Origin of the sequence: Paenibacillus hunanensis (assembly GCF_034055775.1) — a bacterium.
Taxonomy (GTDB): Bacteria; Bacillota; Bacilli; order Paenibacillales; family Paenibacillaceae; genus Saccharibacillus; species Saccharibacillus hunanensis.
In genome coordinates, this window is the sequence record NZ_CP139194.1 from 3,877,031 (window position 1) to 4,107,716 (window position 230,686).

The window sequence follows — 230,686 nt, forward strand, 5'->3', positions numbered from 1 at the left end:
GAGGTGCGCAGCGATAGCCATAATAACTGCTGATGAGTTTGCAGATTACGATGGGACTGCTTCATTTTCGTATACATACGGCATAATGGCAGCGCAGCAAGGAGTACAATAACAGCATAGACCGGGATAACGCGTGCTACGGCACAAAGTGCAATGCTCAATAGCGCCAGTATTAGCAAAAAGACCGAGAAACGAAACGATTTACGTTCACCCCACATGACGACCAGTGTACGCTTGCCCACCTGACGATCCGTTTTCCAATGTAAAAAGTGGTGATTGAAAAACGTCAGTGTGGTCAGCAAGCCCATCGGCAGTGACAATAACCACAGCCTGATATCAAAATGACCTGTTTGCACATAATACGAGCCCATCACCGGGAATACACCAAATGATAACACATGAGCAAATTCGCTTGTGCCTTTACCCGCATAACCATACCGAATGGGAGGTACAACATAAAATAATGCTAGAAAGCAGCCCAGACCACCAAGTAGCAGCACACCCCAGCCGCTCACAAAGTACAGCACGACTGCGCAGGCAAGCGCTATACCAAGCATCGCCCACGTTACGAGCTCAAATGTACGCTCGTCCCATTTACCAGATGTTAAATACCCTGAATCGGTAGAAATCGCTTCATCCGATTCATAGGCTGCCTGATCTGCTCCACTACGATAATCCCATAGATCATTAATCATCATCGAAAAAATATGAGCAGCACAGGAGCCAATCATCGTTACCAGTGCAATCCATAGACTAAACTGCTCATTCCATACCCATGCTGCCAGTGTCCCCTGTATGACACATATCGCCATCAAAGGTACAAAGTGCATTCGTGAAGCCTGGCGAAATTCCTGCCATTTGTTCATCGTATCCCCGCTTTCCGTGCACCATATTCATCTGGTTCATCCAGATGGTCGTATACCTCATCATTAAACGTTGAATACAGATGGGAAACGCTGGTAAAGAGATGCGTTGTTAGAAGTAGGATATTCGTTATTCGTCATCAATGATCTATCCACAACGGCTACATTAAGAAACAGCAAAACTTAAAAAGACCGGAGTTCGCCATGTATACAGCGAATCCCAGTCCTTTTAGCTACTATAAATAATTGCTATGCATCAACTAATTGCTATACATCCTACTTACGATAATAAAGCCAGAAAGGCTAGCTCCTATCCAATATTACGACTTAAAATATCCAAAATCTCTTCCTTGCTACTTGCCTGAAGCAGCTCTGCGCGGAATTCATCATGAATCAGCTTACGTGACAGAGCGACCAGAATCTGCAAATGCTCATTGCCTGCATTAGCTTCCGGCACACCGATCATAAATGCCATCTGTGCTGGATCTCCATCGAGCGAATCCCAATCGATCGGCTGTTGAAAACGTGCAAAGCCAAGCACTGCGCGCGCCACACCGGCAGCTTTACCATGCGGAATCGCTACACCAAAGCCAATACCGGTCGAGCTTTGCTGCTCACGAGCTAGTACTGCACGTACATAATCTGCTGTATCGGTTACTGCACCTGCTGCGGTCATCCCTTCGGCAAGCTGCTGAATCGCTTCTTCTCGAGTCGATACGGAGGATGGCAAGAAAATACTTTCAGGTTGTAGCAATTCACGAATATTCATGGAATAGGCTCCTTTAGCTTCTATATAATAGATACGACTTGAAATGACAACGACCGGATAGGGTGTCCGGTCGTTGCTGGGGTAGGGTATAGATCAGGATTTTGAGGGTAGGGTTATCGTTCGTAGCGATTCAATTATGCTACAGGTGCTTTGCGTTTCAGCAGCAGCACCATCAGTGCTGTTACAACTGTACCGATTGCGATGGACAGTACATAGTAACCGAGGTGATCGATTGCGTTTGGAATGAACAGTACGAACACACCACCGTGAGGTGCATGCAGTCCACAACCGAACATCATCGATAGTGCACCAGCTACAGCCGAACCTACCATAAAGGAAGGGATAATCCGAATCGGATCAGCTGCACCGAACGGAATGGCACCTTCAGTAATAAAGGACAGACCGAGAATGGATGCTACTTTACCTGCTTCGCGTTCTTCTTTTGTAAAGCGTTTTTTCGCGATCAGTGTTGCCAGCCAGATACCAAGTGGAGGTGTCATACCTGCTGCCATAACCGCCGCCATTGGTGTGAAGATCGATGCGCCAAGCAGACCTACTGCAAACGTATATGCTGTTTTGTTGAACGGACCACCCATATCGAACGCCATCATTGCACCGAGAATGGCACCAAGCAGAATCGCGTTACCCGCACCCATATTGGTCAGCCATGCAGTCAATTGAGCGAGCAGCCATTGAATCGGTTCACCGATAACGTATACCATCAGCAAACCAATGATAAGAACGGACAATACAGGAACGATCAGAATTGGTTTTAGACCTTCAAAGTTACGTGGCATTTTGATGTGCTTGATCAGCCAGTGAGCAACATAACCAGCGATGAAGCCGGCGATGATACCGCCGATGAAGCCAGCGCCCATGTCTTTTGCCAGTACGCCACCTACGAGACCTGGAGCAAGACCGGGTTTACCCGCGATCGAGAAGGAGATGAAGCCCGACAGAACGATAACCATCAGACCCATGGAAGCGCCGCCGATTGTAGACAGTGCCGCTCCGAGCGAGCCTTCCACTTGATCTACGCCACCTTTTGTAAACGCAAACAAGAAGGAGAAGGCGATAATCAGACCACCTGCGATAACGAGTGGCAGCATATTGGATACACCATTCATCAGATGCTTGTAGAACAGGTTTTGCTGTTTCACACCACTATCGGCTGGTGTTGTAGGAGCAGCAGCTGTAGAGCTGGATGGCTGCATATTCAATGCGCGTGTGATCAGCTCACCCGGTATTTTAATCCCCTGTGCTACAGGTACGCGTACAACAGGCTTACCTGCAAAGCGTGCTTCATCCACATCGGTATCTGCTGCGATAATGATCGCATGTGCTTCTGCAATCTCCTGTGGTGTGAGTCCATTTTCGACACCGACCGCACCTCGAGTTTCTACTTTGATCTCAATGTCTTTTTCTTTCGCAGCTTTGGCGAGTGACTCGGCAGCCATGTACGTGTGAGCGATACCAGTAGGACAAGCGGTAACAGCTAATAATTTTTTCATTGTAATATCCCCTTCATGTTCATCTCTTTCAATCAGCCATTCATAAATATGCCGTGTACGACCGCGTCTGATTCGGTGCCATCCGAAATATGGTAAAACGCTTACAAACTTGTAAAAAGGTTGTTTGTCGAATCGTTTAAGCGATTATCATGTCCAGTCCGTGCTTACGGAACTGCCCAATCATGGATACAGATGCTCCCCCATCGGTAATGCAATAATCGATATCGGATAGATCGGCGAATTTGGCATAAGCGATACCGCCAATTTTGCTATGATCAGTTAGCAGAATGACCTGTTTGGAAATATCGATCATTTTCCGTTTGATTGCGGCTTCGGTCAGATTTGGAGTCGTAATTCCTTCTCTAATATCCAAGCCATTCGTTGCCATAAATGCTTTGTCCACTCGGATCATATCGAGTGTGCGCTCTGCCATCGGCCCGACAAATGCCTGGGTATCCGGCCTGAGCAATCCGCCAATGATCGATAATTCGATGTTGCGGCAATCCTTAAGTTCCCCCAGTACAATTACCGAATTGGTAATTACCCGGATGCCAGATCGACTACGAAGCTCTCTAGCTAGTGGAAGTGTCGTTGTTCCTGAATCAAGTAGGATCGTATCACCTTGATTGACCATCTCTGCTGCCCTGCGTGCGATGCGTTCCTTTTCCTCACGATAGGAGTCTTCCTTATCGACCATATTCGGTTCAAAGTCAACACTCTGTAGCGAGATCGCTCCGCCATGGGTTCTTTTCAGCAGTCTGCCATCCTCAAGCTCTTTTAGATCGCGCCTGACTGTTGATTCCGAAACCTGAAACACTTCACCTAGTTCCTGAACCGATGCCCGCTGGTTTTGCTGCAAATACTCCACCATCTTATGCTTTCGTTCTTGCTCGAAAAGCATCGGGACATCACCACCTGTCTGTCAATTTGCTATATTATCATCCAACCTGTGATCGAGGCTGATCATGTTTTGTCGCTTCATGATTATTTGTGATCGTTTATGATCATCCTTGATTGATTATGATTATAATAACGCTTTCATGACTTGTCAATAACTTTATTTTCAGTGTTCTAAACAGTGGTTACTTTAGCAACTTATGTATATTATATCGTCTAGAGTTCCCTTTAATTTTACAGTTTTCGGATAAAAAATTTATTTTTTTATTGTTATGGGCTGAACTATGTATTTGCTCTTATCCCTTACTATGACTGGAATTTTTTAAACTTGATTCAATATTCATTATGCTCGCTATCTCTATAAGCTTCCATATCTATTTATTATTATCGGAATTAGTAATCTTATCCTTTTCAACAGAAAATGTGCAGGCTATCGATGATTTATTCGTGAATGCATCTGTGCACGGATGATCATACTAAAACGATCACAAATGCGCATATATGCAAATAGCAATGTATTTCGATCATCAATATGGTATTATTCCATCATCACTACTTACTTATGTTGTACATAGAAAAAGAAGCTGGAGAGGAAGAGAAGTATTAAAATGATAAAAGTAGATAATCAAAGGGGCGATTTGATGAAAACTAAACGAACTAGAATGCAGGAGCATGCTGCCCATTCCATCTGGCGCTTGTATGCTCGTCCAGCTTTAGCTGTAGTACTCACATCGGCAATGTTAACGACAGGTTTAGTCTTACCCTCTTCAATTCTTCGTAGTGCTGATGCAGCAACGACCAGTTCTGCGGCTACAGCATCGACTTCCAAGCAGGCTGTAAGCGCAAAGACAGCTCAGCAATCGTACAATCTATTTCTACAGCGGCTACAAAAGCCGTCTACACTCGGGTTAGCACGCGCGACGCTGATTAACCGTATTGCTCAGTTCGATACGTATCGCGCCAGTATAGCTGTGCTTCAATTGGAAAATGCGTACAATCAGCATTTTAGTTATGCAGAGGATCTGATTTATCAGGAATCGATTCAGGATCAATTAATGAAGAAATATAAATCCGATCTGACGATGAGACAGGCGGTATCCCTCATGTCAAATGCGTCGGATCGTAAAGCCATGCAGATGCTTGCAGATATGGGCTATCGTCTGGAATCAAGCGAAGGTGTCTTTTATCCGATCATCGATTATCCAGCATTCAGTACTTTCCTGTCTTATATTAGTCCAGATATTCGCGATTATATCCTGATCATGTCGTCAGAAGCGAAGTCTGCAACGACGAGCGATGCAGGCATTATTATTCCTCCGGCAGAGCTGCTCAAACGTGGACTGGCGAAGGAAGCCTTTTTGAACAACTATGCGGTATCTAATCGGCGAGCCGCTGTAGAGCAGGAATATCGACTGAGCCAGTATTACATTTTCTACGGCTCGGACAACACTCCACTGTTCGATCCTCAGACACTGGAGATTGATCCGCAGTTTCAGGAAGCGTATCATAAGCTGCTGAATAACTATAGTGCTGAGCAGATTAAGGGCAGTAAGATTCTTACCAATCTGTCTGATCTGATGAAACTGGTGGATCAAAATGGTGGGAAGCGTACCAGCGTCGTCGATCAATTCCTCAAGCAGCGTGTAGGGGAGTTATTTTAATTCGTCCTGAGCATACCATTAATGATTTATATCCCTGCTTTAGATAAAAAGCAGTCTGTCTGATGATTCGTATGTGTGCCTCCTATCCAGCTATGTTTGAATATCAAGGTCATTTGCCTGATCTGTCATGCAGGTTTAGACATACCTACAATACGTACAATTATCGTACACAGCAGAAAGTTCCCATATGCTTACATTGTATGAGCTATAACAAAAACCGCCTTCGGATGAAAGGCGGTTTTTGCTCTATTTCGCGTCTTCCTGATCAGGTATTCGCTGGGTATAACACTTACGTTATATCGATTTATAGGTACGATGAAGTCTATCTAATGATCCGCTGAATGCTCAAAGCTCGGCTGTAGCTAGTCGATCTGCTCTTTCAGCACAAGCAGTCCAGCAGCGGCGGCTGGCCAGCCTGCATAAAAGGCTAGATGGGTCATTGCGGCGGCAAGCTCGGTAGCGTGTAATCCATTTTGCTGAGCTAACTCGATATGGTACGGTAATTGACTCTTATGACGACCTGCAACTAGCACCGCAATCGTTAGCAAGCTACGCTCGCGCGGACTTAGCTCTGGATTGCGCCATAGATCGCCAAACAATACCTCTTCACTATAACGTGCAAAATCAGGCGCCAGCTCCCCGTAGACCTGCTGTACATCAGATACGGGTGCGTCTAATACAGCCTGAGTGGCTGTAGGTGGTGTATATTGCTGGCCGCGAGCTGCCATGGGCTGGCGCTCAATCATCTGTGCTTGACCATTGCCAAAGCTCCAATTCTCTAGGCCTGTTTCCAGCAATGTAATAAACACATCCTGCTGACGTACACCCGCTCGCTGTTCTACTAGCTCGGCAGCACGCTTGTAAAATGCCTTCTTCTGCTCCACGCTTCGCCCTGAGCCAAGTGTAATCTGAATATAGAGCAATCGATCGCTACGCTCCACATCCAGATAATGATCATCGTACATGAACTGCCCCTGCTCATGAGCATGAAACACCTGAAAATAATCCTTATCCGGTACTTGAAAATGCTCCTGCAACGCCTGCATTAATCCCTCGCTAATCTGCTTGAGCTGCTCACTATGATACGCTTGCTGCTGATAATCTGTTCTTATAAATGGCATATCGATTGCCTCCTGTCTCAATGATACAGCTTACGTCCTTACGTCGTCTGTTCGAGCTTGCGCTCTATTCATAAGTGTACAGCGCTGCTCTTCATTCGTATAATTGAAAATAATAAACAAATCATTCAATTTATCGAATGGAGTATATACTATGGATCTAAAAGAATTGACGACGTTTCGCACTGTTATTCAGGAGGGCACCTTCTCACGCGCAGCAGATAAGCTGCATTATGCTCAATCTACAGTGACCCATCAGATTCAGCGTTTAGAAAAGGAGCTGGGCATTCAGCTATTCAAACGCGGCTGGGATGCAGAGCTTACAGAAGCAGGCAAAATCTATGCAGTCGAGGTTGATAGTCTGATGGCACACTGGCAGCATGTACGAGATCAGGCGCAGCAGCTTCAGCAGGAAGAACGCGGCATATTACGAGTCGGAATGATTGAAAGTATATGCACTACATGGCTACCCACGGTCATGTCACGCTTTGCCGAGCAAAAGCCTCGGATTCAGTACGAGCTAACGGTAGGCAATACGGATACGTTGACGCAAATGCTAATCGAGCGGCAAATCGAGCTAGCCTTATGCGGTGAACCGACGAAGCTGGATTTGCTTCATTTTGAGCCGTTATATACGGAACGAATCGCCTTTATCGTACATGAGCAGCATCCGTTAGCACACAGAAGTCAGCTCACACAGGATGATCTACAGCAGTATCCGCTTGCTGTCGGTGGTCGAAGCTGTCTGTATCATCTACGCCTGGAAAAAGAGTTTTCCCGACTCAAGCTACAGCCTTTCATGCATTCTATTAGCCAGCTGTCCGCTGTACCTGCACTGGCAAAGGCCACAGGCAGTATCGGGGTAGTGCTTGACTCTACCTTTATCGACAAGCAGATGGTAAAGCTCGAATTCCCACTCGCAGAGCCATATCTGAATATCGGATTATTGATGCTACGCGAGCAGAGCTATTTGCCATTATCGCGCCAGTTACTGATGAATATAGTAAGGGAAGAAGCGATCCAATGACCTAGCTGCGATTAGGGGTAGGCTCCCCTACAATCGCCATCAAAAATCCGTCATATCCTTTTTCCCCTACTGTCTGAATCGTTGTCACACTACGCAATCTTGGCTCATCATGAATCAGATCATAAAATTGTCTCACGCCATGTATACGCGGATCGGTGCTATGCTGGTCAATGACCTCTCCCTCACGGACGACATTGTCAGCAAAAATGACGGTACCTGGATGTGAGAAATGAAGCGCCCATTTTAAGTAAGCCGGATTGTTCGGCTTATCTGCATCGATAAAAATAAAATCGAATGGCTCTACCTTCTCGTCAGCCAGTTGTTGGAGTTGTTCGAGCGCTTCGCCAGTACGCTGCTCGATCCGCTCATACACGCCTGCCTGCTCAAAGTTAATACGTGCTACGGCTGCATGATTCTCTTGCAGCTCCAGTGTAACGACTTGTCCGTCCTGTGGTAGCGCCTGTGCCATCCAGATTGTACTGTAGCCGCCCAGTGTGCCAATCTCCAGTACGCGCCGTGCACCGGACATCGTAATCAATTGCTGAAGTAATGCTCCCTGTGCTGGAGACACATCGATCGGTGGCAAATTCGCTTTGCGGTTACGCTCAAGAATTTGTTCAAATAGTCCTTGCTTCAGATGAAGACGTTCATTTACATATTGATCTACCTCGTGCCATTGCTGCTGTGCGTTATTGAGATGTTGTTGTGTCATTATCGTTCACGCTCCTGTTCATAGTAGGCGACGATCGGTGGTTAAGAATCGCTGCTTGAGGGAGATTAAATCAAGCTGACTTCTCTCTCGCTTCAAGTCGATTGCAATTGTAAAATGATTTCTTTGTGTGGATCTCGTCCGCCTCTGAACAAAGCATAACCCTTTTTATTCGATAAATATAATATATCTTTATGACTTATTCATAGATTAAAGTTATGATTAAAGAAAAGCCAGGTTGATGTTGAGGGTTGTGTATGATGTGTGATTGCTACATCTAGTATGGTCTATGATCTCTCGTCTGGAAAAGGAGAATACCGATGAATCTGCATGCGTTACGTTTATTTTATACAATTGCGACGACTCGCAATGTTACTCGAGCAGCAGAACAGCTAAATATTAGTCAACCTGCGATTACAGCTCAGGTGAAAAAGCTGGAAAAGGAGCTGGGCATCGTGCTGCTACAGCCTGCCGGTCGCGGAATCGCATTGACACCAGCTGGAGAAGATATTGCGTTGCTGGCAGCTCGCTTATTCGCAGTAGAGCAGCAAATTGAGCAGTTTTGCGGACAGATTCAGCAAGGACAAGCTGGACAGATTGCGCTGGCTGCCACCTATTTACCTGCTCACGTTCTGCTACCCGGCTGGCTCTCCCGTTTCAAAAAGCAATATGAACAGGTCGAGCTGACCATTCATACGACGAACTCGGCGGAAGCCTTACAACTGCTCACCTCTGCGCAGGTCGATCTTGCTATCTATGGTGGTGTACCTGAACGAGCAAGCGAATGGGTCGAGATGGAGGAATTGTTTCGGGATGAGCTGTGGTTTGTCGTTGGCCCGGAGCACCCTTATGCCAATCAGCGCATATCGCTGTCCCAAATGATGCAGGAGCCATTTGTCATGCGTGAGCAGGGCAGCTCGACCCGTGAGCGACTGCTGTCGCTGTGCCGCACACACAACTTACCTGCACCAAGCATTCCACTACAATTTAATGGATTATATGAAGCCATTCAGGCTGTAACTGCTGGATACGGAGCGAACTTTATCTCATCGCTGATCGTACGAGACGAGGTCGCTCGCGGAACACTTTGCCGGGTGTATGTGGAGGGGATTCATCTGGAAAATACGATTTCAATCTGGACGCGCAAGCATGAGCCTTTGTCAGCGGCAGCCAGTCATTTTGTAGATCTGATTCGCAGTCATCCATTTAAGCAAACGATACAGTAACTGATCTAAAAGGAATACAAGATGGATGAAGATATTTGAAGTATACAGGCTAAGCGTGTGACCAGATGTGAACGAGGCAATAGGATTAAGCAGCGAAATCGGCAGATATGTATACAAAAAGGCGGCAAGGTAATTTTACCCTGCCGCCTTTTTTATGAGTATGATAAAGCTTAAACTATTGAAATTAAGCTGCTTTTTGTTGTTCAGCTAGTTTTTTGGCAATTGGTTTTTTCCATACGCCAAGGATCAGACCCGAAATAACTGCGCCGATGATCACCGCCAGCATAAATAACAAAGCATGGTTTGCTAATGCTGCAACGAAGATACCGCCGTGTGGTGCAGGCAAGTTGATATGCCACAGCTGAGTCAGACCACCAGCTACCGCGGAACCAATGATGCAAGAAGTCAGGACACGCAGTGGATCAGCTGCGGCGAATGGAATCGCACCTTCTGTGATGAAGGACAGACCCAGTACATAGTTAGTCAGACCGGACTTGCGTTCTTGCTCAGTAAATTTGTTTTTAAAGAACGTTGTTGCCAGTGCGATTGCCAATGGTGGAACCATACCACCTGCCATAACCGCCGCCATCATCATACCGTTTGTATTACCACTCGATGTGAATACACCGATTGCAAATGTGTATGCCGCTTTGTTAAATGGACCACCCATATCGATGGACATCATGCCGCCCAGAATCAGACCAAGAATGATCGCATTACCTGTACCCAGGTTGTTCAGCACGTTAACGAGCCAGGAGTTAATCCCACCAAAGATCGGATCAAAGATAAAGTACGAAATTGTACCTGTAATCAGCAAACCAAGTACCGGATAAAGCAGAATCGGCTTCAAGCCATCAATCGCTTTTGGTAAGCCTTTGAGCAGCTTACGCAGGAAGATAACAACATAACCAGCCAGGAAACCGGCAGCCAGACCGCCCAGGAAACCAGCGTTCGAGTTAACTGCCATCAGACCACCGACCATACCAGGCATCAGTGCTGGACGATCGCCAATACTCATCGCGATAAAACCGGCAAGGATTGGAATCAGGAAGAAGAATGCACCGTCGCCGCCGCCAATAGTTTGCAACAGCTTCACCAGTGTATTATCCTGACCGAGTGTTTGTTCAAACAGGAACGAGATTGCCAGCAAGATACCGCCACCGACAACGAATGGCAGCATGTGCGAAATACCGTTCATCAGGTCTTTGTAAATTTTGCTACCTACGCTTACTTTTTCGCCAGAGCCTTCTTCACTATTAGCAGCCTGACCAGAGCTACGATACACTGGTGCTTCACCGTTCATCGCTTTGCGAATCAGTTCTTCCGGTTTGCGGATACCGTCACTCACGGGTCTTTGCAATACCGGCTTACCGTCAAAGCGATCCATTTCAACTTTTTTATCAGCAGCCACGATAACACCGCTCGCACGGCGGATTTCGTCCGCAGTCAGTGGTGTGCCTGCGCCTTCAGAGCCGTTCGTTTCAACGCGGATGGCTACGCCCATCTCCTGTGCTTTTTTGATCAGAGCATCTTCTGCCATAAAGGTATGCGCGATACCGGTTGGACACGCTGTTACGGCAACGACGAATGGCTCGGCACCTTCGCCACCAGTCAGAGAAGATGAAGCGACCTGCTCGCGTGCATTTTCTTTTTGTTGTTCTGCTTCTTTTGCAGCCTTTGCCGCTTGCTTGGCTTCTTCTTTGGCATCAGCCTCTGCTTGCTTCTCATCGAACAGAGCAGCAACCTCATCCGGTGTAGATGTGTTCATCAATTGAGCGATGAAATCGCTATCAATGAGCAGCTTGGACAAAGCGGCTAGCGTGCGCAGGTGAGTATTGGCAGCGCCTTCCGGAGCAGCGATCATAAAGAACAGATGAGCAGGCTCACCGTCAAGGGATTCATAATCAACGCCTTGCTTGCTTTTTGCAAACACAACGGTAGGTTCGTTCACTGCTTTTGTTTTGGCGTGAGGCATTGCGATACCGCCACCGATACCTGTACTGGATTCGCCCTCGCGCTTGAGGATCATTTCTTTGAACAGGATCGGATCATTGATACGACCGCTCGCAGTCAGACTTGTAATCAGCTCGTCGATGACAGCCTCTTTACTCACCGATTGCAGGTCCATGATCATAACTTCCTTGATCATCAGATCAGTAATTCTCATTGTGTACACTCCCTTAATCTCAATCACCGCGGGCTACTGCGCTTCAGCAGACAGCCCCGGTGTGGGTTCATTACGAATACTATAAACGTGTGATCGTCACCTGTGGCAGCAGCTCATCAATCTTCGCACGATCTGCCAGATCATCGGAAAATGCTGTTGCACTTCCAGATGCTACACCTGTGCGGAACGCTTCCAGTGGATCATTACTCAGCACGAGTGTGCCAACAAAACCGCCAATCATGGAATCGCCTGCACCAACCGAGTTTTTCACCTGACCTTTAGGTACGTTCGCGTGGTAGACTTCATCCTTCGTCACCAGCAGCGCACCGTCACCCGCCATAGAAATGAGTACATGCTTCGCACCCAGCTCCAGCAGCTTACGTCCATGTGCGATCAGCTCTTCACGGCTGTTAATTTCCGTTTCAAACAGCTCCGACAGTTCGTGATGATTCGGCTTCACCAGCAGGGGACCATGTGGTAATGCTTCAAGGAGTGCCTTGCCTGTCGTATCGATCACGAATTCGGCACCCTTCTCTTCGCACACAGCGATCAGACGCTCGTAGAAATTGCCACCCAGTGAAGGTGGAACACTACCCGATAGCACCAGCACATCGCCTTGCTTCAGCACGGATAGCTTGTTCACGAGTTGATCAGCTTCTTCTGTGCTGATCGCTGGACCCAGACCGTTGATCTCTGTCTCATCTCCATGCTTCAGCTTCACATTAATACGCGTATCATCGCTGATGAAAACAAAGTCCGTAGCAATCTGATCCTCCTTGAGCTTGTCATCGATATAATGACCGGTGAATCCGCCAAGAAAGCCAATTGCTGTATTTTGTGCGCCAAGCTGGTTCAGGATACGGGATACATTGATGCCCTTTCCGCCAGGAAGCTTCAAGTCACGCTTCATTCGGTTCAATTCACCAAGCTTCAGTTCGTCAACTTCCACGATGTAATCGATAGAAGGGTTGAGTGTTACAGTGTAGATCATGTTTATCCCTCGATTATCTTAGTTTTGTTCAATATGGACGGACGGGAATGTTCCGGCACCGACTCGGTGATCAGCACAGCCTCCTGTAAATCCAGTAGCCGCGCAAAGGTGACCTCACCGATCTTGCTCGAATCCGCTAGCACATACGTATGGGCGGCAAGCTCATGAGCACGCCGCTTGATCATTGCTTCCTCCGGGTCTGGTGTGGTGTAGCCCATTTCGGCATCCACGCCATTCGCCCCTAGAAAGCAGCGGTCAAACCGGAAATTCTCCATACTCTGTAGCGCCATACTGCCTACCACGGCTTTGGTATGCATTTTCATCATGCCACCAAGCAGATAGCTGCGAATTCGCTTGTTCACAAGTGCATCCACATGAGATAGTCCATTCGTAACGACGGTAATGTCTTTTGCTTCGATATATGGAATCATTGCCAGTGTTGTCGTACCTGCATCCAGATAGATACATTCGCCATCCTCAATCTCATGGGAGGCTAGACGAGCAATTATACTTTTTTCTTGAACGTTTGTGAAGGTTTTTTCTTCCATACCAGGTTCCTGATTTTTCGGATGTAGCAAGGTTGCTCCACCGTGGATACGCCTAAGCAGCTGTTTGGCTTCCAGGTCGATTAGATCGCGCCGTATCGTGGATTCCGAAGCTCCGGACACATCGACCAGTTCTTGTAATTTCACAATACCGCGTTCCTGTAAGCGCTCTATAATCAGGTTGTAACGTTCCTCTGTAAGCATATTCATTCCCCCAACTGCTCTATATACTACCACAAACGTAACAAAAAACAATCACTCTCCTTCAAAATAATCCAAAAAGTTTCACGAGTCGACGAATTTCGTTCACAAATTGGATAGCGCTGGTAAAATGAATCGAGGGCTGGGGATGATGCTCTCTTTCTCATTATCGGTTTTTCAGCACAAACGATTACAGTATTTTACAGAAAAAAAAGAAGCCACCCCGAATGCGACATAAAAGAATCGCTTGGGGTAGCTTGTATGTGTTGGAAAAGCTGGGGCATACATCTGTTTATTGAATAGCTATGCTAAGCCCTACTATACGAAGAAATGCCAACAGAAGAGGGCTTGGCTTTATTTATACTATAGTCATCAGACACACTATGGTCATCAGACATGTGTTACTGACTGCTTCAATGACTCGTGACAGGCAGACTTGATGTGCATATGTTATGCGTTATCGTGTTTTGTTTCATTGAATTATGGCATGGAGCGATATTGTGGTTCTATACCGTACAACGGCGCAGATTCCATTCGAATCACCCAGCCAGGTGACAGTACATGCCGCAGATGTTGAAGCTGCTTATCCGTGAGGGTGACATAGATAGCTTCGTGTCCCTCCTCCAGCAGCATCTCAGGCTCAATGTCAAAAGTGATATGTAGCCAGCTACGAAGTCCACGAATCGTATTGTATTTAATCTGATAGCCCTGCTGTACAGCCTGGCGATACCGTTCAGGCTGTGTATTCGCCAGTGCCGCCAGCTCGGTATAATCCCATTCGTATTCACTCCTATCGATGGGAAGCTGCTCCAGCGCGCCCAGCTCTAATAGCTGATGGTCTGACCAGCCGCGACTACGCAGTGATTCTAACAATAACGCCTCCCACTGGGATAGCTTTACTTGATAGGGGGATTCCGATGGAGTCGTGCTCGTCATCATGTATACACACCTTTCGTTCATTTCTCTATGTCAGATTCATCGAATCGATATCATTGATAATCAAAGGCTACAAAATGTCCCGGGCTAATCTCTTCCAGTGGAGCAGCATGCTCATTATTACGAATGATCGTAAAGCCATCAGGACGAATACGCTCTGCTACTTTGGCTGGATCAGTTTCCAGAATAGATGAGAGTAGAGCTCGTGTGTATGGATGCTGTGGATTCTCATACAGCTCATCACTTGTCGCTACCTCGACAAGGCGTCCCCCGTACATAACGCCAATCCGATCGGAAATATGGCGTACCATCGATAGATCATGGGCGATAAATAAATAGGTCAATCCGAATTCTGCCTGCAAGTCCTCCAGCATATTCACGACCTGTGCCTGTACAGATACATCCAGCGCAGAGATCGGCTCATCGCAGACGATAAATTCCGGTCGTACTGATAACGCACGAGCGATTGAAATACGCTGGCGCTGTCCACCGCTGAACTCATGCGGATATCGATATAGATGATCCCAGTTTAGCCCTACCTTTTCCAGCAGCTCGGCAATTGTATCTTTTCGTTCACTAGAAGCAGCTATACCATGAATTTTCATCGGCTCGCTAATCAGCTCTAGCACATTCAGATTTGGATTCAGTGAAGAATACGGGTCTTGAAAAATAGATTGGATTCGCCGGCGAAACGGCTTGAGCGCCTTTTCACTAAGTTCACCTAGCGGCTGACCGGCAAAGGTCACCTGACCCTCTGTATAATCATACAATCGCAGCAAGCAGCGCCCGATGGTAGATTTTCCACTGCCAGATTCGCCTACCAGACCGAATGTCTCTCCGCGACGAATCTGAAAATGAACCCCATCTACCGCACGCTGTACACCGGTTGGTTGTCCGCGCCAGTTGCGTGAATTCACAAAATGCTTTTTCAAATTGTGGACATCGACCAGAATATCACTCATTATGCTCTACTCCTTCTGATGTAAGATCGTGGTTGCCTGTGGTAGCAGCTTGATGAGATAACCAGCACATCGAATAATGCCCCTTTTCCATCTCGACGATAGGCGGCATCTCTGCACAATGTGCAAAAGCTTGGGGACAACGCTCGGCAAAGGGACACCCTGAAGGTGGAGCTAGCAGATTGGGTGGGGTGCCTTCAATCGGTACAAGCCGCTCACGTGAGCCACTTCCGCGTTTGGGCAGCGAGCCGAGCAAGCCTTTCGTATACGGATGCTGTGGACGATAGAATATATCCTCTACACGCCCTTCCTCCATAATCAAGCCGCCATACATGACAATGACTCTTGTGCATACCTGCGCCACGACACCCAGATCATGCGTGATCAGCGCAATGGATGTATCCGAATGTTGCTTGAGGTTTTTGAACAGGTCTAAAATCTGTGCCTGAATCGTAGCATCAAGCGCTGTCGTTGGTTCATCCGCGATGAGCAGATCCGGCTGACAGGATAATGCCATCGCGATCATCACACGCTGACGCATCCCTCCACTGAATTCATGCGGATATTGCCGAAGTCTTGTTTTTGCATCGGAAATACCTACCTCGCGTAGCAATCGCTCGGCTTCATTGTTCGCTTGCTGTCGATCCAGACCGCGATGTCGGCGCAGCACCTCGGTTAATTGCTGACCGATACGCTTTAGTGGATTGAGCGAGGTCATCGGGTCTTGAAAGATCATCGATATGCGATTCCCTCTCAGCTTACGCCATTCCTTTTCCGACCATGTCAGACAATCCTGGCCACGAAACTGAATGCTGCCATCCGTAATCCGCCCGGGTGACGAGATCAACGACATGATGGAACGAGCGGTGACGCTTTTCCCACTACCGGACTCACCCACAATGCCGAGCGTTTCACCTTTATCGATATGAAAGCTAATGCCGCGTACCGCCTGATTGTCTCCATCCCGAGTCGCAAAGGAGACCTTTAAATTGTCTACACTGAGCAAACGTTCTGTCATGATCCATCCCCTCCTATCTTCGATCCAGCTTCGGTTCCAAACCGACTCGTAAAATATCGCCCAGCACATTAAAGCTAAGGACGGTTAGTAAAATAAGCAAGCCCGGAAATAGCGCCAGATAGGGCGCTTGAGCGATGTATCCCTGCGCACTGTTCAGCATACTGCCCCATGTTGCATTAGGCGGCTGCACGCCAAACCCTAGAAAGCTAAGTGAAGACTCCATCATAATCGCCGAAGCGATATTGTTAGTTGCTCCTACAATAATGACTGGAATCAGCCCCGGAATAATATGAAGCAGGATCATCCCTCCTGCACCCTGCCCGGAGGCACGTGCATAGAGTACATATTCTCGTTCTTTAATGCTCATCGTCTCCGCACGTACAATACGCGCCACATTCATCCACATTAGTAGTGCAATGATGACGATAATATTGCCGACACTTGGCTTCAAAAACACGCTAAGCAGCAGCAACACCAGAAACGATGGAATCGACGAAATCACGTCGAGCGCGCGCATAAGCAAGCTATCGATCCAGCCGCCAAAATAACCACTAATCACACCGACTGCTACGCCAATCGCAGTAGCCATAACCATTGAAGCAAAGCCAACGAGCAGCGATACACGCCCACCATACAGCGCACGCGCAAAGTAATCACGACCATAATCATCTGTACCAAACCAGTGCGAACCATCTGGCGTACTAAACGGTTTTCCCGCATTCATCAAATTCGGATCATATGGGGACAAAAAGGCGAATATTGCTCCCAGCATGAGCACGATGAGCAGGCATAGAGCAGCTATTGCTGGCTTACTGCTGAACAGCTCCTGTTTTAAATGGTTCCATTTCGTCTGATTCATGCTGTCACCCCTTTACCTTCATCCGTGGGTCTACAATCGCATACAAAATATCCGCTGCCAGATTGCCCAGAATAAGCAGCAAGGACGAGAACAGAGTAATCCCCATAATGATTGGATAGTCCATCCCTCGAACCGCAGTCATTCCGAGCGAACCGATGCCTGGCCACGAAAATACAGTTTCTGTTACAATCGCGCCTGCTACCAGATCGCCCATCGACATACCAAGTAACGTAATAATAGGTAGCAGCACATGCTTGATCACATGCCGAAACAGAATCGTCCATTTATTAGAACCAAAAGCATACTGAATCTGCACATAATCTTCTTTTAACTGACCGATCGTACTGGAGCGAATATAGCGCACATATCCTGCCAGAAAACCAAAAGCCAGCACCGAGCATGGTAAAATGCCATGACGAAGCACATCTCCAATCGACTCTTCACCAATCGTGCGCATCCCCATACTAGGCAATAGCGACAGCTTAATAGCAAAAATATAGATTAACAGAATCGCCAGCCAGAATAACGGCACAGAAATACCGATATACGCGATCAAATTAATGATTTTATCGATCCAGCGATTACGATTCGCACCTGCAATCAAGCCGAGCGGAATCGCGAGCAGAACGGCAATGAGGATCGCGCTCCCCATAAGCCCTGCTGTCGCAGGCAGACGGTCAATAATCTGACCGAGCACAGGCTGATGATTGACGAGCGAATAACCAAGATCGCCCTGCACTAATTGCTTTAACCAGAGTAAATATTGAATATAAGCCGGACGATCCAGACCGAGATTGTGACGAATACGTTCAATATCATCTGCATGCATATTCGGTGTCACAAACGACAGCACCGGATCACCCGGTGCAAGCTTGATCATGGCAAAGCAGACAATAGACACAAAAAATAACAACGGTATCGTTTGCAGCAATCGGCGAATAATCATTTGCCTCATGTTCCGCAGCTCCCCTCACCACAACAAATAAGCCGGGAAACCGGCTTATCTGCTGCTTTCATTATGAACATGGACTTTTATTGTTTTTGATAAATTTTGGACAGATCCTCGAAAATGACGACTGGCTTCAGCACAGCCTGATCAAGACCACCATAATTTTTAGAGATCGCTACGATGGTTTTCGTATAAGCAATCGGATAGATCGGTGCATCTTCAGCAATAATCGTTTGCAGTTGTTTGTAAATCTCTGCACGCTTTGTCGTATCTCCCTCACCAGAGCCCTGCTCGAACAGCTTATCCACCTGTGGATTGGAATAGTGAGTGTAGTTGGAGGAAGAGCCTGTTGCGAACAGAATGCGATACGCATCAGGATCATAACCCATAATATAGCCGCTCAATGCTAGCTCATAGTCTGTTGCCTTGCCATCTACAAACTTCTGACCGAATGCCGTGGAGTCCATATTTTGCAGCTCGACATCCACACCAATCTCTTTTAGCTTTTGCTGTACATAGAGCGAAACGGCTTCCTGAACCTTATTGCCAGACTGTACGATCATACGCAGCTTCAAATTGCTAATGCCCTGCTGCGCAAGAATTTGTTTTGCTTTTTCCACATCATTATCATAGGTCGGTACATCGTTCGTCTGATACAAGCCATCCGGTGTTTCAAACGAATGAGCTGGATCGGCGTATTGATCTGATGTGTAGGCGGTCTGAATTAGCTCCTGACGATTCAGCGCATAGCCGATCGCCTGACGTACTTCTTTTTTGGCGAGCACGCCAGTATCGCTTTTCTCATTAAATAACAGGTACGCAAGACGCCCCTCGCTATAAGACTGGATATCAAAATTGCCAGTAGCCTGAATCGTTGCTACATCGCGTGGGTCAAGATATTGCACGTTGATCTCACCATTTTGAAGCGCCAGATTCGCAGCATTCGCATCCTTTGCGATACGGTAGGTAACACGATCCAGATGCGGCTTACCACCGAAATATTGATCAAAGCGATCCAGTGTTACATACTCACCTGTTTTGTATTCTTTAAATTTGAATGGTCCAGAGCCAACTGGATTATTGTTTTTGCTGCTCTTCTCCAGATCGGTTTCGCCTTCAAAAATATGCTTTGGAATAGGTGATACCTGTACAAGTGAAGCTTCGAACGCCGGGCTCACCTGTGGCAGCTTAAACGCTACGGTTAGATCGTCGACCTTGGACACCTGTACAGGCTTGTTATTAATGATAAAGCCTGCACGCAGGAAGCTGTTTTGCTTTTCATCCAGAATACTGTTGATAGTGAATACGACATCATCAGCCGTCAGCTTCTGTCCGTCATGCCAGGTTAGATTCTTTTTAAGCTTGAGCGTGTATGTAAGTTGGTCAGCGGAAGGCTCCAGGCTCTCAGCTAGATAAAACGTCTTTTTACCATTATTCACTTGAAATAGTGGTGCATAGAGTGCCTGATCAATCGTCAGACTGACGCGATCGCCTGCATAAAGCGGGTTTAAGATCACCGGGTCTGCTGCAACGCCGATAATTAGACTGCCGCCATCCTTCGGTGCTCCACTGTCTGCTGTAGACGAGCCTGTTGACGTTGCCGCTGTGGAGCCGCCGCTATTGCCTGAGCAAGCTGCCAGTAATACCGTAAACAGCATTGCAATGACTAAACCTTTAAACTTCGTACTCATTTTCCTTATCCCCCATCTGTAATAGTTGCTGGCTTGCCTTTATATACTGTATAGTATATCGGTTTACTAGGAATTACAATGCTTTAAATTTACCTTATATGACATTATTTATAATAATGCTCTTACGGGCTGGCTGATTCATTAAGTGAAATTACATATGCCTAATACATCTCTCTCTACAAAATCTCTACACAAAAAACTGTCAACAGGAAACGACATGCACGCCCCTATTGACAGTCGGAAGATATAAAATGGCTGTTGGCTAACGATCATATCATGCAGAATATGACGGATTACATCTGCTCTTCATACGAAAAATAACTAAAATCCGCATAGCTCCCCTTAAACTGATACATATCATGCGCTGCAATGCCAACAAAGTTCCCTGTAAAGCCGCCAGACAGGAAGGAAATATTCTCCTCTCCATAAAGTGGCTTCCATGCTTGTTGCTCTGCTTCTGATGTCTCGCTTCCTGTGATTTGATAGTAAAAACGTGCTGTCGTATCATGCACTTCTACTGCCAGATGAATAATGCCCTGCTCCTCGATCGTTACTGCATCGGGATACACGTAGAACTGATCCGCCGCACAGCGCATTAATCGAAGCACCTTGCTATTTCCTTCATGACTCACACAGGTATACAGATAATTCTCGTCATTTAAATACAGCACCAGCCCTGCCATTTGTAAATATTGCTGTGGATGATAGTCCAGTGCTGTTTCTGCGCGAAAGCGATGGTGGCGCTGACGTATAGCAATCAGATGATGATGGAACAGACTTTGCAGCGATTCACCACCATATAGCCGCAAATAACCCGGACGTTCTAATAAGGAGCACCAATCCTCACGTGCTAGAATCCGAAGTGTATTCCATTCCGAATGCAGATGACCAGATGCAAATGAATCATGGAAAGTATATGGTGGATGCGTTGGTTTCGCCTGACTGGATTGGATCGATTGAACCGAATCTGCGTGCGCTTCAGAATGTGTATGTGTATCAGTAGATTGGTCATGGTCATGATTATATTTATGTTTATGCTCACCTTCATATTCATATCCATCTTCAATGTCACTTTCGATTCGACCTACTGCTCGACCCATTCCATTTATCGGTGCTGGCACCTCTAGCTGTGCTAACACCCCACCACCACTCAAGCGCAGCCAGCCTTCTTCGTCCCAGCACACTTGCTGAATCGCTGTTTCGCGTCCAAGTATCGCATACTGCCCTTCCAGCGGACGTGTACATAGATGTGCCATATACCATTGTCCATCCGGTGTCTCCACCAGACTGGCATGACCTGCACATTGCAGAGGCCAATCGGGATGAGCACTGGAGGTCATCATTGGATAGTGAGGATCGACTTCGTATGTCCCAAGTAAGGTTCGTGAGCGTGCAACGGTTACAGCATGCCCCGTACCTGTACCACCCTCGGCAGTAATCAGATAATAATAGCCATTATGTTTGTATAGATGCGGTGCTTCAGTCTTTTTCAGATCGGTGCAGTCAAATAGCTTGATCGGCTCACCGATGAGACGCTGCTGCTCTACATCGTATTCCTGAATTACGATGCCACTCGATTTATTACCTTCGGTGATTCGATAATCCCATAATGCGTTAAGCACCCATTTACGCCCATCATCGTCATGAAATAAAGAAGGATCGAAGCCACTACTATTCACATACACCGGCTTTGACCACGGCCCATGAATATCGGCAGCTGTAATGATATAATTGTGTGCATCCTTGAATGGACGACGCGTGCTTTTCACATCGGTATAGGCAAGATAAAACAGACCATTATCATAGCTCAGCTGAGGCGCCCAGATACTGCCATTCTTCGGATTGCCCTGTAGCTGTACTTGATCGGTTAAAATATCTGTGCAATGCGACCAGCTGATTAGATCATTGGACTCGTACACACGCACACCGGGTAACCATTCAAATGATGATATCGCAATATAATATGTATCCTTCACCCGAATCATACATGGATCAGGATTAAAGCCCGGAAGCACAGGATTGCGGATGATTGCTGATCGGGACGATACAACTCCAGCTTGGATAGCCGCATCGGATGTCGAAGCAGCCTGCTTATTATTTATAGACATAATCAGGTTCCTCCCAGAATACTTCACCGCCAAATACGGTCTGGCGATCCCATTTCTCCACACCATCTGCCAGACAATCTGCCCAGCCTACACGTGTCTTGCGTAGCTCATCTGCATGCTCTGGATCATACTCCTGATATACAACCGTGCGCTCATTATCTGTATTATCCCAGTTATCCCAGCCTGCTGGATCAATATGCTCGCCAAGACGGCATTTCACCCATACGGTCTGTGCATATTCACGCCACGGTCGTCCTAGAAATACAGGTGTGATCCCTTCATCTCCTGTCAGCCAGCAGCTATGGAAGACATAGCCATGCTTCTGTCCTTGCGGCGTCGATGCTGCTGTAACGTAGGTAGGCTGATTATCATAATGACGCAGACTATGAATATGGCAATGCTCAAAATAAGCTGTCGCTCCTCCGAAAATAAAATCAACCGTACCCTCGATATAACAATTCACATAGAGCTGACGGTATTGCTCATGCTTATGTCTGATCTCTGCTCCGCCGAACTTGGCACGCTCTTTCGGCTTGGGTGGCAATGGCCCGGTGAATAAGGTGTCTTGATAAGCACGCAGTGTACAATTTTGGATTACAGTGCGATCGCAGTAAGCTGTCAATGCCACCGCTTGTCCGATCTCTTCGCCCTGTCCTGCTGTATTGCTGATCGTCAAATTCTCAATTAACAGATCGCTACCGCCGAGAAATACAGTCGGTGTGCCAAACGTACCGATCTCTTCCCCCTGCTCATTATGCTGACGCGCATGTCGACTGCGTGTAATCTCTACCTTTCCCACCCCACATAGGCGCAGATTGGAATTATGAATGATCACACACTCGTCATATACCCCTTCCAGAATGAAAATCGTGTCTCGCGCTTCAGAGGATGCTTCGCGTTGATCCAGTACATCCACCGCTTCTTGAATCGAATGATAATCGCAAAAAGATGCCTTTCCTACAATAAGCTCCATGATCGATCCATGCTCCCTTCGTACATACAGATACCGTCCGTTGTCTGCGATTCAGCAGGGCTCAACGGACGGCTCGATGACGTTGTGATTTGATAGCTGTAATTTGATATAGGATATCGTTACAATCGAATGGTTGCTTCTTCGCATGGCTACTGATAGATGGCAGATGGATAGGTCATGGAGCATCCACTTCGTCTCCAGACGCTGCATCCACACTACATATATTTTTGTAAAAATGGCATCCATGCCGCTCGCATCTCCATCGTTTCCATATGCCCACCACTGCCAATGACTGGCTGCCAGTGCTCAGAGTAGCCTGCCTCGGCATAGACCTTTTGTAAGCCTGCCGCCAGATGCTCTACCCCTTCTAGCGGACATAATCGGTCATGACGACCGACCAGACTCATCCGTGGACGCGGCGCGATGCGGCGCTGAATATCCAGTGTCGTATACTGCTTGAGCAAGCCTGGCACATACGAATAGAAGCCGTGATGATCCAGCCCTCGCTTGGCGATCAGCGTATGTGCATCTACCTGAGCAGCGATATCCACAATCACCTTTACGCGCTCATCCAGCGCTGCCAACCACCATGCCATCAGCCCTCCCATTGACATCCCGATCGTGCCAATGCGAGTAGCATCGATATCCTCCCGACTGCACATATAATCAAGCAAACGGCGGTTGTCATAGAGCATCATGCCCCACATGACCTGACCATTCCAGAGCATTTCCTTCACTGTCTCACTCTCCGCGCGACCACTTCGCTCACCAAAGCACCACATATCGATACAGCAGACCGCATAGCCCATGCCTGTTAGCACCGAAGCAAAGGAAGGCTCCTGTAAATAAGAACTGCTATGAATCAGCTCACGCCGCCCACCTGTATAATTGCCGCCATGAGAATGATTAAATATGATCAGTGGAAAAGGGCCCTCGCCTTCTCGTGGCAAGGCAATCGATGCAGGCACCTTTTCCAGTCCATTCAGTTCCAGCAGTACCGTTTCCAGCGTATAGCCATCCTGCTCGCTGCGTTCTAACCATTGACTCGTAATCGGCACCCTGGCTGGCAGATCGCCAAGCAGCTGCCATAACGGGTCATTGTCTTGCCCAAGCATGTGTTGAGATTGCTCTGTCATGATTACATTGCACTCCTTCGTTGCCAGACATCTCGTCCTAGTCGATCCATCTCTGCATCCCCGTACGATATACGTTTCGGACTGAATCTCCTGAGTTGAGCTTAAATTCAACCTCGAATCACACGATTAAGATTCAAGGTCTTATTTTTAAGATTGAACAGGCGCTTCCGACTCAGCAGATGGCTGTATCGTCACACGCTCGACAAGCTGCTCCTCACGCTTCGTCCGGCGCGAACGACAATCGATTACATCGACCTCTTCCCCATTTTCAATATAAAAGGCAGGGCCTTCATGATTCTCAATCGTGACACGGTTGAATCGCACATCACGCACATTGCCAAGATAGAAGCCCCGATTGTTCATATCCTCAATCCCTGCCATCATCGCCGGACGACCGGGAATGGCATCCTCTGCCATCGAAATATCGATATCAGAAAAGGTGACCTCGGACACGTACTGCTCGGCTAATCCGTACAAAAATCCAGCGGCTGCATGCACACGGCGTGCTGTAATATTGGCAAAATGGATACGACGGAAACAAGGCGTTTCTTCGGTAATCGGATATGGATTTTTGTCCCACACATACTTATCCTTACCGCGCGGGCCGCAAAAATAATATAGATTCATAATAAACGGACAGATCACATCCTCCATCACAATATTGCTAATCCGAATGTCCTCTACCGTGCCGCCACGACCGCGACGCGACTTGAGTCGAATCCCACGATCGGTCTGTTTAAACACACAGTTGCTAATGGTGACATTACGAATATCTCCGCTCATCTCACTACCGATTACGACACCACCATGACCATGCATCATCGTACAGTTCACGACCGTTACGTTCTCACAGGGAACCCGATCCGGCGTATCCTCTGTACCGGACTTGATCGTAATGCAGTCATCCCCTACATCGATATGGCAATTGCTAATATGCACATTGCGGCATGATTCTGGATTAATGCCATCGGTATTCGGGGAGTCGGCTGGATTATGGATCGTAATATTATCGACTGTAACCATTTCGCAGCAGATCGGATTGACCGTCCAGCTGGGTGAATTGCGTAGCTGCACATCACGAATCGTAATTCGAGTGCAATGATCGAAGCTAATCAGCTTTGGACGCGGATACTCCAACTGCTCGCGGTGATTGCGAAACAGCTCCCACCATGCCTGACCATTGCCTTCGATACGTCCACTTCCTGTAATCGACACATTATGAAGCTGTTCTCCATAAATACACGAAGCATGAACATGCTGATGAACACCTTCCCAGCGCGAGCGCACAGGTGGGTAATGAGCTGGATCGGTGCTGAATGATAATACAGCGCCAGCACTTACATGTAGCTCGATATTGCTTTGCAGCATGATGGCGCCTGTATGATACGTACCTGCTGGAATATAGACCGTGCCGCCGCCTGCATCCGAAGCGGCTTCGATCGCAGCCGCAATCGCTTCGGTGGACAACTGGTCTGTATTCGGCGAAGCACCATAATTATCGATATTGTACAGATTGGGGTTCATCGCTACCATCCTCCTGTAGAGCATGCTCATACTCCGCACATGCTAATAAAAAGGCACCAAGCCCTTTCTGATCATTCGTTACAATCGGCTCACTAATGTAATAAGCAAAGGTTCCATCGCGCTGGGTGGCGCCGCCAAGTCCTGCAACCTGACAGTTTTTGTTGTAGTTAACCCAGCCTTCCTTCGTCTCCAGCACAAATTCCGAGATCATACCCGCATAAGCCCAGTCTGTTGCCTGTTGCCATTCTGGATCAAGTAAGCCCAGCCGAATCCCTTTTGCCATCGCATAGACAAACATCGCTGTTGCCGACGCTTCCAGATAATTGCCTTTGCGATTCCCCTGATCAATCACCTGATACCATACGCCCGTCTCGGCATCCTGATAACGACGAACAGCGGTCAGTGTATCATTCAGCATCCGCTTCAGCTCACTATAATGAGCATGTTCGGTCGGTAATATTTCCAGTACATCTACCAGTGCCATCACGAACCAGCCTAATGAGCGTCCCCAGAAGTTAGGCGATAGCCCGGTATTCGCATCGGCCCACGGCTGCTGCTTCTTCTCATCCCATGCATGATAGAGTAGCCCTGTCTTCACATCGCGTGTATGCTGCTCACAGAGCAAGAATTGACGGGTCACATCGTCCAATCCTTCTGATTGCTCGTATGCCAGCAGATACTCCAGATAAAATGGCGCACCCATATAGAGCCCATCCAGCCAGATCTGATACGGATAGATTTGCTTATGCCAGAACGCTCCCTCTGACGTGCGTGGATGTGTTTTCAGCTGCTCACGCAGCGACGCTGCTGCCTGACGATAGCGCTCTTCACCTGTATCCTGATGCAGCATGAACAATAGCTTACCGTTGTTAATATGGTCGATATTGTACTCATCCTGACGATAGCCACCAATCGTGCCATCCTCATAAATAAAATGATCCATATTGTTACGGATAAATTGCCAGTATTTACGATCTCCTGTCTGCTTCCAGAGCAGCTGGAACCCTTTCAAAATAACGCCATAATCATACGACCATTTGCCGTGATGCTCTGGAGCTTCATGCAAATAGGGCATACGCTGCATAATCGAATCGGCAGTTCGTGTTGCCCAGCGCGATTGCTCATCTAATGTAGTCATCATAATCCTCCTGTAAACTGGATTTCTTTGCTTCTCGATAGAAAGCATCAGTGCCAAAATCACTTATCCTAAAACAGCTTTGCCTGCCGCCATAATGGTGACAGGCAACCCTTTGAACGTTACAAATCAAATAAATTCCATCCGTGTTATACACTCATCCTTCCAGACGATGAATGGCAGATCATACACTCCAAAGCTACACGCACGCATAGACAATTCCATCATTGACTCTGCGCTTGCTTGTACGCTGCTTCATATTCGGCAATGATGCTGTTACCGCCAGAGCTTTTCCATGTTTCCAGTGCTTCCTTAAAGCCTGCTTCGTCGATCTCACCGAGAATATACTTGTACGTAGCATCGGTGATAATCTTTTGCAGCTCAGAGCCCTGTGTATTGTACGTTTCCGAATCAAGCGAATAGGCTGGATTCAGCACGGCATAGTTCGCGTTATCCGCGATCATTTTATCCGCTTGTTGCTTGAGTGGATCGGCGTCATGGATTTTGAAGCCACTTTCCTTTGGACGGCTTGCGGCAAACGGCTGTACTTCCTGCTGCCACAGATCGGTATTGATGATCGTTGCGGCATCCTTGTCATCCAGCTTGTAGTGTGTACCCTCGATACCATAAGTCATTAACGCATAGGAATCCTCATCCAGCAGATCATTCACGAATTGTAAAATCCGCTTTAGCTGTGCCTCATCCTTCACCTCAGTACGCGGGAATGCTAGCAGACCGCCGATGCCGTTGTTCGCTGCCCAGATCGCGCGATCACTTTCTTTTCCCGTAGAGGTAATATCATTGGCCATGACCAGCTGCATATTATCCTGCACACCCTTGGACATATTGAGCAGGTTTTTGCTATCGAACAGAGCGCCAACATAAATGCCCGCTTTTCCCTGTGCAAACTTCTGCTGCTGATCGGTTTTGGCAGTTACGGCAAAGTCCTTGTTCATATAGCCTTTGTCGTATAGCTGCTTCATGTAGTTCATCGTTTTGAGATAACCGTCAGTCATGAACTCCGGTGTCATTTTGCCATCAGCGCTCACCTGCCAGTTATTCGGTGTGCCAAAGTACGAGCCAAGCGTCTTGAAGGCACCGTAAACCAGATCGTTACGATCAACAAAGCCAGTCGTATCATCCTGTCCATTGCCATCGGGATCATCCTCGGTAAAGGCACGCGCCACCTCCATCAGCTCATCGGTTGTTTTGGGAACCTCCAGACCGAGCTTGTCGAGCCAGTCTTTACGAAGCGTGACCCCGTTACGCGCCAGATCCTTTTGGAATGGAATACCATACAGCTTGCCGCCAATCGATGCCGACTTGATCGTATCCGGTGAGATTTTAGCGAGGTTCGGATAATCCTTCAAATAAGGCTCTACTTCCCAGAACAGACCGGACTTGAGCGAGTTACGTACAGACGAGTTGTCCAGCATCGTTAAGGTCACAATATCAGCTAGAGAGTCGGATGCAAGCGCTGTGTTAATCCGTTCTTCCTTAGAGGCATCTGGAATCCACGAAAAGGTAATATCGGAATTTGTCTTCTCTTCCAGCTTGTTCAAAATCGTATCGGTTGGCGGTGAGGCGGTATGCAAAATATTCAGCCATGTAATCGTTGCTTTTGAATTTGCATCATATTCGCCAGAGGATGCCCCCTGCCCACCACAAGCAGTCAAAGCGATTGCACTGCTCACCATCACAGCAGCCAATCTCTTCATCGCAATCTGTCGTTCCTTTTTCATCCGTAATGCTCCTCTCCACCTATCGGTTATCGATAATCCATTGCGAAAAGACGAATCTAGTCTGGCTCTGATTGATTATGAGTCGGTATGATTTAGTATGAATGGATGAAGCGTTATGACTTGCCCTGGCTCGTTTTGTAAGCGGCTTCATATTCTTCCGTAATACGTGTTCCGCCAGCATCCTTCCAGCTCTGTACGGCTTGCTTGAAGCCTTCATCATCCAGCTCGCCCATGATGTAGCGGAAGGTCGCGTCCGTAACGATCTTTTGCAGCTCGGTTCCCTGTTCATTATTCGTCTGCGAATCAAGTGGTACGGTTGGATCAAGCACTGCGTACTGATCATTTTCCTGAATGAGTTCATTCGCCATTTGCTTACGTGGGTTGGAGTCCTTGAGCTTATACGTCACTTCACTTGGACGAGAAGCAGCGAATGGTTGTACATCAGCTTGCCATTTATCCTGATTAATAATTTTGAACGAACCATCTTCATCGATCTTGTAATGCTCGCCTTCGATCCCACCAGTCATGTACATAAATGCTTCCTTATCCAGCAGCTTATCTACAAATTGTAGCAGACGCTTCAACTCAGCTTCCGATTTGACCTCGGATTTTGGGAATGCAAGCAATCCGCCTACACCGCTACCTTCCGACCATACATGGTATTTGCCGTCGCCATTGGAAATTTTGTTCACTGGCACCAGCTCCATTCCCTTCTGCAAACCCTGTGACATATTTTCCAGACTGGAAATATCGACCATACCGGTATAAATGCCTGTACGTCCCTGTGCAAATTGCTGCTGCTGATCAGTCTTCGCCGTCACCGCAAAGTCGCGGGTCAGATAGCCATTCTCATACAGCTTGTGAGAGTATTTCAGTGTCTCCATATATTGCGGTGTATCGAACTCCGGTGTGAATTTGCCATTTGCATCCACTGCCCAGCCATTGGGCGTACCAAAGTAGGAGCTGAGTGTTTTGAAGCTGCTGTACCGCAGATCGGAACGATCGCCGAATCCAGTCGTATCATTTTTACCATTGCCATCCGGGTCATCCTCGGTAAAGGCACGTGCAACATTGTACAGCTCGTCCAGCGTTTTCGGTACTTCCAAACCAAGCTTATCGAGCCAATCCTTACGTAGGATCAGACCGGAGCGAGCCATGTTTTTCTGGAAAGGTACACCGTACAGATGCCCTTCGATCGAAGCGGCAGTACGTACCTCCTGCGGAATCTTTTTCAGATTCGGATAGCTATCGAGATATGGGCCTACATCCCAGAACAGACCGGACTTGAGTGAGTTACGCACCGTCGAGTTGGTCATCATCGTGATCGTCACTACATCGGCAAGCTGACCGGAAGCCAGCGCGGTCGTAATACGCTCCTCCTTCGAAGCATCCGGTACCCAGCTAAAGTTGATTTTTGAGTTCGTATACTCCTCTAGCTTGTTCTTAATCACATCGGTTGGCGGTGAGGCGGTATGCAAAATGTTCAGCCAGGTGAATTCCAGCTTGGAGTTTGGATCATAAGTTTGATTCGCATCCGCTTCACTACCGTTGCCACAGCCAGAGAGTACAGTAGCAAGCGCAAGACTTGCGACCAGTGCCAGATTCCATCTCTTTTTCGTTTTCAATTTCATACCCTAATCCCCCTTTGAATTGGAATGTACTCGAAGTTGAAATGTGCGTTATCTACATGAAATGGCTTAATATACGCCGTCTTCGCCGAACTTCTTAGCCAGGCGGTTCGCTAGCATGATCAGAACAAGACCGACCAATCCTTTGAACAAGCCGACTGCGGTACTAAAGCTGAGCTGTCCATTTTTCAAACCGGCCGTGTAAATATACGTATCGAAGATTTCAGCGACTTCGCGGTTGAGCGAGTTGAGCAGCAGGTACATATGCTCAAAGCCGAGATCCAGCGTGCTACCGATTTTCAGAATGAGCAGTGTGATAATAACCGGACGAATCGCTGGCAGGGTGACGTGCCATGTTTTGCGCCAGCGTCCCGCACCGTCCATCTCCGCTGCTTCATATAATTGTGTATCCACGACAGTGATCGCTGCCAGATAGATGATCGTCGACCAGCCCAGCTCTTTCCAGATGATCTGTGCCATATACATCGTGCGCAGCCATTCCGGTGAGGTCAGGAAGCTGATCTTCGGTAATCCGATCGCTGCCAGCATTTCATTCACCACACCACCGTCGACGGTGAGAAATACATAAGTAATGGAAACGATAATTACCCAGGACATAAAGTGAGGAATGTAGATAATCGTCTGGATCGCATTTTTAAAATACCGATGTCGTACTTCATTGAGCATGAGCGCCAGTATAATCGGTAAGGGAAAGAAGATTACGATGTTGAGCGCAAATAAGATGAGCGTATTACTTAATAGCATAAAAAAGGTGGGTTCGGTGAACAAACGAATAAAATGCTTCATACCTACCCAGGGGCTGTCGGAGATACCGAGATATGGCTGATAATCCTGAAATGAAATGATCAGGCCACCCATCGGTAAATACTTGAAAATAACAAAATAAATGAAGCCAGGCAAAATCATTAGATACAAAAATTTGTTACGCATGATTCCGAAGTGACCCTTCTTTTTGACCGCCTTTTTCTCTTGTTCCAGCCCTAGTGCGGCAGCATCGGACATTTTAATTTCGTTCGACATCTTCACCGGCTCGCAGCCTCCTTTGCACATTCTCGCTTACGTGACTAAGCTTAGAACACACTGTCCATTCCGTATATAATCATCTCGTGATAGCGTTTGCAAAATGCTGATATATCAACGTTTTTCCATATTGGATCTTAGCTGATGATTACGCTGTGAGCTAATGATTATACGAGATTCTGCTGCCATTTCGCCCATGATCTGGAGACCTGATTATATACGGAACACCAGGCGGCTGGTACAGTGAAGAGGTATAAGATGACTAAGGAGGTTCACCTGCATGGAACAGACACTTCGCAAAGACACAACGATAGGAAGTAAGATTTTCACCATTGTAAATAACACTTTATTGATCCTGATTGCTCTTGCCTGTCTGCTGCCTTTTGTAAACGTTATCGCCAGCTCATTCGCTTCTACTCAGGAGGTCGTATCGAAAAAGTTCATTTTGTTTCCGACTACTTTTTCATTGGATGCGTATCGCTACATTTTATCCACGCCAACGATTTTTAAAGGCCTGGGTGTGTCGATCGGTACAACGCTAGTCGGCACATTCGTCAGTATGGCGCTGACCGCATTCATGGCGTATGGGCTATCCCGTAAGTATCTGGCTGGACGTAATGCTATTAACTTTATTGTCGTATTCTCGATGCTATTCAGCGGCGGTATGATCCCAACCTTCCTCATCGTTAAAAGTGTAGGTCTGATCGACTCCTACTGGTCGATGATCCTGCCAGTTGCGATCAATGCATTTAACCTCATTATTATGCGCAACTTCTTCCAGGCGTTACCGGAAAGTCTGGAGGAATCCGCGAAGATTGATGGCTGTAATGATTTTGGTGTATTTTTCAAAATCATGCTTCCGCTGGCGCTGCCTTCGATTGCAACGATCTCCCTATTCTATGCCGTTACGTATTGGAACACGTATATGAATGCGATTCTGTATTTGAACGATTCGACCAAATGGCCGATTCAGGTATTGCTGCGTCAGATCGTTATCGTATCAAGCGGTATGCAGGCAGAGGGCAGCTCTGTGGATGTCATTCCGCCAGCACAGACGATTAAGATGGCGGTTATTGTGGTGGCTACGGTGCCGATGCTGATCGCTTATCCTTTTGTGCAGAAGCATTTTACGAAAGGTGCTTTGCTGGGTGCAGTGAAGGGCTGATGCTCAGTGGGTGTAGATTGGATTGGGTGTGACAACAGAGACAGCTTGTTCACTGGGAATTACATTTTTGTGGGCAAGGTACACCACTCCGAAAAGGAATAAGGGGACAGACTCCCGTATCGCGCAGGAATCTACGAAATTTGATGAAATGTAGATTCCCGCGCTCAAAAGTCGTCTTTTCCCCTTATCTCCTTTCCTGCGTTCTGTGCTGCACGCAACATAAGTATTTGCGCACACGCAATCGAAACTGCAACTGCAACTGCAACTGCAACTGCAACTGCAACTGCAACTGCAACTGCAACTGCAACTGCAACTGCAACTGCAACTGCCTGATTCTGAAAAGTTGATGTACAAAGTCAAATAGTGAATTTGGCAGCTTTGAAGCTTGGCTACGACTTGTGAGTAGTCTTTAATGTTCAAAAGATACTGTAATGTATAGCCTCATAAAATGCACTTCGTAACAGCAGCAGATTCATTGGGGAGTCATATAACATTTATTACGTTCTCCCTTCGTTTCTACTTCTAAACGAATAGAGTAACGTTATTTGCCTTCCAATACCTGCTGTTTACTAAGCACACTCACCACTTATGAGCCATTGCATGCCTTTTATCTTTCAAGCAATCCATTTCTTTTAATAAACATTGATCACCAGCCTAGACTTATCTTAGTATCTGCTACTTACGGATACGACCCTTTATAAAACATCATCCGGCAGTACACAGCTGGTGTACAATACCGGATGATCACAATTTCCAATTTCAATAGCACAACTAAAAAGTATTTCATGTTGTTTTGTTTAGTTTGTTACTACCTTTCATGCTCAATGAACTAATAGGCATGCAAACTCATTTGGATGCAAGGTGCACGGAACGGAGGGAAGGAAATAAGGGGAAAGGGCGACCTTGGAGGGGCGGGAATCTTCATGTATTCCCATTCCAAAAGATTCCCGCGGCTCCACCGGAGTCCCGTCCCCTTATTCCTTCCCGGAGTGGTGTAACCTTCCATCCACCAGACGTTTGCAGGCGTAAGTTCAAGTCATCTGACGCATTTTTCGATATGTTCCTGGCGTAACCTGTTCTTTTTTGCGGAAGGAGCGGATGAAGTTCTGTGGGTTATGATATTGCAGTCGCTCGGCGATTTCTTTGATGGTCTGATCGGTTTCGGTCAGCCATTTTTTCGCCATTTCCAGACGGTAGCTCATGAGGTAGTCGCTGAACGTGGTGCCATATTCCTTTTTGAAAATACTGCTCAAATAGTTCGGATTATAGTGCAGGCGATCGCCGATCATCTCAAGGGATAGCTCACGATCGTATTCCTGACGTACAATATCCGCAATCGTCTCGGACAGGCAGCGGAATTGCTCACTCGTCTTCTCCTTCATGCTGCGCACCATTGGGAAAATAACCTGCTCGACCAGAATACGCTCAATTTCCTCTGGATTCCGGATGCTTAGCAAACGGTGGTACAGTGCCTGATTATCCCTTGTCAGCAGCACCTCCAGACCGAGCAGCTGCTCCAGTTGAATCAGGTTGTTAACGAGTCGAACGAGCATAACCTCCAGATCCATCGAATGGCGACTTTTCTTCATAAACTCTGCCATCAGCGGATACAGACTCGCCGATACCTGCTCTTCGTCGCCCAGTCGAATCCCATCAAATAGTTTGGCTTCCAGCTCGGTCGGATAATGCAGCAGAACGGGTCCAGAGACGACATTGGAGATATCCTCGTAAAAGATAATCGATTCCTTGCCTAGATTGAGTCGTTGATGTAGCGCCTGCTTGCTCATCTCTACCGCTTCTTTACTCGATAGCAGGCTATCATACGTCCGGCTGATGCCTACGCTAATCGACAGCTTGAGATAGTCACGCACGCTACGCACCATCAGCTTGGCATAGGCGATTACCTGCTTGCGAATCTCCTGCTCATTCATATCGGAGAACATCAAAATAGTCGCCTGCGTATCATCGTTCAAAATGATAGGCAATAGCCGTTGCTCGGCTGGAATAAGCTCCTCGGCAATTTTGTTCATCGCAAGCATGAGCACATCTCGATCAGCAATACTGCGTTTCCCTAGACTATCGAGCTGTATGAGCATGGTCACATAATGACGTCCATCCAGCCCCGTATAGCCCAGACGCTCCAATTGACCGTCCAGCTCATCCGCCTTAATTCGGTTGCGGAACAGATTCAGCACTAGCTGTGTCTCTAGCTGCGGCTGCTCCGCTTCGATCAACGTTTCAAGACTTTGCTTTTCCGTCAAAATATGATTGATGGACGATAGAATCCATTCGATCTCATTCTTCGACTGCACATGGGCAGCGGTGGGAAGGCTGTGACGAATCTGCTGAATAGGCTTAGTAAAATACAGCGCGATTCCATAAGCGACCATCGTAATGAGCAAAATGAGCACCAGCTCAATCGCAATCAGACCATAACGAGTCGTTTGCAGAGCGGCTGCGATTTCGGATGGATCAAGCACTGTGAAATAGACCCAGTTGTTATACGCAGATTTGGCATAAATGAGCTGTGCTGGCTTATTCGCATCATTGTTCAGCGTCAGCATACCGACTGCCTGCTCATTACCGATCGTACCCGGCAGCTCTCGCACCTGTTGATTCGCCAGTATGCTCGCATTATCGCCTGTATCGTACATCAGCTCGCCCTGCCGATTTAAAATAAATACAGGCGAGTTATCCTCGGTATGCAGCGTCCGATTTAAGGTGGCTGCGGAAATATCCGACAATGCAATCGCCTGCTTGCGTGTAGAGAATACAGGCAATGTGTTCACAAAGCGAATACCCGAATCTGTTTTCACCCAGAATAGACTCTGATCCTGACTATCAACATATTGCCGATACAGCTGCTGACGCTGTGGAGCGGTCAGATGAGTTAATCGTCCGCTGGAAATTTGCCAGTTCTGATTGAGGCTGATTAACGAATAGGTGGCACCATCCAATCCCATCGTGGCAATATAATTAAGCTGGGTGTTCACATCCCGATAAGCGATAAAATCACGTTCTGTAATCGGATTCTTCACGACTTCACTAAATGAGCTGGTTGTGCTATATGTATTGAAAGCGTATTCAATAGTGCGTATCTTTTGCTCCAGATTGTTGCGCATTTGCATCATGTAGGTCTGCTTGTTCGTCGCGATGCTATCTGTAACAGAGCGCACCGTGCTGAAATAGATGTAGATACCGAAGCTGATCGACAAACCAATGCCAAGCACCAGAATAGGAATAAATATTTTATAAAACATAATCCCTTTGTTCATCATTTTCCCCCATTGGTTCCGTCATTATCTCTATGCTTCTCTTTATTATGCGTGAGTCTATTACAGTGGACAAGAACTATTATACCCTTTTCATATTATGGATGTTAAGGATTTGTTTAACAAAAATAGTTTCCATTCGTAATAAATTTTATTCGTTCTTACCATTATCCGGCAAAGGAGCTGAAATTGATGTCGATTTTGCATATTACATTGGATGGGCAAGCAAGTGTAGACAGCAACCGTTTTATACAGACCTTTGATAGCAGAAGTGCATCCTACTCTAGCACAGAGCTATCACACGAAGCTCAAGCCTCACAACAGCCTCATTCCCTCATCCGTAACTCTACAATGTCAGCGAATCAACCAGGCGTTTCCGATACTCGCAGCACCAAACCTGTCTCATTCGTGCTCTATCCTGTCCATGACACAAAGGCTACAGCGCGTCCGTGTATCGTTGTATTACCTGGTGGTGGATATCATCACCTGGCAGAGCATGAGGGTGCGCCGATTGCTCGTTGGCTCAACGGACTGGGTATTCATGCTGCTGTGCTACATTATCATACACAATCTGACTATACAGAACAGGCAGAATCAGATGTAAAAGAGACAGGGCATAATGCTGTACAAGCCCCTACGATGGAAACGGCTTCGGATGCCGATTCAGTCTCTCCAACCAAAACGCAGGCACATTTGATCGAATCGATTGAGCCAAATCTACTTATCGAGCAGGTCGAGGCTGCCCTGCAAGCTGCCCAACAGCAGCGACCGGAGATTGGCTGGAAGGTTCTTCCTGATCAGATCGGATTAATAGGCTTTTCGGCGGGTGGACATCTAGCTGCAATGACAGCTACACTCGGTGCGATCCGTCCTCATCTATTGATGCTTGCGTATCCGGTCATTACGATGAGCGAGCCTTATACCCATCAGGGAAGTAGACAGCACTTACTTGGAGATTCATATCGTGCGGAACACATCTGTCAGTATTCACCAGATTGTCAGGTCGATGAACGTACTCCACCCACCTTCATCTGGTCAAGCGCAGACGATGCCAGTGTACCTGTGCAAAATAGTCTGTCGATGGCAGGTGCATTAACCGCCGCAGGTATTGAGCATGAGTTACATGTATTCGAGCAGGGTCGTCATGGTCTGGGTTTGGCTGAGGGTCATCCTTATTGCGGTGCTTGGACAGACCTTGCTGCCAGCTGGCTACAGCGTCATGGGTATGTGGATGAAACAGTATTAGCGAATTCGGCTTCGGCTTCGGCTTCGGCTTCGGCTTCGGCTTCGGCTTCGGACAAGTATACAAATGCGCAGGTGCATATACCAGCAAAATCTGAAACTCTTTTTCCGGCCATCCATATCGCAGGCGACTCGACTGCTGCGATCAAGGGGGCAACCGAGAAGCCGATGAGTGGCTGGGGCGAATATTTAGCTAGCTATATGCAGCCTGATATAATCATCCATAATCATGCGATCAATGGACGAAGTACACGCTCTTTTATAGCAGAGGGAAGACTGCAATATATCGCAGACCAGCTCCAAGCTGGCGATTATTTGTTTATTCAATTTGGGCATAATGATAGTAAAATAGAAGATCCCGCTCGCTATGCTGACCCCGAGCAGGCTTATCCTAATTTTCTACGACAATATATTGATACAGTACGTGGAAAAGGTGCATTTCCCGTACTGCTAACTTCGGTTAGTCGCCGTCTATATCTGGAAAATGGACAGCTTGATCCACGGGCACTTGGAGCATATCCTGAAGCGATGCGTGCGGTAGCTAGCGAAACCGATACCCCACTCGTGGATTTGTTCCAGTGCAGCCAGCAGGTATATCGTGAACTGGGCGAAAAAGAATCTGCATACTTATTCATGCACCTTCGCGCAGGCGCGCATCCGAATTATCCAGACGGCATTAGTGATAACACTCACTTTTCCGAGCAGGGCGCACAGCGAATTGCCGGGCTCGCCGCTGATGCGATCCGTCAGCACGCACAGCTACAGGAATTAGCAAAGCTGCTATTACCGGAAAGAGATCCTTCAACCGCTAATTCATATTGACTCCTGCACAGCAAACTAGATAACAGCAGCATATTCACGACTGCGACTGCGACTGCGACTGCGACTGCGACTGCGACTGCGACTGCGACTGCGACTGCGACTGCGACTGCGACTGCGACTGCGACTGCGACTGCGACTGCGACTGCGACTGCTCAATGGTGTGGTTTACTTCTAAATTAATCAAGCTTAATTTTGCACTGCACCATAATAAACAGGGTTGCCTTACTTCGCGATCAGACGCAAGCAAGACAACCCTGTTTTATTTCATATCCAGCAATACAGCTCCGATACGGCTTGTACATCTGTATATCACTTTCTATCACTATAACGCCTACATTAAACCTGTGCCACCTTCGGCCAGCGACCTACAAATTCCGGTTCATTGTACGCCAGGAAGCGACTCAGAATTTCCTGCTTATCATCCAAAAATAACTGATCCGCTACCGCCGTCACCAGCTTAGGTACTGCATTTTTCGTACCCGAGATCGCGGAAGCCGATAGTCCGCAGCTAGCAAGCGCGGAGTAATTGAACACAAACAGACCGTGCAGCAGCTTCTCCCCCTGCTCACTCCGACTCTGAAAAGCAAACCCAGGGCTCAAGTACGGATGCGCATCCAGCAATTCATTAGCCATTTCCGCAGGTGCATTATAACGATCCTTCCAGCGTGCAATATGCTCGGCTACAAGCTGTAGCTCTGGACGAAGCCCCGGATCACTGAGCAGCCCTGTACTTACGATCAGGAAGTCAAAATAAAATTGTCCATGCGGCGTGGTTACGATCGCTCCCTCACCGTGCTGTTCTACATTCAACCATGGCGAACCGAGATGCAGCTGGAAGCCCGGCCATGCCGCGGCGCGTTCAAACGTATCATTTGTCGGCGGCTGATTGAACTTGAAGAAATGGGAGATCGCTGTATACTTCTCCTCATCATTCAATGCGTGGAAACGCTCGATCATACCGGACACTTCCATTTGCCGAATCGGGTTCACACTTGGCAGCACTTCCCGTCGTACAAATACATGTGCTTCTGCAACGCCTTCAGTCAGCGCATAGTTCGCATTGTCAAAAGCTGAAGCTCCTCCACCTAATACCGCGATCTTTTTCCCTTTTAAACGGTCAAAATCGATCGGCTTGGAGGTGTGTGCATACAGATGAGCAGGCAGACGATCAGCAATCATAGGTGGAACATGCCATTCTCCACCACCTTGAATTCCTGTAGCCAGCACCACCTTGCGTGCTAATAATGTTGGAGACGGAGCGCCAGCCCCCCCTAGATGCAAGCGATGAACCCCTTGCTCCAGCGGCTCGATTAGCTTCAATGTCGTCTCATTGACTACAGGCAGGTTCAGCACCTGACGATACCAGCGTAAATAATTCATCCAATCTCCACGCGGAATTTTATCTACCTTTTCCCAGCCCTCCTGCCCGGTCTGCGCTTCCCACCAGGAACGAAACGTCAGCGAAGGAATGCCCAGATCAACCGAAGTCAGATGCTTGGGTGTGCGCAGAGTAACCATTCGTGCATATGTTTCCCACGGGCCTTCCAGCCCTTCTGTATTTTCATCCAGTACGAGGATATTCGATATCCGCTCACGTAATAGCCCAAATGCTGCGGCAAGCCCACTTTGACCGCCACCTATAACGACCACATCATATACATGACCCTCTGGATGTTCAACCGGACGTACCCAATCTGCACCACCATAAGCCAAATAAGCCAGATCCTGTTTCACTCGTGCATTCAACGCTTCTAGACTCATATCCCTCATACCTTTCGCTTATAGCATCTGTTAGACATGCGATTATATTTATATGTCATATTAAATAACATATTTAATCTGTAAATAAGGATCATCCAATCATAGAATGAATTTTTCTTGTTATGAATTATTCCTATTATAGCGATATTCATTTTATTTTCGATAGTATATGTTAATTTTATTGTCATGTCATCCAAAATTAAATGATAGATTTGTACCATACAACGAATGAACCTCGTTTTGATGTAATAAAAAATAACTCACCTCTTGCCAAGCCTCATAGTTTCCTCTAAAATAATCCTAATTTATTCAATAACCGTCTTTCGTATAACCCCGATGATATGGGCCGGGGGTCTCTACCAGGAACCGTAAAATCCTGATTACGAAAAAATGCTGTCGTCTGTCTGTCATGCATTTTTTTGTGATTGGGATTTTTGTATTCGAAATGGACATTACCAGCTCGCTCATGCGTATGTCATCCCTTCGAAAATGCTGCTTATCCCGTTATCGCCATCCAGCATGACAGCCAGTGAAACAAACTAATTTCTGTCAGAGGAGTGTGTGCTATGCAATGGAATCAAGCTGCTTTAACACGTAGAATCGAGGTTTCTGCCCATCATCGTCCTGCCGATCTTGTTATTCGCGGCGGGCAAATAGTCAATGTATTCAGCGGAGAGATCACCGTAGCAGATATCGCTATCATAGACGGGATGATCGCCGGGATCGGAAGCTATGAAGGCAAGGAAATTGTGGATGCTAGTGGAAAATGGATTATTCCCGGTCTGATTGATGGTCATGTGCATATCGAGAGCTCGCTCCTATCGCCAAAGGAATTTGCCAGAGTCGTCCTTCAGCATGGCGTTACTAGTGTGATTACGGATCCGCATGAGATCGGTAGTGTCGCTGGAGTTGAAGGTATCCGTTATATGCTGGAGCAATCCGAACGCTTACCTATGGATCAATTTGTGATGCTTCCGTCCTGCGTGCCTGCGACTCCCTTCGAGAGCTGTGCTGCACGTCTAACCGCAGAGGATTTGGAGCCATTTTATAGCCATCCGCGTGTGCTCGGTCTGGCAGAGGTTATGGATTATGGGGCACTCGCAGGAGCAGAGCCTGGCATGGTCGAGAAGCTAGCTTCCGCCCATGCACATGGCAAACGAATCGATGGGCATGCAGCTGGTATTGCTGCCGATCAGCTTGATGTGTATGCTGCGGCTGGTATTCGTACCGATCATGAATGTATTAATGCAGAGGAAGCGAAGCAACGGCTTGCGCTCGGAATGTATGTGATGATCCGCGAAGGGACAGCGACCCGAGATCTGGAAGCGATCCTACCTGCGGTTACTCCCTATAATGCACGTCGATGTGTGTTTGTGACCGATGATAAATTAACGGATGATCTACTGGATGAGGGCAGTGTGGATCACAATGTGCGACTCGCCATCCGTTATGGACTGCCACCAGTTACCGCGATTCAGATGGCAACATTGAACACAGCAGAATGCTTCGGCTTACGCGATCGCGGTGCGATTGCTCCCGGCTATATCGCCGATCTGGTGCTGCTCGATCATCTGGAAGAGCTGACTATTCACAGTGTATACAAGCAAGGACGTCCTGTAGTTATAGAGCGCCAATTGCAGAAAGCTGCATTCCCTACTACAACGCTATCCAACTCCACCCATACAGCGGCATTGTCAAGCTGTCATATGACGCCACTTGAAGCCGATCATCTTGCTTTATCGCTCAGCTCAGAGCGATGCAATGTCATTGAAGTTATTCCACAATCGATCGTTACAAGGCATGCGATAGAGCAAGCGGATATCGTCAACGGTCATTTTGCACCATCCGTGGAGCGCGATCTACTCAAGCTCGTTGTCGCAGAGCGTCATCAAGCAACCGGTCATATCGGACGCGCCATTGTGAAGGGCTTCCAGCTAAAGCGCGGTGCGATTGTATCCACGGTCGCCCATGATTCGCATAATCTGATTGCGGCGGGCGCATCGGATGAAGAGCTGTTGCTAGCTATCCGTCATGTAACCGAGCTAGGTGGTGGACTCGCGGTTATTGATGGCGAGCAGGTGCTTGCTTCACTGCCATTATCGATTGGCGGGTTATTATCCGAGCTTCCTTATGAGCAAGTGTATATGCAACTGGGGCAGCTTCGGCAGGCGCTTCAGCATATCGGAGCAGCGCAGCATTTTGATCCATTCCTGACGCTATCTTTTCTAGCTCTGCCTGTCATCCCGACACTCAAGCTCACCGATCTGGGATTGTTTGATTTTGCAGCGGGTCGGCATATTTCTGTAGAAGCGATAGAGCAGTCTCATTCCCTGCCGCAGACATAACATAGAGTAGAATCCAGCTGGTCATATCATGATAAGTAAATATTTTACATTTTCCTATTAGAGTTGCATTCTTCTCTAATCTCAGCCGATCGCTTAACCGATATACATCTAAGAAACTTTCCTATCACAACGATCAAAGGGGAATGCAATAATGGTATGGCTTAAAACACTACTACTCACGTTAGGCGCATTTATTGTGGGTGGAGCGGCTGTTTTTCTCGCATTGTATCTGGACAACGGCCCTTTGAAGCAGGTATTCGGTACAGAGACTCGATCAGAAGCCGAATCACCTGCATCACAGCATCACGCTTCTTCTCCACCCGCACCACTGTCGGAAGATGAGCTACCACCTGTAGAGCAATTCAACAATATTCCGAAAACAAAGCTGTATGACGATCATGTCGCGGTACTCATGTATCACGATATGAGCTCAACGGAAAAGGGCGGCGATATTATTACGCCTGACTTGTTCGCAGCTCAGCTTGATTTCTTACGTTCAAAAGGAATGAATTTTATTACCCTGGAGCAGTTCCGTTCCTTTATGGAGGGCGCTCCCATACCGGAAAATGCAGTTCTGGTCACATTTGATGATGGGTATGAGAACTTTTATACGACAGCCTATCCGATTATGAAGGAACGTGGCATCTCGGGAGTTAGCTTCGTGATTACAGGCGATTTTAGCAAAAAGGCGATGGTGTACACCCCGCATATGACGCGCCAGGAGATTCAGAGCATGCTCGCTGCTGACCCGAACACCGAGGTGCAGCCTCATACGAATCACCTGCATTACAAAACAAGCGAAACGACAGATGCACTTACCGCTCCACTCGTTACGGATGGAGTAACGGAATCACCGGGAACTTATCTGGCTCGTATTAGTGGTGATCTGGCTAGCTGTATCGATCAATTGAAATCGCTGAACAAGCGTCCTGTGGATACTTTTGCTTATCCATACGGTCTGTACACTCCAGAAGTACAGGAGGTTGTAAAGGATGCAGGCATCAAGTATGCCTTCACAACAACACTCGGTCTGGCTTCTCGCAACGATGATCCTTATGCGATTCCTCGTATTAACGGAGGCTCACCACTCGTAAGTCCACAGCGTCTGTTTGCCTCGATCTATTGGGAAAACAAACAGCCTGGGCATAATCTGTACTTGCCGGATGCAGTACAGCATAGTGGACGTGAGGATATCCGTTCGGTCGGTGTGCATCATAAGTAAGAGCTACACGCCAAAGATTGGAAGCCTACAATGAAGCATCATCGTGACGTATCACGCTGTCGATAAGCAAAGTGAAGAACCGTATACAATACAACAAAAAAGCACCGCTCCGTATACTCCATGCGTGAAAGTTGTAGCTTGCCTTCTGGCGTAGCTACGATTCACCCAAGGATAACGGGCGGTGCTTTTTTCGTTTTCATTTATATTCATCATTACATCTATATCAATAATCATTTTATATAAACCTCTGCACCCCTATTGCTATACATGAGGGATGCAGAGCGTTAGCATAGATTCACGGTGATCAGTAACACGATCATTTATCTATAAAATGAATCCTGGCTATCGCAAGAATATGATCGGATTGCATCGTATTCGTTCGCAATAGAGGTTCATCTATTCGGGCATTCAGCTATTCGTTCATGTTGATCTATATCCAGCATCCGGTTGACATGGGACATTAGCTAGCTTTGACGACTTGAAGCGTATCGTCCTGTACTTCAACACGAATATGTTGAATATTCTCGTCATCCAGCACCAGGTCTGTAATGCCATCCTCAACATATTGCTGGATTACACGACGGAGTGGGCGTGCACCAAATGCAGGATTGTAGCCGAGCTGCGACAGTTTTCTTTTCGCTTCATCGGACACGTTCAAGCTGATGCCCTGCTCACTCAGTGTGGCTTCGATATCAGTCAGCATATGATCAACGATCTGTACCAGATCCTCTTCCTTGAGTGATGCAAATGGAATAATCGCATCAAAGCGGTTCAGGAATTCTGGGCGGAAATACGCACCCAGTGAATCGAGCAACGAACGAGTCTGATCTGCTTTTGGTGCAGAGAAGCCGACGGTAATCTTTTTATCCACGATACCTGCGTTCGAGGTCATAATGATGACGGTATCCTTGAAGCTTACCGTACGTCCCTGACTATCTGTCAGACGTCCATCATCCAGCACCTGCAAGAACATATGCTGTACATCCGGGTGCGCCTTCTCAATCTCATCCAGCAAAATAATACTGTACGGATTACGGCGTACACGCTCGGTTAATTGACCGGCTTCTTCATGACCGACATAACCTGGAGGCGATCCGATCAATTTGGAAACGGAATGCTTCTCCATGTATTCGCTCATATCCAGACGAATCATAGCATCCTTCTGTCCGAACAGCTCTTCAGCGAGTGATTTGGACAGCTCGGTTTTACCAACACCTGTTGGACCGACAAACAGGAACGAAGCGATTGGTTTGTTTTGCTGCTTCAAGCCAGCACGACTACGGCGAATCGCTTTAGCTACTTTTTCGACAGCCTCATGCTGACCGATCACTTTACCTTCCAGACGAGCCGCGAGATGTTTCATTTTGTTCTGTTCATCCTGCTGTAGCTTGCCGACCGGAATACCGGTTTTGCGTTCGACAATTTGCTGAATATGCTCGGTACGTACTTCGGATGGTGTGCTCGCACTAATGCCTTTGCTCAAGCTTTCCAGCAAAATTGCTTCTTCATCGCGAAGCTCAGCAGCACGCTCATATTGCTCAGATGCAGTTGCCTGCTCTTTTTCCAAACGCACCTGCTCCAGACGACTGCGCAGCTGGGTATCATCACTTGCCGATGCAGCCAGATTCAGCTTCGCACCTGCTTCATCCAGCAAATCGATCGCTTTGTCAGGCAGGAAGCGATCCTGAATATAACGATGGGATAGCTGTACACAGGCTGCTATTGCTTCATCGGTATAACGTACACTGTGGTATTGTTCATATTTTGGACGCAGCCCATTCAGAATCGCTACAGTCTCTTCCAGTGTTGGCTCGTCGACCATTACAGGTTGGAAACGGCGTTCCAGCGCAGCATCCTTTTCAATCTGACGATACTCCTTCAATGTGGTCGCACCGATCACCTGTAGCTCACCACGAGCCAGTACAGGCTTCAGCATATTGCCTGCATCCATCGAGCCCTCCGCAGAGCCTGCACCTACAAGCAGGTGAATTTCATCGATGAACAGTAATACATTATCGCGCTGTTCCAGCTCAGCGATCAGTTGTTTTACCTTTTCCTCAAATTGTCCACGGATACCTGTTCCAGCTACGAGCGAAGCCACATCCAGCGAATAGACTTCCTTGTTCAGTAGCTTCGACGGTACTTTGCCTTCAATAATACGCAGTGCCAGTCCTTCTGCAATTGCTGTTTTACCGACACCTGGTTCACCGATCAGCACCGGATTGTTTTTGTTACGACGATTCAGAATTTCGATCACACGCTCGATCTCTTCATCACGTCCGATCACGGTATCAATACGACCTTCGCGAGCCGCATCGTTCAGATTGCGACCGAGCTGATCCAGAATACCGCCACCACCGCGGCGAGTCTGTGTGCGAGCTCCCGCAGCCGGTTGACCTGCTGCACCATTCGAGCGATTCGATTGAGATTGCATAAAGCCTTTGAAAAATTCATCCAGTGGCGACATGCCCTGACCGGACGAACCAAAGCCTGCATTAAAAGGTACACCGCTATTCATCTTGGCATAGCAGTCCTGACAGAGAAACATTTTTTCCGATTTATGATTAACTGTAAATTGAAGTCCTACGGTTGCTTCGTGTTGATTACAATGTTGACAACGCATCGATCATTGCCCCTTTCATGGATAGAATTCCATATAAGTTCGAATTAAGTAAGCCTATATCAACTACACAGAAACGTTATTGATCAGAAAAGGTCAGTTTGATGTTTGATCAATATGTTCTGACTTTGACTTTCTTTGACTATTATAACTCTTCTGTATATAAAGTCAATACGTTACAGATAGTTTTCAGTAATATTTTTGTATGCAACTTATTAATAGTTACAAAAAAGACAGATATCCTCTTTGTTGGATAGCCGCCTTCAGGTTTATATATTCGATGCGATGGGAGTGTAGATGTACATTATTCGAATATATACATACATTTTACACATACATCCTTTTAGCCGGATAGAATGGATACATCGTAGAAACAGGAATAACCAAATGATCTGCCTCTAACAGAGGTTCAGAATTTCACATGGATGGATAAGAAGCGATGGGACTTATTTCTGAGATTCTATTGGAACTGATCGCTAACATCCTGCCAATGTGTTAGATCCGGTAGCCGTTGTGCGCCCCAGTAATTCAGAAATAAGGTCAAAATCTGATCGTGATCCTGAGTAAGAAGTTGATAATGCCTGAACTCCTGCTTACTAAACTCTAAACGAAGCTCGACTACCATCTGTCCCGCCTGCTCCGCTTCCTCTAGCGAAGCAGCTTGTAAATAGATGCTATTTTCAAGCGGAACTGACGGCTCCAGCACGACAAAGTCATACAGCTCCAGCTCTCCGATAAGCTCACGAAATAATGAAGCATTCAAACTTTCGTTAGAATAGGTGGTATTGCCGCAGGTTAGCTCATAGCTCAGATTATCATAGGACATCATTATCATTCTCCTCTTTTTGTAAGTGTGTGGCTTTGTTTTGATATGTTTTGGTGCTTTGGTGCTTTGGTGTTATGGTGTTTTTGGTATGTGACGCTATGTGGATATGTATTGTACGTTTGTTTTCTCTTAGTGTACCAAGCCTGTATATTAAAAACGACCAAAAAAATCCTCCTGACCGATGGTTAGACATACGATCAGGAGGATAGCTTAGTTGGATGAGCAGCGAATCCCTACAATGAAACGAGGGAGATAATGATGATATAGGCGTACGATCAGACGAATAGTCATTGGATCGAATTAGCCTCTTTATTCAATCGATCATACTACTTCTCAAACATCCAAATAGACGATGCCGCTTACTTGGACATGACTTGTAGCTTCACACTTGTATTGCTGTATATCGGCTTCACACTGTAGCCCTCTGGCAGACCCGTTACCTGTACCGAAGCGAATTGACCATGCTTCGCTGTAGGAGCGCTAATGATGATTTTGCTACCATTGCTAGGAATGTAACCGTTCGTGAAATTGAGCTTTAGCTTACCTCCATACATTGCAGTACCATCGATTTTGAGCAGGTCGTTTTTGCTGCTAATATTCAGCTCCAGCGTTCCTTTGGATGCTTGCTTGTAATCGCCACCGATCACGAGCCAGCCGTTTACCTTCTCGGACAGTACACCGCCCTCGTTCGACACATTGCCGCGTCCGAACGCATAGCCATTTTGACCTTGCAGTGTACCTGCTTGCAGATGAGTTGCGCCAGTGTAGCTATTTTTCCCTGCCAGCTGTAGTGTACCGCTACCCTTCTTAGTCAAGCCACCTTTACCGGAAATCGGGTTGCGCCATGTATCCTTGCTATTGAAGCCGCCTTTGGCAGCATCCATCGTTACCGTCACATCATTCGGGAAAGCACCAAAGCCATCTGCCGCTGCAAACAGATTCAAACGTCCCCAGCCTTCTGGATCATTCAGCACCGGATAAACAGAAGCGAGACCAGTTGTTGCCAGCACCCAGCGACGCTGTGCATCGGTCAGATAAGGTAAACGTGTCTCCAGCAGTACCTCAGCACCCTTCGGAACGGATACTGCTTCATTAGTTGCTGTAATCTGTGGGAACCCATACGTCAGACGCTCGGTATAGGCTTGCTTATTCGCCTGATAATTGCTAAAACGGTCTGTCGCTGTACCCTGTTGATCCTTGAGCACCTTTTGCGCCTGAGCATAAGCTTCCTGCTTGAGCTGCTTGTTATCTGGATCATTCAAAATCGCCGCCGACAGCGCTGTCGCCATTACACGTCCACCCATCACATCAAATGGAGAATGCATACCCGCTACGATACGGTCATTACCCAGCTCCGATGCGCGTGTGAGCAGCTCCTGATAACGCTCTGGATAGGCATAGGCCATCGCAATCGCAGACAGATAGGCTGCATTAGTATGACCACTCGGATACCCGCCATCTGTACTTGGATCCGACTTAATCTGTGGTACGAGCGTTGGAATAACCGAAGCCTCCGGGCTCCAGCGGAATGGACGTTTATAGTTAAAATACGCTTTAGATGGATTACTGGAGGAGTAATCCCCACGAAGCTTTTTCACCAGACTGACGACGCTACCGAGCTTGGAGTTCGGATCACCTGCATCATTGCCACCATCATCGTGTTTTTGAGTCGTTGCATCCGCAGGCACCTCGGTAATGGTCGTCGTTGCTCCTGCATCCTTACGATACACATCGGTTAGCTTACCCATGCCCTCCATAATGCTATAGCTCTGATTGCGACGATCGTCCAGATACGCGCGTTGCTCCTGTTCAGCAGTACGTTTATTAGCGATATTAATGACCTTTTGGATATTTTGATTCAACAGCTTCTCATTCAGCATCGTACCGGAATCCCATGTCTGTCCCGGTGTCCACAGCTTATCAAAGCCAGACAATGTACCGATAATCGAATTGGAATCAGGAGTAGAATGATCCTTCGTATTCGTTTTATATGTATCAACTACATAGCCCCATTCTGGCTTGACCGGGGTGATGGATGATGGAAACGTAGCGGCACTGGCATAGCTACCTCCGATGGAGCCTGAAAAGACGGATAAAGTGATGGAAAGTCCGATCACGCTTGATTTGGATAATTTCATGTGGTACATGTCCTCCTCGATCTCGATTAATTACACCTTGAACATCATAAGGCACCTGTGTTAACGCAATGCGAGGAAAAGATTGACGTAGTGTTAACTGTTATCAATACAAACACATATTTTACCAGTAGAGGATGTAGGATAGAAATAAAATGAGAGAGTGATCTGTACATTTTCCGTAGCTAACAAGCCTCGTGGCTGTACTATCGCTCATTATAATTGGAAAAGGATAAATAAAGCCGACTTCACCCTATCATCTTCAATTCCAGATGACAGACGGTGAAGTCGGCTTTTTCAAATCGTAATGATGCGTAGATGGCTACAGTTATGCTTAGATCACTACAGTTAACAGGTCTTCCTGATAGCTAACGGATTTTTTACCTGTTTCGATAACATCCAGATAGTTACCGGAGTTGGAAATGATAACAGGTGTAGTGAGTACATAGCCTGCTGCTTTGATCGCTTCCACATCAAATTCCATGAGCAGATCGCCTTTTTTGACGGTATCGCCCTGTTTTACTTTTGGTGTAAAATATTTACCTTTCAGCTTGACGGTATCCTGACCAACATGGATCAGAACGTCAACGCCGTTATTGCTCGTAATACCAATCGCATGACCGGAAGAGAACAGCGAGGTTAGTACACCATCGACTGGAGAGTATACTTTCCCTTCGATCGGTTCAATCGCGATCCCTTTACCGAGTGCGCCTGTGGAGAACGCTTCGTCTTTTACTTGAGACAGTGCGATAACATCACCCTTCATTGGGCTGAATACTGTTTCTTGTTTGACGAGTACATCATTGTTGGATACTTCTGTTTTGCCAGTTTCCGGCTCGTCGTCTGTCAATTTGGTGAAGAACATGAGCACGAAGCCAAGGATAAAGCTGACGACCATACCGATGATTGCGCCATAGAAGCCAAGATCAAAGCCGTTTGGACCGATGTAGGACGGAATACCGAATACACCCAGACCGCCGATAATGTACGCTTTGGTGCCCATCGCACCGATGATCGCGCCGCCAACTGCACCACCGATACAGCTCAGAATGAACGGTTTTTTACGTGGCAGAGTAATACCATAAATGGCTGGCTCGGTTACACCGAAGATACCAGAGATAAAGGCTGGAATCGACAGGGATTTGAGCTTTTTGCTTTTTGCTTTGATCAGGATTGCGAGTACAACGCCTGTTTGTGCGAACGATGCACCGAACATACCTGCCAGAATCGGATCGGAGCCCAGGTTAGTCAGGTTGTTGATCGCGATTGGCACGAAGCCCCAGTGCAGACCAAAGATAACGAAGACTTGCCAGAATGCACCCAGCAGCAGACCGGCTACGATTGGGCTCAGGTTATATACAGCCAGGATACCTGCACCTACGAGTTGACCTGCCCATGTTGCAACAGGGCCGATAATCAGAAACGCCAGTGGAATAGTGATCAGCAATGTACAGAATGGAACCATAAATGTTCTTACCACACTTGGAATGACACGCTTAAAAAATCCTTCAATCTTAGAGCCTACATACGTAGACAGGATAATCGGAATAACACTGGATGAATACGTCATCAGAATGACCGGGATCCCCAGGAACGTAATATGAACAGGAGATTCAAATGGCGTACCCGCGAATAACGTATACAGTGGCTTACCTGCGGATACGGCTGACAGCGTCGGATACACCAGCGCTGCACCAATCGCCATACCGATAAATATGTTCATATTGAATTTCTTCGCTGACGTGTAACCGAGGAAAATTGGGAAGAAGTAGAACAGACAGTCACCAATAGCGTTCAAAATGATGTACGTACCGGACGTGTTCACCAGAACGCCCATCGATACAAGTAGTGCTGTTAGACCTTTGATCATACCGGTTGCTGCCAGCACGCCCAGTGTTGGGGCAAATACGCCGGAGATCATATCAATAAAGCGACTGAACAGGCTCATCTTCTCGCCTGAAGTATCGGCTGCTGTCGATGATTCGCCACCCAGACCTGCTACCGCATTCACATCTGCATATACTTCAGGTACGTGGTTACCAATAACAACCTGATACTGACCACCACTCTGGATAACGGTTACAACACCATCCATATTTTTCAGGACATCCGTGTTCGCCTTATTCTCATCCTTTAATTTGAAACGAAGACGCGTAATACAGTGAGTCAGACTGTTCACATTTTCTTTGCCGCCAACATTTTGGATAATGTCCTTTGCTAATTGTTCGTACTTCATCGTTCTTCCTCCTTTATGAATATCCATATAAAAAGGCGAAACCAAACAGAATGTCCACACGGGCAGGACCCGTGACGATTCTGAGCTTGGTTTCGCCTGCATGACCAGTAACGATCCGATGATTTTATTCGATTGTATCGCTTGTAATGCGCTGGATATGAATCGTCAGATACAGCTTTTCCTCATCCGTCAGCTCGGTATCCAGATACTTCTCAATTTTGAGCATACAGTCATACGCTCGTCTGTACTTGCTCTTCACCTGCTGAAGTAAGAAATCATCCTCCAGCCAGCGCTTCTGCACCTGCATAAGACGCTGAAAGAAAAACTTGAGATGTGTAATAAAGCGCTCGTAGCTGATCGACTGCTCATCCAGCTCAATATTGTACGTGTACTTGATAATGTTCAGAATGTCCTGAATCTTCTCTGCCTGTACGGCGACATTGTGAAACTTGCTGCTGGAGCCGTTCAGCTCGGCGTTCACCAGATGAAGCGCAATATTCGCAGCTTCGTCCTCTGGCAGCGTTTTGCCAAGTGTCGACTCGATGAACTCCAGCGCCTTGACCCCAACCTTGTATTCCTTTGGATAAAAACGACGAATCTCCCAGCTTAACGGATTCGTATTGAAAATGCCTTCTTCGTACATTTTCATCGCATTGTTCAGGTGATCGGTGAGCGTGACGTAAATGTAATCGCTGAGCGTGCCTTCCAGATTGTTTTTGCCATACTCGATGATGTCATAGCAGACGGAAATGTATTCCGGCGGCACATCCTCAAGTAGCAACTTGAACTTTTCGGAGGCTTCCTTTTGCTGAAGCACAAAGATCTTTTCGATCAAGCTCTTGTCGACCGGCTCGCCTGCACTTTTTTTGAAAGCGATTCCACGACCCATAACGACAAATTCACGCTTGCCCGGATCACTGGCAATGATCGCGTTATTATTGAATATCTTTTGGATAATCATCCAAGCTGCCCTCCTTATCCTGTATAGTTTTGCACGAGGACTCAGATGCCGGACAAAAGTTCAGTTACAGCTTGAAGTATCACATCAGCAGGGTCCTTTAGCTCGTGTTTGATTGTGTTCTTTGATTCATTCGCAATCTTCCAGGAACCTGAGGGCGAACAGTAGGAAAGGCAATCCTTCTACTGTCTTGCTTCAGCAATCTACCGTACGTTGCATCACTCTTTCTTTATATGGAGTGGACAGTGAACAAGCCGTACCTGTCAGGACTGGAAAACAAAAAGGCAAAACCCAACACATGTAAACAAGCTTCAACAAAGCTATACATGTACTGGGTTTTGCCTTTTCAGTAACAATCCCAAGGTTAGAATAACACCTATTTTTCAATTTGGCAAGCGCTTTCTTTTTATTTTAATTAATATTTTTTAAGGTTAAGATTCCTTCTCTATTCTTATACTAAATGATATGAACTTTTTTACATTTGAAAGGTGTTTTAGAGCAATTCGATGTCGATATGCTGTCCATTGGATGATCTCCAGACACCACAGCTACTACGAAGATAAAGTAAAAAGCGATAGAATCCGATGCCCTCTAAGCATCTACAAGATTCTATCGCTTCTACTCCGTCGCTATTCGGTCATCGTAGGAAGACTTTTATATGACCCTGTCAGTTCATTTAATTTCACCTTCGTACATTGGTATAGCCCTTGTGTATCACCTCACTTCTTGGAACGCTGATACCCATCAGCTAACAATACACATAGTGCTATTCCTACGCGACACAGGCAAGTGTTACGCATAATTACGCAACAGTATATACTGCGGCGACTTGGTACCTTCCAGCGTCCAGGTCACATTGACAAGCGCACCTGCGGGTACAACAGTTGGCGTATGCGCTGAATCAAATCCAATCTGTGTACTGCCATCTGCATATTGTACAATCGGCTGAAAATACTTTAAGTCATTGCTCAATGTATTACGACTAATATTACGAGCGGTCACCTGTAGCTTGCCTGTCCAGCGTCCACCCTGCGCAGTATCCGCATTCCAGCTAAGATGATAGGATCGCACATCCAGAGCCCGTGCAGTCTGGTAAGCAGCAAAGCGCCCACTCCAATCCGACGTTAGCGGCGGAATGCTACGCATATAACGGCGATCCTGCAATTCGATAATCCCATTATGATATGTACCATTTACCTGCAAGCGGTCAATCAGTACGCGGATCGGAATATAAACGGCATTATTACGCAGCATCGGAACAGTATCCATCGTATAGGTGCGTCCATCTGCGCGAATCTGCTTGGAATCAAGCGTTACCGTCAATAAATGGCTGTTCAATGCAATCGTAGCCGAGCGTCCCTGTGGAAAATAGGTCACCTGCGCGCCAAGTAGATCACCGACCGAGCGAAGCGGAACCTGCGCTCGTCCAGCCGAATCGATAAAAGGCGATACCGGGCCTGTAAATAGCACCGCATATTCATTTATTTTTAGCAGCGGCGGCGAGCTAAAGGACTGTGCCGCCTCCACTCGTCCTCCCCATGGAGCCAGTACCATCAGCAACAAAGCTGCCAGACAGACAATGAACGGCTTTCGTTTCAACATACATCGTTACCTCCTATCGTCTATCTCCATATTAAACGTTATTAGCCGCTAGCACAAAAAGAAAACAGGAATTGGAGAGAATATTTACCTGTATAGCAGCAGATTGATATAGCTAATTGGTGATGGATAAGAAATTCTATCTATCCTTATTATACGGAGCGATGTGTATTACATGTGTAGATGCTGGATTGTTGGATCACTTTTCAATGATAGATAGTAAGGATAGTGTTGAGGAGAGATTTTCTGGGAGATGAATAGCACGGATTAAATCAGGACGGTTCGAGCATGGAGGAACTCATCATTTATATCACTGGTATAGCCTAGCTTACATTCTATACGGGTCTATGTACTATACTGGTCTATCCGCTGTAAAAGAAAAAACCTGTCTCCTTTGCAGGACACAGGTTCGTCGGCTAAGTTCACAGCTTATACCATGATCAGATTAGATGATCGAATCAAAAGCTATTCTACCCATTGTAGTGATGTGGATTGTATATCGCCTGTTATTTGTCCACATGTTATTCGCTCATATGTTGTCCGTTCTAAGGAGCAGGCATACTTGACATTTAACTATAACAAATCAATAAGCACAGTCTTAATTTGGGATCAAACTATATACGCTGATATGTGTATGGGTACAGAAACCTCTGCGCATGAAGCACTGAATCGAATACGGATAGCACTGCAAATATGAATAGGAGGACGATTGGCATACAAGTACAGAAGACAAGCGATTGCTACTCCTCATCCTGCTCAATCTTGATCAACTTGCGCACAGGCAGCTCCTTCTCTCCATACCAGACCAGCACATCTGCCAGCAGATCCAGAATACGTATAAAACTTTCTTTATCCGCTTCCGAAATCGTATCTGCATGCTTGAACATCTCATCAAAGCACAGCTCACGCACGAATTTTGTATACTCCGTATACACCTCGCGACCCTTCTCAGACGGCTTGATATAGATGTCTTTGCGATTCCCGCTTAGATGATACTTTTCCAGCAGTCCTTTTTCCGTCAGATTTTTGACGTTTTTGGAAAAGGTACTTGGACTCACGCCGAGACGTGCTGCCATCTCTGACATCTTCTCGTCCTTGTCCTCTGCCTCCAAAATATATTCCAGCGTCTGAATCTGCGCTGCCGAGAACATCACATCGGTGCCATAGCTGCGCTGTAGCTTGTACGTGTTCGAATACGCATTACCGTACTTGATGATTTTCTCAATCAATGCCCGATGGTTACCCATCCAATCTAGTTTCATGGGAACCCCTTTCATGTTTTGTATTATCTTCTCAAGCTATGCTGTGGGTTCACATAGGGTATTCTCATATGTTGTATTCCCATCAAAGTTATATTCTCAAAAGTAGTCGTTTCGCTCATGAGCGAACATGTGCTTGAGAAGTGGCTTTCTCCGAGTTTATTGAGATTACACGCGCTTTTCAATCCAGCTAATCGTTTCCTCGATCACTTCATCCCGGATTGTTTCATTGAAAATCTCGTGCATCAGATGCGCATAGATTTTGAGCGTTTTATCCATTGAGCCAATCTCTCCGTAAAATTGACGTGAATCCAGTTCACTCACCAATCCATCATTCGCTCCATGCAATACAAGCACAGGCTCGACAAAATCAGTCGCATGCGCTTTTAGCCAGTTAATGCCTTCGCCCAGACTGTTGAACAGGTCTACCGAGATTTCCTTTTCCACCAGTACATCGTTAGCGTAAGCGGTTACAACCTCAGGCACACTACATACGCCATCACCGAGTGAGTTCGGGATATACGTTCCAGGCGGTAAATCCATCGGCAACCCGCCTGCAACCTGTGTATTGTAACGAGTGAGCGCGCCAGATAATACGATTCCCTGCACCTTTTCTGGATACTTGGTCGCAAAAGAGGACGTAGCAAATCCGCCCATACTGTGCCCGATGACAAAAATCGGAAGATCACCACTTGATTCTTGAACCTGTTCAACGGCTGCATTCACATCATCAATCATATGATGGAAATTGCTGTAATACACCCGTTTGCCTTCCGAGCGTGCATGACCACGATGATCGAATCGGTATACATTGAAGCCGCGCTCGTTGAGCTTTTCGGTAAGATAGTCATAACGGCTAGCATGCTCGCATAGACCGTGAACGATGACGATGGATGCTTTGGCATTGGGGACGATGTTTCTACTGAAATAGAGCTTGGTGCCGTCGAAGGATTCGAGTTGGGTTTCGGTGAATTTCATAGGGTTGGTAGTCCTTTCTGTGTGCTCTAAGTTTAGGGGAAAGTAGGCTTGGAATCGGCTAAACTTGAGCAGGTTACATTTTTAGATGGGAACGTGTAGGGTTGAACAGCACTGATTCATTGGTGCTCATACAGGTGGTGTGACATTGAACGTTTGCAAAGCTCTTTCTGTCACCTTGTGTTTAGAGATTTGTAATATGAGAATATCTGTGAAGAAAAATTTGTATATATTAGAAAATAAATTGTTTCTAATAGAAATAATATAATGATTATTCATAGATTGTCCAGAGAAATTTAAAGCGCTTACAAAAATAAAATATACTTTACCTCATGAACTAATCATTAATCTAGTTTGCATGTATATAGTACGGATTATATTTCTGATCTATTTAAATCAATAGTCTTTACTAGATCTACATGCAAAGTAAACCTTATGCTAATCTCATGCACATCCTTATCCCAATACCACAAGTCTCAATAGAGTGATTATGATAATACTAAAAGAAAAGAACCCTTGCTAAGCAAGAGTTCTTCAATATGGAGCCTAGGGGGATCGAACCCCTGACCTCATCGCTGCCAGCGATGCGCTCTCCCAGCTGAGCTAAGGCCCCATGGCGGTATGATTATGTATGACTCGAATGAATCAACTCTCTTAATATAGCATGCTGAAATTTATGAGTCAATATTTAACATTTCGATAGAAAATTCCATTTTCCCGTAGAATTCCACTCTAATATACATGCAAAACACCTGCCTCCTTCGCCTGTACATTTTTTATACTTTGAGCAACTATCCCAGTCTTTTATGATTCTACTATTGGACTATATTTACTGCGTTTACTATTTCAACTTTATATGCTACCTCCACTCTAAACACTACTTTCAATATATCTACTGCTTCAATTACACCGCTTCAGTCATTTCATTAAAGTAACCTTTTCATTCATTGCCACTCTCGCTACTACATTCAACTCCAATCCTCACACCTACCCCACTACTCTGTGACAACCCCGTGACAGTTCGCTCACTACGTTGACTTCCATTCCTATACAACTGGTATAATAAAGTTATTGAATAGTTTAAGATAACAAACCGGATGAAGGGAATATGGTGTTCCTCCATAATGTATCGTTACGATATGTCATTATGTTGCGTACTAGCCTTCCCCACCGGCCCGATCGATACACACGAAAAGAGGCGAATATCGTTGAAGTATTCAGCTTTAGCAAAGGCAGGACTGGGTCTTGCCTTATTACTTGTTTTTTTGACCGCCTGTGGACAGCCGAAGGAAACACGGGCAGATATTTTTAATCCAAATGGTATTAAGGTGATGCCTGTACGTGATTCATTCGGACAGATGGTGAATGTACCGATCTCGCCGAAGCGAATTGCGGTGACCGATCAGCTAGCGATGGATTATTTAAATGCGCTGGATGCAACGGTCTCTCTTGCAGCAAAGCCAGCAGGTGGAAGCTATGTATTCCCTCCTTACACCGAGCAGGAGCAACGCAATAGTCTGACATTGATCGAAACATCGAATGGCTCCCTTGACCCGTCTGCACTGGCTGGACAGAAGCCGGATCTGATTTTTACCGACAGTAGCGATCGCAGTGCATATGATGCCCTGTCCAAAATCGCTCCAACCGTTTACATCGATCCAACACTGGACTGGCGTAGTGAGCTGTATATGTACAGCACATTCCTTGACCGCGATACGATCGCACGTCAATATATGAATGCATACCAGAAAGACTCCAACAGTGCGAAAAACACGATTGCAGCAGCGAACCCAGGTACAATCGCAGCCGTGATGATCAAGGACAATGCGATGCAAGTATACGGTAGCTCACAGCAAGGTACAGGCGCGGTAATCTATCAGGATCTGGCATTGAAAGCACCGGAAGGTATACCAACAGGTGCAGCTTCCACAACGATCACCATGGCACAGCTCCAGCAAATGAATCCAGATACCCTGTTTATTGCTACAGGTGAAAAGGATGATACTGCCGCCGCACTAAGCAAGCGTATGGAAGCATCTGCGGATGGCGCAGCATGGAACGAATTGAAGGCTGTACAAAATGGAAAAGTATATATCGTTGATTCCGGCTTCTTCAACGATACGCCACTTGCCAAGTCGTACGTGATTCAGACGATTGCGGATAAGCTTACCAATAAATAAAAATCCTTACCGATAACAGAACCATTAGTGCTGTATCCTCTAGCGCTAGTGGTTCTTTGTTATTTATGGCTCGCCTTTAATTCTTCTCCTATTACTATTACTATTACTGTTTCGTTTGTACGTCTTATAATCACTTTAGCTAGCCGTATACTTGTTTCAGCTATGCGTTTTATATGTACGTTTATAAAACCGTATTCACCTCGATACATATCCTTCATGTAATCTTGTTGCTACTGCTACTCAAGCGCGCCCTTTCAATCTGATACCTTCTGCAATATCATTCTTAATTCTCTTGGGGTACAACATTCAAGCTTAATAACATTTATATTCTAAATTTTAATCCTGGATCTTCACACAATCCCTACAATAATATTGTTGCAATCCCTCACCATATGTAGTATTATCTTAAATACGGTGATTCTTTCACCACTTCCTGTCTCACATCATGAACCACACAACAAGAGGAACGGGAAGTTACATATTGCTTGCGGTCGTGGCGGAATTGGCAGACGCGCACGGTTCAGGTCCGTGTGGGCTTACCCCCGTGGAGGTTCGAGTCCTCTCGACCGCACCATATGCTTATAACCAGCACGTAATTGATTCGTCGATTACGTGCTTTTTTGATTCTTCAAAGTAAAGCCGCCGACCGCACTTCATGTGCAGATCGGCGGCTTATTTGTTTTTACATGTCTCGTGATTGGAATTGTAGGGGCGGTAGAGGGTTGAGTTATGATGACGCTTGAAGTATCGCTATGCTACCAACCACATCACTTATAGCAACTACATAGCTACTTCAAATACAGAAATACATAGCTACATAGATTACAGCACATGCACACTAGCATAATAGCTACATAGATCACGCACATACACAGTAACACACTAACTTCATATGTTACAGCACTTACATAGCCGCATCAGGTTACACTCCATACCTTCCCTTATCCCTTATTTTAGATCTGCAACAAAAGTGGTCACACTCTGTGCAGGCAGACTCATCGTAAACGACGAACCGGATGTATTCACTGTGCCGGGTGCCAGATTACGGCTAGCATCGGTTGTCCAGGAGGATACTTTGGATACACTACCGTTTTGCAGCGCAAAATTCTGGTTTGTTGCGGCATTGTTCTTGTTGATCGCTACGATCACTACCTTACCGTCACCTTTGTAGGCAGAGACGAACACATTGTTATTCGGGCTTTCGGTAGCATCAACACGAGTATAACCTGGGCGAACGAATTTGGAGAAGTGCGCCATGCTATAGCCACGTTTACTGATCGTACCGTCTTCCTTCATCGGCCCATATTGTCTGCGGATGTACCACCATACGTACGTTTGGAAATTACCGACTGCCATCGCTTTGTGCATATGGTATGCCACATCTACACCTTCCGGCCAGCGATCGGCAGAGTTGTTATCGCTGTTCGGGTAATAAACCTCGGTCATCCACAGCTCTTTTCCGGCTCCCTTTTGCTGGAACAGCGGATAGGAGAAGTTGTTGAAGGATGTCCCGTATGTATGCGTGCCGAGAATATCCATATTCGCCAGTGCCTGCGGATCATTCAGAATCGGGTCAGACATATTTTTCAAATACGAGAACGATTCGGGAGCGATAACCCGTGCATTGATCGAGCCTGCATTTTCCTTCATAAAACGCAGCATTTCCTGTGGTGTCCACCATGTCCAGGTGTGCGCATAGTCCGGTTCATTTTGTACAGAGATCGCGTACAGATTCACACCATTGCTTTTCATATAAGCGACAAAGTCGTTCAGGAATTTGGCATAGTCCGCGTATTTATCATAACGCAGACGCTTCGCAGAAGTATCTCCATCGTGATTGAACGTCTCTGTCATCTCGGCTGGTGGATTCCATGGAGAAGCGAATACGATTGCTCCCCGTGCAGCAGCGGCTTGAGCGGTTGGCAACTCTTTTGCCCAGTTGCTTTTGTTCGAGTCGATATACACACGTAGTACAGAGAAGCCTAATTGATTGTTGCCATTACCGAATGCAGTATCGCGCTGTGAAGCGGTCAGATCGCCAGCCCACAGTGCATGGTTGATCCCACCAAAGCCACGAATAACCTGCTTGGTGGAGGACAGATTCACTACTGCATCCCCTGCCGCAGATACCGGTGTCGGTGAGACAACAGGTGTCAGCAATGAGAATAGAGTAGCAACGACGAGCATGACACTGATTGATTTCTTTGTCAGATCAAACAAAATATCATCTCCTTAGCTGTTTTTAAATGAAACAGTTACTTGTATTACTATCTCTATTATGTATTTTTATACATTTATTGAGCAATATTATAATCGCGTAGTGCTTGTGAAGCGGATCACCAACAATATAGAAATACATTCCAATGTATAAATTGTGCTCAAGTTAAGTATAGTTTATATCTTGAAAATGCAGACACAACTATATGGAAATTACCATATAATTACCAAACGTTGCGTATTAGTATTCGGATGTTAGGCGACTTGTATACAGGAGTGCCTATTTTAAAATAACATCAAAAAAAACATCATCACTGTAGAGTGAATTATGCACTCCAAAGCGATGATGTTATCCTGTAGCGATACAGATCAGACATGGAAATTCAGCAAAGAGCACTAACTTTTATTCCAAATCTAATCTGCCCTGTATGCAGTCTGCCTTGTACCAGACTGCACTAGTTCCAGTTACTTCTAACTTACTCAACTACTCGTTAATAATCTAGTCCATTCAATCCTGCTCTGACTGCTTATCGTCCTGAGCCTGTGCATCCGCATAGGTATTGGATGAGGTAGTACCGGCTTGAGGCTTGGACTTCTTCTCATGCTTCGGATCGTCGCTGAGCAGTCCTTGTAGCTCCTTCATGAACATATTGATGTCCTTGAATTGACGATACACCGAGGCGAATCGTACATAGGCCACTTCATCCACTGGATACAGCTGCTCCATAACCAGTTCTCCGACAGCACGGCTCTCCACCTCAGCAAGTGCTGTTGCATACAGGCTCTTTTCCACCTCGGATACGATCGCATCCAGCTGATCGACCGATACCGGACGCTTCTCGCACGCTCTGATCAAGCCGCGCAATAATTTATCGCGGCTGAATTCTTCCCGGCTTCCGTCCTTTTTGATGACGATTAATGGGGTTACCTCGACCATCTCAAACGTGGTAAAGCGGCGACTACAGCTTTCACATTCACGTCTGCGGCGAATCGATTTATTATCGTTAGCCGGTCTTGAGTCTAGCACCTTCGTTCCATTGTGACCACAGTAGGGGCATTTCACCGCTGTGTCACCTTCCTTTCATTACTAATGCTTGTTCATCGCTCTGGTGTGTCTGTTCGTTGTGTTAAATAGCATTCATGGTTCGTCTATAAGTGCGTTATACAGGCTGCATGATTCAGAAAAGGTAACAAGGCAGCTATGCCTTGTCAAAATCGGTCATACAATTTGGTATATTGCTTATAATAATATAATACACGTTGCACATAATGTCTCGTTTCGCCATAAGGAATATCTTTGGCGTCTTCGAGCGTGCCGTCCCACTGACCGTTTTTGATCCAATTTTTCACTTTACCTGGCCCTGCATTATAAGCGGCGATAACCGCTACCTCATTCCCACCGAACTGCTGCATCAGATTGTTAATATACCAGCTGCCCAGCTCGATATTCGGCTCTACATCATGCTTCACGGAATCCAGCGTGACATCTTTGAGATGTGCCTTTTCCATCGCCCAGGTGGCGGTATCTGGCATTAGCTGCATCAATCCAAGCGCACCCTTTTTCGATTCCATGCTTGGCTGGTAGTTCGTCTCTACCCGAATAATCGATGCGATCAGGTACGGATCAACCTCGTAATTGGACGCATGGGCACGAATCTCATCCCGATATTCAATCGGATAAATGAGTGACAGCCAGCGTGCATTGAACAGGACAAGCACAAGCACAATCGCGAACAGTGGAAGTAACACTCGCTTACGGATAACGGTTCGTTTGAGCTTATTCATCCTAATCCCTTTCCTGTCCAATAACGCTCCAGCTGAGCCTCCGTCTGCTCCCATGTCCCGCTATTATCGATCACCACATCCGCAAGCTGCTTCTTTTCCTCGATATCCATCTGTGCAGCGAGTCGCTGTAGCGCCTGCTGCTCATCCAGACTATCGCGCTGCATCAAGCGTTGTAGCTGAATCTCTCGCGGTACGTAGACGACCATCGTTTCGCTAAATGTATAGGCACCCTTCGATTCATACAATAGCGGAATATCCGCCACGACGAGGCGATCGGGATCAGCCTTCTCCAGCTCGGCAACTCGTGTATGAATGAGCTCGCGAATAGCCGGATGTGTAATACCCTCCAGCGCCTTCCGTTCCTCCGGGCGTCCAAAAATATGCGCGCCCAGTCGCTTGCGATCCAGTGTCCCATCCTCCAGTAGCATGTCGGTACCAAAGCGCTCGCTGACCTGCTGAAGCACCGGATGTCCGGGCAGCATAACCTCGCGTGCAATCTGATCCGCATCTACCAACGCCGCTCCATGCTGTACCAGCCATGCAGCTACAGAGCTTTTGCCCGTAGCGATTCCTCCGGTTAATCCTATATTCATGTTGTCACCCCATTGCTTTTTGACGCGCTGGCAAAGGCTGGCATACCGGGCAATAATGCGTGCCCCTGCCGCCGACTACTGTTTTCTCGATCAATGTACCACATTCCTGGCAAGGCTCTGCTTTGCGTCCATAAATACGAAGGCTATGCTGGAACATGCCCATTTCGCCTTGACCGTTCACATACGACTTGATCGACGAGCCGCCTGCGGCAACTGCATCACTTAGAGTAGATACAATCGCTTCATGCAGACGAATCAACTGCTCCCGGCTCAGATCAGATGCAATCGTCTCGGGATGAATGCCAGCACGGAATAAGGCTTCATCCACGTAAATATTACCGATCCCAACGACATAGGCTTGATTTAGCAGTACTGGCTTGATCATCGTTCTACGCTTGCTAATCACGCTAATAAACTGCTCATCTGTAAACTGCGGATCCAGCGGCTCTAATCCAAGCTGCACCAGTGGCTTCGATTGAAGCTCCTCGCCTGTCGCAAACAGATGCATCGTACCGAATTGACGAACATCCTTATATCTTAGCTCTGTACCATCGGTAAAATGGAAAATAACATGGGTATGCTTTTCCACTGGCTCATCGCTGCGATATACGCCGTAGCGTCCTTCCATCCGCAAATGGGATACCATCACTAATCCATCTAAAATAAAGCGCAGGAATTTCCCGCGACGTTCTACCGTTTCAAAGGTATGTCCCTGTAGCTCCAATGCAAACTGCTCTGGATCATCCGGTCGCTGAATAATACGTGGCAGCGATACGGTTACCCGTTCAATCTGTTTGCCGGGAATCAGGGTGTTAAGCGTGCGTCTGACTGTTTCTACTTCTGGCAATTCCGGCATGTTGTTCACCTATCCTTTGGGTGTACGTCTATGAGTGTGTGCAATTAGCAGCAATCACTGCGGGAAGGAATAAGGGGACGGACTCGGGTGGAGCCGCGGGAATCTTTTGGAATGGGAAGGAATGAAGATTCCCGCCCCTCCAAAGGAGTCCTTTCCCCTTATTTCCTTCCCTCCGTTACGTGTTGCTTGCATCATACTCATAGTTGTACAGATTTAGTATCGTAGTTTTATAAAATCTTGGTTCGTGGATGCGTCTATATGCACGTTCTAGCAATTCTTAATCTGGAAATCTGGAATACGCATTTTAGCTTACTCAATTACAAGATATAATCATATTACTTGGCTTCGTACCAGTTGGCACCGTAGCTTACGTCTGCTTTGAGGGGTACTGAAAGCTCCAGTGCGTCTCTCATGACCTGTGGTACGAGTGTTTTCATTTGTTCCAGCTCATCGGCTGGGACTTCGAATACTAGTTCATCGTGTACCTGTAGTAGCATGCGGCTTTTGAGTCTATTTTCGGTTAATGCGCGATCCATGTGTACCATGGCGAGCTTGATGATATCGGCTGCTGTGCCCTGGATCGGTGTATTCATCGCTGTACGCTCGGCGAAGGAGCGCAGGTTGAAATTGGACGAACGAATTTCTGGCAAATAGCGGCGACGTTCTAGCATTGTTTTTACATAGCCATTCTGCTTAGCTTCATCGACGATCTCGTCCATATAGCGGCGCACGCCCTGGAAGACGTCGAAGTATTGATTAATGAAGTCGCCTGCTTCTTTTCGGGTGATGCCGAGATTCTGGGACAAGCCGTAGTCGCTGATGCCATATACGATGCCGAAGTTAACGGCTTTGGCAGAACGGCGCATATTGCTGTCGACCTGTTCCTGTGCTACACCGAATACATCCATCGCTGTCTTGGTATGGATATCCATATCGTGGACAAACGCATCCTTCAAGCCAGCATCGTCGGAGATATGAGCTAGTACACGCAGCTCGATCTGGGAGTAGTCGGCAGATAGCATCGACCAGCCCTGCTCGGATGGTACAAATACTTTACGCAGCTTGCGGCCTTCTTCCAGACGAATCGGGATATTTTGCAGGTTCGGGAACTGACTGGATAGACGTCCGGTTGCTGTGATTGTCTGACGGAAGTATGTGTGTACTTTACCTGACTTCGGATGAATCTCCTTGAGCAGTCCTTCAACATAGGTTGATTGCAGCTTGGCTAGCTGACGATACGTTAAAATGTATTGCACGATATCATGATACGGTGCCAGCTCCTCCAGCACATCTGCACTGGTGGAATAGCCCGTTTTTGTTTTCTTTTTCACTGGCAGTCCAAGGCGATCAAATAAAATCTCGCCCAGTTGCTTCGGTGAATTCAGGTTGAATTCCGTGCCTGCCATATCATAGATTTGCGCGACCAGCTTACTGATTTGCTGTTCAAATTCTTTGCCCAGTGCGCGTAGTTCATCCGTATTCACGGCTACGCCCTGTTTTTCCATATCGGCTAGAATACGCGATAATGGCATTTCCAGATCGCTGAACAGTGGTGTCATCTCATTTTGCTCTAATTGCTCGCGTTGCAGTGGAACCAGCTGGCGAATCGTTGCCGCTTTACGAGCTAGATGCTGGCTCAGTACGTCCTGCTCGGGTACTTTGTACTTTGCACCTTTACCAAAGACCGCTTCATCCTCTGACAATACAGGTAGCGCATACTTGGAAGCAAGTGCGCTCAGACTTTGACCGGATTCCGTTGGGTCAAGCAAATACGCAGCGATCTGAATATCAAACGCAGCTCCGGCAAAAGCAATGCCTTCCCAGAACAGCACCAGATCGGCGCGATGCAGATCATGTCCCTGCTTCGGAATGGAGCTATCGCCCAGCCATGTGCGAATCGCTGCTGCTGCATCACTTTTCAGTACATCCGGTGTAAGGAAATAATATTCCTCTGGTGTACCGAACAGCACGCCGACCAGCTCCGCATGATGCGGATTATCGCCATGACTCTCTACATGAACGACATCCACTGTACTCAGCGCGGCTTCAAGCTCGGATACCTGCTGTTCGCCCAGCATGGTCACCTTCAGATCAGGCATCGGTGCTGAGCCACCCTCTGCATCGGCATTCAGCTCATCGAGCGTTGCATCTGGATGAGCCGCTACATCGCTCAGATCAAGGCGCTGCAAAATCGACTTGAACTCCAGCTTTTGCAAGGCGGTTACTGCTGTCGCGGCTTGAATTCCTTCGTACTTCATGCTATCCCAGCTTGCATCGAATGGAACCTCACGGAAGATGGTCGCCAGCTCTTTACTCAAACGTGCATCCTCTGCATGCGTCTCGACCTTTTCCTTCATTTTACCTTTGAGCTGGTCGGTATTTTCCAGTACTTGTTCTACGGTTCCAAACTGATGTAGTAGCTTGAGCGCAGTCTTCTCCCCAACACCCGGAATGCCCGGAATATTGTCGGAAGCATCGCCCATCAAACCCTTCAGGTCGATGATCTGCGCAGGTGTCAATCCATAACGCTCCTGCACCTCATGGGGGCCGTATTGCTCGATTTCGCTGACACCCTTGCGTGTAAGCGCGATGCGTACATGCTCAGAGGCAAGCTGGAGCATATCCTTATCGCCACTCAAGACGAGCACCTCGCAACCCTTTTCCTCTGCCTGACGGGATAATGTACCGATAATATCATCCGCTTCATAGCCCTCTAGCTGATAATGAGAAATACCGAACGCAGTTAGCAAGTCCTTGAGTAACGGAAATTGCTCGGATAGCTCAGGTGGTGTCTTCTGACGACCGCCCTTGTAATCCTGATAGCTGCTATGACGGAAGGTGATCTTCCCCGCATCAAATGCGACCATCACATGGGTCGGCTTATGCTCCTCCAGCACCCGTAATAGCATATTCGTAAAGCCGTATACCGCATTCGTATGCAAGCCTGACGACGTCGTCATCGGCTGCTGCATCGCAAAGAACGCGCGGTAAATAATACTGTTTCCATCTATTAACATGAATTTGTCCATAGTTCCTCCTGTGATTGATGCCTTCGGATCGATACCGTATGCACCGTTGCTATAAGCAGGTCATTGTGTAGGTCTCCTGTTGCCTGCGATTCCTGCTTCCGAACACTGTACGTTCTATATAAAAGCAGACCGATATCCTGTCGAAACAGGACGTTTTCTTCCTTCTTCTATGATACCACAAGCCCCTGCGTTCCAAAACAAAAGGCACCGGAGAAGTTTCCGGTGCCTGCTGTTCTGCAACATGCCAAAGATATATAGGATGTTTTCTGTTGTTAACGTCTTCTGAATCATTGAAGCAAGATGCAGGGTACGATTGGTTTCATACGATGCAGGGATGCATGCTATTGTAGCTACGCACCGCAGCATAGTGGAATTCGTTTAGCTGTTCAGATCCGGACGTTTACCTGTTACCAGATATACGACGCTCTCTGCAATATTGGTCGCATGATCGGCAATACGCTCAATATAACGACCTGTCAGATTGATCAGCATCACCTGCGGACCATCTGCTCCATTTTCCTTCACATACTCGTGTAGCTCACGAATCATACCGCTGTACAGATGATCGACCTGATCATCATCCGTACCTACCTTGTGGGCAAGATCGGTATTTTCGTCCAAATAAGAACGAATCGAATCACGAATCATCTCTACTACGATCTCCGACATTTGCGGAATGTCCTTGAGCGGCTTGATCAGCTCAGAGCCTTGCAGACGCAGGGTAACCTTCGCCACATCCAGCGCCAGATCACCCATACGCTCCAGATCACTGGAGATTTTGAATGCGACGATAATGCGGCGCAGATCCTTCGCTACTGGCTGCTGCGTGATAATCAGGCGCGAGCCGATATCCATAATCTTTTCTTCCATTTCGTTCAGACGGTAATCGTTGTCTACAACGCTTTTCGCTAGCTCCACATTTTTGCTTTGCAGCGATTGTACCGCTTCTTGTAATGCTTCGATAACATGATCTCCCATGGAAGCGAGTAACTCGCGAAGCTCGTACAGGCTTTCATCGAATCCTTTCCGGTTAGGCATACATGATCCTCCTATGGCTGATTACTTGTTTGGAAAAGCTGGATATTCGTGAGTAGAAGTCAAGCAGTGCCTGTCAGCCGAAGCGTCCAGAAATATAATCTTCCGTACGAGAATCGGACGGATTGGAAAACATCTCAGTCGTATCGGTAGCCTCTACAATCTCTCCATTCAGGAAAAAGGCGGTCTGATCGGAAATACGTGCTGCCTGGTGCATATTATGTGTCACCATCACGATCGTATAGTCCTTTTTCAGATCCTGTGTCAGCTCTTCAATCTTGAGTGTAGAGATTGGATCAAGCGCTGACGTTGCTTCGTCCATAAGCAAAATATCCGGCTGCCCGGCAATCGCACGCGCAATACACAGACGCTGCTGCTGACCGCCTGACAGGCTAAAAGCGGACTTTTTCAAATGGTCCTTGACCTCTTCCCAGAGTGCAGATTGCTTCAAGCTGCGCTCGACAATCGCTTCCAGCTCCGACTTGGATCGGATGCCTTGCAATCGTGGGCCATAGGCGACATTTTCAAAGATCGATTTTGGAAATGGATTCGGTTGCTGGAATACCATACCTACCTGCTGACGCAAGCCTTCTACCTCAACGTCATCGCCATAAATGTCCGCGCCGGCAATCTCGACCTTGCCTTCAATACGCGTGCCGGGGATCATATCATTCATTCGATTCAATGTACGCAGCAGTGTCGATTTACCGCAACCGGATGGGCCGATAAATGCAGTAACTGCTTTTTCTTTAATGCTAAGTCCGATATTTTTAAGAGCATGATGCTTCTCATAGTATAAGTTTAATTGTTCGATACGAATAATGTCTGACACAAGGTCACACTCCCCTGATTTCTCTATATTCATAACGCTGTGCCGCTACATACAGCGGCTGGCATCTATACATGATACGGGATGTTTGTAAAGCGTGAGCTCCCGAATTGTAAAGGGAGTGTAAAACTTGCTTTGACAGATTTCTATGCTCTACTGATGCTTATCGCAGCATCGATTTACTTTGCGCCTGCTGCTTTAGTGTATCCATGACGAGCATGGTTAATCGGCTTGCTTCACCTGCGGTTCCATGCAGATGCTTCGCCTGTGCAGACGCATGATCAGCTGCCGATGCCATTTCGCCAAATAACTGATCTGCCTGTGTAATACGCAGCATACTCGCATCCATTGTCTGCTCAGCCGTTTGACTCGACTGAGCCGATTGTCCGATCATCTCATTCAAGCTACCGAGCAGACGTGCAATATCGGAGGACATGCCTGTAATGCGCTCTGCAAGCAATCGCATCTCAGACGCCACCACTGCGAAGCCACGTCCAGCCTGCTGTGCACGTGCGGCTTCAATCGATGCGTTTAGCGCCAGCATACTACTCTGGCCGGCAAGCTGAGCGACATCGTCCACGACCTTGCGCGCTTGTACCGTATGTTCCAGCATTTGCTCGGCTTGAACACGCTGATCGTTCACAAGCTGCTGTGCCTGACGGAATTGTTGATTTGCCTCTGTCAGCTGATGGTGACCAGCAACGGTGCGCTCCTTGATCTCTACGAGCTGACGTGACGTTTCATCCGCAGCATGGCTCACTGTGTTAACAGCTTGACCAATCTGCTCGACATAGGTGTAAGAGGCTTGTAGAGACTGTACGCGCTGCTGTTCAGCCCCTGTCTGTAAATGACGTGACAGCTCCATCAGATTGCGAATCGTAATCGCACCTGCCAGCTTGCCTTGATCTGTCAGCAATACACATTCATAAAAGGCTTCGCCCTCACGAGCAAGCGCAGCATCTACGACATCTGCTGGCTGATCATGCCGATCCACGATCAATGGCTCATTCTGGCTAAATCGACTCGTACTGCGTCCATAATATAATTCTGTAGCAAACCGGCTTGCCATCCGTCGATAAAATTGCTCACGCATAATCAGACCCATCGGCTCACCGTGTTCATTACAGATCGTCACACACGGTAGCTCGGGTTGATCGCGGAATCGCTGTAACGTCTCCCCACATGTCTCATTACTACGAATCTGCGGCACTTTGATCAGATAATGACCTAGCTCACATTCCGGCAAGGATGAAGTAGGCTGCTCGACTACCCATGTGGTTGTAGCAATAGGAGCAGCAGAGGAAGCATGGACTGGTGTGTGAATCCCTGATGCAGATGCTGATGGAGTCATAATACTCGGTTGAGTAATTGTTGAGCGTTGTTGTACTTGATTGGTTGCTGTTGGACTGCTTGCTTTGGAAGTAGTCTTATGGCTGGTTGTGTTCGTCATTATGCTCATAGGGGTCGTACGGCTCGTAGTTGCCATATGATTCGAGCTTGTAGACTTTGTTATCGTACTTGATGGTGTAGCGGACTTAGCTGATGCTGGTGTATTTTGAGTAGATGGACTAGACGGAACTGTCGGGCTAAGTGGGCGCACCATATGAGTCTGGGTTGTCGAGCTGGTCTGGCGAATAGGATTCGTTTGAGTCATCGAACGATCCTGAACTGCTGCGCTAGCATTCGTCGAGTTCGCTTTTGTTGGGTTCGTTTTTACAGTGGTGCTTGTCTTCGTCGTAGTTGACGATGGCACAACCTTACGATTGGAAACCGCTTGTGTTGCTGAAGCTGCTGGCTTTGGTGCAGTTGTAGTAGCATGAGCGAGACGATTAGGGCTTGGCTGTGCCTGAGCTGTCGCTTTTTTCTCTATTGTGGTTGTATTGCCTGGTAGAGCAGGCGCAGCAGTAACCGACTGCTTCTGATTGACAGCAGATGAGGAGTCTACCCTGGCTGACCGATTCGTAGCAGGTACTTGTTTGTTCGTAGCAACGGAGGGCTGAGTGTTGGCAACGACTGGCTCATTCATTTGAACTGATGACTGATTCACAGCAGTTACTGGCTTGTTCGTAGTAACTGAAGATGTTTTGACCGCAGCTGTCGGCTCCTCCTTGAGCATCGGTGACTCGTTCATAGCCACTACTGGCTCATTTGCGGTTAGGGATGGCTTGGATGTTGACACATCATCGGTATCCTTCATTCCTGTTGTAGCCTGATCGTCTATCGACCCAGCACTACGATTCGTGCTTTGTGGCTCTGTGTTGGATGACGGTGTTGTCGTTGTATGGCTAGGCTGTGTATGGGTAGGGGGAGAGGCTACTGGTTGGCGTTCAGTGACCGTCGATTCCGAAATGTTAGCGACTGTTGTTTGTTCCCGTTCTTTTAAGGCTTGAGTAGTCAATTGTATCGACTCCTTAGTTCTTTAGTATTACTATCCCTTAAAGACTACTGGATTATTGTAAAATAAATTGCCATATTTCTGCATAAGTATGTAATATGATGGTTCTTCCTGATTTAATTTCGTAAAATAGAACTAGAAAAAAAGATGCTCGTCACTCCGTTAACCGGAATGAGGAGCACCTGCTTTTTTACGTACGACTAATTTATAACCGACACCGCGAATCGAATCGATATGCACGGAATCGGGATCAAGTTCAAGCTTTTTGCGTAAGGAGCTGACGTGTACATCGACTGTACGCTGTCCACCAATATAATCAAAGCCCCATACCGCGTTCATCAGATCATCCCGTGTCATAACAACACCTGGCTTGCGTGCAAGATACAGCAGCACTTCAAATTCCTTAGGGCGCAGCGTAATCTGCTGGCTTCCCAGTGCAACCTCGTATTTATCCGGATAGATCATAAGATCGCCAAGCTCGATCCGGCTCTCCTGCACATCCTCATCAGCTGGCTGATCCTCACGTCCGGTTGCACGACGCAATACAGCAGCGACACGAGCAAGCAGCTCCGATACACCAAATGGCTTGGTAATGTAATCGTCTGCGCCTGCCTTCAATCCTTCTACAACTTCCTCTTCCGCATTTTTCGCGGTCAAAATAACAACCGGTGTGCGAATGCCGGAGCTTCTCAGCTTGCGTAAAATATCCAATCCCGACATACCTGGCAACATCAGATCGAGCAGGATCAGCTCGAACGACTCGTTCTGAGCACGCTCCAATCCGGCACTGCCATGATCCTCCACCGTTACCTCATACCCTTCCTGGGTCAGGTTGTAGGATAGTAGACGGGACAACGTTGATTCATCTTCAATGACCAGCAATCGTTTAGTCATGATAACCTCCACTCGGGTTTACATTTCTTTCACCGTGACCAGCATATCACTATTTTGTTAACACAGTGTAAAAATATTGAATTTGGTTATCCAGCAGTTATGCAGTGATTAAAATTCACCTTTATTCCGTCTCATCAGCCTGTAGCAGCGGCAGATTCACCGTAAAGGTCGAACCGATATTAACCTCGCTCTCCACGGTCACCTGACCGTGATGCAGCTCTACCAGGTGCTTCACGATGGATAATCCCAGCCCCGTGCCACCTGAGCTACGTGAGCGTGCTTTATCCACCCGGTAAAAGCGTTCAAAGATACGTGGCAGGTCCTTACGCGGAATGCCCATCCCCGTATCCGTCACATCAAAGATAATCCGCTCATCACCCTGCTGGGACAGCGTTTCGCGTACATTCAGACGTACCTGTCCGCCATCCTGTGTATAGTTTATCGCATTCGAGATCAAATTCACAAAAATCTGACGCAACCGATCCTCGTCTGCCTCCATAAACAATTCCTCTGGCACCTGCATATCGAGCGTAATATTCTTCTTCGCTGCCGAAGCATTCAGCATTTCCCGAATCGTCTCGAAAAATGGCTGTAAATGAATCGGTGAGAAATTCAGCGGCGAGCGCTTGGATTCGATTTTAGACAGCTCCAAAATATCACCGATCAGACGATTCAGCCGCTCACTCTCGTCATAAATAATTTGTAAAAAGGAGCGCGAGGTCTGCTCATCCTTTACCCCACCGCTCAGCAGTGTCTCAGCAAACCCTTTTACCGCTGCAATCGGCGTCTTGAGCTCATGCGATACGTTAGCGACAAACTCACTGCGCATCCGCTCCAAACGACGGATATTCGATACGTCCTGAATCAGGAAAAGCATCCCACGATACGTATCATCATCCTCGAACATCGGCACACCATCAATCTCGATCAGACGTGGCTCTGGATTGTATAGCGTCTGCTCATCATGGATACGCTCTTTGCGCCGTAGCCCATCACCGAGCAGCTTGCTCAGCTCGTAGTGCTGCTTCAGCTCCTGATATGATTTGCCGATCATACGCTTCGAGTTAATGCTGAGCATTTCCTCGGCAAAGCGGTTAATGAGTGCAATTTTACCGCCATCATCGACCATGACCATACCACCTGTCATGTTGGCGAGTACACTTTGCAGTAGATCCTCGTTATCACGAATGACCTTGAGCTGCATTTCCAGACTATCTGCCATATTATCAATCGCCTTGCCCAGATCACCGATCTCATCTTTACGATCTAACCGCACTCTAGCTCCATAATCGAGACGAGAAATACGATTCGCTACGCGTGTAATATGCTCCAGCGGACGCGTCAGGCTGGCAGCAACGCTGTAGCTGACCAGAGCAGCAATCACAAACAGCACAAGCAAGCTAATGCCCATAATTGTCCATGTGCTACGCACACCATCCTCGACCGCGACAAGACTCATCGACAGCCGAATATATCCGTCAAACTGTCCTGCCTTTTGCACCGGCGCAGCGACATATAGCATATTTTCCTTGAGCGTGCTGCTGTATCGAACGGCACTGCCCACCCCATCACGTGCCGCAGCAACAATCTCTTCACGGCTAGCATGATTGTTCATCGTACGTGGATCGCTTTCAGAATCGCCGATCACCGTGCCGTCCTTTTCAATAAAGGTAACACGTGAATCGGTTAGCCGCCCGATCTCTAAGGCTTCACGAGAATAATAGCTAAATACTTCATTGGAGGGTGCCCCATTTTCACTACCGACAGGCTGAAAGGCAAATGTGGACTCCAGAAGTCGAATTTCCCGTAGCATATTGTCTTCCAGCGTCTGCTCATGCGAATCTCGGTAAATATGCGCCATCGTAAAGGCTGCCGCCAGGCCGAGCACAGCCAGCAGAAGCATAATAATAATAGTCAGGCGAATGCGGAACGGTTTCATGCGGTTGCGTCAATCTCCTTTGATATAGTTTGCTTCCTTGAGTCGTTGTCTACTCCGGTACGCCTCCACACGCTGAAATACGGAATATTGTAGTGTTGCCATCGGCTGCTGTAGCATAATGCCGAGCACAACAGGAACCGCGGTCTGCGGGCTAAAATAGCCCATCGCAATGACCATCCCGACCGATATATTACGCATTCCAGATGTGTACGCCAACGTCACCGGCAATTCACGACCTTTCGCGCGAAGTATACCAGAACAGACGTAACCGAGTCCATAGCAAAGCGCAACTGTAATGAGCACCGAAGGAATGACGAGCAACAGATCGCCCTTGAGCGCGCTAAGCTGTGGCGCAATTGCAGCGGCATTAAGTAGTACCACACCAGCAAAACAGAGCTTGGACAGCGGCTGTGTGATCGGTGCTGACCATGGCTTAAATTGACCCCTGGACAGCTCATACACCACCATACCGAGGAGGGTCGGAACGACAATGATAAGCATCAGATCACGAATCATCCCAAGCGTATCAAATTGAATACTCGCACCGAATAGCCATTCAATCAGACCAGGCACGACAAACGGACTGATCGCCGAATCGACAATGACGAGTGCGAGAGCTAGCGCTACATTTCCCGATGACATGCCCACCCATAGCACAGAGGATACCCCCAGCGGAATCGCTGTGAATAAAACCAGTCCAATCGTATACGGTGAGCCTGCGCCGAATAATAATGTACCCAGCTCATACGCAAGCAGCGGTGCAATGACGTGGGCTAACACAAGTGTGAGCAGCACAGGTAATGGCTTTTTCAATACGCCCTGTACATGCTGTCTACCACAGCCAATGCCCATCACAAATGTAACAAAGGCAAATAAGTACGGAATCCAGCTCGTATACGCGATCAGTTGCTTCGATAATACAAATCCAAGTAATAACGTGCACGGAATAATCGCAAACATATATTTTTCAAATAGGCGTGTAAAGCTGTCCATCGTTTCCCTCATAGGTTGTTCCTTTCTTTGTCGGTGTTGGATACGGGCTAGGTGACCTAGGTGTGCATTTACTAATTCTGTATTGGTTAAGACTGCTTATTGACTTTTTACGCAAGCATGGAGTGATAAAATGACTCGCTCAAACTCTATTTTTTGAAATGATTATCTTCCATGATAGCATACTCTGCTAGCAATCTAACGACGAATGGGGATATTTGTCACAAAAAGTTTAACGTGTGCATAAATGAGTATGTTCTTATATCTGGCGATGTAGCTTAGATCGTTTTTGAGGTTTAGTTTGGATGATTGTTGAGGATTCGATAATGATGTATGTATCTTTGTACGTTTTGTATTGGATGGATATAACAGGTTATATTGGTTTTGAGTTTTGAGTTTTGAGTTTTGAGTTTTGAGTTTTGAGTTTTGGGGTTTTGTAGCTCTATAGCTTTGTAGATGATGTATAGTTTAGTATACATTCTTGCTCTTTCTTTCACTTTTCGTTTTCTTTTTCGATGTAATTTCTTTATGCTTCAATCTTCTATTTCTTCTATATTAAAGAACACAAAAGGAGCCTCGCAAGGCTCCTCTCATGCATATCATTGCATCTAACCCAATGACATTGACTCTATTGTATAACCGCTATGGTATTCATCATTAACCGTTCACGACTTCGCCGCCATTGACATGAATAATCTGACCGCTCACATAGGAAGAATCCGTACTTGCCAGATAGACATAGGCTGGAGCGACTTCGTCTGGTTGTCCCGGGCGTCCCAGTGGCTGGGATTGTCCGAATTCGCCGACACGTTCAGGGTCAAAGGTAGCTGGAATAAGCGGTGTCCAGATCGGCCCTGGTGCTACACCATTCACACGGATGCCCTTCTCTGCCAGATTCATCGACAGGGAACGTGTAAAGGCAACGATTGCCCCTTTGGTCGAGGAATAATCGAGCAGCGTCGGGCTACCACGATAAGCAGTAATCGACGTTGTATTGATAATTGTCGAGCCTTCTTTTAGATGCGGCATCGCGGCCTTGGTGATAAAGAACATTCCGAAAATATTCGAGCGGAAAGTGCGTTCCAGCTGCTCTGCTGTAATATCCTCGATCGATTCCTGTACATGCTGCTCTGCTGCATTATTCACGACAATATCCAGGCCGCCTAGACTTTGTACTGCCTGCTCCACCGCAGAACGTGCAAAGCTCTCGTCTCCGATATCACCTGCGATAGCTACGCATTTGCGTCCTTCGGCCTCAACATAGCGTTTCGTTTCTTCTGCGTCATGATCCTCTTCACGATAGATGATCGCAACGTCAGCACCTTCCTTGGCAAAATGGACAGCAACCGAGCGACCGATTCCACTATCGCCTCCGGTGATGATGGCTCTTTTGCCCTGTAGCTTGCCTGCTGCCTTGTATTCCGTGGCTTGAGACTGTGGACGTGGTGTCATTTGCGACTCATGACCTGGCAACGATTGATCCTGTTCTGGTATGCTTTGTGGTTTACTGGACATGTTCAGTTCTCCTCTCATTCAGTGCATGATGATTTAACTTTAGAAAGTCATTCTTAATGCGCTGAACTGGAAAATGCCTCCCAGTTCACTACGTTGCGTTATTACCACCCACCTCTTGCAATTAAACAAAATACGTTAAATTTATAATCAACCTTCAACAAACAACGAAGAACGGATAGTGAAATATAGATATTCAAATTCATTTATTTGGTACCCATTTATGGTTATGCTTATGTTCCATAGTTGCGCCTATATTCAGATGAAATAGCTATATCTGAAATGGATTTGATGGGCAAATTATACATAGGAAAGATGTTGGACAACTATTTCGTGAATTTAGCAAAACCATTCATTTACAATATAATTCTCATAAACAACAGGGCTTTATATGTACAATAAAGCTTATTATGAAAAATAAGGTGTCATCGATTATGACTAAGATACACGCCCTTTTCATTAAAATAAAAATAAGCCGATCCTGCTCAATATCGAACAGGATCGGCTTGCTTGATTCGGTTTGCACTATAAATCTAAACCTGAAGCGGAATGGATTTAGATAATATGACGATACACCATGAAGAACGTCATCACGAGCAGACATACCGCCAGTCCCATCGCTAGCCCACGGATCTTGCCCGTGTAGACAGCGATATCTTGCTTTTGCTGGATGTTTGCCAGTGCAAGACGAAGTGGCTTACCCATAATACCGCCCAGTGCAGCGATTGCGAGCAGCAGCACCACGACAATGACCATCCATGCAATCGAATATGTACCCTTTGTCATCAAATAACCGCCTGTGAGCAGCTGTACGATCAGTCCGAACTGAGCGATACGGTTTAGCACACGAATAATAGAGATCGCACCGGACTGCGATGATCCATCGAGAGCTGGCAACTTAGCCGCAATAAACGGCAGCAAAATATAGAAGCCTGTCGATAAAGCGCCTAGAATGTGCAAAAACACGAGAAATCGTTCCAAAGCTTTTCTCTCCCATCAGATTAGATTATGATCTTCCCTCTTTGCGTCATTTCAAATCGGTTGGAAAATCAAGTTGAATACGGCTTCAACCTTAACCGATTAACGCTGGGCAAGATCCTTTGCAATCTTATTTTAACCAAACTATTGTCAAAAATATAGCTTGTTCCAAAATACTCCATAGGTTTGATGATGTACTTTATGGTGGTACCACATATAACACTGCGTCAAAGAATGAGAAGAGAAACTTGAATGGAGCCGAGGAAATCTTCCCGAAAAGCAAAAAAGAGCCCCTAACCTTTACCGCAGTCGCGGAAGATTAAGGGCTCTCAGGCTATCGAATCAACTAGATTGAGTACCGTACATCGTATGAACAAAGAATCGGTAATGGCAGCAATAGCTGATCTGTCTACAATTCTTTTAACGTGTCACGATCTGCAATACGCTACGAACGGAGTCGGCTGATTTGTTGAGAGCAGATTGCTCGTCTTCAGTCAGCTCCAGCTCGAAAATGCGTTCGATTCCATCGCCACCTAAAATAACAGGAACGCCGAGGAACAGGCTATCATAGCCGTATTCGCCTTCGAGGAAGGCGATAACAGGTAGAATGCGCTTTTTGTCCTTCAGGATTGCTTCCGTCATCTGGGTTAGTGCCGCAGCAGGCGCATAGTAGGCGCTGCCGTTACCAAGCAGATTGACGATCTCGCCGCCACCCACACGGGTGCGCTGTACGATCGCTTCTAATTGCTCGGGTGAAAGGAGTGTATCGATCGGAATACCGCCGACACTGGAGTAACGGATGAGCGGCACCATATCGTCGCCGTGACCGCCAAGCACAAAGCCACGTACATCCTCAACCGATACGTTGAGCGCTTCGGCGATAAAGGTACAGTAACGTGCCGTATCCAGTACACCGGATTGTCCGATGACACGATTTTTCGGGAAGCCGAGTGTTTCGTAAGCTACATAGGTCATGGCATCGACCGGATTACTCAAAATAATGACAATCGATTCTGGCGAGTGCTGCTTGACCTGTTCGCATACGGCACGGACAATCCCTGCATTCGTATTAACCAGATCATCGCGACTCATGCCCGGCTTGCGGGCAACACCTGCCGTAATGATGACGATATCCGAGCTTGCGGTATCCGCATAATCTGCTGTACCGCGAATCCGGCTGTCGAAGCCTTGAACCGGACTTGCTTCTAGCATATCAAGCGCTTTTCCCTTGGTTGGGTTTTCGAGCTGCGGAATATCTACCAGCACTACATCGCCAAGTTCCTTCTGGGCTATCATCAAAGCAGTGGTTGCACCGGTAAAACCGGCGCCCACGATCGTGATCTTTTTGCGCTTAATCGCTGTCATGAAGCATCCTCCTACATGTTTTCGATTACTTTATCGGCAAACTCGGAGCATTTCACTTCGGTTGCTCCATCCATCAGACGAGCAAAGTCATACGTTACGGTTTTGTTGTTGATCGACGTTTCCAGACCTTTGTAGATCAGGTCAGCCGCTTCCTGCCAGCCCAGATGTTCCAGCATCATAACGCCGGACAGAATAACAGAACCAGGGTTTACTACGTCTTTGTCCGCATACTTCGGTGCAGTACCGTGAGTTGCTTCGAAGATCGCGTGTCCTGTTACATAGTTGATATTTGCGCCCGGTGCGATACCGATACCGCCAACCTGTGCAGCCAGTGCATCGGACAGATAGTCACCGTTCAGGTTCAGCGTTGCGATTACATCAAACTCGGATGGACGAGTCAGTACTTGTTGCAGCGCGATATCAGCAATCGCATCTTTTACGATGATTTTGCCAGCATCTTCAGCTGCTTTTTGTGCAGCATTTGCTGCATCTGTGCCTTGCTCGTCTTTGATTTTATCGTATTGCGCCCATGTGAATACTTTGTCGCCGAATTCAGCTTCAGCCACTTCGTAGCCCCAGTTTTTGAACGCGCCTTCTGTAAATTTCATGATATTGCCTTTGTGTACGAGTGTAACGCTCTTACGGCTGTGGTCGATTGCGTATTGTACCGCTGCACGAACCAGACGCTTGGAGCCTTCCTCGGATACAGGCTTAATACCGATACCGGATGTTTCTGGGAAACGAATTTTGTTAACGCCCATTTCGTTTTTCAGGAATTCCAGTACTTTTTTCACTTCTTCTGTACCTTCTTGATACTCGATACCTGCATAGATGTCCTCTGTGTTTTCACGGAAAATAACCATGTCTACCAGCTCAGGACGTTTTACAGGCGAAGGAACGCCGTCAAAGTAACGTACTGGACGCAGGCACACGTAAAGATCCAGCTCTTGACGCAGGGCAACGTTCAGGGAACGGATACCGCCACCGATTGGTGTAGTCAGAGGGCCTTTGATCGCCACGATGTACTCGCGGATTGCTTCCAGCGTATCAGCTGGCAGCCATTCGCCGTATGTATTAAATGCTTTCTCACCGGCGAATACTTCGTACCATGCAATCTTTTTGGAGCCGCCGTAAGCTTTATCTACAGCTGCATCCAGAACTCGAACGGAAGCTTTCCAGATGTCACGGCCAGTTCCGTCACCTTCGATATAAGGGATGATCGGGTTGTTAGGCACCTGAAGTGTTCCATTGTCAATGGTGATTTGCTCACCAGCAGTTGGCAGTTCGTACTTTTCAAAGTTCGGCATGATTGAAGTTCCTCCTCAGATTCATTCTATAATCGATCGTGTCCCGTTAGCTTTTCAAAGCCACAGCATCGCCGGGAAAAACAACCCGTTTATGTTTGATAGCGCATACGTGTGAACTCTATTCACCACAAGGCTGACGTTCATTGAACCTACAGACTCTGCCCGATCGTTAAGCACACATGCGCACGCGAAGCCGTTACGCTTGGATGGTCTCCAGCGTTCCGGCTCCATGTAGGCTGCTTGCTCTTCACGATATGGTGTGAACAACATCACTGACATGCGCTTCAGACAACGGTTGTATTTATTTTAGCAGACACTGGAAGTTATTGAAAAGCGGGATTTGTATACTGTGTAATACATCGCCTCAAAAGACACGCCAAATTAGCGTGCTTCTACCGGGCTGTACTGTTGCTCTGTTGGACCAACATACTCAGCACGCGGGCGGATAATGCGGTTATTTTCATACTGCTCCAGAATGTGAGCCGACCATCCGGATACACGGCTAATCGCAAAAATCGGCGTAAACAGATTACGCGGAATGCCCAGCATCGTGTACATGGAAGCGGAATAGAAATCGACATTCGGCTTGAGACCTTTACGCTCGGTGATGATCTCTTCGATACGAACGCTCATATCATACAGCGTCAGATCGTTGTTCAGCTCACCCAGCTCACGGGACATCTGTTGCAGGTGCTTGGCACGTGGATCGCCGTTTTTGTAGACACGGTGACCGAAGCCCATGATCTTTTCCTTGTTATCCAGCTTGGATTGGATATAGCTCTCCAGATTGTCCGGGGAACCGATCTCTTCCAGCATTTTCATTACCGCCTCATTTGCACCACCATGCAGTGGGCCTTTGAGTGCGCCAATCGCAGACGTTACGCCGGAATAAATATCCGACAGCGTAGCTACGGTTACGCGAGCTGCAAATGTAGAGGCATTCAGCTCGTGGTCAGCATGCAGCACAAGCGCCTGATCCAGTGCTTTGATCGCAACTTGATCCGGTTCTTTGCCAGTCAGCATATAGAGGAAATTATGTGCAATCGATACACCTTGAAGCGGTGCAACAGGCTCCTGTCCCTCGGAAATGCGTCCCAGTACAGCAACGATCGCTGGCAGCTGTGCTTGCAGCTTGATCGCCTTTTGCTGATTCGCTTCCAGGCTCATGTCGTCGGCATCCTCATCATACAGTGCCAGTGCAGACACCGCACTACGCAGAGCAGCCATACGGTTCATATTTTTAGGGTACAGTTTGATTTGTTCGATAAGTGCATCCGGCAATACTGCATATTTATCCAGATCCTTTTGTAACTGGTCAAGCTCGTTCTGATTTGGCAGCTTACCAAACCAGAGCAAATACGCGACTTCCTCAAAGCTAGCGTTCACAGCCAGGTCATCAATATTGTACCCACGGTACGTTAAAACTCCATCAACAATGGAGCTAATGGATGAGCTTGCAGCGACAACGCCTTCCAAACCTTTGGTAGCTGTCATATTCTTCTCTCCTTTGCAGAACGATTCTTGAAGTTTGTCCAATTTGTAAATGAAAACCGTTACATTTTTAAAAATGTAAAAAATGAAGATTACTGTATGCAGGAATCGGGGTAAATTGTCATCGCCGGACCTTACACCTGCCACTAACCTTCCAAGAACCTTATATCATCATACTTTATTTTGACGGACTTGTGAACAAAAGTAGATATTGTTAGTATATCAAATTGTTTTATCACGAGGATAACTTTTTTTTGTAAACCTTTGCATACCTAATAGATTACTGCGAAATTTACCATTTTATCAACGTTTTTTCCCTTCTTCTGGAAGTTAAAAAGCGAGCCTTGAGATCGTTAAATGATCATCGGCTCGCTTGGAAATGGATGATTGGTGACGGTGTAGACAGCGTTATTGGTTACTTGATATGTCTTCTGCACATCTATGCACAGCTAGAACTTATATCCATCAACATATCAGTTTTCGTTTATATATTCATTTATAAGAATAAATATTCAATATTATTCATTATAGTGCATTGTGTTTGATTACAATGCTCTAGCCTGTATACGTTTTGCTTCAACTTGCATCATGGCTACTGTATACAGGATGGCAACTTGAACGAGCAAGCTTATGCGATCAGTGTATAACCTGTCCAGAGCTTAATAACCCATCATGCCCATTTCACTAATACATACCAGATTACCGCCGTTATTTTCTAAAAAGCGAATGCGGTATTTGTTGTATGCCTGCTTATTATCGATTGTATACACATTAGCTTTGGTGGTTGTCCATCCAGTAATACCGCTACGAGTATCCAATGTCGTCCATGCTTTGCCGTCATAAGCTTCAAATACCCACGCTTTTAGTGATTGTACATAGCCATATTGCGTGTCACCCTGCTTCATTTGGAGCGAATAGGAAGTTACCGTTTTTGCTGCTTTAAATTCATAAGCGAGCCAGCCTTTGATCTCTCCATTTTGTGTTGAAAATGGAGAGCAACTGTTATCAAAAGCACGAAATGGCTGTGTATTCCAGACAGTATCAATACTGCTTGAAGTCGCAGTGCCATATACATCCTGATTGGCTGACATCGCGTGAATGAGTGAATTCGTCTGTGTTACACTGCATCCATCTACAGGCTGGTTGATCGGAACAGGCGTTGGAGCAGGAGTAGGTGGAGTCGTGTTATCAGCCGCAGACGTCGCGTTCCATACCATACCGCCATTAATAATGACTGGTACGCTATAGAGCGAGCTACTCACAAAGCCAGAGGCAACTAGCTGGGCTTCACTTGTGCCTGTTGTTGTCAATGTACCGACAAATGGACGATCGGCACAATTGCTCGTCTGTCCACCAAAAGTAAAGTGATATGTACCTGTGTGACCCGCTGCAATCTTCACACTCGCACCTGGCACCAGATCGGACTTGATTCCATTATACGTAGTGCCTGCCGCAGCGAAGGACGTTCCATCCATCTTCATCAGCTCTAGCTTGATGCCTTGCTCGCTTTTACTCAGGTTCGTAATATTAAGCGATAGCTCAACCATATGCGATTGATCGCAAAATGTATTGGCAGGTATCGAAAAGACCATATTTTCCACTGCGGTTGATCCGGTTGTACCTGCTGCTCCTACAGGTGAAGGCAATACAGCACCTCCCAATAATAGAACGACCATCACAAATAACAAACTCATTTTCATATTTTGATTAAACATAAATACATCACAATTCCTCTCCATATCGGTTTACTATCACACCCACCAATGTATATTATCGGAATTGGAGCAAAATAATGAATATCGCTTGCTAGCTGAATTCGTTTCAAAGGTCTGCTTGCTCGTTTAACTCTTACTATGAACGGTATTACATAATCTTGCTGGCATGGCGAGTAGATCGGATTTTGCTGTCTGGCACTATAGATCGATCGAAAGGAGTACAAACTACTTGAATCCTATGATCCGTGGACGGATTGTGCGGGGAATATGGGTGTTGATTGTGATCGTGTTAACGGCGATCGGCATACGCTATCTGTTTCCCTTACTTTATCCGCTACTACTGGCGTGGTTATTCGCCTATGCGATGAACCCACTGGTACGTTTATTACAAAAACGGCTTCGCTTTCCGCGCTGGCTCGCCGTCTCTCTTTCCTTGCTGGTGTACTTTGGCGGTGTGCTCACGATTCTATCGCTGCTCATTACGCGACTTGTGCAGGAAACGATCTCTTTAATGGATTCGTTTAACGATCATATCGATAGCTGGCGTGATATGTTTGTCGGCTGGACGAAAAATGATCGTATTCAGTCGATCATTGATCAGATCAATGGATTTTTACAGCAGGGACAAGCGCAGGGCGCCTTGAATGACAATTTAACACAGACCACGCAAAGCTTAACCGGTATGGTTAGCGGAATCGTCACAAGCATTTTGAATTATGTGCTTGATTTCCTTACGGCGCTACCTAACTTTGCCTGGATTATCGTGGTCGTTGTGCTGTCGGCTTTCTTCATTAGTAATAGCTGGGAGCGGCACACTCGTATCGTATCCGGCTGGTTCCCTGCTACTGTGCGGCAACCTGCAACCGCGATCTGGAACGATCTGCAAAAGGCTCTGTTCGGCTATATTAAGGCACAGGTCATTTTGATTTCGATTACAGGCTTGATCGTGATCGTAGGCTTATTCATTTTGCAGGTGCCTTCTGCGCTGATCATCGGCCTGCTCATCGGTCTGGTCGATCTGCTGCCCTATCTCGGTGTTGGGATTGTAATGGTGCCGTGGGCCATCTATAGCTTTATGAGCGACAATGTGGGCCTCGGTATCGGTCTGGGTGTACTGTATGTGATTGTATTGATCGTACGCCAGATGATGGAGCCGAAAATCCTTGCCAGCAATGTCGGGCTTGATCCACTCGCAACACTTATCAGTATGTTCGTCGGCTTGAAGCTATTCGGCGCACTCGGTCTGATTATCGGGCCTGTTACACTCGTACTAGTAGCTGCGCTCAATCGTGCCAATGTATTTCGCGATCTACGGAATTATATTGTAAATGGGAAGGTTCGCTGAGGACTACCTGTGGAATCGTACTTTCTGAAAAGATGTGACTTCACTTATCTAGCGTATGTACGCAAACTGTCTTGCTGAGGTTTTACTGAGTGAAGATACCCCTTTCATAAAGATTAAGGGGATCGACTCTGCTCTGTACGGCTTACATTCATGCAAGTTTGCGTATACGCTTCATTAACGTATTTTATGAACACCTGCACAAATAAAGCCTTTCACCGTCTGGCAAGTGGACTGCTCCACTTCGATGACGATGAAAGGCTTCTATTTTGATCACCATGAACAGGGTGGTCATTATCAAATTCAAAAGTTCGCATAAGCACTATCGCTTATGTTTATGGACGATAAATCGTAATCGAGCCATTTTTCATACGCTTTTCAATCCATTTGAGCAGCAAATTGCGATAAAGTGGTCGGGTGAGTGGAAATACAAGCGTGAAGCCTACTACATCCAATACAAAACCAGGCAGGACGAGCATAATACCACCGATAAACACACATAATCCATCGAGCATTTTACGTCCTGGTGGCTGATTCGCTTCAATTAGAGCACGTGTATCTTCAAGCACCTTGCGACCTTCAAAGCGCATCATCACTACGCCAATCAACGATGTCACAATAAGCAGAAATAGCGTATTCCAGCCGCCGATCCAATCAATCATTTGTAGGAAAACGTACCACTCCAGTAGCGGTATAATAATAATGCATGCAGCAATCCACTTTTTCAAACGATAGCTCTCCTCTCTAGTCCTGCAAGGACCGTACAAGTGCATCATACAGCGATGGCAACACTTTATCAAGCCGGATCGGAGCGAACTCACGATTCACCCATACATGCCGTGTTGAACCACTCGTAAGCGGCTCGCCAGGCAGCTCATCGTCTGCTGTAAATATCGGTCTTGTCCCCGCTGCCGATGCATCGCCTACTGACAGATCATCATCTGCGAGTAGATGGATACGATACTCGTAGTCGATTCGCAAACGTGAGAAATTCACAATACGTGTATATACGGCTACTCGATCATCATATCTGGCTGGACGACCATACGCCAGGGAAGCATCGATTAGCGGCAGCAGCACGCCTGCCTGCTCCATATCGCGATAACGGAAGCCCAGATCACGAATCATCTCGGTACGTCCCAATTCAAACCAGTTCAAATAGTTGGTATGATACACGACACCCATCGGGTCATTTTCCTGATAACGAACACGAAAAGCAATCCCGTGCCAGCTACTAGGCAGATTCAATTGTTGCTTGCTCATACTTCACTCTCCCAATCATCATTGCAGTCTGTTCAAGGCTATAGGTAAGCAAACGTATAGCCGCTTTTTCATTGGATTACGTGTGAGGAGATCGCTCACACTGTAGTATGGATATTTTGCTTTGCAAAAATCCTTTTTTTATTGAACCTCGTGTGAGGAAATCGCTCACACTGTAGTATGGATATTTTGCTTCGCAAAAATCCTTTTTTCATTGAACCTCGTGTGAGGAGGTCGCTCACACTAATGTATGGATATTTTGCTTCGCAAAAATCCTTTTTTCATTGAACCTCGTGTGAGGAGGTCGCTCACACTAATGTATGGATATTTTGCTTCGCAAAAATCCTTTTTTCATTGAACCTCGTGTGAGGAGGTCGCTCACACTGATGTGTACGTATTAGCATACTTTTCGTTTCTAAAATCAGCAAAAAAAGCAATGGACAATGCCACTGCTTTTTTGCTTATGCTATAAAACACGGGTCTTCGATTAGTTCGAGGACATTTGTGCTACTTTGATCAGGTTTGTGGAACCGGATTTACCCAGTGGGATACCAGCTGTGATTACAACCAGATCGCCATCTTTAAGCAGACCGGAATCTTTACCACCTTGCAGAGCAACGTTGAACAGCTCGTCTGTGGAGTGAGCCTGTGAACCTTTAACCGGGTGCACGCCCCAAGCCAGAGACAGACGACGCATCGTTTGCTCGTTCGTTGTTACCGCGATGATTGGTGCCTGTGGACGATATTTCGCTACCACGCGAGCCGTGTGACCGGACTCTGTAGAGGAAATGATCGCTGTTGCATTCAGATCCATTGCGCAGCTTGCTACGGATTGGCTGATTGCTTCCGTTACTGTTGTTTGCTGTGCATGGCTTTGCTTCAGGAAGATCTCACGGTAGTTCAGTGCAGATTCCGCTTTTTCAGCGATACGGGACATTGTCAGTACGGATTCTACTGGGTATTTACCCGCAGCTGTTTCGCCGGACAGCATGATTGCATCTGTACCGTCGAAAATTGCGTTCGCTACGTCACTTGCTTCCGCACGAGTCGGACGCGGGTTACGTTGCATGGAATCCAGCATTTGTGTAGCCGTGATTACCGGTTTGCCGGCACGATTACATTTTTCGATCATTTGTTTTTGTACCAATGGTACTTGCTCAGCTGGAATTTCTACGCCGAGGTCACCACGAGCTACCATCAGACCATCAGACACTTCCAGAATTTCTTCCAGGTTGTCTACACCTTGCTGGTTCTCGATTTTGGAGATGATTTGAACGTGCTTAGCACCTTTTTGCTCCAGCAGCTCACGAATTTCCAGTACGTCGCTTGCTTTACGCACGAAGGAGGCAGCGATGAAGTCAACACCCTGCTCAATACCGAAAATAATGTCATTCGCATCTTTTTCTGTGATGCCTGGCAGAGAGATGTTTACGCCCGGTACGTTTACACCTTTACGGCCTTTGATTTGACCACCGTTTACGATACGGCACTTAATTTCTGTACCTTGTACCTGTACAACGCTCAGTCCGATCAGACCGTCGTCGATCAGAATTGTGGAGCCTACTTCAACGTCGCTTGGCAGATCCTGATAGGATACAGTCAGACGATGCTGGTCGCCCAGAATCTCTTCGGTAGTCAGCGTGATGTACTCATCTTGTACCAGATCGATAGGCTCTTCTTTCAGCTTGCCGATACGGATCTCAGGACCCTTTGTATCCAGCAGAATCGCTACAGTTTTGCCCAGCTCCTGGGTTGCCTGCTTAATGTTTTTGATACGGTTGCCGTGCTCTTCGAAATCACCGTGAGAGAAGTTCAGACGGGCTACGTTCATACCTGCCATGATCAGCTTCTTTGTGTTCTCCAGGGACTCACTTGCAGGTCCAATCGTACATACAATCTTCGTTTTGCGCATAATTGATTTCCTCCGTTTTCAAGGCTCTCTATTGTGTGTTTTCCAACATAACCTGTCGCCTCACAGCAAACAGGCCCCAACAATTAAATTTACTACAAATTCGCGCTTTTGTATACAGGAGATGGACAATATTTATCCCGCCACCCTGTCGCCATCCATATCCTCCCAAACGCACCAATACCGCCCATGACCTTCCCTGCCGGGAGGCATGGACGGCATCGATGATTACACGCTGTGACGGTGGGAGCACTTAGTGAGGCAGTGCATCCGTCGAATCACTGTTATGGAAAGCGTTCGTAACCGAAGACAGATGCTCACTGTCTTCATCGGCGACTGCTACTTGCTCTGTCGCCTCCGTGCCTTGTTCCTGTTGATCTGGTGTTCCGAAGCTGGTCGAAATCTGCTTTTCTACAAATTCGCCAATTTTGCGGAATTTGTTATAACGATCCAATACAAGCGCTTCTGCATCCATCCCAGCAAGCTCTTGTAAATGGTGAAGCAGTTCCTGCTTGATCGCAGCAGCTGTTTCCTCATAATCCTTGTGCGCTCCGCCTTGCGGCTCAGGCACGATGCCTTCGATGATCTCCATTCCTAGCAAATCCTCTGCTGTGATCTTCATCGCTTCGGCTGCCTGATCTGCCTTGGACGCATCCTTCCACAGAATGGAGGCTGCACCATTAGGCGAAATAGCAGAATAGATCGCATGCTCCAGCATGAGTACCCGGTTACCGACAGCAATCGCCAGCGCGCCGCCACTACCGCCTTCACCGATGACTACACATACTACAGGCACACGTAGCTTCGCCATCTCCCACAGACTGCGGGCGATCGCTTCAGACTGACCGCGCTCCTCTGCTGTATTACCCGGATACGCACCTTTGGTATCAATAAACGTCACAATCGGACGTCCGAATTTCTCGGCTTGCTTCATCAGACGGATTGATTTACGGAATCCTTCCGGGTGTGGACTGCCAAAGAAACGGGCAATATTATCCTTCGTATCTTTACCACGCTGGTGACCGATAATCGTTATCGGCTTGCCTTCCAGACGTGCGAGACCTCCCACGATTGCCAGATCGTCACCGAACATGCGGTCGCCGTGCAGCTCGATAAAGTCGGTGAAGATCAGCGGGATCAGATCAAGCGTTGTTGGACGCTGCTGATTACGCGCCAGATGCATTTTCTGCGCGGCACTGATATTCGTATAAATTTCACCTTCCATCTGGCGATAACGCTCTTCCAGACGGTTAATTTCGTCGGTAAAATCAATTTCCTTATCCTGGCTAAACTGCTTCAGCTCGTCGATTTTTTTGCGCAATTCAACGAGAGGCATTTCAAAAGGCATCTCTCCTGCCACTTAAAATCCCCCTTTTCCCGTATGATAGTCCAGCAGATCGCCCAGCATGGACTTCATATCCTTACGATGTGTGACCATATCCAGCTGTCCGTGCTCCAGGTTGAACTCGGCGGTCTGGAAGTTATCCGGCAGCTTTTGACGGATCGTCTGTTCAATAACGATGCGTCCAGCAAAGCCAAACAGTGCGCCCGGCTCAGCGATAATAATATCGCCCAGCATCGCAAAGCTGGCGGATACGCCACCCATCGTTGGATCGGTAATGACGGATATGTACAGTCCGCCGTTCTCCTGATAGCGTGCAAGCGCTGCGCTTGTCTTCGCCATTTGCATCAGACTGATGATGCTTTCCTGCATCCGTGCTCCGCCAGAAGTGGAGAACATGATTAGTGGCAAGCCACCCTCGTCAGCTGCTTCGATAGCACGGGTAATTTTTTCCCCAACAACCGAGCCCATACTACCGCTGAAAAAGTCAAAGCTCATCACAGCAAGCATAACCGGATGACCATCGATCTCGCCTTGACCGGTAATTACCGCGTCACGTAGACCCGAGTTCATCTTTTGCTGCTCCAGCTTTTGCGCGTAGCCTGGGAAGTTCAGCGGATCGATCGATTCCAATCCTGCATCCATCTCGGTGAATTTACCCTCGTCCACAGTCATAACGATGCGTTCGATCGCATTTAGACGCATATGGTAGCCACAATTGCTGCATACCTTAAGGTTCTTTTCGAGCTCTTTACTGTAATGAATCGTGCCACATTTGCTGCACTTGTTCATCAGGCCTTCGGGAATTTCACGTTTTGGGCGTTCCTGTGGCTGCTCATCATCTGATGCGGGCTCATTGCTCCAACGTTGTGAAGGAATGGTCGCATATTTTTTTTTCTTTTGGAATAAATCTCTAAACACAACTACACCTCTTCAGACGTATACTTATTCCCCGGTTTATCAATGTGCGTTTGCTGCATGATTAGCGTGTAATTCTGCTAGCGCGCTGTGCCCTAAGGCGCGTATGCGCTACCAGATCAATAACGTGTATAACCGGACTTCATCCGGACCTGTCTGCTGGCAGATCATCAGGGATGTGAAAACCGGACGTGGTAAGCCCACATAATGGGATAATGATACCATACCACACTTTTTTACCGCAACAAAGAGACAACACAATAAATCGATCCACCTGTATCGTCTATCAGATGGATCGATTCCAAAGGGAATGGATGAAAAATGAACTTTACGCGTTACTTCACACGCACCGTGCCTTCGCCCAGCATCTGCTCAATGGCGCTAAATAATGCTGGTGACGGCTTGATACGATAGCTGCCACTCAGATCAAGCAGCTTCTGCCCCTCTTCATAAAAGAGCATCGTACCGAGCTGACCCGGATGATCCGCTAACAGCTGTTTGAGCTGCTCTAGCTGTCCTGCCTGCTGGGCTTCGCGTGTAATTTTGATATATACATGCTGCTTAGGCGTACGCTCTTGCGCTGGAGCAGATTCGGTCTTCACATTAGCCTCTGTATCGGTCGAAGCCGTTCGGGTCGCATTGACAGTCGAGGTCGACGACTTGGTACGCGAGGTTCGCATGCCTGTCGCTGTTGTCGATGCACCTGTACCCGTAGCACGACTTGCAGATGGAGCAGCTTCACTACGCTCCGGCTTCTTGCTTCGTGTGGCTTGTGCCCGCTGCTTGACCTTGTCTGCCATCTCGGCTGCTGCGGACGGCGTCAGTGAGACAATCTCCTCTGCCAGTAGCTTGAAGCTCTCATCGTCCTGCTGCAAGCGTCCGCGTACAATCAGCAGTACACCCTTATCGACCAGCTCACGACATTTACGCCAGATTTCAGGAAACATGACCACTTCGCACTTCTCGATCTGGTCTTCCATTTCCATAAATGCCATCGACTTGCCCTGCTTGGTCGTAATTGCCTTGAGTGAAACAACCATACCCGCAACCGCCACAATTGAATCATCTGCCGCTTCATGTAAATTCATCAATCGTGATAAACCGGATTGCTCGATGGCATCTTCATAGTCATCCAGTGGGTGACCGGATAGATATAAACCCAGCAGCTCGCGTTCAAATTCCAGCTGCTCTCCTGCTGTAAATGGAGGCACATCCGGGTAGGATACCTCCCAGTTCGGCTTCTCGCCCAGATCAAAATCAAACATCTCGATCTGTAGCTCCTCACGCTCCTTGCGCCATTTTGCCGCTTCCTTCATCGTTTCGTCCAGCATTTGTAGCAGCTGCGCACGATGTCCAGGCAAGCTATCAAAGGCGCCTGCTTGAATAAGCGATTCGATTACGCGCTTATTGCATGCTTTGGGATCAACGCGTCGGCAAAAGTCCACCAGACTATCAAATGGTCGCTCCTGACGCTCCTTGATAATGCTGTTAATCGCCTGTGTACCGACATTTTTGACTGCTCCCAGACCGAAGCGGATATGCCCGCCTCCCTGATATAAACGCAGCTCCGGCTGATCATCCGTTGCTGTTGCTCCATCATTCTGATCGGCAATAGAGGTAGAAGAATCGGTAGACGACTCCTCCAGCACGGGCGTAAAGTTCACACCGCTCAAATGAATATCCGGCGGCAACACCTCTACTCCAATACGCTGACACTCCAGCACGTATTCAGCTACTTTACGATGTGTGCCCATTACCGCAGTTAACATGGACGCGATAAACTGCACTGGATAATGCGCCTTCAGGTAAGCGGTTTGGAATGCAAGTACACCATAGGCAGTCGCATGCGCACGTGGGAAGCCATAATCAGCAAAGCGAACGATCATATCATAGACCGCATTCGCATCCTGCTCTGTATAGCCCAGCTTGAGGCTACCCCGAACAAAGTGTTCCCGCTCCTGGTCAAGCACTTCGCGCTTCTTCTTGGAGACAGCACGACGCAACAGATCGGCTTCACCGAGCGAGAAGCCTGCCATCAATGAGGCAATCTGCATAATCTGCTCCTGATACACGATAATACCGTACGTATCCTCCAAAATCGGCTTCAAATCTGGATGCGGATATTCCACCGTAATCCGTCCATGCTTGCCATCAATATAACGCGGAATAAAGTCCATTGGACCTGGACGATACAAGGCATTTACAGATACGATATCTTCAAATTCACTCGGCTTGAGATCGCGTAGCACACGACGAATCCCAGCAGACTCAAGCTGGAATACACCCATCGTATCGCCCTGACTGAGCATATAATACGTCAGTTTATCCTCAATAGAAATATGGTTAAAATCAATCGTTTCCCCCGTCTGCTCCTGAATCCATTGCAGACAGCGTTCAATAATCGATAGAGTACGCAGACCGAGGAAGTCCATTTTCAGCATACCGATCGCTTCCAGATTTTCCATCGCATACTGTGTTAATACCGCATGCTCGCTGCCTTCCTGTAGAGGCACTACATCGGTTAGCGGGCCGCTGGAAATAACGACACCTGCCGCGTGGGTAGACGCATGCCGTGGCATGCCCTCTACCTTAATCGCCGTATCAATCAACTCACGCACAGCAGCAGACTTTTCATAGCGCTCGCGTAGCTCTGGCACCTGCTCCAGCGCACGCTGAATCGTTACACCAATCTGGGCAGGAATGAGCTTGGCAGCGCGGTCAGTATCCGCATAAGGCACCGCTAATGCCCGTCCCACATCACGTACAGCTGCTCGCGCTGCCAGCGTACCAAAGGTAATAATCTGAGCGACGCGATCACGTCCGTATTTGGAAACGACATAATCGATCATCTCATCCCGGCGCAGATCGCTAAAGTCGATATCGATATCAGGCATCGATACCCGCTCTGGATTCAGAAAACGCTCAAATAGCAACTTATAGCGAATTGGATCGACATTGGTAATGCCAAGCACATATGCAACCAGACTGCCTGCGGACGAACCCCGACCTGGCCCGGTAGCAATACCTGCACGATGTGCAAAGCTCATAAAATCCCATACGATCAGGAAATAATCAGCAAAGCCCATGCTACCAATTACCGATAGCTCATATGCAAGTCGTTCCTCCAGCTTGCTCCGCTCCTCTGCATCATTCCACAGCTCGCCATCCGCATAGCGACGCTCCAGGCCTTCACGGCAGAGTTGCTCCAGATAACGCTCTGCGCTCAGATCATCTGGTAACGGATGATACGAGGGCAGTAGCGATTGGCCGAGCGGAATGGTAAGCTCACATTTCTCGGCAATCCGTTCGGTATTCGTAATCGCTTCTGGCACATGACGGAACAGTGTTGCCATCTGCTCGCCATCTTTTAAATACAATTGATTGGTTGGAATCCGCAGACGGCTCTCATCATCGACCGTTTTTCCCGTCCCGATACAGATCAGCACATCCTGCGTTTTTGCATCATCCTCAGTCAGATAATGCACATCATTCGTAGCGACAAGCGGAATATTCAGCTCACGCGCCAGGGCGATCAGTTGAGGTGTGACCTTCTTCTGCTCTGCCAGTCCATGATCCTGAAGCTCGATATAAAAGTCCTCACCGAAAATATCCAAATACCGCTGTGCCGCCTGCTTGGCTAGCTCTGGCTCTCCATGTAGCAAATGCTGTGGAATCTCGCCGCCAAGACAGGCACTCAGGCAAATAATACCCTCGTGATACTGACGCAATGCTTCCCCGTCAATCCGAGGCTTATAATGAAAGCCCTCCAGATGCCCGATCGAACACAGCTTCATCAGGTTCCGGTAGCCTGTTTCATTTTTGGCAAGCAGCAATAGATGATGGATCGGCTGATCTTTGCGTGCTGCCTTTTCTCGCCGTGAACCGGCAGTATAATACGCCTCACAGCCAATAATCGGCTTAATACCGTGCTGGAGGCAGGCTTTATAAAAAGGGATGGCTCCATACATGACACCGTGGTCAGTCAATGCGAGCGAGGTCATACCTGACGCTGCTGCACGACTAACCAGATCATGAATACGCGCAGCCCCGTCGAGCAGACTGTATTCACTATGCACATGCAAATGGACGAATGGGGTCATACGCTTCCCTGCTTTCTATTTGTAAAATGGTAGAGCTATCATTATTCGCCTAACTACAGCGATAGCAGGCATTTCAGCCCACACCTCGCTATTATATTTTATCACATTCGGTCAACGGAACAGTATGCGATTACAGATTTATTCGCCAACCTCGACAAATGTTGACATTAATAGCTAAACTTCATCCAACATTTGCCGATAAATAGCTCATTACATGTTCAAACAACATTCTCATGATGAGGACAGGGGATAACACGATGAAAAAACAGCTCATTATGATCGTATCGATCATTACGATTGTGCCGTTGCTTGTATTCGGCGCTTTCAGCTTGATCAGTACGACCAACAAAATTCAGAAAGATGCATACAGCATGAATGAGCAAAATGTAGAGCTGGTATTGCAAAAAGCGCAAACACTCGTCAACACAGAGCTAGCGATGCTACAGCAGCTCGCAACCAATCCAGAATTAAAGCAATACAATCCCGAACAGCTACCTCAGGTGAAAAATCTACTTGCTCAAACGGCAGGAATTCATCCCGAGCTGCAAACGATCGTGTTCAGCGGTGTAGATGGTCAGCAAATTGCTAAAAACACAGACGCCGAACTGGACAATGTGAGCGATCGTGATTATTTCAAACAATTAGTTTCCACTCAAAAGCCAGTCATCTCTGATGTGATCGTCAGTAAATCGAGTGGGAAAAAGATTATAAATATCGTTTACCCGATCTTTGACAATGATAAAAAGCTGAGCGGATTGATTCAATGCTCGCTTCCACTCGATACGATGAGTGATTATGCCAAGGAATTCTCCACCAATGGACAGACGGCGTATATCGCTGACCGCGCTGGGATTATTCTAGCACATCCAGATTCCAAGCAGCTTGATGCTGATATCCATACTACCGCTGCTTTTCAGCAGGGCTCAGCAGGCAATCAGGGTACAGTAGAGTCAGGAGCAGGTAGTGCAAAAAAGCTAGTCTCCTATGTGCATGACCCGATTACAGGCTGGACGGTATTTAGCGAGCAATCCTACAATGTCATCATGCAGGATTACTTCAAGCTGCTCTACAGCAGTATCATCATTATGGTCGTATCGCTGATCGCTGCGATCACAGCGGGTTATGTGTTCTCCAGCCGAATTACCCGTCCGCTTCTGCAATTGGTCAAAGTGACCGAGTCAGTCGCTCAAGGTGATCTGACGACGACATGGGATATCAAAGCCAAGCATGAGGTCGGCGCGCTGTCGAATGCACTTGCTGGGATGACCTCCAGTCTGCGAGAGATCGTATCTCATCTAAAAGATACTTCTCTGCATCTGGCTTCATCCTCAGAGCAGCTTAATTCCAGTGCTAGCGAAACGTCAGAGGCTTCACAGCATATCGCAGAATCGATTCAGCAGGTAGCGACCGGTTCAGAGCGTCAATCCGAGCAGGTCGGACAAACCTCGGCAACGGTATATCGCATGGCAGATGGTATCGGACATATCGCTGGCAGCGCTCAGCAGGTAGCCGCTACTGCGTCACTGACCTCCAGTAAAGTCAATGAAGGCGATGAAGCATTACAATCTGCTAGCCGTGAAATCAACAAGCTGCAAACGATTTTCGGTGAGCTATCTGGCTCAGTCGGTAGCCTGAGTCAGCATTCTCAAACGATCGGTGAAATTGTCGTTGCGATCGCTCAGATCGCCAAGCAAACGAATCTGCTATCGCTAAATGCAGGCATCGAAGCCGCTCGCGCAGGTGAGCATGGTAAAGGCTTTAGTGTCGTAGCAAAAGAAATTCGTAATCTAGCGGATGAAGCCTCCTCGTCTGCCAACCAGATCGGCTCACTGATCGATCGTATTCAATCGGAAATCGAAGCCGTGGTCAATAAAACGAATTCGGGCTCCCATGAGGTCGAGCATAGCATTCAAGCGGTACAAACAGCTGGCGCATCCTTCCAGCTCATTCGCAGCTATGTGAATGAAGTGGTAACAAGCATCGAAGGTGTATCTGAAGCTTCCTCCACACTGTCTCAAGGCACCGAGCAGGTCATCCAATCGGTGAATCAGATGTCTGGCATTACAAGTGAAGCAGTGGGCGAGATCGAATCCGTCTCTGCCGCTACCGAGCAGCAACTAGCAACGATGCAGGAAATCTCTGCTTCCTCGGCTATGCTGTCCAGTGTAGCAAATGATCTAAAAACGATGGTTGAACGCTTTAAGGTTTAATATGGTTATCATGGATCGACTATAATCGTATAAATACCTGAGCAGGCAATATCACTTGTACTGTGTTGTATAGATGCACCTTATATCTTCAAAGTGTGGCGAGATGCCCAACTCTATCAAGCATTCTAATGACTTGTGACCGCACTCTATAGCTACACCGTATATCCTCAAAGTCTAACGATATGCTTCACTCTATACAGAACCACATCATGCTTATACAAAAGGATGACCTCAAGCGGAGGTCATCCTTTTTTGGCGTATAGCTATATCACGAGCAACAGGCATGAACATTTGAAGTGGCGTGGAATAGTGCAATTTTATTTCAATAAATCCTACTACTCTTACCTGTTATACCTGCTGCACAGAAAACAAACGTTACTTTTTCTATCCGATGCTTTCTTTCCTTTAGCGATGATCGATTAGCCGTGGTCGATCGATTGTAGTGTTAGCATCGACTTGGATACAGGCGCATTATCATACACGATCTCAATCTCCAGCTTATACGTACGTCGACTCGCCTCCAGCACGGTCGGACGAACAGTAATCGCATCCTCAATCTGAACCGGACGCAGGAAATACGTCGACATATTATCGAGTACATAATCATTGCCAGTGAGCAGACGTGCTGTGCGTACCGCTGCCTGAATCATGACGGAAATAAGAATCCCCTCGGAAATGTTGCCGAGCTGAGTCGCCATCTGCGGCGTAATGAATCCGTGGAAGAAGATCGTTCCCTCTTCATCCCGTTCCTCTGCAAAGCCATTCCAGATCAGATAATCAAATGTCTCCATCGTGCCTGCACTTGGCTCCTGCTGTGCATCACGCATCGCTTGTAGCACCTCACGACGCGTAATCGTGCCGATCAGCTTACGATTGCGATCGACAATCGGCAGGAAGTCGATCCCTTCCCACATCATCGTTTGAGCAGCTGATGCCAGTGATGTTTGCAGTGTTGCGGTGATCGGGCGGCGAATGAGCACCTTTTCAATCGGTTGCCCTGGTGGAAGCTGTTCCATTTCCTTGCGTCCGATAATACCGATAATCCGGTTCCATTCATCCACGACAGCCAGTCGCAGATAGCCTGTCCGCTCTGCCATTTCGTAAAAATCCTCGGCGGTACTTGAGGCTTTGAGCACTCCTGGCTTTGGCTTGCCCGCGATAATATCCTCCACCAGCATAATTTTCTTTTTAATCATCCGATCAAACAGCGCACGGTTAATCATCGATGCCACGGTAAACGTATCATGACGGGATAAAATAATCGGCAATCCGCGTACATCTGCCTGTGCCTTCACCTCAGGGCTGGTGGTGAATCCACCTGTGATTAGTACGGCTGCACCATGCTCCAGTGCGAGCTGATGCGCATCCTCACGGTTACCGACAATAAGCAGGCTTCCCGCTTCGACATAGCGCATCATCGCATCCAGCTTCATCGCACCGATCGCATATTTTACAAGCGTCTTATCCAGACCACTGCTGCCACCGAGCACCTTACCATCGATAATATCGACCACATCAGAAAAGGTAAGCTGATCCGAGGCACCACGAGGTCGCTTCTCAATCCGTACTGTACCGATCCGCTCGCGGGTGACAACGATTCCCATATTTTCGGCTTCCTTCACAGCGCGATATGCTGTTCCTTCACTCACGCCCATCTGGCGTGCCAGCTTGCGGACGGAAATTTTAGAACCGATCTTCAACTTCTCAATATGCTGCAAAAGCTGCTCATGCTTGGTAATAGATTCATCATGTTCCTGCAACTGTAGCACCACCTTTCCGTAGCTGTATTACTGTTTTTCCATTATAGCATAAAAAAGGAACGCAATCTCACCCTATGTTTGGTGAAATGCGTTCCTTTATTCGTTAACAGCTAGGCTAAGAAGCGATCGATTATCGTAGCAGGAGAAGCTATAACATGAAAATATAAACACTATACACTTCTTTCCTGCTATCTACTATGCCACTGTTATACTTTGCTATGCAGTGATGAATGCAACAGATTATTGCTCAGGACCACCGTACAGATGGCTCAGGCTATCTGTGATAATTTTGTTAATATCTTCAATAATCGTACTCAGACGTTGCTCGGCATCAAACAGACGACGGATGTTGAGGTTCAGGTTCAGCACCTCAAACAGCTTTTCCATTTGTTCCATTTCTTCCGGGTTTGGCATATCGCCAGACATCATACGCTGTTGAACCTCGATCTGACGCGCACGGAAATCATCCAGCATACGCTTGCTCTCTGGATCAGCCTCGATCAGTTGCATCGCTGCTGTGATATCCGTAACTTCCTTGCTATCACGAATCGCACTGGATAGCTCATTAGCCTTGTCATAAATGTTTGTCATTATAAGCCCCACTTTCCGATACAGCCGTATCACCTTATGAATACGGATGTTCGTTATTTTATGCTTAAAAGCCTGTCTTCAAGCATCAGACAGCACAGGCGCAAGCACATCCTATACAGGTTAACTGATTTGCTGTCAGAAGTAAAACAGGTGTACTCACTTCGCTTTATTAAACACATCCAGCAACTGCTCAAACGATGTGATGATAACATCCGCTCCGGCGAGCTCACTATCATCTCCAAAATCCGCATAACGACACCCGATTACCGGCTGTCCATTTCCTTTTCCTGCCTCCACATCAGACGAACGGTCACCGACCATCCATGCACTTTGTAGTCCATGCTGCTCCATGAGCAGACGTACCAGCTCCGTTTTCGTTTCTGTCTGATATTCACCTGCGCTATACACACCATCCAGCAGTCGATCCAGCTGATGCACCCGAGTAATCCCTTTCACATAGCCCTCTAATCCATTACTGGCGATAAATAAACGGACACCCTGCGCGTGTAGCGTCTCTAATGTCTCCTCTACGTGTGGATACAGACGGGACAGCCCTTCCTCCATAAATTGTAGCTGTAGCTCCAGCAATAGCTCATTCGCACGATCCACCGTCTGACGGCTTGCCCCTGGCATCACGCGCGCCCAGATGTCCTCTAGCAGCATGCCGAGTGAGCTTAATATAATCGACTCTGGCGGCGTCTCGCCTTCGTATAACCCTTCACTGCGAAGCTGTTCAAATGTACGATGATATGCAGGTAGCAATACCGTTTCCGTTTCAAATAAGGTTCCATCCATATCAAACATCATCGCCTGTGGCTTGTGCAATACCGATTGATTGTGCATTCGATCGACTCCTTTTTGTTTGTATTCATCATTGCAGTGCATCTCATTACCATCGGTCTCATTATAGTTTGTATCGTTGTCGTCTCGATCCGTATCATCTATCTCGCTTTGTTATGTATCATCATAGCGTTGTAGCAGTTTGGAAAATAAGACAGGTGCGGCAATAATAACCGCACCTGTGTATGACGTTCAGCATCCATACTATGAAAGCCTTTTTATAGCTTAAATGATCTTATATCTTGAGCCCAACATGGTTCACCATAGCGCACCAAACTTACGACGGGCTCGCTTCACCCTTCTCTTCGCCTTCAGACTCCTCTTCTGGCTCAGGCAATGGATGAATATTCACGCGCATAATGCGAAGACGTTCCGATTCAGCCACTTCAAAGACTACGCCATCGACCTCGACCTTCTTCCCATTTTCCGGTACGCCTTCAAGCTCCTTGAACATCCAGCCGCCGATCGAATCGACCTCGTCATCATCGATCTCTACGCCGGCTAGCTCATTCACATCTTCAATCAGCATCCGTCCATCCACCGAGATGATATCACCAATACGTTCCACATCTGGACGCTCATCCTCGAACTCATCATACAGCTCGCCGACAATTTCCTCCAGAATCTCCTCTGCTGTCAGCAAGCCGGCTGTACCACCGTATTCATCAACAACGAGTGTCATCTGAGCATGATTTTTCTGCATCAGCTGTAGTACATGACTGATCTCCATCGATTCCGGTACATTCAGGATCGGTCTTGCCAGTGCAGCCAGATCATACGGCTGATTTACCGGTGAGAGAAGCACATCGGTAATATGTATGAACCCGATAATACGATCCTTATCCTCTACGGCAACCGGATAACGCGAATGCTTCGTTTCCTGAATGATCGCGAGGTTTTCCTCTTTGGATAGATTCGTATACAGGCAATTCATATCGGTACGTGGCAGCATGACTTCACGGGCAAGCAGGTCGGAAAATTCAAAAATATTGTTCACCAGCTCAATCTCGCCCTCATCCATAATCCCGCTCTTTGCGCTCTGATTCATGAGAATACGAATCTCTTCCTCTGAATGGGCACCATCCGCCTCGCTGGCTGGCTCGATTCCGACTGCACGGAGCACTGCATTTGCAGCGACATTGAGTAACCAGATGAATGGGAAGAACACACGGTAAAAGAACAACAGTGGCGCGGACAATGCAAGCGATACACCGTCTGTCCGCTGAATCGCTAGCGATTTGGGTGCGAGCTCGCCCAGCACGATATGAAGGAACGTAATGACTGCAAATCCGATAATGACCGAGATCGTCGCAATCAGCGTACCATCGGTAAATCCAAGCTTGTACATAAGCGGCTCTACAAGCAGCTCCGATATAGCTGGCTCTCCGATCCAACCGAGTCCAAGTGAAGCCAGCGTAATACCGAACTGCGTCGCCGATAAATACGCATCCAGCTTACTGTTTACCTTGAGCGCATAGCCAGCCAATCGATTGCCTTCACTTTGCAGCTCGGTAAGCCGGGAATGACGCACCTTCACAAGCGCAAACTCCGCCGCGACGAAAAATCCATTTAAAAATACAAGTATAAATACAAGAGCCAAATTGAGTATTAAATTACCTAGCTCAAACTCATGCTCCAACCAGAACGCCCCATTTCTCGGATATATGGTACAGCAGCCACAAATCACCGCCGGAGCCCATACATGGCGTACCGACGTCCGCTAGCTATGCGGCTTTTACAGTATCGCTCTGCGTGATTTGAAGTCGGTTCCTTTGTAGTACATATCCGCAACGAGCAGATTCGGACCACAGCAGGCGGCTGCATCGCAATGACAGTTGACCTGCTGATTCAGCGGATGATTATTGCTCCATTCGCCGAAAATATCATCCAGCTTGTGCTCATGAATGTTGCCAAACGCAGGAATGGCAGCAAAGTCCGTTACAAATACATCTCCAGTAAACATATTCACATTCACTCGATTACGACCATCTGGATCATTACGTACCGTCACATTCGGTTCATTCCGCAGACGCGCGACCAGATCACGATCCGCCTTGCCTGGATTACAGCTGAAAAATGGCAAGGTGCCAAACAGCATCCATAGCTCAGGATCACGATGATCCAGCAAATCATGAATAGCTGCACGGAAGTCATCCAGCGCTAGCACCGGCAGGCTTGCCGCAAAATCAGCTGCATACATCGGATGCACCTCATGGCGCTTACAGCCCATTTCACGAATAAGACGATGAATCTCCGGCAGCTTGCGATGCGTACGATAGTTAATCATCGACTCTGCCGAAATGAACATGCCTGCATCGCTCAACTTGCGTGTGTTCTCCATCATGGTGTCATACATCCGTACAGCCGCTTCGCGTGGAACAGGATGTCCACTATTCGCAAAGCCAACCTCATGGAAGTCATCTGGCGATGTATAGTTAAACGAGATATGCATCACGTCAAGATAAGGCAACATAGGCTCATAACGACCGATATCCAGCGTTAGATTGGAGTTAATCTGCGAACGCACTCCACGCTCACGCGCATAGCGAAGCAAAGGGATAATTACTTCGTCTACCGTCTTCTTGCGGAAGGTCGGCTCGCCACCTGTAATACTGATCGTCTTGAGATTCTCTACCTCATCCAGACGCTTCAGCATCAACGGCAATGGAATCATATCCGGCTCACGCATCACAAGCGAATCGCCGACGGCGCAGTGCTCACAGCGCATATTGCACAGATTCGTTACGGTCATCTCAACACTGGTGAGTGTATGTTTTCCATACTGGCGAAGTGATTGCAACGGATCCCACGGATCATTACTTGGGGAAAGCTCCTTGAGTGGCCACTCACTTCTGTGTATTACTGTCATTTGTTTTTCACCTTATTTCATGTATTAACCCCAAACCGGTCCGTTCATAACGAGTGTCGTGCACATCAATTATGCAATTGTTGGTACAAGGTCCTATTTATCATAACATAAACCAGCGAGGTTCGGCAGAGACATCAATCGCACCCGGTGTCTGCAGCTCGGTACGCAGTAGATCACGAATGAATTCGGACAGCATATACGACACGCTCGTACTCTCACTGAGCGACTCGTAGCCAATGCGGAAAGTGAACATATCCAGCGTACCTACACTGTATTCACGCTCATCCTCCAGCGGTTCGCCGGCTGTTGTCGTAATCGATACGATACGATCATAGGGCGCACGATTCGGGTCATACTGCACGGCCAAACCATCCACACACAGACAACCCAGTACCTTTCCCCGGAAGCCAAAGCCCATAATCGCACGGCTGGTGAATTCCGGTAGCAGCGACTGCTCCAATGCCAGTCGAATGCTGCGTCCCTTCAGTAAGGTCTGGCTTGGATTGATGGGCGATGGACAGAGACGATGAAGCAGCGCTTCACTGATCTCGCCTGCGGGCAGCGGCCCAAGCCATTGCCCAGCATTCACAATCGACAGCTCGGTTCCCGTATAGCGACGAACCGCCTGCGCAAGCAGATTGCCCAGCGGTGACTCATGCTCGTAATTAATCTCCAGCGGCTCCTTTAAAATCGCTACCGTGCGACTCATTCGCTCTGCAGCACGCTCCCGATGCAGTGCAATCGCAGACTCGACGCGCTCATCACGCGGCATATTTTCATCATCTGTCGGAATCAGCCCTCCATCCAGCAGCTTAGGACGTCCGCCATCGGCTGCTTTTTGCCAGCACATATGACCCATATAATGTCCAAATTTGCCCGCGGCACCGATTACCGTATTGCCGATCCATAGTGGGCGCTCCAGCACATGATGACTGTGTCCACCTAGAATCACATCCAGCTGTGGTAATTGCTCGGCAAGCCGCTGATCGGTTGAAAGTCCAAGATGCGACATCAGCACCAGCAGATCAACCTGATCGCGTAGCTCACGTACAAGCGGCTCCAGACAACGCGCTGGCTCATCCACATCCCAGCCTAGCAACTCATAAAAGTCTCCATATTGCGCCGTTGCACCGACAAGACCGATTCGCCAACCGCCTTTTTCGATGATGCGATGGGTTTGCATCCATACAGGAGGCTGTCCAGTCGCATGCTCTGTCACATTGGAGCAGACAACCGGACACAGAATACCAGCATATGCCTGATTCAAAATAGCCGATGTATAGGTAAGTCCTTCATTATTACCGATGGTGATTGCATCGTATTGGTTTAAGTTTAAAATATCAACGTTTGCGGCTCCTTCTGAGCCTTCTGTCTCCGGTGACATTCGATCCATATGATCGCCAATGTCGAGCAGTACGACATGCCCCGGTCCGTAGCGTTCCCGATAATCGTTCGCAATCGCTGCCAGAATGCCCATATTTTCAAAATGGCTATGAATATCATTGGTATGAAGTAGGGTAATAGTATCATTAGAAGTTCGTTGATCTCTGCTCATCGGGCAGCTCCTTCCGGTCATTGTATTTCTTTTCACATCATGAACGTGTGAATATGATAAGATGAAATCGGATAAATCTATCGTTTGGAGGTCGTTACTTTTATGCAGTATACCATTAAATTGTTCGCAGGGCTTGCCGAACGGATCGGGCAGACTGAGATCACCTTGAACATCACCTCCGCAACGGATGGAGACAGTGGATCGTGTACCGTAGCCGATCTTAAAGCTGCGCTCACATCCCAATACCCCGAAGCCGCTCAGGCGATTGCACACTCATTCGCTGCTGTTAATCAGGAGTATGCTTCTGTCGATAATAATATTAAACCAGAGGATGAGATTGCTCTAATTCCTCCCGTATCCGGTGGCTCTGGAGCCAATCAGAATAGTGCACAGACCGAGGATGGGCTGTTTGTCATCACTTCACTCGCCCTATCTGCGGAAGAGGTTGTCGCCAAAGTGAGCGATAATAATCATGGTGCCACGATCGCCTTTATCGGAACAACACGCGAAATGACTGGAGATATGCAGACAACGTATCTGGAATACGAAGCTTACGTGCCGATGGCATTGTCTGAGCTACAAAAGATCGGGCAGCATATTGCCGAGCAATGGCGGGGTAGCCGCTGCGCAATCAGTCATCGCATCGGTGCTGTAGGTATTGCCGAAACGAGCGTGATCATCGCCGTCTCCTCTGCTCATCGGAACGATGCGTATGAAGCGAGTCGATTTGCGATTGAACGCTTAAAAGAAACCGTACCGATCTGGAAAAAGGAAATATGGGCAGACGGCTCAGAGTGGAAAGGTGTGCAAACCGGCCCTTGGAATCCCGTCCAGCCAAAGTCTTAATCTCTTGAGTATATTTTGATTGTGATCAAATTTTTTTCTTGATATGATAAACGTATTATTCATCTACGGAGGTGCCCCGCATTGAGAGTACATGTGACCGATTTAAAGCCGGGAGATACATTATCAAGCGACACATTTAACTCATTCGGCATTCACATTATGCAAAAGGGCCATACTCTCCATTCCAGTGATATCAGTAAATTGCTACAGCTTGGTGTGGACTATGTGACAATTGAAAATACACCTGATGTTTCTCCTGTTACTCCCGCCCCTCATACACTTGAGCAGGCTAAGGTTAAATTTGATACTGCCTTGGAGGGGTTTGAGACTCTTTTTCTGAGTGCAGCGGCACGCGGAGAATTTGATGGAAGCCAGGTTGATGATATGCTGGAGCCGCTCATGGAGGAGCTTCACACCCAAAAGGATGTTGTTTCAGTACTATTCGTGCTGAATGACACGAACAATTATACGTATACCCATTCTCTACAGGTTGGTATGCTATCCTACTATCTGGCAGTATGGCTAGGCTATACAGAGCAGGAAGCCTATCTGGCTGGACGTGCAGGCTATCTACACGATGTAGGCAAGGCACAGGTGCCCGCCGATATTCTGAATAAACCAGGCAAGCTAACCGCCGAGGAATTTGAATGGATGAAAAAACATACCATCTTCGGTCATGATCTGATTATGAAATCGACTGGAGACGAATTAAGCGCCCTTGTTGCCCTACAGCATCATGAGCGTGCCGATGGAAAAGGCTATCCGCATCAGCTCGTTTTGGATGATATTCATCCGTACTCACGCATTGTAGCTGTCGCTGATATCTACAGCGCGATGACGACCAATCGTGTGTATCAATCCAAGCAAGAGTTGCTCAAGGTACTCAAGGAGCTGCACCGTATGAGCTTCGGTCAGCTACATCCCGAATCGACTCAAACCTTCATCCGTCATATGCTGCCGAATATGATTGGCAAACATGTGAAGCTGAATTCTGGTGAAACCGGGAAAATTATTATGACCAATCCGTCTGATTACTTCCGTCCACTGATCGAGACGAAGCAAGGCTTTAAAGATCTGGCAATTGAGACGGAGCTGGAGATTGAGGATATTTTCCTGTAAACGTTCAACTCTTGCCTATTATTCACAATGTTAAAAATCGTCATAGCTGAACAGCAATCATTTCTGAGCAGTCATGTCTGAATAGAAAACATTCGCACGCTGAGTGGTAGGAGCATGTACGCAATAGGTTTGAAGCACGCATGAGCTTGTACCAACAACAGAACACCCGCTATCCTTCTGAGGAGGACAGCGGGTGTTTTCATTTTATCGCCAGATTAGCTATAGATTCTTAGGTAATGTAGTTCATAATGATCGATGCAGGGTACAAAAAAGACTCGATTTCCACCTTCATCTTACGATATCTAAGGCTGCATTTGCCTATTGAATGTATACACATCCGTTTATAATGTTCTGCTATTTTAACGAGATACGATACTCTGTGCGCAAATAATCATGAATATGCTCAAAATCCTCTTTCGTCAGATCGCGCAGCTTTTTCTCCTTGCCCTCTCGTCCGAGAATAATGCCGATCGTCTGGGCTGCCAGCGCTGTTGTTGGTGTAATTCGTGCGCTACCATATGCCTTGATCGAGGCACCGATATTTTTACCAGCGACCAGCACATTATCATAATCCTTCAATTCAAATGAACGCAGTGGGATACCATACGCATCTGGCTTGCCGTAGCCTTTACCAGTCGGCACCTCGCGTGTTCCCTGCACATCAAGTGGATATCCGCCAATGCTCACATTATCCCAGAACATGGTGCTGTTCATCAGATCGTCAGCTTGAAGCACATAATCCGTTTCATAGCGATTGTAATCGCGGATGTATAGATAATCGGGAAAGCCATTGAGCTCGGCATGCTTGTAACCGGGAATATTTTCACGCAAAAACTCCAGTACACGCGGCGCCTCTGCTCTGCCTTTGGCAATTGCCTTTTGCACCGATTCAGGATTGGACGGATCGACATCATAGATGAGCAAAGCGTTAATAATGACCTCGCCATCCTTCTGATAGGTGGAGTTGATGCCACGCAGCTTGAGCTGTGAATCGGCGATCTGGAACTTATCCGTAATCTTATTAAAGCCTGTACCAAAATCATAATCAACATACGTATTGGTACCATATTTGGCTTCCAGTCGAGTTAGTGGGTAGTCCAGCAGCGTCGCACTGTGTAGAGCAAGCCAGTCCACATGCTTGAATCTGAGCATATACGTGGCTGCCATATATTCAGGCTTGCTTGCATGGCCACTAAAGATCGATTCTACGCCTGGAATTCGCTTCGCATCCAGCTGTGAGGTTAAAGCAGCATAATCGGTATTTTCCACAAAGTAGCGCGCTCCTACCGTATGCTGGCTACCATCCTGCTCGGTATAGGTAATGCTGTCGATCTTATGCATACTGCCCTGCTCATCCTGCTGAATATGCCCTAGCTTAATTCCACTTTTTAAAGGAATCCCTTCGACTAATCCATCATAATACTTCATAAAATCCTGCTCTTTACGAATTTCGCCGCCATTATAAGCGTTATATAGCTTCTTCATCTCACCCTGCACAAGGCTGATTTTCTTATTGTTATTCGGCTCATCCAGCACCAGCATCTGACCTTGAAGTAGCTGACCGCCCGGCTTTTCGCGCGGATCAAGAATGAGCACCTTCTGCCCTTCATCATGCGCAGCCTTTGCCATTAATACGCCTTCGATCTCACTGCCAATCAGCACAAGATCGTACTGCTCATCGATAGTAGGAGCAGGCTTAGCTGCTTGTTCTTCCGCTCCAGGATTCGATGTCGTACCCGTACCAGCTGTAGCTGATTCATTAGCTCCTATGGAAGGGGGCACTGATCCTCTTATACTCATATATCCAACATAGCTACCTGCCAGCACGAGAACTAGCAGCACTGCACATAGCCCTAATATGTATCGTCGCATTCTGTTCTTCTTTTGCATCTGCTGTCTGTTGCCTGATCTCAGTCGTTCACTTCTTGTTTTCAATGAATGTCGTACCACCTTGCTGCAATATAGTTAAAATGGGAAAATGGGCAACATTGTCTCTGCATCTGTCGAGCCTGAGCTAAAATGTATCCACAGATAGGTATAGATATGCTCTCTGTACAGGTTAACGTTCCAAGCTCATGCTCGTCAACTGTATGAGAGCAATCACACTACTTGATCTTAACAAAAAGACTGCCTCCAGGCGAGTGCATAACGCATCAGCCTGAAAGGCAGTCTTAACAAACGATCAACACGATCAACGAATAGCTTGCTAGACCTTCTATACTTCATTATCCGTTATACGGATTACACAACTACAGCATTCCATAATAAAACCCATACATTATGAGTAATGCCCACTATAATATGAGCAATGCCCACTATAATCATGACTCACGATCAATAGAATACATGATTTCAAACATTAATCTGTACAAAAAGTTTACCCTATCTTCAGATCAGTCCGGATTGATGCAGCAGACGCTCTACCAGTGTTGCTACCTCAGCACGAGTGACCGATTTTTGAGGTGCAAGCTGCTTGCCATTTTGTCCATTGAACAAGCCCGCTTCGATCGTTGTAGCTGCTGCGCTACGTGCCCATGCTGGAACGGTTTGAGCATCCGTAAAAGCTTGTAGCGCGGACTCTGAGCTACTACCATGCTGCTCTAGTCCTGTTAGCTGCATCGCTCTGGATAGCATCACCATCGCTTCAGCGCGTGTAATTGGCTGCTGTGGACGGAATGTACCATCCTCAAAGCCCGTAATCAACTGATACTCTGCTGCTGTTGATACCGCATCACCATACCATGCGGATAAAGCAACATCGCTAAAGGATGAATTGGTCTGAACAGGCTTCAAGCCCAGCCCTTTGGTCAAAATCGAAGCGAACTCAGCTCGTGTAATCGAGCGAGATGGCTCAAAGCGACCATTCCCAGTGCCCTCGATAACGAATCGAGCCGCCATATCCTCAATAGCTGTCGCTGCCCAGCTACCGCCAATATCCTGTAGCTGTGGTGTATGCTTCACCAGTGCATATGTGCTATTGGTCAAGCTGGAGATCGCTGCATAGGTGTTACCATTTTGCTCTATGATCCGTGTCGGTACAGGGATCAGCTCGTCTCCATCATCACTCAGGACAGCACCAGTAATGGTACCACTGCGATCCGTCGTATTTTGCAAAGGAATCAGGCGCTCTACATATTGCTTGAAGCGATTCATCATTGCACGATTGCCATTCGTTACTTGGCTAATCTCAAAGCTAACCGCAGGCTGTAATACAGTTAGCTGTTTTTGTGCAGCGATTGTATTGATACGCGTCACATCAGCGGTAGATGCCTTCACAATCGAAATCTCCAGCTTCGTGCTGGCAAGCTCCGTCGCGGAAAGGCTTGTTCCAACTTGATTCAGTGGAAGCTGTGTCGCTGGCAAGGTGTACATCCCTAACGGTGTATCCATAACGAGCTTCGCTTGCTGTTCATTCATCTCCTGAATCAGCGTAGCGTCCCATTGACTCACCAGTACATCCACATCGTCTGCATTGGTAAACGGAACCGTCACTGTTGCACCCTTACCTTCAGCGGCAAGCACTTCACGAACCAGCTCTGGATTCACCTGAATCGTTTGTACTTTACGCTCACCCTGCATGCTCTCGATCAATGTTCCCGCTCTCTGTACCTTGCCATTCACCAGCACGTCCACATTTGTAGGCTGTGTACCTGAACCCGGTTGGACTGGAGGTGTCGGCTCGTTCGGAGTCATACCATTGCCATTAGTACCAGATGAGTTGTCCTTATCCTTGTCTTTTACCGTCACGGCAACGGTATTAGAGCGAGGACTGGCTACATCATTGACATATTGCACAACATAATAGCTACCTTTGGACAAAATGCCACTAAAGCGATATTGTCCATCACCGATGCTAGTTGGCTCCATTGCTAGCGGCTGATTCTCTCCACTACGAAATAGCTTTAAGGTCGCCCCTGGATACACATTGCCCACATCCAGCAATTCACGTCCGCCCACAGCCGTTGGTGTACGTAAAATCGGATTAACGAAAATCGAGTTCACACTTTCCATTCCATACACTGACTGGGTCACATAATAGAATCCAACACGCGGTGCAATATTGTTAAAACGGTAGGTTCCATTGTCCAGCATCGTGTACGTTGCTGAAGTCACTGTATTACTGGCTGCATCATACAGCTTCAGTTGTGCTTTCGGTGATACATTACTAACATCGATCGATTCAATTCCGGCAACCACAATCGGCGTGCGCAGAATCGAATTGACGAACACTGAATTTAAGCTTTCATTACCATTTACCGTCTGTGTAACATAGTAATAGTCTTGATCCGGTAATACATTTTCCAATGTATATACCGAGCCTGTTACATTCGGAAAGGTCTGGATCATTGTGCCGTTAGCACGATACAGCGTAAGGGTTGCTCCCGAAATGTAATTGCTTACCTGGATCGATTCACCCCGTCCTGCTACGACAGGCGCAGGTGGAATATTCTTTTGTACCAGTGCAATATTGGAAGCTGGGCTTAGCACACCATTGATCGACAGCACCACATAATAAGGCACACCTGTATCCAAATTATTGAAGCGATACAGTCCATTACCAAGCGACGCTGGAGTGGTAGAGATTGGAGTCGATCCGCTATATAATGTGATCGTTGCGCCTGCATACGTATTGCTTACTTCTACATAGCCCACACCGCCAGCAAGGATAGGCGTAGGCAGCATACTATTGATGAACGGCGTATTCAGGCTTTCCCGTCCTCCGAGCGATTGTGTTACATAGTAATAACTACTGCGAGGCACTACATTGTCGAAACGATAGACGCCATTTCCTTGATCAACCGCAGTTACAGATACACGTTGACCATTAGATGCATCATACAAATTCAACGTTGCACCGCTCGTCACATTGCTCACATCGAGATAGCCAATGCCTGCGGTCGCAGTTGGAATATGCAAATTCGGATTCGCAAAGTTAGAATTCACGCTTTCTTTACCATTGACTGTCTGAGTTACATAATACCCAATCGTATTAGGGAGTACATTATCCATTGTATAGGTGGTACTCGATACCGTCGGATACGTCTGCACAAGTGTGCCTGTTGTTGTGTATAGCTTGAGTGTTGCACCTGCGACAATTTGACTCACATTTAAGGACTCGTTAGCAGCTGCGATGGTTGGAGCATCTGGCTGATCCAGTGTAACATTAACGCCATTCGAACTTGCCTGTACTCCATTTACCATCTGGGTAACATAGTAGCCTGATCCAGCCGCAACATTTGAGAAACGATACGTTCCGTTTCCTTGATTCGTGGATGAATTGGATGCGAGTGTGCCATCGCTCTTGTACAAGCTAAGTGTAGCACCGATATCGGTATCTACATTTGTCACATCCACATATTCGGCTCCACCTGTTGCAATCGGTGTATTCAGCTTGGACGTTAAAAATGACGTATTATTGCTTGTCTGACCGCTATACGTTTGTACGATATAATAAAGGCTGCTATCCGGAATAACGTTCTGAAAACGATACATACCGCCGCCTTGATTGGACACTGTCGTAGAGACAAGCGCGCCACTTGAAACACGATGCAATTCTAATGTGGTATTGCCCGATACATTGCTAACATCAATCGTTCGAATACCAGCAGTTGCTACTGGTGTACGAAGACTGGTATTAAAGAAAGGCGTATTGGTACTTTCTTCGCCACCTACCGTTTGCGTGACATAATACGAATTCGCATACGGCAATAAATCAATTGTTTTTGTAGCCGTTGTTACGTTCGCTTCCTGCCATACTGGACTACCTCCGTCTGCCCTGTACACCTTCAATGTAGCTCCGGATACATAATTGCTAATGATAATCTTTTCTGCACCTGTTGTTACGCTAGGTACCGCAGGCGGCGCTGCATATGCTGGATGCACCAATCCGAGACTCAATAGGATACAGAGTACACTTAGACAGTAGCGCTGCACTCGTCTTTTCCTCTGCGAAAATTCTTTCATCTTCTTCCCCCAATTATATCAATGTACCGGATCAAGATGCTTATTGATCAAAACAACGTCCAATGCTGAAACCAGTCATCCCAAGCATACTACATATTTTGTATAAATAAGGTTATTATTTATAGGTGTCAGTTGTTACATGCATTCGATAAATAGCCAATGATTCAGATCGGCTTTGATGTATAGCGAGGTCTGCTATCCGTTATTTATTAAAAGAGTTTGCCGTTTCGTATCACTCCGTATTACTTATACTACAGCGACTTGCACATCATCCAATCAAACTGCTCTTCCTCGCCCATATAAAAGGAATGGACGGCTGTTTGCACAAAGCCCATTTTCTCATAAAAGGAGATCGCTTTACGATTGTTCTCCCATACACCGAGCCATATCTGGCTGTACTGCTCCGTGACCGCAAGCGATAAGGCATGCTCCAAAAGAAACTTGCCGATCCCCTGCCCCTGAAATGCACGTCTTACATAAATCCGTTCTACCTCTAGCGCATCGCTTCCCATCGGCTCTGTCTGCGCTGATCCGGTATTCAGCTTCATATAGCCTGCTAGCTCCTCCTGTATATAAGCGAAGAAGAAACGGGATTCTGCGTGACTCAGCTCCTTGTGTAGCTGCTCCAGCCGAAATGACTTTTCCATATAAGCAGCCATATTTTCCGGCGTGTTCTGGCTTGCAAACGTATCCTCGAACGTCTCACGGCTGATCGCTTGTAAAGGATAAAGTTGTTCAAGCGTACAGGGTTTAAGCGTGATGATCATATTGGTTTGTGCTCCTTTGTGTTGATTTTGTGCTGATGATGAGTAGCGTTAAAATAATTTAGTGCTTTCGCATGGATATTATTCACATGCTATGATCATTTTCATGTAGTGCATGGATATCGATGCTGGATCGAAGCTTTATGCACCTGTTGTTATTCAGTTGTTGTTCAGTTGCTATCGTTGATATGGCGTAGCCTATACTGCTGATCTGTAGCGACTTAATAGCTGCGCTTATTGCCCTTTTTCACCCATTCCCAATCCTTCTCGACATTGCTACGCACGCGCTGTAATAATTGCAGCAGCTGCGTCGCCTCCGTGCTGGATAAGCCTTCGAGCGCTACGCGATTAGAATGATCATTTTCACGCTTGATGACCGGATAGGTTGCCATTCCCTGCTCGGTTGCAAACAGACGCTTAATCTTCTTATTATCTGGATCATCTCTTTTTTCAATAAAGCCCTGTAGCTCCAGCTTCTGAATCGCTCTGGCTGCTGTGGTCCGATCCACCTTGAGTAGCTCGGCAAGCTTTTCCTGAATGATGCCCGGCTGCTCGCATATGCGTACAAGGTACAGGTATTGTCCTTTCGTTAAATCGTATTCCTTAAATTCGATATTGCTGATGGAATCGAGCGCTCTGGCAATCGTGCCAATTTCACGTAAAATTTCGGTCATATGTAGAGTTCTCCTTTTTGTTGTAAATACAGCAAAATGATATTGATGTTATTGTATTTTAAATATGCTGTATTTGCAACAAAAATGTGAGACATTTTAATCTGCTATATGTTACACCTTTTAAATCGATTATATGCTAGCTGTTTATTCGAACTGTTGTGTTATGCGATGCCTCGATATAGGTGTACAAAATGGTACTACCACCATACAAAAAAGCCTGCAGACCAAGCCTGCAGGCTTTTGCATATTATTCCGATGTTCTTGAAGATTGCACCAATCGATGAATTAACCGATGGAACCTTCCATCTCGAATTTGATCAGACGGTTCATCTCTACCGCGTATTCCATCGGCAGTTCTTTTGTAAATGGCTCGATGAAGCCCATAACGATCATTTGCGTTGCTTCGTCCTCGCTCAGACCACGGCTCATCAGGTAGAACAGCTGGTCTTCGGATACTTTGGATACCGTTGCTTCGTGCTCAAGTGTGATGTTATCGTTCTTGATCTCGTTGTACGGAATAGTATCGGAAGTCGACTCGTTATCCAGAATGAGCGTATCGCACTTGATGTTCGACTTTGCACCATCGGAATTGCGTCCGAAGGAAGCCAGACCGCGGTACGTTACTTTACCGCCGTGCTTACTGATCGATTTGGATACGATTGTGGATGTAGTATCCGGTGCAAGGTGGATCATTTTCGCACCTGCATCTTGCAGCTGACCTTTACCAGCTACTGCGATCGAAAGTACGGAGCCTTTTGCGCCGCGACCTTTCAGCACAACTGCTGGATATTTCATAGTCAGCTTGGAACCGATGTTACCATCAACCCATTCCATGTTGGCATTTTCTTCTGCAACCGCACGTTTTGTAACGAGGTTGTAGATGTTTGGTGCCCAGTTCTGGATCGTTGTGTAACGTACACGTGCATTCTTTTTACAGATAATCTCAACAACCGCACTGTGCAGGGAGTTTGTGCTGTAGATTGGTGCTGTACAGCCTTCTACGTAATGCACGAAGCTGCCTTCGTCCGCGATGATCAGTGTACGCTCGAACTGACCCATGTTCTCGGAGTTAATACGGAAGTAAGCTTGCAGCGGAATTTCACATTGTACGCCTGGTGGCACATAGATAAAGCTACCGCCCGACCATACTGCACTGTTCAGTGCTGCGAATTTGTTATCTGCTGGTGGTACGATGGTGGAGAAATACTCTCTGAAAATCTCTGGATGCTCACGCAGTGCAGTATCGGTATCTGTGAAAATAACGCCTTGATCTTCCAGATCCTTCTGCATATTGTGGTAAACAACCTCGGATTCGTACTGAGCGGATACACCGGCAAGGAACTTTTGCTCTGCTTCTGGGATACCCAGCTTGTCGAACGTTTCCTTGATCTCAGTCGGTACTTCTTCCCATGTTTTACCCTGTCCTTCGGACGGCTTTACATAGTACTGAATATCGTTGAAGTCCAGCTCGCTCAGATCGCCGCCCCATTGTGGCATTGGCATTTTCTCGAACTGCTCCAGAGATTTCAGACGAAAATCGAGCATCCATTCCGGCTCGTTTTTCATGTTGGAGATGGCGGTTACGATTTCTTTGTTCAGACCTTTACCGGACTGGAAAATCGCTTTGTGCTCATCACGGAAACCATATTTATACTCTTCCATTTCAGGTGCTTTTTTAGCCATGGTTGTAGCCTCCCTATCTTAATTGGTCGTGCTGTCTTCGCCGATGCCTTTGCGCAGTGCATTCCATGCCAGAGTCGCGCATTTGATGCGGGCTGGGAATTTGTTTACTCCGGATAGGGCTTCGATCTCTTCATATTCATCAAATTGCACATCCTCACCCTTCATCAGGGCGGAGAATCGAGTGGCAATATCAAGTGCTTCTTCGTACGTTCTGCCTTTAACAGCTTCGGTCATCATGGACGCGGAGGACATGCTGATCGAGCAGCCTTCGCCAGTGTATTTGGCATCGATGATCTTATTGTCTTCGATCAGAAGCTGAAGTGAAATCCGATCTCCACAGGTAGGGTTATTCAGATTCACCGTAACAGCCTCATCGCCAAATGTTCCGCGGTTACGCGGATTTTTGTAATGATCCATAATGACGCGACGGTATAGATCATCCAATTGCATCGCCAAAATACTCCTTTGTCTGAACTAACGCTTCGATAAATCGATCCACGTCCTGTTCATTATTATACAGGTAAAAGCTGGCGCGTGCAGTAGAACTTGCTTCCAGCCATCTCATAAGCGGCTGACAGCAATGATGTCCGGCACGGATCGCAATACCATACGTATCCAGCACGGTTGCCAGATCGTGCGGATGCACGCCGTCCAGATTAAATGTCACAATACCAACTTTACGTTTCGCTGGACCATAGATGTGAATGCCTTCGATCTCGGACATACGCTCCATTGCATAATTTGCCAGATGTGCTTCATGCTCCTCGATCTTGTCCATTCCAATCTCAGTCAGAAAATCAATCGCTGCCCCGAGTCCAACCGCACCGGAGATAATCGGCGTACCGCCTTCAAACCGCCATGGTGCATCCTTCCAGTCGGATTCGTATAGACCGACATCGTTAATCATCTCACCGCCAAATTCGATCGGCTCCATCCCTGCCAGTAGCTGACGCTTACCGTATAGAGCACCGAAGCCGGTCGGGCCACACATTTTGTGACTGGATAGCGCGTAGAAGTCGCAATCCAGATCCTGCACATCCACCTTCATATGCGGTGTACTCTGTGCGCCGTCCACGACCATAATCGCGCCGTTGCGATGAGCAATCTCGGCAATTTGTTTTACTGGATTTACTACGCCCAGTACGTTAGATACGTACACGACGGATACGATCTTCGTGTTCGGGGTGATCGTTTTCTCCACGTCAGCCAGATCGATATTACCATCTGGCTGTAGCGGAATGTATTTCAGCGTAGCACCAGTGCGCAGAGCGAGCTGTTGCCACGGAATGAGATTACTGTGATGCTCCATCGGCGTGATGACAATCTCATCGCCAGCTTGCAGGCGTGGACCGCCGTAAGCAGAAGCAACGAGATTGAGCGCCGTTGTGGTGCCGCGGGTAAATACAATCTCTTCGCTGCGAGCCGCATTAATGAAACGAGCTACCTTCTCACGGGCACCTTCATAGGCATCCGTAGCACGCGTACCGAGCGTATGCACGCCGCGGTGTACGTTAGAGTTGTCCCATTCATAATAATGACTCAGCGCGTCCAGAACGGCACGCGGCTTTTGCGAAGTTGCTGCATTATCCAAATATACAAGCGGATGTCCGTTTACTTCCTGGTGTAAAATCGGAAACTGCTCGCGGATTTGCGCGTTCACTGTCCGACTTTCCTTTCAACCAGTTCCTGCAAACGAGTCTGGAGCTGTTCCAGCGGAATGTCAGAAACGACCGGAGCCAGGAAGCCATAAATGATCAGTCGCTCTGCCTGTGCACGGGAGATACCACGGGACATAAGGTAATGCACCTGTTCAGGGTTAACCTGTCCAACCGAAGCCGCGTGACCTGCCATAACGTCATCCTCATCGATCAGCAGGATTGGGTTCGCATCTCCACGAGCTTTCGGGCTAAGCATCAGAACTTTCTCTGCTTGCTCACCGTTAGAACGAGTTGCACCATGCTCGATTTTGGTAATACCGTTGATGATCGCATTCGCTTCTTCGCGCATAACCGCACGTGTAGTCATCTGGCTGGTGGAATCTTTACCAAAGTGAACAGCACGTGTGGTGTAGTTCAGACGCTGGGAACCGGAACCAACCGCGATCACCTTCGCATCGGAAGTCGAGCCGTTACCTTTCAGCACTGTTGATGTATCAGTTACGGTGTTACCATCGTTCATTTCACCGATGATCCATTCGATCGATGCATCATTTTCAGTTACTGCACGACGATAGCTCATGTCTGTTGTGTTCAGACCAAGCTGGTGAACCGTAGCGAAGCGAACCTTCGCACCTGGCTTCGCGATAACCTCTACAATACCGTTATGCAGACGCGCTGCATCACCAGTCGAGATGTAGTTGTCTACATACGTTACTGAGCTGTTCACATCAGCAACAACGAGCACGCGCGGTGCAAACGTTGCATCTGCATTTTCAGTCAGGAATACAGCTTGCAGCGGTACGGATACCTCTACGTTTTTCGGAACGTACAGGAATGCGCCGCCTGTCCACAGTGCTGCACTCAGTGCAGTCAGCTGGTTTTCGTCGTTTTTCACAACGCTGGACAGATGAGCCTGAACCAGATCGCTATGCTCACGAGCCGCAGTTTCCAGATCGGTGAAAATAACGCCTTGAGCTTTCAGCTCGTCGGACAGCGTGCTGTATACTGCACCGGAATCCTTTTGTACGAGCAGGTTCGCCGCTTCTTCTTCCTTCACGAGCGCGCGAACCGCTTCTGGCAGCTCTTGCAGCGACGCTACAGAAGTCGCTTGCTGATACGTACCATAGTCGGACAGATTCCATTTATCAATTTTCGTTTTTTCCGGTTTAGGCAGTTCAAGACGAGAAGCCAGTTCAAGTGCGTTCAAACGGCTTTCAGCCAGCCATGCCGGTTCGTTTTTTTGCTGGGATAGTGATTTCAGTGCTTCCGCGCTGAGCGGAAGTATCGTCTGCAATGTCATTATGCTCTTGCTCCTTCCGTACCGTTATTTACGCTTCTTGTTCCTGGCCTACTGTCTCGTCTGTAATACCGAGTTCTTCTTTTACCCAGTCATAGCCTTCTGCTTCCAGACGGGCTGCCAGTTCAGGACCACCGGATTTCACGATGCGACCTTGCATCATAACGTGTACGTAGTCAGGCGTAATGTAGTTCAGGAGACGCTGATAGTGAGTGATGATCAGGAAGCCGCGATCTTCGCTGCGCATTTTGTTCACGCCAGCAGCAACGATTTTCAGAGCATCGATATCCAGACCGGAGTCAATTTCATCAAGGATAACAATTTTCGGATCCAGCATCAGCATTTGCAGAATTTCGTTACGCTTCTTCTCACCACCGGAGAAGCCTTCGTTCAGGTAACGGTGTGCAAATTCTGGATTCATGTCCAGTTCCTTCATGCTACCTTCCATCTGGCGAATGAACTTGATCAGGGAGATTTCTTGACCTTCTTCACGACGTGCGTTGATTGCACTACGCAGGAAGTCGGAGTTCGTTACGCCGCTGATTTCGCTCGGGTATTGCATTGCCAGGAACAGACCTGCGCGTGCGCGCTCGTCTACTTCCATTTCCAGCACGTCTTCGCCGTCCAGTGTTACTGCACCTTCAGTTACTTCATATTTTGGGTGACCCATCAGTGCGGAAGCCAGTGTACTTTTACCAGTACCGTTCGGTCCCATAATTGCGTGGATTTCTCCACCTTTCATGGACAGATTAACACCTTTGAGGATTTCCTTGTTGTCGATTGTTGCTTTCAGACCTTCGATGACGAAATTTGTTGCCATAATAGACGTCCCTCCAAAATAAGTAAGTAAGCTGCCGAATAGAACAATTTTTATGTATTGTTTATCAGGCAACCTCAGAATTAATCGCATAATCGTTTTGCTGCTTAAATCATACCAGTAAAACGGGCACGTCTGCAAAAAAATAACTACTTTTTTCGCGGATATTTTCCAAACTTTTCCTGAGTAAAGGGAATGGGCTTGATATGAGGACGAGCCGTAAACTGGATGGAGGCAGCTAGACAGGCCGACTTTTCCCACATGATAGCGTTGTGGCTACCAGATACATCCAATATGGAAAGAGAAAACTCTAATGTTCAGCGATTTAGATAAAGTCTAAGAATAAATCCTTCTTAGAACCATTCTAAACTGATTCTCAACGATTCTCAAGCTATTTTATAATAATTTGAAATATGCTGCAATGAAATGAAAGGGGGCTTCATGTGATCTTAACTTTGTGTGGACTCGGAGGTGCGGATGATTTACACCACTTCGGGAAGGAATAAGGGGACGGACTCGGGTGGAGCCGCGGGAATCTTTGGATTAGGAATAATTGAAGATTCCCGCCTCTCCAAAGTCGTCCTTTCCCCTTATTTCCTTCCCTGCGTTCCGTGGGGGCGCATCTGTAACTGCATCTAATTGCTATGCAAAAGAGTTAAGATCGCATGGGTAGCCTGGGAGGGAGAAGACCTGAAATGATGAAGGTATAAAAAATAAAAGGCCCGACCGATGGGATCAGTCAAGCCTTATGGTTAGGTATGTTCTGTTCTTGCAGCGATAGCAATAGAGCAGATCTCATGACCTCAAACTCCGCAGCGTCCAGCACCGGCGTCATTTCGCTCGTCACCGGACCACTTGGTATGGATATCCACGATTTGCAGCCGATATACTGCTCCTCTACTGGGATATCCACCGGCCGTTCAAGTATATATACCCGTAGGATGAGCACGTGAAGCGGGTTTTTCTTTTTCCAGCGTAAACGTTCCTCGGCAAAGGTGTCTGTCCAGATATGATGGTCACGCAAGCGATCTAGCTCTTCCTGACTGGTAATCTCCAGATCGTCGGTGACTTCAGCGTAGAGGCGGATGCTAGCCGTCTGTTGTTCGGGTGACCATTGCTGTAGTGATTCTTCTACGACATGACGATGCTCTGGCTTGAGAAGCTCGCTGCGCTGATGCTCGTAGGTTGGGTACAGATAAAAGGCTCGCTCCTTCAGCTCGAAGCTACGTGTCTCTTCTATAATGCCGCCTTTACGCATCAATAGGATTTGTTTGCCTTCTGCTAGCGCTTGGATGGCGGATGCCCATTCTTTTAGTGCAATCGTGCGTGGTTCGTGATCTGTCATTTCTTATCCTCCTCTATATAACCGATCGCATCATATAGACCGTTCCGAAACTGTTGTATCCAAGCTTCATTCCTAAGACGAGCGCTTTCTTTCGTTTCTTCATCTGCGTCATCGTCCGCAGTTTGGACTCTGATATTTGGCAATTGTACCCTCTGTATACTACCTGGAAACAGAACGATCTTTTGTGACTCCATCAAATACAAAAATCCCTGCTCAAAGGGAGGATATTCCATTTCATACCACATATCCTTGCAATAACTACAAAAGATGACGCTAAAATCATAATCTTCAACAACAAACGTGCCATCATCTTCCAATCTCATTCTATCGCCTCCATTGATGAATTAATATAGTTTGGATAACAGGCTTCATTATGATCATATGCTGTATGTTTCTATTGCTCATTTTTAAGAAGACGTTTCCTCTACATAACCGATCGCATCATACAGACCATTCAGAAACTCTCGTTTCCACTTTTCATTGCTGGCACGAGCGCTTTCCTTCATTTCTTCATCTGCATCATCATCTGCATATTGGACTCTCATGTTTGGCAATTGTATCCTCTGTATACTACCTGGAAACAGAACGATCTCTTGTGACCTCATCAAGGACAAAAATCCGTCTTCAAAAGGAGGATATTCCATTTGAAACCACATATCTCTGCAATAACAACAGAAGATGAACTCAAAGTCACTATACTCAACAACAAAAGTACCATCATCTTCCAGTCTCATTCTATCGCCTCCATAGATAAACTCATATAGTTTGGATAACAGGCTTCATTATGATCATATGCTGTATGCTTCTACTGCTTATTTTAAGAAGACGTTTCCTCTATATAACCGATCACATTATAAATCGCCTGCCGAATCTCTTGTTCCCACTGTTCATTTTGAGTACGAATCTCCTGTCTGGTTTCTTCATCTGTATCCTCATCTTCATACTCTGGCAGCAGGTGTTCAGGGAATTGAACTGCATGTATGCTACCAGGGAAAAATACCATTTCCTGCAACTCCATCTCCAATCGAAATCCGTCCTCAAATAGCACCCCATCCTTGGCAAAATAACAAAGGATTCCAGAAATATCCTCATCCTCTACAATAAAGATACCATTGTCTTCTAGCCTCATCTCATCGCCTCCGTTTCCTTCGTCCGTTCAAGCAACTGAAATGTTTACAGTATGGCATATACCAGCAGAGCATAAATGAATGATCGGTAAAATCGCAAATATCTAACCGTTTGAAATGATACCTGCTCGTCGGGGAATCAGGCTTACTCTGCTTATGTACATTGATCTACTCTTGCTCCTACTCCATATATAGGTCTACTTTTTATGTATCTATTATAACCGATTTCAATGTAAAAAACCGCCATCTGCACAAGGCAGACAGCGGTTAATATCCTGATATCAACATTGTTCAACGTATGAACATCTGTTGGCGCGTATAACTTTTCTGGCTTAGCCCAGGAAAGAACGCAGCATCCACATATGTTTCTCCAGATCGGCTTTGAACGCGATCAGCATATCTGCTGTTGGTTGGTCGCCGGACTCGTCAGCCAGCTCGATTGTTTCCTGGAATTGCTCAGTTACAGTTGCGAAGTCTTCGATGATCGTTTGTACCATCGTACGTGCATCTTCGCTACCGTTTGCTTCCTGCACAGTTGCCAGTTCCAGATACTCTTTCAGCGTAGCGGCTGGGGAACCTTTCAGTGTCAGCAGACGCTCAGCGATTTCGTCCATTTTCAGCGTTACTTCATTATACAGCTCTTCAAATTTGATGTGCAGTGTATAGAAGTTTTCACCTTTTACATACCAGTGAAAATTATGGATTTTAACATACAATACGTTCAGGTTCGCTACTTGCAGGTTCAGCAGCTCTTCGATGCGTTTTGTTTGAGTCGAGTTTTGGTTGGTAACGTTAGACATAATGATAATCCCTCACTTTAATAGTTTTTGGTGAATGCCTTTAACAAGTGAAGCTGTTCTGTTTTTCATTTACCCGTCGTCACTTCGCGCGAAACAAATGCATTTCCAAGTCTAGCTAAACAGACCATAGATGCGGACATTATTTCACTGCATAAGGTTTTACAATAAAATAGCCCAAATCGCCATTACCGCCTAATCCTTTAGGTAGATTTAGACCGTTTACTCTTCTAGTTCGAGTTATCGATTCACCAGGGTTGACCGCTTTATGTTTCTTTACGTCAATGGTATAAGAGGTCGTTGAATAATTACTACCATTCACCCACATCACAGCATCATGCACATCTTCTTTTCCTTGTTCAATTATATGATCAGTTATATTTTTAGCCTTATACGTTATATTTCCATCCCAGGTACCATCTTTAGAGCTGGCTCGTATGTTTACTTGATACGAAGTCACTGCGAACGCATTCTGATCCTCTACTACATTTCTTCTATCCCATGTTTCCTGTGTCAATCCAGGAGTATACTTCATGTACTTAGGATCGTTTAATTCAATTGTCTGAGTAGCAGACTGATACGTTCCGTGAACGCCTACATCGTCGATCATGACTCTCAGTGGAACGAATAGAGCGTTAAGCTTGAGCACAGGTACGGTATCCATTTGGTTGGTTGTTTGATCCACCACGATGTCTTTCGAGTTTGCAGTTACAATTACTGTGTGTCCGTTCAACTGAATGTTGGCTTGCTTCTTTTCGGTGTCATAGGAAACTTTAGCTCCTAATAGATCACTTAACGAGCGTAACGGCACAAGAACACGATTCTGACTGTCAATAAAAGGTGGATAAGGGTACGTAAATAGAATGTAATACTGGTTGATTTTTAAGATTGGTGGTGAGGATGCTTGGATTGCCGTTTGAGTAAATGTAGCACTCTGGGCGAATGTAGGATAGGGGATGCCTATGAACAAAAACACTAAAAGGACACTACTAATTTTCCAATACTTCATAACCATGCTCTCCTTTTATTATGTATGTTGTTATATATTATGAATCATTGTTATGGACGTTAGAAAATTGACAATGTTGCAGACCTCCCTCCGTGTACAATAGAAAATTGAGAAACTAGTTTGTATAAATATGCTGGGCAAAATAACATTACAGATACTACAAAAAGCAATACAAACTTTATTTAGTAAAGTATCACTGCGCATGTTAAAAAATTCAGCACTCTTTACCTATACATACTGAGAGCTCACATATACATGTATGCTCTCTTTTCCCTCAATCGCTTATATCATCCATATTATCCCATGTCATCCGGTTTGTAGACTTGAATTTTGATACACCTTTTATTTGAGATAATCTTATTCTTTACTATTGGCTATTTCTATCAGTAATATATTAATTACATGAGAACTATTGCGTATATCAATATTGGATATTTATGCGTTTAAATTTATTTTCTCATAGGATTAATTCGTATTTATTATACTTTGATCCTACAATCGACTTGTTATACCATACCACACGATATGCAAGGAGTGATTCGCTGTATGACTACTGATACAACTGTTGAAACGTCCAGCACTACACCTTTTGAGCCTTTGCTTTCCCTACGCTGGGAAAATGATCGGTTGCTGATGCTGGATCAGCGTTTGTTGCCGGAGGAAATTGTGATGCTGGAGCTGTTCACAGCGGAGCAGGTATTTGAAGGAATTCAGTCGATGAAGGTACGAGGAGCACCAGCGATTGGTATTTCTGCCGCTTATGGTGTCGTTCTAGGTGCCTGGGAATATAAAGGCGAGGATGCGGCTGACTGGGCGAAGCATGTGCTCAAAGTATCGGCTTATCTCGCACAATCGCGTCCTACTGCGGTTAATCTGTTCTGGGCGCTGGATCGTATGAACAAAAAGGCACATCAGCTCGCCGAGCAAGCAGGCAGCACAGAGAGCCGCAATGAAGCGCTGCTCGCTGAAGCGATCGCGATTCATGCAGAGGATGAGGAAGTATGCCGCCGAATCGGTGAACATGCATTGCCGCTATTCAAGGATGGAATGGGCGTGCTCACTCACTGTAATGCGGGTGGATTGGCTACTGCCAAATATGGCACAGCCCTTGCACCGATGTATCTTGCTCATGAGCAGGGCATTCATCTTAAAGTCTATGCGGATGAGACGCGTCCTGTACTGCAAGGTGCCCGTCTGACTGCATTTGAGCTGCAACAGGCAGGCATCGATGTTACGCTGCTCTGCGACAATATGGCAGGTATGGTCATGTCGAGAGGCTGGATTCAAGCCGTTATCGTAGGGGCTGATCGGGTAGCCGCGAACGGAGATGTGGCGAATAAGATCGGTACGTATAGCGTTGCTGTACTGGCACGCGCGCATGGTATTCCATTTTATGTAGCCTGCCCGTTATCTACGATTGATCTGGCTACGGCTACGGGAGCAGACATTCCAATTGAGGAGCGCACAGCGGACGAAGTAACCGTAAGCTTTGGCAAACGAACCGCTCCACAGGATATCAAAGTGTTCAATCCGGCATTCGATGTAACCCCGAGCGAATATGTAACAGCGATCATTACGGAAAAAGGAATTGTATATCCCTCCTATAGTGAAGAGCTGCCTAAATTATTCGTTGATTAAGTAAATGCTATCAATCTGTCAACGGTCTATCGAGCATCCATTGACAGCTATACACACAGCTATTTCTATAGCAGAATCGCTTCTTTTCATTCAAACATATTGCCATCTAGAGCCCTTTCATGAATGCGTATATGCACCAGGTTATAGCTACAAAATCGATTCCATTTTAATTCACTTAATAAGCCTTTAGAACTAGAAAAGCTACAGCCACAACGGTTGTAGCTTTTTCGTTTGAAAACGACGAAATTGCGTTAAAATTCCTTAAATAAAGATTAATAAAATGGACAAATGATCCGATAAATAATATGAATCGTATATTCTATAGCTAGATAGGTCACTTGTCCGTGGAAGCACAGAATCTCAGCAAATTCTGCACCTATAGACCTATGAAAATGTGAACCTAGATGGTATAGTTTATAAAAATAGGTTATTTACACAATGTTATACTAATCCGAAAAGTAAGTGAGATGGGAAAATGACGAACAAGCAGCAGACTAATGATGACACCGAATTTTTATTTAACGTCGACCTCATGATTACCGGAAAAAACAATGCGGTTGCCCTTCAAAAGCTGCTGGATATTCTGAACAACCAGCAAGAACTGGCTGACTTCCGCGTTGTCAATGGAATCAAATTGGGTGTGCAGATTGAGCAGGCGATCCAAGCTACAGGCCAGCAGCAGACGGCTGTACACATTCCAGCTTCGATGAAAAGCAAGCCATCTCCAGCTTCACCACCATTAACGACTACACCAAATGAAGCACCTGCGCCAAAAGATACCTCATCATCGCAGGAGGATGATATGGGAAGCTGGTTATCGATGTATATCGAGAGTAGCCAGTTGATCCGTGTTACCATCAACCGTCGTGGAGAACGTATGTCGATCCCCTGTCGTATTCTTAAATACGATAATGACGATCAGACTATCAGTGTCTACCATGTCGATGAAAAGCAAGTCTACACTTTCAAGCTCAATGAAATTGACGACTTCCAGCAAACCTGATCTACACCTATACATTAATCGGTTGACTGTGATTTTATACTCACATTTTGCTTGACCTTTACACTCTGGATCGCGTACACCCTGGATCGTGTATCCACGATAAAACGCCAGTCGATGACCTCGACTGGCGTTTTTGTACGTTAATATGAAATGAATATGAAATGTCATCTCGGATAGGAGCTGACACTTTTAGATGTAGAATAGCATTTGAATGCAATGTCTATCGCTCAGGCACGTTTACCTGCACGCGCAGCACTTAGCGCCAGCAAAATCCAGCCTGCGATAAAGCATACCCCACCGATTGGTGTGATCGCACCCAGTACCTTTACGCCTGTAATGCACAGTACATATAGACTGCCAGAGAAGAAAATAACACCAATCGCAAATAGCCGTGCCGCCCAGCGCAGCATTGCACTTTCACCAAGCTGCCCGGCAAGAATGGCAGTCAGCAAAATGGCAAGAGCATGCACAAAGTGATATTCGACTCCGGTCTTAAAGATTTCAATTCGTGAGCCAATGATCGGCTCAAGGATGTGGGAACCAAATGCACCGATGGCGACTCCCAGCATGCCGAGGATTGAAGCAATAATGATATACGTGCGTTGCATAATTTGCCTCCTGTATAGGTTCAAGTTAACGGTTAAGCATCGATCTGTTCTATTATAACGCATCAGAGGCTGTATATTTGTGAGCAATTAATGAAGTGCTCCCTTCCAGTAACTGTGTTTTGATGGAATGAAAGTCGTGGTATAATAACGCCATCTGCGTTATCGCTTGATTTTATGAACTAGAGGACAGGAGAATATTATGACTTCCATTCGTATTTTTGCAGATAGTACATGTGATCTGCCTTCTTCCTGGCTACAGGAGCATGAGGTGGGTATTGTTCCGCTTTATGTAACCTTTGGTCAGGATGTATATCGTGATGGTGTAGATATTACACCACGTGAGCTATATGATCGTGTCAGCCGTGAAGGTCAATTGCCCAAAACATCTGCACCATCACCAGCAGATTTTCTGCAAGCCTTCACACCAGCTGTTGAAGCAGGGCATTCGATTATTTATATCAGTCTCTCTTCTGCACTCTCCTCTACCTTTGCTAATGCACGCATTGCAGCGGAAGAGCTTTCAGAGGGTGCTGTAACGGTCGTCGATTCGCTTAATTTGTCCAGCTCGATCGGCTTGCTGGTCATGAAGGCTGTACACGCAGCAAGCTCAGGTCATAGTGTGAGTGAGATCGTGTCTATGCTAGAGAAAGTTCGCGGCAAGATTGAGACCGAATTCGCGATTGATTCACTTGATTATCTGTACAAAGGCGGTCGCTGCTCCGGGATGCAAAACCTGATCGGTAGCCTGCTCAAAATTCGTCCCGTTATCAAGGTGACACCTGAAGGCTCGCTTACGCCTGCTTACAAAATACGCGGTAAGCGTGATAAAGCAGCTGAGCAGCTTCTGCGTAACTGCGTTACGAATCGGGATCGGATTGATCAGGATGTGATCTTCGTTGTGCATTCATTTGCTGAAGAGGAAGCGCGTATGATGCAGACGGTATTGCGTGAACAGACGAATGCCAGACAGGTGATGATCACCGAGGCAGGCTGTGTTATTTCCAGTCACTGTGGGCCACAGACCATTGCGATTATGTATGCTACCGTCTGATCTAACTGGCTAGCTTGTGTAAGTATGGATTGGATTGTGTCATCGATTACTATGGTGAGCCAGAGGATAGCTTGCAGGTATTGCTCAGGCACGCCCATAGTATGTCATTTGCTTACGAAAATAAAACGCTCTGCACGTTCTCTATCGAGTCGTGTCAGAGCGTTTTATTTTTGAGATTATACTTTTAAAATTTTAATTAAGTTATTATCGTGGCTTGTAGTCGGATATGAGTCTGCCTGACGAGTACCTTAACACGATTCGTTCATGATACTGGCGATTTGCCATTGGAGATGATCTCACCTATATTTTCGCACATACATACATACATACATACATACATACTGGACGCCAATTAGCACCAGTCCCCTATCATGAGTATCCGTTTCATTCATTTTAGTCACTTCGGCTAGCTATAGCTTCATTGTGTTGCCAGCTGGAACGGTAATGTAAAATAGAAGGTAGAGCCGCTATTCTCTCTACTTTCAACTCCGATCGTTCCCTTCATTAGCTCGATCAGATTTTTACTAATAAACAGACCCAGACCTGTGCCGCCGTAATGTCGATTCATCGCATGATGCACCTGTGAGAACGAATGAAACAGCTCATTCAGACGATCTGCTGGAATACCGATGCCTGTATCGACGATACGGAAGTCTAGAATAGCACCATGCTCGCGCGACAGATGCGATAGACTGACCACAATCTCCACCTGTCCATGATCGGTAAACTTGATCGCATTACCAATAATGTTTACAAGCACCTGGCGCAAACGGAACATATCGCCTTTTACCATCAATGGCACTTCCTGCTCAATCTGTAGCGATACCTGAATCTGCTTGTTCTCTGCCTGTGGTAAAAATAGCTGGTACACAGAATCCATCAGCTCATACAGATCGAAGTCATACTCTTCCAGCTCGACATGACCATTTTCCAAACGGTTCACATCGGTAATATCATCCATAATGCGAACGAGCTCATGGCTATTTTGCACGATAATATCCATATACCAGCGCTGCTCGTCATCGAGTGGAGAGTCCTGAATTAGCTCACTCATGCCGACGATCGCATTCATCGGTGTACGCAGCTCATGACTCATCATGGAGATAAACTGCGTCTTCGCTGAAGCAGCTCGCTCCGCCATTTCTTTTGCTTCCAAAATCTCGCGTTCGCTCGTCCGGTCACTAAACACCACAACCGCACCAATAATACGTCCGCGGTCAAACAGTGCATTCGTTCGATAGGAGACGAAGAAGCTGGAGCCGTCGCGTCTAAAAAACACTTCCTCCAGCACCTGACGTGACAGCCCATCTGCTAAGGTCAGACGTACCGGATTTTGTCCGGGCAGATAGGCTTCGCCATCGGTACGTGCATTCACAAGCGCCTCCTGAAGCGGCATACCGATAAATTGCTCACGCGGAAGCTGAAGCATCCGTGCTGCCGCCTCATTGATGAAGATGCCGCGTCCGTTCGTATCGATTCCGAAGATACCTTCAGACACCGAGCTAAGAATGAGATTATATTCCTCGCTAAGCGCCTGAATCTGCTCCAGATAACGCTTGCTCTCTGTAATATCCGTTGCGATCCCGAACACACCGGTAATTTGCCCGCCGACAATAATCGGTACATTCGTAATATTTACTTCCATTCGATTGCCGCTGGATTGAATAAGCGTGGTTTCGTAATTTTGCGGCAAGCCCATACGAGCACGATCAAAATGATGCTGAGCATCCTGCTGATGCTTTTCGTCAATTAGATCAATAAAGTGCAGCTCACCCATTCGACCGACTGCATAACCGCTTTGAATCTCAGCGACTGGATTCAGATTGTACAATCGTCCCTCCATATCAAAGGAATACACACCAGACGGATTATATTCGACAAGCGACTTGTAGCGTTGTTCACTCTCTAGCAGCTGCTGCTCAGCAAATTTGCGATCCGAGACATCCCGCGATACCGCAACAATCGTTCCAAATGGATCATTGCTGCCATTACTAGCATGCGTACCGCTGGACTCCAGCCATACATAATGCCCCTGTTTATGGCGGAAACGGTAACAGACCGTATGCTGCTCACGCGCATACAGAATCGATTGCACATACACCTGCACGACTGCACGATCCTCCGGGTGATAATAATCTGCTGCACTCTGCCCCAGCATCTCATCTGGCTCATAGCCGAGCAAGCGGGTAAGCGAAGGCGATGCATATAAAAAACGTAGCTGATCGTCTGCCGTATGCGTAGAGATCAGATCCATCGTATTTTCAGACAACATACGGTACTGTCGTTCGCTCTCACGAATCAGATCCGCCAGCAAACGCTGCTCGGTAATATCCTGTACCGTACCAATAATTCTTCGTTCATGATTCGCATCCGCAGCAAGCACACGTCCACGAATCGCAATCGTTTTTACCGGATGCGCACTGTCCATAAGCTGACATTCCAGATGAATACTGCCCTCCGTTAGCATCTGCCGAAACGCATCGCTTACACGTGCACGATCATCAGGATGAATACTCGCCAGAAAGCGTCGGTACAGCAGCGTAGGTGTATCCTGCTTCATATGCATAATTTCAAAAAAATTCGGCGTACAAATCAGCTCGTCTGTATCCATACTCCAGTCCCAGCAGCCGAATCCACCGATATCCTGTGCCAGCGTCAGACGTTCCTCACTTTTACGCAGCTGCTCATCTGCCTGCTTACGCGCAGTAATATCTTTAGCAGCACCAAAAATACCGACGATCTGATCACCGCTTGTCACAGGCGTATACGTCACATCCAAATAGATCGTATGCCCCTGCTTATGATAGATTTCCGTTTCAAATTGAACCGATTCCCCGCGCATCACCCGATTAAAATAAGGCGATCGGAAATACAAACGATCTTTCCCGAAAATCTGACTTTTATCAATCGTCAATAGCTCTTCCGGTGCATAGCCTGTCATGCGAAGTACAGCCGGATTGGTATAGACATAATTACCCTCCATATCCATTACATAGATTGCATCAGGATGATGCTCGAACAGCGGTCGGTATACACCGCTCTCTGTAATCAGATTATGGAGAATACTATAGTCGTCATGCTTGTCCAAATGTTTGTCCCCCTCATCACAACGTTTGGCGTCTTACGCGGGGTGATTGCAATGATTATTTCTTATCGATTAAGCCTGATATGGTGCTCCATATTTAATGATGAAGCGTTCGCCCTTTCAGCGCTTAATAAGAAGTTCTTTTTATTAGGCTCATCTGCTTATGAGCCTTTAAGATGAAAAGCGAAGAAGCGAGTGACCGCGTCCATCACATCCAGTCTCGTCATCAGACCGGAGGCGCTATGCTCTACACCTTCTAATATATAAAATGTCACGTCCGAGCCTGCCTCATCCAGCGCATCGTACAGGAACTGACTCTGACGCAATGGCACCATCTCGTCTGCATCCCCATGCACAATTAGAAATGGTGGCAGTGTGCCCTGTCGTGCAGCATTCGCTTGGATATGAGTCACCGGATTAGCCAGTGCCGCATTATCCATTTTATCTCGCTGCGGCCCACCTAAGAGCAAGGAAATAACAGGCTGTGCATATTCAGATTGAAAATCAGCGATCACATCGGTCGGTCCGCAAAAGTCCACAACCGCACTCACGCGACTGGAATAGCCTGACCATTCGCCTTCCTCGTCCCATTCAGGCTGATCGCCTGTAACGCCAGCCAGTGCTGCCAGATGACCGCCTGCCGAATGCCCCCATATGCCAATATGCTCGGCATCGATTCCATACTCATCTGCATGTGCTCGCAAAAAGCGAATCGCCGTCTTCACATCCTGTAATGGCGCCGGGAATGGTGCACGATTTACTGTGCGGTATTGAATACAGGCTACAATATAGCCCTGACTTGCGATAGAGGACATCATCGGTACATGCTTATAATTATCTGCTTCCAGCCATGAACCCCCGACTACCCATACGATCAGTGGCAGTGGAATATGAGACTGTGGACGCAAAATATTCATATGAAGTGTATAGCCATTTGGAAAACGAGCGAATTGAATGTCTGGCATCATCTGTACATAGTAGTGATCCTCGGTTTGAAATGGCAAATGCTTAATTTCTGACAACATGTTCCCTCCTGCTTCAATGTGCAAAACGATACAGCTCTAATCCTACTTGTATTATATCAGCTTGCGCTTACAATGTATGTGTATCGATGTGTTAGAAAATCGCTAGTATAAGATATTTTAATTTTAGCTATCCGGTCGTATTGACGGCGTTTTTAATATTCGTCAATATATGGGTAGAGGCTTCGAATCGATGATAACAACGATCATCCATTACTGTCCCCTAATCGGAGCCACCTATTGAAAGTGAGGATCTTTGCATTGATTAATATAACTGGTGTACATGTGCCTGAACTGCTGTCCGAGGAGACGATGGAGCAGCTTCGTGCAGCGGTTTCGGAAGAACGCCGCGACCAATCTCTACGTTTTCAGCGACAGCAGGACGCTCAGCGCAGCCTGCTTGGCGAACTGTTGGTCACGCATGTTTTGAAGGAACGCTATGGGCTTCCAGCAAATACACTGACATTCAGCAAAACCAGCTATGGCAAGCCATATCTGAGTGAGCACACCGATATTCATTTTAATCTGTCCCATGCAGGTGACTGGGTCATCTGTGCCGATGGGAAGGCTCCTGTTGGCGTCGATATCGAAAAGATACGTCCGATCGATTTTGCCATTGCAGAACGCTTTTTTACCGCTTCCGAATACAAGCTACTTATGAGCGTAGACGAACAGGAGCGGCTTCAATTATTTTACACGCTCTGGACATTAAAGGAAAGTTATATCAAGTTTGTTGGAAAAGGATTGTCTATTCCACTGGATTCCTTTGCAGTGGAATTGATTGAGCCGGATACAGCAAGGCTGGCAGCACCTGATCCAGAGGAGGATTCCTCTGGTGGCTGGGATGATCATTGTCAGCAAAGCTGCTTTTTCCGTAAAATCAATGTGGATCGTGAATATAAGCTATCCGTCTGTAGCGCTGTAGCATTCGGGCCGCGTCCGTTAATTATGGTCGATTGGCGTGAGCTATTGCCGGTGTAGTGGATTGTACAGGAAATATCATGGGATAGCCTAGAATAGCCTGAATACTATTCTAGTTGTATGTAGTACAGGAGATTCTTACCTGTTAAACGTACAATGCCACAGATCATAATGCTATACGTTATGAAGCGATGAGTAGTAAAGTTATGCCCTACGTCATGAAATCAATAAAAAGCCCGCTTGCTGTCTGATCGATGGGATAAGCTCCCTTACCAGACCAAGCGGGCTTTTTACTCCGTATAGATTGTCTGATGCTTAGCTCAGCTCGAGTGTGTCTTTTCTTGAGTGTTTCTCTTATTGAAGATTCCCTTGCCCTGCTTACTTCATACTACAGCACCAGCAGGGCTCCCATTATCAATGTTGTAGCAAGCCAGACCGGGCATCGCGATATACCTGATCCAGTACGCGAATACGCTCCATCGCCTGCTCCAGCCCATGATCGATAACAGCATACTCATTACTGAGGCGATGCTGCTGCCGCACTTGCTCGGTAAAAGCGCGAAGTTGATTCACATAATAGTTCATCGGCTCAAAAATATGCTGATGCGCCTCTCCGATCTCCTGACCGTCTTTGAGTAGCGTAATCTTCAGCTTCATTTTGTAAAAGCCTAGATTGCAGCGAAACACATCTGGAATCGTGATGATCGCCCGTTCAAAATGTAGCACATGACGACAGGCATAAGGCTGCTCAAAGGACAGCGTCGCAGAGGCAATTAATCCATCGTCAGCAACGGCTTCCGCTTCAAACGTCCAATCACATCCATTGGGCCCGTTAAATTCAGATGCTCCCTTGATCGCAAATCGCGATAGGCTCTGTTCTCCGCTAATCTGCTGCACAAATTGGAGCCAGTAGCAGCCAAGATCCCACCAGCAGCCACCGCCCTCCTCAGCACGACTGCGATAGTTGTCCAGATGATCATTACGAGCAGGGATCGTAATCCGCGTTGAGGTACGAAGCAACTTGCCGTACTCACCACTACTTACCAGACCTCGGATCGCTTCCTGCCACGGATGATGGGCTACCATCATCGCTTCGGCTAGCAGCAGACCACGCTCTTTTGCCGCCTGTTCCAGCTGGGGCAGCTGCCCGGCTTCCAGACATAGTGGCTTCTCTACCAGTACATGCTTCCCGGCTTCCAGCGAACGCATAATCCATTCGGCATGTAAGGCATTCCCAAGCCCGATATAGACCGCATCCACCAGCGGGTCAGCAAGCAATTCCTCCAGTGTAGGATAAATAACCGGAATTCCATATTGCTCGCCCATCATTTGCGCCTTCGCATACGTTCGATTAGCTACTCCATGAATCTCCAGTCCGTCTACATGCACAGCGGGTTCCAGTACCGCACGTGGAACGATACCCGAGCAGCCGACAATCCCCATACGTACCGGACGCAGCTCCAGCGAATGCTCCTGCGCTACCCGATCGGTGGGAAAGGGAATAATCCGTGCAGAGGAATGGTTCATTGCCCTGCCTCCCCTGCGAGCTGCTGGATCGACTGTGTGTAACGGGCTGCATACTGCTCTGGATACGGGGACAGTTTTTGGCGTGCTGTCAACAGATTATGATGCAGCTGCTCTAAAATATCCGTTCCGCCCCCATACTCACTCATCCAGCGATCATACGTAATACCATAGCCATACTGCTCCCATCGCTCTGCATTCCGCTGCTCATGCTCACCAAATGGGTCTAAAAAGATAATCGGTGTACCCGAAGCAAACGAATCGGCAAGCGTACCACCGCCTGGCTTACTCACAATCGCCTTCACCCGGCGCTCAATCTCACAGAGCATATGGTAGTCAGAGTGAAGATGATACTGCTCTGGCTCACCTGAAATGACCTCTGCGAATGGAGGAAACGTGTGCCGTCCCTCGCTGTTATGCTGCCATGTACGCCATTCAGGGTCCATCCGATAGTAGCGCTGTCCCTGCTCGGTATCGCCCGGTGCATCGCCTTCATATAAAACAATATCCAGCGCAAAGCCAGCGTTATGCAGATGATCCAGATGCTCGCGGTACGTGCCCATGCCCCAGCCACCGCCGTGTACGAGCAATCGCTTTTCACGCTCGGCATAAGGCTGTACTGGATCTGAGCCAGCGATATCGATATATGTGTTCATCGGCTGTTCGTCATGACCGAATAGCCATACCTCGTTATATCGTTCTTCCAGCTTATCGATGCGGCGCTTTACATTTTTCCATGAAGGCGAATCGATCGCATCCAGATACAACAGATCGACATCCAGCGCTTCACCGATTTGCTCACGATAAAGTTCCAGCACGTAGATCCAGTGACCGGATAAGCAAATAAAATGTCGTCTTCCTTCTGCTTGCCATTGCTGTAGTAGTCGGCTTACCTGCTCAGGGTCCATACTTTTGCGAATATCCTGTGGAATACGCTGAGACATAAGCGCTACGGAAAAGTCATCATGATACGCGCGACGGCTATGGTCGACTCGACCACGCTGCGCATCACCCATCACATTTTCAAATACAAGCACCTCAGTTGGAATCCCCTGACGCCCAAGACCAGCTTCGACGAGCAAGCCCGGTGTATAAAAGCCCAGCCCGAAGCCCGAGCATAAAATCGTTACCGTCATCTGTTCTTCCCTCCCTGGAATATAAAGATGAGTACGAGGATAGTTGAAGCTCGTAGACATTGTTCAACCCAATGATTTAAATGTGCCAATTATACTCGTTTAGATGTTAGAGCTAGAAACGCATGCTCAATTCAATACGCTTACACCATGTTGCTCCAATACGTGCTCTAGCTGATCTAGCAGGCTACGTTTACCTTCTTCATCAGCTGCTACAGCGGACAGATAGAGTCTGCCCTTGTGCTTGCTGCCGGTTGGGGCATCGCGGTGGTTAACCGACCAAGCTGCGGAGGTGAGAGGGAGAATGCCACCGCCGCGTTCAGGTAGGAACAGAAGACCGCGATGCTCAAGCTCGATCAGTAATTGCTCGTAGGTGAAGGTGCCATCATGGGAGACGGTATAATTGGTCATGTTGCCAACGAGTCCATATTGGCGTAGATAGCGGTCGATGCTATTTTTGATTAAGCTCATCGATTTGCGAGCGTTAATCTCGACCATAGGCTCGATGCTGCCATCGATCAGGGTCATCGAATCGATACATACATGTCCAAAATAACCGTCCTGATAGAGCTGCCGTCCGATCTCCATCATCGTATCAAAGTAAGCGCTGCTCTCCAGTCGATCCATAAACTGAATATCTGGCGATAAGGATTCGCGGTAGGCGAATTGCGAATTGGCGAGCCATTGTACAGATAAAATATCGATATCGCCCTGTTCGGTAATATGGAACTGGCAGGAGAAATCGCGTTCCTTATGCGAATAGCGTTCCAGCACAAATTGCACATTGCGACCCTTTTGCTCCTGCTTGCGAATGCTGTTCACAATCCGCTGGAGCAGTCCAGGAGAGTCGATATGCAGATTACCCTTGCCGGATACGCCATAATTGTCTTTGATCATAAAGCTACCATCCTGTAGAAAATTCGTACCTAGCAGCTCTAATTCAGCTGCACTGCGTATAAGCACGCCTGGATTGGCAAGCCCTAATCGCTCCTTCATTTGCGCGGAATAATGCTTGGTATTCACGGTTCGTACCGTTTCCAATAGCGGCTGTCTTGCCTGAATGCCGAAGCGCTGACTGCTTTCACTAATATACGGAACCCAGGCGAATGGAGATAAAATGGTACCGGCAATCGGCAGCTGATCTGCAATAGATTGACCATGCTCATACAATAAACGAAATACAGACATCGGCTGCTGCTCGGTCGTGCGGCTCTGTTGAAGCAGCTGCCCACCTCCATGCAGCGGCTGAGCGCTTGAAGTGAGATTGGCTCGTACAGGCTGCTCCAGATCGGTACGTGCAGTTGTAAAGTCGAATCCCAGTGCAGCGGTATAGTCACGCTGACAGGGCTCCATCGCATAGCGTGTCAGAAGCAGATCACCGGGCTTACAAAAAGCAAATAACAGCTCATCCATAGCTGTTACGATTCGCTCTGCTTCTTTGTCAGGCAATGCAGGTAGTGTAGCAAGATTATGTTCGCGCCAGTGCAGCTCGGCTTCAAACGTTCCCATATGTAGCACGGCTGGCTCACCAGCTCTAGACATGGATTCACGCATTATGATCCCTACCCTTCAGAATAGGATGACTGCCCACATTGCTGCGGACAGTCTGCCATTGATTTATAGGCTAAATGTGCGCCACCTCATCCTTGCGCGATGAGGTGGCAGATGATTGGTTTGTTCTATCAAGACGGTGAGGGTAGCCCAACACGCCCTGCGGCATGCTGTAGCTTTTCCAATTGCGCTTCATACTCATCCAGCATACGATCATTGCCTGCCAGATAACGATCCAGTGAGGCACGATCACGACGAATTCCCATTTTATAGAGCATCATCAGCTGACGACGTGCGGTATCCTGCACCTGTTCCATACCGCTACGTATAGCTGGCCCTTCGGCGCCCAGTAGCTGCTCATGATCCGTTACGAATTGCGTCGTATACCGTAGCATGTGCATCAGACTTTCGATGCGTAGATGATAATAGATCAACGCACAGGTCGCTTCAAACTCCTTATCGTTCAGCTCATGCATCGAGGCTAGCTGTGCATTCAGGCGTCGATAAGCCGCCATGCCCAGCGCCTCTCCCTGTGCATTCACTCCGCCTGCGAGAAATTCAGCCGCATGCTCAGAGCAAGCACGCATAAGCTGCTCGGTCTTCACACCCTGCTCCTGCTCGCTGGACATGTACGCATATTCCACTACACCGTCCAGCAGCTCCGACAGGGGAATCGTACCGTTGTAGCCGAGCACCTGACCGGCTTTATCGAGTAGGAAAAAGTCGGCGATATGCGCGATATTTTCCTCTGCATGCAAGCCGTATAGCTGCACGACATGACCTTTGCCTGGACTCTCTACATACAGCTGGTTATAAATCAGATTAGACGTTTCCATATGCAACAGCAGCGTCTGTCCGCTATTCAGCACCTCATACCAATCTCGCAAAATTGCAGCCCGATCGCGTGCTTCCAGATCGACGATTTTGTAATGTACACCGATATCGGTATGCTGCTCCAACTCTTGCAGCATATGCACCATCGGACATTGTCCGAACGTATCATATTGACCGTTATACGCCATATACGTACCGTTACATAGCATGTAAATGTCTGATTCTGCTAGCTCCATGCCCTTCTGACTGAGCATACCGCTGACCACACCGTAAAAGCAGTGGTTGATCACGACCCGATCCTCCATCACCTGAAGCAGATCAGCGACAACAATCTCTCCATCCTCAGGGACCTGCACCGAATCGATAATGCTCTGTACCTCTTCAGGCGGTAGACCAAGTACATTGATATCGAGCGACACCATTTTTTTATCGCTTTGACTCATCTTCACTTCGCTCCTTCGGAATCAGATATAGTTCAGCGATTGTAAGCCGCTCGCACCGTGCAGGTACAGTACACTACATTTCGAGCAGGCTGGAGTCAGACCGCCTTCATTAATCGTCTGCCGAATTTTATCGTATTCCTCTGAATCCCAGATATCGCGCAGGCTCTTATTTTTCAGATTTCCCACGGTAAATTCAGAGAAGAACTTACATGGCAGCACGCTACCATCTGGAATAATATCTGTACGGGAGGTGAGCGCCAGACAGTTATTCGAGCAACGGCTTGTCATTTCCTCACCGTGAATGAACTTATCGATCTCATCGTAGTCCAGACCTGGCTGATAACGAATACGGATTTTCCATACGCGTTCATTGATCGCATCCAGATCATTCATGAGTGCTTCCATATTGTTCGGATTGATTTTGTATTTAAACGCATGCCAGCTGCTAATATGGCGCTCATCCAGCTGACGCAGCCAGCTGAACTTTTCGGTAAAGTAGTGATCCATCTTCACCGATGTTTCCCGGGAAATATACCATGGGAAGCAGAGCATCACGAGATCGAGCTTTTTCGATTCGAAAAACTCCAGCAGCTCTGTCATGCGACCGATCATATTATCGTTAATAACGGCGTGTACCGAAATGCGACCTTTGTACAGTCCCTGCTCACGCAGCTCGACCAGACGATCGATTTCAGCCATCGTTTTCTTAAATGTACCTTTACCGCGAATCAGGTCATGCTCCTTTTCGAAGCCTTCCACGGCAATAAGCAGCTCCAGATTTTCAGACAGATCGAGAATTTGATCCAGATGCTTGTTGATCAGCAGTCCGTTCGTACAGATCGTCATCTCACGGCGATCATTTTGGATGTGTCCCAGAATTTCACTGAATTGACGGTGGAACATCGGCTCGCCGCCCCACAGATACAGGCGGGATTTAACCGCTTTCGTATCATCGAGCAGCTGCTTGAAGATCGCTGGATCAAGATCCATATTTTGCTCGGCTTTATCCATCTGATGATGGTAGCCATCCTCATTCCACTGAAAACAGTGCGTACAGCGCAGATTACAGCGGTTAGTCAGTTTAATTCCGAGCGATTGTGGTAATTCTGTTTTATAGGTCGGATCTTTCATTTTGTTGCGGTAGGATACAGCGGCATTGCGAATTGTGCGTTTGATGAGCTTAAATGCTTCACGGTCAATCGTGACTTCACTTCTTGGCTGCATGCATAACACCTCTTTCGTCAATTTGAAAGGCTGGCAATTCCTGCATTCCCGATTCCGTTCCGACACATGACTATTTCGTTATTTTTTTAAAATGACTTATCCCGTCATCTGACATCACTATCCATATTCGCATCACAGAACCATAATGATGAAAAGCAGCCTACGTCATGTAGTGTGCATGGCGCCTGCTGCCTTCGAGTATGCGATCTGAATGTCTGTTATCCAATAACGAACTTACATTATTATGTAAGCTCTATGCTTCCATAGGTTGAATCTTATCGCCTGTCTGTGCCTGATTGACAAAGTCACAGAAACCAGAAATCGATCCCAGATGATCCATGTCAAACTCTTCAAAGTCAATTTCTACATCATACTCATCTTCAATACGCAGGATAAAATGAATCAACTGGAGGGAGTCCAGACCGGCATCATGGATGATATCGGATTCCGGACCAAGTTTGGTCAAACAAGCGGGGTCTTCCTTCACGTCACTGATCATTTGAATAATTTGCTGGGCAGAAACACCGGACTGCTTCATTCCAATTCCTCCTTCAAAATGGTTTCCACATTACGAGAGAATCAGGTCAAGCAAGCATAGCTACACGGCCAATGTATACGGGGAATCTGTTCTGCTTCATATTCTTTTTATTGGCATAAAAATACAGATACTGGAATATGAAAGAACATACGTCTATCATGTTTCATCCCTGTTCATTAGTCAATGCTCCAGATCGGAAACCCTGCCAAAGACCCAGAAGGTGTAAAATGTCCATATTTTTACCTTATTTAATTAATATTTTTTCTGTCTTTCACACATTAAAAGCCTCATTAGTATTTGGAATATCGTTTATGTTATGTTATATTTCCACATTTTGTCTTTTGACTCCCAATTTCATCTGTCGAATCCTTGCCTGATCCCAAGTCCATGCTTATGCAATGAATCGAATAATTGTTGTATAAACATCGATTCGGACTCGAATGCTTCATTTGATAGATTAGAAATCAAGCATTAGCTAAGATCGTTACATAACATACCAGTATACAATAATATGGTATTCGAATTTACAATATTGGAGTGCAAGCAATCGCTTTTTCAAAGCTAGATTGTACGGTTGCTGTATACGAATGCGACTTCGCTAACGCTATATCTGGCGTATAGAAGAAAGGGACCGGATCGAGATTCAGATAGCTTATTTTACGATCTATGCACATTTCAAAGCCGCGGGATAGATCGATATTATTATGTATACGTACAAATAAGGGCGCTTTTCCTCTGGCATCCTTCCTGCCAGTATCGTTTCACGATCGCAGCGATCTATCATTGATTAGAATGTGCATGGATGCAGCGACGCATCTATTAATCGAAGTGGTAACGAGGAGACTGTGGGGATTGCCAGCTTATTCGACAACATCTACTGCAAGCTCTGTCGTTTATTGACTGCCACCTGCAACCTCTGTTACTACAGGTGCAAAATAGGTAACATATTCAAGATGTTCCAATCCCGGAATATGATCCTACATACCGCTTGAGAATTGGTGTTATAAATGAGGCGTCGTCCATCCATAATCTTAAATTACACATCCATTGGAGCTATGTATGGAAGCAATAGCGCCACATCTATCTCGCTATAGCTCAGCTACTAAAATAGACAAAAACCCTACCTGCTACAATCGATATGCAGCAAGCAGGGCTTAGATTAAGATCATTAGTAGGAGTATGCAAGCCATATTACGAGTCTAACCATCATGACCTATGTCCCACATATGAACTTTTCTTTTATACTATGAAGTCTGTTTACTGGAAGTCTGTTCACTGATCGATTGCTTCTATAGATTCCATCTATAAAATAGGGCTACGTCGTGCAGGTACGACCTGCTCGAATGCGTATGCAATACGCAGCAGCTGGGGTTCGCTATAAGCCGTACCCATAAAGCTAATACCAAATGGCATCCCATTTCGCAGATAGCCTGCCGGAACCATAATAGCTGGATATCCGACGGTTGCCGGTGTATCGGTAAAGTCCGGGCTGAAGATCGCATCCAGCTGGTGCGTCTGTAGCACATGATCGATGCCTTCTGCTCGTGCCTGTATACCCAGCTGCAAGCGAGCGTTCACATAATCCGGCTCGGTTAGCGTACCCGAGGTTTCATATTCAGCTCGTATCAGTGTATCCTGACCATAGCGAAGCGCATCCTGATGATGCAAATGGTTGAAATCAATGATGTCCTTGAGTGTGCGCACCTTAGCGTGCGGTCCAAGTGTAGCTAGATATCGATTCAACGCTGACTTGAATTCATATAACAATACGTTAAAATTGTCCCCGGCTGTGTGAGGCAAGTCTGCCCCTTCTACAATAATCGCTCCTGCATGACGCATCGCTTCAATCGAGGCCTCCATGATCGCGAGTTCTTCTTCATTATATTCATTCAGCAATGCACGATTAATTCCAATGCGCGCTCCACGCAGACCATCCTTAGATAGACAGGCGGTATAATCGGGCAGCTCTGCTGGAAGTGACAATGTAGCCGCATCCTGCTCATCTTGACCTGCCAGTACGCCCAGTAGGATGGCTGCATCCTGCACTGTTCGAGCCATCGGCCCTGCCGTATCCTGTGTGTATGTAATCGGAATGATGCCGGTACGACTGATCAATCCAACGGTTGGCTTGATACCAACCAGACTATTGTAGGCAGATGGATTTAAAATGGAGCCTGAGGTTTCCGTACCGACCGCCACAGCGCATAGATTCGCCGCTACAGCCGCACCTGAACCCGAGCTAGAGCCGCCCACATCAAGCTGACCCGGCCCATACGGATTGAGCGTCTGCCCGCCGCGAGCGCTATAGCCATTTTTCATATGGGAAGCCATAAAGTTCGCCATTTCCGTCAGATTCGTTTTGCCTAAAATAACAGCACCTGCCTGACGTAGACGCTGTACCAGATGAGCATCCTGCGGCGCATAGGAGTCTGCCAGTGCAAGTGATCCTGCACTTGTATGCATATGATCTGCCGTATTGATATTATCCTTGATCAATACAGGAATACCATGCAGCGGTCCCCGTACCTGCCCTGCTGCTCGCTCCTGATCCAGCTTCTCAGCGATATAGATCGCATCTGGATTCAGCTCGATCACCGCTCGCAAGCATGGCCCTGCTTGATTCACATCTGCAATGCGCTGCATATATTGCACCGTCAGCGATACGGCTGATTCCGTTCCATCCTCCATCCATTGTTGAAGCCTTGATATCGTCGCTTCCTGCAACGTAAATGTCATGCTATCCCTACCCCTTTCGTCCGTCAGTCAGCTTGATCGCATCCGCTTGTATGAACGACAGCAGATACAGCTTTCTTTATGATAATCGAAAAGAGCATCGTGTACCAACCCCGGACGCACTTTGATACGCTTATCTTCTATATAAATAGAAGGCAAGCGTATCAAGGATGATCGAATAACGAGATTTATTTTTCCTTTACCGATGGTGTGGGCTCTATCGCCTGTCTGCGTCCTGTCTCTACATTCACGGTACACAGCATCGCAATCCCTATAACAAAGAACAATACAAGCGATAAAATACCTAGCCGTACCGAGCCTGTCAGCTGCCCTACCAGACCGAATAGAAAGGGTCCGAAGATCGAGGCGAATTTGCCTGTGACATTGATCAAGCCAAAATATTCGCCCGTCCGTGCAGCTGGGATCAGATCGCTGAATAGCGCGCGTGCCAGCGACTGACTTCCTCCCTGCACCAGACCAACCATCGAAGCGAGCACGTAAAATTGCCATGATGCCGTCATAAAATAGCCAAGCGCCACGATTAATAAATAGACGGCAAGCGATACTAGCAGTGGACGCTTCGCTCCACATACCGTGCCCAGCTTCCCAAATAGCAATGTGCTCGGAAAACCGATAAATTGCGTAATCAGCAATGCCACAAGCAGATCGGTCATACCGATCCCAATCGCTGTCCCATATACAGTTGCCATCAAAATGATCGTATTAATCCCATCATTAAAAAACCAGAATGAAATTAGCAGGCGCGCCAGCTGTGGATAGCGTGGTAGCGTACGAAAGCCATTCATCACATTACGCATACCCGGACGAAGCAGCTCACGAATACGCTTCCCTTCCAGTGCAGATGGAGCAGGATGGACAGAGCGATACAATGCTGGCTTGCCAAACGCACCGCTAACGCGGAAGATCGGCATAGCGAATACAAGCCACCAGATACCGACCGTAATAAACGCCAGCCTTGTACCTGCAAGTGTATCTGCTAATCCAAACCAGTGTGGCTGCTGAATCATCACCAGATTCAAGGCTAGCATGATTCCTCCGCCGACATAGCCATAAGCATAGCCCTGTGCAGATACCCGCTCCCTCTGTCCAGAAGGCACCATATCAGGCAGCAATGCATCATAAAAAGCATTACTCCCCGCGAACCCAATCGTCGATAAAACAAGCAATGCCGAAGCGAGTAGCCAATCTCCCCGCCCAATCGTACTGAACAGCATCGTCGCCAGGATACCAAGCAGCGAAAAGCCAAACAAAAACCGGCCCTTGTTACCTGCTAGATCGGATACCGCTCCTAATAACGGGGAAAGTAATGCCACGCAGAGCATACCTGCTGCATGCGTATAGCCCAGATACGAAGCAGCTGTCTCTGGATGTAGCGTAGCTGCCGCAACCGAGCTGTAAAAGATCGGCAACACCGCAGCGAGTACGGTCGTTGCGTATGCCGAATTCGCCCAGTCGTATAGTAACCAGGCTCGTGTATGCTTGCGATTCGTTGTCCATTGCTCCAATGTTGTTCCTCCATTCTGGTATAGCACCTTTTACCAGACTAGCATGGAAGTGTGATATAGTTGTTAAAATTGCTATTTTTATTACGTCTGTTTGGTTTTGTTGCTGCGATCCCGTTTGCCGTTCGTACCATGGCATGTGGATGAGGGCAAAGACATCGATCCAGCAACCTAGAGGAAAAGCTAAATGCACAGCCATACATAACGGATATTCATTCCATGCAAGTCATCAAGCTTATACAAGGAGAACCGTCATGCAGCTTACTGACCAGCAGCGACAATCGATCATTGAGCATATTCGCCAGCATTGTTCCGCTGAGGTCATTATTGTGCTTGGCTCAGCCGCACGGGGAGAGCTTCGTTCCGATAGTGACGTGGACATTGCGTATATCGCTGAGCCGCAAGCCAGAAGCCTTACCAGCTATCGCCGCTTTCGTATCGCTCAGGAGCTGGCCGAGCGACTTGAGCGAGATGTCGATCTGATCGACTATGAAAAAGCCAGTACGGTCTTTCAATTGCAAATTGCGACGACCGGACATATTTTATACGAGCAGAATGACCTGCCAGCACAGCTTGCCTGGATACAGGCTTACCGTGACTATGCGCTACTGAGCGATTGGCGCGAGCCACTGCTTGACGCATGGCAAAAAGGAGGAACACTCATCATGAATCGCGATATCGTACTAAATAAAGCCGCTACGATTCGGCACTGTGTTAGCCGTATCCGGGAAGAATACGGGAACGATACAGAAAATCTATACAATTTAACCCGACAGGACTCTATTATTCTCAATCTACAGCGTGCCTGTGAAGGCTGTCTTGATCTGGCCATGCATCTGATCTCCCAGCAAAAGCTAGGCATCCCACAAAGCACACGCGACGCGTTCGATCTGCTCCAACGTGCTGGCATTATCGAGCGTGATCTGAGCGTGAGCCTGAAGGCGATGATCGGCTTTCGCAATATTGCAATGCATGATTATCAGGCAGTGCAGGTCGAGATACTGGAAGAGATGATTGACGAGCAGCTGCCTGATTTTGAACGATTCATTCAAAGTGTGGAACAGAGCGGCTGAGCATACAGCCGCTTTATTTACCTAAATATTTGATAACTACGTTATCGAACACCGCTTTGCCACCCTCGCTATACAGCGCGATGCCCTGATCGTCTGGCTTCGGAAAGACCAGATTGGAGAGCGTCACCTGTCCACCATCGACGAACATTTCTACACTCGTTTTATCCACCAGTATTTTCAAATGTACCTTTTGATTCGCCGATTGGAAGGGCGCACGGCTTTCCAGCAGATTGTCGTTCGCATCTGGATGTCCGGTGTAAGAGCGATTGACATACGTGTACCCGCCTTCTACAAAGACACCTGCATCCACATGCCGTGATCCATCTGACGAGCGGCGCAATTGGAACCCCGCATTTTTCAAATCAGACCATGTAATGTCCGCATCCAGCTGGTACGAGGAAGCCCGCACATCAAGCTTATGCTGTCCATCTACTTCCACACGCGGAATATGACGGGTGGCGGTGACGAATTTGGATAATCCGCGAATAGGCTGAGATAGCAGCGTATACCCTGCTCCACCTGTCGACTTCTTCAATTGAATCTGACGCACCATCGAGTCGGTTCCATTGAAGCCATCCTGCAAGGTAGGCGTATTGTTCGCGTAATCCCAGTTGTTCATCCAAGCCATCGCATACCGATGATCATATGGCTTATTCGTTGTACCATCTTCAAAGGTAACCGCTGCATACCAGTCAAATCCGTAATCCAGCCACTGTGGCTGCATATCGTCTGCCTTGAAGCCAAGCCCGGTAAATGTACCGACCCAGTACGCATACGTATTTGGCTGTCCGGATTCGCGTCCGTTGGCACTCACGCCAAGCACCCATTTATACGTACCGTTCGATGCTCGCATTCGATACAGATCAGGACATTCCAGCGTACCGATATCATCAGCGACAAAGTCGCTCACGTAGCGCCAGCTTTTTAAATTGGTGGATGTGTAAAAACCGATACGATTGCCCTCCGCCATCAGCATAATCCAGCGACGAGATTGTTGATCCCATACCAGCTTCGGATCGCGGAAATCAGCATTGCCCGGATTCGATAAAATCGGCTTTTTGCCGAAGGCTTTGAACGTATTACCACCGTCCGTGCTGAACCACAGATACTGCTCCTGCGCTCCACCATTAGCAGAAGGCTGAGTCACGATAGCGATCATCGTATTTTTGCCCAGCCCCGCCGAATTGTTCGTATCGACGACGACCGAGCCTGACCATGGATCTCCATTGGCGCTTGTATATTTGGGAATAGCTACGCCATGATCCTGCCAGTGTACTAGATCGGTTGAAGTGGCATGACGCCATTCTGTACCATTGCCGTTCGGATAATCTTTGTTATATAGATAGTAGTAATGATATTTACCATTAGCATATACCGGGCGCTGCGGATCGTTTTTCCATTTGTCCGGTACGGTGAAATGATAGGTGGATCGATATCCATTCAGTTGCTGTCCGCTGGTGAATAGCTCATTTTGCATAGCTGAAGCTGACTGCTGACTTTGTTCATTTTGACCATTTGCTGGACTCGATACATTGTTGCTATTGGGATAACGCTGTGAGCTGGATGTGCCGCTTGCTTCGGCTTGAATGGTTGCCGAGTTGGATGCGTCTTCGGGTTGAAGCTCATAGCATGCCGCCGTTCCTACAGCGATCACACCTGTTAGTCCCAGCGGCCACACCCAGCGGCGCCATGCTGTCGTTTTAGATGTATTACGATAATCGGAATGTTTCATAGATGTTCTCTCCTCTCTGGTAGTATCCCTCCTGTACTTCGGGGATAAAATGGAATAAGGGAATAGAAAGCAGTGGTGTACACCTGCTTTCTCCCCCTTTATTGTTTGCCTTGCTTATTTACAATTTGATCGATCATCGACCATATCCGGTAGACAGACAGCTTGCCTCACCCGGCATAAGGAACGTATTCGTTCTATTCGTTCCCTATGCCATATTGAAATCCCCTGTACGTCTTCCGAATATGTTCCCCTGTCGATGAAGGATTCATCTTCACTTGATATACTTAGTCCGTTGTTACCTGTCCTTGATTCAATGTACTATTCGGTACAACCGAAGTACGGTCACCATCAATCTTTACCTTAAAGCTTGGCGCAAAGGTCGACTGCTGATTCGCAAAATAGCCGCGGTTGGTCATGTAGCTTGTAATGACTACTTCATTATCCTTCACCTGTGGAATGGCAAAGTGAGCATACGTCCAGGTGACATCGCGTGGATTCAGATCCTGATGCAGCACCAATCCACTTCCGTTCAGTGGCTTGTATGGCCCGTCGATTGAATCCGATACGTAGCCAAGCATGTAAATGTCTCGAGCGTCTACACCATCGAGGAACATTTTTGCACCACGGGTATCTGTGAACAGGTACCATTTTCCATTCATTTTGAAAATATTCGCACGTTCGATCTCATCCGTTACCGTGTTGGATGCGATCAATGGCTTCATCACTCTTTTCAGTGTGTAATCGTCGTTAAGCTCGATAATACCGAGCGCTCCATTAGCGATGGACATGTAATCCTTGTCCGGGCTGTTCAGTAGCTTTTCGCGCTCGCTCTCAAAGAATTTATCATTGCCGCCATAGTACGCTTTGTTGTAGAACATCTCGTCACCCTGATACCCTGTTTCAGAGCCTGTGTTGGCTTCGAACACCAGATATTTATGTCCGTTATCCTCTACATAGTGTGGATCACGAAGGGTATGGTTATCGGAGTAGTCACCACCGCTGAATGCTTGATCCACCGTTTGATACATTTTACCATCACCGTCAAAGATCGATTTGAAGTCCTCTACCCCATCCACCTTCAGCGTGCCCTCAGCAGGCTCGGATACATTCACCTGCGCTGTGGTCAGCGTCTGCTTACCGAAGAAGCCCTGATCCGCATCCCACGGATGACGGTTTGTATAGAACAGACGCACTTTGCCGTCCTTCGTCATCGTTGCTGAGCCAGACCATTCCTCCGATTGATGGTTCAGAATCCAGTCTTTTGGCACCAGCTTGTCGGTATCCTTGAAGACACGACCTGCATTTTTCCATGCGTCCAGTGATTGGTCATCTGCTTTTTTGTAAAACAGGTAGATAAACGTATCCGACGATACCTTCGGATCACCTGCTAGACCGAATACGATCTGGTAGCCGTTATAGTTGGCAACGGTGCCGTCCGCATTTTGCAATGGCCATGTATCCCACACATCCAAATTGATCGTATTGCCGTTTGCATCCTTACCGACAGCGGACGGAATATTACGAATCTGATCCGCATTGAATGCAGGCACCTGGAATTGTGGACGATTTTGCTGCTTGGTCATTTTCAGTGCATCAAAGCGGGTGATATGCGAAAAACCGTATGTATCGTTAATCACCGATGGAGTCGTTGGGTTTTCGGGTACAGGATGCGTTGGACGTGTTGGAGCGCCTCCATTGTAGTCTTGTCCGGAGCCACTGGCAAATGCCGATGTACCGCCTGCCAGCAGCGCTGCTGCCATAGTAACGGCTGCCGCCTTTTTGTATAAATGATTGATGTTCATGTTCTAATCTTCCTCTCTTCAAATGGAATGTCAGGTGCACTGGCACGAAAAAAAGACCTAAAAATCCCTGACCGGACGACGCGTCATATGACGCAGAAATCCCCAGTCGGAGTTTTTTAGGTCTTGCCTGCTTTACCAGTAACACACCCGGATATTCTGTTGCTGACACCTATTCTATACCTCTCATTTGCAGCAAGACTATAGAGAGAACGAACCAATTTGATTACTTCAATAAAATCTCTTTTTTCGTAAATTTTCATGAATAATCATCATTTTTAGTCTCATTTTCATAGTTTCAATCCTTATCGTTTGTCAGAAAAAGGGCTATTTTTGTTACTTTTTAGCTAGACACGCCCTGGAAATGAATAGTTCTGCTTAGTTGCTATGACAGGTATATGGAACTATGTAGCGACACTTTACAAGCAAGTTTGCTATCGATTTTTATCTAAAATGGTTCATCGAGCTTGTCTATCACCTTCTACGCGTAGATTGTCAACGGGCGGGATGTCCTAACCTTTCCTGCAAGCGTTGTAGCTCAATCGCGATCAGTACACGCTGACTATCTGTGCAGCTGTATCCATATTCATCCTCCGCATGATCAGTCATCTCCTGCGCATGCTCATACCAGTCGGCATACTTTTGACGAGCGATCACAATAATCTCTTCATCTAATTCAGCGGCAGGATGACCGTCCACTGATGATTGTAAAATGCTTTTCAACTGACTGATCAAGCGTTCGTATGCTGCTGATTTGCGATCCAGCGGTTGATTCAATACATATTCGATATCCTCTACCATATCGCGGATTAGCGCCGCCAGACCAGCAGAAGCGACACCCGAACCAGCGTTCATGACCGCGGTATGAATGTGCATCGCGATATATCCAACCTCATCCTCCGGAATATCGATATGCAGACGCTCGGCAATCAATTCGCGTGCATATAGCCCGATGCGGAATTCTGCTGGATAGAGAATGCGTATTTCCTCCAGCAATGTATTGTGAATAATCATACCACTACGTAGACGCTCCAGCGCATGAGACAGATGGTCGGTCAGCGCAATATGAATATGCTCGTTAAACGACACGTTCAATTCCTTTTCAGCATGAGAAATAATATGCTCGGACACGGCGATTTCTTCCTCTGGCAGCTTTTGCAGCATTTCCTGCAAATAGCCGTATCGCTCCTGATCCTCTAAAATAAATATTTTCTCAATACGGCTCGGATCGACCACATCGTTTTTACCTTTTTCAAATGAAACGCCGCCGCCCATCACAATCTTCTCCTGTCCCTGATCGTCGACGATGACAGCATTGTTGTTCAGAATCTTTTTGATTTTCATGTCATCCACCTCCACAATACATTATGATGAACGTCTGCCTCTTCCTAGCAATAGGGTCAGCGCAAAGGCTGTCCCGGTCGCCAGTACAAAGCCAGTCATATAATGAACAAAATTAGACCAGCCAAATGGAATAATAAAGGCGAGCATCGGAATACCCGTCAAGCCAAATGAGCTTGCCACCACATGATGCCAGCCGATATAAGCACCGCCAACCGCACCACCTGCGGCGGCAGCGACAAAAGGTCGTACCAGCTTGAGATTTACGCCAAGCGCGATTGGCTCCGTAATGCCTAGAAAGGCAATGAGCGCTCCCGGTAATGCCGCCTTGCGTAGCCCGGCATCGCGAGTACGCATATAGACTGCCAGACCCGCTCCGCCCTGCGCGACATTAGCCATAGACCAGATCGGCAATAGAAAATTAACAGCAATCGTCGGATTCGAGATCAATCCCGCCTCGATCGCCTGCAAGCCCTGATGCAGTCCAGTCAGTACGATACTGCTATACGCACCACCCAGCACCAGACCAAACCATGTCCCACCATAGGCGTACAGATGCTCTAATAGTGCAGCACACCAATGACCGAGCAGCCCTGCCAGTGGCCCGATAATAAATAACGCCAGCACACTACCGCCTAGCAGTGACAGCACTGGAATGACCAGTACATGTACGGAGCCGGGAATAATACGGCGCAAATATCGTTCCAGCTTTGCCATCAGCATAGCCGCCAGAATAACCGGAATTGCTGTTCCCTGATAACTAAACTGCGGCAATGCTACCAGTCCGAACGATGAAATGACCGATGGCGGCATTCCACCGCTACCGACAATCTCCGGTCGTGACATCAGCATGCCAAGTACCGCACCCAGCACAGGTGTACCGCCAAAGCGCTTGGCAGCATAATACCCGAACATCACGCTAATAATTTGAAAGATCGAGCCAGTCAGTAGCTGTAATAGCCGGAACCAGAGCGCTTCAGTTGGCGCCCAGCCGAGAAATTGTAACAGACTGACTGTACCGAGCAGAATGCCTGCGGCTACGAATACAGGAATCATCGGTATGATAATATCGGAAAAGAACGCTACCGCATCGATGATACGTCCGATGAATGAACGCGGGGCGGCTGGCGGTATATTGCTAGCTTGAGCAGAATCAACGGTTGATGAGAAGGACGGCTGTTTTGTTGTTAGCAATTTGTCGGATACAGATGCAGGCACTGGTTGCTCCGCCGCATGCTGTCGGTTTACTGCTTCCGGTTTTCCATCCTGTTCCATTGGTTCCACACTATGATGTTGCTCCAGACCATTCGATTGCATCAGACCGTTCTGTTGCGCTGGACGGCTCGGTTGCTCCGGAGCGTTCCGTTGCTGTAGACTTTGCTCCGCTTCCGTCTCTGCGTTTTGTTGATGCGCCTCAGCATCTCCAGCCAGGGAAAGATCAGACATACGCTGCAATTGACGCTCGATCTGCCGATGCAGTCGAAACGTTAGCTCTGGCCCGACGATAATTTGCAGTTGTCCGCCAACCTGACGTATATTTTGCACCTCGGGTAGTTCAGCAAGGGCGGAATGATTCGCCAGCTCAGGACGATGCAGTCGCAGACGGATACGAGTAGTGCAATGCAGTACATCCTGCACATTAGACCAGCCACCAGACTGCTCGATAAGCTGTGCTGCCAGCTCCTGCATATGCTGCCTGCGCTCACGCCGCTTCGCCGCTGGCGAATGTTGATCTTCCTGTCGCATGGGCATTCCTCCTTTGCTTGCTGCTTGTTAAGTCATATCATTGTACATGTCGTTCATATAGAGAGGATTTTTTGAATATTTGCTCATAGATTATAGGATTACGGATCGAATGATAACATGTTCTCGTTTTATTTAGCGTATGATAGCGATATACAGTATAAGGGACGCTTGGATGCTATACGCATATCGATGCAGTCCTACTACATGAATACCACCCTCTATATACGATATCGATACAGTAGGATCAGATACTTGTATGTCTGCTATATCGCTGACCTCGTACAACTTTGACAGTATACGGCACATTTCTGCCTAATACAACTTTATTCAGAACCGGTTCCATTTTCTTTTACAACAATAATTAAGAAAGAACCCGTCTCCGCTGACTTACATTGCAGAAGAACGAGTTCTTAGCGTTTAAAGGATAGCGTGGAAATTAACGAGTATCAGTTCGCTGCTCACCTGGCGATACATAGGAGATTGTGCCTGATTGATTGGTAACCGTTCCACCTACATTATAGATTCTGCCCGTTTGATGATAGATATTGTCTGCCTGAATTATACCGGATTCTTGCAAATAACTATCTCCCCAGCCTCCACGCAAATAATAAGTGAAATTGTGATATTTGAGCGGAATATCTCCCCATTTATCCTTTAATTGAAATGTTAATAGATCATTAAGAATACTAAAACCTTCATGTGGTCGATCTGCACTTAATCCGTGTGCTTGCCATGTGATTACGGGAAAGTCATCTTTAAATTCGATGAATGAAATCGTATCTCCGTAGATATAATAGAAACGCAAGGCTTCACCTTCTGGAAACAGAAACTGGCGATCCAGCCTTTCTCCATCTGGCTTGACCTTCAATGGCTGTTGTAAACTATGTACACCTGGGAAACCAAACACATTACCGTCTGTAATCAACTTGCGTACTGTTGCCAGATCGCCTTTATTTAAAATCTGCCGATTGTACGTACTGAGCGGCATTTGAATCGTCAATATGCCCTTGCTATACGTATATGTGTAGTCTAATTCTCGGATAAAAGCAGCTGGAATATACACTTGACCGTTTATCTTCTGTATCGGTGTACGGAGCTGATAAATTTCTTGCCGAGCTTGATTAAATGTGTAGTCTCGTTGACCAAGCTTTAACGTGTACACTTGACCTGGCCACGGTGCAACGCTAATGGTGCCGTTGGAAGCAACCTGAAGCTGGGAATGGGTCGCCTGAGCAAGCTGACGTAGTGGAATCATCAGTTGATTCTTTTGAATAATGATGGCTCCTCCATCCAGCTTTTGCCCATCAGGTGTAACGATAGTCAATGTTGCTGCTGCCTTTACACTTACCGCAGGGAGTAGTCCGATCATAATCGCGAATACAGGGATGAACCAGAACCATTTTATCTTTTTCAATATCCATCTTCCCTTCCATCGTATTGAAGTTCTTATTCATAGACTTGGATATAGTGGAAAAAGTTGCATATGAAGGAAGATGGAGTTGTATATATCCTTTATACGAATACGATTATGGTTGATCCTCATCCAATTCAAAGGATACCGTCCATGTGCCTTTGATCTGTCGAACGACCTTGCCATATTCAAGGGATAACCTAATATGTTCTCGCTGCTGGTCATTTAACGAAGCAGGCACTGCAAATTGCTGTGTGATCACATTGTCCTTTGACTCGCGATTCAAAGAAATCAATTCTATCGTTTGATTCCCCTGCTTGACATGTGCTATTAAACCATTCATATCATCCTTTAGGTTCAATGTGCCTGGCGATACTCCGGTTATGCTTTGCTCCCGTTCAACTTGATACACGACCGTAAGCTTCTCCTTATGATTTGACCATACCATCTGCTCAATCTGGATAGGTGTTGGCTGTGGAGCCTGTATAGTGTACGAATGACCTGCTTGTACCGATTCTGGTAAAGACACTTCGCTCCGCTGAATCAAATACAGGTCTTTCATTTGCAGCAAATAATTCTGTCCCTGGGCTATATCATAAGCTTCATCTAACGAAAACGTTTCGTCCACGCTACGCATGCCTGGCTCGGTAAATCCATTTAACTTCGTTTGAATTGTACTTTTATTATCTGCATTCACAAGCTGACCTTCAGCAAATGTCGCCATATTGTAGCCAGATTGCCCGATCCCATTCACACTTATATTTACTTTTAATGACTGCTTTCCTGCTTCGTCCTTGCTTACTGTAGCTGTATTTACCTTTAGTCCCGTGCCATTATGTACCGTCTCACGATCTACAAATGCAGTATAGGAATCTGTATTAATCTGCTGCTCGGTGTGCTGCTCCATCGCTTTGCTATCGGTTATACCCTCGGTTGACGAATTATTTCCATTGAAATAATTGTTAAGGATGACGATAATCACAACGACAACAATACCTGCTGCGCCAAACGTTCCGATATGTCCTTCTCGTCCGCGCCTTTCTCGATCATCCTGCCAAAATTTCCATTCGTTCCGCTTTGACATATACGTACCTCCTTGATCAACTTCCTCTCTACTTTACCAGATCGGGTATCTGCTCCGCATGCGATAAAAGTTCCTTTTCTATCTATTCTTCTCATTATAAGGAAAATAAAAAAAGCTTCCGACTGATGGCATATTGACCATTCAGTCGAAGCTTTTGATTATAGCTTATCAATTCGATCTTCGTTATTCATCTCGTTATATTCGGTTAAGAATGAACTTCGAATCAAGAAGCAAGAGGTACCGATTGCTTCGCTTCGGTAGGTTGCTGTTGTCTGGAAATCGCGAACAATACGCCCCAGATCAATATGAAGCCGAGCAGCTGCGGCCATGTGATCAGCTGTTTGTATACGATCCAGTTGATCAGCACACCAGCCATCGGGAAGCTCAGCTCTGCCAGCGTAGCCACAGATGCCTTCGTCGTAGACAAGCCTTTGTAATACATGAGCAGGCTGAGCAGACCTGGCAGCAATGCCTGTCCAAGCAGGTTGAGCAGGATCAGCAGCACTGGAACCGTACCAGCTGGCAGACCCCATGCCGCATTTTCATGTACAGTCAGGACGATCAGCAGTGGAATCGCAAGAATGAAGCGCAGCGAGGTAACTGTTTCGTACTTCATTTTACCAACCATCAGACGTCCCATCACGGTCGAGCCGCCCCATAATGCAGCTGCACCAAGCGCGAGTAGCGAGCCGACCTGAGCGATATCACCCATATGTCCGATCGGCAAGGTGAAGCCGAAGGTAAGCAGATACGTACCTGCTACTGCCAGCACGAACAACCAGCCAAAGCCGCGCGGCAGCACTTCCTTGAGCAACAGACGCGCCAGAATGATCGCGAACAGCGGTTGTAGCTTTTGTAGCAGCAGTACAGCGTTCAGATCACCATAAGTCAGACCCATCGTGAACAGAACGGTAGCAATCGCCGAGCCGCCCCATGACAGGAACAGCAGGGCACCGATATGCTGCCATTTCAGCCCTCTTAATTCATGACGATTCACCCATAGAATTGGAGCGGCGGCAAGCATCGCCACCAGATGTTCCAGTAATACGATCTGGGTCGAAGTGAACGTTTCGAGCAATAAAATACGGAATAACGGATCGACACCCCATAATGCCGCTCCGAAAAATACGAGCCAGAATCCACTTTTAATCGTACGTTGCTTCGTTTCTTGTGCAGATTGAAATTGATAATTGACGTTTTCCATCATTCAAACTCCTCATGTCTTTAGAATTTGAATAGGCGATCTCATACGGAAAGCCCCTGAGCATCGGAAATCGACATTCAGGGGCTGATCAAATAAACATGCCAGGATCGTATTATGCGAGCAATATGCATCAGCAAATACACCTGAACAGGTTCATTTATTGATCTTCTCCCATCCGGACTTTACCGTCGGCTCTGGAATCACACCAGATCAGTCGACTGCTCCCTACAGAGCAGCGAGTCGCGGGCTATTGCCGAATGAATCGACATTCACCGCCGGTTAGGAATTTCACCTACCCCGAAGATCTCTATTCGATTAGTTGAAATCATAGTCAAAATTTACAATAATGCTTCTTTTCATTAACCACGAGAAACTTTTTTGAAAATTTCAGTAGTTAACCGTTCAATAAATCTCATTATAAAGATACTTTTAGTAACTTGCAACTGGTTTAGCAATAAAAAATAAAATTTCTTTAATTCTGATCTGTTAACACGGAATTATTTGCTTTTGTATCCTTCTTTACCTCCAGCTACTCCTTTCATTTTACGCATTTATGCAAAATCAAGATTTCTTTAGGCCTAAAATAACATTTCGTTCCTTATTTTGTTGTTATATGGATGTCAGGACGCTATAATAAACCTGATTTATAGTAAGACCATCTTTACATAATCTAAATTTTGAAAGGGGTAGAGTTATTTGGATTACAATAATGCACCTCCAGGCTATCCGCCACAGCCGGGTCAGCCTGCACCGGTTATTAGCGTTAAGGAATGGATGATCACACTGCTTTTACTCGCTATTCCACTCGTTAACCTTATCATGCTGTTTATCTGGGCTTTTGGAGGAGGAACGAATATTTCCAAGTCCAATTATGCCAAAGCAGCTCTGTTATGGGCAGCTATCTGGATCGTTGTTTACATTATCTTCTTCGTTCTGTTTGGTGCAGCGATGTTTGCGGGCTTTAGCCGCATGGAAAACATGCCAAGTAGCTACTAATACTCTCGCAGAAGTGCTGTAGCCTACAACTGTTCAATGCTTCAAACAACGTATATGGTGATTGACTAGAGCATCTTAAGTCCCATCATTTACCTGAGTTGAATCAGCCAAAATGAAGCAAACGATTGATCATGAAATACAAAAAAAAGCAGTTCCTATAACAGGGGCTGCTTTTTTCTATGTGTTGCTCGCGCATATAAATAGGATTTAGCTAGTTAAGGGTTAGAAGATAACAACGAAGAGGATAAGTGGTGACTGTATTTCAGTAGTCTATATCTAGAGCTATGTGACATCATTATACCTTCGCTCAGCTGACAATATTACGCGATGCTACAGCTTTATCTTCTCATCTATACAGGTCAAAAGAATAGGCTTATCTGTGATCGTAGTCGCTGTATAGACTTCTTTCTAGCTACTTCAGCGACTTTGATGCTTTCCCTGTCAGTAACGATCAAGCACCAGCTGTGTTTTCAGCGAATCCTGTGGTACGAGCCATCCTTGAGCTTGCAGTGCCTGCATCAGCTGCTGACGGTTGCTTGCTGCATCGGAATACGAATCCGCTTTGAAGGAAATTTCGATCACTGGCTCTGTACCTGTGCCGCTTGCATTGCGAATTGGCCATACCTCTACATCGATATCCAGACCATTCCAGCTTCCTTCATATTTGCTTGCCATGACAGGGCCATAGACACGGGAGTTTTTAAGCTGATCTTTGCCCCATTTTGTGGACTTCCAATTTTCTAGCTTGCCTGGGATTTTATCAATTACCATTTCCAGCGCTTTACTTGCGGAAGGTAACGATGCGCCGGTGTCTGATGTTTTCACATCTTTATCATTGGATAGGCTAAGCGTCTGCTTGCCATATCCCCAATCGACCTCAGCTTCATAATTTGTATCACTCGCATCAAAGCCTTCCTGATTCGCACGCGTCAAGGCTGCATCAATATCACCATTCACGACCGAATAACGCTTTTTGTACGTGATCTCGTACTTGGATTTATCTTCTTTTTTGCGCAGGCGCACATTCCAGCCTTCACCGTTCAGACTCTGGCTGTTGGTGTCGAAGTACTCCACTGCAATCTTCTGTGGCTTGGATGGCAGAGCGAATGTACTGCTCAATGCACTACCTGGCGCACCGTTTGCATTCAATACATCCTGATCCAGTACAAACTTAACCTCGTACGTTGGCGTCAGGTTTGCCGCTGCTTCTGTCGTAACGGGCTGTGCCACCATAAATGTGCCTGCCAGCACTGTACCGCTCATCCATACGGCTACTGTCTTTTTCCAGCTTCCTGTTAATCGATTCACCTGTTCCTTCTCCCCTTTTTCGTTTGGAATGAGTGTTGCGCTTGAACCTCTTTAGTGTAGAAAATGGGCATTAGCGCGGAATCAACATTTCTATGGTGGAGCGTCAATTTTATATATAGTCTCTATATGGAAACGATGAATTATTCGATGGAGAACTACAAATGGATACCTACAAAACGAAAAACACCAGCTCCGCTTGATCCGCGGAATCTGGTGTTTGAGGATGCTTCGATTTATGATATTTACCGTATGATCTGTTAACGAGCATTCAAATGATTCTCATTCAAGTCATATGGGTCAAGCGATCCGTCTGTACTAGAAAGCTACTTTGACATTCTATAATTGATTCTCTAATGATCACTGGTGCTCTAAAATTCCAGCCTTGCCGTTGGAATCAAGGAGTGAATATTCGGGTATCCTTGCTGGCGCAGCTGTGCAGCTAGCTGGTCGGTTCGTGCCTGAGGAGCATGCACCAGCACAGCTGGAGGGCGGTTCAGCTCATGTAACATCCTTTGCACATCTGGCAAGCCCTGATGTACCTTGTAACGAACGCGCTCGATCTGACAGCCGTCACGGGGCTGCGAAGTGGCGACTAATTGACTGCCAGGCGAGCCTTTGGCAAGATGCCCGGTAAAGATCACTTTGCTGTGTGGGTCATGCTGTAGTCGCTCATAGTGCTGACGTGCCAGCTTCGTTTGCAGCATGCCGTCCGGGGTGAAGATTATTTTACTGCTATATTGTGCATATCGTATATCGGTTTCCTCTGCATCGGATAGCGGATATAACTGTGCATGATGCAATAATTGATCGATTCGCTGCTCGACTCCATGATGCAGCCAATCGGTATAGCTTCTTAGTAGCTGCAAGCCTTCCAGCAATGCGGATTCTACAAGCAATGGAATATGCGGGTATTGCTCACTTGCCCATAATAATAGCTCCTGTCCTCGTCCATAGAGCGGTACAGGCAGTAGAATGGAGCCGCCCATTTGGATAGCTTCATCTATATGTGTCTTGAGCTGATGCAGTTTCTCGATTTGCGATTGTGGATCATCTCCATAGGCGGCGTCCACAATAGCGAGATCCAGCTGCGGTATGATTGGCGCTATTTTATCTGACCGCTGCTCCCACTGCCATTGCTCGGGATGCTCCAGTTCACCATGAACCGTCTGTAGCACCTCTGATCGGTTGAGAGAATGAGATAAATGTAGCGGTCGATCCGCTACCAGTGTCTGCGATTCAGACGTATAATCACCGGAAAAGAAAATGTACTTTCCCTTCCAGCATAAGGTGAGCCAGATCGAACCGGGCAGATGCCCCGAACGTCCCCAGCAGATGTCCAGTCCGGGCTGAAGCTGTCCCCATTGTCCGGCGAGAACGATATCCTCCAGATAGCGATAACATATACGCTGCTCATCCTCATCATCATATGGACGTGTTACATGACGCCCATCCGTATAATTGCGCCATGCGTTAAAATACGCAGGCAACTGCTGTACCGTCGCTCTTGTCGTCCACACCTGCCCCTGATAGCCATGCCGATACAAAATAGGCAATGCGATACAGTGATCCTCATGGGCATGGGATAGAAAGACAGTCTGCAAGCCGCCGATCATCTCCTCTATATTATCCACCAGCGGATATTGCCCGCCGTCTTCTTTTTTCACACCATAATCCAGTACAATATGCTGTCCTTCCTCGGTCAGCAAATAGCTGGAACGCCCATGCTCTCCCGCTCCGCCAAGTACCGTTAATTGCATACGATACTTACGGCTGCTTACTGCCTGTAGCAGGCAATGCATTCAGAATGAGCAATAGAATCGTCGTGATACCGACCGATACGACTGCCATAGCCATCCCCATCGAGACAGCCCCCTGTTCAAACTGGGCAAAAATATACGTGGCGGACGTCTGCATCGACGGCGGGAGAATAAGCAAGGACGCTACCAACTCACGATTTGAAATAGTAAAAGTCATCATCCAGCCCGCAATAATACCGGGCACGAGTAGCGGTAGCAAAATACGACGGAACACGTATAATGGGCGACCGCCCGACATCGCACCTGCTTGTAGCAGAATCGAGTCAATCTGACCGTAATTTGCTTTGACATATTGCACGGTATACGGCAGGAACAACACCACATACGTTAACACAACCATGCCATATGTATTGTACAGCGGTACAGGCATCCAGGATGAATTCCAGAATAGAATGAGTCCGACGACAATTACAATGCCTGGCACCGTATTCGGCATCAGGCTGAACAGATCGATCCACTTTTGCGATACACGGCGACTGCGATCTACCTTGAGTGCCAGGAATGTACCGATCACTACGGCAATAGTGGAGGAAGCTAGCGATAAGGTGAAGCTGTTGATCAGCGCCTGCATGCTGTCTGAGCCTGGCTGTAATAACTCGGCATAATGCGCTAGCGTCCAGTTTCCTGCCGCAATGCCGAGACCACGCAGCTTGAGCAGCGAAGCGGTAATAACAGAGAAGTACGGAATGCCAATCGACAGCACCAGTAATATGATCACATACGCCCAGCTCAGTACACCCTTCCAGCCTCCTAAGCGATAGCCGCTCTGACGACTGCCCTTTCCTCCGGTCAAACGATACGAATATCGGCTACTTAGCACACTTTGGATGTACCACATGACCAGACATACACTGAGCAGTAGGGAGGCGAGCGCAGTTGCTTTTCCAAAATCAATCGGCCAGCTGGAAATGTATTTATGAATCTCCGAGGTCATTACATAATAGCCGATTCGGCGTCCAAATGTAGCCGGTGTACCAAACTCCGCAATCGTTTTAACAAAAATAAGCAAAGCACCCATCACATAGCTGGATAGCAGCAATGGCAAAATGATTCGGCGAAAACGATACGCAGGCGAACCGCCATGCAGAGCAGCTGCCTCCTCTGTACTACCACTAATTTGCAGCAATGTATTACGCAAAATCAGATACAAAAATGGAAACAGATGCAAGCTCATAATAAGCACCATGCCACCCAGACTGAAAAAAGCAGGTGTCCATGCCGCAGATGCAGGCAGCAATTGCTCCATATACCCATTCTTTTGCATAAAGAGCATCCAGCCCATCGAGCCGATATAGGGCGGAGTCATAAATGGAATAAGTAGAACGACATCCAGCCAGCGCCAGCGTCCAATCGCTGAGCGTGCCATAATCCAGGCTAGCGGCAATGCTAGTAGCGTCGTAAGCACAATCACAAGCGCGCCAAGCCAGAGTGAATTTAGCATAACCGAACCGAGACTACTGCTCGTAATCGTATGCCACGGTGCCAGCCAATCGATCGTTCCATCGCTATCGATCGCGGTACGGAAAATGAGCAGAAGTGGTAAAACAATCAGTACGGTCAGCAGCAAAAATGCTGCGACCGTACTCCATCTTTGAAACCAGTATGCTGATGTATGTGTCATTGTGCCATCCCCTTTACTTCAAACCGAAGCTTACTTGTACAGCTCGGTAAAGCGAGTTGTTACGTCTGCACCGTGCTCGTCCATCCAATCCCATTTCACTGGATAGGTTTTAATATCCGATAGATTCGTACGATTCTCAGCCTTGATATCTGTACGTCCTGGCAGCAGGTACGCTTTAGCTACAAGCTGCTGTGCTTCATCAGACAGCAGATAGTCGATAAATTGCTTCGCTTGCTCCTCGTGCTTGGTAGTTTTGATGATCGCAGCTGGACGCGGGCTAATGACTGTCCCCTCAGATGGATACACGATATCGACAGGCTCGCCGTCTTTTTTCGCTTTGTATGCCATATAGTCTACACCTGCCACAACAACATCCTTCGCCCCTGTAATGACGGGATCAAGCGCCTCCTGGTTAGCACCTGCCATCGCTACACCATTTTGCTTATATTGCTGGAACAGCGACCAGCTGCTATCACCCTTTGCACTCAGGTAGCCTGTAATGAAATCCAGGGCTGAACCGGACAACGATGGATCAGGAATGTTCACTTTATCCTTCCATTGTGGCTGTGTTAGCTCTTCCCATGAGGTAGGCGGCGTTTGCACCTGTTTGGTGTTATACACAATGCCCAGAGCAGATGCGCTGTAGCTAAAGTAATTACCATTAGCATCTGACCAGTCCTTCACCAGCTTATCGTGATTAGCTGCTTCTGGATAAGGCAGGGTCATGCCTTCTTTAGCCATCGATTGCATAGACGGTAAAGATGCCAGTACGACCACATCGACGACCGGATTCGATTTTTCAGCTTCCATACGAGACAGGACCTTCCCTGTTGTTCCCTGGAACATTTCGACCTGAATGCCTGTTTTTGCTTCAAAGCCAGCCTCGATCTTTTTTGCCAGTCCTTCCGGGCCTGCACTGTAAACGACAAGCGTGTTGTCACCCTTACTCGCTGTGCTGCCTGCTGCACTTGTTGTACTGTTGCTGCCTGTATTGCCACAGCCTGCCAGTGCCGTACCGAGCATCGCTGTTACAGCCAGCATACCTGTCGTTTTCCACATCTGATTCCAATTCATGAATAATTCCTCCTGAATAATAGTAGTTAATGGGGTTAAACGTTTGCTTTGATGCACCGTTGTACATGCTCTTATGTGACTCATTGCATAGGATAAGCCAGGAATCGTACCACATATGTTAAAGGATGCGAAAGTACCTACTTCTAGCCTGTCCTTAGCACTTCTTATGAAATATGCTGTCTTCCTACAGATGAAGATGACGTATCGTTCGCATCCATTTTTTCTGTTGCTGTGCTTGTACGTTCACCTACCGTGCACAGATGCTCCGCCGAAACGTAAAGCTGTACGATACTCCCGATGCTCATGCGCTGATCGTGATACGCGGTCCAGCTTCGCCCTTCTCCAGCATTCAGCTCAATTTCATATCGATCGCCCATATAGCTAACCCGCTGTACGGTAGCCGTATAGCTGTGCTCTCCAGCTTCTCCCTTTGCTTCCCAGCGTCCATGCTCTGGACGAAATAGCGTCTGCTCTGGCTCGATCCAATTCGACCGACCGATAAAGCGAGCAACGAATGAATGCACGGGCTCGCGATAAATCTGCTCCGGTGTTCCTCGCTGCAATACATTGCCGGACTGCATGACCATAATCTCATCCGACATCGACATCGCTTCCGTCTGATCATGCGTGACATATAGCGCGGTTAGACCAAGCTCACGTACCAGACTCATCAGCTCATCTCGCATATCCTCTCGCAGCATCGCATCCAGCGCGCTAAGCGGCTCATCAAACAGGATCAGTCCTGGCTGCATCACAATCGCTCGGGCAAAGGCAACACGCTGCTGCTGACCGCCGGATAGCTGATGCGGCTGTCGCTTTTCCATGCCCGTCAGGCGTACCTGCTCCAGCGCATGCTGGACACGCTCGCGGATTTTATGTTTCTGCCCATTAGCTTTGAGGCTGAATGCTACATTTTCGTATACGGTCATATGCGGCCACAGGGCAAACTCCTGAAAGACCATGCCAAAATGGCGCTTATGCGGAGGCAGGTTCACCCGACGTGTCTGCGAGAATACCGGCTGACCATCGACTACAATCTCACCACTATCCGGCGTTTCCAGACCCGCAATCAGCCGCAGTAATGTCGTTTTGCCACATCCGGACGGCCCCAGCAGGGTAGTGAATTTACCAGCTGGGATAATCATGTCTACAGGTTTCAGCGCCTGCACACCCTCATAGCTCTTACTTACGCCTCGAAGCGTAATTTCTGTCATCTGCCTTACTCCCCTCTATGTACTTGTTGCTTTATCGATGATCTATGAATACTGGCTAACATCCACCAGCAGGCAGCGAATCGTTTGCTCTACTGAACTCAGTATAAAAGGTGAATTTGTCCGGCATGTGTGGGGAATGTAAACGAAATATCAATTTTTACTATGCTCTATTTTGATAATCATCGAATAATTCTATGCTAGATTGAAGGTGGAGGTGTGAAATGAACCTGATCAAACTACAAATTGTCGAGCTGCTGAATCGCCATCAGAAAATTACAGCCGTTGCTGATGAGCTGGGCTTGAAGCAGCCAACCGTTACATTTCATATGAAAAGTTTGGAAAAGGAAATGGGTGTCACGCTATTCGAATCGCGCGGTGGCAAAATATTGCTACGCGAGCCGGGAAAGGCGCTACTGCATTATGCGACCAAAATCAACGCACTCGCTGCCGAGTCCAAACGAATTGTGCAGGAATTTGGCGCACTGGAGCGAGGACAATTGCGTATCGGTGCAAGCTATGTACCGGCAACGTATTTTCTGCCCGATCTGATTCATACGTTTAGCCATCAGCATCCAGGTGTACAGCTCTCAATTGCAGTCAAGACCGCACCGGTCATTCGTGATATGCTGATCAATCATGAGATCGATATGGGGATCATGCTCACTGAGCCATTTGAGCATCCTGCCCTTGTGAAAGGTCTGATCGGTGAAGATCAGATGGTGGTGATCTTCACTCCCGATCATCCGCTGGCTAATGAAGCCGAGTTGAATCTGGAGGTGCTACAGCGTAGTCGTCTGGTGCTACATAGTCATGATTCCAGCACACGCCAGATTAGCGATCGCTGGATACGAGATAGCGGGCTTGAGATTCCTTCCTTTATCGAGCTGGATTCTGCTGAAGCGATCAAGCGTGCCGTGATGCTAGGCGGTTACGCGGCATTTCTCTCACGGATGGCAGTTGAGGAGGAGCTTCGTAGCGGTAGACTTCATATGCATAGCTTGCCGGATCAGAAGCTACGTCGCTATCTGTATTACGCCTACAACAAGGAACGCCATTACTCCGGCTTGATTCATCGCTTTGCCGCTTGCTTGAATGAACCGACAGTAGCGCTCGGTTCGCCGATAGTATGAATCATGCGGTTGCTCTACAAGATAAGAAAGCAAAGTATAAGGACGCAATCTATTTTTCTATAGCGTTTGCTATAGCGCAAATCAATATACCATACTACTAGAAGGCTTAACTTGCACATGGATCCAGGCGATATCAGCATAAAAAAGAAGCGTACAGCCGCATTTCTATGCCTAGCTGTACGCTCCTTTAATGATCAATTACCTGTTAACCAAATACGAGTTGCTCCTCTGCTAGCAAGGAGTGCACCTGCTGAAAGCCCTCCTGCTCCAGACGCAGTGCCAGTCCATCAGTTCGTGGAACCGGTGCATGCACGAGCAGGGTACGCGGACTTTTCAGATCGAGCAGCATTTGCCGCACATCCGGTAGCCCCTGATGCACCTTGTAGCGCACATGGAGAATCTGACAGCCCCGATGCTCCATATCCATCATGAGCGTCCGTCCAAACGACCCCTGTGCCAGATCACCTGTGAAAATTACACGATTATCCTGCCTTGCTGCGACCCGCATATAATGCTGTTGCGCCTTACTTGACTGCATCATCCCATCATCGGTAAAAATGAGCGCAGAGGAATGAGCTTGAATCAACGCCTCACGGGATGAATCATCGGTCATGCTATGTAGGCGCGTTGATTGAAGCAGTCGCTCAATTCGCCCTACCCCATCTGGCTGTAGCCATCGCTCGTCGGAAGCAAAAAGCCTTAACGCATCCAGCAATTCTTGCTCGACCAGAATCGGAACTTTGGGAAACTGCTCGTACGCCCATAGCATCAGCTCCTGCCCACGTCCATACACAGGCACCGGCAATAGCACCGTACCTGAGTGCAGCAGTGTTTCCTTCATATACCGACCAAGCTGAGCCAGCTTATTGCCCTGCCGATCGGTATCCACACCATACGCCGCATCTACAATCGCCAGATCGAGATCGGGAATTTGCCCTGGCAACGGATGAGCGCGCGATACGATACGTGAATGATGCAGTGGGCGATCCGCTTGTAGCAAGCGCGACTCGGCGCTGTAATCGCCAGTATAAAATATTTTTTTGCCATACCAGTTGAGCGTAATCCAGATCGAACCCGGCAAGTGCCCAGCTCGTCCCCAACAGATTTCAAGCTCTGGACGAATCGAGATCCATTCTCCGGGCGGTGCCATATCCTCAAGATAGCGAAATTGTAGCTCGTCTTTGCTCATTACTTCCGCCTGTGTATGTACGCCACGCGCCTCCGTAAGCGCATAACGCTCATATTCCATCGTTTTCAGGCAGACAGGTAGCTGGCGCACTGTAGCTCGGGTCGTCCAAATCTCACCCTGATATCCATAGTGTTGCAGGATTTGCAGACCGCTGCTATGATCCTCATGAGCATGCGATAAAAAGACCGCCTGTAGCCCCGGCACAATTGGCCCAAGCCTGGCACGCTCCCCATCATATTCCGGCTGTATATCCATTCCGCAATCAAGCAATATATACTGATCGTCGCGCCGAAGCAGATAGCTGGAACGGCCATGCTCTCCGGGACCACCAAGAATAGTAAGCTCCATCATGTTAGTCAACTCCATCTGTTTTCACCGTTTTTCAGCAGAATCGGCTTCCATCATTTTACGTAGCTTTGAATGTATACAAGAGCAGCACGTTTCTTGATCAGTATAAAGGCTTAATTTGCAGACAGTGTATGGACAATGTAAACGCAATATAAACTTTTTGGATAGAGCTTCCACTTTTTTTTATGATACTCATACAATACTGTACATCCTCTTTACGAACATGCCATCTGGATCTGTCGATTGCTTTCAATAGATGTATATCCATAGGCATACAAAAAAAGCGTACCAGCATGCACTCAATGAATGCTTGCGGTACGCTTTTTATGACGGTTCACAACCGAAACGGTTATGAAGAGAAGTTCATCGTAAATCGGTCTTATTTCAAGCCGTATTTTTTGTTGAACTTGTCTACGCGGCCACCCACGTCTGCGTTTCTTTGTTTACCAGTGTAGAACGGATGAGAAGCAGAGCTGGTATCAACACGAATTACAGGGTAAGTGTTACCATCTTCCCACTCCATAGTTTCGCTGGAATACTTCGTTGTTCCACTCAGGAATTTATATCCACAGCTAGGGTCCAGGAAAATAGCCTGTTGAAATTGAGGATGTCCTTCTTTTTTCATGAGTAATCACCTTATTTCGTAAAATTAATCGCACTATTCCCATTATACACTGTTGATTCAAAATGTCAAAGAACTTCTGCTTTTTTCTGGCATTAATTTTTAAGGAATTTTATGTTGTTTTTTAAAGTCGTAAAACTAAGTATGTCTGTTGTTATGCGAATAGGAAACAAAATATTCGCCCTCTATCACTTCGATAGAAAGCAAATATTTCATCGAATGCACTTTTTAAAATTTTATGGCTTACCCTTTTCATCTGCTAGCGCGTATTTTAACTCTCCTGAAGTGCGGCGAGCTCACGCGCAACCTCTTCAATCGTATGAGCAAAAATAGCTAGCTCCTCCGAGCTTTGTGCTTGCTGATGAGATAATTCTACATTTTGCTTAAAATCGCCCTCTACCTGAGCAAGCTTACGCAAAATAACTTCCAGTGTACCGTTGATATCCTGTAGCGCACTATGGGAAGAGCCTGCCAGCTTACGCACTTCCTGAGCGACAATGCTAAAGCCTCTTCCATATTCGCCCGCATGAGCCGCTTCAATCGATGCATTGAGTCCGAGTAGATGGGTCTGATCGGACAACTCACGCATAAGCGAGCCTACTTTACCGATTTGCTTCACTTCATCGCCCAGCATATTCATTTCTTGAAGCGAGTTTTCTTGAGTAGACGCGATATGACTGGCAGAATCTGAAATCGCACGTGCATTCGCATTCAAACGCGCAATCATATCGCTAATTCGATTCACAACCTCGGTAATTGCCGCTAGCATATGCTCCTTTTGCTCACCCATTTTGCGAATCTGGCTTTGCTCACGTTCCCCATAGGCTTCCAGCACAAGCTGTGAATCCAGATTGAACATTTTGGTCAGTGCATTCAGCACGTCGATCCATTCCTCCGGCAGCTCTCGACTGAGTACGCGTGCTGAAATGTCGGTATAGGTCATATACGTACCTAGATAATAATCCAGATTCAGACCGATCTGCGAATGAATGCGTCCAATCTTCAAACGCGTCTCGATGAATTCGTCATCAACTTTGCCACCAGCTAGAGATAGCCAGTAATCTCGCTGGGTCTGCTTGAGTCGATGGACAGAGGATTGATTGCGCTGAATCACCTGCTGTAGATCAGGATAACGTTCTATATGGTTGTAAAAGTAATCGACGACCTCATCTACAACTTTTGCGAATATATCGCGATGCTTAGATAATAAAGATAATTCTTTTTCAGTCAAACCTATATATTCCAATTGTCTCAAACGTGTTGCGACAACATTAATCATGCCAAATGTCCCCCTTTTTTATATCCCCGTATGGATTCTCACCCATATCAAATTCACTTATTTTCACATAATTACTCAATAATTACTTATTAATATTTACATCGGATCAATGCTACCGTTATTTTAGTAAAGAATGCCGAATTTTAAGAGTCGATGTCGAATTTCAGACCATAATCATGGATGCTTCGCTAGCCTCGCTTCGCATTCTTCGTTTAATCTATTGCTCCGGAAAGAATATGAACACGTATCTACTGTTTATCGCGTTATATTATTCCTTTATAATGATAATGGTACACAGAACAGACGCTTGAACAGGATCACGGCATAGCTTGATGATCCAGCTATGAAGGAGAACGTATACGATATGGCAGTACAACGCGAAACCGAGCTTTATTTACCGATCAAGCATTTTTTTGTCAAACAGGGCTATGAAGTCAAAAGCGAAGTACGACATTGTGATCTGGTCGGTGTAAAACATAACGAGAACGAGCCCTTGATTATCGAGATCAAAAAAACATTTAATCTGGCACTGCTGCTGCAAGGAATCGAGCGGCAAAAGCTAAGCAGCAATGTGTATGTTGCCGTTGAACGCAATCGCGCGAAAAAAGGCGCTGCTAATCAGCGCTGGAGCGAGCTGATTGTATTATGTGAGCGGCTTGGACTCGGACTGATCACGGTGACCTTTTACAAAACCAAATCGCCACTGGTTGAGGTTCTATGCAAGCCTGTCGTCTCTACCAACACGGTCACTCCGCGCAAAGGTAGCCGCCGCGAACGACTTTTACGGGAGCTTACTGAACGAAGCGGCGATTATAATCTGGGCGGCAGTACAGGCGTAAAGCTCGTCACCGCTTATCGGGAAAAGGCGCTACGAGTAGCGCAGGCACTCGGTGCACGCGAAGGCATCTCTCCGCGCGAGCTTAGAGAACAGAGTGGCGTTGCATCCACGGCTACGATTATGCAGGCGAATTACTATGGCTGGTTTGAACGCATCGCTCGTGGCAGCTATCGCCTGACCGATGCTGGCAAGCAGGCACTGGATGATTATGTGCACATTATGAATCGCTTTGGTTCCCAGTAGACGATTCACGTTAAACGAAATCGATGTATTTACGATGCACCAATGCGGATGCAGTATAGAATTCATATCCGGTATCCGCGTGGAAAGGAACTCATGAGAACAGCAAATGCCAATATGATGAAGCAAATCAATCTCCACCATGTGCGTCAGGTGATGAAGCAAGTTGAAACGGCAACCAAGCCACAGCTCGCAGCGTTAACAAAGCTGAGTGTGGTGACGATCAATTCCCTTGTGCGTGAGCTGCATCAGCGCGGTGAGATTTTCGAGGATGCACTCGTTCCGTCTAATGGTGGTCGTCCCGCGCTAACCTACCGTTACAATTATGATTTTAGCCTTGGACTGGTTATCTATATGAAGGATCGTGGCGGAAAGTTTCTGCTATCCAGTGTCATTATTAATTTGGAAAATCGTGTACTGAGCAAACGAGAGCAGATCGTCCCCTCATTTCAGCAGGAAGCACTGTATCAGCTGATCGACGAATGTGTAGCCGCCTATCCAGCGATCCAGTCCATTGGAATTGGCGTACCTGGTCAGGTCGTTGATGGCGAGATCGTAATCAGTAGCCACCGAGAGCTAGAGGGCGTACGCATCATGGAACAGATTGAGCAACGCTTTAACCTCCCTGTCTTCCTTGAAAATGATGTGAATGCAGCTGTATATGGCTATCATACGAACCAGCAGCTAGGTGTCGATCGTACGGTCACAGGTCTTTATTTTCCTTATCTGTATCCACCAGGTATGGGAATTCACCAAGGCGGCAGATTGATGCGTGGCAAAAACGGGATGGCGGGTGAGATCAAGTTCCTTCCGTTCGATATTGACTGGTATACCGAATCAAAGCCAGAACGAATTGCAGATGCAATCGGCTGGATCATTCAAAGTGTGAATTCCATTCTCGCGCCCGATCATATGGTGATCTATCAAAATCATGTCGAGGAACAGGCATGGCGACAAGCTCTGGAGACGTATCGTACCCGCTATCCAAGCCCTGTCTATCCCGATCTTATTCAAAAGGAAAACTTCGAGGATGACTTTGAAGCTGGAATGCGCTCACTGACATTACAAGCGCTCCAACCTGTTGCTTCCTACGAATGATGTGGTTTTGGTACTATTTTCAAAACTGCTCTGGAAAAGTTGCTCTTGAATTATATTCTAAAGCCATGAATCCTTTTACTGGATTGATGGCTTTTACTATTTGGATATTCCTATTCTTCACGAAGTAGAGAAATACCCGAAACATACATGATACATGAATCTGTATCCACTTAATAAAATATCTTTATAAAGTATTTAAAATATGCTATCTTGAACATGTTATTCGAAGCTTGTTTACTATACAGCAGAGGAGTATGAAGATGGCAACATGGTTTTTAGTTATTGTGTATCTTGCATTTATTAGTCTGGGCTTACCGGATTCGCTACTGGGGGCAGCATGGCCAGTCATGCGGCAAGACTTGAACGCTTCACTCGAAGCAGCGGGGCTCATTTCTATGATTATTGCGGCAGGAACTATCGTATCCAGCCTGTTCAGCGGCAAATTAATCGAAAAGATTGGCACAGGCAATATTACGCTGCTGAGCTGTCTTATGACTGCACTTGCCCTATTTGGCTTTTCATGGTCACCGTCTCTAGTGTGGCTTATGCTGCTAGCGATTCCACTGGGGCTGGGCGGCGGTGCTGTAGATGCAGCGCTTAATCATTATGTCGCTGCCCATTATAAAGCTCATCATATGAACTGGCTGCATTGCTTCTGGGGAATCGGCGCTACACTGGGCCCGATCATTATGGCGCATCATCTTGCAAATCAGGGAGCCTGGCGGCATGGTTATAGTGCGGTGTCGATGATTCAGTTTGGACTGGTGATCGTTTTGCTATTTAGTTTACCGCTCTGGGGTAAGGTTGCTTCCGCTCGCGCCCGTACTGATCGTAATCAAAATGCCGAGCAGCAAGCAGAGCAGCTTGAACCGATCGGCAACTCCACCACATCCGCGACCCTATCTATTTTTAAATTGCATGGCGTAAAGCCAACGCTGCTCGCATTTCTACTCTATTGCGGGGTGGAAACGACGGTTGGATTATGGGGAGCCAGCTATCTGGTCGGTGCAAGAGAGATCGAAGCGCAAACAGCTGCTGCCTGGATTTCGCTCTATTATGGCGGGATTACGCTCGGTCGTTTCCTAACAGGCTTTCTATCACTCAAGCTGAGCAATCTGCTCATGATTCGATTTGGTCAATGGACGGCACTAGCTGGTGGCATTATCGTATTGCTTCCGTTACCAGACAGCTTTGCTCTAGCTGGCTTAATTCTCGTTGGACTCGGACTGGCACCGATCTATCCAAGTCTGCTGCATGAAACGCCTGCTCGTTTTGGCAAAGGCAATTCCGCGCGCTTGATGGGCTACCAGATGGCGGTTGCTTATACAGGCACCACAGTCTTACCTCCCTTATTCGGTGTGATGGCAGCTTCGCTATCGGTCGGACTATTTCCGATCGTGATTACAACTTTTCTGCTCTGTATGTTAGGCAGCACCGAGCGTGTGAACCGTATACTGGCAGCTAGAAAATAAGGAGGAACAAAGATGATCTTATCGTTAATTGGACTGGTGAGCGGATGCACTGTGCTTGCTGCAATCGTCTGGTGTGGCGTATACCTCTGCATGCAAATGTCGAATGAGCCTATACGTGTAAAGCCGATTCGCTCTGCTGACGATTGGTTCGAATAAATATCAAAATAAACAGTTGACATGTAACGGGTTCCAACGCTTAGGCTTGGTATAGATACTTAATAAACATTATTTATAAAGTGGATGAATAAGGAGGCATACGATGTGATTAAACTAGTCGTAACCGATTTGGATGGGACATTTCTGAACAATCAAAGCAGCTTTGATAAGGAGCTATTTCAAAGCGTATATGCACGAATGAAGGAGCAAGGCATTGCCTTTGCTGCCTGCACGGGTAAGCAATGTGAGCGTGTGGAAAAGCTATTTGAGGATGTTGGTGAAGGAATCTGGATTCTGGGAGATAGCGCTACACGGATCAAGCGAGACGGTCAGCTCATGCGCGAATTCACACTGGAGCAGAAGCTGGCGCAGCAAGCGATACGCAGCATTACCGAATTCGATCCACAGCTGACAATTATCGCCTGCACCAGTGAGTCTGCCTATGTGCATACCTCAATTGATCCAGCGATCTATGATGTCGTTAAAGGATCATACCAGCATGTCATTCAAACCGATGATCTGGAGCAGATCGATACGCCGTTTATCAAGCTTACCGTCTATGATCCATGGGAACGCAGCACGGCGCTTCGTCAGCATATCGAGCACAGTATGCGGGGTCAGATCTATATTGTCGATTCAGAAGCACGCTGGCTTGATATTACCGAACTTCACACTCACAAAGGTGAGACGGTTCGATGGTTGCAGGAGATGCTCGGCGTAAGTATGGCAGAAACGATGTCTTTTGGTGATGGTGAAAATGATATCGAGCTAATGGGCATTGCCGAATATAGCTTTGCTGTGCGGAATGCCTGTGATAACACCAAACAGGCCGCTCAATTCATCACCCGCTCGAACGAGGAAAATGGAGTGCTGCTTACAATCGATAAAATGCTATCCCTACAGGAGCTTCGCCAACCACTATCCGCTGAACCAGCTAAATAATCTGGAGAAGCACCGCCCCCAGTATTTTCCAGCCCATCCCAGCAAAAAGCCGCAGAATGGATTATCATCCCTGCGGCTTTTTCATATATTCATGTATGTGCACACCTGAAGGTGTATGATTCAGCATTGTATATGTATGACGGTACCGACTGCTTGCCCTTCTGCCAGCCATTGCTGCTACAACTCGAAGCATCAGCCTCTCATTTCAGCAATGGCTTCCGAAATCAGATTCATACCAAGCAGCAATTCCTCACGCCCCGGATGGGTAAAATTCAGCCGAATATAGCTACTACCCTGTCCGTCAGCATAACAGCGTCTGCCCGGTAAAAAGGATACACCCTTCGCAAGCGCACGCTCCAATAGCTGCTCTCCATCCAGCTGCTCCGGTAAATGCGCCCATAAAAACATGCCGCCTACGGGTACTTCTACCTCTGTACCACGCCAGTTCGGCCGTTTGAGCAGCTCCAGCATCAACTTGAGCCGAATATCGTATTCCCGATTGAGCATCGTAATATGGCTATCCCAATCAAAGCGTGGCGACTGTAGCAAGCGTAGTAGAATTGCCTGGTTCATCGTGCTGGATTGCCAGTCAGCGGTCTGCTTTGCTGCCGATAGCACCTCAATGAGCTGTGGATCGCCAGCTGCCCAGCCGATACGAAGCGCAGGCACGATCGTTTTGCTAAAGGAACCGATATACAGCACATGATTCCCCCCCAGCTCCCGATCTAGCTGAAATAAGCTCGGATATCGACGCCGAAAAGAGCGTACCTGCTCCGATCCAAAATGCAGATCGCCATACGCATCATCCTCTGCGATCAATAGCTCATGCTTGCGACAAAGCTCCAGCACCGCCTTACGTCGCTCCAGCGTCCATGCTCTACCTGTCGGATTGCCAAAGTTCGGCGATACGAACAGCAGCTTGGGCTGATGCTGAGCGATCAGGCGCTCCAGCTCCTGGGGGCGCATGCCATCACGATCGCATTCCACATGAACCACATGCGCTCCCTGCAAATGCAATACCTGCAAGCAGCCTGGTGGTGCAGGCGATTCGATCAACACCACATCACCATGATTCACATAAATGCGAACGAGCAAGTCAATCGTCTGCTGACTACCTGAGGTAAGCAAAATATCCGCCGGATCTACCACCAGCTTCTGATCCTTTTGCCAGCGACTATGCAGCCATTGTCGTAATGCTAGTGAACCGGCAACATCGCCATATTGCAGCGCAAGCGGACCAGCTGAAAATACCGCACCTGCCGCTTCACCCAGCTGAGCAAGCGGAAACAGTTCTTCTGCTGGCAATTCCTCTGCCAGCGATATCCATGATTCGCGGCGCTGTGCACGGCGATCTGGACGAACCGAAAAGGGCGGCATTTTGCTTACTCTGGATGCAAATGAAAATTTCACCGTTTCAGCCTCCTGTACGATGCTTTTTCAAGATCATACACCTGAACTTGAATCCAGAGCAACCTTTTTTGACGCGCCTTTGGTCTTTAATGTACGAATCGGCTCGATACCGACAGAGGACTCCACAGCAATCACATTCGGAAGGCTTTCCAGCGCACCCTTGAATGAAGCGGTATGTGAATACAGCGTGTATTTCTCAATCGCCTGTGCACGGCTGCTCACACCCAGCTTGTCATAAATTTTACGCAGATAATTATCAACAGAACGACGGCTTACACGGATCGTCTCAGCGATCTTATCGTATGTAAACCCCTGTGTAATCTGCGTCATGATCGTGTGTTCAATTTGAGACAGCTCAAAATAGCCATCGGTCGGAATTTGAGCAGGCACCGGTACAACGCCCTGACTTAGCCAGGATAATGGAATGACCGTCAGTCCCTGACGCAAGCCACTGATCAGATGCAGCAATTGGGCAGGCGAGGATTCCTTGGAAAGCACGCCACTTGCACCCATGCTCATCAGCCCGGCAAATAGCGATAGATTATTATCTCCCGTCAGTACAATCACATGGCTGTCCGGACTACTGCGTTTAATCTGGCGCAAATAAAATTCTGCATTGCCCTCTGGCAGTGAGTCATCCAGCAGAATCAGATGAGGGCTTGTACGTGCGGCAAGCTTAACCCCATCTTTGACCGAGCTTGCTGTACCAACGACACTCAAGCTTTCGGTTTCTTCCAATATGATCTTCGTTCCCAGCATTAATGCGGGATGATTATCAATCATGATAACCTTCCATACGCTATCCATTGGGGCACTTCCTCCCTGTATCAATCCATCTATTTTGCGGACTTCTGCTTGCTAATTGTTATGACTGTATAGTTACATATCGGTCAATAGTAGTGGAATTTTAATCCTATCTGCTGCTTTTCTTCTATATATTCATACAGGTAAAATATTATTTTCTAGACTTACACGATGCCTGTTCAACAGGAGGTTTAATTGGTGACATGTACGCCTATTTCAGAAATGGACGCACCCTTACCCACATGTTAGAATGAAATTTGTTCAAAATAATAACAAAACGAGGTGATCCGACATGGATTCCAAAACAGAGCCTACTTCGCGCTCCATGACACGTCCGCGGCCCTCAGGCGGCACCTCTGCACGATGGTTTTTGGTGTTTTTGATCGTCATTATTGCGCTCGGAGCGACAGCAGCGTATCTATATAGCAATCACCTGAAACAGCAGATGATCACCGCGATCAAGGCGGATACGGAGCGACAGATCGCTACCCTGCAAAGTGATTATGAGACTCGCCTGACAACGATGTCCAAGGAGATGGAGCAGCTTCAAAGCAAGGTCGATTCCTTTAACGAGCTGCTCACCTTTACAAAGGATAATGCCAGCAACAAGACGGATAATAGTAACAAGCTGTATACCCAGCTTAATGAAGTACAAAAGCAACTCAATACGCTACAAAAGAAAATGGAGCTGCTCAAATGAACAAAGGTATTAGACGGATCAATCGTTTGCTGTTGCTAGCGATTGCGCCCTTCGTCGGCGTGTTCGCGGTGCTATTACTTCAGCCGCATGACGTAAGTATTCCGCTCGAGCTGGAGCCCTATAAGCCCCGTACAGCACTGAGCGAGCAGACATCAAGTATTATGAATGGCTTGCAGCAGGCAGAGCAGGTTGCTGTACAGACATCCGCCTCGATTGAGAAAACAACACGTCTGTACAATCGCACGACCTCAGCGATGTCATCGATCGTGCGTACAGCTTCAACGCAGGCGCAAAAGCCAGAGCAGATTTACAATAGGCGCATCACCTCAAGGCTTGGTGCCGCAGTAGAGCGTGTGAATAGTCAGCGCATTAATATTGAGCTGTATCGTCTGAATCCAGGCTCGTATCGCGCCTATGCGATGAAGATCAAGCTACGCGATCCAGAAGCGATGAAAATGACGCTTGGCAAGGATTCCTTTGGCGGAGCAGAAACGACCTTAACAGCTACCCAGCGCTATGGCGCAATCGCTGGTATTAACGCAGGTGGCTTTGCCGATTCAGCAGGCAAGCGCTATCCGCTTAGCACGACGATGCTGAATGGTCAGTATGTAAGTGGCTTTCAACCGAGCTTTAAGGATCTGTTCTTTGTCGGTCTGAACAATTCAGGGCAGCTGATTGGTGGCAAATTCTCCAATCAGCAAAAGCTCGATGCTTTATCACCTTCATTCGGTGCTTCCTTTGTACCGATCCTAATTCAAAATGGTCAAAAAACACCGATCCCAGACAAATGGCAGAAGACTCCACTGCGTGCTCCGCGTACCGTCATCGGTAAGTATAAGGATGATCAGCTGATCGTCATTGCCGCAGACGGCTACAATGAGAATGGTAGCTCTGGTGCCACTCTCAAGGAGCTACAGGATAAGCTGTATAAAATGGGCGTGATCGATGCCTACAATCTGGATGGCGGCGGCTCCACCTCGCTCATTTTAAATGGGCGTGTCGTCAATCATCCATCCGACGGCTCGCTTCGTCCGGTAGCTACGAACTTTCTCTTTTTCAAATAAGGTTGAGACTATGTATCGATAGTGCTTTCGCATGAGCAGCAGCATGTTCTATACAGAGCAGTGAGACGATAGCAGTAGAACATAACCGCCTGCAAAAAAGACCTTCCGACCTGAGATCAGGCTGGAAGGTCTTTATATTTACAATCAAAGCGACCGGAGATGATTCATATTTGTATGGGACCAATTCGAATGGCATGGCGCAGTGTGCTACCTGTCCAATTGCTTCTGCACAGGCATTATCCTGGTCACTCATCCCCTTACATGTTACTCATTAAATGAATTAGGCATTTTTCGGAATCAAGTTCATTTCAGTTACACATTGTGCGCAAATATAGCGATCCTTGAATTCGCTCACTTCTTCCATAGAGCCACAGAATACACATTTCGGACGATATCTTTCCAGAATGATATGATCACCCTGTACAAGAATTTCAACCGGGTCTCCTTCATTCATTTGATATCTTTTACGCAGCGACTTTGGCAACACAATTCTTCCCAATTGATCAACTTTACGTACAACGCCTGCCGGTTTCATACAATTATACACCTCTCTGTAATTGATACTTGAGTATGTGCCTGATGCACATACTCGATAACAAGTGAAGGAAGAACATCAGTGTAATAAAATTTGGAATATAAACTATATATTCTCTATTTCACTTCTCTGTATATTCTTCGCTTACTTGTTGAATCCTGCTAACTTTTACTAATTTCTATTCTTTCTTTTAGAAGCAAGACTTTTCTCACTGCACTCCAAGCTGCTGTTAGCTCATGCCGGGGAAATCCAATTGCCGTAATGCTTCATATACAATGATGGCCGCTGAATTGGACAGGTTCAGCGAGCGAACATCACCAGACATCGGCATACGCATCGCCGTCTCCGGATTAGCTGCAATCAGCTCAGGCGGCAGCCCCTTTGTTTCCTTGCCAAATACGAAAAAATCGCCATCCTGAAACTGGAAGTCACAATATCTGTTTTTAGCCTTGGTAGTGGCATAAAAGAAGCGATGACCAGTGTAGGACTTTTGAACCTCTTCAAAAGAATCATGATACTCGATATTCACAGCATGCCAATAATCAAGACCGGCTCTTTTGAGAGTAGCATCATCTGTTCTAAAACCCAAAGGATGCACAAGATGCAGGTGAATGCCTGTAGCTGCGCATGTTCTGGCAATATTGCCAGTATTCGCTGGTATCTCTGGTTCGACCAATACAATGTGTAGTGCCATAGTTCTGTTTCCACCTTTTATCTAGTTCTTTTTGATTATAACCTATCTCGGTAAATTGCGACAGCTTTTGACAAAAAATAGTTGAATATTTTTAAAAAAAGCCCTCCCAGAAGGGAAGGCTTGTTCTTTTTAACGCAAACGAGCTATAAAAGTTGCTCTATTAGCTGTGTTTTTTCTGGAAATCCTGCATAAATTCTACCAACGCTTTACAGCTTTCGTACGGTACAGCGTTATAAATTGATGCGCGCAGACCTCCTACGCTACGATGTCCCTTCAAACCAACAAAGCCTGCTTGCTCGGATGCCTTAACAAAGGCTTTTTCCAGTTCTTCCGTTTCCAGCCTAAAAGTAATGTTCATATGGGAGCGGCTATCTGCATGAGCTGCACCCTTATAGAAACCATTGCTGTTATCGATCGCATCATAGATCAGGTTCGCCTTTTGCTCGTTCAGACGCTCTACGCCCTCCAGACCACCCTTCTCCTCAATCCATTTCAGCACTTCATTAACCATATAAATCGCAAACGATGGCGGTGTATTGTATAGCGATCCATTGCTAAGATGAGTGTCATAGCGGAAAATCGTCGGAATATGCTTTGGTGAATTATTCACCAGCTCTTCGCGTGCAATGACAACTGTTACGCCGGAAGGCCCCAGATTCTTTTGCGCGCCTGCATAAATCATGCCGAATTGGCTCATATCCAGTGGACGGCTCAAAATGTCGCTCGACATATCCACGATTAGCGGAATATCGCCTGTGTCCGGGAATTGCTTAAATTGTACGCCACCGATCGTTTCATTCGAAGTTAGATGCACATAAGCTGCGTCTGGAGCAATCTGTAGCTCGTCAGCCGCCGGTACACGCATGTAGTTATCTTCTTTAGTGGAAGCAGCAACCTGCGTTTCACCAAGCAGCTTCGCTTCGCTAATCGCCTTGCCTGCCCAACTCCCCGTATCCACATAGCTACCTACTTTACCTTCACCCAGCAGATTCATTGGGATCATTGCAAACTGTGTGCTCGCGCCACCTTGCAGAAATAACACCTTAAATCCTTCCGGATTACCCAGCAGAGATAATAGACGCTGCTCAGCTTCTTTATGTACGCCTTCATACACCGCTCCACGGTGCGACATTTCCATAATCGACATTCCCGTACCTTCATAGTCTACAAATTGCTTCTGAGCGCGCTCCAGCACTTCCAGCGGCAATGCAGCCGGACCGGCATTGAAATTATAAGCTCTCTTGGTCATCTCTTACTCCACCCTTTCAGATTCAGCATGACATCTTTATCCCTGTAAAGAGGTGATGTCAGGTTTGTGGTAATTATCGCTATGATATCAGCATTTTCCAGGGTGAGCAAGTGTCTTTTGTCACGCTGGTATCAAAAGCGATTATTTTTTACAGTAGGCATGAATAACGGCGGTTTGTGCCTATTTCCGAACAAAGCCTTTACATCCAGATGACTTATTAAAAAATCCTCCGGAACAGTCATTCCGGAGGATTCAGCAGCCGTGCGGCTTGTGTTACCGTGTAAATCGGCAGTCAGCCGATTAGCAATCGTAGTAGAGGCTGAATTCGTGTGGATGTACACGGATTGCAACGTCTTTTGCTTCAGCGCGTTTGAACGCGATGTAGTTAGCGATAAAGTCTGCTGTGAACACGTCGCCTTGAAGCAGGAACTCATGGTTTTTCTCCAGCTCATCCAGAGCTTCATCAAGGGAAGCAGGTACACTGCGGATTCCTTGTTTGTCTTCATCAGACAGCTCGTAGATGTTTTTGTCGAAAGGACCATAGCCCAGCTCGCGTGGATCGCGTTTGTTTTTGATACCGTCCAGACCAGCCATCAGCATAGCGGAGAATGCCAGATAAGGGTTAGCTGTGGAGTCTGGTGTACGGAACTCGATACGACAGCCTTTAGGTGTTACAGCGGCTACCGGGATACGTACTGCTGCGGAACGGTTACCTTTGGAGAATACGAGGTTAACCGGTGCTTCGTAGCCAGGAACCAGACGTTTGAACGAGTTCGTGCTCGGGTTTGTCAGCGCGATCAGTGCAGGTGCATGGTACAGGATACCGCCGATGTAGTGTAGAGCCATTTCACTCAGGTTCGCGTAAGCGCCTTTTTCGTAGAACAGAGGCGTGTCGCCATTGAAGATGGATTGGTGAACGTGCATACCGCTACCGTTGTCACCGAACAGTGGTTTTGGCATAAATGTTGCTGTTTTGCCGTATTGTACCGCTGTGTTGTGCACAATGTATTTGTATTTCAGCAGGTTATCTGCTGTGAATTTAAGAGTATCGAAACGGAAGTTGATTTCCGCTTGACCAGCTGTTGCTACTTCATGGTGATGACGCTCGATTTTCAGACCAGCTTCTTCCAGCAGGCGACACATTTCGCTGCGGATATCTTGCTGGGAGTCAACTGGAGCAACAGGTACATAACCGCCTTTTTTGCGGATTTTGAAACCAAGGTTGCCGCCTTCTTCTTTACGGTTTGTATTCCAGAAACCTTCATTGGAATCTACGGAATACGCCGATACGTTCACATCGCTCTGATAGCGAACATCGTCAAAGATGAAAAATTCGGATTCTGGAGCGAAAAATGCCGCTGTACCTACACCGCTGGATTGCAGGAATTCTTCTGCTTTCTCGGCGATACCGCGTGGGTCACGCTCATAGCGCTCGCCATCTGGAGTGTAGATGTTGCACATTACGTTGATTGTCGGATGAGCGGTAAATGGATCGATAAACACGGATTCTGGATCCGGCATCATAACCATATCGGACTCTTCAATACCGCGGAAGCCTGGAATAGAAGAACCGTCAAACGCTACACCATTCACAAAAGTATCCTCATCCACTTCACTAGATGGCAGTGAGATATGGTGTGCACGTCCCGACAAATCTACGAAACGGAAATCGAACCACTCAATATTGTTTTCCTGTGCGAGCTTCAATACATTTTCTACCGGCATTTGTACTTTCCTCCCCAAATTTCCGAACATTGCAACTTTTTCTAATGTCAAATGTTCATGTTCTCGTTTTTTTTCTGTCGTCATTATAAAACCAAAAACCTGACATCGTCAATAGCCATGTGATATATTTCTGGCTGAAATGTAAGAAATGCTTACACTTCATAGCTTACCAAAAAAGAAATCGCTTCGTCAATCAACGATTGCATAGCGTGTAAGCAATGTGATGCGTTATGCCTTACCACTTATTCACTACACGCTTTAAAGCGTCACACCAGCAAATGAATCTAATATTTAAATGGCATATTACTCCTTTCACACGTAAACTACAAGCCCCGCGCGGGAAGTACGGTAGCTTTATTCCGACCATTAAGCCTCTAAACGATGCTTTATCCGTATGAAAAAAAGCAAGAAATGCTTGATCTATCAGCTTTTTTTGAAGCAGGTTTGTGATTAATGCTCATTTTTTTGCATTTGTTTGCATGAAATGATGAAAACGATAATTTGGTACTAAAATCCTTAACGATATACCAAACAGGCTGATCCTATTGTGATCAACCTGTTCATTGTTCAATTTCAAGCAGAAGTGTTCAGTTGTACAAGCTGAACACTTCTGCTCATCGATTCACTATTTAGTTGGTTTCTCTACGTATTATGCCTGTGCGGATACAGCAAACTGCTCTGCTGGCGCCTTCGCAGTGTTAAAGCTTTTGCCGATAATCGGTGCGAGTTGCTCCAGCTCACGCAGCAATCGTGCGAATTGATCCGGGAATAGCGATTGTACGCCATCACCGGTCATGGAGTTGTCTGGATCGGTATGCATTTCAATAATGAGTCCATCTGCGCCTGCTGCAACAGAAGCGCGTGTCATCGGCTCGACCAGCTCACGACGCCCTGTACCATGACTCGGATCAGAAATGACCGGCAGATGGCTGAGCTGCTGAAGAACAGGAATAGCTGACAGATCGAGCGTATTACGTGTGTAGCCTTCAAATGTACGAATACCACGCTCGCATAGCATTACATCCTTATTGCCCCCCGCCAGAATGTATTCTGCTGCATTAAGCAGCTCGTCGTATGTTGCACTGAAGCCACGCTTGAGCAACACGGGCTTACGCACCTCACCCAGCTTACGTAACAGATCGAAGTTCTGCATATTACGCGTACCAACCTGCAAAATATCCGCGTATTCTGCACAGATATCTACATATTCCGGTGTCATGACCTCTGTAATCGTGAGCAGACCATGCTTTTTCCCTGCTTCCGCCATCATAATTAAGCCTTCCACTCCTACACCCTGGAAGCTGTATGGGCCAGTACGCGGTTTAAACGCGCCACCACGTAATACCTGACCACCTGCTGCTTTGACCAGACGAGCAATTTCATCAATCTGTTCTGCCGATTCTACCGCACATGGTCCACCCATCACGACCAGCTCGCCGCCACCGATACGTACATCGCCGATCTCGATCACTGTATTTTCCGGATGGAATTCACGACTTGCCAGCTTGTAGGACTTGGACACTTTGTTCACTGCCTGTACAACGGTATGCTGTTCAAGACGCTGCTGTAGTGCAGGTGTAACCTTGCCGATCATGCCAACGACAATACCATCTGCTGCATGAGCAATATGGGCTTGTACACCTTCTTCACGAATTATGCTTACAATTTCATTTAATTGTTCCTGTGAGGCTTGCTTGGATACTTTTGCGATCATAATCATTCTCTCCTTTGATATGGACAATGTATGGTTTTATACAGATATGAAATGGAAGGGTGAGCCATGATGGGAAGATCACGCTCGTTACGATTTTCGATGTTCGATATCATTCAGCGTCATCATTCACTTTAACGCTTGTTCGCTTTTTAGCTTACACGCTTTTAAGCTTTTAATTACTAAAGTAAATATATCGTTTTAGCCCTTCCTTGTCAAGACCCTCACACCATTCATGTTGCTTCATCGCTATAGATACCTGTATAACCGTACTCACTTGTTATCCCCTTACTGCTCCGCTTCACCTTTACGATCAAATAAAAAAGAGTATCACCGAATGATCGGCGATACTCTTTAGCTGTGCTAATTACCCATTTCTTTACAATAGAAAGAAATGGAGGATAATACTGTGCCAGCCTTTACAAGCGATAAAAGCCTTATCAGACGCCCTCAGTAGCGATATAAGCGACGTTTAACGACGAACCGGTTGATTGGTCGTTCTACCCTTTTTCTCGCGTACAGGCGGTAATAGACGGTCTGGGTTTACGGTACGTACAATCTCCCATGTGGATGGATCGTCATTATCGTATTTTTCCAGATAGCCGATCACTTCCTTCGTAATCGGTGTTGGTGTAGACGCACCTGCGGTCACCGCTACTCTGGACTTGCCCTTCAGCCATTCACGATCCAGCTCGGTAATATCCGAAATTCGATATGCCGTTACACCGGCAATCTGCTCGGATACCTGCGCCAGTCGATTGGAGTTATTACTGCGCGGATCACCAACAACGATTACCAGCTCCGCCTGTCCAGCTTGCTCCGCAACAGCCTCCTGACGCACCTGAGTTGCAAGACAAATCTCATTATGCACCTCAGCACCAGGGAACTTCTCCAACAGCTTATTCATAATATGACGAATATCCCACTGGCTCATCGTGGTCTGGTTGGTGATCAGAATACGATCCGCCTGTACGTTCAGATCAGCGATTTCCTCTTCCTTCTCAATCAGATGCACATGCTCCGGGGCAACGCCAATCGCACCTTCTGGCTCAGGATGATTTCGTTTACCGATATAAATGATCTCATAGCCTTCGGCTGTTTTATCACGAATCAGATCGTGGGTGCGAGTCACATCAGGACAGGTCGCATCAACCGTAGTTAATCCCTTTTCACGAGCGATCCTGCGCACTTCTGGCGATACGCCGTGAGCGGTAAAAATAATCGTACCACTCTCGACCTGATCAAGAATATCCAGTCGGTTCGGGCCATCCAGTGTAACGATGCCTTGATCTTCAAAAGCTTTGGTCACATGACTGTTGTGTACAATCATGCCTAGTATATAAATCGGGCGTGGCAGATCAGGATTCTGCGCAGCCTGTTGTGCGATAACCATAGCGTCAACGACACCATAACAGTATCCACGTGGCGCAATTTTTACGATTTCCATCTGGGCTAGACACCTGCTTTCTCGGGTTTGCTCATAATAGCCATACCCATTCATTATAACGTATTCTGACAACAACAGAAAGGCACCGCCTGCGAAGCCGGTCACTTTATTCCGATTTCGCTGGGCTGTGCCTGATCGTACTCGCTTACATTGTACATGTAAGGAGCTAGAGTGTCGTTGATATTACTTTTCTGATTGTTGATTACTTTTCTGACGATTGCTTAGGATTGATTTAGGATGGAGTCTCCTGATAGTACAAGCTGCTTTTGGAGTGACGTGTCGCTAAAGCTGCAAGTCCTACTCATTGTACAGTGCCTGCTTACTCGTACTGTACTTTTTCATTCGTACCGTAATTTTTTACTCACACTGTACCTGTTCAATCATCGTGTAATTGTTCATAGTTACTGGTATGGTCACTCGTCACCCGCACTTTTATCGGCAGGAGGCTCTTCCCTATCCGGTTTCTTTTTGATCGGCTTGAGAATCGTTTTTTTTGGCTCTTTTTTCGGTTGCTCTTTCTTCGTCTCCGGCAGATCCAGCACTTCCTCGCTATCCGGCAAGCGCTCTGGCAAAATTTCACCTTCTACCGGAACAGCTGCCAGCGGAAGCCAGATCACAAACGTCGTGCCTTTGCCTTTAGCTGTAACGACTTCTACGGAGCCTTCATGCGCATCAATAATCCATTTGGCGATCGATAGACCGAGTCCGGTTCCTGGCGTTACACCACGCGATTCATCTGCACGATAGAAGCGCTCGAAAATATGTGGAACCTCCTCCTGATCCATACCGATTCCTGTATCGCTAATACGCACACCAATCTGCTCTGGATAAATGACCGTATCCAGCGTCACTGTGCCTTCTGGCGTATACTTAAACGCATTTTCGATAAAGATAAACAGCATCTGCTGTAAATAATCTTTATTCCCGTACACAAAATATTCATGCAGCTCCGTCATATCGGCAGGCTTCCATTCGGCACGATGCGGAATAAACTGCGCTCGGCGCACCACTTCCTCCAGCAGCTCACCCGCAGGCAGACTATCCTTAACAATCGTCTGTCCAGCATCTGCGCGTGCCAGCGATAGCATATCGTTGACCAGCCTGCTCATTCGCTTCGCTTCGTCAGCAATATCGTTGATCGCCTCCATCGACAGCTCCTTGAGCATATGCTCATCCAGATGCGGCGCTTCGTCCGGCTTTTTGTTCCATGCCTTTTGCAGCAAATCAACATTCCCGCGAATCGTTGTGAGCGGTGTACGCAGCTCATGAGAAGCGTCCGAGACAAAGCGACGCTGTGCAGTATACGCCTCTGCCAGCTCCTTATAAAACACCTCGGTACGCCCAAGCATCCCGTTAACCGTACTGATTAGCTGACCGATCTCATCCGATGGCCCATCGTAATCGATACGTACGCTCAGGTCTTTTCCATTTTGAATCTGATTCGCTGCCTTGATCACCTTGCCGATCGGCGCCATCGATTTACGCGCCAGGAACAATCCGAGTGTAAAGGCAATAAACAGCGTTGCCAGTGAGCCGACAATGAGCGTAACCCGTAGATCATCAAAGAGCTGGTTAGAATCGGTCATATCGGCTGCAATGATCATCACGCCTAGCAGCTGATTCGGATTAGTGGTGGAGAAAATGCCCCCGTAGGCAACTAAGTATGAGCGTCCATTATAATCAACCTGTTGTAGATCACTTGGAATTTTATCAGGAGCAGGTACGGTGAGAAAGCTCCCGTTATACGAATGCTCGCGTGAAGCATCGGTATAATTACCAATTTTGATTCGAAATCCCGATTCCATCAACCGATAATAATCCTTTACCGATGGCAGCAGATCCACATGCCCCTGACTATCAGGAACCCCTGCTGATACTTGAATCCGATATACCTGATCCAGCAGCCGGGTACGCAGCTCCTGATACGTATTAAAATAAACAAACGCATAGATTGCTACACTGAACAGCATTAACGTCACCGCTAATATGCCAGAATACCATACTGTTAGTCTTAAGCGTATTGACATACTGTCAGTCCCTTCCTTAGGTGTTGCTTCTCAAAATGTAGCCTGCCCCCCGAATGGTTTGAATCAGACGCTTGCCACCATGCTCTTCTGTCTTCTGGCGCAGCATCGCAATATATACTTCGAGTACGTTGGATTCGCCGCTATAGTCATAGCCCCAGATTTTATCCATAATCAGATCACGGGAAAGCACACGCTTCGGATTTTGCATGAACAGATGCAGCAGCTCGAATTCCTTTGCAGTCAGTTCCAGTCGTTGACCATCACGTGTCACCTCACGTGCATCCGCATCCAGCGTCAAGTCTTCAAACGACAAACGATTTGTATTGGATGAATCCGCATCCGGTTTACGGCGCAGCAAAGCACGCACACGCGCAAGTAGCTCCTCCAGTGCAAAGGGCTTCACCAGATAATCATCCGCACCTGCATCCAGTCCACGCACCCGATTTTCCACTTCATCCTTCGCGGTCAGCATCAGAATCGGCACGGAAATTCCCGCTTCACGTACACGGCGACACACCTCGAATCCATCCACCTGTGGCATCATCACATCCAGTACCATCAGGGCAGGATCATTTTCCAGCATCTTATTCAAGCCTTCCGCTCCATTGGAAGCCGTCAGCACCTCGTATCCTTCAAAAGCCAATCCACGCCGTAGCATGGAGATAATCTTTTCATCGTCATCAATAATTAAAATAGTTGGTCTCATCGCGGCTTCTCCTTTGGTCAACGTTCTTAGATCGATCACTGGTTCTATTGTATCAACGAAATGCATTTTACACTACTTCCTGTATACAATCACACAAAAGGCGGAAAGGATATCCCTTCCGCCTTTCATTTATATAAACCGGCTATGATCTTCCAGCCGGATCATGGAGTGAGTCGAGATTATTGTCCGCCTTCGTTATCCGAACTACCGATCGAGTTTTGATATTGATTGCGATCGCCAATTTTCACTTTCAGATCCATTTTCTTACCATCACGGATGATATTCACCGTAACAGTATCGCCCACTTTGAGCTTCTGAATCGCAGTGATTAGATCCTGACTGTTGGAATACGCCGTGCCGTTAATACCTGTGATTACATCATACGAGCGCAGATCAGCTTGATATGCAGGTGATCTGTACAGCACTTCGGTTACGACGGAGCCACTTGTTGTATTAATGCCCAGCTGTTGCGAAATTTCAGGTGTCAGCGTCATCAGCGATGCACCGATAAATGGTACAGGTGTTGCTGGTACTTCTTTGCCTGTTTTCAGGTTTTCCACTACTTTGGCTACAACATTAGACGGAATCGCAAAGCCGATACCCTGTGCATCCTGGCTCACAGCGGTATTAATACCGATAACCTGCCCATTCATGTTCAGCAGTGGGCCACCGGAGTTACCAGGGTTGATGGACGCATCGGTTTGCAGCAGATGTTGATAGTTGGTCGATTGACCGTTCTCTTCATCCGAAGCGGTAATGCTACGTTCCTTCGCACTCAGTACGCCAGCAGTAACCGTGTGGTCAAAGCCCTGTGGGTTACCGATTGCAACGACCCAGCTACCGATTTCCATATTGTCGGAGTTACCGAGCGAGATGTAAGGGAAGTCTGTTTGACCCTCAGTTGGCTCAATTTTCAGCACAGCCAGGTCAAGATCAGTGCTCTTACCCATCAGCTTCGCTTCATACGGTGTTTTGTTGTTTTCCAGTGTTACTTGAATCACATCGGCATCACCAACTACGTGTGCGTTGGTCAGGATATAACCGCTCTTATCGAAAATAAAGCCAGAGCCGATACCGAGTGGAGTTAATGAACCGGAAGAGCTGCTACCGCCACCATTGCTGGAGCCGCCGCCACTACCGCCGCTTCCGCTTCCACCACCGTTACCGAATTGATCACCGAAGAAGAAGCGATACATCGGATCATTGTAGTACGGATTGTTACTAGTACCACCACCGCTACCAGAGCGGGAATTGGAATAAGTTTCGATTTTCACGACAGCTGGACTAGCCTTTTTCACTACGTCCGCCACGTCAGCGGAGCCGACTGGCAATGCTGCCTGTGTCACTGAGTTGCTTTCGGTAGGTGTTGTCGTTGTCGTTGCTACAGTGTTCGACGTCGCCGCAGCGTTGCCGCCAGTGAACAGGTTCGCACGATCTGCGCCGTACATTCCACCTGTCATAATAATCATGCCGGCGAGCACAGAAGCTACAATCGTCTTGACCGGGCTTTTTGGCTTGTTGTACTGGAATTGCGGCTTACGGTTGTTGCCATCGTTACCACCAGTGCCACCACCATTGTAGCCATTGTAACCGCCATTTCCGTTACCTGAGCTGTGTAGCTGATTCAGTGGGTCCTGTTGTCCACCACGTGGTGTATTGTTCAGATCCGAGCTGTAGATCGGGCGAGTCGGTGCAGGAGGCGTTACTTCAACCTGTGATGGAGATGGTGTCTGTGTTGCAGGACGTTCCTCGTTGCCCTCACGACCATCTTTGTTAAACGATTGAAATGGGCCGTAGGAATAGTAGTGCGATTGTTCGTTGCTTGGTTCGTTCGGCGTAGAGTTTGCTGTATGATTGTTTTGGCCGTCACCAGACATGCCGTTGCTCAATTCATTTTTGTTCTTATCTTCCATGAAGAAAACCTCCCAGATTCCCATGATATGAATGCATTGTGTATGCCATGTGTGTGTAACTCATTTGGTACATTGTTATATTCGCTTATTAACCTTAACTTCACATTAAAATCAATTAAAAAGAAAATAAATCCTTGCCGTCTCGTATTGCACTCGCTACCATTCCTGCGTAAAACAGCAAAAAACCGCCAGATTCGGCGGTTGCACGATATGTAAAGCATAAATTAAACCGGATAGAACATAATTTATATATAAAATGGAGCATTAACGGATGGCATATCGCATTGGCATAGTAGGAAGAAAATACTCAGGTCTGACTGACCCAGCCCTTACGATGGGCAAAGATCGCCAGCTGCGTCCGATCTTCCAGCTCGCATTTCATCAGCAGATTGCTTACGTGCGTTTTGACCGTTTTGATGCTGATATGAAGCTCCTCTCCAATCTCCTTATTGCTCAGCCCTTCGGCAATGAGCATGAGCACCTCGCGCTCACGTCCGGTCAGGTCTGACGCTTCCTCCTGTGCCGTACTTCGCTGACGAATCCCGCGTGTGAGCGCCTGTGAAATATCACCGGTCATGACCGGCATACCGCGACTTGCCCCTTGCAGCGCATAGATCAGCTCCTCCGCCGACACCGTTTTTAAAATATAGCTAACGGCGCCTGCCTCAATCGCCTCTACAACCAGATCATCCTCGATAAAGCTGGTCAAAATAACAATTTTCAAATGCGGATATCGGTGTAAAATATGCCGCGTCGCTTCCACTCCGTTCATGACCGGCATCATCATATCCATCAAAATCAAATCCGGCTGCACGCCATCGATGCTCTGCTCCAGCAGATCGATGACCTCCTGTCCATTCGCTGCCTCGGCAATCACTTCAAATCGTTCATCCAGCATCAGGTAGGTTTTCAGCCCCATCCGTACCATATCATGGTCATCTGCCAGCAATATTTTGATCTTGTCCACCTTCATCCGCTCCCTTATACAATATGTCGAACTTCGGAATATGGATGCGGATCGTCGTGCCCGCACCAGGCTTGCTAATGATCTCCGCCTGTCCGCCAAGCTTTTCCGCGCGTTCTGCCATAATGGTTAATCCGTATGAGCCCTGCTTGTGCACGCTCATATCAAAGCCGCGCCCATCATCGCTAATATGTAAAGCGACATGATGAGACTCCTCTTGCAGCGATAGGCTGACAATGGAAGCCTCAGCATGCTTGACGATATTCGCCAGCGCCTCCTGAATAATGAGAAAAAGCTGACGCTCTTTGGCCTCAGTCAATTTTCCCGCTAGTTCAATATCCTGTATTCCCTTCAATCCATTATGTCGGCAGTAATCTGGAAACCAGGTGTCCAGCGCCTCAGATAGCGAACGACCCTCCAGCTCCATCGGGCGAAGCTGGGTGATCAGCGCTCTCATTTGCTTTTGCGCAAGCTGCGACATCTGGATTAATTGCTCCATCACGATACCTGCCTGCTTGGGATTGATCTCCAGCACTTTTGGAAGCGAGGATGCGGACATATGGATCGCGAACAGCTGCTGGCTCACTGAATCATGCAAATCGCGAGCCATGCGGCGGCGCTCTTCCAGCACCGCCAGCTCTGCCTCACGTTCACGCTCAATCACCTCACGCTCGCCCAGCTGCTGCAAAATGCGCATCTTCCGCTCGACCGTGCTCATCATTTCATTAAATTCCTCATGTACACGGTTGAACGATTCATCCTCAATCGGCTCCAGACGCGTGCCAAAATTCCCTTTGGCGACCTGAGTCATTTTCAGATGCACATTATCGATGCGGCGCTGTACACGCTGTCCGGCAACATAGCCCGCAGTCAGCCACATGGCGATTAGCCCGATCAGATAGTAATACCATTTCTCTGGCAAATGGAGGAGCTGATAGTCCTTTGTCAGCATCACGTAGATCGTAATCGTCGTCAAAATACTGACGGTGCTGAAAAAGCCGATAAGCTCCCATTTGATATTTTTGAACCATTTTGTCCGCATTGTCGTTTACCCCACCCGGTTGATTCGAATGTCTCCAATAAACACGTTCACTGTAATCTCAACACGCTTGCCTGTCGTATCGGCTTCGCTCGTCTCACCGCTCAGACGATTCATCATGCCATCGCTATTACGGTTCAAAATGTCCATATCACCGATAAACGAATTGCCTTCTGCCTTGAAGCTCACTTCAACACCACTCGGGATAAACACCTTCACATCACCGATAAAGGCGGAAATATTAATGCGCGTCTTTCCATAAGGAATCTGCGCACGCGTCAGATCAAGCATCGTATCGCCAATAAAATGAGAAATATTCATCGGCTTCAGTTCAAAATAATCTTTACCGATATGCACATCCCCAATAAAGCTGGAGCGTTCCTCGGCATCGACGCCTGCACCATAGCTAGCATCGTACTCGCTGCCATATTTATTATTGTAGGCTTGGTGATCGCTCTTGAATTGCTTTTTCCACTGGTCATGGTGCCACTGCTTCTGATGCTTCATATTGCGAATATGCTCTTTGAAATGCTGCTTATTCTGCTTCCAATGGTCTGCATGCATCGAGCCATATTGACGGAACATCGGGTCTTGATCTGGACGGCGAGCGTGTAACGGTTCTTTCCGCAAATTCGGTCCATGTCCAGGCTGCCCCTCAGATGGCTCTGGTCGGCTACCAAATGAAGCGTGATCGGAAGCTTCTGCCTCATGACGCTGCTCAGCGCCCTTAGCATACTGATGACCCAGCTTCTCATCGAACAGATCATCAAGTGATGAAGGAGCCGGCGGTGGTGGAGGTGTAGGCGGTGTATACGTAGAAGAACCTGGCATGCCATCACTACCGTTCATACCTGAATAATCATAGTTTTGACGGCGCTTGTGAGATTTCCCTTTGCCTGACATCAGACGGAAACCGAAAAACACCAGCCATAACGGAATCATCAATCGAATCAGATCACCGATCGAATAATCATAAAAGCCAAGATTGCGTCCAATAAAATACACACCGAGAATCGTCATAATCCAGCCACCCACATCACGCTTGCATTTGAACAATAGCTCATTCAAGCCGATCTCCAGCAAAATCAGGGGCCATAGCATAAATATTACGTCACGTACTCCAAAATCGATAAGCTGTAATCGATCCAGCAGAAACACCAGTCCCAGACCGATCAAGCTAAGTCCCCAGAACGTCTTGCGGAACATATGTCTATTCATGCCGTTTCCTCACTTTCTTATTCGGCCGCTTGGACAAGGGTACTTGCCCTCGCTTGCCGTCACCGATGTTTACGATACATTCAGTGTAAATGAATATGGCTGCTCGCCATAGCGGCAACAGAATGAAATCGGTCTCGGTCTCGGGACCGATAGACAGTCAAAAATAAAAGCATCGGCGATATTCACCGATGCTTTTATTATAAAGGAAATAGTAACCAGTTACAGCGCATTTGGCATAAATCGCTACCTATTCCTATAAATATTTATTGCTGTATATCCAGATGAAGCGATGCCGCCATCGAATGGCCTACCGATTTCACTTAGAAAATTGTACGATCTGCAATCTCGTTACGCAGCAGCTTCGCTGCTTCTTCCAGTGGCATCGAGCCGATATCTCCCTCGCCACGTTTACGTACGGATACGCTGTTCGCGTTCATTTCATTTTCACCGATAACGAACATGTACGGGATCTTCTCCAGCTGTGCCTCACGGATTTTGTAGCCCAGCTTTTCGTTACGCAGGTCTGCTTCTACCATCACACCGCTCAGACACAGCTCATCTTCAACCTTGCGAGCATAGTCATCAAATGCAGTCGATACCGGAATAACCTTCGCTTGTACGGGAGCCAGCCACAGTGGCAATGCGCCAGCAAAGTTCTCCAGCAAGAAGGCAGTGAAGCGTTCCATTGTGGAAATCACACCACGGTGGATAACGACTGGACGGTGCTTCTGTCCATCATCACCGATATATTCCAGCTCAAAGCGCTCAGGCAGCAGGAAGTCGAGCTGTACTGTGGACAATGTTTCTTCCTTGCCCAGTGCAGTACGAATCTGCACATCGAGCTTCGGACCGTAGAATGCTGCTTCGCCTTCGGCTTCGAAGAATGGCAGATCCAGATCCTCTACAACCTCACGCAGCATGCGCTGGGACATTTCCCACATTTCATCGTTCGGGAAATATTTCTCTGTATCCTGTGGATCACGATACGACAGACGGAAGCGATAATCGCTAATACCGAAGTCTTTGTATACCTGTTGGATTAACTGGATAACACGTGCAAATTCATCTTTAATTTGATCAGGACGAACAAACAGGTGAGCATCGTTCAATGTCATCGCACGTACACGATGCAGACCAGTCAATGCGCCGGACATTTCATAGCGGTGCATCATACCCAGCTCAGCGATACGGATCGGCAGATCACGGTAGCTGCGCAGATCGCTCTTGTACACCATCATATGGTGAGGACAGTTCATTGGACGCAGAACGAGCTCTTCATTGTCCATTGCCATAACCGGGAACATATCTTCCTGGTAGTGCTCCCAGTGACCAGATGTTTTGTACAGCTCTACATTACCGAGTACAGGTGTGTATACGTGGCTGTAGCCCAGCTTTTCTTCCAGATCAACGATATAACGCTCCAGTGTACGGCGCAGTTTGGCACCATTTGGTAGCCAGATCGGCAGACCTTGACCAACCAGATTGGAGAATGTGAACATACCCAGCTCTTTACCCAGCTTACGATGATCACGCTTCTTCGCTTCCTCCAGGAAGTGCAGATGCTGCTCCAGCTCAGGCTTTTTGTTAAATGCAGTTCCGTAGATACGTTGCAGCATTTTGTTTTTGCTATCACCGCGCCAGTAAGCACCTGCCACGCTCAGCAGCTTGAATACTTTCAGCTTGCCAGTCGATGGAACGTGTGGCCCACGACACAGATCGAAAAACTCGCCCTGATCGTAGATCGTAATGATGCTATCTTCTGGCAGTGCTTCGATCAGCTCGATTTTGTATGGATCTTCCAGCTCGCGGAAAATGTCCAGTGCTTCTGCACGGCTCACTTCACGACGTGTGATCGGCAGATTTTCGTTGACGATACGCTCCATTTCCTTTTCGATCTTTTGCAGATCTTCCGGATTCAGAGAATGCTCAAGATCCATATCGTAGTAGAAGCCGTCTTCGATCACCGGGCCTACGCCAAGCTTCACTTCTTTTGCACCAAACAGACGCTTTACTGCCTGTGCAGTCAGGTGAGCTGTACTGTGACGAATCACTTCCAGACCGTCTGCGCTGTCTGCGGTTACGATCTCAACCAGTGCACCGTTATGCAGTGGTGTGTTCAGATCAACGACGATGCCGTCGAGTTTACCTGCTACTGCATTTTTGAACAGGCTTTTGCTAATGGAATTGGCTACATCGCCGATGTTGTTGCCTTCCTCATATTGACGGAGCGAGCCGTCAGGCAGTTTGATTTCGATTGCCATCATAAATCTTCCTCTCTGTACATAGGTTGGATTGAAGCTGTTCTGTTGTTCCCCTGTATGGACAGCAAAAAACGCCCGTCCCGGTAAAGGGACGAGCGTTATATACGCACGTGGTTCCACCCTGATTCGATTCCACACCTCACATGACAAAAAAGCATGTGCAGAATCCTTCATTGAACATCCGTTAACGGAGATGAACCGATGATGCTTACTGCCATCTGTGCTAAAAGGCACACTATGGGTTCAATATCATTGCTCCAAAGGGGTAAACAACAATCGTCAACCGAAGGAAATTCCAGCGTGAAGTCTTTTCCTCTCTCTGAACTGGACGGTATTGATGTTCATGTCTTTGTCATTGCATGGGTTGGTATGATCAGCTTTGCTTTCATCATTATAGAAGTGTGTCGCATGTACGTCAAGGGTTAGCTTTTGCTGCATAATTGGGAGATGTGGCAACCATCACTTCCGGGAAGGAATAAGGGGACGGACTCCGGTATCGCCCAGGAATCTACGAATATGGAGAGAATGTAGATTCCCGGGCTCAAAGGTCGTCCTTTCCCCTTATTTCCTTCCCTCCGTTCCGTACTGCTGGCGTCATACGAATTGTATATAATACAATGACCTAGCTAAATCGTGATATACTACTGCTTCGGATTTAGCATTTAAACGTTATTCAAATGTGATCGACTTGATCGGATTGCCTTCAAAGTCTTTGACGGTGAAGGTATCGTTGTCCAGAATGCCGTAGGAATGGGGATAGTCTTGTTTCGGTAGTGCGATGGAGCCCGGGTTGAGGGTGTAGATGCCATTTTTAATATCGGCAACAGGAATGTGGGTATGACCCTGAATGAAGATGTCGCCGGGGCGTAAGTTGGGCAGGTTATCGATGCTATAGCCGTGACCATGAGTGACGTAGATGCGGCGTGTTCCAGCATATAGTTGTACATAGTCGCCCATCATTGGGAATTGTAGCAGCATTTGATCGACCTCTGCGTCGCAGTTGCCGCGGATGCCGATGATTTGATGTTTGTGAGCGTTGAGGGCATCGGCTACACCGGCAGGGTCATAGCCTTCGGGTAGCGGATTGCGTGGGCCGTGGTACATGTAATCCCCTAGCAAAATGAGCTGGTCGGGTTGCTCGATGGCGACTTTTTCCAGTGTGCGGTTTAGCCAGTGTAGTGAGCCGTGAATATCGGAGATGAACATCCATTTCATCGTTTATCACTCCTTGTTCGATATGTAGTCTCTTCTAAATGTAGTTCCTTCTGGTCAGGAACAGCTTTATAATTTAACTGTAGCATATTGAAAATAGAAATCGAGAATAAAAAAGGAGGATTTCAATGCATGTATCTCTTGAAGAGCGAGAAACGCCTTATTATGCTGTGATCTTTACGAGCAAGCGTACAGAGGGTGATCATGGTTATGGGAAAATGGCGGATACGATGGTGGATATGGCAGAGCAGCAGCCTGGTTTTCTCGGTGTGGAGAGCTATCGCAATGCTGAGGGTGCAGGGGTGACGATCTCGTATTGGAGTGATCTGGAATCGATCCGCAATTGGAAAGCGAATCCGGTGCATCAGCTTGCGCAGCAGCAGGGCAAGCAGCAATGGTATGATCAGTATTCGGTAAAAATATGTAAGGTAGAGCGTACATATTCATTTGAAGCATAGTGGGTAAGCTGGAGCATGTTGGTTAGCTGGTTAGTTGGATGTAGTGTGTATGAGATTAGTGCTATTTGTGAGGTTACTATTATTGGGATGACTATGGTATTGCTACTTTGTCATGAGATGGGTGCTAGGACCATCAATTCATTTTGATTATGCGTATACGCTCTCTCGGATAGTAACTTCCCCTCATCTGTATAAAATATATAAAAGGCGCTACGATTCCTTCGCTGGAATGGTGGCGCCTTTTGAATGCGATCTATACTTGTGACTACGATCTCTACTGATCGATTAGTTCTGCATAATGAAGTCACGTTGGATTTTGTAGCTTTCATCATCAAATATTTTGAGGATGTTGTATTTGGTGTCACGCTGTGCTGGAATTTTGCCAGCGGCACGGATGATATCTAGCGTTTGCTCGATATTTACCTTGTGCGTTGTACCCGCGGCAGAAACGACATTCTCTTCCATCATCGTGCTACCGAAGTCATCGCAGCCGTATTGCAGCGACAGCTTGCCCACTTCAGGGCCCATCGTTACCCATGATGATTGGAAATGCTTGATGTTGTCGAGTACGATGCGGCTAATCGCAACATTTTTCAGGTATTGCTCTGGTGTTTGCTTTTCTGCCTTCATGTTGGTGTTATCTGGCTGGAATGTCCAGGAGATAAATGCCAGGAAGCCCTCGGAGTCGTAGCCATTGCGGATACACTCATCCTGTGCGTCACGCACACGCATCATATGCAGCGCGCGCTCCTCAAACGATTCACCGAATCCGATAACCATCGTTGCGGTTGTGTTCATGCCGACTTTGTGTGCCGTCTGCATCACATCCATCCAGTCGCGCCATGAGCCTTTCAGACGACTGATTTTACGACGTGTACGGTCATCCAGAATTTCACCACCACCACCTGGCAGCGAATCGAGTCCGGCTTCATGAATCGCACGAATCGTATCCTCCATCGACAGACCGGATAGCTTTTGCATTTTCATAATCTCTGCTGGAGAGAAGGAATGCATCGTGATGTTCGGGAAATGCTGTTTAATTTTGCGCAAAATGTTCAGGTAGTACTCAAATGGCAGATCAGGATTGACCCCGCCCTGCATCAGAATCTCCGTACCCCCTACATCCTCGGTTTCTTGAATTTTTTGCAAAATCGTCTCGTCTGGCAATACGTAGCCTTCCGGTGAACCCGGACGACGGTAAAAGGCACAGAAACGGCAAAATACGTCGCAGACATTGGTATAGTTCACGTTACGACCGATGACGAATGTAGTGATCGGATCAGGATTTTTGCGAATCATGAGCTGGTTCGCTACATGACCCATTTTCTCAATCTCATCCGATTCATATAGCGCAATTGTATCTTCCACATCAAGGCGTCCGCCTTGCAGCGCTTTGTCCAGAATACGATCTACTGTATTCATATGATAGCCTCCTAATCGATTCAGGCACCAAAGGTTGATGTCGAACAGTCAATTTGAATATAGGTTGATGATGGGATAATGCAATGAAGCCACATGTGTACCCATCCTTAAAAATTGAAATAATTTCATAACGGCATGTACTATCGTAACATATTTCACATTTTAAAAACAGGCATGGAAGTGGCAGGTTGGTGATTTTTTGTAAGATGGTTGGGAATGATAGATATTTAAAAATGGAAGTGTATACGTTCGAAAATGTTTATCTAACAACCAGCAAGCTGTAGTACGATGTTAAAAAATATCAGCCTCTATACTAACCGCCTCATTTGCCCACTTCTATAGCTAAAGCAGGCTCCTGTATGGAGCCTGCTTCGATAATATCACTAATCGCTATATATGGATGCCCAGACATGTATACCATTCATATTGCCCATGAACTTGAAGGACATACCAGAGCAAACCTACTGCTATTCAGTCAATAACTATTGACTTAGTATCCCATTTACTTATTACCAAACTCACGTGGCGAGTTGCCCTGTCCGTTGGACGCACTTGTACCACCATCGACTGGCAAAATAACACCCGTAATATAGCGTGCATCCGGGCTTGCTAAGAATAGATACGCTGGTGCAACATCCTCCGCTTCAGCAATACGTTGCAGGGTGACGCGGGATTTGAACTTTTCGACCACTTCCTGTCCGCCTTCCTCGATCATCGGCTTGGTCATTTCAGTCACGGTAAAGGCTGGTGCTACGGCATTCACACGCACTCCTTTTTCACCAAGCTGCAATGCAAGCGATTGGACGAGCAGGCTGACCGCTCCCTTGGTTGCATTATAGCCTGGATGCGGCCAATCACCTGCCAGACCGGATACAGATGAGGTTGCGATCAATGAGCCCTGTGATTTGACCAGATGCGGCGTAACGGCACGTGCAAGGTAGATCTGAGCGTCCACGTTGGTGGCACGCATATTGTGCCAGTCTTCATCGGTCAGCTCCTCGATCGGGCCGGATACATTGGTACCTGCATTACTGATCACAACATCCAGCTTGCCAAAATGCGCTACCGCTTTGTCTACCAGTGCATCCACCTGCGCGCGTTCACGTACATCGGTAGGTACGATCAGATAACGATCATTATTATAGCGATCTACAACCTCATACAGCTTGTCCTCACTACGAGCAGCCAGCACAACGTTGGCGCCATTTTCCAAAAAGGCAGTCGCTACTGCACGTCCAATCCCTGTGCTTGCGCCTGTAATAAGTACGACCGAATCTTCAAATGGGTATGTGTTATGTGTCATGATGAATCCCTCCATATGATGATATTCAAAATGTAATCATGTGATGCTGTGAATGCCTTATTCGCACTGCGTGTGATTCCTATTGCCCTCGTTACTGCACATGTAGGGTCATTACCCGTTGAACATAAAAATAAACGAGCCTTACCAGACGTGTGTAGCTCATACATGGTGGTGTTAACGCTATCATCATTGACGTTAGCGGTGCTGGAGTGGAATGAAATAAAATATCGAAAAAGCGATGTATTTGTAGGAATTATGAGCTGTACAAGAAAAAACAGCCCCGGATCAGGGCTGTCTTTTCTTAATCTATATCTTATCTATATTTTCTTTCTATCTTTCTTACCTATGTCTTAGCTGTTTTCTTTTCATCCACTTTCGATCGTGCATTTACTTTACTCGACTCGGATAAACAGTGAGCCTCCCACTACCACTTGTTGTGTAGAAGCATTAATATCCTCTACACGCGTCGCCACGTTATGCGCATCGGCAACGACCGGCTGATTGTCTACTCTTTGAAATACACCTACTGGAGTATGGATTGTTGCTGAATGACTAAGAGCATCTAATCGTTGTTCCTTGGTCAGCGTTCCCAAATCTGTAAAGCTTGAATACCCAACTGATGCGGCTGGTGGTTTTTCAGCAGTGGCTCGATCATTAATCCACATGAATCCTATACCTGCTGCTATGAAAACACCGCTAATACTAAACGCAATTGCTTTTCTCATGCCTGCTCCTTTCTTCATTTCGTGCTTTTTTATTTGGTATATGTACATCTATCGGGTATTCCCAAATCCATCTACCCATTGCTAAAAAATACCAAAATAAAAAGATAAAGTCCAGCTGAATCGACTCTCCTATAAAAGAATCGAATCCACTGGACTTTTAAAATATGAATCTTGATAAGCTCTGCCATTCATACCTATCTGTCATTGCTCTTATACTTCTATCGATCGATAAATGGAGAAACGGATCAATCCAGCGCCTGCTCCAAATCCGCGATCAAATCCTCCACATCCTCCAAACCAACCGATAGACGCAGCAATCCATCGGTAATTCCACGCTCCGCGCGCACGGTGGCACCCATCGCCGCGTGTGACATCGTGGGTGGATACGATAGAATACTTTCCACCGCCCCCAGACTTACCGCTACGATCGGCAGCTGTACACGATCCAGCACCTGCTTGGCGCGTTCGCCTGAGCCGACATCGAAGGAGATGACTGAGCCATAGCCTGTGGATTGGGAGGTGTGAATCTCATGACCCGGATGAGTCGATAAGCCAGGATAATAGATCGCTTCGATATCGCTACGCGTTTGCAGCCATTCTGCGATACGTGCCGTGCTCTTCTCGCTATGCGACATCCGCGCCGCTAGGGTCTTCATGCCGCGCATAAGCAGCCATGAATCCTGTGGGCCGAGCACGGTACCGAGTCCATTTTGCAAATGCTTGAGTTGCTTGCCTAGCTCTAGCGTGCGTGTTACGGCTAACCCTGCCAGTACATCGCTATGACCGCCGAGGAACTTGGTCGCGCTGTGCAACACAATATCCACTCCAAGCTCAATCGGACGCTGGTAATACGGGGTCATAAACGTATTATCCAGCATCGTCAGCAGATGATGCTCCTTCGCCCATTCGGTCACCGCATGAATATCGGTGATTTTCAGCGTTGGATTGGAAGGTGTCTCCATATAAACCGCGCGCGTATTCGGACGCAAAGCCGCCTTCACCTGCTCCAGATCGGTCATATCCACAAAGCTAATCTCAATATTCAAACGATTCAGCACCGTTGTCAGCAAACGATACGTACCACCGTACACATCCTCGGTTACGATCACATGCTCACCTGCGGATAGCAGCAGGAAGGCCGTTGAGATCGCCGCCATACCAGAAGCAAAAGCAAAGCCTCTCGCTCCGCCTTCCAGCACCGCAATATAGTCCTCCAGCGCTTGACGTGTAGGATTACCGGAACGACTGTAATCATGCTGTGGTGGATTCAGAATATCATCCTGATGAAAGGTCGATGCCTGATAGATCGGCACGCTGGATGCACCCGTGGTCGGATCAACGGAACCGTTAAAATGAATCAGCTTTGTTTCCAGACTACGCGGTGGAATCGCACGTTTTGATGCCGTGCTGCCAGAAGTAGCAGACGCTGTAGAATCTGAAGCGGAATTTGTTGTGCCTGTATCTGTTCCTGTATTCGGCTGATTTGAATTGTTTTCATTCATTCCATTCACGCTCCTTCAACTTCCAGACGAGCCGCTTCCAGCGCTGCATCCAGATCAGCAATCAGATCATCTACATGCTCAATTCCGACTGAGAAGCGCAGCAGACGATCGTCCACGCCTACCGCCTCACGAATTTCCAACGGAATATCCGCATGGGTTTGTACCGTTGGATACGTCATCAACGACTCGACACCGCCCAAACTTTCCGCAAAGGCAATGAGCTTAATATGACGCAAAATCGGTGCAATATAGCGTGCATCTGTTACTTTGAATGAGAAGATGCCTGTATTTCCGCTTGATTGACGATTCTGTACCTCATAGCCCGGATGATCGGGCAGGCCTGGATGGAATACCTGAGCAATCTGAGGATGCTGCTGCAGATGCTTGGCAATCGTGAGTGCATTATATTCATGACGCTCCATACGTAGCGCCAGCGTCTTCATCCCTCTCATGAGCTGGTACGAATCACTTGGCGATAGTACGCCGCCAATCGAGTTGTGCAGGAAGGCAATTTCTTCCGATATTTCTGTACCCTTGGTGATGATCAGCCCTGCGAGTACGTCATTGTGTCCACCCAGATATTTACTCGCACTATGAATAACGATGTCTGCCCCCAGCTCGATCGGACGCTGGAAAAATGGTGTCAGCAACGTATTATCCACAATCGTTAGTAGCTGATGCTGCTTCGCCCAGCCTGTTACCGCAGCGATATCCGTGATCATCATGAGCGGATTGGTCGGCGTTTCAATAAATACGGCACGCGTATTGTCCTGACGTACACGCTCCAGCGCGTCCAGATCATTCGTATCCACATACGAAGCACTTACACCGAACCTCGACATAATGCGCTCCAGCAAACGATACGTACCGCCGTACAGATCAAGCGAGACGATCAGATGATCGCCCTGACCGAACATCGCAAAGATCGTTTGCAGCGCTGCCATACCAGAGCTACAGGCAAAGCCTGCATCGCCCGATTCCAGCTCAGCTACAGATTGCTCCAACACCGCGCGAGTCGGATTCGTCGTCCGAATATAGTCAAAGCCTGTACTTTTACCAAGCTCTGGATGACGGAATGCCGTCGATTGATAAATAGGGAAATTAATAGCTCCTGTTACCGGCTCGTCTACCGATCCGATCTGGGCAAGCCGGCTTTCAATACTAAGCGATGATTCCTGATTCTTTTTGTACGTCATGCGTTACGTCCTCCTCAGATATCCAAATCAACTATCATTTCTAATCATCTCTACCTTATGCAGTATCCAACCCTGAACGCTTGCAGATGATAAACTCTCCATGCTCGTTCTCACATAGCAACCATCCATAATCGTTAGAACAAATATAGTATTCAAAAAAACGACATTCCGCGATTACATGTACCATTTCGTCCAATGTTAAAGCAAGCACATGATGTCGCTCATTATCTTCATCTACGATAAATAGTAGCTTCTGATTCGCCCGCATATCCGAATCGCAGTATTGGCGAACGATATGCTCGATTCCCATATATGACTGATCGTCGTCCGAATGCTGTCTATGCACTACATGTCTCAGTTCAAGCCACCATGCACGAGGTACACCACCCACATACATACTCTCAATGGCTCGAATCACCTCTTCTGTAGCAGGAACTTCATGATCGCGAATATTCCCGGTCAAGCACGCTTCTTCCAGCTCCTGACGCAAACTGCGATGGAGCGAATGCTCTTCGTACGTGTCCATATCAAATCGAATACAGACCTGCCTGAGCTTTTTCCGCTTCCAGATCGTACGGTGTTTCCTGGTAGACGTAATAGTTCAGCCAGTTGGAAAATAGTAGATTGGCATGTGCACGCCATTTGGACGGTGGTGTACGCGTTGGGTCATCGTTTGGAAAATAGTTTTTCGGTACGGCAATATCCATACCTTTAGCAATATCGCGGTCATATTCCCATTTGAGCGACAGCGGATCATATTCCGAGTGCCCCGTAACGAAAATCTGCTTCCCATCCTGCGTAGCTACGATATAGATGCCTGCCTCATCTGATTCAGACAAAATTTCAAGCCCTGGCACATTCTCGATATCCTCGCGGCGCACTTCCGTATGACGGGAATGGGGTGCATAGTACCACTCATCAAACCCACGTAGCAGCGGTACATTGCTCTTATTGAGCGTGTGCGGGAATACGCCGAAGCATTTCTCTGGCAAATCCACCTTTGGAACACCAAAGTGGTGATACAGCCCTGCCTGTGAAGCCCAACAGATATGCATCGTCGACGTCACATTTGTTTTGCTCCAGTCGAAGATTTCCTGAATCTCCTCCCAGTAGTTCACATCCTCGAATTCCATCGTTTCCACCGGTGCGCCTGTGACGATCAGACCATCAAAGCGCAGATGCTTCACTTCAGGGAATGTTTTATAAAAGGTATTCAGGTACTCTGCCGATGTGTTTTTGGAAATGTGCGAGCGAGTATGCAGCAGGTACACATCCACCTGTAGTGGACTGTTACTGAGCAAACGCAGCAGCTGCGTCTCGGTCGTTTCCTTCGTTGGCATCAGGTTGAGCAGAGCGATGCGCAGTGGACGAATGTCCTGCTGGTAGGCACGCGACTCGTCCATTACGAAAATATTTTCTCCGGTCAGAATTTCCTTTGCCGGTAAGCTGTCAGGGATTTTGATTGGCATTGTCATTCACTCCTTATAGATGGTTGGTCATGCAGCGAAAAGCGTGCCCGTATAGTGAAAGGAGGTGCGCAAATACGCAAAAAGACCTTTCTCGATGGAGCTGAGAAAGGTCGTATACGCAAACAAGCTGCGTCTGTATAGCGCCTCTCTCATCTGTCAGCAGATACCAGATACTTCATCGTAGGATGTACCTGTATCTCTGCTAGAATTAGCACCGTACAGTATATGACTGCCGGTTGCCGGGCTTCATAGGGCTAGTCCCTCCGCCTGCTCTTGATAAGATTCGCTGTATTTGATTATGGGGTAAAACAGGAAATACGGAATTACTTATACCATAATTTATACTACTTCCCTACCTATCGTCAAGAGAATGTTCAGCCGATAAAGATGTTATACACGTGTAGATAGGAGCAAATTAGTCAGCAGAATCGCATACAAACACCAAAATTCTTTTTCATTTCATCCACTGTGAGAAAATCACTAATACTAGACTTGAAAGCCTGCTGTCTCCACGGTATACTTAACAAGTATTTGACGTATTTTCATGTTTTTCATAAAACATTGCGTATACGATATCATTCAAAACTGATCATAAAGAGGTGAATTTCAAGATGGAAGGCGACCCGAGGACCAGCTTGCCGCAACGATATACCCAATCACAGGAATGGAACGACAATAGGATACCGGAGGAGCGCGCCATGTTGAAAAGATCATTTTCATATAATAGCGAAGCTTAACAGAAGTGTGTACAATTGCCGTCTCTTTTCCTGCTCATTTTAAAATGAAAAAGGAGTAGAGCATACTATGAAAATTCGGCACGTAAACGCCGGCAATTTCACGCTGGTTGAGGATGTTAACGAAACACTGATTGCACCGGAGGAAGGCTTTTACTGGATTGACGCTGGTCTTGATGATCTGATCCTGCTTCAACCTCTCTTTATGCTACATGATCTGGCGGTTGAGGACATGATGGGCGATGAAGAGCAGCGGCCAAAAATCGAGATTTACGAAAATCACTACTTTATCGTTGTGAACAGTATTCGTTTTGACGATGAAGAGATTTTTTTGCGCGCACTGAACATTTTCCTGGGACGTCATTTTATTATTACGGTGACCAAGCAGAAGATTAGCGAGCTGCGCACGCTTAAGCCGATTTTGTGGGAAGAGGAAGTTAGTCGTCCTGACAAATTCATGTACTTGCTCGTCGATCTGGTGGTCGATAACTACTTTACAGTAGGTGACCGGATTGAGGATCAGATTGAACGGCTTGAGGAAAGTATTCTGATGAGCACGAAAAAATCGCATTTGAACGAAATTATCGGTTTGCGCGGTGAGATTCTGTGGCTCAAGCGTGTACTCGGCCCACAGCGCGAGGTGATCAATACGCTGAACAAAAAGGATCTGCGTCTGATCGATGATCAATTGCAAAAGTATTTTAGTGACGTGTACGAGAATGCGGTCAAAGTATCCGAGATGTTCGATACATTCCGCGATCTGATGGGCAACTTACGAGAAGCCTATCAGTCCAGTATCGCCAACCGTGCCAATGAAATTATGCGCGTGTTTACCGCGATTACGACGATATTCATGCCGCTGACGGTGATTACCGGTATTTATGGGATGAACTTTGAAAATATGCCTGAGCTCAAATGGCATTTTGGCTATCCGATGGTCATTGGTATTATGATCGCGCTCGGTCTGACGATGTTCTTTACGTTCCGTAAAAAGGATTGGATCTGAACAGTTGGAGGTCATTTCTCCCCGGCCTGTTATTCCGATCCAGTTACAAAGACTCGTAAGACAGCTGTGATCCGAAAAATGAATACCTATTGGTACACGACACTTATTATAGTGATGCTAGTAGAAAATGCGTGTTATAGACAACTTATATAAAAGCCCCTTTCACTCAGGAAAGGGGCTTTTATTATTTCATATTGGTTTGGTTTGATATTTGTTTGATATTCGCTCTATATACGATTTAGATCCGCTTTAGATCCACTTCCATTTTATATTGCTGTATAGACTTGCATCCTGCTTGACGATGTGACGAATGGTTTGCAAAACAGCACCTATCCCTCACACTACCATCTTCATTACGGAATCTCCATCCAGCGCTCCATCGTCTCCGCATTCAAGTGCTCTAGACTGGCAACGGTGAAGTGAGCATTATCCATAATATGATGCAGGCTGACGCCGATCGTCTTCATCCCTGCCTGACGCACGGATTGCAGACAATCCGGTGAATCCTCAATCACCATACAATGGTACGGGTGAATGCCGACCGACTCCGCTGCGAGAATGAAGCCTTCTGGATCTGGCTTCGGATGTGTAATATCCTGTGCCTGCACGATCGATGAGAAATAATGCTCCATACCGAGTCGCTCCATAATGCGACGTGCATCAGGACGATCCGAGGCGAGCAGTACAGCTACATTTTGCTCGCGTAGCTGAATGAGTAGATCCTCTGCACCTGGTAGCAGGAATTCGCGTTTAAGCTGCTCTACATCCATCGTCTCGACTCGTAAAATAGGCGCTTCGATATGATCTGCCTGTACCGTTTTCTTCGCAGGCGGTGCTTCCGCTCCGGCTCCTTTGGCTGCTGCACCTGCATCCTGTGCTTTGGCAGCTTCCTTGCTGCTTGTGTCGTTCTTTTTCAGCTGCTTTTTGCTAGAGCCCGCAGATTCCTTTTGTCCAGCATCTGCATGGCGCGTCGCTGCACTAGGATCAGGAGCAGACGATACGGACGCTTGCTTGGTCTTCTCGTCTTCTTTGTTCTTTTTGTCCTCTGCATCGGCCGCTGCCTGTGCTTCCGCTTCTTTGCGACTTTCGTTTTCATTGTGACGCTTTAACGAAGCTTCCGCATGGGCAGCTCGCTGCGACTCCTGCTCAGTACGCTCGGACTCTTCCTCTGGAATGGCATCCGGCGTATACGCCTCGGCATAGCTTGTATCCTCCATGCTCGGCATCGGGATGAGTACACCCTCCAGACCGAAAATGACCGCCTTGAGCGTCCGGTTCTTGATCTCCAGTGGACGTGTCATCGCAACGACACGCTGCTCATCATAATGCGATATCGTCAGCGGCTCACCGCGAATGATACGATAGGTCGTCATATTTTGTTCAATCGTAATATCCAGCAGACGGTTCTGGAATTGTACACGGAAGCTATAGCGCGTCCAGTTCGGCGGTAGCTTAGGTTCAAAATGCAGGATGCCATTGTGCTGACGCATCCCTGCGAATCCGCCAACAATCGTCAGCCAGCTGCCTGCCATCGATGCGGCGTGAATCCCGTCTTTAACATTGTTATGGAAGTCATCCAGATCCATACGTGCCGATTGAATAAAGAACTCGTATGCCGGGTCCATCGTACCCAGCTCGGCAGCAATAATCGCATGAATAGCCGCAGATAGGGACGAATCATGCGTTGTCAGTGGCTCATAGTAGCCATAGTTACGTACCTTTTCGATCTTGGTGAATCGATGACCGAGCAAATACATCGCCAGGATCAAATCCGCTTGCTTGAGCACCTGATGACGATAAATCACGAGTGGGTGGTAATGCAGCAACAGCGGATATTTATCGGATGGCGTATTTTCAAAGTCCCAGATTCCTTTATCCAGGAACGAATCATCCTGTCCGATCAGACCGCTCTGGCGATGGATATAAATCGCATCTGCCGCACGTTCCCATACGTCAATCTCCTCGTCGGTCAGCCCCATCGGACTACCAAGTAACGATTCATAGTTGGCAAAGTCATTTTCTTTCCAGTGTTTTAGCTTGCGTGCAGTAAATTCCAGCTGATCCTTTACCATCATATTGGTGTAGGTGTTGTTGTTCACAATCGCTGTATATTCATCCGGGCCAGTTACTCCATTAATACAGAAGCCTTTACCTGGAATCCAGTCACCTACTGACAGGAAGAAGCGACAGGTCTCCACGAGCATCTCCAGACCCTTTGTTTGCAGGAAGTTCTCGTCATCGGTCGCTTCTGCGTATTGAATGACCGCATGTGCCACATCGGCATTAATATGATACTGCGCCGTACCACCTGGATAGTATGCAGATACCTCTTCACCACCAATAGTACGCCACGGATACAGTGCGCCCAGTGCAGCCATTTCGACCGCACGCTCACGCGCCTTCGGCAGCGTATGATAGCGGAATTCCAGCAACTGATGTGCTAGCTCTGGCTGCGTGTACAGGAAAAACGGCATAATATACGTTTCTGTATCCCAGAAATAGTGTCCCTCATAGCCTTCACCTGTAATCCCTTTTGCCCCGATATTGGTCTTGCCATCGCGGCCGACCGACTGGAACAGATGGAATGCATTGAAGCGTAGGCCCTGCTGGAGCTTCTCGTCGCCTTCTACCTGAATATCAGCCGTTTCCCAGAAGGCTGCCAAGTGATCCTGTTGCAGTTGGGCGAGCTTATTGAAGCCATCCTTGCGCATATCATCCAGTGTCGATTCTGCCAGAATCGGCAAATGGGCAGGCTCATAATCGCGGGAGGTATAGTAGACAATACTCTTTTCCAGTACAGCCTCCTGATCCTGTTGCAGGTTGAAAATAAAATGCTTTTCAATGCGCTGCTCCTGCTCCTCGGTTTTGAGCTCATATTTGCGATTAGCACGGTGATCGGCAGCACAATACAGATTAAACTCAGTTTCCGAGGTGCGCTGCTCCAGTGCCATACGCGTACGTTCGCTCACTTTACCAACGGTTTCCAGCACCTGTCCGGTAAATGCAGCACCTGCACGTGGATCACCCTCGCTAATCTCGTTATGCACCTCGCCATTTAGCGCTGAGACAAGTGTGATCTCGCCAGAGAAATTGAGCGGCTTCACGGTATAACGAATCATCGCCATATGCTTATTTTCAAAGGAAACGAGACGTTCGATACAGATCGAGATACATTTACCGCGTCCACTTTCCCAGGTCATCCGACGTGTCAAAATGCCCGTCTGCATATTCAGCACACGTTCATAATCGATAATACGCCCAGCCATCAGATTGAAGCGTTCACCCTCGATCCACAGCTCGATAATCTTGCTGTCGGTCACATTCAGCATCGTCTGACGCTTGCGTGCATAACCATAGGCTTCCTCACCATAAATAATATCTGCTGAATCGTAAAAACCATTCAGGTATGTACCATTCAGCGCGTCGACCTCCGGCACATCCATGCCTTCCTCAAAATGCCCGCGCATTCCGATATAGCCATTCGCAACGGTAAAGACCGTTTCACTGCGACGATTGTATTGCGGATTAAATGAAGTTTCCCGAATCACCCACGGTTCGACTTCATAGATTGTTGATCCTTCTCTCATCAGGTCGTTCCCCTTTCTTCATGTAAGCTGGTAGATGTGTTGGTATCACTTAATTATCGCTGATGCTGATCGACCACTGCCACGTTCCGGCCGTACCGGACAGGTATCTGATGATAGTATCCTGTTGAAGGTCACTCGGGTGCTATCCATTCATTAACCACATTTTGAGGTGGAAAGCCCTTACAGAGAAATATTAACTGGTTTAGATGTGAAATTAAAGTGGAATATTGAGTTTTGCCGAGTGATGTCGTGGGAAAGTTACATCGCTCCGGGGAGAGATAAGGGGACGGACTCGGGTGGAGCCGCGGGAATCTTTGGGAATGGGAAGGAATGAAGATTCCCGCCCCTCCAAAGCAGTAAGATATTTTGCTCCGCAAAAATCACTTTTTCATTGAACCTCGTGTTAGAAATTCACTAACACTATAAGTCGTCCTTTCCCCTTATTCTCTCCCCTTCGCTTGGTGCAAATTTGATCGTACGAATTAGGGTGTAGGAGTCAATATTGCACTTTTGGGGAGGAAGTGGCAGGTGGAGGACAATAAAAAATAGTTCCTTCTTCGACATGAAAGAAGGAACTATTTTTTATAATTGCAGTTACGGATTCGTTTTGTTGCCAATGGATTGAAGTCAGATACCATTGGTAATTGCTATGTCCTTGCTCCACCCTGTTTAGCTTCATCTTATTCCGCGTCTTCTGTCGCTTCTACCTCATCATATGCACGGCTGCCGAGCCAGAGTAGGACGGTGATGATCGCGAAGGCGATCAGTGCCATGAATGGGATGGTGATGAAGCCTAGAAATTCGAAATAATCTTTGCTACATGATACGCCACCTGTGCAGGGGGCGATCTCATCCAGTGCGGGGATGTGCTGCTTCGCATAGTGATAGATGGCGATCACACCGCCGATGATGGTCATTGGGATGGCATAGCCGACGATACGGCGATCGTTGCGGTAGGCAGCGATACCGAGCAGGATCACCTGTGGGTACATGAAGATTCGCTGATACCAGCACAGCTTGCACGGTTCCCAGTGGAGCACGTCACTCAGAAACAGACTGCCGCCGGTGGCGATGATGGCAACAATCCAGGCTAGATACAGATAATATTTTGACAAAAACAGCTTAAAGCCGCTCGTCCTCATATCCGTCAGCCCTCCGATCCCGTCTGATTTTTAGCTTCAGCCTGTGCTTTTTCGATAGCTGCCTTGATAGCATTATAATCGCCAAGATCGCCAGTATACTGTACGCCATTAATGAAGATGGATGGTGTACCTGGGATGTTCAACTCCTGCCCCTTTTTAAATTGAGCATTGACTTGATCCGCATACGTTTTATTGTCGATATCCTGACGTAGCTTGGTTGTATCGATACCTAGCTTCGCATTTTCAGCCAATTGAACAAGATAATCTGGGGTTGCCCAGTTCGTATTCTCATCCTTCTGGTTTGTATAGATCTCGTCCAGATACTTCCAGAATGCGTCATTATTTTGATGATATACCGACTCTGCTGCCAGCGCTGCTGTAGTGGAGTCCGGGCCGATGAACGGGAAGTTTGCAAAGTGCATCGAGACCGTACCATTCTCGACAAAGTCTGCTTGAATTTTCGGCACGATCTGTTCGTTGAATAATTTACATACCGGGCATTTAAAATCACCAAATTCTACAATCTTCACCGGTGCATTAGCATCGCCTTTGACTGGCATCTGGCTGTAATCAAATGTAGTTTGGACGCCCTCTGTTTTGTTGTTCGGAATGAGGACGATCAGCGCTACGACAACGACGATAACGGCTACTGTACCGATGATCAGGTTACGCATCGTTTTACGCTGACGCTCTTGCTCCTTTTGCTTGTACGCCTGCTGTTGCTGGCGCTTTACCTCTGGATTACTCTTTTTCTTCTGATTTGGCTTAGCCAATCGTTGCACCTTCCTCTCCCTCAAGTGCGAGCTTCGCCAGCGCGATTGCACCGCACAGACCTGCATTATCGCCAAGCTCTGGATAAACGATATATTGATCCAGATGCTGGGATAGGCTAGGATGCTGTACGTAACCGTTCAATAGCTCACTCAGTTTGGTGCGAATAAGCGGGAACAATTGCTCCTGCTTCATCACACCACCACCCATAATGATCTTTTGCGGAGACAGGATCAGGACATAATTCATGAGCGCCTGAGCGAGATAATAAGCTTCCATTTCCCATGCTGGATGATCTGGAGTTAGCTCGGAACCTTTGATATTCCAGCGTTTTTCGATAGCAGGGCCAGCAGCCATGCCTTCCAGACAATCGCCATGATAAGGGCAGAAGCCTTCAAATGTATCCTCTGGATGACGACGTACAAGGATATGACCCATTTCTGGATGCGACAGACCGTGCAGCATTTTGCCATCTACCACTGCACCTGCACCGATGCCTGTACCTACCGTAATGTACATGCAGCTATCCAAACCACGCGCTGCACCCCATGTGTACTCACCCAGCGCTGCACCATTCACATCCGTATCAAAGGACATCGGAACAGAGAAATGCTTTTTCATATGTCCCACAAAATCGAACTGACCCCAGTGCGGCTTAGGAGTTGTCGTTATGTATCCGTATGTCGGGCTGCCCACAATCGGATCAATCGGCCCGAAAGAACCAATACCGAGCGCCTCGATGTCTTTACCTTCAAAAAAGGATACGACGTTTTTCATCGTTACTTCTGGCGTTTCGGTCGGAAAGCTTGCCCGCTCCAAAATCTGCCCGTCCTCTGTTCCGATTCCACATACGAATTTGGTACCGCCTGCCTCAATTGCTCCAAGTTTTCTCATTAATCATGCGTCTCCTTTGCAGCATCCTTATGGATGGTCAATATAAGTATGTGCAGGCTCTTCATCATAGCGCAGTAATATGTCGATTGCATGTCAAAATGTCACACAGCCTCTATACTGCCATTCGATCAAGAGCCCTAACATGTGAACATGAATAAAGCGATACACGATCATGACTACATCACAATCTGCGATTTGTACACGACTCGGCTGTAGCCCGGCCTTTCATTTGTCTCGAAGAGAAGGTTGGCATTGGCGTAGCTTCTATATGCAAGTAGCCACATTACATACGAGCGTGCCTTTAACCACTAATTCCCTGTACCGCCGAATACGAGTGTATTACTGAGCAGACGACCAGGCGAGGTGACGACTTTACCGCCAGCTAGCATGCCAGAGGAAGCGCCTCCATCCAGATTCATTGCCTGTACAGCGCCTAGCTTCTGCATCACGGCTGCCCATTGCTTCATCGTTGCACCCGGCACCGTTGCAATCATCACCGAGCCATCTGACATGATAGCGATACCGCTACGTGCGCCAGCAGCATTCAGAATTTTCGGGTCCTGAAAGCCTTCTGCTGCTGCATTCAATGCCAGCTTGCCATCCGTCACCAGACGCGGGCCTGCACCGACAGCGGTAACTACATTTTCCCATGGAATCGCCTTGCCGTCGATATTGGTATAACGAATATCCATCGTTACTTTAGAACCGATGACAAAACGGTCTGCCATCGATTTCATATCGCCGCTAAATACGATGACATAACCGTCAGACGGAATCGTACTGTTGGCGTTATTCTTTTTCAAAACGACCTTGCCATTGCGTACAGTGACGGCTACGCCGCCATTATAGCCGGTCGTCGATCCGCGATCAGGCGTGTACACGATCGATGTACCACTTGCCGTTGAAGATGGGATACGATTAAACCAGACGGCATACCAGCTGGAGCCACGTCCTTCCGGTGGAGTCACCTGACCGGACACTTCAATACGAAGTGAATCCATCATCGCAGTTCCATTGGCTGTAAATCCAATCGTCGTTCCATAGCGTCCGATATGCATCAATCGACCACCAGAGATCAATGTACCATAGGGATCAGGTGGCCCACCGTAGGAATCAAAAAATGCTCCATTGATCGCCGCCTTCGCTCCATATGCAGAAGCGATAGACGACAAAGACGCTGTACGTCCAACCTGATGATTCGCCAGACCGACCGCCGTTGCTGTACCTTTGGGGATGCGTACGGTCTTCACGGTAAAGCTACGACCAGCTGCCTTAACTGTCACCGTGCTGGCAGTCAGCTTGCTACCTGCTGCCTGCGCTTCCTTAACAGGCGCAACCGATACGAGACTAACCAGCAGCACGAAAGCAAGCAATAATGCCGACAGACGTTGCGATCCGCGTATGAATCCTGCGCTCAAAATACGCCAACTCCTAGCATAGAGCACAAGCTTTTGATCTCAAGCTCTTCAAATTTGTCGATGATCTTGTTATCTTCCAGCAGCAGCAAGCATTCATCCAGCGTGCACACAACAGGCACCTCGCGATGGATAGTCGCAAGGCGACGGGACAGATGCAGCATATCCAGATCAGCTTCGATCTTTTTACGAACCGATGGAGTTAGCTGTTCCAGATTGTCCAGAATGCCTTCGACAGAGCCGTATTCCTTCACCAGCTTCACTGCTGTCTTCTCACCGATGCCTTTGACACCTGGATAGTTATCGCTTGCATCGCCCATAAGCGCTTTCATATCGATAATCTGTGCTGGTGTTAGTTCTTTTTCTTCCATTAATGATTCCGGTGTATAGACCTTATAGTTGCCATAGCCTTTTTTCATAATGATCACGCTTGTACGATGATCAACAAGCTGTAGCATATCATGGTCTCCAGTCAAAATCATAACCTCCATGCCCTGCTCCAGCTCGCGTGCCAGTGTACCGATGCAGTCATCCGCTTCATAGCCCGGTGCGCTCAGATTCGGAATGCCCATACTATCCGTCACATCCAAAATCAGATCAAATTGCGGAATCAGATCATCCGGTGCTGCTGTACGATTCCCTTTATAATCAGCAAATTCCTCGCGTCGGAACGTCTGTGTTCCCAGATCCCAGCAGCAAGCAATATGCGTCGGTTCGTACTGGCTTACCGCATCCCATAAATAACGGACAAATCCGTAAATTGCATTCGTCGGTATGCCGTCCTTCGTGCGGCGAATATAGCCCGTCTGTGCCGTTGCATAATAAGCACGGAATAATAATGCCATGCCATCGACAAGCATCATCTTTTGTTGTTTCAATTCAGTCAATGTGTACTCTCCCCTATGCGTGTAAAACCAGTTTGATTCTATCATACCGAATTTGTTCAAAGCTGTACAACTATTCACAACGTTTTATAGGGCATATTTATGAATAGAAAAAGACTCCTCCATTTAGAAGAGCCTTTGGGATCAAAGACGGGTATTTATTTTAACAACTCTCTGCTTACTCCATTTAGAGGCAAGGAGACTACACAATCATCGTCAACAGACAATAGAGTATAAAACGTATACAGCGTCACTTGGATCACATCACTTTTTTAATACATAAGTGAATTCCCAGACTGCTTCATTGCCAGAATAACGTCCACGATTTTCAGTTACCGTTACACGTAACTTTACGGTAGAGCCACTGGATGAGATCGAAGATACACTAACCGTTTTGGAGCTTTCTCCGTCTTCTGGGATTTTATCCTGCTCCTGCACATAAGCGTAAAGTTTGATCTTGCCGTTGGAACCAGCTTTGACCGTTACGCTTTCTCCTTCTTCCAAGCTTTTACCGCCTGCTGTGGCTTCCGTATACCATTCATTGCCTACATGATCGTTAGAAACGAGACTCACCTTGGTTAACGTGACTTTACAAGACGAACTTGCTGCTGTTGCTGCAGGTGTCGTAGTGAATAACAAAGATGCACCTATAACTAATGCTGCCGATGCTTTCGCCAACTTGTTTATCATCTTTTATCCCCTTTTGATCGCTTGGATCAGATACTTAGCTACCATCTCATTATAATCTATATTTTATAATATATCCTTATTATTCCTAAAAAATACATATTATATAAATGAAGAAATATAGGAAGGTATAGGAGATGTCATGGTATGATCAAATAGCTTGAACATGACGACTCAATTTATTCCGTCGACTTTTATTCATGTTTCGATCTGTCGCTTCATAGATACATCCACTTCATCCTGCTCACTCAGCTTAAACTCATACCGCTCATACAGACGACGAGCCGAGCTGCCCTGTAGCACATTCAGCGTCACCGTCTGTCCATGCAGCCTTGTATCCGATAGCACCTCGGCAAGGACGGCACTGCCTATTCCTTTCCCCTGATAATCGGGATAAATATAAAAATGCTCCAGCACATACCCCTCGTCTTCTTCTGGACGCACAGCGATGCAGCCTACAGGCAGCCCCTGCACGGTAATCACCTGTGTACAGTCTGGCTGAAATGAATTTAAAAACCGTTGTCTGACCCGTACTTCATCGTATCGATTCAGACGAGTCAGATCATCCTTTAATACCATCGCACGTAGCTCCGCAATCCAATTCGCATCATCGAGGGATGCGGGCTGTAGTTCATATTGAGGTAATTGAGAACGGCTAGATGAATCAGGCATAATAAAAACTCCTCCATATGTAGATTAGGAGGAGTTTATCATGAATGGATATAACTTGCACAGACGCTATGATTAGCTTCTAAAGTATAACGCTCAAGCCTTCCAAGCCTGTTCATACAGGTCTGCCTTGAAGCCTACAGTAACGCGATCGCCGTCAGTCACGATCGGGCGCTTGATCAGCTTGCCATTTTGCGATAGCAGCTCTAGCTGTTCTTCGGCGCTCATTGTCGGCAGCTTATCCTTCAAGCCGAGACTTTTATACACTTCGCCGCTCGTATTGAAGAACTTTTTCAATTCCAGATCGCTATGCTCAACCAGCTCTCGCAATTGCTCGGCAGTTGGCGGTGCATCGACGATATGGATTAAGTTCAGCTCATGCCCTTGCTCCTTTAGCCATTTGATGGCATTACGGCAGGTGCTGCACGGTGGATATTGATATACGGTTAATTGACTCATCGTTATACTCTCCTTTTTTGAACATAAGATTTAGCATCGGCTCACGACTCCAGCTCTCCAGCTTGACCACGCAAATGTCGATCCAGCCGCTCCAGATCAGCTGGCAATGGCGCCTGAAACAATAGCTTCTGCCCGGTTGCGGGATGTACGAAGCCCAGCTCATAGGCATGTAGCGCCTGACGATTCACGATACGATCCAGTTCAGCAATTCGCTCTGCGTCCGTAGTAGTAGCGACCGGTGCCAGCGGATTCTCTGCCGCATAGCCATACATCGGATCACCAATCAGCGGGCAACCGATATGCTTCATATGCACTCGAATCTGATGCGTGCGCCCCGTTTCCAGCTCCAGTGATACAAGTGCTGCATCATGCTCCGCAAATGTATCCAGCGTGGCATACCGAGTAGCCGCATCATAGCCATCTGGCGTGACGATACGGATATGCGTATGCTCGGGATGACGATCGATTGCCCCTTCAATACGACCGGATAGTGGCTGTGGTAGATGATGCACGTAAGCCTTGTACGATTTGAACACCTCGCCACGAATCATCTGCTCGGAAATATGCTGGTGGGCGTACGGATTTTTCGCAATCGCCAGTACGCCAGATGTCTCCTGATCCAGTCGATGCACCGGACGGAAGCGGAACTGTACGCCCTGCTCCTTCCAATAATGCACCACACCGTTTGCCAGCGTATCCGTATAATGCCCATGTGTAGGGTGCACGATCACGCCAGCTGGCTTATTTAAAATGAGTAAATGCTCATCCTCAAACAAAATATGCAGCTCCATCGGCTGTGGCAAAATATCGTCTGAGCTTTCGCGTAGCATTCGTACCTCGATCACATCATTTCCCTTTACCTTGTGATCAACATATACGCGCTGTCCATTCAGCTCTACCCCACGCTGCGTCATTTTCAGACGAGATAGCAGCTTACGTGAAATGCCCATGCGACGATTCAGTATCGTTTTGAGCAGCATACCTTCATCCTGCGGCTCAATCGTATAGACAATCGGCGGATAATAATCCTGCACATCTGGGTGGCTGAACCTGGCTTCATTGTCATTCATATTGCGGTCATTCATATTGCTGTATATTCCTCTCCTTCACCGCTGTTTCCGGCAGAATCTGCACTCTGTCCATCAGCGTCTACCTCACTCTTCATTACGTCGAAATACACGCGCACTGCGCACATATTCCACATCCGCTACACCTGACCGTACATTCGCTGTACGTGCCACAACAAAGAAATAATCCGACAAGCGATTCAAATATTGCCTTACAGCTGGATTGATCTCCTGCTCCGCTGCCAGTGTAACTACACGTCGTTCAGCACGGCGGCATACGGTACGACATACATGCAGCGCTGCGGCAAGTGCACTGCCTCCTGGTAAAATAAACCGCTCCAGCGCAGGATTCTCACTCTCATAGCGATCGATCCACTGCTCTAATCGCTCCGACATGGAGGCATCTACTTTATAGCGATCCACCGACAATTGAACAAAAGCAAGATCCGATCCGCAATCGAACAGCTCCTGCTGAATCTGAATCAGATCCTCACGCAGATCCGATAGCTGATCCTCCAGCGCCATTGCAGCCGCCTGACCGACAAAGCTATTCAGCTCATCGATTGTACCATACGCTTCCACCTGTATATCGTCTTTACGTACACGTCCCCCGATCACCGAGGTCTGTCCTTCATCTCCTGTACGTGTATAAATATTCATTCCTGCTTTCCTCCCCACATTATATTTGCCACCCGTACACTTATTATTTGATCCCTATATTTGATTCATTTTCGCTCGATCATCCGTAGCATGTTATTTCTAATCTGTATAGCCGTAATCCATCCTATTGTTCTAACTTCCCAGCCATCTATCGCTGCCCTACCCGAACAATAAAAGACAAGCCGCAACGTGAGTATCTACTATTCGCGCTGTGGCTCGTCTTGTTCTTATTCACTTATCGCTGCGTTGCTGTACGCTAAACTATACTTCTTCATCGCCTGCATCGCTATATCACGAAGCTTAATCCGTCAGCGCCTTCAATACTTTGACCGCCTTATCATGATTCGCGAAAATTGGAATCGTCGCATACAGATCATCTGCCTTGTACCCGATCGCTTTGAACGATGACATCTGACTTACCGGAATTGCAAACAGATGCTCCGTCTGCTTGGCAGGATCGGTATCATCCACATTCGCTGCTCCTTTAGTCACGCCATCTTTATACTTGGTTGCATCAAAGTCCTTATCCAGTACCATATGACCACCATTGACAGCATAGCCCTTCATATCCGCTTCTGGCAAAATCACAATATCATCGGTACGATCCACATATTCAAGCACAAGCTTTTCCGGGGAATACACCGGCGTTGTGCTAACGGTTACAGTCATATTATTGCCAAGCTTTTGCTGCAAATTTTTCCCGATCTGATCTGCAAACTCCTGTGGGAATCCATCCTTGCCCATAATGAAAATCTGAACATGATTCGGATCGGCAGCACTTTCCGTGCTCCCCCCACAGCCTGCCAGTATCGCAATCATACTAATTGCAAGTGCGCATACTATTCCTTTTACCCATGCCTTCACCGGTGTTCCCCCTTCGACTTAACTATGTCTCATCATACCATATCCATTGCAGGCAAAAAAAGAAGACCCTATGTATAGGATCTTCATCGGCTAAAACGTGTTCTGCATCGGATGGCGGGCAGCAGTCACCCGTTGAAACTGGTAGAGTGCTCGTGCCTCTTCGTCAAGGCTATGTATCGGATGACTCCTCGTATTGCTGATCTGATATCGATTCCATGTCTGTATCTAGATTGCAGTTCGAAGCTAGTTCCCCTGTTTGCTATTGTAGCGCATATGCATGTACTCATTAATTCGAATATCAAGCAGCATACTAATCTCAAGCACATCTTCCACAGTAAACGATTGTTTTTCGATAAACATTTGCTCCATACGTGTACGAAGCATATGAATCTCATTTTCCAGAGAAATTAATTGCGTCGCGTGATCTGGTTTCTGTGGCCAAGGTGCTTTATTCTCTGACAGCATAAGTCCTCGGTACATTGGTACCGAATATTCAGCACAATACAAGTAATTCCCTCCTTATAACAAAAAATTCCTGCTTCCGAAGACCTATTATAGCACAGGTCTAACGAAATGGAAGCAGAAATTTGATGAAGAGGTTAAATTAACATTTTTTTATTTACAGTGACATTAATGGAAATTATTTTATTTTATGCAAAAATGATCCTATACGCTCTAATGCTTCACTTAGCTGGGCTACCGATGTCGCATAGGAACAGCGAATAAAGCCTTCGCCACCAAGCCCGAATACGCTACCCGGCACTGCCGCGACGCGTCCTTCCACCAGCAGCTGCTGAGCAAATTCCTCCGATGTTAAGCCGGTAGAGCTAATACTTGGGAAGGCGTAAAATGCTCCCTGCGGCTCATGACATTCGAGTCCAATGCTGCGGAATCCATCTACAATCAGACGGCGACGGCGGTTATACGACTCCACCATCTTGTCCTTTTCCTCCAGCCCATTCGTCAGTGCTTCCAGTGCAGCAACCTGACCCATCACCGGCGCACACATGACCGTGTACTGGTGAATTTTGAGCATAGCAGAGATCAGATCAGGGTGTCCACACGCATAGCCCATCCGCCAGCCTGTCATTGCAAAGGCTTTGGAAAAGCCGCTTACAAGAATCGTACGATCCTTCATGCCCGGAATCGAGGCAAAGCTAACGTGCTTGGTGCCATACGTAAGCTCCGCATAAATTTCATCGGAAATAACGATCAGGTCGTGCTTCTCTACTACTTTAGCAATCGGCAACCAATCCTCATAGGTCATAATCGCGCCTGTCGGATTGCTTGGATAACAGAGAATGAGAATTTTCGAGCGCGGTGTAATGCTCTTTTCCAATGCTTCAGCAGTCAGCTTGAAGTTATTTTCAGCAAAGGTCTCAATGCCGACCGGCACACCGCCACCAATCGCCGTAATTGGCGAATAGGAGATATAGCATGGCTCAGGGATTAGAATCTCGTCGCCAGGTGCGATCAATGCACGCAGTGCCAGGTCGATCGCTTCACTACCACCTACGGTAACGAGCACCTCGTCCTTCGGATCATAGGATGTTTTGAATTCATTTTCTAGATAAGCAGCAATCGCTTCACGCAGCTCCGGCATACCGGAATTGGACGTGTAACGGGTATAGCCACGTTCGAGTGAATACACACACGCTTCGCGTACATGCCAAGGCGTAATAAAATCCGGCTCGCCCACGCCCAGTGTAATAATATCCTTGCTGGCGCTTACCAGATCGAAAAATTTGCGGATACCGGAAGGCTGGATGCCACGAACAAGTGGTGATAGATACGACTCCATCGATTTTGGCTCTCCGGTCGTCTGATCTTGGTTGACAATCATAGCATTCATCTTCCTTTACGGGGAAATAATCAGGCGGCGGTCATCTTCATGGTCTTCAAAAATAATTCCGTCCTGTTTGTACTTTTTAAGAATAAAGTGCGTTTTGGTTGATAATACCGATTCAATCGGAGACAGCCGTTCGGAAACGAAGCTCGCCACTTCCTTCAGGTTGTGCCCTTCTACCTCCACCAGCAGATCATAGGCGCCGGACATCAAGTAGACCGATTTCACTTGCGGATACAAATAGATGCGCTCTGCAATACCTTCAAAGCCGCGTCCGCGCTCCGGTGTAATCTGTACCTCAATCAGTGCCGTTACGGTCTCATCATCAACCTTGCTCCAGTTGACTACAGTTGCATATTTGACGATCACATTGTCGTCTTCCAGTTCCTGAATCGCCTGTTTGACCTCGGCTTCTTCAATACCCAGCAGTGTGGATATGAGCTGTGGGGTGCGTCTGGCGTCTTCCTTGAGCAGATCGAGAATCTGCAGCTTTAGCTCGCTAAGTTCCTTCATAACGATATAGCCTCCAAGTGCAAAAGATTAATAATAAATATTACACGAATCGTACATTCCTGCCAAGTCCTGACGCTTGCTTTTCGATTTCTGCAAGCGACTAGGGTACCCGGAATCGACATCATTTTATCTGTTGTGACTTATGTACTGCTTCATTATACACCTGATTCGGTTACTTATTGCTAACAATATGTTTTTGTACCCAACTTCCAAAGGAGCGAATGCACATGAATTTACACACCAGAGACACAATGTGGGGACACACGATGCCCCGAACGCCAGCGTATGAACAGTTAACGGAAAATCTGGAGTGTGATGTGCTCGTGATCGGTGGGGGCATGGGCGGCGCATTATGTGCAAGAGAATTTGCTAAGCGCGGATTACGCACAGTCGTTGCCGAAAAGCGTAAGATCGGACAGGGTAGCTCAATTGCGAACACTGGGCTGCTCCAATATACGAATGACAAGACATTGACGGCATGCATCAATACATTTGGCGAGGAAAATGGCGTGCTGTTCTATCGCCTGTGCCGGGATGCGATGGAATATTTGCTCCACACCGCTCCACAGCTGCCGATTCCAGTGCAGATGATTCCACGTAGCAGTCTGTATTTTGCCAGTGAAGTGGATGATGTGCCTGCTCTGCAAGAGGAATATGAGAACCTGAAAAAACACGGCTTTGCAGCGGACTACTGGGATGAAGCACGCATTGCGAAGCACTTTTCCTTTAGCCGAGCAGGTGGCATTTATACGCATGGAGATGCAGAGGTGAATCCGTATCGTCTGGTGCATGGCTTGATGATGAATGCACGACGCTATGGTGCTCGCGTATTCGAGAACGCGGCTGTAACGGGACAGACCTTTACAGACGATGGTATTATTCATTATGTTGGCGAGCATAAAATCAAAGCAAAAAAGGTCGTCTTCTCTACTGGCTATGAGACACAGGAGATTAAAAAGGATCGCGGTGCCTTCCTGATGAACACGTATGCGATTGCGACGACACCTGTAAGCAACTGGGATGGCTGGTATAACCGCAGTATGCTATGGGAGACGGCGCGTCCGTACCTGTATATCCGTACAACGGCTGATAATCGCATTATCGCGGGTGGTCTGGATGAGCCGCTGACCAATATCGAAAATATGGAAGTACGCAAAATCAATCAAGCCCAGCGCCTGCTGGAGGCGGTGGAGGAATTATTCCCACGCCTGGGCTCGCTGACGATCGAATCCGCATGGGCAGCACCATTCGGCTCCAGTCGGGATGGGTTGCCGTATATGGGTAGTCATCCAGAGTATCCAGATTGCTATTTTGTTGAAGGATATGGTGGCAATGGTACAGTATACAGTGCGATTGCTGCGATGCTGCTGGCAGACGAATTGACTGGAGTAAAACGGCCTGAATTGGAGCTGTTTAGTTTGACACGGACGGCTAAGCCTTCTCCAGCCCATTCGCCACAGATTGTGATTCCGGATATTACGGCTTGATGTGAGGAGGATTTAGGAATATTGAAGTTAATAATGATATTGGATCGCATCGCTTATCAAGCCTCTACTACCAACGGTTAACCTGAGCCTGACTACTAGATAACGCACAAAAAAGCCAGACACTCCACGTAGGATGGATGCTAAAACTACCTTTCCGATCATTGATTGACGGCAATGTAGCTTTTACACCCTATGTGGAGCAGTCTGACTTTTATTTTTTGTACAGCAATTGTAGTGATTCGGACAGAGTATATCTTTTACTAAAGCTGCCCTCTCTGCTGCACGATATTTTTACGTTTGCCTTGCAGCCTGATACGAATGCTTCTTATTGTTCCTTTGAAGCGGACAACGCATCGATCATATGCAGACGGGATGCTTCATCCAAACTCTGGTGGACGTGGAAGCAGCTTGGGCATACGTAGACGTTGACCGTGTATGGTGCTGGCAGGAATGCTGTGCCTGCTGATGTTTGGGCTGAGGTGAAGCCACTCTCTCCCATTTGCTGAGTGCCCGATAGCAGCATGTATTCCTGGCAATGTGGGCATTGCGGAATTTCTTCCTGACCGTCCAGTAGCTCTTCAACCTGTTCTTCGTATTCGACCATGTTGAAGCTCTCATCGCCGTAGCTTTCGACGGTTTTCAGTGAGCTGAGATTAGGCTGTTGGAATAGCTCCGCTTCGTCCAGCAATGTGGCTGCACGGCTTGCCAGACCGCTGCTTTTTTCGCTAGCAGCCGGTTGTACACGCTCTGTTGGGTCTGCCGCAATATGACTTGCAGCAGCATAAGCGTTCTCTTGCTCCTCTTCGTCCTCCAGCTCGATATTGAGTGTGCGATAACCGCTCAGCTCATTACCGCAATGAGGGCAAAATTCCTCAGGACCTAGCTCAGGGTCCCATACGATTTCACTATGACACCACGGACATACTGTTGTATCCATTGTTCCGTTCCTTTCGTGTTGCAAATTTGTTGCGGGATGATGTGTAGTTATCCTGTATGGGCTACAAAATCGAAGCACCGATCACATAGGATAACGACACAGATATAATCATCGAAATCAAGCCGATCGCCCGATTATCCGAAGCAATCTCTTTATCAATATTAAAGACCGGGGTCAGAAATTCAAATAGAAGATAGGCAACCATCAGCAGTAAAAAGCCGATCATCGACCAGCCCAGACTTCCGTAAACTGAGCTGTGTGCTTCGATCGAGAATCGCATCACATTACAGATTCCGAAAATCTTACCGCCTGTCGCCATCGCAACAGCGACATTCCCACGCTTGATTTCGTCCCAGCATTTATACTTCGTTACCAGTTCAAAAAGCCATAAAAATACGATTAATTGCAGCACAGCCACGGAAAAATAACCGACCATCATTCCGACCGGATGCGCCAGCAACGGATCTACGTAGTCCTTCACGCCACTTTCTAACTCCTTCCGGTAGTGAAATCATTACAGATCATCCTAGTCTCTACGCATGAGCGCCGTAATGGTTTCAAACGGATTTGGAATGGTTGGTAGCCGCGCTTATTTCAGCTCGGCTACCGTCACTCCTGTTCCACCTTCATTATAATTACCGGTTCGGAAGCTTTTCACATGCTTGTGACGGCGCAAGAAATCCTGAATCCCCGTACGTAGCACACCGGTTCCTTTACCATGAATAATATACACCTGTCCCAGATTCGCCAAAAACGCTTCATCCAGAAAACGATCCACATCCAGCAATGCTTCTTCCACATTCGCACCACGCAGATCCAGCTCGGAATGCGTATTTTCATCGCGTGAACGTGTAACGGTCGTAACCTGCTTACGCTGTGGCTGTGCCTTAGGCTTAGCGGATTCGATTAGCTCCAGATCGCTTAGAGACACCTTCATCTTCATAATGCCCATCTGCACAAGTGCTTCCTTGGAGCCAGACAGCTCAACCACATGACCACGCTGCTTGAAGCTGTGCACCATAACCTCGTCGCCAGGTCCGATCGGCTTGGCTTTTTTCGCAGCTGCCGCAGGTGCCTTTTTCTTCTGGCGCTGAGCAGGTGCAGCTTCATCCAATTGACGACGTGCCGCAATCAGACGATGCTCCTTCACCGAAGCGCCTTCCTCCTGCGCCATTTTCCGCAAAGAGCTAATCACTTCGTCTGCTTCTGTTCGTGCCTTCTCCAGAATAGCACGCGCCTCGTCCTCGGCTTTTTCCAGACGCTTATCGCGCTGCTCTTCCAATCGGTTCAAGTCGCGTTCATACTTCGCACGTAGCTCTTCCAGCTCCTTACGCAGACGCTCAGCTTCCTCGCGTTCTGCCTCAGCACCCAGACGATTACTTTCCAGTGAAGCAATCATATGCTCGATCCGCTGATCTTCCTCGCTCACTTCACCACGCGCATGATCCAGAATGTTCGATGGCAATCCCAGACGCTCTGCAATGGCAAATGCATTACTGCGTCCTGGTACACCGATCAACAGACGATAGGTTGGACTCAGCGTGTTCACATCAAACTCCATGCTCGCATTAATGACACCCTTGCGATCATATGCATAAGCCTTCAGCTCGCTATAGTGTGTCGTTGCAATCATGCGACAGCCCTGACTATGAATATGCTCCAAAATCGCAATCGCCAGTGCCGATCCCTCTGCCGGGTCTGTACCTGCACCCAACTCGTCAAACAGCACCAGGCTTTTCGGTGTCATTTTGCCTAGAATCGAAATAATGTTCGTCATATGACTGGAAAATGTACTCAGGTTCTGCTCGATACTCTGTTCGTCCCCAATATCGGCATAAATGGCATCAAATACGCACATCTGACTGCCATCCTCAGCCGGAACGAACAAGCCAGACATCGCCATCAAACTAAGCAGTCCGACCGTTTTCAAGGAGACGGTTTTACCACCTGTATTCGGTCCGGTGATAATAATGCTTGTGTACGAATTGCCCAGCTCCAGATCAGTCGGTACTACATGGTCTGCCGCGATCAAAGGGTGACGGGCTTTTTTCAGCTTCAGGAAGCCGCGATCGTTCATCATCGGCTTGCTTGCTTTCATCGCATGTGCCAGACGTGCCTTCGCAAATACAAAATCAAGCTGTGCCAGCGTTTCGACATCGTAGCCGATCAGCTCGGCTTGCTCGGCGACCTGTGCGGTTAGCTTTTGCAGGATCACTTCAATCTCGCGTTCCTCGCGCAGCTTTGTTTCACGCAGCTTGTTGTTCATCGCTACGATCGATTCTGGCTCAATAAACAGCGTTGCGCCAGAACCAGACTGATCATGTACAATCCCGCCAAAGTACGAGCGATATTCTGCCTTGACCGGAATGACAAAGCGATCTCCGCGAATCGTTACCAGCTGATCCTGAAGCATTTTGGCTACGGTCTGTGAACGGATCATGCCGTCCAGCTTCTCGCGAATACGCGATTCGCCGGAACGAAGCTCACGGCGAATTGTTGCCAGTTCACTGCTGGCGGAATCCATCACATGTGCAGACTCGTCGATACAAGCACGAATCGACTTTTCCAGTGGACGCTGATCAGATAACAGTTCGATCAGATCTGCCAGCAATGGAACGGGTTCATCCTCATGTACGCTTTCTACATGACGTGCCGCACGCCGACCACCCATGATCGTATTGGCAATGCCCAGTAGCTCGCTCGGGCTGAGCGTACCGCCAATGCGTGCCCGGCTCACTGCCGGACGAATATCTACAATACCGCCAAATGGCGGCGTACCTTTGAGACGATCGACAGTCGCCGCCTCATCGGTGAATTGCAGCATTTTTTTGACATATTCCAGATCGGTATCTGGCGTTAATGAAAGTGCTGCCTGCTTGCCGATTGCGGTTGCCGCATAACCAGCCAGCATATCCAGAATATGCCCATACTGCATCGTATGGAATATTTTATCGTTCAACGTTATGACACTCCTCTATACCGGAACTACAATCGATCGCATCTTCCGGTTCAATGGTTCAATATAATCGTAGGTCGTATCGTTCGATCATCATTTTTATGGCATGACATAGGGATGTATATTCGTTTTCTACATTAGTTATCCAACTCGACTTGCTAGGATGATGAGCACCCTAGCCGTCATGATAAATAATGTAGCCATTCTCCGTATGCATAATATGGGTTACGCTTCCCCGCTCAGTTTTGCATAAGATGTAGATGGCTTACAGAATACGATCGATACTCCGGTCAGCATATTTAAATGAATGATCCCAGCTATACAGCTGTCCTCATACGACGATCTCCGGTCACCTGCTGTCCTATCGCAATGCATAATGGCACCGGAATTCCATTCTATTATACACCGTGACCGAATTTTCACAAAAGGTTTGAATGACAGGAGGTGACAGTATACGATATGATGAAAGGGATTGCAATCGACACGACTACCAACAGGGAGGCATATAATGATGAAAAAATATCTTCTTATCGGTATGACTACTGCTATGCTGGTGCTGACAACAGCCTGCGGCGGACAGGGTGGAGGCAATACGAACTCAAGCCAGCAGAGCGGTGTAACAGATACAGGTGTAGCGACTTCGGAAAATGGTGCTGCCAGCGGTGAACAGCTCGTTGTCAAGGCGACGAACTATGCGTTTGACCAGAAGGAATACCATGTGAAAAAGGGACAGCCGGTCACGATCGTATTTCAAAATGAAGAAGGCAATCACGGCCTTGCTATTCCAGCGCTGAATGTGAAGCTGGATTCCAGTAACTCCACAATGACCGTTACTCCAGAGCAAGCCGGTCAATTCGATATGGCATGCTCGATCATGTGCGGCTCCGGTCATAGCACGATGGTGGCGAAGCTGATCGTAGACGAAGCGTAAGCGATCACCAGGAGAATTCAATCACTTGAAGATTCCGTATGGGATTCGTACATTTCTACATGCGGAAATGGATACCCTACTACTATATGTACCGCTATATGTACTGCTATACGTAACGTTATAGTAAGCTGAGATGATGTAGCAACGGATAGCAGCTATGTAGGAATGGACTATATGCACGTCTATATAATAGAAAATAGTATGACAAAACACGCAGTCGCTTAGAAGACTGCGTGTTTTGTCATTTATATAGCTCTACCTATTGGACGGTAATCTGAATTTGACGTTCAAGTCACTTATCATCAGCATCAAAAACTTCATGCTTGGCAGCTATAGATACGTGCTTAGCATCTGTAGATATGTCAGTCTCCAGCGCATCTGCTGCGAGCACCGATACAGCACTAGCATCATAAGCGCCGAGTACAGCATCCAGCACCCCGGGGAAACGTTCATTCAGATCCTCTACACGTACTGTAAGTAAACGCTGTGTACCCTGACTGCGTGTGAATACCACTCCGCTCTCACGAAGCGTGCGCAAATGATGGGATAACGTGGACTTCGCCACCGGAACTTGAAACGCATTACATGGGCTCTCACCTTCGCTAAGAATTTGAGAAATAATATGAAGGCGAATCGGATCACTGAGCGCATACAGCACCGAGGTCAATTCGATCTCATGACGATCTGGATGATATAACACTTTCATAAACAGGTCTCCTTTATGGTGGAAGCGATTCATCTACCACTAACGCCAATATTTAAGCGCTAACACAGGATGATCACTCCATACCCGATGTAGAGCACAGTCGTTATAACAATATATACATCAATCTTATGATCATTGCTTAACAATCCTTTACAAATCTCTAATTGAATTTTAAATCATTGCATGCTATATTTCAATTGTTCGATGATATTCGAACTATACTATTATACATGCAGGAGGAAATGGAATGTCAACTACCGCATCAACACATGTTGCTGCTTCCGATACGAAGAAGGTGAACTCGAATCCATTGCAAAAGGAAGGGCTTCTCACTGTACTGCTCGGCCTGGCGGTTGTAATTGCCATTATGAACACGTCAATGTTCAATCTGGCATTACCCAAAATCACGGCTTATTTTCAACTGACCGAATCGGTTTCGTCGTTGATCGTAACGGGCTACTCGATCATGTTTGCGATTTCTTCTATTACATATAGCCGATTATCTGACTTTGTACCTCTGCGTCGTCTGCTGGTGATCGGACTGGCGATTCTTGGACTGGCTGCGATTGGTGGGCTATTCAGCACGAGCTTCCCAATGCTGCTGACGATGCGAGTGCTACAAGCGATCGGTGCAGGAGCAGTCATCTCGCTGGCGATGGTGTTGTTCACTCGCTATATCCCGCTGGAACGGCGTGGTAAGGCGATGGCATTCATCATGTCTGCCGTCTCGCTCGGACTCGGACTTGGCCCTGTTGCAGGTGGCGCGATTGTCGATTATATGGGCTGGCGCTTTTTGTTCCTGATTACGGCGATCAGCTTACTGCTGGTGCCACTGTTTTATTTATTTTTACCAAAGGAAATGCCTAAGCGCGGTGTATTCGATACAGCTGGCGCATTGTTCGTCGCCGCAGGTACGAGTGGGATTCTATTATTCCTGACGAATCATTCCTGGCTGGCGCTTGGTATCGGATTGATCGGGCTGGCATTGTTCATCGTACGTATTCGTTTGGCGGCAGAGCCATTTGTACAGCCTGCCCTGCTGGCAAATTCGGCCTATGTTACGTTATCGCTGGTCGGTATTTTGTCGTATCTATGCAGCTTTGCTACGCTGTTTCTCATTCCACAAATTCTGGTGCATCGGTTCGACTTTAGTGCGAGTCATGCTGGATTTATTATTTTCCCGGGCTCGCTATTGACGATTGTTGCTTCTCGTAAAATCGGTTCAATCATCGATCAGCATGGAAACTCGTCGATTCTGCGTTATGCGCCGCTGATGGTATTGCTTGCCATCGTGCTGTTTGCACTGTTTGCAGGCAATTCGTGGTTGTCGATCCTGTTTATCTACCTGCTGAACAGCTTGAGCTTCTCGATGCTGTCCAGTAGTGTGTCCAATGAAATCTCGCGTATTTTACCTGCATCTCAGGTAGGTTCTGGAATGGGGCTGTTCCAATTGATGCAGTTTTTCAGCGGTGCATTCAGTGTAGCGCTTGCTTCCAGTGCGATGGAATGGCAAAAAGGCTTGTCGCTGTCCTCTGCCTACTCCAATATTTTCTGGGGACTGGTGATTATGGCGTTGCTCGCATTCATTTCCTCTTATGTATATCTGCGTACGATGCGGGTGTTAAATGCTCGTAAGCAGCTGGGATGATTGGAGCGTGTACGTAAGCGTTATGCGCTGAAGAGTTAGCGTGAATTTAGCTATATCGAATACTACTGACTATAAAAAAAAGCACCGACAGTTGTGCGAACTGCACCCCTTAAAATGGACATTAGAAACCCCTTGGGTACACTAATGAGCATGTGGTGCAGTTCAGTAGACTGTCGGTGCTTTTTTATTGTAATAGATCGTCATTCTTGTTTCCGCTATGAGATTGAATACTTATAACCATTATTATGAAAAAGACACTGGTATGGAAAAGAATGGAGACGCTTCAGCACGTAATGGATATCCGCTTTCGGTTGAAAAGACGATTTCTATAACTGCGATATCAATATTGACTCTTTACTGAATCACTCACACTTTAATAAGGTGCTCTAAACCCTAATTCTGATCCTGCTCGATGAGCTCCATCCATTCATTATGCTCGACTTGCAGCTGCTCATGTTGTACACGAAGCTGCTCCAGCTCGCGCTGAATGCGTTCCTTCTCGGCGATCTGTGCATCACGCTCGATATTCACAATACGCAACTGATGCGTCAGCATCTCGTACTGGTTTAACATCTCCTGCGACTCCTCGCTACGTGCTTGCTCAGCAGCATGAAGCTGCTCGTATTGCTCGCGCCATTGACGCTCACTCGATTCCAGCTGACGTAGCTGTTCATCCTGTTCGTGCTGCGCTTGCTCCAGCTCCTGCAATCGGACTTGTCCCTGCTCCAGTTCGGCTTGCAAGCTAGAAAGCTGTTGTTCAAGACGTCCAATCTCTTCCATATATCCCTGTTCATTTTGTATTGCATTTCGGTGCTGTGTCTGTAGCTGTTCATATCGCTCGTTCCAGCCATCGATATCCTGCATCGCCTCATCAAGTAGCTGCCCCTGTTCACGCTGCTGGGATTCCAGTGACGATAGCTGTTGCTGACGTGTAGCTAGCTCACTGCGAAGCTGCTCTGCTTCACTCTGTGCCTGTGCCGCTTCTTGCTCCTGCTGCCTTGCAAGCTCGCGCCATTCCTTTAGATCATTTTGCAGGGATGCCTGATCATGTCGAAGCGAATTCAGCTGTTGCTCCAGCTCACCCGTATGCTGCTCCAAGCCGTAACGCTGTGCTTGCAGCTCAGTCAGTTGCTCTTGCAGGCGCTGCACATCCACTTCACGCTGGCTGGACAATTGCTCCCATGTATCGGCTTCTTCTCGTACACTTGCCGCAGCTACTGTCAACTCCTCTAGCTGCTGTTGCAGCTGCTCGATACGTGCAGTCAGATCGTCACGCTCCGCTGTCATCAATCGTAGCGCTTCCTCCATCTCTCCCTGCTGCTCATCATATAGCTCGTTTAGCTGCTGCATTTCCAGCTGTAATGAAGTGAGCTCTTCCTTATGCTGCTCCGACAATCGTTGCCAGTTGTCCGATTCCTCGCGCATATCCTGCACCTGACGTTGCTGTTGCTGAAGCTGCTCATTCTGAGTGGATACTTGCTGTTCCAGCTCGGTCGTCCGCTGCTGTAGCTCCTGCTCTAGACGAACATAACGCTGATGCAGAGCGGATAGCTGCTCTTGCAGTGATGCTACCTGTTGCTCCTGCTGTCCGGATAGTTGCTCCCAGGTATTAGCTTCATCTTTTGCCTGTTCAGCTTCTGTCTGCACTGCTACTAATCGCTCGCTAGTTGCGCTTAGCTCTTGCCCCAACTGTTGACGGTGCTGCTCGATTTCGTTTAGTCGTGCTTCAAGCTGCTGGATCTGTCCCTCATGTTGACCTGACAGCTGCTCCCAAGTG

General features: G+C 47.2%; 178 protein-coding genes, 2 tRNA genes, 2 pseudogenes and 3 riboswitches (2 of these 185 cut by a window edge). Of the genes and pseudogenes, 33 read left to right on the forward strand and 149 right to left on the reverse strand.

What is annotated here, in order from left to right:
- From SK066_RS15785 to SK066_RS15800, 4 genes are all read right to left on the reverse strand, one after another.
- A protein-coding gene (locus SK066_RS15785) for a prenyltransferase (RefSeq protein WP_320542198.1) crosses the window boundary here: on the reverse strand, positions 1-866 show its 5' portion. Its footprint begins 61 nt before the window's first position; only the first 866 of its 927 coding nucleotides appear in the window; its start codon is at positions 864-866; its stop codon lies off the left edge, out of view.
- 307 nt (positions 867-1,173) lie between these two features.
- Positions 1,174-1,632: a PTS sugar transporter subunit IIA gene (locus SK066_RS15790; RefSeq protein ID WP_188773992.1), complete on the reverse strand. Its 459-nt coding sequence runs from the start codon at positions 1,630-1,632 to the stop codon at positions 1,174-1,176.
- 134 nt (positions 1,633-1,766) lie between these two features.
- Positions 1,767-3,143 carry a PTS fructose transporter subunit IIC gene (locus SK066_RS15795; RefSeq protein ID WP_250345573.1) on the reverse strand — a complete coding sequence of 459 codons (1,377 nt, stop codon included), beginning with the start codon at positions 3,141-3,143 and terminating at the stop codon, positions 1,767-1,769.
- Between the two features lie 136 nt (positions 3,144-3,279).
- Positions 3,280-4,044 (reverse strand): DeoR/GlpR family DNA-binding transcription regulator, encoded by a 765-nt coding sequence (locus tag SK066_RS15800; RefSeq protein ID WP_188773990.1) that lies wholly within the window; start codon positions 4,042-4,044, stop codon positions 3,280-3,282.
- 637 nt (positions 4,045-4,681) lie between these two features.
- Between SK066_RS15800 and SK066_RS15805 the strand changes: the two genes are divergently transcribed.
- A complete protein-coding gene (locus SK066_RS15805) occupies positions 4,682-5,701 on the forward strand; it encodes a hypothetical protein (protein ID WP_320542199.1) in 1,020 nt (339 codons plus the stop codon).
- Positions 5,702-6,063: 362 nt separating this feature from the next.
- Here the strand turns inward: SK066_RS15805 and SK066_RS15810 are convergent, their stop codons facing one another.
- Positions 6,064-6,822 carry a tautomerase family protein gene (locus SK066_RS15810; protein WP_320542200.1) on the reverse strand — a complete coding sequence of 253 codons (759 nt, stop codon included), beginning with the start codon at positions 6,820-6,822 and terminating at the stop codon, positions 6,064-6,066.
- 151 nt (positions 6,823-6,973) lie between these two features.
- Here SK066_RS15810 and SK066_RS15815 point away from each other — a divergent pair, with 151 nt between their 5' ends.
- Positions 6,974-7,846, forward strand: coding sequence for a LysR family transcriptional regulator (locus tag SK066_RS15815; protein WP_320542201.1), 873 nt, complete (start codon positions 6,974-6,976; stop codon positions 7,844-7,846).
- A gap of 1 nt (position 7,847) precedes the next feature.
- Here SK066_RS15815 and SK066_RS15820 read toward each other — a convergent pair whose 3' ends face one another.
- Positions 7,848-8,558, reverse strand: a complete 711-nt coding sequence (locus SK066_RS15820; RefSeq protein WP_320542202.1) for an O-methyltransferase — start codon at positions 8,556-8,558, stop codon at positions 7,848-7,850.
- A gap of 317 nt (positions 8,559-8,875) precedes the next feature.
- Between SK066_RS15820 and SK066_RS15825 the strand changes: the two genes are divergently transcribed.
- Positions 8,876-9,781 carry a LysR family transcriptional regulator gene (locus SK066_RS15825; RefSeq protein WP_320542203.1) on the forward strand — a complete coding sequence of 302 codons (906 nt, stop codon included), beginning with the start codon at positions 8,876-8,878 and terminating at the stop codon, positions 9,779-9,781.
- A gap of 184 nt (positions 9,782-9,965) precedes the next feature.
- Here SK066_RS15825 and SK066_RS15830 read toward each other — a convergent pair whose 3' ends face one another.
- From SK066_RS15830 to SK066_RS15910, 17 genes are all read right to left on the reverse strand, one after another.
- Positions 9,966-11,948, reverse strand: coding sequence for a PTS fructose transporter subunit IIABC (locus tag SK066_RS15830; RefSeq protein ID WP_188773984.1), 1,983 nt, complete (start codon positions 11,946-11,948; stop codon positions 9,966-9,968).
- 79 nt (positions 11,949-12,027) lie between these two features.
- Positions 12,028-12,939, reverse strand: a complete 912-nt coding sequence (gene pfkB / locus SK066_RS15835; protein WP_320542204.1) for a 1-phosphofructokinase — start codon at positions 12,937-12,939, stop codon at positions 12,028-12,030.
- Between the two features lie 2 nt (positions 12,940-12,941).
- Positions 12,942-13,688: a DeoR/GlpR family DNA-binding transcription regulator gene (locus SK066_RS15840; RefSeq protein ID WP_188773982.1), complete on the reverse strand. Its 747-nt coding sequence runs from the start codon at positions 13,686-13,688 to the stop codon at positions 12,942-12,944.
- Positions 13,689-14,165: 477 nt separating this feature from the next.
- Positions 14,166-14,624, reverse strand: a complete 459-nt coding sequence (locus SK066_RS15845) for a hypothetical protein (protein WP_320542205.1) — start codon at positions 14,622-14,624, stop codon at positions 14,166-14,168.
- Between the two features lie 50 nt (positions 14,625-14,674).
- Positions 14,675-15,583: an ABC transporter ATP-binding protein gene (locus SK066_RS15850; protein WP_320542206.1), complete on the reverse strand. Its 909-nt coding sequence runs from the start codon at positions 15,581-15,583 to the stop codon at positions 14,675-14,677.
- Positions 15,576-16,598, reverse strand: coding sequence for an ABC transporter ATP-binding protein (locus SK066_RS15855; RefSeq protein WP_320542207.1), 1,023 nt, complete (start codon positions 16,596-16,598; stop codon positions 15,576-15,578). The genes SK066_RS15850 and SK066_RS15855 overlap by 8 nt, the downstream gene beginning before the upstream one ends.
- A gap of 13 nt (positions 16,599-16,611) precedes the next feature.
- Positions 16,612-17,457 (reverse strand): ABC transporter permease, encoded by an 846-nt coding sequence (locus SK066_RS15860; RefSeq protein ID WP_320542208.1) that lies wholly within the window; start codon positions 17,455-17,457, stop codon positions 16,612-16,614.
- A 4-nt stretch (positions 17,458-17,461) separates the two neighbouring features.
- Positions 17,462-18,412 (reverse strand): ABC transporter permease, encoded by a 951-nt coding sequence (locus SK066_RS15865; RefSeq protein WP_320542209.1) that lies wholly within the window; start codon positions 18,410-18,412, stop codon positions 17,462-17,464.
- A 77-nt stretch (positions 18,413-18,489) separates the two neighbouring features.
- Positions 18,490-20,097, reverse strand: coding sequence for an ABC transporter substrate-binding protein (locus tag SK066_RS15870; RefSeq protein WP_188773977.1), 1,608 nt, complete (start codon positions 20,095-20,097; stop codon positions 18,490-18,492).
- Positions 20,098-20,390: 293 nt separating this feature from the next.
- The gene (locus SK066_RS15875; protein WP_320544901.1) at positions 20,391-22,082 is read right to left on the reverse strand and encodes a glycoside hydrolase family 43 protein; all 1,692 of its coding nucleotides are present in this window, start codon (positions 22,080-22,082) and stop codon (positions 20,391-20,393) included.
- A gap of 109 nt (positions 22,083-22,191) precedes the next feature.
- Positions 22,192-23,178: a pectinesterase family protein gene (locus SK066_RS15880; RefSeq protein ID WP_320542210.1), complete on the reverse strand. Its 987-nt coding sequence runs from the start codon at positions 23,176-23,178 to the stop codon at positions 22,192-22,194.
- A gap of 215 nt (positions 23,179-23,393) precedes the next feature.
- Entirely contained in the window at positions 23,394-24,314 is a 921-nt protein-coding gene (locus SK066_RS15885; protein WP_320542211.1) for a dienelactone hydrolase family protein, read from the reverse strand.
- 147 nt (positions 24,315-24,461) lie between these two features.
- On the reverse strand, positions 24,462-25,838 hold the full coding sequence (locus SK066_RS15890; protein ID WP_320542212.1) for a glycoside hydrolase family 28 protein: 1,377 nt from the start codon (positions 25,836-25,838) through the stop codon (positions 24,462-24,464).
- Entirely contained in the window at positions 25,810-26,976 is a 1,167-nt protein-coding gene (locus SK066_RS15895; protein WP_407673826.1) for a glycoside hydrolase family 88/105 protein, read from the reverse strand. The genes SK066_RS15890 and SK066_RS15895 overlap by 29 nt, the downstream gene beginning before the upstream one ends.
- 221 nt (positions 26,977-27,197) lie before the next feature.
- Positions 27,198-28,715: an extracellular solute-binding protein gene (locus tag SK066_RS15900; RefSeq protein WP_320542214.1), complete on the reverse strand. Its 1,518-nt coding sequence runs from the start codon at positions 28,713-28,715 to the stop codon at positions 27,198-27,200.
- A gap of 113 nt (positions 28,716-28,828) precedes the next feature.
- Positions 28,829-30,346, reverse strand: a complete 1,518-nt coding sequence (locus SK066_RS15905) for an extracellular solute-binding protein (protein WP_320542215.1) — start codon at positions 30,344-30,346, stop codon at positions 28,829-28,831.
- 66 nt (positions 30,347-30,412) lie between these two features.
- Entirely contained in the window at positions 30,413-31,294 is an 882-nt protein-coding gene (locus SK066_RS15910) for an ABC transporter permease (protein WP_229685598.1), read from the reverse strand.
- A 370-nt stretch (positions 31,295-31,664) separates the two neighbouring features.
- Between SK066_RS15910 and SK066_RS15915 the strand changes: the two genes are divergently transcribed.
- A complete protein-coding gene (locus SK066_RS15915; RefSeq protein ID WP_320542216.1) occupies positions 31,665-32,549 on the forward strand; it encodes a carbohydrate ABC transporter permease in 885 nt (294 codons plus the stop codon).
- Between the two features lie 1,031 nt (positions 32,550-33,580).
- On the opposite strand, the gene SK066_RS15920 is transcribed toward SK066_RS15915, so the two are convergent.
- Complete coding sequence (locus SK066_RS15920) at positions 33,581-35,824, reverse strand: helix-turn-helix transcriptional regulator (RefSeq protein WP_320544902.1); 2,244 nt, start codon at positions 35,822-35,824, stop codon at positions 33,581-33,583.
- Between the two features lie 189 nt (positions 35,825-36,013).
- Between SK066_RS15920 and SK066_RS15925 the strand changes: the two genes are divergently transcribed.
- Entirely contained in the window at positions 36,014-37,885 is a 1,872-nt protein-coding gene (locus tag SK066_RS15925) for a GDSL-type esterase/lipase family protein (RefSeq protein ID WP_320542217.1), read from the forward strand.
- Positions 37,886-37,900: 15 nt separating this feature from the next.
- Here SK066_RS15925 and SK066_RS15930 read toward each other — a convergent pair whose 3' ends face one another.
- Complete coding sequence (locus SK066_RS15930) at positions 37,901-38,041, reverse strand: hypothetical protein (protein WP_320542218.1); 141 nt, start codon at positions 38,039-38,041, stop codon at positions 37,901-37,903.
- Positions 38,042-38,221: 180 nt separating this feature from the next.
- Positions 38,222-39,646 carry an NAD(P)/FAD-dependent oxidoreductase gene (locus SK066_RS15935; RefSeq protein ID WP_320542219.1) on the reverse strand — a complete coding sequence of 475 codons (1,425 nt, stop codon included), beginning with the start codon at positions 39,644-39,646 and terminating at the stop codon, positions 38,222-38,224.
- Between the two features lie 303 nt (positions 39,647-39,949).
- A riboswitch (purine riboswitch) is annotated at positions 39,950-40,049 on the forward strand.
- A gap of 163 nt (positions 40,050-40,212) precedes the next feature.
- On the opposite strand from SK066_RS15935, the gene ade reads away from it, so the two are divergent.
- Together ade and SK066_RS15945 are read left to right on the forward strand one after the other, a co-directional pair.
- Complete coding sequence (gene ade / locus SK066_RS15940; protein ID WP_320542220.1) at positions 40,213-41,991, forward strand: adenine deaminase; 1,779 nt, start codon at positions 40,213-40,215, stop codon at positions 41,989-41,991.
- 151 nt (positions 41,992-42,142) lie between these two features.
- Entirely contained in the window at positions 42,143-43,213 is a 1,071-nt protein-coding gene (locus SK066_RS15945; protein ID WP_320542221.1) for a polysaccharide deacetylase family protein, read from the forward strand.
- A 460-nt stretch (positions 43,214-43,673) separates the two neighbouring features.
- Here the strand turns inward: SK066_RS15945 and SK066_RS15950 are convergent, their stop codons facing one another.
- The 9 genes from SK066_RS15950 to SK066_RS15990 form a co-directional block, all read right to left on the reverse strand.
- Positions 43,674-45,836, reverse strand: a complete 2,163-nt coding sequence (locus SK066_RS15950; RefSeq protein ID WP_188773965.1) for an ATP-dependent Clp protease ATP-binding subunit — start codon at positions 45,834-45,836, stop codon at positions 43,674-43,676.
- A 457-nt stretch (positions 45,837-46,293) separates the two neighbouring features.
- Complete coding sequence (locus tag SK066_RS15955; RefSeq protein ID WP_320542222.1) at positions 46,294-46,662, reverse strand: hypothetical protein; 369 nt, start codon at positions 46,660-46,662, stop codon at positions 46,294-46,296.
- Positions 46,663-47,018: 356 nt separating this feature from the next.
- Entirely contained in the window at positions 47,019-48,797 is a 1,779-nt protein-coding gene (locus SK066_RS15960; protein WP_320542223.1) for a phosphatase PAP2 family protein, read from the reverse strand.
- A gap of 331 nt (positions 48,798-49,128) precedes the next feature.
- Positions 49,129-51,030 (reverse strand): beta-glucoside-specific PTS transporter subunit IIABC, encoded by a 1,902-nt coding sequence (locus SK066_RS15965; RefSeq protein WP_320542224.1) that lies wholly within the window; start codon positions 51,028-51,030, stop codon positions 49,129-49,131.
- A gap of 124 nt (positions 51,031-51,154) precedes the next feature.
- Positions 51,155-51,991 carry a BglG family transcription antiterminator LicT gene (gene licT, locus SK066_RS15970; protein WP_320542225.1) on the reverse strand — a complete coding sequence of 279 codons (837 nt, stop codon included), beginning with the start codon at positions 51,989-51,991 and terminating at the stop codon, positions 51,155-51,157.
- Positions 51,992-52,780: 789 nt separating this feature from the next.
- Complete coding sequence (locus tag SK066_RS15975) at positions 52,781-53,590, reverse strand: copper amine oxidase N-terminal domain-containing protein (RefSeq protein ID WP_320542226.1); 810 nt, start codon at positions 53,588-53,590, stop codon at positions 52,781-52,783.
- A gap of 737 nt (positions 53,591-54,327) precedes the next feature.
- Complete coding sequence (locus tag SK066_RS15980; RefSeq protein ID WP_320542227.1) at positions 54,328-54,849, reverse strand: MarR family winged helix-turn-helix transcriptional regulator; 522 nt, start codon at positions 54,847-54,849, stop codon at positions 54,328-54,330.
- A gap of 165 nt (positions 54,850-55,014) precedes the next feature.
- Positions 55,015-55,824, reverse strand: coding sequence for an alpha/beta hydrolase (locus tag SK066_RS15985; RefSeq protein WP_320542228.1), 810 nt, complete (start codon positions 55,822-55,824; stop codon positions 55,015-55,017).
- A 537-nt stretch (positions 55,825-56,361) separates the two neighbouring features.
- Positions 56,362-56,434, reverse strand: a tRNA-Ala gene (locus SK066_RS15990).
- Positions 56,435-57,029: 595 nt separating this feature from the next.
- Between SK066_RS15990 and SK066_RS15995 the strand changes: the two genes are divergently transcribed.
- Positions 57,030-58,001: an ABC transporter substrate-binding protein gene (locus SK066_RS15995; RefSeq protein ID WP_320542229.1), complete on the forward strand. Its 972-nt coding sequence runs from the start codon at positions 57,030-57,032 to the stop codon at positions 57,999-58,001.
- A gap of 487 nt (positions 58,002-58,488) precedes the next feature.
- Positions 58,489-58,575 (forward strand) — tRNA-Leu (locus SK066_RS16000).
- 374 nt (positions 58,576-58,949) lie between these two features.
- Here the strand turns inward: SK066_RS16000 and SK066_RS16005 are convergent.
- The 18 genes from SK066_RS16005 to SK066_RS16090 all read right to left on the reverse strand — a co-directional run bounded on the left by SK066_RS16005 (position 58,950) and on the right by SK066_RS16090 (position 82,862).
- The gene (locus SK066_RS16005; protein WP_407673682.1) at positions 58,950-60,221 is read right to left on the reverse strand and encodes a glucuronoarabinoxylan endo-1,4-beta-xylanase XynC; all 1,272 of its coding nucleotides are present in this window, start codon (positions 60,219-60,221) and stop codon (positions 58,950-58,952) included.
- Positions 60,222-60,726: 505 nt separating this feature from the next.
- Positions 60,727-61,281, reverse strand: a complete 555-nt coding sequence (gene nrdR / locus SK066_RS16010) for a transcriptional regulator NrdR (RefSeq protein ID WP_320542230.1) — start codon at positions 61,279-61,281, stop codon at positions 60,727-60,729.
- 146 nt (positions 61,282-61,427) lie between these two features.
- Positions 61,428-62,003: a lytic transglycosylase domain-containing protein gene (locus tag SK066_RS16015; protein ID WP_188773955.1), complete on the reverse strand. Its 576-nt coding sequence runs from the start codon at positions 62,001-62,003 to the stop codon at positions 61,428-61,430.
- A complete protein-coding gene (gene coaE / locus SK066_RS16020; protein ID WP_320542231.1) occupies positions 62,000-62,596 on the reverse strand; it encodes a dephospho-CoA kinase in 597 nt (198 codons plus the stop codon). The genes SK066_RS16015 and coaE overlap by 4 nt, the downstream gene beginning before the upstream one ends.
- Positions 62,597-62,600: 4 nt before the next feature.
- Entirely contained in the window at positions 62,601-63,452 is an 852-nt protein-coding gene (mutM, locus tag SK066_RS16025) for a DNA-formamidopyrimidine glycosylase (protein WP_188773953.1), read from the reverse strand.
- Between the two features lie 335 nt (positions 63,453-63,787).
- Positions 63,788-66,481: a DNA polymerase I gene (gene polA / locus SK066_RS16030; protein ID WP_320542232.1), complete on the reverse strand. Its 2,694-nt coding sequence runs from the start codon at positions 66,479-66,481 to the stop codon at positions 63,788-63,790.
- 378 nt (positions 66,482-66,859) lie between these two features.
- A complete protein-coding gene (phoU, locus tag SK066_RS16035) occupies positions 66,860-67,519 on the reverse strand; it encodes a phosphate signaling complex protein PhoU (protein ID WP_188773951.1) in 660 nt (219 codons plus the stop codon).
- Positions 67,520-67,592: 73 nt separating this feature from the next.
- On the reverse strand, positions 67,593-68,348 hold the full coding sequence (gene pstB / locus SK066_RS16040) for a phosphate ABC transporter ATP-binding protein PstB (protein WP_407673684.1): 756 nt from the start codon (positions 68,346-68,348) through the stop codon (positions 67,593-67,595).
- Positions 68,349-68,508: 160 nt separating this feature from the next.
- Positions 68,509-70,743: a methyl-accepting chemotaxis protein gene (locus SK066_RS16045; protein WP_320542233.1), complete on the reverse strand. Its 2,235-nt coding sequence runs from the start codon at positions 70,741-70,743 to the stop codon at positions 68,509-68,511.
- A 159-nt stretch (positions 70,744-70,902) separates the two neighbouring features.
- Positions 70,903-71,634, reverse strand: coding sequence for a response regulator transcription factor (locus tag SK066_RS16050; RefSeq protein WP_188773948.1), 732 nt, complete (start codon positions 71,632-71,634; stop codon positions 70,903-70,905).
- Positions 71,635-71,755: 121 nt separating this feature from the next.
- Positions 71,756-73,573: a two-component system histidine kinase PnpS gene (gene pnpS, locus SK066_RS16055; RefSeq protein ID WP_320542234.1), complete on the reverse strand. Its 1,818-nt coding sequence runs from the start codon at positions 73,571-73,573 to the stop codon at positions 71,756-71,758.
- 9 nt (positions 73,574-73,582) lie between these two features.
- Positions 73,583-74,566: a bile acid:sodium symporter family protein gene (locus SK066_RS16060; protein WP_320542235.1), complete on the reverse strand. Its 984-nt coding sequence runs from the start codon at positions 74,564-74,566 to the stop codon at positions 73,583-73,585.
- Between the two features lie 654 nt (positions 74,567-75,220).
- Complete coding sequence (locus SK066_RS16065; protein ID WP_320542236.1) at positions 75,221-76,078, reverse strand: SDR family oxidoreductase; 858 nt, start codon at positions 76,076-76,078, stop codon at positions 75,221-75,223.
- 552 nt (positions 76,079-76,630) lie between these two features.
- Positions 76,631-77,056 (reverse strand): hypothetical protein, encoded by a 426-nt coding sequence (locus tag SK066_RS16070; protein ID WP_320542237.1) that lies wholly within the window; start codon positions 77,054-77,056, stop codon positions 76,631-76,633.
- Positions 77,057-77,473: 417 nt separating this feature from the next.
- Positions 77,474-78,418 carry a malate dehydrogenase gene (gene mdh, locus SK066_RS16075; RefSeq protein WP_320542238.1) on the reverse strand — a complete coding sequence of 315 codons (945 nt, stop codon included), beginning with the start codon at positions 78,416-78,418 and terminating at the stop codon, positions 77,474-77,476.
- An 11-nt stretch (positions 78,419-78,429) separates the two neighbouring features.
- Complete coding sequence (icd, locus tag SK066_RS16080) at positions 78,430-79,725, reverse strand: NADP-dependent isocitrate dehydrogenase (RefSeq protein ID WP_320542239.1); 1,296 nt, start codon at positions 79,723-79,725, stop codon at positions 78,430-78,432.
- 381 nt (positions 79,726-80,106) lie between these two features.
- On the reverse strand, positions 80,107-81,219 hold the full coding sequence (gene citZ / locus SK066_RS16085) for a citrate synthase (RefSeq protein WP_188773941.1): 1,113 nt from the start codon (positions 81,217-81,219) through the stop codon (positions 80,107-80,109).
- Between the two features lie 656 nt (positions 81,220-81,875).
- Positions 81,876-82,862, reverse strand: coding sequence for a hypothetical protein (locus SK066_RS16090; RefSeq protein WP_320542240.1), 987 nt, complete (start codon positions 82,860-82,862; stop codon positions 81,876-81,878).
- A gap of 298 nt (positions 82,863-83,160) precedes the next feature.
- Here SK066_RS16090 and ytvI point away from each other — a divergent pair, with 298 nt between their 5' ends.
- A complete protein-coding gene (gene ytvI / locus SK066_RS16095) occupies positions 83,161-84,276 on the forward strand; it encodes a sporulation integral membrane protein YtvI (protein WP_320542241.1) in 1,116 nt (371 codons plus the stop codon).
- A 332-nt stretch (positions 84,277-84,608) separates the two neighbouring features.
- On the opposite strand, the gene SK066_RS16100 is transcribed toward ytvI, so the two are convergent.
- The 6 genes from SK066_RS16100 to SK066_RS16125 all read right to left on the reverse strand — a co-directional run bounded on the left by SK066_RS16100 (position 84,609) and on the right by SK066_RS16125 (position 93,802).
- Complete coding sequence (locus SK066_RS16100) at positions 84,609-85,001, reverse strand: FxsA family protein (RefSeq protein WP_188773939.1); 393 nt, start codon at positions 84,999-85,001, stop codon at positions 84,609-84,611.
- 16 nt (positions 85,002-85,017) lie between these two features.
- Positions 85,018-85,536: an acyl-CoA thioesterase gene (locus SK066_RS16105; RefSeq protein WP_320542242.1), complete on the reverse strand. Its 519-nt coding sequence runs from the start codon at positions 85,534-85,536 to the stop codon at positions 85,018-85,020.
- 484 nt (positions 85,537-86,020) lie between these two features.
- Positions 86,021-87,445, reverse strand: coding sequence for a pyruvate kinase (pyk, locus tag SK066_RS16110; protein WP_188773937.1), 1,425 nt, complete (start codon positions 87,443-87,445; stop codon positions 86,021-86,023).
- A 250-nt stretch (positions 87,446-87,695) separates the two neighbouring features.
- Entirely contained in the window at positions 87,696-88,802 is a 1,107-nt protein-coding gene (locus SK066_RS16115) for an acetyl-CoA carboxylase carboxyltransferase subunit alpha (protein ID WP_320542243.1), read from the reverse strand.
- Positions 88,803-89,705, reverse strand: coding sequence for an acetyl-CoA carboxylase, carboxyltransferase subunit beta (gene accD / locus SK066_RS16120; protein WP_320542244.1), 903 nt, complete (start codon positions 89,703-89,705; stop codon positions 88,803-88,805). It lies immediately after the preceding gene.
- 332 nt (positions 89,706-90,037) lie between these two features.
- Complete coding sequence (locus SK066_RS16125) at positions 90,038-93,802, reverse strand: DNA polymerase III subunit alpha (protein WP_320542245.1); 3,765 nt, start codon at positions 93,800-93,802, stop codon at positions 90,038-90,040.
- A 257-nt stretch (positions 93,803-94,059) separates the two neighbouring features.
- On the opposite strand from SK066_RS16125, the gene SK066_RS16130 reads away from it, so the two are divergent.
- Positions 94,060-96,012, forward strand: coding sequence for a methyl-accepting chemotaxis protein (locus SK066_RS16130; RefSeq protein ID WP_320542246.1), 1,953 nt, complete (start codon positions 94,060-94,062; stop codon positions 96,010-96,012).
- Between the two features lie 419 nt (positions 96,013-96,431).
- Here the strand turns inward: SK066_RS16130 and SK066_RS16135 are convergent, their stop codons facing one another.
- The 6 genes from SK066_RS16135 to SK066_RS16160 form a co-directional block, all read right to left on the reverse strand.
- On the reverse strand, positions 96,432-97,772 hold the full coding sequence (locus tag SK066_RS16135; RefSeq protein ID WP_188773932.1) for a DRTGG domain-containing protein: 1,341 nt from the start codon (positions 97,770-97,772) through the stop codon (positions 96,432-96,434).
- Between the two features lie 240 nt (positions 97,773-98,012).
- Positions 98,013-98,363, reverse strand: a complete 351-nt coding sequence (locus tag SK066_RS16140; RefSeq protein WP_188773931.1) for a YlbF/YmcA family competence regulator — start codon at positions 98,361-98,363, stop codon at positions 98,013-98,015.
- A 156-nt stretch (positions 98,364-98,519) separates the two neighbouring features.
- Positions 98,520-99,206, reverse strand: coding sequence for an HAD family hydrolase (locus SK066_RS16145; RefSeq protein ID WP_320542247.1), 687 nt, complete (start codon positions 99,204-99,206; stop codon positions 98,520-98,522).
- A gap of 274 nt (positions 99,207-99,480) precedes the next feature.
- Positions 99,481-100,842: a hemolysin family protein gene (locus SK066_RS16150; protein ID WP_320542248.1), complete on the reverse strand. Its 1,362-nt coding sequence runs from the start codon at positions 100,840-100,842 to the stop codon at positions 99,481-99,483.
- Positions 100,843-100,938: 96 nt separating this feature from the next.
- Positions 100,939-102,072 carry a radical SAM/CxCxxxxC motif protein YfkAB gene (yfkAB, locus tag SK066_RS16155; RefSeq protein ID WP_320542249.1) on the reverse strand — a complete coding sequence of 378 codons (1,134 nt, stop codon included), beginning with the start codon at positions 102,070-102,072 and terminating at the stop codon, positions 100,939-100,941.
- Positions 102,073-102,172: 100 nt separating this feature from the next.
- On the reverse strand, positions 102,173-103,627 hold the full coding sequence (locus tag SK066_RS16160) for a bifunctional metallophosphatase/5'-nucleotidase (protein WP_320542250.1): 1,455 nt from the start codon (positions 103,625-103,627) through the stop codon (positions 102,173-102,175).
- 102 nt (positions 103,628-103,729) lie between these two features.
- Here SK066_RS16160 and SK066_RS16165 point away from each other — a divergent pair, with 102 nt between their 5' ends.
- Both SK066_RS16165 and SK066_RS16170 read left to right on the forward strand, forming a co-directional pair.
- Entirely contained in the window at positions 103,730-104,473 is a 744-nt protein-coding gene (locus tag SK066_RS16165; protein WP_320542251.1) for a molybdenum cofactor biosynthesis protein, read from the forward strand.
- Positions 104,474-104,554: 81 nt separating this feature from the next.
- Positions 104,555-105,592, forward strand: a complete 1,038-nt coding sequence (locus SK066_RS16170; RefSeq protein WP_320542252.1) for an HD-GYP domain-containing protein — start codon at positions 104,555-104,557, stop codon at positions 105,590-105,592.
- A 354-nt stretch (positions 105,593-105,946) separates the two neighbouring features.
- On the opposite strand, the gene SK066_RS16175 is transcribed toward SK066_RS16170, so the two are convergent.
- From SK066_RS16175 to SK066_RS16245, 15 genes are all read right to left on the reverse strand, one after another.
- On the reverse strand, positions 105,947-107,374 hold the full coding sequence (locus tag SK066_RS16175; protein ID WP_320542253.1) for an FAD-dependent oxidoreductase: 1,428 nt from the start codon (positions 107,372-107,374) through the stop codon (positions 105,947-105,949).
- Positions 107,375-107,980: 606 nt separating this feature from the next.
- Positions 107,981-111,556: an S-layer homology domain-containing protein gene (locus SK066_RS16180; protein ID WP_320542254.1), complete on the reverse strand. Its 3,576-nt coding sequence runs from the start codon at positions 111,554-111,556 to the stop codon at positions 107,981-107,983.
- Between the two features lie 251 nt (positions 111,557-111,807).
- Positions 111,808-112,323: a spermidine/spermine N(1)-acetyltransferase gene (locus tag SK066_RS16185; RefSeq protein ID WP_320542255.1), complete on the reverse strand. Its 516-nt coding sequence runs from the start codon at positions 112,321-112,323 to the stop codon at positions 111,808-111,810.
- A 218-nt stretch (positions 112,324-112,541) separates the two neighbouring features.
- A complete protein-coding gene (locus SK066_RS16190; RefSeq protein ID WP_320542256.1) occupies positions 112,542-112,994 on the reverse strand; it encodes a MarR family winged helix-turn-helix transcriptional regulator in 453 nt (150 codons plus the stop codon).
- A 285-nt stretch (positions 112,995-113,279) separates the two neighbouring features.
- Positions 113,280-114,677, reverse strand: a complete 1,398-nt coding sequence (gene sufB / locus SK066_RS16195) for a Fe-S cluster assembly protein SufB (RefSeq protein WP_188773920.1) — start codon at positions 114,675-114,677, stop codon at positions 113,280-113,282.
- 18 nt (positions 114,678-114,695) lie between these two features.
- Complete coding sequence (sufU, locus tag SK066_RS16200) at positions 114,696-115,127, reverse strand: Fe-S cluster assembly sulfur transfer protein SufU (RefSeq protein ID WP_188773919.1); 432 nt, start codon at positions 115,125-115,127, stop codon at positions 114,696-114,698.
- Positions 115,114-116,337, reverse strand: a complete 1,224-nt coding sequence (locus tag SK066_RS16205) for a cysteine desulfurase (protein ID WP_320542257.1) — start codon at positions 116,335-116,337, stop codon at positions 115,114-115,116. The genes sufU and SK066_RS16205 overlap by 14 nt, the downstream gene beginning before the upstream one ends.
- Positions 116,334-117,635: a Fe-S cluster assembly protein SufD gene (gene sufD / locus SK066_RS16210; RefSeq protein ID WP_320542258.1), complete on the reverse strand. Its 1,302-nt coding sequence runs from the start codon at positions 117,633-117,635 to the stop codon at positions 116,334-116,336. Before sufD ends, SK066_RS16205 begins: the two co-directional genes overlap by 4 nt.
- A gap of 28 nt (positions 117,636-117,663) precedes the next feature.
- Entirely contained in the window at positions 117,664-118,452 is a 789-nt protein-coding gene (gene sufC / locus SK066_RS16215; protein WP_188773916.1) for a Fe-S cluster assembly ATPase SufC, read from the reverse strand.
- Between the two features lie 736 nt (positions 118,453-119,188).
- Complete coding sequence (locus SK066_RS16220; RefSeq protein ID WP_320542259.1) at positions 119,189-119,794, reverse strand: DUF1802 family protein; 606 nt, start codon at positions 119,792-119,794, stop codon at positions 119,189-119,191.
- Positions 119,791-120,117, reverse strand: a complete 327-nt coding sequence (locus tag SK066_RS16225) for a hypothetical protein (RefSeq protein ID WP_188773914.1) — start codon at positions 120,115-120,117, stop codon at positions 119,791-119,793. The genes SK066_RS16220 and SK066_RS16225 overlap by 4 nt, the downstream gene beginning before the upstream one ends.
- Before the next feature lie 84 nt (positions 120,118-120,201).
- A complete protein-coding gene (locus SK066_RS16230; protein WP_188773913.1) occupies positions 120,202-120,339 on the reverse strand; it encodes a hypothetical protein in 138 nt (45 codons plus the stop codon).
- Between the two features lie 272 nt (positions 120,340-120,611).
- Positions 120,612-120,923, reverse strand: coding sequence for a hypothetical protein (locus SK066_RS16235; protein WP_320542260.1), 312 nt, complete (start codon positions 120,921-120,923; stop codon positions 120,612-120,614).
- Between the two features lie 330 nt (positions 120,924-121,253).
- Positions 121,254-121,721: a Dps family protein gene (locus SK066_RS16240; protein WP_250342696.1), complete on the reverse strand. Its 468-nt coding sequence runs from the start codon at positions 121,719-121,721 to the stop codon at positions 121,254-121,256.
- 139 nt (positions 121,722-121,860) lie between these two features.
- Complete coding sequence (locus tag SK066_RS16245; RefSeq protein WP_320542261.1) at positions 121,861-122,727, reverse strand: copper amine oxidase N-terminal domain-containing protein; 867 nt, start codon at positions 122,725-122,727, stop codon at positions 121,861-121,863.
- A 546-nt stretch (positions 122,728-123,273) separates the two neighbouring features.
- Between SK066_RS16245 and mtnA the strand changes: the two genes are divergently transcribed.
- Together mtnA and SK066_RS16255 are read left to right on the forward strand one after the other, a co-directional pair.
- On the forward strand, positions 123,274-124,365 hold the full coding sequence (mtnA, locus tag SK066_RS16250; RefSeq protein WP_320542262.1) for an S-methyl-5-thioribose-1-phosphate isomerase: 1,092 nt from the start codon (positions 123,274-123,276) through the stop codon (positions 124,363-124,365).
- Between the two features lie 475 nt (positions 124,366-124,840).
- Positions 124,841-125,368, forward strand: coding sequence for a hypothetical protein (locus SK066_RS16255; RefSeq protein ID WP_320542263.1), 528 nt, complete (start codon positions 124,841-124,843; stop codon positions 125,366-125,368).
- Between the two features lie 227 nt (positions 125,369-125,595).
- Here the strand turns inward: SK066_RS16255 and SK066_RS16260 are convergent, their stop codons facing one another.
- Positions 125,596-125,976 (reverse strand): DUF423 domain-containing protein, encoded by a 381-nt coding sequence (locus SK066_RS16260; protein ID WP_188773907.1) that lies wholly within the window; start codon positions 125,974-125,976, stop codon positions 125,596-125,598.
- A gap of 199 nt (positions 125,977-126,175) precedes the next feature.
- On the opposite strand from SK066_RS16260, the gene SK066_RS16265 reads away from it, so the two are divergent.
- Positions 126,176-127,027 carry a DegV family protein gene (locus tag SK066_RS16265; RefSeq protein WP_320542264.1) on the forward strand — a complete coding sequence of 284 codons (852 nt, stop codon included), beginning with the start codon at positions 126,176-126,178 and terminating at the stop codon, positions 127,025-127,027.
- A gap of 418 nt (positions 127,028-127,445) precedes the next feature.
- Here SK066_RS16265 and SK066_RS16270 read toward each other — a convergent pair whose 3' ends face one another.
- Together SK066_RS16270 and SK066_RS16275 are read right to left on the reverse strand one after the other, a co-directional pair.
- Positions 127,446-130,115 carry a PAS domain S-box protein gene (locus tag SK066_RS16270; protein WP_320542265.1) on the reverse strand — a complete coding sequence of 890 codons (2,670 nt, stop codon included), beginning with the start codon at positions 130,113-130,115 and terminating at the stop codon, positions 127,446-127,448.
- A gap of 158 nt (positions 130,116-130,273) precedes the next feature.
- Positions 130,274-131,137, reverse strand: coding sequence for an alpha/beta hydrolase (locus tag SK066_RS16275; RefSeq protein WP_320542266.1), 864 nt, complete (start codon positions 131,135-131,137; stop codon positions 130,274-130,276).
- A gap of 258 nt (positions 131,138-131,395) precedes the next feature.
- Here SK066_RS16275 and SK066_RS16280 point away from each other — a divergent pair, with 258 nt between their 5' ends.
- Positions 131,396-132,115 (forward strand): 4'-phosphopantetheinyl transferase family protein, encoded by a 720-nt coding sequence (locus SK066_RS16280; RefSeq protein ID WP_250342701.1) that lies wholly within the window; start codon positions 131,396-131,398, stop codon positions 132,113-132,115.
- A 354-nt stretch (positions 132,116-132,469) separates the two neighbouring features.
- On the opposite strand, the gene SK066_RS16285 is transcribed toward SK066_RS16280, so the two are convergent.
- The 8 genes from SK066_RS16285 to SK066_RS16320 form a co-directional block, all read right to left on the reverse strand.
- Complete coding sequence (locus tag SK066_RS16285; protein ID WP_320542267.1) at positions 132,470-133,582, reverse strand: Gfo/Idh/MocA family protein; 1,113 nt, start codon at positions 133,580-133,582, stop codon at positions 132,470-132,472.
- Positions 133,579-134,715: a UDP-glucuronosyltransferase gene (locus SK066_RS16290; RefSeq protein ID WP_320542268.1), complete on the reverse strand. Its 1,137-nt coding sequence runs from the start codon at positions 134,713-134,715 to the stop codon at positions 133,579-133,581. The genes SK066_RS16285 and SK066_RS16290 overlap by 4 nt, the downstream gene beginning before the upstream one ends.
- A gap of 126 nt (positions 134,716-134,841) precedes the next feature.
- Positions 134,842-136,266 (reverse strand): ATP-grasp domain-containing protein, encoded by a 1,425-nt coding sequence (locus SK066_RS16295; RefSeq protein ID WP_320542269.1) that lies wholly within the window; start codon positions 136,264-136,266, stop codon positions 134,842-134,844.
- 128 nt (positions 136,267-136,394) lie between these two features.
- A complete protein-coding gene (locus SK066_RS16300; RefSeq protein WP_320542270.1) occupies positions 136,395-137,540 on the reverse strand; it encodes a BtrH N-terminal domain-containing protein in 1,146 nt (381 codons plus the stop codon).
- Between the two features lie 21 nt (positions 137,541-137,561).
- Complete coding sequence (locus SK066_RS16305) at positions 137,562-138,764, reverse strand: radical SAM/SPASM domain-containing protein (RefSeq protein ID WP_320542271.1); 1,203 nt, start codon at positions 138,762-138,764, stop codon at positions 137,562-137,564.
- Positions 138,765-139,017: 253 nt separating this feature from the next.
- Positions 139,018-139,302 (reverse strand): acyl carrier protein, encoded by a 285-nt coding sequence (locus SK066_RS16310; protein ID WP_188773899.1) that lies wholly within the window; start codon positions 139,300-139,302, stop codon positions 139,018-139,020.
- 1,302 nt (positions 139,303-140,604) lie between these two features.
- Positions 140,605-142,038 (reverse strand): amidase, encoded by a 1,434-nt coding sequence (locus tag SK066_RS16315; RefSeq protein WP_320542272.1) that lies wholly within the window; start codon positions 142,036-142,038, stop codon positions 140,605-140,607.
- Between the two features lie 185 nt (positions 142,039-142,223).
- Positions 142,224-143,561, reverse strand: coding sequence for an MFS transporter (locus tag SK066_RS16320; RefSeq protein ID WP_320542273.1), 1,338 nt, complete (start codon positions 143,559-143,561; stop codon positions 142,224-142,226).
- Between the two features lie 251 nt (positions 143,562-143,812).
- Here SK066_RS16320 and mntA point away from each other — a divergent pair.
- Together mntA and hepT are read left to right on the forward strand one after the other, a co-directional pair.
- Positions 143,813-144,115, forward strand: a pseudogene (gene mntA / locus SK066_RS16325) (type VII toxin-antitoxin system MntA family adenylyltransferase antitoxin); the annotation flags it as partial.
- Between the two features lie 108 nt (positions 144,116-144,223).
- Positions 144,224-144,631, forward strand: coding sequence for a type VII toxin-antitoxin system HepT family RNase toxin (gene hepT / locus SK066_RS16330; RefSeq protein ID WP_320544903.1), 408 nt, complete (start codon positions 144,224-144,226; stop codon positions 144,629-144,631).
- 13 nt (positions 144,632-144,644) lie between these two features.
- On the opposite strand, the gene SK066_RS16335 is transcribed toward hepT, so the two are convergent.
- The 7 genes from SK066_RS16335 to SK066_RS16365 all read right to left on the reverse strand — a co-directional run bounded on the left by SK066_RS16335 (position 144,645) and on the right by SK066_RS16365 (position 154,948).
- The gene (locus tag SK066_RS16335) at positions 144,645-146,108 is read right to left on the reverse strand and encodes a glycoside hydrolase family 32 protein (RefSeq protein WP_320544904.1); all 1,464 of its coding nucleotides are present in this window, start codon (positions 146,106-146,108) and stop codon (positions 144,645-144,647) included.
- Between the two features lie 539 nt (positions 146,109-146,647).
- Positions 146,648-148,165, reverse strand: a complete 1,518-nt coding sequence (locus SK066_RS16340) for a glycoside hydrolase family 68 protein (protein WP_320542274.1) — start codon at positions 148,163-148,165, stop codon at positions 146,648-146,650.
- Positions 148,166-148,657: 492 nt separating this feature from the next.
- Entirely contained in the window at positions 148,658-149,506 is an 849-nt protein-coding gene (locus SK066_RS16345) for a PRD domain-containing protein (RefSeq protein ID WP_320542275.1), read from the reverse strand.
- 21 nt (positions 149,507-149,527) lie between these two features.
- Positions 149,528-151,249 (reverse strand): PTS transporter subunit EIIC, encoded by a 1,722-nt coding sequence (locus tag SK066_RS16350; protein WP_320542276.1) that lies wholly within the window; start codon positions 151,247-151,249, stop codon positions 149,528-149,530.
- 436 nt (positions 151,250-151,685) lie between these two features.
- The gene (locus SK066_RS16355; RefSeq protein WP_320542277.1) at positions 151,686-152,663 is read right to left on the reverse strand and encodes a stalk domain-containing protein; all 978 of its coding nucleotides are present in this window, start codon (positions 152,661-152,663) and stop codon (positions 151,686-151,688) included.
- Positions 152,664-152,775: 112 nt separating this feature from the next.
- Positions 152,776-153,744, reverse strand: coding sequence for a hypothetical protein (locus tag SK066_RS16360; protein WP_320542278.1), 969 nt, complete (start codon positions 153,742-153,744; stop codon positions 152,776-152,778).
- A gap of 223 nt (positions 153,745-153,967) precedes the next feature.
- Positions 153,968-154,948 (reverse strand): DMT family transporter, encoded by a 981-nt coding sequence (locus SK066_RS16365; protein ID WP_320544905.1) that lies wholly within the window; start codon positions 154,946-154,948, stop codon positions 153,968-153,970.
- 159 nt (positions 154,949-155,107) lie between these two features.
- Positions 155,108-155,257: riboswitch (FMN riboswitch) on the reverse strand.
- Between the two features lie 387 nt (positions 155,258-155,644).
- On the opposite strand from SK066_RS16365, the gene SK066_RS16370 reads away from it, so the two are divergent.
- Complete coding sequence (locus SK066_RS16370; protein WP_250342712.1) at positions 155,645-155,944, forward strand: hypothetical protein; 300 nt, start codon at positions 155,645-155,647, stop codon at positions 155,942-155,944.
- A gap of 441 nt (positions 155,945-156,385) precedes the next feature.
- On the opposite strand, the gene SK066_RS16375 is transcribed toward SK066_RS16370, so the two are convergent.
- The 5 genes from SK066_RS16375 to SK066_RS16395 all read right to left on the reverse strand — a co-directional run bounded on the left by SK066_RS16375 (position 156,386) and on the right by SK066_RS16395 (position 162,978).
- Positions 156,386-157,207, reverse strand: a complete 822-nt coding sequence (locus SK066_RS16375) for a hypothetical protein (protein ID WP_188774046.1) — start codon at positions 157,205-157,207, stop codon at positions 156,386-156,388.
- Positions 157,208-157,620: 413 nt separating this feature from the next.
- Positions 157,621-159,009, reverse strand: a complete 1,389-nt coding sequence (locus SK066_RS16380) for an MBL fold metallo-hydrolase (RefSeq protein WP_320542279.1) — start codon at positions 159,007-159,009, stop codon at positions 157,621-157,623.
- 7 nt (positions 159,010-159,016) lie between these two features.
- On the reverse strand, positions 159,017-160,690 hold the full coding sequence (locus SK066_RS16385) for an ABC transporter permease (protein WP_320542280.1): 1,674 nt from the start codon (positions 160,688-160,690) through the stop codon (positions 159,017-159,019).
- Between the two features lie 30 nt (positions 160,691-160,720).
- On the reverse strand, positions 160,721-161,764 hold the full coding sequence (locus SK066_RS16390; RefSeq protein WP_188773888.1) for an ABC transporter substrate-binding protein: 1,044 nt from the start codon (positions 161,762-161,764) through the stop codon (positions 160,721-160,723).
- Positions 161,765-161,928: 164 nt separating this feature from the next.
- Positions 161,929-162,978: an ABC transporter ATP-binding protein gene (locus SK066_RS16395; RefSeq protein WP_320542281.1), complete on the reverse strand. Its 1,050-nt coding sequence runs from the start codon at positions 162,976-162,978 to the stop codon at positions 161,929-161,931.
- Between the two features lie 221 nt (positions 162,979-163,199).
- On the opposite strand from SK066_RS16395, the gene SK066_RS16400 reads away from it, so the two are divergent.
- Positions 163,200-164,108, forward strand: a complete 909-nt coding sequence (locus SK066_RS16400) for a LysR family transcriptional regulator (RefSeq protein ID WP_320542282.1) — start codon at positions 163,200-163,202, stop codon at positions 164,106-164,108.
- 205 nt (positions 164,109-164,313) lie between these two features.
- Here the strand turns inward: SK066_RS16400 and SK066_RS16405 are convergent, their stop codons facing one another.
- From SK066_RS16405 to SK066_RS16415, 3 genes are all read right to left on the reverse strand, one after another.
- A complete protein-coding gene (locus SK066_RS16405; RefSeq protein WP_320542283.1) occupies positions 164,314-165,648 on the reverse strand; it encodes an MBL fold metallo-hydrolase in 1,335 nt (444 codons plus the stop codon).
- 376 nt (positions 165,649-166,024) lie between these two features.
- Entirely contained in the window at positions 166,025-166,270 is a 246-nt protein-coding gene (locus tag SK066_RS16410) for a type B 50S ribosomal protein L31 (RefSeq protein WP_188773884.1), read from the reverse strand.
- Between the two features lie 268 nt (positions 166,271-166,538).
- Positions 166,539-167,546 (reverse strand): globin-coupled sensor protein, encoded by a 1,008-nt coding sequence (locus tag SK066_RS16415; protein WP_188773883.1) that lies wholly within the window; start codon positions 167,544-167,546, stop codon positions 166,539-166,541.
- Between the two features lie 364 nt (positions 167,547-167,910).
- On the opposite strand from SK066_RS16415, the gene SK066_RS16420 reads away from it, so the two are divergent.
- The 5 genes from SK066_RS16420 (at position 167,911) to SK066_RS16440 (ending at position 172,292) form a co-directional block, all read left to right on the forward strand.
- A complete protein-coding gene (locus tag SK066_RS16420) occupies positions 167,911-168,627 on the forward strand; it encodes a DUF2161 domain-containing phosphodiesterase (protein ID WP_320542284.1) in 717 nt (238 codons plus the stop codon).
- A 153-nt stretch (positions 168,628-168,780) separates the two neighbouring features.
- On the forward strand, positions 168,781-169,722 hold the full coding sequence (locus SK066_RS16425) for an ROK family protein (RefSeq protein WP_407673827.1): 942 nt from the start codon (positions 168,781-168,783) through the stop codon (positions 169,720-169,722).
- 260 nt (positions 169,723-169,982) lie between these two features.
- On the forward strand, positions 169,983-171,194 hold the full coding sequence (locus SK066_RS16430) for an MFS transporter (protein ID WP_320542286.1): 1,212 nt from the start codon (positions 169,983-169,985) through the stop codon (positions 171,192-171,194).
- A gap of 12 nt (positions 171,195-171,206) precedes the next feature.
- Positions 171,207-171,350, forward strand: a complete 144-nt coding sequence (locus SK066_RS16435; protein WP_320542287.1) for a hypothetical protein — start codon at positions 171,207-171,209, stop codon at positions 171,348-171,350.
- 105 nt (positions 171,351-171,455) lie between these two features.
- Positions 171,456-172,292, forward strand: coding sequence for an HAD-IIB family hydrolase (locus SK066_RS16440; RefSeq protein WP_320542288.1), 837 nt, complete (start codon positions 171,456-171,458; stop codon positions 172,290-172,292).
- Positions 172,293-172,484: 192 nt separating this feature from the next.
- Here SK066_RS16440 and SK066_RS16445 read toward each other — a convergent pair whose 3' ends face one another.
- Both SK066_RS16445 and SK066_RS16450 read right to left on the reverse strand, forming a co-directional pair.
- Complete coding sequence (locus tag SK066_RS16445; protein ID WP_320542289.1) at positions 172,485-173,702, reverse strand: aminotransferase-like domain-containing protein; 1,218 nt, start codon at positions 173,700-173,702, stop codon at positions 172,485-172,487.
- Positions 173,703-173,735: 33 nt separating this feature from the next.
- Entirely contained in the window at positions 173,736-174,509 is a 774-nt protein-coding gene (locus SK066_RS16450; RefSeq protein WP_188773880.1) for a response regulator transcription factor, read from the reverse strand.
- Positions 174,510-174,798: 289 nt separating this feature from the next.
- Between SK066_RS16450 and SK066_RS16455 the strand changes: the two genes are divergently transcribed.
- Together SK066_RS16455 and SK066_RS16460 are read left to right on the forward strand one after the other, a co-directional pair.
- Positions 174,799-175,206, forward strand: coding sequence for a hypothetical protein (locus SK066_RS16455; protein ID WP_407673687.1), 408 nt, complete (start codon positions 174,799-174,801; stop codon positions 175,204-175,206).
- Positions 175,203-176,270, forward strand: coding sequence for a phosphodiester glycosidase family protein (locus SK066_RS16460; RefSeq protein WP_320542290.1), 1,068 nt, complete (start codon positions 175,203-175,205; stop codon positions 176,268-176,270). Before SK066_RS16455 ends, SK066_RS16460 begins: the two co-directional genes overlap by 4 nt.
- A gap of 280 nt (positions 176,271-176,550) precedes the next feature.
- Here the strand turns inward: SK066_RS16460 and SK066_RS16465 are convergent, their stop codons facing one another.
- The 14 genes from SK066_RS16465 to yfcE form a co-directional block, all read right to left on the reverse strand.
- Positions 176,551-176,805 (reverse strand): AbrB/MazE/SpoVT family DNA-binding domain-containing protein, encoded by a 255-nt coding sequence (locus tag SK066_RS16465; RefSeq protein ID WP_188773877.1) that lies wholly within the window; start codon positions 176,803-176,805, stop codon positions 176,551-176,553.
- A gap of 229 nt (positions 176,806-177,034) precedes the next feature.
- The gene (gene trmL, locus SK066_RS16470; RefSeq protein WP_320542291.1) at positions 177,035-177,499 is read right to left on the reverse strand and encodes a tRNA (uridine(34)/cytosine(34)/5-carboxymethylaminomethyluridine(34)-2'-O)-methyltransferase TrmL; all 465 of its coding nucleotides are present in this window, start codon (positions 177,497-177,499) and stop codon (positions 177,035-177,037) included.
- Between the two features lie 160 nt (positions 177,500-177,659).
- Positions 177,660-178,748 carry a 3-phosphoserine/phosphohydroxythreonine transaminase gene (serC, locus tag SK066_RS16475; protein ID WP_320542292.1) on the reverse strand — a complete coding sequence of 363 codons (1,089 nt, stop codon included), beginning with the start codon at positions 178,746-178,748 and terminating at the stop codon, positions 177,660-177,662.
- A 300-nt stretch (positions 178,749-179,048) separates the two neighbouring features.
- Positions 179,049-180,473 carry a type I glutamate--ammonia ligase gene (gene glnA, locus SK066_RS16480; protein WP_320542293.1) on the reverse strand — a complete coding sequence of 475 codons (1,425 nt, stop codon included), beginning with the start codon at positions 180,471-180,473 and terminating at the stop codon, positions 179,049-179,051.
- 649 nt (positions 180,474-181,122) lie between these two features.
- A complete protein-coding gene (aroF, locus tag SK066_RS16485) occupies positions 181,123-182,187 on the reverse strand; it encodes a 3-deoxy-7-phosphoheptulonate synthase (RefSeq protein ID WP_320542294.1) in 1,065 nt (354 codons plus the stop codon).
- 469 nt (positions 182,188-182,656) lie between these two features.
- Positions 182,657-183,631 (reverse strand): 4-hydroxy-3-methylbut-2-enyl diphosphate reductase, encoded by a 975-nt coding sequence (locus SK066_RS16490; RefSeq protein ID WP_188773872.1) that lies wholly within the window; start codon positions 183,629-183,631, stop codon positions 182,657-182,659.
- A gap of 413 nt (positions 183,632-184,044) precedes the next feature.
- Positions 184,045-185,658, reverse strand: a complete 1,614-nt coding sequence (locus tag SK066_RS16495) for a sensor histidine kinase (protein ID WP_320542295.1) — start codon at positions 185,656-185,658, stop codon at positions 184,045-184,047.
- Positions 185,659-185,674: 16 nt separating this feature from the next.
- A complete protein-coding gene (locus SK066_RS16500) occupies positions 185,675-186,364 on the reverse strand; it encodes a response regulator transcription factor (protein ID WP_188773870.1) in 690 nt (229 codons plus the stop codon).
- A 179-nt stretch (positions 186,365-186,543) separates the two neighbouring features.
- Positions 186,544-188,277: a S1C family serine protease gene (locus SK066_RS16505; protein WP_320542296.1), complete on the reverse strand. Its 1,734-nt coding sequence runs from the start codon at positions 188,275-188,277 to the stop codon at positions 186,544-186,546.
- Between the two features lie 307 nt (positions 188,278-188,584).
- Positions 188,585-189,250, reverse strand: a complete 666-nt coding sequence (locus SK066_RS16510) for a response regulator (protein ID WP_284446165.1) — start codon at positions 189,248-189,250, stop codon at positions 188,585-188,587.
- Entirely contained in the window at positions 189,213-190,283 is a 1,071-nt protein-coding gene (locus tag SK066_RS16515; protein ID WP_188773867.1) for a sensor histidine kinase, read from the reverse strand. Before SK066_RS16515 ends, SK066_RS16510 begins: the two co-directional genes overlap by 38 nt.
- Positions 190,284-190,289: 6 nt before the next feature.
- A complete protein-coding gene (liaF, locus tag SK066_RS16520) occupies positions 190,290-191,498 on the reverse strand; it encodes a cell wall-active antibiotics response protein LiaF (protein WP_320542297.1) in 1,209 nt (402 codons plus the stop codon).
- Positions 191,499-191,818: 320 nt separating this feature from the next.
- Positions 191,819-193,759: a threonine--tRNA ligase gene (gene thrS, locus SK066_RS16525; RefSeq protein ID WP_320544906.1), complete on the reverse strand. Its 1,941-nt coding sequence runs from the start codon at positions 193,757-193,759 to the stop codon at positions 191,819-191,821.
- A 669-nt stretch (positions 193,760-194,428) separates the two neighbouring features.
- Entirely contained in the window at positions 194,429-194,974 is a 546-nt protein-coding gene (gene yfcE, locus SK066_RS16530; protein WP_320542298.1) for a phosphodiesterase, read from the reverse strand.
- A 125-nt stretch (positions 194,975-195,099) separates the two neighbouring features.
- On the opposite strand from yfcE, the gene SK066_RS16535 reads away from it, so the two are divergent.
- Positions 195,100-195,429, forward strand: a complete 330-nt coding sequence (locus SK066_RS16535) for an antibiotic biosynthesis monooxygenase family protein (RefSeq protein WP_320542299.1) — start codon at positions 195,100-195,102, stop codon at positions 195,427-195,429.
- A 285-nt stretch (positions 195,430-195,714) separates the two neighbouring features.
- Here the strand turns inward: SK066_RS16535 and mqnC are convergent, their stop codons facing one another.
- The 7 genes from mqnC to metA form a co-directional block, all read right to left on the reverse strand.
- Positions 195,715-196,851: a cyclic dehypoxanthinyl futalosine synthase gene (gene mqnC / locus SK066_RS16540; RefSeq protein ID WP_320542300.1), complete on the reverse strand. Its 1,137-nt coding sequence runs from the start codon at positions 196,849-196,851 to the stop codon at positions 195,715-195,717.
- Positions 196,852-197,353: 502 nt separating this feature from the next.
- Positions 197,354-198,154 carry a meso-2,3-butanediol dehydrogenase gene (locus SK066_RS16545; protein ID WP_320542301.1) on the reverse strand — a complete coding sequence of 267 codons (801 nt, stop codon included), beginning with the start codon at positions 198,152-198,154 and terminating at the stop codon, positions 197,354-197,356.
- A gap of 392 nt (positions 198,155-198,546) precedes the next feature.
- Complete coding sequence (locus tag SK066_RS16550) at positions 198,547-198,879, reverse strand: hypothetical protein (protein ID WP_320542302.1); 333 nt, start codon at positions 198,877-198,879, stop codon at positions 198,547-198,549.
- 245 nt (positions 198,880-199,124) lie between these two features.
- Positions 199,125-200,381 carry an aminotransferase class V-fold PLP-dependent enzyme gene (locus SK066_RS16555; RefSeq protein ID WP_320542303.1) on the reverse strand — a complete coding sequence of 419 codons (1,257 nt, stop codon included), beginning with the start codon at positions 200,379-200,381 and terminating at the stop codon, positions 199,125-199,127.
- A gap of 5 nt (positions 200,382-200,386) precedes the next feature.
- Positions 200,387-201,577: a PLP-dependent transferase gene (locus tag SK066_RS16560; protein ID WP_320542304.1), complete on the reverse strand. Its 1,191-nt coding sequence runs from the start codon at positions 201,575-201,577 to the stop codon at positions 200,387-200,389.
- A gap of 55 nt (positions 201,578-201,632) precedes the next feature.
- On the reverse strand, positions 201,633-202,103 hold the full coding sequence (locus tag SK066_RS16565; RefSeq protein WP_320542305.1) for a DUF6756 family protein: 471 nt from the start codon (positions 202,101-202,103) through the stop codon (positions 201,633-201,635).
- A 1-nt stretch (position 202,104) separates the two neighbouring features.
- Complete coding sequence (metA, locus tag SK066_RS16570) at positions 202,105-203,046, reverse strand: homoserine O-acetyltransferase MetA (RefSeq protein ID WP_250342733.1); 942 nt, start codon at positions 203,044-203,046, stop codon at positions 202,105-202,107.
- 146 nt (positions 203,047-203,192) lie between these two features.
- Positions 203,193-203,329: riboswitch (SAM riboswitch) on the reverse strand.
- Between the two features lie 521 nt (positions 203,330-203,850).
- Between metA and corA the strand changes: the two genes are divergently transcribed.
- Positions 203,851-204,786, forward strand: a complete 936-nt coding sequence (corA, locus tag SK066_RS16575) for a magnesium/cobalt transporter CorA (protein WP_188773856.1) — start codon at positions 203,851-203,853, stop codon at positions 204,784-204,786.
- A 353-nt stretch (positions 204,787-205,139) separates the two neighbouring features.
- Here the strand turns inward: corA and SK066_RS16580 are convergent, their stop codons facing one another.
- The 15 genes from SK066_RS16580 to SK066_RS16650 form a co-directional block, all read right to left on the reverse strand.
- Positions 205,140-208,373: an HAD-IA family hydrolase gene (locus SK066_RS16580; protein ID WP_188773855.1), complete on the reverse strand. Its 3,234-nt coding sequence runs from the start codon at positions 208,371-208,373 to the stop codon at positions 205,140-205,142.
- Positions 208,374-209,053: 680 nt separating this feature from the next.
- The gene (locus SK066_RS16585) at positions 209,054-209,515 is read right to left on the reverse strand and encodes a disulfide oxidoreductase (protein ID WP_320542306.1); all 462 of its coding nucleotides are present in this window, start codon (positions 209,513-209,515) and stop codon (positions 209,054-209,056) included.
- Positions 209,516-209,520: 5 nt separating this feature from the next.
- Entirely contained in the window at positions 209,521-210,288 is a 768-nt protein-coding gene (locus SK066_RS16590; protein WP_407673688.1) for a DsbA family protein, read from the reverse strand.
- Complete coding sequence (locus SK066_RS16595; protein ID WP_188773852.1) at positions 210,281-211,180, reverse strand: ROK family protein; 900 nt, start codon at positions 211,178-211,180, stop codon at positions 210,281-210,283. The genes SK066_RS16590 and SK066_RS16595 overlap by 8 nt, the downstream gene beginning before the upstream one ends.
- A gap of 308 nt (positions 211,181-211,488) precedes the next feature.
- Positions 211,489-212,598, reverse strand: coding sequence for a phosphodiester glycosidase family protein (locus tag SK066_RS16600; RefSeq protein WP_320542308.1), 1,110 nt, complete (start codon positions 212,596-212,598; stop codon positions 211,489-211,491).
- Entirely contained in the window at positions 212,595-213,458 is an 864-nt protein-coding gene (locus SK066_RS16605; protein WP_407673828.1) for a 5'-3' exonuclease, read from the reverse strand. Before SK066_RS16605 ends, SK066_RS16600 begins: the two co-directional genes overlap by 4 nt.
- A gap of 285 nt (positions 213,459-213,743) precedes the next feature.
- The gene (locus SK066_RS16610) at positions 213,744-214,169 is read right to left on the reverse strand and encodes a hypothetical protein (protein ID WP_320542310.1); all 426 of its coding nucleotides are present in this window, start codon (positions 214,167-214,169) and stop codon (positions 213,744-213,746) included.
- Positions 214,170-214,364: 195 nt separating this feature from the next.
- Complete coding sequence (locus SK066_RS16615; RefSeq protein ID WP_320542311.1) at positions 214,365-214,838, reverse strand: GNAT family N-acetyltransferase; 474 nt, start codon at positions 214,836-214,838, stop codon at positions 214,365-214,367.
- A gap of 93 nt (positions 214,839-214,931) precedes the next feature.
- Complete coding sequence (locus SK066_RS16620; RefSeq protein WP_188773849.1) at positions 214,932-215,294, reverse strand: arsenate reductase family protein; 363 nt, start codon at positions 215,292-215,294, stop codon at positions 214,932-214,934.
- A 41-nt stretch (positions 215,295-215,335) separates the two neighbouring features.
- On the reverse strand, positions 215,336-216,379 hold the full coding sequence (locus SK066_RS16625) for an RluA family pseudouridine synthase (RefSeq protein WP_407673690.1): 1,044 nt from the start codon (positions 216,377-216,379) through the stop codon (positions 215,336-215,338).
- Positions 216,380-216,448: 69 nt separating this feature from the next.
- On the reverse strand, positions 216,449-217,021 hold the full coding sequence (locus SK066_RS16630; RefSeq protein WP_320542312.1) for a cob(I)yrinic acid a,c-diamide adenosyltransferase: 573 nt from the start codon (positions 217,019-217,021) through the stop codon (positions 216,449-216,451).
- 300 nt (positions 217,022-217,321) lie between these two features.
- On the reverse strand, positions 217,322-217,885 hold the full coding sequence (locus SK066_RS16635; protein WP_188773846.1) for a hypothetical protein: 564 nt from the start codon (positions 217,883-217,885) through the stop codon (positions 217,322-217,324).
- A 243-nt stretch (positions 217,886-218,128) separates the two neighbouring features.
- On the reverse strand, positions 218,129-218,365 hold the full coding sequence (locus tag SK066_RS16640) for an aspartyl-phosphate phosphatase Spo0E family protein (RefSeq protein WP_320544908.1): 237 nt from the start codon (positions 218,363-218,365) through the stop codon (positions 218,129-218,131).
- A gap of 160 nt (positions 218,366-218,525) precedes the next feature.
- A complete protein-coding gene (locus tag SK066_RS16645) occupies positions 218,526-219,728 on the reverse strand; it encodes an aminotransferase class I/II-fold pyridoxal phosphate-dependent enzyme (RefSeq protein WP_188773845.1) in 1,203 nt (400 codons plus the stop codon).
- Positions 219,729-219,743: 15 nt separating this feature from the next.
- Complete coding sequence (locus SK066_RS16650; RefSeq protein WP_188773844.1) at positions 219,744-220,244, reverse strand: Lrp/AsnC family transcriptional regulator; 501 nt, start codon at positions 220,242-220,244, stop codon at positions 219,744-219,746.
- A 266-nt stretch (positions 220,245-220,510) separates the two neighbouring features.
- Between SK066_RS16650 and SK066_RS16655 the strand changes: the two genes are divergently transcribed.
- Positions 220,511-221,731, forward strand: a complete 1,221-nt coding sequence (locus tag SK066_RS16655) for an NAD(P)/FAD-dependent oxidoreductase (protein ID WP_320542313.1) — start codon at positions 220,511-220,513, stop codon at positions 221,729-221,731.
- Positions 221,732-222,056: 325 nt separating this feature from the next.
- On the opposite strand, the gene SK066_RS16660 is transcribed toward SK066_RS16655, so the two are convergent.
- From SK066_RS16660 to SK066_RS16670, 3 genes are all read right to left on the reverse strand, one after another.
- Complete coding sequence (locus SK066_RS16660) at positions 222,057-222,668, reverse strand: hypothetical protein (protein ID WP_320542314.1); 612 nt, start codon at positions 222,666-222,668, stop codon at positions 222,057-222,059.
- Between the two features lie 61 nt (positions 222,669-222,729).
- Positions 222,730-223,107, reverse strand: a complete 378-nt coding sequence (locus tag SK066_RS16665) for a DUF350 domain-containing protein (protein WP_188774042.1) — start codon at positions 223,105-223,107, stop codon at positions 222,730-222,732.
- Between the two features lie 150 nt (positions 223,108-223,257).
- Positions 223,258-225,627, reverse strand: coding sequence for an endonuclease MutS2 (locus tag SK066_RS16670; protein WP_320542315.1), 2,370 nt, complete (start codon positions 225,625-225,627; stop codon positions 223,258-223,260).
- Positions 225,628-226,132: 505 nt separating this feature from the next.
- Here SK066_RS16670 and SK066_RS16675 point away from each other — a divergent pair.
- Positions 226,133-226,555: a cupredoxin domain-containing protein gene (locus SK066_RS16675; RefSeq protein WP_229685564.1), complete on the forward strand. Its 423-nt coding sequence runs from the start codon at positions 226,133-226,135 to the stop codon at positions 226,553-226,555.
- Between the two features lie 412 nt (positions 226,556-226,967).
- On the opposite strand, the pseudogene SK066_RS16680 reads toward SK066_RS16675, so the two are convergent.
- A pseudogene (locus tag SK066_RS16680) lies at positions 226,968-227,261 on the reverse strand (ArsR/SmtB family transcription factor); the annotation flags it as partial.
- A 247-nt stretch (positions 227,262-227,508) separates the two neighbouring features.
- On the opposite strand from SK066_RS16680, the gene SK066_RS16685 reads away from it, so the two are divergent.
- Positions 227,509-228,909 carry an MFS transporter gene (locus SK066_RS16685; RefSeq protein ID WP_320542316.1) on the forward strand — a complete coding sequence of 467 codons (1,401 nt, stop codon included), beginning with the start codon at positions 227,509-227,511 and terminating at the stop codon, positions 228,907-228,909.
- Between the two features lie 393 nt (positions 228,910-229,302).
- Here SK066_RS16685 and zapA read toward each other — a convergent pair whose 3' ends face one another.
- Positions 229,303-230,686, reverse strand: partial view of a cell division protein ZapA gene (gene zapA, locus SK066_RS16690; protein ID WP_320542317.1) — the 3' end only. It continues 2,387 nt past the right edge of the window; 1,384 of the gene's 3,771 nt are visible here — the last part of the coding sequence; the start codon falls outside the window, past its right edge — the gene reads right to left on this strand; it ends in the stop codon at positions 229,303-229,305.

Coding starts and splice junctions, on each gene's coding strand:
- SK066_RS15790 (WP_188773992.1), bottom strand. CDS start 1,632: ATGAATATTCGTGAATTGCTACAACCTGAAAGTATTTTCTTGCCATCC.
- SK066_RS15795 (WP_250345573.1), bottom strand. CDS start 3,143: ATGAAAAAATTATTAGCTGTTACCGCTTGTCCTACTGGTATCGCTCAC.
- SK066_RS15800 (WP_188773990.1), bottom strand. CDS start 4,044: ATGCTTTTCGAGCAAGAACGAAAGCATAAGATGGTGGAGTATTTGCAG.
- SK066_RS15805 (WP_320542199.1), top strand. CDS start 4,682: ATGAAAACTAAACGAACTAGAATGCAGGAGCATGCTGCCCATTCCATC.
- SK066_RS15810 (WP_320542200.1), bottom strand. CDS start 6,822: ATGCCATTTATAAGAACAGATTATCAGCAGCAAGCGTATCATAGTGAG.
- SK066_RS15815 (WP_320542201.1), top strand. CDS start 6,974: ATGGATCTAAAAGAATTGACGACGTTTCGCACTGTTATTCAGGAGGGC.
- SK066_RS15820 (WP_320542202.1), bottom strand. CDS start 8,558: ATGACACAACAACATCTCAATAACGCACAGCAGCAATGGCACGAGGTA.
- SK066_RS15825 (WP_320542203.1), top strand. CDS start 8,876: ATGAATCTGCATGCGTTACGTTTATTTTATACAATTGCGACGACTCGC.
- SK066_RS15830 (WP_188773984.1), bottom strand. CDS start 11,948: ATGAGAATTACTGATCTGATGATCAAGGAAGTTATGATCATGGACCTG.
- pfkB (WP_320542204.1), bottom strand. CDS start 12,939: ATGATCTACACTGTAACACTCAACCCTTCTATCGATTACATCGTGGAA.
- SK066_RS15840 (WP_188773982.1), bottom strand. CDS start 13,688: ATGCTTACAGAGGAACGTTACAACCTGATTATAGAGCGCTTACAGGAA.
- SK066_RS15845 (WP_320542205.1), bottom strand. CDS start 14,624: ATGATGACGAGCACGACTCCATCGGAATCCCCCTATCAAGTAAAGCTA.
- SK066_RS15850 (WP_320542206.1), bottom strand. CDS start 15,583: ATGAGTGATATTCTGGTCGATGTCCACAATTTGAAAAAGCATTTTGTG.
- SK066_RS15855 (WP_320542207.1), bottom strand. CDS start 16,598: ATGACAGAACGTTTGCTCAGTGTAGACAATTTAAAGGTCTCCTTTGCG.
- SK066_RS15860 (WP_320542208.1), bottom strand. CDS start 17,457: ATGAATCAGACGAAATGGAACCATTTAAAACAGGAGCTGTTCAGCAGT.
- SK066_RS15865 (WP_320542209.1), bottom strand. CDS start 18,412: ATGAGGCAAATGATTATTCGCCGATTGCTGCAAACGATACCGTTGTTA.
- SK066_RS15870 (WP_188773977.1), bottom strand. CDS start 20,097: ATGAGTACGAAGTTTAAAGGTTTAGTCATTGCAATGCTGTTTACGGTA.
- SK066_RS15875 (WP_320544901.1), bottom strand. CDS start 22,082: ATGATTCGGGTGAAGGATACATATTATATTGCGATATCATCATTTGAA.
- SK066_RS15880 (WP_320542210.1), bottom strand. CDS start 23,178: ATGGAGCTTATTGTAGGAAAGGCATCTTTTTGCGATTATCATTCGATT.
- SK066_RS15885 (WP_320542211.1), bottom strand. CDS start 24,314: ATGACAGAGCAATCTCAACACATGCTTGGGCAAGACAATGACCCGTTA.
- SK066_RS15890 (WP_320542212.1), bottom strand. CDS start 25,838: ATGAACCCCAATCTGTACAATATCGATAATTATGGTGCTTCGCCGAAT.
- SK066_RS15895 (WP_407673826.1), bottom strand. CDS start 26,976: ATGACTACATTAGATGAGCAATCGCGCTGGGCAACACGAACTGCCGAT.
- SK066_RS15900 (WP_320542214.1), bottom strand. CDS start 28,715: ATGAAAAAGGAACGACAGATTGCGATGAAGAGATTGGCTGCTGTGATG.
- SK066_RS15905 (WP_320542215.1), bottom strand. CDS start 30,346: ATGAAATTGAAAACGAAAAAGAGATGGAATCTGGCACTGGTCGCAAGT.
- SK066_RS15910 (WP_229685598.1), bottom strand. CDS start 31,294: ATGCGTAACAAATTTTTGTATCTAATGATTTTGCCTGGCTTCATTTAT.
- SK066_RS15915 (WP_320542216.1), top strand. CDS start 31,665: ATGGAACAGACACTTCGCAAAGACACAACGATAGGAAGTAAGATTTTC.
- SK066_RS15920 (WP_320544902.1), bottom strand. CDS start 35,824: ATGAACAAAGGGATTATGTTTTATAAAATATTTATTCCTATTCTGGTG.
- SK066_RS15925 (WP_320542217.1), top strand. CDS start 36,014: ATGTCGATTTTGCATATTACATTGGATGGGCAAGCAAGTGTAGACAGC.
- SK066_RS15935 (WP_320542219.1), bottom strand. CDS start 39,646: ATGAGTCTAGAAGCGTTGAATGCACGAGTGAAACAGGATCTGGCTTAT.
- ade (WP_320542220.1), top strand. CDS start 40,213: ATGCAATGGAATCAAGCTGCTTTAACACGTAGAATCGAGGTTTCTGCC.
- SK066_RS15945 (WP_320542221.1), top strand. CDS start 42,143: ATGGTATGGCTTAAAACACTACTACTCACGTTAGGCGCATTTATTGTG.
- SK066_RS15950 (WP_188773965.1), bottom strand. CDS start 45,836: ATGCGTTGTCAACATTGTAATCAACACGAAGCAACCGTAGGACTTCAA.
- SK066_RS15955 (WP_320542222.1), bottom strand. CDS start 46,662: ATGATGTCCTATGATAATCTGAGCTATGAGCTAACCTGCGGCAATACC.
- SK066_RS15960 (WP_320542223.1), bottom strand. CDS start 48,797: ATGAAATTATCCAAATCAAGCGTGATCGGACTTTCCATCACTTTATCC.
- SK066_RS15965 (WP_320542224.1), bottom strand. CDS start 51,030: ATGAAGTACGAACAATTAGCAAAGGACATTATCCAAAATGTTGGCGGC.
- licT (WP_320542225.1), bottom strand. CDS start 51,991: ATGATTATCCAAAAGATATTCAATAATAACGCGATCATTGCCAGTGAT.
- SK066_RS15975 (WP_320542226.1), bottom strand. CDS start 53,590: ATGTTGAAACGAAAGCCGTTCATTGTCTGTCTGGCAGCTTTGTTGCTG.
- SK066_RS15980 (WP_320542227.1), bottom strand. CDS start 54,849: ATGAAACTAGATTGGATGGGTAACCATCGGGCATTGATTGAGAAAATC.
- SK066_RS15985 (WP_320542228.1), bottom strand. CDS start 55,824: ATGAAATTCACCGAAACCCAACTCGAATCCTTCGACGGCACCAAGCTC.
- SK066_RS16015 (WP_188773955.1), bottom strand. CDS start 62,003: ATGAATAAGCTCAAACGAACCGTTATCCGTAAGCGAGTGTTACTTCCA.
- coaE (WP_320542231.1), bottom strand. CDS start 62,596: ATGAATATAGGATTAACCGGAGGAATCGCTACGGGCAAAAGCTCTGTA.
- mutM (WP_188773953.1), bottom strand. CDS start 63,452: ATGCCGGAATTGCCAGAAGTAGAAACAGTCAGACGCACGCTTAACACC.
- polA (WP_320542232.1), bottom strand. CDS start 66,481: ATGGACAAATTCATGTTAATAGATGGAAACAGTATTATTTACCGCGCG.
- phoU (WP_188773951.1), bottom strand. CDS start 67,519: ATGCCTAACCGGAAAGGATTCGATGAAAGCCTGTACGAGCTTCGCGAG.
- SK066_RS16050 (WP_188773948.1), bottom strand. CDS start 71,634: ATGACTAAACGATTGCTGGTCATTGAAGATGAATCAACGTTGTCCCGT.
- pnpS (WP_320542234.1), bottom strand. CDS start 73,573: ATGAAACCGTTCCGCATTCGCCTGACTATTATTATTATGCTTCTGCTG.
- SK066_RS16060 (WP_320542235.1), bottom strand. CDS start 74,566: ATGGACAGCTTTACACGCCTATTTGAAAAATATATGTTTGCGATTATT.
- SK066_RS16065 (WP_320542236.1), bottom strand. CDS start 76,078: ATGTCCAGTAAACCACAAAGCATACCAGAACAGGATCAATCGTTGCCA.
- mdh (WP_320542238.1), bottom strand. CDS start 78,418: ATGACAGCGATTAAGCGCAAAAAGATCACGATCGTGGGCGCCGGTTTT.
- icd (WP_320542239.1), bottom strand. CDS start 79,725: ATGCCGAACTTTGAAAAGTACGAACTGCCAACTGCTGGTGAGCAAATC.
- citZ (WP_188773941.1), bottom strand. CDS start 81,219: ATGACAGCTACCAAAGGTTTGGAAGGCGTTGTCGCTGCAAGCTCATCC.
- SK066_RS16105 (WP_320542242.1), bottom strand. CDS start 85,536: ATGAGCAAGCAACAATTGAATCTGCCTAGTAGCTGGCACGGGATTGCT.
- pyk (WP_188773937.1), bottom strand. CDS start 87,445: ATGCGCAAAACGAAGATTGTATGTACGATTGGACCTGCAAGTGAGTCC.
- SK066_RS16125 (WP_320542245.1), bottom strand. CDS start 93,802: ATGACCCCATTCGTCCATTTGCATGTGCATAGTGAATACAGTCTGCTC.
- SK066_RS16130 (WP_320542246.1), top strand. CDS start 94,060: ATGAAAAAACAGCTCATTATGATCGTATCGATCATTACGATTGTGCCG.
- SK066_RS16140 (WP_188773931.1), bottom strand. CDS start 98,363: ATGACAAACATTTATGACAAGGCTAATGAGCTATCCAGTGCGATTCGT.
- SK066_RS16145 (WP_320542247.1), bottom strand. CDS start 99,206: ATGCACAATCAATCGGTATTGCACAAGCCACAGGCGATGATGTTTGAT.
- yfkAB (WP_320542249.1), bottom strand. CDS start 102,072: ATGACAGTAATACACAGAAGTGAGTGGCCACTCAAGGAGCTTTCCCCA.
- SK066_RS16160 (WP_320542250.1), bottom strand. CDS start 103,627: ATGAGCAGAGATCAACGAACTTCTAATGATACTATTACCCTACTTCAT.
- SK066_RS16165 (WP_320542251.1), top strand. CDS start 103,730: ATGCAGTATACCATTAAATTGTTCGCAGGGCTTGCCGAACGGATCGGG.
- SK066_RS16180 (WP_320542254.1), bottom strand. CDS start 111,556: ATGAAAGAATTTTCGCAGAGGAAAAGACGAGTGCAGCGCTACTGTCTA.
- SK066_RS16185 (WP_320542255.1), bottom strand. CDS start 112,323: ATGATCATCACGCTTAAACCCTGTACGCTTGAACAACTTTATCCTTTA.
- SK066_RS16190 (WP_320542256.1), bottom strand. CDS start 112,994: ATGACCGAAATTTTACGTGAAATTGGCACGATTGCCAGAGCGCTCGAT.
- sufB (WP_188773920.1), bottom strand. CDS start 114,677: ATGGCTAAAAAAGCACCTGAAATGGAAGAGTATAAATATGGTTTCCGT.
- sufU (WP_188773919.1), bottom strand. CDS start 115,127: ATGCAATTGGATGATCTATACCGTCGCGTCATTATGGATCATTACAAA.
- sufD (WP_320542258.1), bottom strand. CDS start 117,635: ATGACATTGCAGACGATACTTCCGCTCAGCGCGGAAGCACTGAAATCA.
- sufC (WP_188773916.1), bottom strand. CDS start 118,452: ATGGCAACAAATTTCGTCATCGAAGGTCTGAAAGCAACAATCGACAAC.
- SK066_RS16220 (WP_320542259.1), bottom strand. CDS start 119,794: ATGACAGATCACGAACCACGCACGATTGCACTAAAAGAATGGGCATCC.
- SK066_RS16225 (WP_188773914.1), bottom strand. CDS start 120,117: ATGAGATTGGAAGATGATGGCACGTTTGTTGTTGAAGATTATGATTTT.
- SK066_RS16230 (WP_188773913.1), bottom strand. CDS start 120,339: ATGAGAGTCCAATATGCAGATGATGATGCAGATGAAGAAATGAAGGAA.
- SK066_RS16235 (WP_320542260.1), bottom strand. CDS start 120,923: ATGAGGCTAGAAGACAATGGTATCTTTATTGTAGAGGATGAGGATATT.
- SK066_RS16240 (WP_250342696.1), bottom strand. CDS start 121,721: ATGTCTAACGTTACCAACCAAAACTCGACTCAAACAAAACGCATCGAA.
- SK066_RS16245 (WP_320542261.1), bottom strand. CDS start 122,727: ATGAAGTATTGGAAAATTAGTAGTGTCCTTTTAGTGTTTTTGTTCATA.
- mtnA (WP_320542262.1), top strand. CDS start 123,274: ATGACTACTGATACAACTGTTGAAACGTCCAGCACTACACCTTTTGAG.
- SK066_RS16255 (WP_320542263.1), top strand. CDS start 124,841: ATGACGAACAAGCAGCAGACTAATGATGACACCGAATTTTTATTTAAC.
- SK066_RS16260 (WP_188773907.1), bottom strand. CDS start 125,976: ATGCAACGCACGTATATCATTATTGCTTCAATCCTCGGCATGCTGGGA.
- SK066_RS16265 (WP_320542264.1), top strand. CDS start 126,176: ATGACTTCCATTCGTATTTTTGCAGATAGTACATGTGATCTGCCTTCT.
- SK066_RS16275 (WP_320542266.1), bottom strand. CDS start 131,137: ATGTTGTCAGAAATTAAGCATTTGCCATTTCAAACCGAGGATCACTAC.
- SK066_RS16285 (WP_320542267.1), bottom strand. CDS start 133,582: ATGAACCATTCCTCTGCACGGATTATTCCCTTTCCCACCGATCGGGTA.
- SK066_RS16290 (WP_320542268.1), bottom strand. CDS start 134,715: ATGACGGTAACGATTTTATGCTCGGGCTTCGGGCTGGGCTTTTATACA.
- SK066_RS16295 (WP_320542269.1), bottom strand. CDS start 136,266: ATGCGTGAATCCATGTCTAGAGCTGGTGAGCCAGCCGTGCTACATATG.
- SK066_RS16300 (WP_320542270.1), bottom strand. CDS start 137,540: ATGAGTCAAAGCGATAAAAAAATGGTGTCGCTCGATATCAATGTACTT.
- SK066_RS16305 (WP_320542271.1), bottom strand. CDS start 138,764: ATGCAGCCAAGAAGTGAAGTCACGATTGACCGTGAAGCATTTAAGCTC.
- SK066_RS16310 (WP_188773899.1), bottom strand. CDS start 139,302: ATGAAGCAGTCCGGTGTTTCTGCCCAGCAAATTATTCAAATGATCAGT.
- SK066_RS16315 (WP_320542272.1), bottom strand. CDS start 142,038: ATGACATTTACGTTGCAGGAAGCGACGATATCAAGGCTTCAACAATGG.
- hepT (WP_320544903.1), top strand. CDS start 144,224: ATGAATCGCGATATCGTACTAAATAAAGCCGCTACGATTCGGCACTGT.
- SK066_RS16335 (WP_320544904.1), bottom strand. CDS start 146,108: ATGCAAAATGAGCTATTCACCAGCGGACAGCAACTGAATGGATATCGA.
- SK066_RS16340 (WP_320542274.1), bottom strand. CDS start 148,165: ATGAACATCAATCATTTATACAAAAAGGCGGCAGCCGTTACTATGGCA.
- SK066_RS16345 (WP_320542275.1), bottom strand. CDS start 149,506: ATGAAAATCAAAAAGATTCTGAACAACAATGCTGTCATCGTCGACGAT.
- SK066_RS16350 (WP_320542276.1), bottom strand. CDS start 151,249: ATGCGACAGGAAGATCAACATTCGCCAGCGGCGAAGCGGCGTGAGCGC.
- SK066_RS16360 (WP_320542278.1), bottom strand. CDS start 153,744: ATGTCAAAGCGGAACGAATGGAAATTTTGGCAGGATGATCGAGAAAGG.
- SK066_RS16365 (WP_320544905.1), bottom strand. CDS start 154,948: ATGGAAAACGTCAATTATCAATTTCAATCTGCACAAGAAACGAAGCAA.
- SK066_RS16375 (WP_188774046.1), bottom strand. CDS start 157,207: ATGAGCGGTACAGTGCTGGCAGGCACATTTATGGTGGCACAGCCCGTT.
- SK066_RS16380 (WP_320542279.1), bottom strand. CDS start 159,009: ATGCAATTAACGGTACTTGGCGGAGCGGGAGAGCATGGGCGTTCCAGC.
- SK066_RS16385 (WP_320542280.1), bottom strand. CDS start 160,690: ATGACACATACATCAGCATACTGGTTTCAAAGATGGAGTACGGTCGCA.
- SK066_RS16390 (WP_188773888.1), bottom strand. CDS start 161,764: ATGAATTGGAATCAGATGTGGAAAACGACAGGTATGCTGGCTGTAACA.
- SK066_RS16395 (WP_320542281.1), bottom strand. CDS start 162,978: ATGACAGAAATTACGCTTCGAGGCGTAAGTAAGAGCTATGAGGGTGTG.
- SK066_RS16400 (WP_320542282.1), top strand. CDS start 163,200: ATGAACCTGATCAAACTACAAATTGTCGAGCTGCTGAATCGCCATCAG.
- SK066_RS16405 (WP_320542283.1), bottom strand. CDS start 165,648: ATGATGGAGCTTACTATTCTTGGTGGTCCCGGAGAGCATGGCCGTTCC.
- SK066_RS16410 (WP_188773884.1), bottom strand. CDS start 166,270: ATGAAAAAAGAAGGACATCCTCAATTTCAACAGGCTATTTTCCTGGAC.
- SK066_RS16415 (WP_188773883.1), bottom strand. CDS start 167,546: ATGATTAATGTTGTCGCAACACGTTTGAGACAATTGGAATATATAGGT.
- SK066_RS16420 (WP_320542284.1), top strand. CDS start 167,911: ATGGCAGTACAACGCGAAACCGAGCTTTATTTACCGATCAAGCATTTT.
- SK066_RS16425 (WP_407673827.1), top strand. CDS start 168,781: ATGAAGCAAGTTGAAACGGCAACCAAGCCACAGCTCGCAGCGTTAACA.
- SK066_RS16430 (WP_320542286.1), top strand. CDS start 169,983: ATGGCAACATGGTTTTTAGTTATTGTGTATCTTGCATTTATTAGTCTG.
- SK066_RS16435 (WP_320542287.1), top strand. CDS start 171,207: ATGATCTTATCGTTAATTGGACTGGTGAGCGGATGCACTGTGCTTGCT.
- SK066_RS16450 (WP_188773880.1), bottom strand. CDS start 174,509: ATGGATAGCGTATGGAAGGTTATCATGATTGATAATCATCCCGCATTA.
- SK066_RS16455 (WP_407673687.1), top strand. CDS start 174,799: ATGGATTCCAAAACAGAGCCTACTTCGCGCTCCATGACACGTCCGCGG.
- SK066_RS16460 (WP_320542290.1), top strand. CDS start 175,203: ATGAACAAAGGTATTAGACGGATCAATCGTTTGCTGTTGCTAGCGATT.
- SK066_RS16465 (WP_188773877.1), bottom strand. CDS start 176,805: ATGAAACCGGCAGGCGTTGTACGTAAAGTTGATCAATTGGGAAGAATT.
- trmL (WP_320542291.1), bottom strand. CDS start 177,499: ATGGCACTACACATTGTATTGGTCGAACCAGAGATACCAGCGAATACT.
- serC (WP_320542292.1), bottom strand. CDS start 178,748: ATGACCAAGAGAGCTTATAATTTCAATGCCGGTCCGGCTGCATTGCCG.
- glnA (WP_320542293.1), bottom strand. CDS start 180,473: ATGCCGGTAGAAAATGTATTGAAGCTCGCACAGGAAAACAATATTGAG.
- aroF (WP_320542294.1), bottom strand. CDS start 182,187: ATGATCGCAAAAGTATCCAAGCAAGCCTCACAGGAACAATTAAATGAA.
- SK066_RS16490 (WP_188773872.1), bottom strand. CDS start 183,631: ATGGAAATCGTAAAAATTGCGCCACGTGGATACTGTTATGGTGTCGTT.
- SK066_RS16495 (WP_320542295.1), bottom strand. CDS start 185,658: ATGTCAATACGCTTAAGACTAACAGTATGGTATTCTGGCATATTAGCG.
- SK066_RS16500 (WP_188773870.1), bottom strand. CDS start 186,364: ATGAGACCAACTATTTTAATTATTGATGACGATGAAAAGATTATCTCC.
- SK066_RS16505 (WP_320542296.1), bottom strand. CDS start 188,277: ATGGAAGATAAGAACAAAAATGAATTGAGCAACGGCATGTCTGGTGAC.
- SK066_RS16510 (WP_284446165.1), bottom strand. CDS start 189,250: ATGAAGGTGGACAAGATCAAAATATTGCTGGCAGATGACCATGATATG.
- SK066_RS16515 (WP_188773867.1), bottom strand. CDS start 190,283: ATGCGGACAAAATGGTTCAAAAATATCAAATGGGAGCTTATCGGCTTT.
- liaF (WP_320542297.1), bottom strand. CDS start 191,498: ATGAATAGACATATGTTCCGCAAGACGTTCTGGGGACTTAGCTTGATC.
- thrS (WP_320544906.1), bottom strand. CDS start 193,759: ATGGCAATCGAAATCAAACTGCCTGACGGCTCGCTCCGTCAATATGAG.
- yfcE (WP_320542298.1), bottom strand. CDS start 194,974: ATGAAATGGATGTTCATCTCCGATATTCACGGCTCACTACACTGGCTA.
- SK066_RS16535 (WP_320542299.1), top strand. CDS start 195,100: ATGCATGTATCTCTTGAAGAGCGAGAAACGCCTTATTATGCTGTGATC.
- mqnC (WP_320542300.1), bottom strand. CDS start 196,851: ATGAATACAGTAGATCGTATTCTGGACAAAGCGCTGCAAGGCGGACGC.
- SK066_RS16545 (WP_320542301.1), bottom strand. CDS start 198,154: ATGACACATAACACATACCCATTTGAAGATTCGGTCGTACTTATTACA.
- SK066_RS16550 (WP_320542302.1), bottom strand. CDS start 198,879: ATGAGAAAAGCAATTGCGTTTAGTATTAGCGGTGTTTTCATAGCAGCA.
- SK066_RS16555 (WP_320542303.1), bottom strand. CDS start 200,381: ATGAATGAAAACAATTCAAATCAGCCGAATACAGGAACAGATACAGGC.
- SK066_RS16560 (WP_320542304.1), bottom strand. CDS start 201,577: ATGACGTACAAAAAGAATCAGGAATCATCGCTTAGTATTGAAAGCCGG.
- SK066_RS16565 (WP_320542305.1), bottom strand. CDS start 202,103: ATGGACACGTACGAAGAGCATTCGCTCCATCGCAGTTTGCGTCAGGAG.
- metA (WP_250342733.1), bottom strand. CDS start 203,046: ATGCCAATCAAAATCCCTGACAGCTTACCGGCAAAGGAAATTCTGACC.
- corA (WP_188773856.1), top strand. CDS start 203,851: ATGAAAATTCGGCACGTAAACGCCGGCAATTTCACGCTGGTTGAGGAT.
- SK066_RS16580 (WP_188773855.1), bottom strand. CDS start 208,373: ATGAGAGAAGGATCAACAATCTATGAAGTCGAACCGTGGGTGATTCGG.
- SK066_RS16585 (WP_320542306.1), bottom strand. CDS start 209,515: ATGAGGACGAGCGGCTTTAAGCTGTTTTTGTCAAAATATTATCTGTAT.
- SK066_RS16595 (WP_188773852.1), bottom strand. CDS start 211,180: ATGAGAAAACTTGGAGCAATTGAGGCAGGCGGTACCAAATTCGTATGT.
- SK066_RS16605 (WP_407673828.1), bottom strand. CDS start 213,458: ATGATGCTTGTCGATGGCATGGCATTATTATTCCGTGCTTATTATGCA.
- SK066_RS16610 (WP_320542310.1), bottom strand. CDS start 214,169: ATGATAAACAAGTTGGCGAAAGCATCGGCAGCATTAGTTATAGGTGCA.
- SK066_RS16615 (WP_320542311.1), bottom strand. CDS start 214,838: ATGCCTGATTCATCTAGCCGTTCTCAATTACCTCAATATGAACTACAG.
- SK066_RS16620 (WP_188773849.1), bottom strand. CDS start 215,294: ATGAGTCAATTAACCGTATATCAATATCCACCGTGCAGCACCTGCCGT.
- SK066_RS16625 (WP_407673690.1), bottom strand. CDS start 216,379: ATGAATGACCGCAATATGAATGACAATGAAGCCAGGTTCAGCCACCCA.
- SK066_RS16630 (WP_320542312.1), bottom strand. CDS start 217,021: ATGAATATTTATACACGTACAGGAGATGAAGGACAGACCTCGGTGATC.
- SK066_RS16640 (WP_320544908.1), bottom strand. CDS start 218,365: ATGTACCGAGGACTTATGCTGTCAGAGAATAAAGCACCTTGGCCACAG.
- SK066_RS16645 (WP_188773845.1), bottom strand. CDS start 219,728: ATGATTGTCAACCAAGATCAGACGACCGGAGAGCCAAAATCGATGGAG.
- SK066_RS16650 (WP_188773844.1), bottom strand. CDS start 220,244: ATGAAGGAACTTAGCGAGCTAAAGCTGCAGATTCTCGATCTGCTCAAG.
- SK066_RS16655 (WP_320542313.1), top strand. CDS start 220,511: ATGCCCCGAACGCCAGCGTATGAACAGTTAACGGAAAATCTGGAGTGT.
- SK066_RS16660 (WP_320542314.1), bottom strand. CDS start 222,668: ATGGATACAACAGTATGTCCGTGGTGTCATAGTGAAATCGTATGGGAC.
- SK066_RS16665 (WP_188774042.1), bottom strand. CDS start 223,107: ATGATGGTCGGTTATTTTTCCGTGGCTGTGCTGCAATTAATCGTATTT.
- SK066_RS16675 (WP_229685564.1), top strand. CDS start 226,133: ATGATGAAAAAATATCTTCTTATCGGTATGACTACTGCTATGCTGGTG.
- SK066_RS16685 (WP_320542316.1), top strand. CDS start 227,509: ATGTCAACTACCGCATCAACACATGTTGCTGCTTCCGATACGAAGAAG.